The sequence below is a fragment of the Streptomyces sp. NBC_00483 genome, from assembly GCF_036013745.1.
In the GTDB taxonomy this organism is placed as follows: domain Bacteria; phylum Actinomycetota; class Actinomycetes; order Streptomycetales; family Streptomycetaceae; genus Streptomyces.
Map to the genome: position 1 here is coordinate 5353675 of NZ_CP107880.1, position 221495 is coordinate 5575169.

Below are 221495 nucleotides of genomic sequence, written 5' to 3' on the forward strand. Positions count from 1 at the left end.
GTCGTCGAGGTCTGGTACGGCGAGCTCGCCGACAAGAAGCCGCAGATCGACATCGCCACGGACGCGGTGGCCCGCACGGCGGCCTCCGGCCCGTACAGCGGCGGCAAGCGCCTCTACGGCTACGTGAAGAGCGACCTCATGTGGGTCGGCGAGAAGCAGACCCCCGAGGTTCCGCTGCGCCCCTACATGTCGGCCCAGCTCAAGAAGGTCGTCTCCCCCGACGAGGTCGCCGAGATGGCGCGCAACCTCCCGGACATGCCGGACGACGGCATCGCGTTCTTCAAGTAGGCCGAATCGCTCTCTCCAAGTAGTTCTAGACTCGTCGGTGTGGTGAGCACCGAAGGCATCGACTGGAAGAGCGATCTGCGGCAGCGCGGCTACCGGCTGACGCCGCAGCGCCAGCTTGTCCTGGAAGCCGTGGACACCCTGGAGCATGCGACCCCCGACGACATTTTGTGCGAAGTGCGCAAGACGGCGTCGGGGGTCAACATTTCGACGGTCTACCGGACCCTCGAGCTCCTGGAGGAGCTCGGGCTCGTCTCGCACGCCCATCTCGGTCACGGCGCGCCCACGTACCACCTCGCCGACCGGCACCATCACATCCATATGGTCTGCCGGGACTGTACGAACGTGATCGAGGCGGATGTGGACGTGGCGGCGGAGTTCACCGCCAAGCTGCGCGAGGAGTTCGGTTTCGACACCGACCTCAAGCACTTCGCGATCTTCGGGCGCTGCGAGAACTGCGCCAAGAACGCCAAGAACAAGGGGCGGACGCAGGAATAAGCGCGTCCGCCCACTCGTCGTAGTGTGTGTGAACATGCAGCGACATTCAACGAGCAGCCCCCTGCTGGCCCTGCCCGGCGCCGTTCCCGCCGAGGGCGTGGACGAAGGCGTCGCCGCGCACTACGGCGACCTGTTCCGCGAACAGCGGGCCCTCGCCGACGGGGCGGGCGTCGTCGACCTGTCGCACCGCGGCGTGATCACGGTCACCGGCGCCGACCGGCTGAGCTGGCTGCACCTGCTGCTCACCCAGCACGTGGAGCAGCTGGAGCCGGACCGGGCCACCGAGGCGCTGATCCTCTCCGCCAACGGGCACATCGAGCACGCCCTGTACCTCGTCGACGACGGCACGACGACGTGGGCGCACGTGGAACCGGGCACGCAGGAGTCCCTCCTCGCGTACCTGGAGTCCATGAAGTTCTTCTACCGGGTCGAGACCGCCGACCGGACCGACGAGTTCGCCGTCGTGCACCTGCCGGCCGGGTCGATCGCGCCGGTGCCCGACGGGGTGGTCGTGCGCGAGACGCCGCACGGCCGCGACCTGTTCCTGCCGCGCGCCGACCTGGAGTCGTACGCGGGTGAGAACGGCCCGACGGTCGGGCTGCTCGCCTACGAGGCGCTGCGCGTCGAGCAGCACCGCCCGCGCTTCGGCTTCGAGACGGACCACCGCACCATTCCGCACGAGCTGGGCTGGATCGGCTCGGCCGTGCATCTGCAGAAGGGCTGCTACCGGGGGCAGGAGACCGTCGCCCGCGTGCACAACCTCGGCAAGCCGCCGCGGCGGCTCGTCTTCCTGCACCTGGACGGCAGCGAGGTGCACCTGCCGCCGCACGGCGCCGAGGTGCGGCTCGCCGCGGACGGCCCCGAGGGCCGCAAGATCGGTGTCGTGACGACCTCCGTGCGCCACCACGAGCTCGGCCCGATCGCGCTCGCGGTCATCAAGCGGAACGTGCCGGCCGACGCGGAGCTCCTCGCGGAGGCCACGGCGGCGGCGCAGGAGATCGTCGTAGAACCCTGATTCGCTGGGGAATCACATCTCCAGGAGCACCGTGAACGGGCCGTCGTTCGTCAGGGACACTCGCATCTGCGCCCCGAACCGGCCCGTCGCCACGGTCGCGCCGAGCGCCCGCAGCTGCGCCACGACCTCGTCGACCAGCGGCTCGGCGACCGGTCCTGGCGCGGCGGCGTTCCAGGTGGGGCGGCGGCCCTTGCGGGCGTCTCCGTAGAGCGTGAACTGGCTGATCACGAGGAGCGGCGCATTGATGTCGCTGCACGACTTCTCATCGGCCAGCATCCGCACCGACCAGAGTTTGCGGGCCAGTTGGGCCGCCTTCTCCTTGGTGTCCTCGTGCGTGACCCCGACGAGGACGCACAGGCCCTCGCCCTTGATCTCGCCGACCGTCTCGTCGTCCACGACGACGCTCGCGCCGTCCACCCTCTGCACCACTGCTCGCATACGGCCATCATGCCGTGCGCCGTTTTTCCTTCTCCCCAAGGGGTTTGGCATACTCCCCAACCCCCCATCCGGGGCGGATCTGGGGCACTCGGGCCCGAAGTGGGCACTGGGAGTGGCACCATGCTGACACGCGGTGCGTCGGTGGCGTGCGGCGCGGTCCGGTCGAGGGGACGGTAAGCAGACCATGGATACCCATGCCATGAGCCACACAACGAGTACGGGGCTGCCCGGGCAGCCCGTATCGCTGACGCACAGGGAACGGGTGGCCCCGCTGACCCGCCCGCCGGCCCAGCGGACCGACAGCCCGGAACTGCCCGCCGTGCCCGCCCCGGACCTGTCGGCCCTGCGCCTGCCGGAGCTGCGCACGCTGCGCCGCGACTCCCAGCAGAACGAGGCGGACCTGAGCTACGTACGACGCCTGCTCCAGGGCCGTATCGACATCCTGCGGGCCGAGCTGGGCCGGCGGAAGGACCCCGAGTCGCCCGTCGTGGACCGGCTCTCGGAGATCCTGCGGGACCAGCCGACGCGGCAGCGCTCGTCGGCCCGGCACGTCACGCTCGGCACCCCGCACAGCGAGGAGTCCCGGCGCCTCGCCCAGGAGATGCTCGCCGAGGTCGAACTCTCCGACCTGGCGGCGCGGACGGACGACGAACTGCTCGCGGCGATGGGCCGCCTCGTCCGCTACGAGCAGCTGGTCTCGCGCCGCCGCCACCAGCTGCAGCGCACGGCGGACGACTGCAGCGCGGAGATCGCTCGCCGCTACCGGGCGGGCGAGGCCCAGGTCGACGACCTCCTGACCGGCACGACGGGCTTCACCGGCGACTGAGGGGCACATCAAGCCCGCTCTGAGACGAGAGCCTGCGGGGCCGGGGCGGGCGACCGGGGCAAAACCAGCCCCGCCGGCGTTTGAGGCGCGGGGGCCGGGGCGGAGCCCCGCGGCGGGGGAAGAATCGGGGCGACACGCACGTCGGGGCCCGCCTAGCGTGAGCTCATGAGTAACCGTGCCGCCACCCCTGATGACCGCGAAGCAATAGACGTCCGGGCCGTCACCGAGGACGAGCTGCCCGACTGGTGCCGCACCCTCGACACCGGCTTCCTGCGCCCCCCGACCGCCTCACCCCAGAGGGTCGCCAAGGTCCGCTCCCACTTCGACCTCACCCGCACCCGCGCCGCCTTCGCCCCCGCCGGAGGCGACGGCACCCGCCAGGTCGCCACCTTCCGCTCCTTCGCGCAGGAGCTCACCGTGCCGGGTGGCGCCACCGTCCCCACGGACGCGATCACCAACGTCACCGTCAGCCCCACGCACCGCCGCCGCGGCCTGCTCAGCCGCATGATGGCCGCCGACCTCGCCGAGGCGAAGGAACGCGGCGACGTCGCGGCCACGCTGATCGCCGCCGAGTACCCGATCTACGGCCGGTTCGGCTTCGGCCCCGCGACCACCACCACGACCTGGGAGATCGACGTGGTGCGGTCCGGTCTCGACGCCCGCTGGTCGGGGCCCGACGGCGGCGGCCGGGTGGACATGGCCGACGCCGAGGAGATCCGCAAGGTGGGCCCGGAGCTGCACACGAAGCTGCGCGGACGGGTCGCCGGTCTTGTCTCGCGCGGCGAGCAGTGGTGGCAGTACAACACCGGCCTGTGGCCGACCCCGGAGGACCCGTGGACGGAGCCGTTCTACGCGGTGTACCGCAACGCGCGCGGCGAGGTGGAGGGCCTGGTCGCGTACCGCACGGAGGCCCGGTTCAACGACCACATGCAGCCGACGTGCACGGCGAAGGTGCAGGACCTGCTCGCTCTCACCCCGACCGCCGAGCGGGCCCTGTGGCACTTCGTCTGCTCGGTCGACTGGGTCACCGTCGTGGAGAGCGGGCACCGCGCCTCGGACGACCTGTTGCCGGACCTCCTCCCGGACCCGCGCGCGGCCCGCGTGACGCAGCAGGCCGACTTGATGTGGGTGCGGATCCTGGACGTCGTACGGGCCCTGGAAGCGCGCTCGTACGACACCAGCGGGGAGATCGCGTTCGAGGTGCTCGACCCCGCGGGGCTCGCGGGCGGGCGGTTCACGTTGACGGCGGCGCCCGGTGGGGCGGTCTGTTCGCCGGGCGCCGCCTCGACCCAACTCACGGTCGACGTACGCGAGTTGGGTGCTCTGTGGCTGGGCGGCGAGTCCGCGGTGCGGCTCGCCGCCCTGGGGCGGATCGTGGAGCACGAGGAGGGTGCGGCCGCCGGGCTCGGCGCCCTGCTGCGGACCTCGCGGCGGCCGTGGTGCCCCGATGTGTTCTGAGCCGCGGCCCTTGGTGATCTGGGCCGCGACCCCATTCACGTACGACGTACTGACGATGTGCTGACGACGTACTGACCGACCGGGCTCCCGGCTCCCCTCCGGAAGGGAGCCCGGTCAGCCGCTCTGGGCGAGCAGCATCACGAGGACGACGGCCCCGATGCCGCTGATCACGGTGTTCTTGGCCTTGAGGCCGATGGAGAGAACGATGAAGGCGATGATGCCCATCGGCCCGTACTTCCACTGGATGAGCTGCTCGAACCCGATGGCGAGTGCGGCGATGACGATGGCGAAGAGCGGCATTGTCCTACCTCCTTCAGGACCTGAGGTCCTTAGTGGTGACCAACTTCAGGTCCCCCGACCATGTCCGGGAAGTTGGTCACCAACTCAAAGGTAGTTATCTCCGTTGAAGGGCGGCTCATAACCACCTTCACCTCAACTCCCCAAAGATGGCGGGAAGTTGTAGGGTTTGGTTGTGAGTGGGGAGCATGCCGCCGTCAACGGACGGCCCAGGTCACAGCGGGCGCGCTACACGCACCGCGAAGTGGCCGACGCGCTGCGCGACCGGATCACGTCCGGCCGCCTGAGTCCCGGCCAACGGATGCCTACACAGGCACAGTTGGCGGGCGAATTCGGTGTGGAGCGCTCCGCCGTACGTCAGGCGCTGCGCATTCTGCAGTCCGAGAACCTGTTGGTGAACGCCACGAAGGGCAGCCCGGCCACGGTCGCTCGGCATCCGCGGCCCGCGCTGCTCGGCCCCGAGGCGCAGCCGCAGTCGACCATGGTGACGCTCGCTCCGCGCATCGCCGAAGCCTTCCAGCAGGCCGACGTGGAGATCGACGCCCTGTGCATGACGGCGGTCTCGTTGACCCTCGCGATGGGTGAACCGCTGCGCCTCATCCACGAGGGGCGTACGAAACCGGCCAGGGTCCGGGTGCGGGTGCTGCTGCCGAGCCGGGACATCGACCTCGCGTTTCCCGCGCCCGCGCCACCGGTCGTCGAGCCCGTGTCGCGGGCGGCGGAGGCCTCGCGGGCGGAGGCGGCGGTGGGCGGCAGGCTGCGGCGCGACTGGCTGGCGCAGCGCAACGCGCAGGGGCAGGTGCTGCGCCACAATCTGCTGGCTCTGCGGGCCACGCACGGCATGGACGTCACGGTGGAGTTCCGCGCGCTGCCGTTCACGCCCCCGGTCAAGCTCTACCTGCTCAACAGCAACGAGGCGCTGTTCGCGTACTACACGCTGGCCAGACACGGCGAGCAGATCGACCATGAGCGGGTGGATGTGTACGACGCGCAGGGCGTGCGGCAGATGCTCTTCGCGTTCGAGCACGGGGCGGGGCTGCGCGACACGACGTTCGTGGAGCAGTCCCACCTTTGGTTCAACGGCCTGTGGAACACGATCAGCCAGGACCTGTGGCTCAGCTCATGACGGTGGGCCCGGCCAGTGATGGCGGGCCCGGTCGGTGACGGTGGGCCGGTTCAGTGCAGCGCGGGCCCGGCCACTGTGAGTGCGAGCAGCACGCCGCCCACCGAACTACAGGTGGCATTCCTGGCCTTGGCGCCGATGGCGAGCAGGAGCAGGCCGGCGAGGCCGGCCGGACCGTAGTGCCACTGCGCGAGCTGCTCGAAGGCGATCACGACCACCGCGGAGAGGAGGCTGAGAACGGACATGGTGGTTCCTCCTGCTTCGGCGTTGCTTCGCTGATGGGCCTTACTTGGTCTCCTTCGTTGCCACCATCGGCCACCTTCTTCCAAGTTGGCGACCAACTGCACTGGAGTTGTCCCCACTTGGTCGTGGTATATAAACAGGAGGACGACAACTCGCGCCAAATCACGGTGAGTTGTGCCGTTTGGTCGGGGACCCAGGGGAGCAGGGCGTGGCGGACATGGCAGACGCGACACTGAACGGCAGGAGAAGGCTCACGGCCCAGGAGATCGCCGACCAACTCCGCGAGCGCATCAGGGAGGGCGCGCTGCGGCCGGGCGACCAACTGCCCACGCAGGCCACGCTCGCCGATGAGTTCGGCGTCGAGCGCGGCACGGTCCGTCAGGCGCTCCAGCTCCTGGAGACGGACGGCCTGCTGAGCAAGCGCAGCAAGGGCAGCCCGCCGCGGATCGCCCCGGGATCCGCCGCGCGCGACGAGCCGCAGCCCTCCATGGTCGCGCTCGCCCCCCGCCTGGTGGAGGCCTTCCACGCCTCCCACGTCCGTATCGACGCGGTCTGCATGACCTCCGAAACCCTGATGCTGGCCCTCGGCGAGCCGCTGCGCCACATCCACGAGGGCCGCATCCGCCCCGAATCCCTCGACGTACGCATCCTGCTGCCCAGCCGCGACATCGACCTGGCGTTCCCGGTGCCGGTCCCGGACGGCAGCGACGGGATCGACCACGACGAGGGCGTCGCGGTGCACAACCGCTGGCTGGCGCAGCGCAACGCGCAGGGCCAGGTGCTGCGCCACAACCTGCGCTCCCTGCGCTCCTCGCACAACATCGATGTGCGGGTGACCTTCCGCGCGCTCCCCTTCACCCCGCCGGTCAAGCTCTACCTGCTGAACCAGTCCGAGGCCCTGCTCTCGTACTACATGGTCACGCGGCGCGAGGAGGAGATCGACAACGACACCAAGCTGGAGATGTTCTCGGCCACCGGCACGCAGGCCCTGCTCTTCTCCTTCGAGGAGCGGGCGGGCCACCGCGACCGGACGTTCGTGGAGGAGTCGCAGAAGTGGTTCGACGCCCTCTGGGAAACCATCACCTCCGACCTGACACTCTCCTAGTGACTTCAGAGATGACGAAGCAGACTGTTCCGGTGGCAGAAGAGACCGAACCAAGTCGGAAATCGGCCGAACAGGGCGACGCGCGAGAGTCGGGCACCCTCGCGGACCTGATCGCGAGCGCCCGCCATGTCCTCTTCGACTTCGACGGCCCGATCTGCCGACTGTTCGCGGGCCGCCCGGCGGCGGGGATCGCGCGGGAGCAGGTGGAGTGGCTGGATGCGCAGGGGCTCGGGGACATCCTGATGGCCGAAGAGCGCGTTGACGCGGACCCGCACACCGCGCTGCGCCGCCTCGGCCGGGAGCGGCCGGGCACCGACCTGGTCGAGGAGATGGAGAGTGGGCTCACCGAGCAGGAGCTGCGCGCCGTCGCCTCCGCCTGGCCCACGGAGCATGCGGACCCTCTGATCCGCACCTGGACGGCGGTGGGCACCCGCCTCGCCATCACCACCAACAACTCGGCCGAAGCGGCCCGCCGCTACCTCGCGAGCCGCGACCTGTCCGGTTGCTTCGAGCCGCACATCTACGGCCGCACGAAGGACCTTTCCCACCTCAAGCCCGACCCGTACTGCCTTCATCGCGCCATGTCGGCGATGGGGGCGGCGCCCGCGGCCACGCTGATGATCGGTGACGCCGTGTCGGACCTGGTGGCGGCGCGGCGGGCGGGCGTCGCGTTTCTGGGCTACGCGCGTAATGACCGCAAAGAGGCCGTCCTGCGGGAGGCGGGAGCCCGGCAGGTGACCGCAACCCTGGAACCGATCATCGACATTCTGCGGGGCCGCGCCTGACCTGCGATTCCCTCGCCCTTTGGCGCAAGCCGGGGGGAGTTGGCAGCCAACTGCCGTAGAGTTGTACGGACTTGGTCGGGGGGTGAGGGGAGATCGTCGTGGTGAACGCGAATACGGAGAACGCCCCCAGACCCACCGCCGAGGAGATCGCCGACGCCCTGCGCAAGCGGATCATCGGCGGAGAACTCAGGGCCGGCGAGCGCCTCCCGACGCAGGCCGCGCTCGCCCGGGAGTTCGGAGTGGAGCGCGGCACGGTCCGCAACGCGCTGCAACTGCTGCGCTCGGAAGGCCTGTTGGCGAACACGGGCAAGGGTAGCCCGCCCACGGTGTCCCGCCCTGAGCGCCAGTCGCCGCCCGGCGCACAGGCGGCCAGAAGCATCCTGGGCCCACGCCTGGTGGCGGCCTTCGAGGCGCCGCAAGTGTACGTGGACGTGGCGAGCCTGACCGGGGAGACGCTGGTGACAGCCCTTGGGGAACCGTTGCGGAAGGTGTACGAAAAGAAGCTGCGGCCGGAGTCGGTGCGGGTGCGGATGGTGGTGCCGAGGCCGGGCGGAGACGTCGACTACCCGGCTCCCGCCGCTGGTTGGGGCGTTGACGACAAACTCGACACGGCGGTCAAGCAGCGCAGCCGGATCCAGTGGACCTCGCAGCAGATGGTGCTGGACAACACCTTCAAGCGCCTGCGTGACAACGGCGTCGACGTGAGCTTCGAGTTCCGCTTCGTCTCTGGAGTGCCGACCCGGAAGGTGTATCTCCTGAACCGGCAGGAGGTGCTGGTCGGGCACTACGTTCCGGATCGGTTCGAGCGGGAGATCGACGACTACGAGGGCGCGGACACGGTGGAGCTCGTGGACGTGGAGGGCTTCGAGACCGAGATGTTCCCCTTCGAGCGCTCCAACGGCGAGGACCATGCCGCCTTCGTGGACGGGGAGCAGGCGATGTTCGACGGCCTCTGGGAGCACGTCGCGCAGCAGCGGACCTGAATCGTTCGCGTTCGAGCCCCTTACCCCCGTGAGTGTTTCTTTACACCTCGAATTCGGCCACTCCGGTCACTCCGGTCGTCAGGGCTGTGCGTGCGCACTACTGTGTGGGCCTGTTACAGCCCGTGCTCGAGTCAGGAGCGGCCTGTGGGCGCTGCGGATGCCTGGCACCACGTCGTGGAGCGTGCGGAGCACGACGGCGTGGCAGTCGGCGGTCAGCACAACATCAACCATGTGGTGCGACTGACCGCCGAGGAGGCACGCGCTCTCGACCGCCCGCAGGACGCGCGGGTCGTGGTCCGTCGGCGCAGGGCGGACGTGCCCCCCGTGGTGATCAGGACCTGGGACGACGAGCCGGAGATCCTCGCGGCGTTACGCGATCGGGGCCGGCCCGTACCGGAGTGTCTGGCCCGGTTCGACGGCGTGGCCGTCCACAGCTACATGGAGGGCACACCTCTCTCGGGCATGCACGGGGACGACGAGCCGTCGGCCGAGCGGCTGATCGGCGCCTTCGCCGAGGCGCTCACGGACTTGGCACGAGTACCCGAGCGATGCCTGCCGGCCCGCCCCGCATGCTGGCCGAAGGACGGGGACGGCCGGGGTTTCCTGAGGACGCTGCTGAACCGGGCCGAGGCGCAGATCCGGCAGGTCAACTGGCCGGCGTTCGGCGGGCTCTTCACGTCGTTGGGAGTTCCGGGGAACTCCCTGCGCCTGTATGCGAGCCGGGCGCCCAGAATGACGTCCCGCCCCTTTCAGCTCCTCCACGGCGACCTGCACCGGGGGAACGTGCTCGTCCCGCCCGGCGGTGAGTTCCGGTTGACGTTGGTGGACTGGGAGTTGGCGACGTACGGGGACCCGCTGCACGATCTGGCCGTGCATCTGGTGCGCATGGGGTACACCCCCGAGCAGCGGGGCCAGGCGATCGAACTCTGGCACAAAGCGATGTGGGGCGTGCGGCCCGAGGCCGTCGACGGCCTCGACTCCGACCTCGGGCACTACATCGACTTCGAGCGCGCGCAGTCCGTGTTCCCGGACGTGATCCGGGCGGCCGACTCTCTCGACGAGCACTGCGGTCAGAGCGAACTGGCAGCGGCGGCCACCGAGGTCCACCGGGCCCTGGAGGTGGCCTCGGGCCCGCTGCGGCTGCGCAACGTGCTGATGCCGTCCGCGATCGAGCCGCTGCTCTACCGGTGGCGCACGGCCAAGAAAGGGCGCGGTCGCGGCGAGGCCTTCGCGGCCTCGATCCACTGGGAGCGGGACGAACGCCTGCCCCTGCCCGCGGACTTCGGCCCCGACCGGGTCGAGCAGGCTCTGTGGTCCGAGCGGGTGGCCCCCGCGCGATACGTCTTCAAAGGGACGTCCCATCTGGGAACGTTCGTGGACGTGCGGGGCTTCGGGCGCGTCATGGTCCGCCGCAAGGTGAGCACGGCCAACCCCATCGAACCCAGGGTCCTGGACGAGCACGCGGTGCTCCGGGCGATCGAGGAATCGGGCGCCGGGGCCAGCGTGCCGAGGGTGCTCGCGCTGGGCACGAGCGACTGGGGCGACCAGTTCACGATCCAGTCGTACGCGGGTCATCACCGCGACCGCGGCGGCCCGCAGCATCCGGAGCACGGGCTGCTGCCCGGTGAAGTGACCGACCTGGTCGACCAGCTGTGCCAACTCGCCGCCACCCGGATCGATGTGGCCGAACAGGACATGGGTGGGCTCCGCTTCTACCCATGGCTGTGCAGCCAACTGTCCGTCCTGGTACGAGAGCTGTCGCCAGAGGCGAAGGAAGAGGCGGCCCGCCTCGGCCTTCCGGACGAGCACGGGGTGGAGGACCGCTTGCTGCGCCATGTGGTGCACGGGCGTCGTTATGGGCTGCTTCATGGGGATTTGAACCCCTGGAACCTGGTCAGGCGCGAGGGCAGGACGGGCCTCACCCTGATCGACTGGGAGATGGCCATGGTCGGGGACCCGCTGTACGACCTCGTACGGCACATCCACCTGACGCCGACGACCCGGGAGGTCCGGGGTCGGATGTACGCCCGCTGGTCGCAGCGGATGCCGGAGCAGTTCACCCATGGCTGGGCGAGCGACATCCCCGTCTATCAGGGCCTCGAAGTGGTCCGTTCCGCCTATGTGGACCTGGAGCGCGTGGTCACCCGCTCCGGCCTGGACGCCCCGAACGTACGGCGGGCCGTGGGCGCGTACCCGCTGACGCTCCGCAAGGCCCTGAGCTGGCTGGAGTCGCCCCCTCAGGGGCCGCGGTCGGCCCGGGCCCCGGCCCGTACGCTCGGGGCATGAGCAGCCCCGACCCCGCCCCCGGCCTCCGCGAACTCAAGAAGCAGCGCACCCGGCAGACGCTCTCCGAGACAGCCGTCCGGCTGTTCATGGAGAGGGGGTACGACAACGTGTCCGTGGCCGAGGTCGCGGCCGCGGCAGAGGTGTCGAAGCCGACGTTGTTCCGGTACTTCGCGGCCAAGGAGGACCTCGTTCTCCACCAGTTCGCGGATCACGAGGACGAGGCGGCGCGGGTCGTCGCGGGGCGGAGTGAAGGGGAGGCGCCGCTCGGGGCGTTGCGGCGGCATTTCCTGGAGGGGCTGCGGCGGCGGGATCCGGTGACCGGGCTGTGCGATCACCCGGCGGTGCTCGCGTATCAGCGGCTGTTGTACGGGACGCCGCAGTTGGTGGCGCGGTTGTACGGGTATCAGGAGCGGTCGGAGCGGGCACTCGCGGAGGCGCTGGGCGGGCCCCCGGTGCGGGCGCGGATCGCTGCCGGGCAGATCGTGGCCACGCAGCGGATCCTCGCCGAGGAGAACGTGCGGCGGATCGTGGCCGGCGAGTCCGCCGACGAGTTGGAGGCGGCGGCCGTGAGTACTGCCGAGGAGGGGTTCCGGCAGTTGGGGGAGGGAATCGCGTCGCTCTACGGCTGATCGTCCCCCGCTACCCCGTTGTTGTGCGGAGCACTTTTGCAAGCAGGCGCTTGCAATAGTTAGCGAGGATGCGGCACCATCGACGTATGGCATCGCTCAACGTCGGAAGTCTCGGCGAATATCTGCGCGAGCAGCGTCGCAACGCGCAGTTGTCGCTCCGTCAGCTTGCCGACGCCGCCGGAGTGTCCAACCCGTACCTGAGTCAGATCGAGCGCGGGCTGCGCAAGCCGAGCGCGGAAGTTCTGCAGCAGGTAGCCAAGGCGCTGCGGATCTCCGCGGAGACGTTGTACGTGCACGCCGGCATTCTCGACGCCGAGCGCGAGCGGACCGAGGTGGAGACGCGCGCCGTCATCCTCGCCGACCCGCTGCTCAACGAGCGTCAGAAGCAGGTGCTGTTGCAGATCTACGACGCCTTCAGGCACGAGAACGGCGGCAGCGACGGCGAGCCGGACAGCGGTGAGCCGGATAGCGATAAGCGCGACAGCGGTGAGCCCGACAGTGGCGATGCCGAGCCCTCAAGCAGCAGTTGATGTGATCCGGGAGGACCACGCCATGGCCATCAAGGACGACCTGCGCAAGACCCTCACCGACCCGACCCCGCTCTACTTCGCCGCCGGCACCGCCGAGCTGGCGTACCAGCAGGCCAAGAAGGTGCCGGGGATCGTCGAGCAGCTGCGGAGCGAGGCGCCCGCGCGCTTCGAGTCCGTGCGGCAGACCGACCCCAAGGACGTGCAGGACAAGGCGACCACCCGCGCCAAGGAGGCGCAGGCCACCCTCACGGCGAGGGTGAACGAGATCGTCGGCACCCTCGACGCCGACCTGAAGAAGTTCGGCGAGAGCGCCCAGGAGTTCGCGCTGCGCGGCGTCGGCTACGCAGCCGAGGCCGCCGTCAAGGCGCGCGAGACGTACGAGAAGGTCGCCGAGCACGGCGAGGAGGCCGTGAAGGCGTGGCGCGGTGAGGCCGCCGAGGAGATCAGCGAGCTCGCCGAGGCCGTCGAGCCGGACGCCGAGCCGAAGCCGGAGGCCAAGGAGACGTCGGCCGCCGACGCGGACAAGTCCGGCGCCGCCAAGAAGACCGCGGCGAAGAAGACCACGCCGGCGAAGAAGACGGCCCCCGCGGCCAAGAAGACCGGCTCCGGCTCCACGCCGCCCGCCAAGTAGGCCCTACGCCGACGGGCCGGGCACTTGTGAAGTGTCCGGCCCGTTGTCCGGGTACCGTGGCCGTGGTCGGAAGGTCCCTTGATTCGATTCTGGTGGTGGCGTTGTGCTGATGCAGGGGTTCGCCAATGTGATGTGGCTGCTGAGCATGGCGTTGATCATTTTCAGTGGCTTCGCGCTCGTCGACGCCGCCATCCGGCGTGAGGACGCCTACCGCGCGGCCGACAAGAAGACCAAGCCGTTCTGGCTGATCATCCTCGGGATCGCGTTCGTCGTGAACCTGCTGTTCCCGATCCTGTCGTTCCTGCCGATCATCGGGCTCATCGCGACCATCGTGTACATGGTGGACGTGCGGCCCGCCGTCAAGCAGATCAGCGGTGGCGGCGGGGGCCGCAAGGGCCGCGGCTCCAGCAGCGACGGGCCGTACGGTCCGTACAACGGCGGCCGCTGACCGACCCGTTAGGGACGAGGGCGTGGCTGTTGGCCGCGACCCGTTCGGATCCAGTTACCGACCGCGACCTGTTCGGACGGACCCGGCCCCCGACCAGCGGCCCGGCCGGGTTCACCGGTCGAGCAGCAGGACCGCCACGTCGTCCGTCAGATCGCCCCCGTTGAGATCGCGCACCTCGTTCATCGAGGCCTCGAGCAGCTCCTCGCCGGACAGGCCCTCGGCCCGCCGGCGGCGGATCATCTCCACCATCCCCTCCTGGCCGAGCCGCTGCCTGCCCTGGCCGATCCGGCCCTCGATCAGGCCGTCCGTGTAGAGCATCAGGCTCCACGAAGACCCCAACTCGACCTGCATGCGCGGCCACCGGGCCTTCGGCAGCAGCCCGAGGGCCGGGCCGTTGTTCTCGTAGGGGAGCAGGACCGCGGGGCGGCCGGGGCTCGCTATCAGCGGTGACGGGTGGCCCGCAAGGCACAGGCCCGCGCGCCGGCCGTCCGGCGAGATGTCGACCGTGCACAGCGTCGCGAAGATCTCGTCGTCCGAGCGCTCGTGCTCCAGGACCTGCTGGAGCGTGGACAACAGCTCGTCCCCGCACAGGCCCGCGAACGTCAACGCCCGCCAGGCGATGCGCAGTTCGACGCCGAGCGCCGCCTCGTCGGGGCCGTGCCCGCAGACGTCGCCGATCATCGCGTGGACCGTGCCGTCGGCCGTGCGCACCACGTCGTAGAAGTCGCCGCCGAGCAGCGCGCGCGAGCGGCCCGGACGGTAGCGGGAGGCGAAGCGCAGCGTCGAACCGTCGAGCAGCGGGGTCGGCAGCAGGCCGCGCTCCAGGCGGGCGTTCTCCTGCGCGCGGATCCGGGACTCGGTGAGCCCCTGCTGCGCGATGTCGGCGCGCTTGCGCTCGACCGCGTAACGGATGGCCCGGCCGAGCAGCCGGGAGTCCAGCTCGTCGCGGAACAGGTAGTCCTGGGCGCCCACGCGGACCGCCTCCGCACCGCGCTCGGCATCGCCCGAGGTGGTCAGGGCGAGCACGGCCCGGCGCGGGGCCAGGCGCAGCAGATGCCGCAGCGTCCCCAGCTCGTCTTGGTGTTCCGGCTCCGTCCTGTCCGGCTTCGTGCCGGGCAGCGCGAGGTCCAGCAGGATGCAGCTGACGTCGTCGGTGAGCAGCCGCTCGGCCTCGGTGAGGTTGCGCGCGGTGCGCACGCGGATCGGCTTGCCCGCGGCGTCGGGCACCTCGGGGATGCTGAGGGAGCCCGCCGGGTCGTCCTCTATGACCAGGATCGTCAGACCGGTCGCGTCACGGTCGGCGGGTGCCGGCTCGTGCGCGGTGTCGTCGGTCGGCGTCTCCTGGCGGCGCTCGGCGCTCTGTATGTCGTTGGCGTCGGGGCGGTCGGTGGTCTGCCGCTCGCCCTGCAGGTCGTACGTGTCGGTCGTGGTGTGCGCGTCCGGAGCCTGACCACTTTCCACGGCCGGGATGACTCTCTGCCGCGGTACGGGTACGGGCATCGCTTCGGTTTCCTTCCCTCCCCCCGAGGGCACGGTGGGACGAAGGTCCTCGCACCACCGACGGGGACCTTAGCGGTAGCCGACGTCCGAACGGAATGGTGAGCGGCAAGGGGCCCACGTCATATGCCGTCCCCCGCACCGGAATTGAGTGGGTTCCGTCCCTGGTCGGGCGGGTCGAAGATGACGAAGGTCACGCCGCGGCGCCGGAACCGCAGCGCCCCGCGTGCCGTAGATCACGTGGGGCACGTCACCCCATCTGTGCCCATGTCCGACATCCGGTCACCCGGGTCTCAGGCGTCGGGCCTGACCACCCCGAGCATCGCCATGGAACCCGCACCCGCGACCGTCACGTTCCGCCCCGGGCGGGGCGCGTGGATGATCGCTCCCTTGCCTATGTACATCCCGACATGGCTGGCGTCGTCGTGGTAAATGATCAGGTCGCCGGGGCGCATGTCCTTGATGTCGATGTGCTTGAGCTGCTTCCACTGCTCCTGCGACGTGCGCGGTATCGGCCGCTTCGCCGACGCCCACGCCTGCGAGGTCAGGCCCGAGCAGTCGAACGACTTCGGACCCTCGGCGCCCCATACATACGGCTTGCCCAGCTGCTCGGAGGCGTAGCGCACGGCCTTCTTGCCGGCCTCCGACGCCTTGCCGTCGATCTCCTTCAGGACGCCCGAGGAGAGCCATTCCGTCTGCGCCTTCTGCTCGGCCGCCTCCTCCAGCTGCCGCAGCTGCTCGCGCTCCTTCTTGGCGAGCTTGTCCTCGATCTTCTGCGCGGCCTTGATCTGCTTCTCGATCCGCTCCTTCGCGGCGGCCTTCTTCTTGCGCCCCTCGTCCAGCGACTTCCACTTGTCGGCGGCGGCGTCCGCGTACGCCTCCAACTCGTCCTGGGTCCTGACGAGGCGGGACATCAGGTTCCGCGTGGCCTGCTGCCCCTGGTAGGCGCGGCCCGCGTTGTCGAGGAAGCGGCTCGGGTCGCCGGCGAGCATGAACTGGGTCTCCTGGGAGATCCCGCCGTTGCGGTACTGCTCGCGGGCCGCCGCGCCCGCCCGGCCCTTGAGGCCGTCGAGCTCCTGCTGGCCCGCGGCGATCTTCCGGGCCAGCTTCACGATCTGGTCGGACTGGTCGGCGGCCTTCTCCTCCGCGGCGTTGTACTCGTCGGTGGCGACGGCCGCCTGGTGGTACAGCTTGTCGATCTTCTTGCGGACCGACTCAAGGTCCTTGACCCCGGGGGAACTTGACGGCGATGGAGAGGGGGACGGCTCCGCGTACGCCAGCCCCGTCGGCGTCAGTACGGTCACGGCGCACACGAGCGCCAGGGCCGCCACCGTCGTCGTGCTCCGCTTGCTCATCTGCTCCGCCCCCACAGCCTGGACAAATCTGATGGACCGTCAGTAAGTCGAGCGCTCCGGGGATGGTGCCATGCGCGCCCCGAATCCGACAGACCCCGGCGCGGTGTGGCAGCTGCCCCGCACGTTCGACGAACGAGGTCCCGAGATCGTTCCCTCGACTTTCGCCGCGTCTCAGCCGCCCGTCGAAACCCGCCGCGGCGCCAACGCCTCCCAGGCCACGGTCACTTCACCCTGCCGCCAGCGCCCCGGCCTGTCCACCACCGGCCAGTCCGCCGAGAGTTCCCGCACCGCCCGGATCCAGCGCTGCCGCGCGCCGTACGAGGCGTAGGGCGCGGCCGAGGCCCACGCCCGGTCGAAGTCGCGCAGGAAGGCGTGCACCGGCTCGCCGGGGACATTGCGGTGGATCAGCGCCTTGGGGAGACGCTCGGCCAGGTCGGACGGGGTGTCCAGGGAGCCGAGCCGGGTCGCGAGGGTCACGGTGCGCGGGCCTTCGGGGCCGAGCGCCACCCATACGTGCCGGCGCCCGATCTCGTCGCAGGTGCCCTCCACGAGGAGGCCGTCCGGCGCGAGCCGCGCGCACAGCCGCTCCCACACCGCGGCGACCTGCTCCTCGTCGTACTGACGCAGCACGTTCGCGGCGCGGATCAGGAGCGGGGGAGCGGCGAGCGGGACCTCGAAGCCGCCGTGCCGGAAGGTGAGCCCGTCGCGCTCGTACGGCTTCGCGGCGGCGACCCGTGCCGGTTCGATCTCGATGCCCACCACGCGCGCGTGCGGCGCCGCCCCGCGCAGCCGGGTCAGCAGTTCCACCGCGGTCCAGGGCGCCGCGCCGTAGCCGAGGTCGACCGCCACCGGGTCGTCGGCGCGGCGCAGCGCGGCGCCGTGCACGGCAGCGATCCAGCGGTCCATGCGGCGCAGCCGGTTCGGGTTGGTGGTGCCTCGCGTCACGGTTCCCACGGGGCGAGAAGGGGGGCGCGGGCTCATGGTCAAGAGGGTATGCGCTGCGCCGGGCGTGACTTTGGTTGAGACCCGTACGGTAATGATTCGGCAAAGTGGAAATGGAGCAGCCGACTCCGGCGTTGCCCCCTTGGAAGAGGGCCTGTGCCCTCCGGTCGTCGTGCCCGCAGTACGCCCACCAAGGAGGGCCCGCCACGTGAGCCAGTACGTGACCAGGTTCCGCCGCTCCGGGGCTGCTCCGGCCCTGCTGCGGTTCCCCGGTGCGCATCGCCGCCCCCGCCGTATCGCGATGCTCAGCGTGCACACCTCGCCCCTCCACCAGCCCGGCACGGGCGACGCGGGCGGCATGAACGTCTACATAGTCGAGCTCGCCAAGCGCCTCGCGGCGATCAACATAGAGGTCGAGATCTTCACCCGCGCCACCGCCGGTGGCCTGCCGCCGGAGGTCGAGCTGGCGCCGGGCGTCCTCGTACGACATGTGGACGCGGGCCCCTACGAAGGCCTCGCCAAGGAGGACCTGCCCGCCCAGCTCTGTGCCTTCACGCACGGAGTCATGCAGGCGTGGGCGGGCCACCGCCCCGGCTATTACGACCTCGTCCACTCGCACTACTGGCTGTCCGGACAGGTCGGCTGGCTCGCCGCCGAGCGCTGGGGCGCGCCCCTCGTGCACGCCATGCACACCATGGCCAAGGTCAAGAACGCGGCGCTCGCCGAGGGCGACACCCCCGAACCGGCCGCCCGCGTCATCGGCGAGACCCAGATCGTGCGCGCCGCCGACCGCCTCATCGCGAACACGGCGGAGGAGGCCGACGAGCTGGTCCGCCACTACGAGGCCGACCCCGGCAGTGTCGCCGTCGTGCACCCCGGCGTGAACCTGGACCGCTTCCGCCCCGCCGACGGCAGGGCCGCAGCGCGTGCCCGCCTCGGCCTGCCGCAGGACGCGCTCGTCCCGCTCTTCGCGGGCCGCATCCAGCCGCTCAAGGCGCCGGACATCCTCCTGAAGGCCGTCGCGGTCCTGCTCGACGAGCGGCCACAGCTCCGCTCCCGCATCGTCGTCCCGGTGGTCGGCGGACCCAGCGGCAGCGGCCTCGCCAAGCCGGCGGCACTCCAGAAGCTCGCCGCGCGGCTCGGCATCGCGGACGTGGTCCGCTTCCAGCCGCCGGTCGGCCAGGAGGCGCTCGCGGACTGGTTCCGCGCGGCATCCGTCCTGGTCATGCCGTCCTACAACGAGTCCTTCGGACTCGTCGCCATAGAGGCTCAGGCCGCCGGTACGCCGGTGATCGCCGCGTCCGTGGGCGGCCTCCCCGTAGCCGTACGGCACGAAAAGACCGGCTTCCTGGTCGACGGCCACGAACCGGCCCGCTACGCGCGCGTGCTCCGCGAATTCGCCGACCACCCCGACCTGGTCGACACCATGGGCGACGCGGCCGCCCGCCACGCCCTCTCCTTCGGCTGGGACACGGCGGCCTCCGCCACGGCGGACGTCTACACGGCGGCGATGCAGGCCCGGCGCCGTGTCGTACCCTCGCACCATGGCTGACCAGCGACAGGCACACGACGTCATCGAGTCCACGCTGAAGGACGCCGAGCTGGAGTGGGAGAGCCCGGAGTCGGGCTCGTACGTCGTGAAGCTCCCCGGCACCCGCAAGCTCTCGACGACGCTGTCCCTGCGCGTGGGACGGCACAGCCTCTCGCTCAATGCCTTCGTGATCCGGCACCCGGACGAGAACGAGGCCGGGGTGCACCGCTGGCTCCTGGAGCGCAATCTGCGTCTGTACGGCGTGAGTTACGCGGTCGACCAGCTCGGCGACATCTACCTCACCGGGAAGCTTCCGCTGGCCGCCGTCACCCCCGACGAACTGGACCGCCTCCTCGGCTCGGTCCTCGAGGCGGCGGACGGCTCCTTCAACACGCTCCTCGAACTCGGCTTCGCGAGCGCGATCCGCAAGGAGTACGAGTGGCGGGTGGCGCGCGGCGAGTCGACGCGCAACCTGGACGCGTTCACGCATCTGACCCAGCGCCCTGCCAAGTAGCGCTTCTCGCGCGTGGGTTGGGCGCCGGCCGAGCACGGGTCGAGTGTCAGCCGAGCGACACCATCCGGACAACGGTCACGGTCAGCACCGACCCGGAGACGTAGTAGAGGACTATCGCCCCGCCGACCGTCGCCTCGCGGCGGTCGCGCTCTCCGGAGACCGTGGTGGAGCCGTGGCCGTAGGGGTCGTGGGAGAGCGTGCGGGCCATTTCGGCGCGGAAGGCGTCCGGGTTGGCCATCTTGGCGAGGGTGTCGTCGGCGGGCGGTGCGAAGGCGACGCGACAGGCGCCGCGCCTGCGTCTGCGGCTCAAGCCGGGCCCCGCCTCTCCGCCTCGTCGCGGGCGAGCCGGGCCAGGATCGCGTCGGCCTCCGGGTCGGGGACCGCCTCCAGCATCCAGTGCCGCATGACGGCGTGGATCTCGCCGACCCCCGCGGCGTTGATCGCCTTGTCGAACTCGACGCGGCGCTTCGGGTCGAGCGCCGCGCGGATCGACGGGATGTTGTTGGGGACGTCGACCACGACGCCGCCCACCAGCGTTCTGGGCGGTTCGTCAGTTCTGGAGGAGGTCCTTGGGGGTTCGGCCATGTACGGTCACGTACCCGCCGAACTGCCCGGTCAAGCCGGGCTGTTCTCCGCCTCCACGGGAGCCGGGGCGACGGGCCTGGAGGGCTCCGTGTCCGACAGTCCGCGCATCAGCGCCCAGTAGCCGAGCGCCGTCACCGTGCCGAGCGCGGCGCACCCCGCCCACAGCCATCCGGCGCCCGCCGTGTCGATCACCCAGCCGCCCGCGAGCGGGGCGACGAGGGCCGCCGCGGACCACGACATCGTGTAGACGCCCTGGTAGCGGCCGCGCCCTTCGGCGGGGGAGAGCCGGGCCACGAGCCCCGACTGCGTAGGCGCGTTGATCATCTCGCCGAGCGTCCACACCACGACCGTGAGCGCGTACGCGGCGAGCGATCCGGCGAGGGCGGTGAGGGCGAAGCCGTACCCGATGAGCAGCGAGGAGACGGTCAACAACCGCCCGGGATCACGCCGTTCGATGTACCGGGTCAGCGGGATCTGCAACGCGACGATCACGACACCGTTCACGCCGGCGACGAGCCCGACGTCCGAACTGGTCAGCCCGTTCTCGCCCATGACGATCGGCAGCCCGACCGAACTCTGCGTGAAGACCACGGCGACCAGGAACGAAAGCCCCACCATCAGCATGAAGCGGCCGTCGCGCAGCACCGTCCCCATGGTGACCACCGGGCTCGACGGGGCGCCGGGCACCACCGTCTTCGTCGGCCTCGACTCCTTCACCTTCACGAACACGACGCACGCGCAGGCCAGCGTCATCGCGGCCTCGACGAGAAAGCCAAGCGTGTAGCTCTGCGCGACAAGGAAGCCGGCGTACACGGACGAGACCGCGAACCCCAGGTTGATCGCCCAGTAGTTGAGCGAGAACGCCCGCACCCGGTCCTCGGGGCGCACGATGTCGGCCATCATCGCCTGGATCGCGGGCCGCGAGGCGTTCGACGCGAGGCCGAGGGCGAAGCCGGTGACCGCGATCCACGCCGGGTCGCGCACGAAGGCGAGCGCGGCGACCGTCGCCGAGGTGGCGAGCTGCGCGCCGAGCAGGGTGGGCCGCCGCCCGAGCCGGTCGGCGAGCACCCCGCCGAGCACGGACGCGATGACCCCGCCGAGCCCGATCAGCGAGGCGACGAGACCGGCGTACGCGGCGGAGAAACCGCGCGAGGCGGTCAGGTACAGCGCGAGGAAGGTGAGGACGAAGTTTCCGAGCCGGTTGACGAGGGTGCTGGTCCACAGCCACCAGAATTCGCGCGGAAGCCCGGAGACGGACTCCGTGACGGCACGTCTGAGCGAGGCGACTGACATGGGTGCATCCCCCGAGGCCGGTGTAAGTAGTGCGGAAGGTTTACGTAACTTACAAGCCGGGTATCCGGAGGGGCCACTCAATTGACGGGGACCGTCAATCGGCAGGCGCAGGACGGGTCGATTAGGCTCGGCCCCATGGCCGACGCACCGTACAAGCTGATCCTCCTCCGCCACGGCGAGAGCGAGTGGAACGCGAAGAACCTGTTCACCGGATGGGTGGACGTCAACCTCAACGAGAAGGGCGAGAAGGAGGCGGTCCGCGGCGGTGAGCTGCTCAAGGACGCCGGCCTGCTCCCCGACGTGGTCCACACGTCGCTCCAGAAGCGCGCGATCCGCACCGCGCAGCTGTCCCTCGAGGCGGCCGACCGCCACTGGATCCCGGTCCACCGCAGCTGGCGCCTGAACGAGCGCCACTACGGCGCCCTCCAGGGCAAGGACAAGGCGCAGACCCTCGCCGAGTTCGGCGAGGAGCAGTTCATGCTGTGGCGCCGCTCGTACGACACCCCGCCGCCGGCCCTGGACCGTGACGCGGAGTACTCCCAGTTCGAGGACCCGCGCTACGCGACGCTCCCGCCGGAGCTGCGCCCGCAGACGGAGTGCCTCAAGGACGTCGTGACGCGCATGCTGCCGTACTGGTTCGACGGCATCGTCCCGGACCTGCTCACGGGCAAGACGGTCCTGGTCGCGGCCCACGGCAACTCGCTGCGCGCCCTGGTCAAGCACCTGGACGGCATCTCCGACGCCGACATCGCGGGCCTGAACATCCCGACCGGCATCCCGCTCGCATACGAGCTGGACGCGGACTTCAAGCCGGTCAAGACGGGCGGCACGTACCTGGACCCCGACGCGGCCAAGGCGGCCATCGAGGCGGTCAAGAACCAGGGCAAGAAGAAGTAGTTTTCGCGATCACGCCTCCCACCTGCGCGAATGGCGCGGGTGGGAGGCGTTTTCATGCTCTGGGACCTGCTCTGGGACCTGCGGATGCTCTTTACCGGGCCGCGGGCTCCCTGACTTCGGACGTCTCCGTGCGGAGGAAGACCGCAAGGAGCAGCCAGGTCAGCAGTCCGAAGACGAGTGCGCCGCTGGCGCCGAAGTTCGGGAACTGCTCGTCGATGTTCGTTGTGATCACGTACGAGGTCACGAGCCAACCGAGCGCCCAGGCGGGCGGGTTCGCAACGGCCCACCAGATCGCACCGGCGTTCCCGCGTTGCGCAAGCACCAGCGCCTGCAGCACCCCCACGCAGAGGCCGGTCACAGCGCCGATGACGACGACGTCTCCTCGACCGGTCCCGTAATCGACCAGGGCCGCTCCAGCGGCCAGGCCTGTGGCCATGCCCACGCTCGTCGCCGCGATCCAGAGCCACGACACCCACTGCCGCAAGGCGAACCACTCCGCGGCCCCGATGATCGCGCCCGCGATGAGGCCGGCAACAAGCGCACTCCCCACGGAATCGACTCCGTCGACGACAAGGTCCGCGACGAACCCGCCGATCGGGAAGCCGACCAGAACCGCCACCGGCCAGAGCCATGTTCGACGCGCGGTACTTGCCCAGTCGCCCTGCATCTCCATGACCGTGCCTCCCCTGTGCGTTGCCGGGGACCGGACAGGCCCGGGGGCTGCGGCCGGTCTCCCGGATGGCGCGCTCAGTCACAAGTGGCCAAGACCCACACTCCTCCTCCGACGGCATGCCGAACGAGAGAGGCCCGCGCATTTCCTCTACGCCACCGCGTAGCCCCGGGTGCCGGAGCTACGCGGCGATCACGGCGACTCCCGTTCGGCCACCGTCCACGTCCACCACCGTGCCGTGGACGAAGGACGCCTCGTCGCTCGCCAGCCAGAGGGCCGCGTGGGCGATCGCGTCGGGGGTGCCGACGGTGCCCGCCGGGGTGCCCCGCATCATCACCTCGCCGGGGTGGGGTTCCGCGCCCGCCGGGGTCGGCGGGAGGACCACGCCGGGCGAGACGGCGTTGACGCGGACGCCCTGCGGGCCGAACTCGGCGGCCCAGGCGCGGGTCAGGGTCTCCATGGCGCCCTTGGTGGAGCTGTAGAGCGCGCCGAGCGGAACGCCGAGGCGCGTGATCCACGAGCCGAGGTTGACGATCGCGCCGCCGCCGGCCGCCGCCATGGCCGGGGCGACGGCGGCGGTGAGGAAGAACGGCGCCTTCACGTTCACGCCGTAGACCTGGTCGAAGGTCTTCTCGTCGGTGTCGGCCGTGCCGGGCGCCGGGTAGACGCCGGCGTTGTTGACCAGGATGTCGATCCGGCCGCCCAGGGCCTCGCGGGCCCGGTCGGCCAGCTCGCGGGAGGCCTCCGGGCTGCCGTCGAGGTCCGCCGCCACGAAGTCGGCCCGGCCGCCGGACGCTCGGATGCCCGCGACGACGGCGGCCCCGCGTTCCGCGCTGCGCCCGGACACGACGACGTGGGCGCCCTCGGCGGCGAACACCTCGACGATCGCCTGCCCGATGTTGCTGGTCGAGCCCGTGACCAGCGCCGTCCTGCCGTGCAGTCGTCCACTCATGACGTGATCTCCCTTGTGCGTGTCCGCTGTGCGTGTCCGCGCTTGTACGGGTACGCGTGCTCGCGGTGATGGAGCTGTCCACGGTGCTCCGCAGAAAATGGACCGGCAAGTCCAGAAACGGGTACCGTCGGGTGCGCCGAAAAGTCGGGTGCTACGAAAAGGGGGAGGGTCGATGGCCGACGCACTGACCGCGAAAGGGCGTGCCACGCGGGACCGCATCGTCGGCGGCGCGGCCGAGGCGCTGCGTGAGCAGGGCGTCTCGTTCACGACGCTGGACGACATCCGCGCCCGCACCGGCACCAGCAAGAGCCAGCTCTTCCACTACTTTCCCGGCGGCAAGGACGAACTGCTCCTCGCCGTGGCCCGGTTCGAGGCCGACCGGGTGCTCGAGGACCAGCAGCCGCACCTCGGCCGCCTCGACTCGTGGGAGTCCTGGCAGCAGTGGCGCGACCTGGTGGTCGAGCGCTACGAACTCCAGGGCGACCACTGCCCGTTGGGTGCGCTGTTCCTCCAGGTCGGACGGTCGAGCACGGGCGCGAGGGCGATCGTCACCGAGCTGATGCGGCAGTGGCAGGAGCAGCTCGCCCGCGGTGTCCGCGCCCTCCAGACGGGCGGCCTGGTGGCGACCTCCCTCGACGTGGAACGGACGGCCGCGGCGCTGCTCGCGGGGATCCAGGGCGGCGTGACGATCATGATGTCCACCGGCGACTCGACCCACCTCAAGGCGGCGCTCGACACCGGCATCGACCATCTGCGGGACCACGGCTCCGTACGATGAACCGGACGTGCCGCGACCAGCCGGAGGCCCTGTGATCCGCGACCTGTACAACGTGCGCCCCGTCCCCGCCGAGGGCGAGGAGACCGCGCGGGAGTGGGCGCCCACCCCGCTCACCCCGGAGGAGGAGAGCCGCTACCAGGCGCTGCTCTTCAGCGAGTTGGGCAACCAGATCGCCGATCGCGGGACGACTACGTACCCCGCGCACACCCCCGAGGAGCGCAGACGTCTCGTCGCGGTGGGGCGGCGGCTGAGCGCGCACTGGGCGATGCCGGTGCGGGTGACGGCCGACGACGAGTGCCGGATGCGGCTGAGCGTCGGGCCCGTCGGCGCTGTCACCGGGGGCTGACCCACCCCACGATCACCCGCGCGCACTCCGCCGCCCCGGTCCGCGTCGTGTCCACCACCAGGTCGTACGTCACGCCCTCGTGGACCAGGGCCGCCTGGGAGGCCGCCATTCCGGCGATCCGGTCGCCCCGGGCGGCCTCCCGTTCCGCCGCGACCTGCGCGTCACAGCGGACGCCCACCCAGAGGACGTCGAGCCCCGCCAGTGCCTTGCGCCAGCGGTTCTGGGAGTGCGGGCCGCCCAGGAAGACCTCGTCCACGATCACGGGCGCGCCGGCCGCCGCCATCGCCGCGACGCCCGCCATCCACGCGTCCTCGACCCGGTCGAAGGCGGGGCCCACAGTGATCGAGCCGTCGGAAGCGAACTCGATGCCCGCGCCGGACGAGGGAAGTGCCTGGATGAGCGTGTCCACGCTGAGGCTCAGCCACGGCTCGGGCAGCAGCAGCGTCTGCAGTTCACGGGCGATGCTCGACTTGCCTGAGCTGGAGCCGCCGTTGAGGACGATCACTTGGGGCATGGCGGCAGCCTACGCAGCAACTTCTGCGCGCGCGTGCGCCGTTGATGCGCCCGCCCGGATGGGCATGCAATGGGGGAAGGACTCCACCGCGGAGCCCCGTCGAGGAGGGAACACCATGGCTGCCGACTCCCCGAAGCCGACCCCGTCCCCGGAAGTGCCGGTCGAAGTGGGCCGGTCCGTACCGAAGTTGGTGCTGCTCGGAGCCTGCGGATGCGGCTCGGGCTGCGGCTGCGGCTGCCAGTCGGGCGCTCCGTGCAAGTGCGGCGGTTCCTGCTGACCGCAGGAACGACCGGATGACAGGTACGACGGGAGGGCCCCGCGCAGCCAGTCGCGCGGGGCCCTCCTCCTCGTACGGTCAGGCGCTCTCGGCCGGCGCCGCCGTCGACGCCTGCACCTCGTCCGCGTGCTCGCCCGTCACCAGGTAGACGACCCGCTTGGCCACCGACACCGCGTGGTCCGCGAAGCGCTCGTAGTAGCGGCCGAGCAGCGTCACGTCGACCGCCGTCTCGATGCCGTGCTTCCACTTCTCGTCCATCAGGTGCTGGAAGAGCGTGCGGTGCAGCAGGTCCATCTCGTCGTCGTCCTGCTCCAGCTGCATCGCCAGGTCGACGTCCTTGGTGATGATGACCTCCGCCGCCTTCGCCATCAGGCGCTGCGCGAGCTGGCCCATCTCCAGGATCGTGGCGTGCAGGTCGTGCGGGACCGCCCGATCGGGGAAGCGGAGGCGGGCCAGCTTCGCGACGTGCTGCGCCAGGTCGCCGCTGCGCTCCAGGTCGGCGCTCATACGGAGCGAGGTGACGACTATCCGCAGGTCGGTGGCGACCGGCTGCTGGCGCGCCAGGAGGGCTATCGCCCGCGCCTCCAGGTCGTGCTGAAGATCGTCCACCTTCTGGTCGGCGGCGATCACGGACTCGGCGAGCTTCAGGTCGGCGTCGAGCATGGCCGTGGTGGCGCGCCCGATCGCCGACCCGACAAGGCGGGCCATCTCGACCAGGCCCTCGCCGATCGAGTCAAGTTCCTCGTGGTACGCGTCACGCATGCGGCGTTCCCTCTCTGTACCTGGCTACGTAGTGGGACCCGGTTGGCCCCACGCTCCCACGTTCCGTCCTGTACGCGTCCGAATCCGGCACCACAGGTGAATCGACCCCGTACCCAAGGTGAACTCTGGGCGACGAGTGTTCGAGCGACCACTCGGATGGCTGTGGAGGAGCGGTCGGTGCCGCATAACCTGAAGACATGGACGTGAACGCGGCGGTCGCCGCAGCGGCAGCGATCGCCGGAGTGTGCACCGGTGTCATCGCCATGCTGGCGTTTCGCTGGAGCGAACGCGACCAGAAACGCCCCACCCGCACCTCCCTGCACACGGACCCGGTCCTTCCGCCCGGCGTCGACACCGTGCTCTCCGTGCTCCGCTCCTCCGCCGTCGTCCTCGACGAGGCGGACAGCGTGGTCAAGGCCAGCTCGGCGGCGTACGCCCTCGGTCTCGTACGCGGCGGGAAGCTCGCGGTCGAGCCGATGCTGCAGATGGCCCGCGACACCCGGCGCGACGGGGAGATACGCCAGGTCGAGCTGGATCTGCCGCGCCGCGGCACGGGGCGCGGCGACGCGCTCGCCGTGTCCGCCCGCGTCGCCCCGCTCGGCTCCCGCCTGGTGCTGCTCCTGGTCGAGGACCTCACCGAGGCCCGACGCATCGAGGCCGTACGCCGCGACTTCGTCGCGAACGTGAGCCACGAGCTGAAGACGCCGGTCGGCGCGCTCTCGCTGCTCTCCGAGGCCGTCATGGACGCCTCCGACGACCCGGAGGCCGTCGAGCGGTTCGCCGGCCGCATGCAGAACGAGGCGACCCGGCTCACCAGCCTCGTACAGGAGCTCATCGACCTGTCGCGGGTGCAGAACGACGACCCGCTGGAGGACTCCGAGCCGGTGCGCGTCGACGAACTCGTCGCCGAGGCCATCGACCGCTGCCGCCAGCCCGCCGCGTCGAAGCAGATCACGATGGCCTCCGGAGGCACCGCCGACCTGCGGGTCTGGGGCAACCGGGGGCAGCTCGCGGCCGCCCTCGGCAACCTCGTCGAGAACGCCGTCAACTACTCGCCGGCCCGTACGCGCGTGGGCATAGCCGCCCGCCGCGTCTCGGCGGGCGGCGGCGACCGTGTCGAGATAGCCGTCACCGACCAGGGCATCGGCATCTCCGAGAAGGACAAGGAGCGCGTCTTCGAGCGCTTCTACCGCGTCGACCCGGCCCGCTCCCGCGCGACCGGCGGCACGGGCCTCGGCCTCGCCATCGTCAAGCACGTGGCGGCCTCGCACGGCGGGGAGGTGACCGTGTGGAGCTCCGAGGGACAGGGCTCCACCTTCACGCTGCGGCTGCCCGAAGCGGCCGCGACCCGCACCGCACGTTCCCCCAAGACATCCCGCACCAGTGGCCCCGGAGACGTACGCGACGAAGACGACGCACACGGGCCCGACGACACAACCGCATACGAATCCATTCCTGCCACTCCTGCCGCCCCGGAGGTCCTTCCGTGACCCGAGTGCTTGTCGTAGAGGACGAGGAGTCCTTCTCCGACGCCCTGTCCTACATGCTCCGCAAGGAGGGTTTCGAGGTCGCCATCGCGGCCACGGGACCCGACGGCCTCGACGAGTTCGAGCGCAACGGTGCCGACCTCGTCCTGCTCGACCTGATGCTGCCGGGCCTGCCCGGCACCGAGGTCTGCCGCCAGCTGCGCGGCCGTTCCAACGTCCCGGTGATCATGGTGACCGCCAAGGACAGCGAGATCGACAAGGTCGTCGGGCTCGAAATAGGAGCCGATGACTACGTCACCAAGCCGTTCTCCTCGCGCGAGCTGGTCGCCCGCATCAGGGCCGTCCTGCGCCGCCACGGCGAGCCGGAGGAGGTCGCGCCGCAGGCCCTGGAGGCCGGGCCCGTCCGCATGGACGTCGACCGTCACGTCGTGACGGTGGGCGGTGGCAAGGTCGACCTGCCGCTCAAGGAGTTCGACCTCCTGGAGATGCTGCTGCGCAACGCGGGGCGTGTCCTGACCCGCATGCAGCTGATCGACCGGGTCTGGGGCGCCGACTACGTGGGCGACACCAAGACCCTCGACGTCCACGTGAAGCGCCTCCGCGCCAAGATCGAGCCGGACCCCGGGGCGCCGAGGTTCCTCGTCACGGTGCGCGGTCTCGGCTACAAGTTCGAGCCGTAGGCCGTACCCGGCACATGACATACGGCGGAGGGGCGGAACCCGATGTGGGTTCCGCCCCTCCGCCGTATGTACGGCTACGTGCTCAGTGGCCCGCGGTGTTCTGCGACTCGGAGGCCGTGGCGGAGGTGGACGCCCCCGTCGAGGCCGAGCCCTTGTCGTCCGGCGTCGCGGACGTCGAGGTCGACGCCGACGTGGACGGCGTCGCGGAGGCGCCCGGCGCGGCCGGAACCTCGCTCGGGCCCCACTTCTTGAAGTAGCTGTCGGCCGGCACGACGAACGCCTTCAGCTTCACGTCTCCGGCCTTGCTGAAGGAGAACGTGATCCGCTGCGCGTTGCCGTCGAGGACGGCGGTGCGGCTGTTGGGCAGCTCGGCGGAGGCGTTGCCCTTGCCGCCGAGGACGACGGAGCCGCCGGCCGGGACGGAGATCTTCGAGGCGCCCTTGGCGTCCGAGAGCTTCGCGGTCTTGCCGACGCCGTCGACGGTGATCGCGTCGAGCGTCTGGGCGGTGCTCCCGTTGTTGAAGAGCGTGCCCGTGACGACGGCCGGGCCCTTCGACTTGAGGTCCGGCTGGGTGATGACGGTGGCGTTCTGGATCCGGATGTCACCGACCGAGGTCGCGGCGTTGTCCGGCTTGACCTCAAGTGTCTGCGCGTTGTTGCCGGCGCCGCACGCGGCGAGCGAGGCGATCGAGAACGCGATGGCGGCGGCGGCGAGGGAGCCGCGTCGAAGACTGCTGCTCACGGCGGCGGCAACTCCTTGAACGTGGGCGGGCAAGGCGGCGAGGTGTAAAGCCGCCCTAAGGGTGTGTCAGCGGCCTTAGGTTACCGAGCCGTTCCCGAGCCGCCGCACCCGACCCGCCCCTCAGGACCGGACGCTGTCACCGGCTCCTCCGCCCGCACCCCGATCACCCCGCGTTCCCCACGGTCACCATTGGGTCGCGGAGGCCCCTTGTTCATCATTCACATAAGGCCTGTCCAGGTACCGGGACGGATATCCGGTAAGGAATGCGCGGGGGTCCGGAAAAACGATCACGTGGGGCGACGATTCGCGAAGATCAATTCTGGATTCACCTCGAACGTACCTCCGGGTCCCTGAACGGAGTAGCGAAAGTTCATCGCTTCGAAGCACGCAAACCGGGACTTTCGACCCCTGGAGGGCCCGCCGTGGCGGCGGTAGCGTACCCGTTTCGGCTTCCTCGAAGAACGGCTCCGACCTGCGAATACCGCCCTCCGCCACCCCTCCGCAGCACGTTCCCGATGGAGTTGTCAAGCCCCGAGATATGCCCTGACCTGCGAAAACGCCATTCAGAACCCGCAGTTTCCGTGTTAGACTGGATAGCCACGGAAGGGGTACCTGTCACATGACGTTCAAGGTTGGCGACACCGTGGTCTATCCCCATCACGGGGCCGCGCTGATCGAGGCTATCGAAACTCGCCAGATCAAAGGCGTGGACAAGACCTACTTGGTGCTGAAGGTCGCCCAGGGCGACTTGACGGTACGTGTGCCAGCGGACAATGCGGAGTTCGTCGGCGTGCGTGATGTGGTCGGTCAGGACGGGCTCGACCGGGTCTTCGAGGTGCTGCGCGCGTCGTACGCCGAGGAGCCCACGAACTGGTCGCGCCGTTACAAGGCAAACCTGGAGAAGCTCGCCTCCGGCGATGTCATCAAGGTTGCGGAAGTAGTTCGTGACCTGTGGCGTCGGGAGCGTGAGCGCGGACTGTCCGCGGGTGAGAAGCGCATGCTCGCCAAGGCTCGCCAGATTCTGGTGAGCGAGCTCGCACTCGCGGAGAACACGAACGAGGACAAGGCCGAGGCCCTGCTCGACGAGGTTCTCGCGTCCTGATACGCGCTGCTGCGACACCATACGTAACGGTCATGCACGTCACGACTGCTGTCGCGTAAAGAACAATGCCGTGGTGCCCGATGACCCTGATGGTGTCGCCGGGCGCTGCGGCATGTTCATACCCAGTTCGTACCCATCCACGCTTCGCGTGATCCCCTGTGGTGTGCCGGGCCCGGACAGCTGGCTCGACCAGTGTCACGGAAGGGTCCGGTCAAGGCGTCGCGCCCGGCACGCTGTGGCCATACCCACCTCTCCCGAGCGCACAAACCTGAACGGAACCGATGTCTGACGAAACGCGTCCATTGGACAACACAGCAGGCAGCGCAGTACGCACCGCGGCCGTGATTCCGGCCGCTGGACGGGGCGTGCGCCTCGGTCCGGGCGCCCCCAAGGCGCTGCGCGCGCTGAGCGGTACTCCGATGCTGATCCATGCCGTCCGGGCGATGGCGGCGTCCCGCGCCGTCTCCCTCGTCGTGGTGGTCGCGCCGCCCGACGGTGCCGCCGAAGTGAAGACCCTGCTCGCCGATCACGCCCTGCCCGAGCGCACCGACTTCGTCGTCGTGCCCGGTGGGGAGAGCCGGCAGGAGTCGGTGCGGCTCGGGCTCGAGGCCCTGCCGGCCGGCATCCACATCGTGCTCGTGCACGACGCGGCCCGCCCCCTCGTGCCGGTCGACACGGTCGACGCGGTCATCGAGGCCGTACGGGACGGGGCCCCGGCCGTCGTTCCGGCGCTGCCGCTCGCGGACACGGTCAAGGAGGTCGTGCCGAGCACCGACGGTTCGCCGGAGCCGGTCGTCGCGACGCCCTCGCGGGCCAAGCTGCGGGCCGTGCAGACGCCGCAGGGGTTCGACCGGGAGACGCTCGTGCGCGCGCACGAGGCCGTGACCGAGGACGTGACGGACGACGCCGGGATGGTCGAGCACCTCGGTCACCAGGTGGTGCTCGTGCCCGGGCACGAGGAGGCGTTCAAGGTGACGCGGCCGCTCGATCTCGTCCTGGCCGAGGCCGTGCTTGCCCGGAGGAGGGCCAACGATGGGTTCTGACCACATGGTTCTTCCGCAGGTCGGCATCGGGACCGACATCCATGCCTTCGAAGAGGGCCGCGAGCTGTGGTGCGCCGGGCTGAAGTGGGAGGACTCCGGTCCCGGGCTCGCGGGGCACTCCGATGCGGATGTCGTGGCGCATGCGGCCTGCAACGCACTGTTCTCGGCTGCCGGGCTGGGTGACCTCGGTCAGCACTTCGGGACCGGGCGACCGGAGTGGTCGGGGGCGAGTGGGACCACGCTGCTCGCGGAGGCCGCGCGGATCGTGCGCGAGGCCGGGTTCGTGATCGGGAACGTGGCCGTGCAGGTCGTCGGCCCCCGGCCCAAGATCGGCAAGCGGCGCGACGAGGCGCAGAAGGTCCTCTCGGAGGCCGCGGGGGCGCCGGTGACGGTGTCGGGTGCGACCACGGACGGGCTCGGGTTTCCCGGGCGCGACGAGGGGCTGATGGCGGTGGCGACGGCGTTGGTGGCGCGGGTGTAATCCGCCGGTCACCGCCGGGGCGCTGCCCCGGACCCCGCGCCTCAAGCGCCGGCGGGGCTGAAAGATCGGGGCTCTGCCCCGGACCCCGCGAGTCTCGTTCCAGAGCGGGGCTTAATTTGCCCCGGGAGCTTATTGCGCATGCTTCGCAGTTAGCATGGGTGGGCAAAATGGGTTCCGTCAGGGTTGAGGCAGGCGATGGGTGAATACGTGATCCGCGTGGCCGGGGACGGCGACGTGGACGAGGCCCGTGCCGTCATGCTGGACACCGTGTACCGCGACCTGCGCTCCGGGTACGTGCCGCGCTGGCACGCCGACATCATCGACCCGGCCGCCCACTACCTGCGCCCCGAGCGCTGCACCCTGCTCGTCGCCGAGCACCGGGAGAGCGGCGGGATCGTCGCGACCGGCGCCGTCCGTGACCGCGGGCCCGCCGCCCCGCCCAACCCGCAGTGGGTCGCCGACCGCTTCCCCTCCGGGTCCACCGCCCAGCTGTGCCGGATCTACGTACGCCCCGAGCATCGCAGGCACGGACTCGCGCGGACTCTCGTGAGGGAGCTCGTCGACTTCGTGGCCGGGGTCGGTGGGTACGAGGCGCTGTACCTGCACACCGATCCCGCCGTGCCGGGCGCCGAGCCCTTCTGGCGCTCCCTCGCCCAAGAGGTGTGCGACGAGCGGGAGTTGGCGGGGGGTGGCCAGGGCATCGTGCACTTCGAGCTGCCGCTGCCCGCGCCGGTTCCCGCGTACGCGCCCGTCGGCTGATGCGGCGCCGCGGCTTTCTGCTGGCGGCGGCCGGGATCGGGCTGACGTCCGCCTGCGGCTCGTTCACCGGGACCGCGCGTCGCGGTCGGATCGCCGTCGACCTCGCCTTCGCGCCCACCCAGGGCCTCTCCCCGTACAGCGACGACGGGCTGCTGCTCAGCCGGCTCGCCGTCGTCGACGGGCTCACCCGGATGGATACGGAGGGCGTCGTCCATCCCGCGCTCGCCGAGAAGTGGGCCCGCACGTCCGCCACCACCTGGGAGTTCACGCTGCGCGACGCCCGGTTCCAGGACGGCGGGCGGGTCACCGCCGATGCCGTCGAGGGCGCGCTGACGCGGGCCGGGCGGGCGAAGACGCAGCCGCGGGTGCTCAGCGACATGCGGCTCACCGCGCGCGCCGTGGGGGAGCGGACCGTGCGGATCACCACGGGCACCGCCGACCCGCTGCTGCCCGCCCGGCTCGCGAACCCGTCGCTCGCGATCTTCTCCCCGGCCGCGTACAAGAAGGGCGGCGGCGTCGATCCCGTCGGGACCGCCACCGGGCCGTTCGCGCTGACCAAGGTGAACGGGGCCGTGTCCGCGACGCTCGACCGGTTCGACGGGCACTGGCGGGGGCAGGCGGCCGCGCGCGGGCTCGACGTGACCTTCGTCGCCGACAACAACGCCCGCGCCAACGCGCTGCGTTCGGGCCAGATCGAGATCGCCGAGTTCGTGCCCGCCGCCCAGGCGCTCGTCCTCGGCGACCGGGCGCGGGAGGTCGCCACCGTGCGCACCACGACCCTGTACCTGAACACGCGGACCGGGCCGCTCGCGGACGCCGGGCTGCGGGCCGCCGTGCGGGAGTCCATCGATACGAGCGCCCTCGCGCGCAGCGTGTACGAGGGGTACGCCACGCGGGGCACGGGCCTGCTCGGTCCCGGTTTCGCCTGGGCCGACGGCAAGCAGCTCCCCGTCACGGGCCGCGCGAAGGCCGCGAAGCCGCACGGGCGGACGCTCACCCTCGCCACGTACACCAACCGGGCCGAGCTGCCCGAGGTCGCCGCCGCGCTCCAGCAGCAGCTGCGGCGCGCCGGATTCGCGGTGCGGCTCGTCGTGAAGGACTACGCGCGCCTGGAGTCGGGCGCACTGGACGGGGAGTACGACGCGTTCCTGATGTCCCGGTCCACCGCGCTCGACACCGGCGACCCGGTCTCGTACTTCGCCTCCGACTTCACCAGCGGCGGAAGCTTCAACATCTCGCAGTTGAGCGACCGCGGGGTGGACGGCCTCGTGCGCGAGGCCGCCGGGCTCGAAGGGGCGGCGCGGCACCGGGCCATGCTGCGCGCCGAGGCCGCGATCCTCGGCACCGACGCGGCCGTGCCGATCGTCCACGAACAGCATCTGCAGGGCGTCGGGGCCGGGGTGCGCGGGGTCGTCCTCGACCCCTATGAACGACAGTTCGTCGGCTTGGAGACGCGCGCCTGATGTCCCGTATCCGCAAGGGCCTGTCCGTGACGGTGGGCCGCGTGGGCGCCGCCGCCGGGCTGCTCGTGCTCACCGCGCTGCTGCCCTGGCTGACCCGCACCGACCCCGCGCTCACCGTGCTGCATGCGCGCTACGGCGACGCGCCCACGACGCCGAAGCAACTCGCTGAGGTGCGGGACCAACTCGGCCTGGACGAAGGGCCGTTCACGTTCCTCGGGCAGTGGGTGCGGGGGCTCGCGCACGGGGATCTCGGCGCGTCGTGGGTGACCGGCGCCGATGTCGCCTCCGACGTGGGCGGCGCGTTCTGGGTGTCCGTGTCCCTCATGGCGTACGCGATGGTGGTCGCGGTCGTGCTGGCCGTGGCGCTGTGCCTGCCGACGCTCCGGCGCGCGCGGCCCGAACCCGCGCACGGGGTGGGTGCGGGGATCCTCGCCGCGCTCCCCGAGTTCCTCCTCGCCTCCGTCCTCGCGACGCTGTTCGCCGTGCACCTCCACTGGTTCCCGGCGCAGGGCTGGGCCTCGCCCGCCTCGGCCGTGCTGCCCGCGCTCGCCCTCGGCATCCCGGCAGGGGCCGTGCTCGGGCGGCTCGGCCAGGACGCGCTGCCCGCCGCGTTCGCCGAACCGTGGGTGCGTACGGCGCGGGCGAACGGCATGCCGCGCCCGCGGATCGCCCGGCACGCGGTGCGGCGGGCGCTGCCCGCGGTGCTGCCGCAGGCGGGGCTCACGGTGGTCGGGCTGACCGGGGCCGCGGCCGCGGTGGAGGCGGTCTTCGCGATCCCGGGGCTCGGCGGCACGGCCGTCGCGGCCGCGCTCGACCTCGACCTGCCGCTGCTCCAGGGCTGCCTGCTGGTGCTGCTCGCGTTGGGTGTGGTGGCGGCGGTGCTCGTCGGGCTCGTGCGCCGGCGGCTGCTCGGCCCCGCGCTCGAAGCGGGCGCGCTGCCGGGGCTCGCGCGGGTGACCGGGGGCGGGCGCGGGCGGCTGTACGCCGCCGGGGCGCTGGCCGCCGGGCTGCTCGCCGTCATCGTGTGGGGGCTGACCCGCGATCCGCTCCAGGTCGACCTGGCCGCCAGGCTGTCGGGTCCTTCCGGCGCCCACCCCTTCGGTACCGACGCGCTCGGCCGCGACGTCCTCGCCCGGCTCGGCCACGGGGCGCTGCGCACGCTCGCCGTGGCGGCGGCCGTCTGCGCCGTGTGCTTCGTGGTGGGCGTCGGCCTGGGGCTGATGCGGTGGACCGCGGGGCTCACCGAGGTCGCCAACGCGCTGCCCGCGATCCTGGCGGGTCTCCTTGTCACCGGGCTGTTCGGGGCGGGCGTCGCGGGGGCGGCGGTCGCCGTCGCCGCGGTCGGCTGGGCGCCGCTCGCCGCGCACACGGCGGCCGTCGCCGAGGCGGAGCGGGGGGCCGGGTATGTGGAGGCGGCGGTCGCCTCCGGCGCGGGGCGGTGGCAGGTGTTGCGGAGGCACGTGCTGAGCGCGGTGGTGCCGACGGTGGGGCGGCACGCGGTGCTGCGGCTCGCGCCGACGACCCTGGCGCTTGCGTCCCTGGGTTTCCTCGGCCTCGGTACGCAGCCGCCGACGCCGGAGTGGGGGCGGTTGCTGATGGAGAACCTGCCGTATGCGGAGCGGGCGCCGTGGTCCGTGCTTGCACCTGCGGTGGGGCTGGCCGGGGTGGGGGCGATCGTGGTGTTGGCGTCGGCCGCCGGCCTGAGGCGGAAACGATGACCGGCCACGGGGCTCCGCCCCGGACCCCGCGCCTCAAACGCCGGCGGGGCTTGATCTATCAAGCCCCTGCGGCGATTGAGCAGCGGGGTCCGGGGCAGCGCCCCGCGACCGCAACGCCGAAGCGGCGATTGATCCGGGGGCTTCCGCCCTACCTCCGGATGCTCGCCGGGACCCAGCTCGCGTTCAACATCGGCTTCTATGCCGTGCTGCCCTACCTCGCCACCCACCTCGCCGACACCATCGGGCTCGCGGGCTGGGCCGTGGGGCTCGTGCTCGGGCTGCGTACGTTCAGTCAGCAGGGGCTCTTCGTGGTCGGGGGCGCGCTCACCGACCGGTTCGGGCCGCGGCCGGTCGTGCTGGCCGGGTGTCTGCTGCGGATCGCCGGGTTCGTGTGGCTCGCCTTCGCGGGCAGCACGGTCACCGTCGTCGCCGCGGTCGTGCTCGTCGGGTTCGCCGCCGCGCTGTTCTCGCCCGCCGTCGAGTCGGAGGCGGCCCGCGAGGCCGTCCGCCACGAGCGCGCCACCGGCGTCCCGCGCGCCCAGGTGCTCGGCGTCTTCTCTGCGGCCGGGCAGGCCGGCGCGTTCCTCGGGCCGCTGCTCGGCACCGCGCTGCTGTACGCCGGGTTCCGGGCCGCGTGCCTGGCGGGCGCGCTCGTCTTCGTGGGGGTGTTCGCCGGGCACGCGCGCCTGATGCCGCGCCGCGAGCGCGCCCCCGGTACGCGCCGCGTCAAGGGCGGCCGCGCCGTCTTCGCGAACCCCCGCTTCCTCGCGCTCTGCCTCGCGTACAGCGGCTACCTCATCGCCTACAACCAGCTCTATCTCGCGCTGCCGGTCGAGATCACCCGCGCCACCGGCTCGCAGGACGCGGTGGGCCTCCTCTTCGCGCTGTCCTCGCTGCTCGTCGTCGGCGCCCAGCTGCCCGTCACCCGCTGGTCCGCGGCCCGGATCGCGCCGCGGATCGCGCTGACCGGGGGACTGCTCCTGGTGGCGGCGGGGTTCGCGACGGTCGCGGCCACGGCCCCGTACCTCCCGAGCCACACCCCGTACGCGCTGCTGCCCGCCTGCGCGCTGGTCGTGCTGCTCACGCTCGGCCAGATGCTGCTCGTCCCGGCGGCGCGCGGCCTCGTCCCCGACCTGGTGGACGAGCGGCACCTGGGCCTCGCGACGGGGGCGCTGTCCTCCGTCTCGGGGCTCGCTGTACTGGCCGGGAGCGCCGGAACGGGCGCGCTGCTCACCCTGCCCGCGCCCGCCCTGTGGTCGGCGCTCGCGGTGGTGCCGCTGGCGGCGGCGGGGCTCGCCCGCTTCGTGACACCTGTGCGAAAAGAGCGCCGAAATACCGGCCCGCTCGGGTGCGTTCCCGGAGGATCGGGTACGCGCCAACCGTCCCCCGAGAAGGAGTGAGGCCATGTCAGCCCAGCTGTCCGACGAGCTCAAGGCACTGCTCGACAGCAAGGTGTTCATCGCTGTCGCCACGATCCAGCCCGACGGGAGCCCCCAGGTCTCCCCGGTATGGGCGAAGCGCGACGGTGACGACGTCCTGTTCTCCACGACCGTCGACCGCCGCAAGACGAAGAACCTGCAGGCCGACCCGCGCGTGACGGTGATGGTCCAGCCCGCCGACAACCCGTACGCCTACGCCGAGATCCGCGGCACCGTGGAGATCACCACGGAGGGCGGCCAGGAACTCATCGACGAACTGTCGCTGAAGTACACCGGCAAGAAGTACGCGGAATTCAACCCGACGTCCGGCCAGGACGCCGAACGAGTGGTCGTCCGGGTGCGCCCCCGCAAGGTCGTCGGCCGAGTCTGAGCCGATCAAGGCAAATCAAGCCCCGCCGGCGTTTGAGGCGCGGGGTCCGGGGCAGCGCCCCGCGACCGCACCCCCGTGGGGGCATGCCGGGACGCAGGCCCCAGCCGACAACCCGGTATACGGCCGGAGGCCCATGGCACACCTCCGGGCCTACTACCCTGGAGGGGTGACTATTCGCCTGTACGACACCAGCGCCCGGCAGATCCGTGACTTCACCCCGCTCATTCCGGGCTGTGTCTCGATCTACCTCTGTGGCGCCACGGTGCAGGCGGCCCCGCACATCGGGCACATCCGGTCGGGGCTCAATTTCGACATCATGCGCCGCTGGTTCTCGTACCGCGGCTACGACGTCACGTTCGTGCGCAATGTGACGGACATCGACGACAAGATCATCAAGAAGGCCGGGGAGCAGGACCGGCCCTGGTGGTCGATCGGGTACGAGAACGAGCGGGCGTTCAACGACGCGTACACCGCGCTCGGTTGCCTGCCCCCGACCTACGAGCCGCGTGCCACCGGGCACGTGACCGAGATGGTCGAGATGATGCGCGGCCTCATCGAGCGCGGGCACGCGTACGAGGCCGACGGGAACGTGTACTTCGACGTGCGGTCGTTCCCCGGCTACCTGGAGCTGTCCAACCAGGAGCTCGACAACCTGCTCCAGCCGTCCGGCGAGGGCGAGACCGGCAAGCGGGACCCTCGCGACTTCGCCATGTGGAAGGCCGCCAAGCCCGGCGAGCCCAGCTGGGAGACGCCGTGGGGCCGGGGCCGTCCCGGCTGGCACCTGGAGTGCTCGGCCATGGCCCACAAGTACCTGGGGCCGGCCTTCGACATCCACGGTGGCGGGATCGACCTGATCTTCCCGCACCACGAGAACGAGATCGCGCAGGCCAAGGCCTTCGGCGACGACTTCGCGACGTACTGGGTGCACAACTCGTGGGTCACGATGTCCGGCGAGAAGATGTCGAAGTCGCTGGGCAACAGCGTGCTGGTCAGCGAGATGGTCAAGCACTGGCGGCCCATCGTCCTCCGCTACTACCTGGGCACCCCGCACTACCGCTCCACCATCGAGTACAGCGAGGACGCGCTGCGCGAGGCCGAGTCGGCGTTCGCCCGGATCGAGGGCTTCGTGCAGCGGGTGAGCGAGCTGGCCGGTGGCACGGTCGCGCCCTCGGACGAGGTGCCGCCCGCGTTCGCCGAGGCCATGGACGACGACCTCGGCGTCCCGCAGGCGCTCGCCATCGTGCACACCGCGGTGCGGCAGGGGAACTCCGCCCTCGCCGCCGACGACAAGGAAGCCGCCGTCGCCCGCCTCGCCGAGGTGCGCGCCATGCTCGGCGTCCTCGGCCTCGACCCGATCGACGAGCCGTGGGTCGGGACGGACAGCGGTTCCGGCGAAGACCTGCACGGCGTCGTCGACCACCTCGTACGGCTCCTGCTGGAGCAGCGCGAGGCGGCCCGTGCCCGCAAGGACTGGGCCACCGCCGACGCCATCCGCGACCGGCTCAAGCAGTCCGGACTGACCATCGAGGACAGCCCCTCGGGGCCGCGCTGGACGCTCGGCTGACAGAGGCTGAGCAGCCGAATGTGCTGCCCGGCGCTTCGGGCGGCACACTTCATAGACGTACGCACACATCCGTAGACGTAGACGTAAGAGACAGGTAGGTCATGGCCGCCAACAGCAACCGCCGCATGTCCGGCAAGAAGGGCGCGCAGGTAGGCAGCGGTGGCAATCGGCGCCGCGGCCTCGAGGGCAAGGGCCCCACGCCGCCCGCCGAGATGCGCAAGGGGCACGCCAAGCAGCGTGCCGCCAACGCCAAGACCAAGCGCGCCCAGGGCCGTCCGGCCAACCGCACCGGCGGTCCGCGCGGCAAGTCCACCTCCGAGATGGTCGTCGGCCGCAACCCGGTCGTCGAGGCGCTGCGCGGCGGCGTGCCCGCCACGACGCTGTACGTGCAGCAGTTCATCGACAACGACGAGCGGGTGCGCGAGGCCCTGCAGGTCGCCGGTGAGCGCGGCGGGATCCACCTCATGGAGGCCCCGCGCCCCGAGCTCGACCGCATGACCAACGGGCTCAACCACCAGGGCCTCGTCCTCCAGGTCCCGCCGTACGAGTACGCGTTCCCGGAGGACCTCTCCGGCGCCGCGTACGACGCGGGCGTGGACCCGCTGATCGTCGCGCTCGACGGCGTCACCGACCCGCGCAACCTCGGCGCCGTCGTCCGCTCCGTCTCCGCCTTCGGCGGCCACGGCGTCGTCGTGCCCGAGCGGCGCGCGGCCGGGATGACGGCGGGTGCGTGGAAGACGTCCGCCGGTACCGCGGCGCGCACGCCGGTCGCCCGCGCCACCAACCTGACCCGCACCCTGGAGCAGTACAAGAAGGCGGGCATCGCCGTGGTCGGCCTCGCCGCCGACGGTGAGCACACCGTGGGTGACCTGGAGGCCCTCGGCGGCCCCGTCGTCATCGTCGTCGGCAGCGAGGGCAAGGGCCTGTCCCGCCTCGTCGGTGAGACCTGCGACTACCGCGTCCGCATCCCGATGCCGGGCGGCGCCGAGTCGCTGAACGCCGGCGTCGCCGCGGGCGTCGTCCTGTACGAGGCGGCCCGCCGCCGCGCCTGACCCGCACCCGGCTGTCCGGGCCCCGAGATCCTTGACGGGGCCCGGACATTTCGGTGGGGTTGAGGCAGTGTCCTAAACACACATCACTCGGTTAGATGAGTGTGGACACCAGAACGCCCCGCACACCCTCGGGTGACCGCACGTCGGGATTCGACGACGGTCCCGCGCTGAGCATGGTGAAGGTTCCGTGCGATCCGGCGCAGGTCATCGTCAACCACGCGAGTTTCCGCGTGCAGCTCCCCACGGCGCAGCAGTCGCAACTCCCGCGCATCTCACGGCACTTGAGCGCCACGGGCGTGGCCGGAGCCGACGCGGCGACCACCCGCATCCCCGTCATCACCGCCGCAGGTACGCCCGGCGCCCGGCGCCGCCGCCCCGTCGTCAGAGCCGGCGGAGGCCTCGACACCAGCGGACTCCTGCAGGGCGCGCGCCGCTCCGGCGAACCGGACGAAGGCACCGCCACGCAGGTCATCCCGCGCGTCGACGAGCGCGACTTCGCCGACGACCTCGGCCTCTACCGCGACTCGCCCACCGACGAAGCCACCCAGGAGACGCCCACCGTCGGCCCCTGGCAGGGCGGCGCGGACACGCCCACGCGGATCCTGCCGCGCATGCGCCAGTCCGGCAGCGCCTTCGAGGAGACCGGCGAGCTCGAGCAAATCCCGTACGGGGACGACGAGTTCGACGAGCGGACCGGTTCGCCGGACGGCGGCAGGGACGGCGGTTCCGAAAGCGAGAGCACGGCCGCCCGCCGCTACGGACCCGTCCGGCACGCCTACTATCCCGGCCGCCGGATGAACCTCGGCGTCGTGCTGCTCCCGCTGCGCGTCTTCCTCGGCTTCATCTCCATCTACGCCGGCATGGGCAAGCTCTGCGACCCCGTCTACTTCGACGGCGGCGAGCGCGGCTCGATGGTCAAGTGGCTGAACTCGCTGCACCCCTGGGCCCTCGCCGAACCGCTCCGCGACTGGGCGCTCCAGCACCCCGTCGGCGCGGGCCTCGTGATCGCCTTCCTCCAGGTCATCGTCGGCGTGCTCACGGTCCTCGGCCTGTGGCAGCGGCTCGCCGCCGGCGTCGGTGCGCTGCTCTCCGCGGCGCTGCTTGTCACCGTCAGCTGGAAGACCCTCCCCGCCTACGACGCGCCCGACATCATCTACCTCGCCGCCTGGTCCCCGCTGATCATCGCCGGGGCCCCCGTCTACTCCATCGACGGCAAGCTCGCGGGCGGCGCCTGGCGGCGGCTCGGACCGCGCGCCGCGCTGTGGGACCTGCGCGGCTACGTCCTGCGCCGCGGCACCGTCGTCGCGACCCTCGTCATCGGTGCCACGCTGCTCATCGGCTCGGTGCTCGGCGGCGCCGTCCGCGACGCCGACCGGGTCACCGCCCCGGGCCCCGGCGACGCGCCCCGCAACGAGGTGCCCGGCTCCCCGCTCCCCTCCGAGCCCGGCACCAGCGCCTCGCAGCGCCAGCACACCAGGAGCCCTTCGGCCTCGTCCTCCAACGCGCCGACGCAGGGCACCACGTCGAGCCCGTCCGGGTCCCCCAGCTCCGCCGGCGCGACCGCGGGCACGGGCGCCACGAGCGGCACCAGCGGCACCACGACGACGCCGACCCAGGGCACCACCGCGGGCCAGGCCCCGCCCCAGCAGTCGGCGCCGCAGCAGCAGCCGCCGTCGAGCACCGGCGGCGCGCCGACCTCGGGCGGCACGTCATCGGACGGCGGCACGTCGTCCGGCGGCCAGGACGGCAAGAAGTCGGGCCTGGTGGGCGGACTGCTCGGCGAGTAACGCGCCCTTCCTCCCCTTACGACGATGGGGCCCCGCACGTGGATCGTGCGGGGCCCCATCGACGTACGGGGAGGGAAGTCGTAGCGAGAAGAAGGGGAGAGAGCGGAACGCTCAACGCCCCTGTGCGGCAAGCTCCTTCGCGGCCTCCGTGAGGTCCTTCGCCGTGTCGATCGCCCGCCAGTACGCGCCCTGCGGGAGCTGGAAGCCGGCCAGCCGCTTGGCGCGGGCCAGCCGCGGGAACGTGGCGCGCTCGTGGTCCCCGAGGTCCGGCAGCAGCGAGGCGAACTCGGCGGAGAAGACGTACACGCCCGCGTTGATCAGATACGGGGACGGCGGCGCCTCGATGAAGTCGGTGATGTGGCCGAACGCGTCCGTCTCCACGGCGCCCCACGGGATGCGCGGGCGGGCCAGCGCGAGGGTCGCGGTCGCCTCCCGCTCATGGTGGAAGTCGGCCATCTCCTGCAACGAGAACCGCGTCCAGATGTCGCCGTTCGTGGCGTACCAGGGGCGGTCGGCGTGCGGCAGATGCGCGGCCGCGAACTTCAGGCCGCCGCCGCGGCCGAGCGGCTCCTTCTCGACGACCGTGGTGACCCGCAGCGGCAACTCCGCCTGGTCGAGCCACTCCTGGAGCACCTCGGCGAGATGGCCGCAGGAGACGACGGCGTCGGTGACGCCCTCCTCGGCGAGCCAGGTCAGCTGATGGCCGATGATCGGCGTGCCCGTGCCGGGGATCTCCACCATCGGCTTGGGCCGGTCGTCGGTGTACGGGCGCAGCCGCGAGCCCTGGCCGCCCGCCAGGACCACGGCCTGGGTGGGGCGGTGGGGGTGCAGAAGCGGGCCGTGCGCGGACGGTTCAGCGGTCGTCATGACCGGAACTGTACGTGCGCACGACCCGCGGGGACGCCAGCGGCTCGACGGTCGAGCGCGGCTCGGGGACCGGTTCGCGGCTCGGGGCCGGTCCGGCGCTCAGGCCCGGAAGCCGGCCACACCCGAGGCGAACGAGGTATCACAGACAGGGCGGGCGAAGGCCTGCGCGCGCGCAGGACCGTAGGTCTCCACGGCGGCACGGCCGAGGGCCTTGGCGATCGCCATGCAGTGCCGGGCGAGCGACGGGCGGCGGTCGATCTCCTGCTGGAGGTGAGTGAGTGCAACGCCGGGGTTCTCCTCCTGGAGTTCGAGGAGGAGGCGGTCGCGCAGCACGTCCTGGGGGGCGCGCGACTTGGCGCGCTTGGAGACGTCCTGTGAGGAGGCCGTGAGAACCGATTCCGAGGAATTCCCGGACCAGTTGACTCGGGTGACCGCGAGCGTCCCGGAGAGAACCAGCATCACCGGCAGGACGAAGGCGAGCGTACGGGCGGCGCGGCGGGCGGGGCCCTGGCCCCGGGCACGGCGCGACTTCTGGGTGTAGTTGGCAGAGTGCGTCACGCGAATGAGCGTAGCGCTCGGTGATGATTTGGCGACATTTGGTCACTCTGATGAGGGACGAGCAAAGAGGTTTTGTTGCATACGTGTTGACGTTGCTGGGCCAAATGCCCGAGTTGCCGGGGTATTTGTCGACAATGGCGAGTGAATGCGCGAGGGCCCCGCACCGAAGTGCGGGGCCCTCGCGGCCGATTGTGCGGCCGTCCGTCAGTCGGCCGTCCGTCAGTCGGAGAGGCGCTCGCCCGTGGAGGACGAGAACACGTGGGTCTCACCGGCGCGCGGCACGACGTGCAGCTGGGCGCCCTTCTCCGGCACCTGGCGGCCGTTCACGCGGACGACGAGGTCCTTGTGCTCGCCGCCGACCTCGGCAGCGCCGTAGACGTAGCCGTCGGCGCCGAGCTCCTCGACCACGTTCACGGAGACGGCGAGGCCGGCCGGGGCGTCCGAGACGTCCTTGGCGAGGGACTTGGCGGCCTCGCTGTTCGTCTCGATGATGTCGAAGTGCTCGGGGCGGACGCCGACGTGGACCGTGCGGTCGCCCTTGTCGGAGGCGGCCTTCAGGGCCTCGCGGTCGATCGGGACGACCGAGTTGCCGAACTTCACGCCGCCGTCGGTGATCGGGACCTCGACCAGGTTCATGGCCGGGGAGCCGATGAAGCCGGCGACGAAGAGGTTGGCCGGGCGGTCGTACATGTTGCGCGGGGTGTCGACCTGCTGCAGCAGACCGTCCTTGAGGACCGCCACACGGTCGCCCATCGTCATGGCCTCGACCTGGTCGTGGGTGACGTAGACGGTGGTGATGCCGAGACGGCGCTGGAGCGACGCGATCTGCGTACGCGTGGACACACGGAGCTTGGCGTCGAGGTTCGACAGCGGCTCGTCCATGAGGAACACCTGCGGCTCACGCACGATGGCGCGACCCATGGCGACACGCTGACGCTGACCACCGGAGAGGGCCTTCGGCTTGCGGTCCAGGTACTCGGTGAGGTCGAGGATCTTCGCGGCCTCTTCGACCTTCGTGCGGATCTCCGCCTTGTTCACGCCGGCGATCTTGAGCGCGAAGCCCATGTTGTCGGCGACGGACATGTGCGGGTACAGCGCGTAGTTCTGGAACACCATGGCGATGTCCCGGTCCTTCGGCGGCAGGTGCGTGACCTCGCGGTCACCGATGCGGATCGCACCGCCGTTGACGTCCTCGAGACCCGCGAGCATGCGCAGGGAGGTCGACTTTCCGCAGCCGGACGGGCCGACGAGGACGAGGAACTCGCCGTCCTCGATCTCGATGTCCAGGCCGTCGACCGCGGGCTTGGTGGAACCCGGGTAGACGCGGGTCGCCTTGTCGAACGTGACAGAAGCCATGGCTGTGAAGCCCCCTTCACCGGCAGGAACGTGCCGGACGATCCGTTGTAAAGAAGGTGAGCCGCCATGGCGGTGCCACGGCGGTGTAGCACTGGTGTAGTCCACGCGGGTGAACTGCTCGGACTGTAAGCGGCGGGCAGTGGGTTTGTCAGTACCCCGGGACACGTGACCTTCGAGGAAATTTTCGACGGGTGCACGGCCGGTGTTGGTTACACTGCTCGGGCTGCCTCCTTAGCTCAGATGGCCAGAGCAACGCACTTGTAATGCGTAGGTCGTCGGTTCGAATCCGACAGGGGGCTCCATCGAACCCCAGGTACGGACCCTTCCGGCCTGGGGTTTTGTCTTTCAGTGGGTACGGCGCGGGCGGGGGCGCCCGGCTTGGGTGTGGGGCGCCTGTTGTGCCCGGTTTCTTTCGTTCCGGAGCGATGCTGGTTAGATTCGCTCGTTCACAGAACATCCATCGCGCGATCTCACCTTCATCACGCCAGGGGGGCTTGGCTCAATGCAAGGCACGATTGATGGCTTAAGTTATGGAATGGTCACGCCGATCGCGGCGTACTTGACGGCTTGTCTCGGCAGCGCGCTCGGGCTGCGTTGCACGGTGCGTTCGCTCGCGCTCGACCGGTCGCGCAAGCCCGGCTGGCTCGCTCTCGGGGCGGTGTCCATCGGGTGCGGGATCTGGTCCATGCACTTCATCGCCATGCTCGGTTTCCAGGTCAGCGGGGCCGCCATCTCGTACGACACCATGCTGACGTTCCTCAGCCTGCTGGCGGCCGTCCTCGTGGTCGGCGTGGGTGTCTTCACCGTCGGCTATCTCGGGACGCGTCCGGGGCCGCTGCTCACCGCCGGTGTGTTCACCGGGTTCGGGGTCGCCGGCATGCACTACTTGGGCATGGCCGCCATGCGCATGAACGGCTCGCTCTCCTACGACCCCGGCGTGGTGGCGCTCTCCGTGGTGATCGCCGTCGTCGCGGCGACCGCCGCGCTGTGGGCCGCCATCACGATCCAGGGGTTTCTCGCCAGTCTCGGGGCGAGTGTGGTCATGGGTATCGCGGTGACCGGGATGCACTACACCGGGATGGCCGCGGTCGACGTGCACCTCACCCATGGTGTGGATGCCGTCGGTTCCACGGCCATCGGCGTGCTGGCCCTGCTCATCGGGCCGCTCGTCGTGCTCGTCCTCGCCGCGGTCATCGTCATGTTCGACCCGATGCTGATCATGGGTGACGACGAGCCGGAACGCCGTCCTGCCCGGCGGATCGCAGGCGCGCCCTGAGGGAGTAACTCCCGCGTCCAGCCGTCCGGTTGGGCGGCTGGACACGGGAGTCGCCGGCTCGCGTCAGCCTCGTCCCGCCACCTTGTCCGCCCACTTCGCCAGGCGGGAGGAGTCCGCGGTGTGGGTGGTCAGTTCGCGGCGGTCCGCCGCGTAGTACGTGGCGTACATGCCGTGGACGCCGAGCCAGCGGAAGGGTTCCGGTTCCCACTTGCGGACCTTGTGGTTGGCCCAGGGGAGCGTGGTGAGGTCGGTGGGTCCTGACTGGCCGGAGTCCTGTTGGACCAGATCCCGGAGGGTGCGGGCCGCGAGGTTGGTCGTGGCGACGCCGGAACCTACGTAGCCGCCCGCCCAGCCGAGGCCCGTCGAGCGGTCGAGGGTGACGGTGGCGCACCAGTCGCGGGGGACGCCGAGGACGCCGGACCAGGCGTGGTCGACCCGGACGCCGGCGAGCTGGGGGAAGAAGCGGGTCAGGATCTCGTACAGCGCCTCGATGGTCTTGGGCTGCGTGCGGCCGTCGTTGTCCGTGCGGGAGGCGTAGCGGTAGGGGACGCCGCGGCCGCCGAGGGCGATGCGGTCGTCCGCCGTGCGCTGGGCGTACATGTAGGCGTGGGCCATGTCGCCGAGGGTTTCGCGGCCCTCCCAGCCGATGGATTCCCACTGCGACGCCGACAACGGCTCCGTGGCGATCATGGAGGAGTTCATGGGGAGCCAGGTGCGGCGCTGGCCCTTGAGGGAGGCGGTGAAGCCCTCCGTGCAGCGCAGGATGTAGGGCGCGCGGACGGTGCCGTAGGGCGTGATGGCGTGCTTGGGCTTGATCTCCGTGACGGGGGTCGACTCGTGGATCGTGACGCCGAGGGCTTCGACGGCTTTCGCCAGGCCCTTGAGGAGTTTCACCGGGTGCAGGCGGGCGCCGTGCGGGGTCCAGGTCGAGCCGACGGCGCCGGCGACGCGGATGCGGTCGGCGGTCTCGCGGGCGCCGTGCAGGGTGCGGTCCTTCTCACCGTAGGTGAGTTCCGTTTCGTGGAAGGACTTGAGGCGCGTCAACTGGGCGGGGGTGTAGGCGACTTCGAGTACGCCGCCGTGGTGGATGTCCGCGTCGATGGACTCGGCGCGGGCCACGTCGATGACCTCGGTGACGGTCTCGTTCATGGCCTGCTGGAGGCGGACCGCTCCGTCGTGGCCGTGCAGTTTGGCGTAGCGGTCGCGGCCCGCGATGCCGTTGTAGAGCCAGCCGCCGTTGCGGCCGGAGGCTCCGTAGCCGCAGAACTTCTGTTCAAGGACCGTGATCCGCAGGAACGGGGCGGCCTTCTTCAGGTAGTACGCCGTCCACAGGCCCGTGTAGCCGCCGCCGACGATGACGACGTCGGCGCTCGCGTCGCCGGGCAGGGGATCGCGGGTGAGCGGAATGCCGTCGTCCGCGTACCAGAACGATATGCCGCCGTTGATGGTGCCGGTGGTGTCGCGAGGGCCACCGGGGCCGCTGATGCCGTTGCTCATGGCGCGGGACGTTACTGGGCGGCGGCGGAATGCGGGAGGGGTGAGGTGATGGTTTCGTGGCATATGTCGCCTCTGGGGTGATCGCTGGACGAGCGCACGGTGAGTGGGAGCCGGATCGTGGACGTAGGAGCGAGGGTTTCGGCGCGGCCCTGGGTCGCGGCGGTGGCGGTCGTCGTGCTCGGGGTGGCGGTCACGGCCTGTGGTGGTGACGAGGGCGACGGTGGCGGGGCCTCGGCCTCCGTGTCGGCCTCGGCGACCCCCTCCGTGAAGGCTGCCGAGAACGCCGATGACCTGGCGGAGCTGGACGCGCGCATGGACGGCGACGACGTGATCGTCGTGGGCGACGCGAAGGCCCCGCACACGGTCAAGGTGTACGAGGACCCGCGCTGCCCGTACTGCAAGAAGTTCGAGCAGGGCGGCGCCGAGGCGCTGACCGGCCCGGTGGCCGACGGGGACGTGAAGGTCGAGTACGTCATCGCCTCGTTCCTCGACGAGAACCTGAACGGCCACGGCTCGGTGAAGGCCGCCAACGCGCTGCGCGCCTCCGTGGAGGCCGGGAAGTTCCCCGTGTACCACTCGGCCGTCTTCGCGAACCAGCCCGCCGACGAGACCACGGACGCGTACACGGACGACTTCCTGCTGAAGATTGCCGACACGGTCGACGGGCTGCGCTCCTCCGCGTTCGACGGAGCCGTGCGGGACATGAAGTACCGGGACTTCGTGGACGCGGCGATGAAGAAGTTCCGCGCCGACGGGATCGAGGGCACGCCGACGGTCTACGTGGACGGCGACAAGGTGACCCCGGAGAAGGCGATGTACGACGAGGACGCCTTCGAGGAGATCCTCAAGGACGCTGGTGTTCCCGGTAATTGACGGGCCTTGAGGGCGGTGCAGGACTTAGGGTCGCGGGCGTGATCGACGTACCGGTGGGCCTTGTTGAGTCGCAGCACGCGTACGCGGGTGAGGCGGGCCGCGCGTTCGTCGCGGCGCTGCCCGCGCGCGTGGACGAGTTTTTGGAGCGCTGGGAGCTGACGGTCGACGGGCCGCTGATGCACGGGATGGCCGCGCTCGTCGTGCCCGTGGTGGGCGGCGGGCGGCCGGCCGCCCTCAAGTTCCAGGTGCTCGACGAGGAGACCGAGGGCGAGCCCGTCGCGCTGCGGGCGTGGGACGGCGACGGCGCCGTGCGGCTCCTCGCGTACGACGACGGAACGGGCACGATGCTGCTCGAACGGCTCGACTCCGCGCGGATGTTGAGCGACGTGGAGGACTCGCGCAAGGCCGTCACGGTGATCGCCGAGCTGCTCGCGCGGCTGACGGCGGGGCCCGCACCGGAGGGCATACGGCGGCTCTCCGACATCGCCGCGCGGATGCTCGCGGACGCCCCGGACGCGCTGCGCCGGGTGGCCGACCCGGCCGAGCGCGCGCTGCTCGCCGACTGCGCGGCCGCGGTGCGGGAGGTCGTGGACGAGTCCGGGGACCGGCTGCTGCACTGGGACCTGCACTTCGACAACGTGCTGGCCGCCGAGCGCGAACCGTGGCTGGCGATCGACCCGAAGCCGCTGGCCGGCGACCCCGGCTTCGACCTGTGGCCCGCGCTGAACAACCGCTACGAGCCGCAGGAGACGGTGTGGCGGTTCGACGCGATGAGCGGGGTCCTCGGGCTCGACCGGGCGCGGGCGCGGGCGTGGACGCTGGGCCGGGTGTTGCAGAACGCGTTGTGGGACATCGAGGACGGGCGGGAGCTGGGGGCAGTTGACCTGGAGATCGCGCGGCGGCTGCGTACGGGGCTCAGCGGTTAGTCAGGGCGACTGGTCCTGCGCGGCCGGGTGTCAGTGCCGCGCATTAGTCTGCCGCCATGATTCGTACCGCCACCCCCGCCGACGTCCCCGTCATCCACGCCATGATCCGCGAGCTCGCCGACTACGAGAAGGCGCTGCACGAGGCGCGGGCGAGCGAGGAGCAGCTGCGCGAGGCGCTGTTCGGCGAGCGCCCGGCGGCGTACGCGCACATCGCCGAGGACACGGAGACCGGTGAGCCGGTCGGCTTCTCGCTGTGGTTCCTGAACTTCTCGACGTGGCGCGGCGTGCACGGCATCTACCTGGAGGACCTGTACGTACGCCCCTCGGCGCGCGGCGGCGGCCACGGCAAGGCGCTGCTCACGGAGCTGGCGCGGCTCTGCGTGGAGCGGGGGTACGAGCGCCTGGAGTGGTCGGTGCTGAACTGGAACACCCCGTCCATCGAGTTCTACGAGGCGATGGGCGCGCGGCCGCAGGACGAGTGGACGGTGTACCGGCTGACGGACGAGGCGCTGAAGGCGGTGGGTGCCGCGTAGGGTGGCGCGCGGACGCATTCTCTGACTAAGGTCAGAGAATGCGTGAGAGCGAGGACGGCGGCGTCGGCGACGTCGCGCGGGTACGGCGGTTCAACCGCGTCGTCAGCGAGCGCGTCGGCGTGCTCCAGGAGCGGTTCCACGGCACCGAGCGGCCCTACGGGCAGGCGCGGCTGCTCTGGGAGATCGGCGAGGCCGGAGCGCCGCTCGACGTGCGGAGGCTGCGGGAGCGGCTCGGGCTCGACTCCGGGTACGTCAGCCGGCTGCTGCGCGCCCTGGAGGCGGACGGCCTCGTGGCGGTGGAGCCGCTGGAGCGGGACCGGCGGGTGCGTACCGCGCGGCTCACGGAGCGGGGGCGCGACGAGTGGACCGTGCTCGACCGCCGCAGCGACGAGGCCGCGGGATCGCTGCTCGCGCCGCTGAGCCCGGCACAGCGCGGCCGCCTGGTCGCCGCCATGGCCGAGGTGGACCGGCTGCTCACGGCCGGCACGGTCACGCTGGACGACGTCGCGCCGGACCACCCCGACGCCGAGCTGTGCCTGCGCGGCTACTTCGCCGAGCTCCAGGAGCGGTTCGACACGGGCTTCGACCCGGCGCACAGCCTCCTGCCCGACGCCGGTGAACTCCGGCCCCCGCACGGACAGTTCGTCGTGGCGAGGCTGCACGGGGAGCCGGTCGGCTGCGCCGGTCTCAAGCTTCCGCCGGGCGGCGCGGCCGAGGTGAAGCGCATGTGGGTGGCGCCGCGGGTCAGGGGCCTCGGCCTCGCCCGCCGCTTCCTGGCGGAGATGGAGACGCGGGCCGCCCGGCACGGCGCCGGACTGCTGCGCCTGGACACCAACAAGGCGCTCGGCGAGGCCATCGGGCTGTATCGCGCGTACGGCTTCGAGGAGGTCGCGGCCTTCAACGACGAGCCGTACGCGCACCATTGGTTCGAGAAGCGGGTGGGCTGAACGGCGGGGAGGGCGGGGCCTGTTGGCGACTCCTGGGTCAGTGCACCCGGAGTCAGCGCATCAGTCCGTCGAGGATCATCTCCGCCGCGCGGGTGCGGGCCGCCGCGCCGCCGCCCGCGCTCTCCGCGTGCTCGGCCGCGCGTGCCGCGCCGACCAGCAGCGCGATGACGTCGTCCGGTCCGACGTCCGTCCGTACCGCGCCGGCCTCCTGGGCCCGCCGCAGCAGCGCCTCCAGGGTCGCGTGAATCCGAGGTCTGGTGGCATCGGACGTGACGTCAACGCGGATGCCCGCCGCGGCAAGTGCCTCTATGTAGGCGCTCTTTCGACTCGACTCCGCCACGTTCCCCAGGAACATCTCGCGGAACGCGGCGCCCGGATCGTCCGCCGCCAGCAGGCGCTCCATCCGGTCCGCAGCCGCGTCCATGCGGGCCCGGAAGACCGCCTCCAACAGCGCTTCCTTCGTGGGGAAGTGGCGGAAGAGCGTGCCGACGCCGACCCCGGCCGCCTTCGCGACCTCCTCGGTCGCCGCGGACGTGCCGCGCTCCGCGAACACCTTCTCCGCGGCTTCCAGGAGCCGTTCGCGATTCCTCCGGGCGTCCGCGCGCATGGCCAACTTCCTTTCCGCGGGCGTCCGTTGACAACCGGAGTGCCCAGTCCGTAACGTCGGGAACGTAAGGGGAGTGAGGACTCCGATTCTAGGTTCCGCCTTACCGAAGGGGTACACCCATGTCAGGTTCTTCCGCAGCCGCACCCCGTTCCACCGCACCCAGTTCCGACGCACCTCGTTCCGTCGCCGATTCGCTCCGTGCGCTCATCGGCATGGTCGGGAGCGGCGACTTCGCCCCGATCCGCGAGATCTACGCCGACGACGTCGTGGTCAGCCATGCCTTCGGCGTCGGCGAGCACACGCGCTGGGAGGGGCTCGACGAACTCGCCGAGCACTTCGACCGCGCGCCCCTCGACCGCTTCTCGCGCACCGTGCGCGACCTGAAGGTGTGGAGCACCGACGACCCCGAGGTGGCGATCGCCGAATACACCATCGAGGGGCACGTCCACGCCACCGGCCGCACCTTCGCGCACCCCAACGTGATCGTCGCCCGTGGCCGCCGCTCCGACGGCAGGCTCGTCGAGACGCACGACTATCACCACCACGGCATGTTCGCCGCGTTCTTCGGGATCCTGCCTGAGTACGTCAAGGAGTTGGAGGCGGCCGCGGCCTGAGGGGGCGCGCGCCGGTCACGGCTCCAGGACCACCTTGCCCGTCGTGCCGCGTGTCTCCAGGGCGTGGTGTGCGGCCGCTGCTTCCTTGAGGGGGAAGCGGTGGACGGCGGGGGTGAGGATGCCGCGGGCCGCGTGGTCGAGGGCGGCGAGTTCGAGGGTACGCATCGGGTTGTCGCCGCTGGCCTTGCGCATCATCGGCGGGCCGAGGACCTGTTCCTGGGTGAGGCCGCGGCGCGTGAGTTCGGTGTCGTCGAGGAGGTGGGGGCCCTCGTCGGAGCCGATGCCCTGGGCGGACCAGCCGAAGATGAGGTGGTGGCCGCCGGGGCCGAGGAGGCCGAGGGCGCGGGCGGTCGTCGGGCCGCCGACTCCGTCGAAGAGGACGGTGGCGGCGGGGAGGCCGCGCAGGTCGAGGAACTCCCTTGCCTGTTCCGGCCAGTTGGGGTCGTTGTAGTCGAGGGCGAGGTCGGCGCCGTTCGCCTCGACCGCCGCCGTCTTCGCCGGGCCGCCCGCCAGGCCGATCACGGTGCCGCCCGCGTGCTTCACGTACTGCACGAGGAGCGTGCCGATGCCGCCCGCGGCCGCGGGGACGAGGGCGACCGTGTCGGGGGTGACGGTGGTGAAGTTCAGGATGCCGAGCGCCGTGCGGCCCGTGCCGATCATGGCGACGGCGCCTGCCGGGTCCAGGGTCGCCGGGAGTTCGTGGAGGCGGTCCGCGTCCGTGACGGCGAGCTCGGCGTAGCCGCCGGGGACCATGCCGAGGTGGGCGACGGCCTTCTTGCCGAGCCAGGCGGGGTCGGTGTCCGGGCCGAGCGACTCGACGGTGCCGGCGACCTCGCGGCCGGGGATCGTGGGCAGCTCGGGGAGGGCGGGCAGCGGTCCCTGTACGCCGGAGCGGAACGCGGTGTCGATCAGGTGCACGCCCGCGGCCTCGACCGCGATCCGCACCTGACCGGGGCCCGGCTCGGGGTCCTCGACCTTTTCGTACGTGAGGTTCTCTGCGGGGCCGAAGGCGTGCAGGCGGATGGCGTGCATGGCAGCTCCTGGTGGGCGGTGTGCGATGCCGCCCCGACCTGTACGAGCGGCCTGCGCGCCAGTCTTCGACCTCAAGCTCGGTTGAGGTCAAGGCCGCGGGTGAGGGCGGGCCGCCGCAGCGCCAGCGTCGTCGCCTCGATGGCGCTGGTGAAGGAGACCTCGGAGAGCACGCCGGGCGCCGCCACCATGTCGCCCGCCAGGTAGACGCCCTCGCCGCGGTCGATCGCGGGGCGGTCGCGCCACGTCGTGCCGGGGCGGTCGAGGGCTCCTGTGCGCCCCTGGGCGAGGGCGTCGCGGCGCCAGGTCGTGCGCTCGCGCCAGCCGGGGAACGCGAGGTCGAGCAGGCCGTCGGCGCGTACGGAACCGTCCGCCTTGGACTCGTCGGGCGCGATCGGGACCTGGCCCTGGATCAGGCTCTCGCCGTGCGGGGCGAGGGACTTGTCCTGTGCGGTGAACCGTTCGAGCCAGGCCGGGAAGTCGAGGCCCGACACCGCGAAGGCGTCGCCGCGGCGGGTACGGACGGCCAGGTCGATCAGTGTCGTACGGCCGCTGTCCCAGGTCAGGGAGGGGTCCTGGAGGAGCCTGCGGGCGGCGTCGAGCGAGGTCGCGACGACGACGGGGGTGTCGGTGGGCACGGTGTCGATCCGGCTCAGGGTCTCCATGCGTACGCCGAGGTTCCACGCGCGGGACGCCATCCGGTCGATGACCGAGGACCAGCCGCCGACCGGGTACTGGGCCTCGGGCGGCACCTTGGCGGTGCGGCGCAGGCGCTCCTGGACGAAGCGGGCCGAGAGCGATCCGGGGTCGTGGTGGAACAGGGCGACGGCCGTGTAGTTGGCGGCGGCGCGGGCGGCGTCCGGGCCCGCGACGCGGGTGGCCCAGCCGGTGAAGTCCTCGTCCACAGGGGCGCGTTCGGGCCGGTGGCGCAGGAGGCGGAGCAGGGCCGCGGGCGGGGTGCGGCGCAGCGCGCCGTCGCGGTGGAAGCGCAGCCGGGCGCCTTCGAGCGGCGGGATCGGGGCGAGCGGTCCGAGCAGCTCGCGCTGCCGCAGCCAGGTCCAGTGCGGGCCGCCGTTGTAGAGGGCGTGCGGGCCTTCGTGGGTGAGGTAGGTGCCCTCGGCGGTGCGGGCCCGGCCGCCGAGGGTGTGGTGCGCTTCGTGCAGGGTGACGCGCGCGCCCGCCTCCGCCGCGGTGATCGCGGCGGTCAGCCCGGCGAGGCCGCCGCCGATGACGGTGAGGGTGGGGGTGGGGCGAGTGGGGTGCGTGGAGTGCGTGGGGCGCATGTGCGGCTCCTGGCTGTGGGATCGGTTCCGGACGGAGGCGTGATCGGTGCTGTACGGCTGCCGTGCGGCTGGGTGATCGGTTTCGTATGGGTGGCTGCGTGCGTGACCCGTCGTGCGAAGGGCCTTCACGGATACGACGTGCGGGGCGGGCGCGGATGTGACATCGCGCTGTTTGCGCAGGTCACTTGGGGGTGGCCCGGGATTGTCAGTGGGGCCGGGCAGCATGGGGTCATGAGCGACAGGCATGGTGGTGCGGGCCGGGCTGCGGGACAGGCCTCGGCCAAAGGTTCGGCGAAGGTGAAGAAGGCGCGGCGGCCCCAGGTGCGGCTGCCTCCGTTGGCGCCGTGGGCGGGGCGCGGCCTCGAACCCGACGGGGACTACGACGGGGTGGAGTTCCGGGACGTCGACTTCGCCGGGCAGGAGGGGATCGGGGCGCGGTTCATGGACTGCGCGCTGGCGGCGTGCGCGCTCGACGAGGCGGGTCTCGCGCGGGCCAGATTCATCGACTCCGTGCTGACTGACGTACGAGGTGTGGGCACGGACCTGGCGGAGGCGACGCTGCGGGACGTGGAGGTGGTCGACGCCCGGCTCGGCGGGGTGCAGCTGCACGGGGCGGCGCTGGAGCGGGTGGTGATCAGGGGCGGGAAGATCGACTACCTGAACCTGCGGAAGGCGCGCCTCAAGGACGTCGTGTTCGACGGATGCGTGCTCGTGGAGCCGGACTTCGGGGGCGCGCGCCTGGAGCGCGTGGAGTTCGCGGGCTGCGTGCTGAAGGGCGCCGACTTCTCGGCGGCGACCCTGGCGGACGTCGACCTGCGGGACGCGGCGGAGCTGGGGATCGCGCGGGGCGTGGACAGGCTGGGCGGCGCGGTGATCTCACCGGCCCAACTCATGGATCTGGCCGGGGTGTTCGCGGCGGAGCTGGGGGTGCGGGTGGAGTAGGGCCGTCTTCCGGCGTTGCCGTGGCTACGGGAGCCGGGGGTAGCGGGCCTGGAGGTCCCACAGGGCCGGGTTGTCGGCCAGGTCCTCGTGCATGTCCGTGAGGTCGGCGAGCAGGTCGTGCAGGAAGTCCCGGGCCTCGCGGCGCAGTTCGGAGTGGGAGAAGGTCAGCGGGGGCTCCTCGGTCGGCATCCAGTCGGCCTCGACGTCGACCCAGCCGAAGCGGCGCTCGAAGAGCATGCAGTCGCTGGACTCCGTGAAGTCCAGCTCGGCGTGCTGGGGAGTGGCGGAGCGGCTGCCGCGCGGGTCCCGGTCCAGCTGCTCGACGATGTCGCACAGCGCCCACGCGAAGTCGAGCACCGGCACCCATCCCCAGGCTGTGGACAGCTCCCGGTCGGCCTTGGTGTCGGCCAGGTACACGTCACCGCTGAACAGGTCGTGGCGCAGCGCGCGGACGTCCGCGCGCCGGTAGTCCGTCTGCGGCGGGTCCGGGAAGCGGCGGGAGAGGGCGTAACCGATGTCGAGCACGTACGTGATGGTGTCACGGGCGGGGGAGCGGGGCCGCACCGGAGCGGCGGCAGGTCACGGCAGCAGGCGCTGCTCCTTCGCGACCGAGACGGCGCCGGCCCGGGTGTCCACGCCGAGCTTGTCGTAGATGCGGCCCAGGTGGGTCTTGACCGTGGCCTCGCTGATGAACAGGGCCTTGGCGATCTCCCGGTTGCCGAGGCCGTGCGCCAGCTGGGCGAGGATGTCGCGCTCGCGGTCGGTGAGGGTGGGCCGCGGCTTGCGCATATTGGCCATGACGCGGCTGGCCACCGGGGCGGACAGCGCGGTGCGGCCCTCCGCGGCCGCGTGGATCGCGGCGAACAGCTCCTCGGGCCGCTCCGCCTTGAGCAGATAGCCCGTCGCGCCCGCCTCGATGGCGCGGGTGATGTCGGCGTCGGTGTCGTACGTGGTCAGAACGAGGACGTGGGGGCGGTGCCCGGCGGCCGGGGTGTCCGGGTCGGTGGTGAGGCGGCGGGTCGTCTCCACGCCGTCCATGCCCTCGCCCAGTTGCAGGTCCATGAGGACGACGTCGGGCCGGAGCTGCGCGGCGAGCGCGATCGCCTCCTCCCCGGTACCGGCCTCCCCGACGACCTCGATGCCCGCCGCACTGTCGAGCAACGCCAACAACCCGGCACGAACGACGACGTGGTCGTCACAGAGGAGGATGCGGATGGGCTGGGTCATGGGGTGAGCTCCGGTTCGAGTCGGTCGGGCCTCTGCGGCGGGTGGGCAATTAAAGCCCCGCTCTGGGACGAGAGCCGGCGGGGTCCGGGGCAGAGCCCCGTGACGTCGGCCCCGTTGCCCGCGACAGAACTCCTACGGCCCCCGTGGCGACAACGGAATCGCGGCGGAGACCACCGCTCCCTCCCCCGGCGCGGACTCGAGCGACAACGTCCCACCCAGCTGCCGCACCCGCGCCCGGATCGCCGGAAGCCCGTGTCCCCGCACGCCGGAGGCCCCCGCGGGAAGCGCGGCCGGATCGAACCCCCGCCCGTCGTCGGCGACGTCCAGCACGACCTGGTCGTCGAGCAACGTCAGCGTGAGCGCCGCGCTCCGGGCCCCGGAGTGCTCCCGTACGTTGGCCAGCGCGCCCTGCGCGATCCGCAGCAGCGCCGACTGCACCCGGTCGGGCAGCCGGTCCGCGCGCCCGTCGTCGTCGACGCGGACCTGGACGGTGAGCCGGTCGCCGGACTCCCGCGCGGCCACGGCCCGCAACGCCTCCGTCAGACCACGCGCCAGGTCGGCGGGCGCCAGATCGTGCACGAAGCGGCGCGCCTCGGTGAGGTTGTGCTCGGCGATCGACGCGGCCGTGCCGACATGGGCGCGGGCCTTGCCGGGGTCGGCCTCCCACACCCGCTGCGCCGCCTGCAACAGCATCTGCTGGCTGGACAGGCCCTGCGCGAGGGTGTCGTGGATCTCCATGGAGAGCCGCTGCCGCTCGGCGAGCGTGCCCTCGCGGCGTTCGGACGCGGCGAGTTCGCGGCGGGTGCGGATCAGGTCGTCGATGAGGTCCCGCTGGCGCGCGGCCTGCCGTTTCATCTGCAGGAACACGGCGGTGGCGATCACCACGACGGCCGGCGGGCCGAGCACCAGGTCCGGGTCCCAGCGGCCGGCGAGCCGCAGTTGGGCGAGGATGACGAGCACCGCCAGGAGCCCCACCAGGACGAGCGCGGGGCGGGTCGGCAACGTACGCAGGCCCGTGTAGAAGAGCGGTACCGCGCACCACGCGAAGCTCGGCGCGAGCACCACGAGCACCACCCACACCACGACCACCAGCGTCAGCCACACCCGTTGCCCCGCCGTGGCCCGCTCCGCGAGTCCCCGCACGAGCCCGGCCCCGTACAGCAGGGCCACGACCACGGAGAGCGCGATGATCCACGGGGTGCGCGTGCCGTGCGGGTGGCGCAGCAGGAAGCGGGCCAGGGCCACGGCGAGCAGCAGGAAGAACGCGGCGTGCATGACCGTGGTGAGGCGGCGGATGTCCGCGTCGTAGGCCTCGTCGGCGCGTGCGGCCCGGTTCCATGGCACGGTTCCTGCGCCTCCTTCACGGCGTCGACCTGGGCAAACAATCCCATTGTCACCGGGTTGTACGCCCCTGGGGTCAACCGATCGGATGACCCCGATGTCGACCGCCCGGCGCGCCGCCTCCAGCCGGTCCGTCGACGGGTGAGGGGCGGTTCCGGACCCAGGATTGAAGGCAGAGCGGGACGGCAGGAACGGCAAACGGCCTCCCGATCGAACTCTCCTCCCTCTACTCGCACCCTCCCCCTTCACCCAGGAGTCGTTCCCATGCAGCACGCCAAGAAGATCTCGAAGCGCACCCGCGTCGTCACCGGCACCACCCTCGCCGCCGCCATCGCTCTCGGCGGGTTCGGCGCGTACTCGGCGAGCGCCGCGGACGCGGAGCCGGCCGCGCAGGCCGCCGCTGCCAAGCCCGCTGCCGCGAAGGCCGGCAACACCTTCGAGTCCAAGCACCTCACCGTGGGCGCCGCGACCGACGCCGCGGAGGCCGTCCTGAAGGCCGCGAAGAAGGAGAACCAGAAGGTCTCCGTCGCCGTCGTCGACCGCAACGGCAACACGATCGTCGAGCTGCGTGGTGACGGTGCGGGGCCGCAGTCGCCGGAGTCCGCCGTGAAGAAGGCGTACACCGCGGTGTCCTGGAACGCGCCCACGTCCGAGCTGACGAAGCGGCTCGAGCAGACGCCGAACCTGAAGGACATCCCCGGCACGTTGTTCCTCGCGGGTGGGGCGCCGGTTGTCTCCGACGGTGGGCCCATCGCGGGGATCGGTGTCGCGGGTGCGCCCTCGGGGGACCAGGATGAGAAGTTCGCCCAGGCGGGGGTCGCGACGCTCAAGTAGGACACGTGGATGCCGTCTCGGGGCCGTGACACCGGCAACGGTGTTGCGGCCTCGGGGCTCTGCCCCGGACCCCGCGAGTCTCGTCCCAAAGCGGGGCTTGAAATGCTCACCCGGATGTGGAGTCGCACCATGCAGCACACCGAGAACAACCGAACGCTCCTCGTCGCCGCCGCTCAGGGCGACGCCGACGCCGTTCGGGCCGCCCTCGCGGCGGGCGCCGATGTCGAGGCCCGCGACGCGCACCGTCGTACGCCGCTCCTCCTGGCCTCCCTCAACGATCACGTCGCCGCCGCAGAGGCACTCGTCGAGGCCGGGGCCGACGCGAACGCCCAGGACGACCGGGACGACAGCGCGTGGCTCGCCACCGGTGTCACCGGCTCCGTGGAGATGATGCGCGCCCTGCTGCCCGCCCGCCCCGACCTGAAGGTCACCAACCGGTTCGGCGGCATCTCCGTCATCCCGGCCTCCGAACGCGGCCACGTCGACTACGTGCGCGCCGTGCTCCGCGAGACCGACATCGACGTCGACCACGTCAACCGGCTTGGCTGGACCGCCCTGTTGGAGGCCGTGATCCTCGGCGACGGTGGCCGCGCGCACCAGGAGATCGTCGAGCTGCTCATCACGGCGGGCGCGAGCCCCGACCTGCCCGACGGCGACGGCACGACTCCCCTCGAGCACGCCGAGCGCCGCGGCTTCACCGAGATCGCCGGCCTGTTGGGGGCCGTACGGTGAGGCGCGTGGTCCTCGCGGCGATCGCCGTCGCGGTCCTCGCGACCGGGTGCGGCGCGACGCAGGACGACACCAACTCCTCAGCGGATAAGGCGAGTTCCCCCGCCAAGAAGGCTCCCGAGAACCCCGATGGCGCCGAGACCCCCGACGGCACCCTCCTCGTCGCCGACTTCGGCTCCGACACCGTGTCCTTCGTCGACCCGGCCCCCGGCAAGGGCACCTTCGACTCGGTCGAGGTCGGCCACGCCCCGTACGGGCTCGTCGTCGGTGACGACGGTCGGGCCTGGGTCGCCACCGCCGAGGGCGTCGCCGTCGTCGACACGGACAGCCGTGAGCGCGAGGCCCTCATCCCGTACGAGACCGAGGGCCTCGGCCCGGTCACCGACGGCGAGTACCGCGGCGGCGGCATGGGCATCGCCCTCGCGCCCGACGGCGAGCACGCGTACGTGGGGGTCAACATCCCTGACGGGAACGGGGCGTTGGAGACCATCGACACCAGGACCGAGAAGGTCACCGACACCGCCTCCGTCGGCCGGCGGCCCTTCGACGTCGACGTGTCGCGCGACGGGCGCCAGGTGTACGCCACCGATCACGACTCCTTCGACGTCACCGTCCTCGACACCCGCGGCGGCGACACCCGCCGCATCGAGGTCGCCCCGTACGGCACCGAGGGCGGCCTCGGTTCGTGGCTGAAGCCGCACTACGCCGCCGTCCGCCCCTCCGACGGCAAGCTGCTCCTCCCCTTCGAGGGCGAGAAGCTCGTCGTGGTCGACCCGGACACCGGCCGCTCGACCGTCGAGCGGATGACCGCCAACACGCACCAGCACGGCGTCACGATCACTCCCGACGGGACGCTCCTCGCCGTCGGCACGGGGCCCATCGACCCGTCCGAGGACGAGGGGCCCTCGCTCACCATTCGGGCGCCCGGCGGCAAGGAGAAGGTCGTGCCGCTCGACGGGCCGCACGAGGACGTCGCCGTCTCCGACGACGGCAGGACCGCGTACGTCACCGGCGGCTTCACCCGCGACGGCTACTGGAACGGCATCACCGTCGTCGACATCGACAGCGGCGACACCCGCCGACTGGCCGCGGGGGAAAGGCCGTTGGGGATCGCCGTCCTGTAGGCGCCGCGGCGGTGAATCGGCGCGGCGCCCGTACCGGGGCAATGGGGTCATAAGATCACGGCGTGCGCCGCCGACCCAGATCCCGACCCAGATCCCGACTCCGACTCCCCGTCGCCCTCTTCACCGTCCTCGCCACCGTCGCCGCGTGCGACGGCGGCGTCCACGGCACCCCCGGCGCCTCGGGCCTGCGAGACCCCTACTTCCCCAAGCTCGGGAACGGCGGCTACGACGTCGGCCACTACGCCCTCGATCTCGACTACGACCCGGACACCCACCACCTGTCCGGCACCGCCGAGATCACCGCGACCGCGGGTAAGGCGCTCAGCGCGTTCAACCTGGACCTCAGAGGTCTGACGGTGCGGGAGGTCACCGTCGACGGCGAGAAGGCCGTGGCCAGCCGCGCCGGTCGCGAGGTGACCGTGCGGCCGCACGACGAGCTCCCCAAGGGGCACACCTTCCGCACCACCGTCCGCTACGACGGCGAACCCGTCACGATCACCGACCCGGACGGCACGGGCGAGGGCTGGCTGCGCACCGCCGACGGCGCGCTCGGCCTCGGCGAACCGACCGGCTCCATGGCCTGGTTCCCCGGCAACCACCACCCCTCGGACAAGGCGACGTACGACATCCGGATCACGGTCCCCGTCGGCGTACAGGCAGTGTCCAACGGGGAGTTGAGGAGCGCGAAGCGGTCGTCCGACGGTCGGCGCACCGCCTACGACTGGCGGATGCGGCAGCCGATGGCGAGCTATCTGGCGACCGTGGCCATCGGAAGGTTCGAGACGGAGCGGGGCCGCACGCCCGCCGGGATTCCCGTGTACACCGCCGTCGACCCGGACGAGGCGAAGGCGAGCGCGAAGGTTCTCGCCCGGCTGCCGGAGGTCCTCGACTGGGAGGCGGAGCGGTTCGGCGCGTACCCGTTCTCGTCCACCGGCGCGATCGTCGACCGGGCCGGGGACGTGGGCTACGCCCTGGAGACCCAGACCCGGCCCGTCTTTCCCGGTGCCCCCGATGTCGGCCTGCTCGTCCACGAGTTGGCGCACCAGTGGTACGGCGATTCGGTCACCCCGAAGTCGTGGCGCGACATGTGGCTGAACGAGGGCTTCGCGACGTACGCGGAGTGGCTGTGGGACGAGGACCACGGCGGGGACACGGCGCGGCAGACCTTCGAGGCGATCGCGAAGCGGCCCGCGAGCGACGGTGTCTGGGCCTTCCCGCCCGCGGAGCCGCCGAACGCCGCGCACCTCTCCGACTCCCCGGTCTACGAGCGCGGCGCGATGGTGCTGCAGAAGGTCCGCGAGGCGATCGGCGACACCAAATTCTTTGCTCTGTTGAGGAGTTGGCCGACGGACCACAAGTACAAGAACGCCGACACGGACGACTTCACGGCCTACGTGGAGCGCAAGAACCCCGGCAAGGGCGAGGCCCTTGCCGGGGTCTGGGAGTCCTGGCTGTACGGGAACGGCAAGCCGGAGTCGGCTAGTTGACGTTCACGGCCTTCCAGGCGGCGGCGACCGCGGTGGCCTCCGCGCCGCTCGCGCCGTACAGGTCACCGGCCGCCTTGATGGTGGCCGCGCGCGCCGCCGCGTAGTCGGTCGTGGACGTCATGTACGTGGAGAGCGCCTTGTACCAGATCTGCACGGCCTTGTCCCGGCCGATGCCGGTGACGGTGGAGCCGTCGGACGTGGGCGAGTCGTAGTCCACCCCGTTGATCGTCTTCTTTCCGCTGCCCTCGCTGAGCAGGTAGAAGAAGTGGTTGGCGACGCCCGACGAGTAGTGCACGTCGAGGCCGCCCGTGGAGCTCGACCAGGCGTCGGCGGACTTGCCGTCCTTGCTCGGCTTGTCCATGTAGCGCAGCGGGCTGCCGTCACCGTTGATGTCGATCTTCTCGCCGATGAGGTAGTCGCCGACGTCCGTGGAGTTGTTCGCGTAGAACTCCACCGCGGTACCGAAGATGTCGGACGTCGCCTCGTTGAGGCCGCCGGACTCCTTGCTGTAGTTGAGGTTCGCCGTGGCGGCGGTCAGGCCGTGGCTCATCTCGTGCGCGGCGACGTCGAGCGCGGTGAGCGGGTTCTTGTTGTCGATGCCGTCGCCGTACGTCATGCAGAAGCAGCTGTCGTCCCAGAACGCGTTGACGTACGCGTTGCCGTAGTGGACGCGGGAGTACGCGGCCTTGCCGTCGCCCGCGATGCCGCTGCGGTTCAGGGACTCCTTGTAGAAGTCCCAGGTCTCGGCGGCCCCGTAGGCGGCGTCGACGGCGGCGGTCTGCCGGTCCGCGGCGGTGCCGTCGCCCCACTTGTCGTCGGCGTCGTGGAAGAGGGTGCCGGTGCCGGACGTGCCGCCCTTCAGGTCGTACGTCTTGTGGCCGCCGCGCTCGCCGTCGACGAGGTCGTAGCCGCCGGACGCGGCGGTCGAGCCGACGGTGACGGAGCCGCTGTACTCGCTGGCGCCCGTGCCGTTCTCGATGGCCTGGTACTTGTAGAGCACCTTGCCGCTGTCGGCGTCGGTGATGACGTGCAACTCGCTGGGCGTGCCGTCGTGTTGGGTGCCCTTGACGACGGTCTCGTACGCGAGGGTGGGTGCCTTGCCCGCGTCGGCGGCCCAGACGACCTTGTGCGCGGAGCCGGCGGTGGCGCCCTTGACCGATTTCCCGGCGGCGGACTTCGCGGACTTCTTCGCGGCGGCGGTTCCGGTGGCGGCGTCCGTGGACGCCACGGATATGGAGCCCTTGCGCGCCTTGGTGGTGCCCTTGAGGTCGCCACCCTTCGCGGTGTGCACGACGAGGTCGCCGCCGAGGACGGGCAGCCCGTCGAAGGTGCGCTCGTAGCGGGTGTGGGTGGTGCCGTCGGCGTCCTTGACGACGTCGCGGGCCACCAGCTTCTCGCCGTCTGCGAGCTTCAACTGGCGTTCGGTTGTGGGGGTTTCGGCCTGCGCGTCCTTCAGGGCGGTCGCCCGTTGCGAGGCGCTGAGGGGGAGCGCCGTCGCGCCTGCCGCACGATCGGTGGCGGCGTTGGCCGAGGTGCCTGCCTGGACGCCGACGACCACCATGGCGGCGGACGCGACGAGGGCGGCGAAGCGGGGAGCTGTAGAGCGGATTCTCACTCGGACTCCTTCAGTACCCATGTGGGGTGGGGTATGTGGGGGGTTCGGAGGGAGAGTGGCACCTGCGATCAGCTCGATGGCAGATACCTGACAAAACTTTGCCGGTTCGTGTCCGAATGGCGCGGGTGATTGTCCGTTAATCGATGGGTGGTGGCCGATTCGGACCCGCAGGGAACAGCACTGAGCCCCGGCCGATGGCCGGGGCTCAGTGGTGGCTACCGCTCAGCGGTGGCTCAGACGTTCACGCCGAAGTCCTGCGCGATGCCGACGAGGCCCGAGGCGTAGCCCTGGCCCACGGCGCGGAACTTCCACTCGGCGCCATTGCGGTACAGCTCGCCGAAGACCATCGCGGTCTCGGTCGCGGCGTCCTCGGAGAGGTCGTAGCGGGCGATCTCCGTGCCGCCGGCCTGGTTCACAATGCGGATGTACGCGTTGCGGACCTGGCCGAAGTTCTGGGTGCGGGTCTCGGCGTCGTAGATCGAGACCGGGAAAACGATCTTGTCGACGTCGGCGGGCAGCGCCTGGAGGTTGACGTTGATCGCCTCGTCGTCGCCCGCGCCCTCGCCGGAGCGGTTGTCGCCGGTGTGGACGATCGACTGGTCCGGCGTCTGCTTGTTGTTGAAGAAGACGAAGTGACCGTCCGAGTAGACCTTGCCCTCGGGGTTGACCGCGATGGCCGACGCGTCGAGGTCGAAGTCGGTACCCGTGGTGGTGCGGACGTCCCAGCCGAGGCCCACGGTGACAGCGGTCAGGCCCGGAGCCTCCTTGGTGAGCGAGACGTTGCCACCCTTGGACAGGCTTACAGCCATGGTTCGGGAGTCCTTCCCTCGTTAAATACGGACGTACATGGTTGTACGTGTGCAGCCGAAGCTACTCGTACCCCTAGCAACGCCGTGAGGGGTGGGGAAGGTTCCAGGTCTCTTTACTTTCTTTACCCGGGCGTCGCGGGAGGTCCGCGGGGCCGGGAAATACGGGTGACGCGGACCGTACGGACGCGCGACCATGGACGCATGTCCGGTCCCTATCCCATCCGCGGTTCGGTCGTCCTCCCGGAGGCCGAGCTCCTTTGGCGTTTCTCGCGGTCGTCCGGGCCGGGCGGGCAGCACGTGAACACGTCCGACTCGGCGGCGGAGGTGCGCTTCGACCTCGCGGCCACGGAGGCGCTGCCGCGCGTGTGGAAGGAGCGGGCCCTGGAGCGGCTCGCTCCGCGGCTCGTGGGTGGCGTGATCTCCGTACGGGCCTCGGAGCATCGGTCGCAGTGGCGCAACCGGGAGGTGGCCGTGGTGCGGCTCGCGGCGCTCTTGGCGGAGGCCACCGCGCCGCCGCCGAAGCCGAGGCGGCCCACGCGGGTGTCGCGCGGCGTCAACGAACGCCGCCTCCGCCAGAAGAAGGCCCGCTCCGACACGAAACGCGGCCGCTCGGGCCGGGACTGGTAGGCCACTTGAGCCCCGAGGCACTCGCCGGGTAGCCGGGGCTGGGCTTGGGGCTCTGCCCCATACCCCGCTGCTCAATCGCCGCAGGGGCTTTATTTGCCCAGGTTCCGGTAGCGGCCGCGGAAGTACATCAGCGGCCCGCCCTCCGCGCTCGGCAGCGCCGCGCTCAGCACCCGGCCGATGACCAGCGTGTGGTCGCCCGCCACGACCGTGTTCTCCGTGCGGCACTCCAGCGTCGCCAACGCCCCACCCACCAGCGGAGCCCCCGTGTGCTCGCCGCGTACGTAAGGGATGTCCTGGAACAGGAGGCGGTCGCTGAGGCGGCCCTTCATGGCGAAGCGGCCCGCGATGTGGCTCTGGGATTCGGACAGGACCGAGACCGCCCACAGGGGCTGGTCGTCCAGGAGGTCGTCCATCCGGGAGCTGTTGCGCAGCGACACCATCACCAGGGGCGGGTCGAGGGAGACGGACATGAAGGCCGTCGCCGTCATGCCCGAGTCCTCGCCGGGCGGCCCGTCGGGCGTGAGCGGCGGCTCGTAGGCGGTCAGGAGGACGACGCCTGCGGCCAGGCGGGACAGGGCGGCACGGAACTCGTCGTTGCTCACCCCCTCAGCATGCCCGGAGGGGGCCGTGGCGGCCGTGGGGGAGGGGACCGAAGTGGCAGGGGACGTCTTCAACACGCCTTTAACGCTAGCCCCGGCGTCACGCGCCCCGCATCGGGCCGATGGCCGAGGCCGGTCCTAGGACCATGGGCGCGGTTCGTGTTCAGGAAACACACAGAACCCACCCGGTGAGGTGCCCCAACCCTTCATCTCCTGCTGTGACTTGAGTCACAGGAGCCATAATTTGTTGACCCTGTGTACCGGGTGCACAGCTCGCTGTGATTCAGTGGCGGTGACACTGCTGATGAACGTGCTGCTGCACGTGCGAAGCGAACCGATCCGAATTCTGGAGTGCTGTCGAGGTCTCGGGGAGAAACTGAGCATGGAGACCGAGTCGGAGCCGTACGTCCGTCTTGCGACCCTGCGTCAGCTGCACCAGGTGATGGCGGACATGAACACGGCCCGCAGTCTCGCCGACACCCTGCAGACCGTCGCGGACGGGGTCGTGAACGGGCTCGGCTACGAACTGGCGTGTGTGAACCTCGTCCGTCCCGACGGTGATCTGGTCGTCGCCGCCTTCGCGGGAAACTCCGCGGCCGAGGCCCTGATCACCGGACGCGTGGGCTCCCGCGCCGGCTGGGACCGCCGCCTCGCCATGGGTGAGCAGTGGGGCGAGCTGCGCTTCATACCGCACACCGAGGGCTGGGTCCTCGACGAGGACGACGTGCCGCAGTGGTTCACCGCCGGACCGCCGCCCCGCTTCGAGGACGAGTGGCACCCCGCCGACCGGCTCTTCGCCCCCATGTACGCGACGGGCTCCTCCGGCGGCGAACTCGTCGGCGTGATCTCCGTCGACCGCCCGCGGGGCGGCCGCATCCCCGGCGCCTGGGGCCGCGAGGCCCTCCAGATGTACGCCTTCCAGGCCGCCATCGCGATCAGCAACGCACGCCTTCGGTCCAACATGCAGCGCGCCCTGGTCCGCCTGGAGCGCGAGCAGCAGGCGCTGCGGGCCAGTGAGGAAAGCTTCCGCCAGGCCTTCGAGTACGCCCCCTCCGGGATGGCGATCGCCGAGATGGGCGGCGACCAGCACGGCCGGATCCTGCGGACCAACGACGCGCTGTGCCGCCTCCTCGGCCGCCCGGCATCGGCCATGCGCCGCTACTCGTTCTCCGACCTCGTGCACCCCGAGGACATCGGCACCCTGCTGCGCACCTCCGCCGAGGGCGGCCGCGCCGAGCTGCGCCTCGCCCGCCGCGACGGCACATACGTCTGGGTGTCCCTGCGCAACTCGGTGGTCGCCGACGCCGCCGACGGGCCGCGCTTCCTGCTCACCCACGTCGAGGACATCGAGGAGCGCAAGCGCCGCGAGCTGCACCTCGCCCACCGCGCCTCGCACGACTCGCTCACCGGCCTGCCGAACTCGGCGGAGCTGCGCGCCCGCCTCTCCGCCCGCCTCTGCCGTCGCCCGTACGAGCCCGGGCCCAGCGCCATCGACTCCCTCGACGCGGCCTACGGCGACCACCGCGGCGCCGACGCGAGCGGGATCGGCTTCGACTTCGGGGCGCCCGTCCCGCACCAGTCGAACCTGTACGAGGGGTTCGACGGCTTCGACCACCAGGTGCACGTCGCCGCGCCCGAGCCCGACGCGGCCTCCGGCGCCGACAACGGCACGAAGGGCCTCGCCGTCCTCTTCTGCGACCTCGACGGCTTCAAGTCGATCAACGACAGGTTCGGGCACAACGCGGGCGACGCCGTCCTCATCGAGGTCGCCCGCCGGCTGACCAGCGTCGTACGGGACGGGGACACGGTCGCCCGGCTCGGCGGTGACGAGTTCGTGGTGCTCGCCGACGGGCTCGGCCGCGAGGACGCCCAGGACCTCGCCGTCAGGTTGCGGAACGCCATCATTCCGCCGATTCGGGTAGACGGCAGAGCGGTGCGGGTAGGGGCCAGTTTCGGTATCGGCTGGGCCCACTGCGGTATGACGGCAGAGGAAGTGCTGCAATCCGCTGACCAGCGCATGTACGTAGAGAAAAGATCACGTAGTAAGCAGCACAGGCGGGCCGGATAGCCCCTACATTGGGCGCGGTTCCGCATTCCCGGTGAGGCCTGGGCCACGCCGTGGGGTCGCTCGTAGCGGGTACCCTCGCCGAGGTAAGCAACGTGTAGGGAGTGATCTGGGATGGCGCCCGGCAACAACAGCGGGAGCACCACGCCCGAGGACGACGATCCGTTCGGCTATCTGTACGCCGACGGGCAGGCGGCCGGGGCGACCCCGCCCGAGGGCGCGGGCGGTGGCTACGGCTACCCGAACCCGCGGTCCTCCTACCGGGCCAATCAGATCCGTACGGTCGGTGAGCGCCAGTACGGGCAGACCCAGCCGACCCAGTCGTACCAGCAGCCGAACGCGCACTACCAGGCTCCCGAGACGATGCCCGGCGGCGGCGTTCCCAGCCAGCCGGGCCCGCCGACGGCGCCGATGCGCGGTGGCGGCCGGGGTGGCGGCCCCAACACCAAGGCGCTCCTGATCGGCGCGGTCGCCGTGGTCGCGGCCGTCGTCATCGGAATCGGCGTCGCCATGCTCAGCAACGACTCGGGCGACGAGGGCAGCGAGGCCGGCAACAAGGGGTCCGGCGGCTCGGAGTCGGTGCAGCCGAGCGAGAAGCCGTCGAAGTCGGCGTCCCCCGCCAAGGTCGACCTGCCGAAGACCGACGCGAAGACCCTGAAGCTGGCCGGCGGCACCGCCACCGCGTCCGACGTGCAGGGCGCGAAGGCCGACGGCGGGGTGTACGTCGCCGGGTTCAACAAGGTGGGCGCGAGCCTGACCTGGACCGTCAACGACATCCCGAAGGACGGCGCGTACAAGCTGTACGTCGACTACGGGGTGCCCGGCAAGGACTCCGACGCCACGATCGACGTGAACGGCACGAAGCAGTCCCGCCCGCTGAACATGAAGAACTTCGCAGGCGCCAAGGAAGGTGACTGGGAGAAGGGCTGGACGAACACGTGGGCCATCGTCCAGCTCACCAAGGGGACCAACGCGATCACGGTCTCCTGTGACCAGGGCAACAAGTGCGACGCCAACTTCGACCGGATGTGGCTCACCCAGAGCTGAGTCGATCGCCGCAAGGGGCTTGAGCGAGCTTGACGGAGTCAGGCCGCCCCGACGTGTTCGGCGACCGTGACCCGGCCCACCAGGTCCTCGTACGTCGCGGTGTCGAACTCGCCCGCCACGGGGGACACCACCGTCGCCGCGGACAGTGCCACCGCGCGGGCCAGGCGCTGGGGCCACGGCAAGTGGTCGACGTGGCCGGAGAGCAGGCCCGCGACCGCCGAGTCGCCGGCGCCCGTGGGGTTGCCGCGGAGGCGGCCGGGGGCCGGGGCGCGCCACTCGCCGTCCGCCGTGAGGGCGCACAGGCCGTCCGCCCCGAGCGAGGCGACCACCGCGTGCGCCCCGCGCCGCCGCGCGTCCTTCATGGCCTGCAACGGCTCGTGGGAGCCGGTGAGTTCGGCCAGCTCGTCCGCGTTCGGCTTCACCAGGTCGGGGCGGGCCGCGACGCCGCGGCGCAGCGGTTCGCCGCTGGTGTCGAGGAGTACGGGCACCGAGGCGGCCCGCGCGGCCCGTACGAGCGTCGCGTAGGCGCCGACCGGGACGCCAGGCGGCAGGCTGCCGCACAGGGCCACCGCGGAGGCGGAGCGCAGCAGATCCGCGTACGCCTCCTGGAAGGCCGTCCACTCGGCGGGCGTGATGGTCGGACCCGGCTCGTTGAGCTGTGTCGTGTCGCCGGTCGACGCGTCGGCGACGGCGATCGTGCGGCGGGTCGCGCCGGAGACGGGCACCAGCGCGTCCGCGACGCCCGGCGTGCCGAGCAGCTGCTCCTGGAGCGTGCGGCCCGTCGCGCCGCCCACGAATCCCGTCACGGCCACCTCGTGACCGAGCGCGGCGAGCACCCGCGCCACGTTCAGACCCTTGCCGCCGGGCCGCTCGGTGACCTCGGTGACGCGGTGCGTGGCGTGCGGCCGCAGGGACCGCACCCCGTACGTGATGTCGAGCGCGGTGTTCAGCGTGACCGTGAGGATCACAGGACCCCACCCCCCTTACGTACTTTCAGTAACGGGGCCTGATCATGCCAAAGTCAAGGCGGTTGGCCCAGACCTCGGGTCAACCGCCTTGTACGAGCCGTAAGTTACGGACGGATCAGCCACTCGCCCTTGCGCAGCACGCCCTTGACCTCGAACTCCGCGTCCAGGACCACGAGATCGGCGTCCTTGCCGGGCTCCAGCGAGCCCACCTTGTCGTACATGCCGAGGAGTTGGGCCGGGTTCGCGGAGATGGCCCGGACGACGTCCTCGACGGGCAGTTTGTCGATCGTCACGGCACGCTTGAACGCCCGGTCGAGGGTCAGCGTCGAGCCCGCGATGGAGCCGCCCTCCACGAGCCGCGCCACGCTGTCCTTCACCTCGACCTCCAGCGGGCCGAGCATGTAGCGCCCGTCGCCGAACCCGGCGGCGTCCATCGCGTCGGTGATGAACGCGACCTTCTCCGCGCCCTTGTGATGGAACGCCAGCTCCAGGGCGGCCGGGTGCAGATGCGTGCCGTCGTTGATCAGCTCGACGGTGATGCGGTCGTCCTCCAGGAGCGCCGCGATCGGTCCCGGGTCGCGGTGGCCGAGGGGCGGCATCGCGTTGAAGAGGTGCGTGGCGACCGTGGCGCCCGCGTCGATGGCCGCGGCCGTCTGCTCGTACGACGCGTCGGTGTGCCCGATCGCGGCGATCACGCCGTGCTCGGCGAGGAGGCGCACGGAGTCGATGCCGCCGGGCAGTTCGGTGGCGAGAGTGACCATCTTGGCCTGGCCGCGGGCGGCGTCGATCAGCTTGCGGACCTCGGCCGGGTCGGGGTCGCGCAGCAGCGTCTCGTCGTGGGCGCCCTTGCGGCACGGCGAGATGAACGGGCCCTCGAAGTGGATGCCCGCGATCTCGCCGTGCTCGGCCAGCTCGGAGAGCAGCCCCGCGCGCTGCACGAGGAAGTCCATGTCGCCGGTGACGAAGGACGCGACGATCGTGGTCGTGCCGTGCTGCTGGTGCGTGCGCACCCCCGTGAGGATCTCGTCGATCGCACCGGAGGTGAAGGACGCGCCGCCGCCGCCGTGGTTGTGCATGTCGACGAAGCCGGGCACCACCCAGTGGCCTGTCAGGTCGACGGTCTCGGCGCCGTCGGGGGCAGCCCCGGCGATCTTCGTGCCGTCGACGATGACGCGTCCGTCGGTGACGGTCCCGGTGGGCAGAACCACCTTGGCGCCGGCGAGCACCTTTGCTGTGGCCATCAGGCGGTTACCTCCGAGGATCCAGTGGCTGCGGTGTGTTGGGGCTTTTGGCGGTCGAGCAGGTCCCAGGCGAGCAGGCCCGCGCCCAGGCATCCGGCGCTGTCCCCGAGGACGGCCGGGACGATCGTGGGGAGCGCCTGGAAGGTGACACGCTCCCCGACGGCCGCACGCAGGGGTGTGAACAAGGTTTCCCCGGCCTCGGCGAGCCCGCCACCGATGATGAGCGTGCGGGGGTCCAGCAGAGTGAGCGCGAGCACCAGCCCGTCGGCGAGCGCGTCCACCGCGTCCTGCCAGACCTGGACCGCCTTCGGGTCGCCCGCGTCGACGGCCTTCGCGCAGTCCGCCGCGGTCGCCTTCTCGTCGCCGCTCGCCTCCTGCCAGGCCAGGGTGACCGCGGAGGCGGAGGCGTACCGCTCCAGGCAGCCGCGCTGACCGCAGCCACAGGCCACACCGCCGGGGCGGACGACCACATGGCCGATCTCGCCGGCGGAGCCGTGCGCGCCGGGCTCGATGCGCCCGTCGATGCCGATGGCGCCGGCTATCCCGGTCCCCAGCGGCATGAAGAGGAACCGGTCGGCGTCCTTGCCGGCGCCGAGCCGCCCCTCGCCGAGCCCGCCGGTGCGCACGTCGTGGCCGAGCGCCACGGGGATGCCGCCGAGCCGCTCGCTGAGCAGGGCCCGCATGGGGACGTCGCGCCAGCCGAGGTTGGCCGCGAAGAGGGCGATGCCGTCCTTCTCGTCCACGACGCCGGGCACCGCGACCCCGGCGGCGCTCGCGGGCTCGCCGAGGTGCCGCTCGCCGTACGCGCGCAGTTCGGCGGCGAAGTCGAGGATCGACTCCACGACCGCGTCGGCGCCGCGCTCGCGCTGGGTCGCCCGGCGCGCCTGGTGCAGCAGATTGCCGTCGGCCCCGACCAGGGCGGCCTTCATCCCGGTGCCGCCCACGTCCAGGGCGATGACATGTTTCACGGGGGACAGTCTCGCGCGTCCACCCTTGAGAGGTCTAGTCCAGTCCCCCCTCGTTTCCGCTCCGACACCCATGTGGTGTAGACCTTCCGTGGGACCATGGGACAGGCCTGTGGCACGAGGGACAAAGTTGGAGTGCGGCAGTGCGCAAGGGGAGGACGGCTCTGACCGTGGCGGCCGCGCTCGGGGTGGTGGCCGCGTCGTCGCTGCTCACCGCCTGTGGGAGCGGTGACTCCGACGCCGTCACGCTGAAGCTGGTCGCGGCCGACTACGGCGACTCCGAGGCCAACGGCTCCCAGAAGTACTGGGACGACGTCGCCGCCGGCTTCGAGAAGCAGCACCCGGGCATCAAGGTCGACGTCGACGTCTACTCCTGGGACGTCGTCGACAAGAAGGTCAAGGACATGGTCGCCGCGGGCCACGCGCCCGACATGGCGCAGATCGGCGCGTACGCCGACTACGCCGCGGCGGACAAGCTGTACTCCGTCGACAAGCTGCTCTCCGTGCCGGTCCAGGCCGATTTCGTCGGCCAGATGAGCCAGGCGGGCGAGATCAAGGGCGCGCAGTACGGCATGCCGTTCGCCGCCTCCACGCGCCGCCTCTTCTACAACAAGAAGCTCTTCACGCAGGCCGGCATCACGCCGCCGAAGACCTGGGCCGACCTCGTGTCCGACGCCAAGGCGCTCAAGGCGCAGGGCGTGCGCTACCCCTTCGCGCTGCCGCTCGGCACGGAAGAGGCGCAGGCCGAGACGCTGATCTGGATGCTCAGCAACGGCGGCGGCTACACCGACAACGTCGGCAGCTACGCCCTCGACGACAAGAAGAACGTCGAGGCCCTGTCCTGGCTCAAGAACAACCTGGTCACCAAGGGCCTCACCGGCCCGACCGCCCCCGGCGAGCTCAACCGCACGCCCGCCTTCCAGGCCTTCGCCAAGGGCCAGGTCGGCATGTTGTCCGGCCACCCCACGCTGATGAACATGGCCAAGGCGAAGGGCGTCGACTACGGCGACGTGGCGATCCCCGGACCCGACGGCACGCCCAGGTCCACGATGGGCGTCACCGACTGGATGATGGCGTTCAAGCAGGGCGGCCACCCCAAGGAGACCGGGGCGTTCCTCGACTACGCGTACAACAAGAAGAACGTCCTCGACTTCTCCCGCAAGTACACCGTCGCGCCGGTCACGGTCTCCGCGTCGAACGCGATGACGTCCTCGGCCAAGGACAAGGCCCTGCGCCCGTTCATCGACGAGCTGGCGGGCGCCACGTACTACCCGGCCAACAAGACGTCCTGGCCCGAGGTCAGCGCCGAGATCAAGAAGCAGATCGGCTCCACGGTTACGCCGCAGGGCAGCGCGGCGGGCACCCTCGGCGCGATCCAGAACGACGCGGCGGCCGCGGAATCCGCGGAGTAGCGTGACGGGCATGGGTCCCCTCGGCGAGCGCGAACGCGCGGTGCTCACGTTCGAGGGCCGTGGCTGGTCCTCGCCGGGCGCCAAGGAGCGTGCGATCCGCGAGGAACTGGACCTGGCGCCGGTCCGCTACTTCCAACTCCTGAACGCACTCCTGGACGACCCCAGGGCCCTGGAGTTCGCTCCGGTGACGGTGAACAGGTTGCGGCGGGTGCGAGAGGCGCGGCGCGGCGAGCGCTAGCCCCGGGGCTCTGCCCCGGACCCCGCTGCTCAATCGCCGCAGGGGCTTGAGTGATACGGCTATCGTCAACGGCATGGCCAGCCATGAGCACGCCCCCCGGACAACCGCCGGCCGCGACGGCCTGGACGCCATCCTCGCCCACCCGCACCGCGCGGTGATCGCCATCGACTTCGACGGCACCCTCGCCCCCATCGTCCCGGACCCCGACCAGGCCCGTGCCCACCCCGACGTGGTCCCGGCCCTCGCCGCCCTCGCCCCGAAGGTCGCCGCGATCGCGGTCGTCACGGGCCGCCCGGCGAGCGTCGCGGTCCGCCACGGAGGCTTCTCCGGCGTCCCCGGCCTCGAACACCTCGTCGTCCTCGGGCACTACGGCGCCGAACGCTGGGACGCCGTCACCGGCACGGTCAGCGCCCCCGCCCCGCACCCCGGCGTGGCCACCGTCCGGGCCGAACTCCCCGGCGTACTGGCCGAGTCGAACCTCTGGCACGACACGTACATCGAGGAGAAGGGCCGCGCCGTCGCGATCCACACGCGCCGCGCAAAGGACCCGCAGGCCGCCTTCGACACCCTCCGCGAACCCCTGGCGGAACTCGCCGCCCGGCACGGCCTGATCGTGGAGCCGGGCCGCATGGTCCTGGAGCTGCGCCCGCCGGGCGTCGACAAGGGCGTGGCGCTCACCGAGTACGTACGGGAGGTGGGCGCCGAGTCCGTCCTCTACGCGGGCGACGACCTCGGCGACCTCCCGGCCTTCGCGGCAGTGGAGAAACTGCGCTCCGACGGGGTTCCGGGGCTCTTGGTGGCGGCGGACACGGTGGTGACCGAACTCGCCGACAGGGCCGACCTGTTGGTGGAGGGCCCCGGGGAGTTGGCCGCCTTCTTCTCAGGCCTCGCGCAGCGCCTCTAGCTGGTCCAGGAACCACTGTCCCGGCGGCAGCGCCGTCGCCGCCTCCGCGAGTCGCTTCGTGCGTTCCTCGCGCTCGTCCTGCGGCATGGCGAGCGCCTCCGCGAGGGCCCGTGAAGTCCCGGTCACGTCATAGGGGTTGACGGTCAGGGCGTCCTCGGCCAGCTCCTCGTACGCCCCCGCCTCCCGCGAGAGCACCAGCACGCACCCGTCGTCGGAGACGACCGGCACCTCCTTGGCGACCAGGTTCATCCCGTCCCTGATCGGGTTCACGAGGGCCACGTCGGCGAGCCGGTACGCGGCCAGCGAGCGCGCGAAGTCGTCCTTCACGTGGAGCACGACCGGCGTCCAACCCTCCGTACCGAAGCGGGAGTTGATGGCCTCGGCGACCCGCGCGACCTCGGCCGTGTAGTCCCGGTACACGGCCAGGTCCTGCCGCGACGGGTAGGCGAACGCGACGTGCACGACCCGTTCCCGCCATTCGGGCCGGTCCTCAAGCAGCAGCTCGTACGCCTGGAGCCCGCGCACGATGTTCTTCGACAGCTCCGTGCGGTCCACCCGCACGACGACCTTGCGGCCCTCGCCCACCTGCGCGCGCAGCGTCGCGAGCCGCTCCTCCACGTCGTCCCGGTGCGCCCGCTCGCGCAGGAAGTCCGCGTCCGCGCCCAGCCCGTGCACCCCGATCCGGGTCCCGGACGTGCCGCCGACGAGATGCGTACAGCAGTCGGTGAAGGCGTCCGCCCAGCGCCGGGTCAGGAACGCACAGCGGTCGGCACCGAGCATGCCCCTGAGCACCTGCTCGGCGATGTCGTCGGGCAGCATCCGGAAGTAGTCGACGGGTGCCCAGGGCGTGTGCGAGAAGTGCCCGATCCGCAGGTCGCCGCGGAGCTCGCGGAGCATCCCCGGCACCAGCGTCAGGTGATAGTCCTGCACGACCACGGTCGCGCCCGGCGCCGCGTCCTCGGCGAGCGCCTCGGCGAAGGCCCGGTTGTACGCCTCGTAGGACGCCCACTGCCTGCGGAACTCCGGTCCGAAGGCGGGCTCCAGGGGCGTCTGGTACAGCATGTGGTGCACGAACCACAGCACCGAGTTCGCGACCCCGTTGTACGCGTCCGTGTGCACCTCGGCGTCGATGTCGAGCATCCGCACTCCCGGCTCGGCGACCCCGCGCCGCACCGCCTCCCGGTCGCCCTCGCTCAGCGCCGAGCACACCCACAGTTTGTTCTCGACGGCGCTCAGCGCCGACACGAGACCGCCCCCGCCGCGCTTCGCCTCGATTCCTCCCGCGTCGTCGAGGACGTACGAGACCGGGCCGCGGTTGGACGCGACGAGAACCTCAGCAGCACCATGCGTCGTGGAACTCATAGGGGCACGCTAGCCCGGCCCGGAAACGTTCAAACGTAAGGCCGGGCCCCGTCGGGGGCCCGGCCGTATACGACGCCTGCGGTCAGGTCACTCCTTGCGGCTGCGCACTGCGGCGACGATCAGCGCGCCGAGCCCGCACAGCGTGACGGCGAGCCCGCCGTACAGCGGCAGAAGCGAGTCGGTGCCGGTCTCGGCCATCTCGCCACTGCTCGGCGGATTCGGCGGATTCGGCGGGGTGGGCCGGGCCTGCGGGCTCTGGCTGCCCGTCGACGGGGTCGGCGAGGGCTCGGGCGTCTGCTCGCCCGGCGGCTCGGTCGACGGGTCGGTCGGCGTCGGCGAGGGGCTGGTCGGCGTCGGTGACGGCGCCTCCCGCTCGATGACGGGCGCGATGCCGCACTGCGCGTCCGTGGAGCCCTCCTCGCAGTTGGTGCGCGGGGAGTCGGCGGTGACGCTGTTCGTGAGCTTCCCGTCGCCGCTCACCGGGTCGTTGACCTTCACGGAGTACGTGACGGTCGCGGTCTCGCCGGCCGGGATGTCACCGGTGAAGTTGATCTTCGGCTCGGTGTAGTCGACGTTCCCGATGCTCGCCTCGGCGTCGTTGTTGTACGTCGCGTCGTCGAGGTTCTCGGTGAGGTCGTCGGTGAACTTGGCGTTGGGGTACGGCAGTCGGCTGACGTTCTTCGCCTTCACCGTGTACGTGACCGTGTCGCCGGGCTCCACCTTCGCCGGGCTCGCCGTCTTGGTGATCTCCAGGTCGGGCACCGGGACGGACAGGGCGAGCGCCGAGGGGACGTAGGTGTCGCCCTTGGTGGAGAAGTCGAGCGTGGTGGAGGTCGAGCCGACCGGGATCGGCTCGTCCCCGACGGCCCGCGTGGAGCCGCTGCCCGAGACGTCGAACTCCTTCGCGTCGATGCTCAGGTTGTTGACCATCTTCGGGTCGAGGGCGCCGTCGTCCTCGGAGATGAAGAAGTTGTTGGTGTTGCCGGTGTGCGCCTCGGGGATGTTCCGGCCGCCGACGGCGAACCTGTCGCCCGGCGTGTTCCAGTCGCCCTCGTACGCGGTGACGCTCGCGTGCGGGGTGCCCGAGGTCCGGTAGAAGCCGTCCACGGTGACCCGGGTGGCGGGGGAGGTGGAGCGCTGCAGGACGTGGCCGCCGTAGATGTAGACGTTGCGGCGGTCCGGCGCGTAGGCGTCGTTGGGGCCGTCGTACTTGTAGACGACGGTCATCGACCAGCCGGCCACGCAGCCCTTGCCGGTGGGCGCCCAGATGTCGCCGACGGAGACCGGGATCGGCGCGCCGGTGCCGGTGACGCCGCTGAAGAGGCTCGTGACGTCGGCCTCGCCCGTGTAGTAGTGCGGGCCGCTGGTGGAGGCGGGGTCCTGGACCAGGTCGTCGGGGGAGACCTTGGTCGGGGCCGTGCCGTTCACACCGACCGAGGGGACCGCGTCCAGCGGGTCGCCGGGCGAGGGGACCACATTGGCGCCGGAGATGTCGCAGCGCTTCAGCTGGGCGCCGCTCGGGCCCTTGTACGTGCCGTCGTTGCCGCCGAAGAAGAGGCGGGCGTAGGCGACCTGGGCGCCGGGCGGGACGGTGACCCTGCCGGTGCTGGAGCCGTAGCCGTCGGTCGTCCCTGCGGTGTTGATCCGCTGCATGACGAACGTGTTGTTGTTGTCCTTGCCCTCGCCGTTCGCGGCGACGGCGCAGCGTCCGGCCATGGTGGCGTCGTCCGTCGGGCAGCCCATGACCGTGTTGCCGATGGTCTTGAAGTCGCCGTAGATCGATTCGTCGTAGCGCTTGGCGAAGGGGGAGACCACGTCCGCGGAGGCGGGGATCGGCGCCAGGCCCGCCATGCCCGTCAGGCAGGCGGCGAGGGTGGCGGTGACGGCGCACGCCGCCCTGCCCTTGAACCTGCCCTTGAATTGTCTGAGCCACATAAAGGGCAAGTTAGACAAAACATATGATTATGCGGCGCTTATGCGACGCGACGCTCCGCATACTCACCGATTTCGATCATCGGCGGCCGCTCCTCCGTGTCGACCTCGTGGGTACGCGGCTCGAAGCCGTCCTCCCCGCGCTCGAACTGCGTGAGCACCGGCCTGACGAGGTGCCCGCGCGCGAGGCGGAGCTGGGCCGTGCGGTAGATCGCCGCCGCCATCCGGCCGAGCGCCTGCCCGTCCTGGTGCCGGTGCTTGCGCACACCGACGTCGACCTGGGCGAGCGCGTCCAGGCCCACGGTGTGCAGCGCGTCCACCAGCAGGCCGAGCTCCACGCCGTATCCGACGGGGAACGGGAGCCGTTCGAGCAGCGAGCGCCGGGCCGCGTACTCGCCGCCCAAGGGCTGGACGAATCCGGCCAGTTGGGGCCAGTGCAGATTGAGGATCGGCCGCGCCATCAGCTCGGTCACCCGGCCGCCCTGCCCCGCGGCCCCGGCCAGCGGACGGTCGTACATCGCCTTCACGAAGTCCACGCCCGGCTCGGTGAGCAGCGGCCCGACGATGCCGGAGACGAAGTCCGCGGAGAACTCCTTCAGATCGGCGTCGACGAAGCACACGATGTCACCGGAAGTGACGAACAGGGAGCGCCACAGCACCTCACCCTTGCCGGACCTGACCGGGATCCGCGGCAGGATCGTGTCCCGGTGCTCGACGCGCGCCCCGGCCGCAGCCGCGACCTCGGAGGTGCGGTCCGTGGAGCCGGAGTCGATCACGACGAGCTCGTCGACGAGCGGCACCGCGTCCGTCATCAGCGTCCGCCGGATCTCGGAGACGATCTCGCCGACCGTCTCCTCCTCGTTCAGCGCGGGCAGTACGACACTCACCGTCCGGCCCGAGGCCTGCTTGGCGGCGACCAACCGGTGCAGCGGATGGTCGACCACGGACCAGGAGCGCCTGTTCAGCCAGCGCTCGACCTCTTCCAGCACGGTCTGCGTTCCTTCCCTCAGGACCAACATGTGATCCATCTCGCGCATCGGACGACTATCTCAAGGGTCCGGGCCTTCGGTTACAGTCTTGAACAAGGCCGGTGACCATCGCATGTCGGGGGTCGCCCGCCGCACACACAACTGAATCCACACAATCGAATACCGCTCATCCAGAGGGGCAGAGGGATACGGCCCGTTGAAGCCCCGGCAACCCTCCAGCCGGTCTCGTCCGCACACCGCAGTGCGCCCGCGAGGCTCCCGGCTAGTGAAGGTGCCAAATCCGTCTCGTGGCGAGATGCGTCGCGAGGAAGATGAGGAGAAAGGGCCTCGCCTCTCATGGCTGTACAGACTGTCGCCACCGAAACCGCCGCCACGACGGACTCCGTCGATCTGGGCCCGGCCTCCGGACTTTCCTGCCGCGAGTGCGGCGCCGTCGTTCCGCTCGGCCCCGTCTTCGCCTGCGCCGAGTGTTTCGGTCCCCTCGAAGTCGCATACGACCTTCCCGTCGGTGACCCCGAGGCGCTCCGCAAGCAGATCGAGTCCGGCCCCGCCAACATCTGGCGCTACGCCCCGCTGCTGCCCGTCCCGGCCGACGTCGCCGAGAGGCCGAACCTGAACCCCGGCTGGACCAAGCTCGTCAAGGCCGACAACCTCGGCCGTGAACTGGGCGTCGCCGAGGGCAAGTTGTTCGTCAAGGACGACTCCGGCAACCCGACGCACTCCTTCAAGGACCGCGTCGTCGCGCAGGCCATCGAGGCCGCCCGCGCCTTCGGCTTCACCACCCTCTCCTGCTCCTCCACCGGCAACCTGGCCGGCGCCGTCGGCGCCGCCGCCGCCCGTGCCGGCTTCCGGTCCTGCGTGTTCATCCCGCACGACCTGGAGCAGGGCAAGGTCGTCATGGCCGGTGTCTACGGCGGTGACCTCGTCGCCATCGAGGGCAACTACGACGACGTGAACCGCTTCTGCTCCGAGCTCATCGGCGACCCGCTGGGCGAGGGCTGGGGCTTTGTGAACGTGAACCTCCGCCCGTACTACGGCGAGGGCTCCAAGACGCTCGCGTACGAGATCTGCGAGCAGCTCGGCTGGCAGCTCCCGGACCAGCTGGTCATCCCGATCGCGTCCGGCTCGCAGTTCACGAAGATCGACAAGGGCCTGAAGGAGCTGATCAAGCTCGGGCTCGTCGAGGACAAGCCCTACAAGCTCTTCGGCGCCCAGGCCGAGGGCTGCTCCCCGGTCTCCGTCGCCTACAAGGGCGGCCACGACGTGGTCCGCCCGCAGAAGCCGACCACCATCGCCAAGTCCCTCGCCATCGGCAACCCGGCCGACGGCCCGTACGTCCTCGACATCGCGCGCCGCACCGGCGGCGCCGTGGAGGACGTCAACGACGAGCAGGTCGTCGACGCGATCAAGCTGCTCGCGCAGACGGAGGGCATCTTCGCCGAGACGGCGGGCGGTGTCACGCTGGGTGTCACCAAGAAGCTCATCGAGGCGGGCCTCATCGACCCGTCGCTGACCACGGTGGTCCTCAACACCGGTGACGGTCTCAAGACGCTGGACGCGGTCGCCGAGTCCTCGCAGGCCACCGCGACGATCCGGCCCAACCTGGACGCGTTCCGCGAGGCCGGCCTCGCCACCGACCTCTGAGCCCGACCGAACTTGTAGCAACAGGAGTTACCAGCATGAGCGTCAACGTTCGCATCCCCACCATCCTGCGCACCTACACCGGCGGCAAGGCCGAGGTCGCCGCCGAGGGCGCCACCCTCGCCGACGTCATCTCCGACCTCGAGAAGAACCACACCGGCATCGCCGCCCGCGTCCTCGACGACCAGGGCAAGCTGCGCCGCTTCGTGAACGTCTACGTGAACGACGACGACGTCCGCTTCGAGCAGGGCCTTCAGACGGCGACGCCGGACGGCGCCGGCGTCTCGATCATTCCGGCCGTCGCCGGAGGCTGACCATCAAGCACAGTGCCGGAGGCTGATCTTTCGCCGTTTTACGCAGAGTTACTTGAATTGCCCCCTCCGCAAGAGAAGCGGAGGGGGCAATTCTGCATGGTTGAGCGCGGTACAGTTGGGGAAGCTGCTGCGTTTCGCTGAGCGGTGCATGACGGGCGCATATGAGTTCTCGCCCGAAGCCCGACAAGAAGTAGCCAAAGTGTCCGGCCCTTTCGGGCCCTTTATGGCATTTACACGGCCCGACTTGCCCAAGGATACGGCGAGTTGGCCCGGTTTCCCCGATCTGGCGTGCCCAGAATTCTCGTCCGACTGACCTGTTGCAGACGGCAGTTGGGCAGATACATTCAGCCGCGGTCGACGCGTTCCGGCGCACACCCCCATATCCCATGGGGCGTGAGGTCTGACCCGGGTCCGCGAAGTGCGGTCCTGCGCAAGGGCCAGTAATAGGGGAGTTAGGCATGGCTCAGGGCACCGTCAAGTGGTTCAACGCGGAGAAGGGGTACGGCTTCATCGCGGTCGACGGTGGTGCGGATGTTTTCGTCCACTACAGCGCGATTCAGATGGACGGCTACCGCACCCTCGAAGAGGGTCAGCGGGTCGAGTTCGAGATCTCGCAGGGCCAGAAGGGGCCGCAGGCCGACATGGTCCGCGTGGCCGCCGGCTGAACGCGCGCGTCAGACTGCAAGCTTGTACGTCGCACGTTGCGGAGGGCTCGTCTCCCGGGTAACCGGGGGGCGGGCCCTTCGTGCTGAACGGGTCCCGCCTGCGCTTTCGTGGTACGGCCTTGCGCCCGCCCGTCGCCCGACCGCCACCCCTCAACGATCCCGCTGCGCGGGAGCACCTTGCACTCGTAGGGGTCGAGTGCTAATCATTGGGCTTAGCACTCTCCGAGTGAGAGTGACAAAACTTGGATCGGGTCGGTGAGGTCCGGGGGCCGGGTGGTGCAAGGAGCCACAAGGCCCGCAGGCCGTCCGTCGCGGGCACCAGCACGGTCCTTTTGCGTTAGCCACCCCGTCCGGGAGGACCACTTCACATGGCCAAGATCATCGCGTTCGACGAGGAGGCACGGCGCGGCCTCGAGCGCGGCATGAACCAGCTCGCCGACGCCGTCAAGGTGACCCTGGGCCCCAAGGGTCGCAACGTCGTCCTCGAGAAGAAGTGGGGCGCCCCCACGATCACCAACGATGGTGTGTCCATCGCCAAGGAGATCGAGCTCGAGGACCCGTACGAGAAGATCGGCGCCGAGCTGGTCAAGGAGGTCGCGAAGAAGACGGACGACGTCGCCGGTGACGGCACGACGACCGCGACCGTCCTGGCCCAGGCGCTCGTTCGCGAAGGCCTTCGCAACGTAGCCGCCGGCGCCAACCCGATGGCCCTCAAGCGCGGCATCGAGCGCGCCACCGAGGCCGTCTCCGCCGCCCTGCTCGAGCAGGCCAAGGAGGTGGAGACCAAGGAGCAGATCGCCTCCACCGCCTCCATCTCGGCCGCCGACACCCAGATCGGCGAGCTCATCGCCGAGGCCATGGACAAGGTCGGCAAGGAAGGCGTCATCACCGTCGAGGAGTCCCAGACCTTCGGTCTGGAGCTCGAGCTCACCGAGGGTATGCGCTTCGACAAGGGCTACATCTCGGCGTACTTCGCCACCGACATGGAGCGTATGGAGGCCTCGCTCGAGGACCCGTACATCCTGATCGTCAACTCGAAGATCGGCAACGTGAAGGACCTCCTTCCGCTGCTCGAGAAGGTCATGCAGTCCGGCAAGCCGCTGCTGATCATCGCCGAGGACGTCGAGGGCGAGGCCCTGTCGACCCTGGTCGTCAACAAGATCCGTGGCACCTTCAAGTCCGTCGCCGTCAAGGCCCCGGGCTTCGGTGACCGTCGCAAGGCCATGCTCGGCGACATCGCCATCCTCACGGGCGGCACCGTCATCTCCGAGGAGGTCGGCCTCAAGCTGGAGAACGCCGGTCTCGACCTGCTCGGCCGTGCCCGCAAGGTCGTCATCACCAAGGACGAGACGACGATCGTCGACGGCTCCGGTGAGAGCGACCAGGTCCAGGGTCGCGTCAACCAGATCCGTGCCGAGATCGAGAACAGCGACTCGGACTACGACCGCGAGAAGCTCCAGGAGCGCCTCGCCAAGCTCGCCGGCGGCGTGGCCGTCATCAAGGCGGGCGCGGCCACCGAGGTCGAGCTCAAGGAGCGCAAGCACCGCATCGAGGACGCCGTTCGCAACGCGAAGGCGGCCGTCGAAGAGGGCATCGTCGCCGGTGGTGGCGTGGCCCTCCTCCAGGCCTCCGCGGTGTTCGAGAAGCTGGAGCTCGAGGGTGACGAGGCGACCGGCGCCAACGCCGTGAAGCTCGCGCTCGAGGCCCCGCTCAAGCAGATCGCCGTCAACGGTGGTCTCGAGGGTGGCGTCGTCGTGGAGAAGGTGCGCAACCTGACCGTCGGTCACGGTCTGAACGCCGCCACGGGTGACTACGTCGACATGATCGCCGAGGGCATCATCGACCCGGCGAAGGTCACGCGCTCTGCCCTGCAGAACGCCGCGTCCATCGCCGCGCTGTTCCTCACCACCGAGGCCGTCATCGCCGACAAGCCGGAGAAGGCCGGCGCTGCGCCGGCCGGCGGCGGCATGCCGGGCGGTGACATGGACTTCTGAGCCGCTCGCGGTTCAGCCCGTCCGTAACCCCGAGGGCGGCACCGACTCTTCACGAGTCGGTGCCGCCCTCGGGGCGTTTTAGGCCTGGTGGCGACAGGTCTAAGCGGTCTTGACGGAGCCGCCGTCGATGAGGTGGTCGGTGCCCGTCGTCGCGGCGGCGAGCGGGGACGCCAGATACGTGACCAGAGTCGCGACCTCTTCCGGTTCGACGAGCCGACCGATGAGCATGCCCATGGCCGCGGGCAACCCGGCCAGGAGGTCGGCGTGGGGGACGCCCATGGCGGCCGCGAGTCCGGCGCCGTAACCCGTGGGGCTCTCCCACATGGCGGTGCGGACCGGGCCCGGAGAGACGGTGTTCACCCGGACCCCTTGTGAGCCGAACTCCTCCGCCAGTGCCTTGCCGAACGCGGTGAGCGCGGCCTTGGCGGTGGTGTACGGGACGGGGCCGCCGTGCGGGACGCGCGCGCCGATCGAGGAGACGTTGACGATCGCGCCGCGGGCGGCCAGCAGTGCGGGCAGTGCGGCGCGGGTGACGCGGACGGTGGCAAAGAAGTTCAGGTCGGTCACCTGTGCCCACTGGGCGTCGGTCAGATCGAGGAAGCCGCCGCTCAGGTCTCCGTCGCCGCCGCCGATGTTGTTGACCAGGATGTCGATTCCGCCCAGCTCGGCCACGGCCTCGGTCACCAGTCGCTCGGCGCCGGCCGGATCGGACAGGTCCACCGTCACCGGTATCGCCCCGGCCGCCTTCCACTCCGGGGCCGCGGTGCGCGCGGCGGCGACCACGCGTACGCCTTCGGCGGCCAGGGCCTGGACGACAGCGAGCCCGATCCCTCGGCCCGCTCCTGTGACGAGGGCGGTCTTGCCGTTCAGGTGCAGGTTCATGACGCTTCCCCTTGCTCGGCATGTGCAACTCGGCTGATGCGTCGAACATAGAACATGCATCACCAATGTCGCAAGTAGTCGCCAAGCTGCCACATTGGCGTACTCTCGTGGGGTCTCCCCTCCGGAAGGAATCGCTCGCCATGCCGCAGCCCGCCTCCGCGAAACCTCTTCGTGCCGACACCGAGCGGACCGTGCGCGCGATCCTCGAAGCGGCCGAGCGGGTACTGGCCGTGAATCCGGCGGCGACGATGGAGCAGATCGCCGAGGCCGCCGGAGTCGCGCGGACCACCGTCCATCGGCGGTTCGCCTCCCGGGAGGCGCTGATCAGGGCGCTGGCGGCCTGGGCGACACAGCGATTCCACGAGGCCGTCGAAGCGGCGCGCCCTGAGACGGCGCCGCCCTCCGTCGCGCTCTATCAGGTCACCGCGAACGTGCTGCGGGTGAAGGTCAGTTGGGGCTTCGCGATGGGCGCCCTGCCCACCGACGATCCCGAGGTCGCGCGCGTCCACGCCGACGTGATGACCCGCTGCGCGCGGCTGTTCGCCCGCGCCAGGGACGCCGGACTGTTGCGGCCCGACGCCGACCTGGACTGGGCGCGAACCGTGTATTACGCCCTCATCCACGAGGCCGCGGTTCAGTCCCCGGAGACCGACGCGGCCGTGGACGCCCTTGCCACGCGGGTCGTGGATACGTTGCTGCACGGCGTGGGCACGCCGGCGTCCGGCTGACGCGGGTGGGCGTCAGGCGTAGTCCTTGAGCCTCTCGGTTTCGAGGGTGATGGTGACCGGGGCGGGGAGGCGGACCGTCGCTCCGTAGTGGTACGGGCGGCGGTTCTGGTAGACGCCGTTCTCGGGGGAGCTGTGGACGACGACCGTGTCGTTGTCGCGGTCGACGAGGAGGTAGACGGGGATGTCCGCGTAGGCGTAGGCGCGGGGCTTCTCCTGGCGGTCGCGGCGGTCGGCGTCGCGGTCCTTGGAGGTGACTTCGACAGCCATGAGGACGCCGTCGGGGGAGGCCCACTCGTCCTGTCCGGCGAAGTAGTCGATGGCGGTCAGGGTGCCGTCCGGCTTGATGCAGCCCTTTCTGTACGTGTCGATCCGCAGGCCCTGCTCGGGATGCAGCGCCAGTTCGGGGCGCTGCATCATGCACTGGCGGATCAGCCACATGATGATCGAACCGTGGTCGCCGTCCGACATGGGCTTGACCGCTGGCTTTCCGTTGAGGAGTTCCAAGGTCACCGTCTCGGGGGCGACGCGGGCCAGTTCCTCGAAGTCCTCGACGTCGATGGGGCCGTGTTTCACGAGCAGCCGTCCGTTCAGGAATTCGAGCTTGTTGCGCAGAGTCTCCGGAGCCTTTCGGTTCAGCTCCTCGAAGTCCTCGATGCTCATCTGAGGGCGGTCGGCGGTGCCAGGGGTCATGGATGTGCCTCCTCGCCTCCATCGTGCCCCGGATGTACGGGTCCGGATCGTCGGCGCGGTCACACGCGTGCCCTTTCGGAGCGGGGGAGCATTGTCGCGCGGGCCTGGGCGGCGCGGGCGCGGACGGCTTCCGGGGTGAGTGGGCCCGCGGGCGGGTAGGCGGGGCGGGCGCCGCTGCAAGGGGTGCAGAAGCCGCCCGGCAGGGCCTCGGGGCGGCCGGGTGTGCCGCATTTCGCGCACTCGATGAGGCGTAGGACCGGGCGGTTCGCAGGTGGTGGGGGTGGCGGGGGAAGTTTGTCGGTCAGGCGGCGGCGCAGCAGTGCGGCCGGGCTGTGCACGGGTGTGGGGAGCCCGGCCGTCAGCGCGTGCAGCAGGGTGTCCTCGGTGGCGCCCCGCTCGAACCAGCGCTCCACATCTGGCGCGAGCCGGTCGCACTCGGCGGCTGACAGGGCCAGCGACGGCGCCGTGCGGCCGAGGGCGGTGAGGAGGAGCAGCGCGCGGCTGCGGGTGGGGCGTGGAGGTGGTTCTTCGGGCGGCGCGTCCCGGCCCGTCTCCGGTACATCGCCCCTGACGTACGCCGTCCACCACGTGTCGCCCCGCGCCGTGCGGGAGAACCAGGTGCGCGTCACCCAGCGTGCGCTCCCGGAGCCCTGCACGTGTTCGCGGCCGCGTCTCAAGTGACCGGCCCGGTGCAGGTTGTTGAGGGCGGTACGCATCGCCGCCTGCCCGTACGGGAGGTGGTTGGCGAGCGTCTTCACCGAGATGTCCGAGCCGTCGGGCAGCCGGTCGATGTATCCGGCGATGTACGCCTCGCGGGCGGGAAGGTCCGCGAAGTCGGCGCTGGTTCGGGGGAGTTGATCCGGTGCGGAGCGCTTGCCGTAGCCCGGGTTCGCCTCGGGGTGGAGCGGGGTGGGCGATGCTGCGTGCGTCGGGGCGGGGGCAGCACTAGAGTTGGCGTCAGCCACGAGATCTCCCTGGTTGGGATCTTGATGGACAGGCCCTCGCAGGTGTTGGCGCACCGGCGGGGGCCGTTCGTATATCGGGCACGCTAGAGCGCGATTACCCTCCGTGGCAAACCGGTGTCAGAAAGTGTCCGGTATTGCCGAGCGCACTTGTCGGCTTCGCCAACTCGCAGGGAGGGAGGGTGGGTTGAGACTCACCTCCCAATCCTTGAAAGCAGGGCTCGGGTCTCGGGGCTTGAGCCTCGGGGCGTTGGTTACGGGGTGCGGTGCAGGTCGGCGATGAACGCGGACCAGGTCTCTGCCCGGAGCGCGAGCTTCGGGCCGGTGGGGTTCTTGGAGTCCCGGACGGGGACGATGCCCGTCATTGGCGTGCGGGCGTCGGCGACTTCGAGGCAGTTGTTGCCCTCGCCGCCGCTGTAGCTGGACTTGCGCCAGCTCCGGGCGGCGTCGTCGTCCGGGTCGTACTCAGGGGTGTGGTTCCTCATGGGCGTAATCCTGCGCCACGGAGTCGAGCAGAGCCAGGGACTGTTTCGGGGTGAGCGCGTTGGCCCTGAGCAGGTCGTAGGACAGTTGGTGGCGGGTGACGGTGGCCGGATCGTCCAACAGGCGTCCTGTTGCGGGGGCTTCGATCAGGGTGAGTGGCGGTGCGTCCTCGAAGTACATGAGCTTGAGTGATCCGTGCAGCGACGCGTGGCCGCCCGCCGCGAACGGGAGGACCTGGACAACTGCCCGGCGTCTGCGGACCAGGTCGGCGATGTGGCGCAGGTTCGCGGCGATCACCGCGGGGCCACCGACCGGTCGGCGCAGCGCAGCCTCGTCCAGGACCGCCCACAACAACGGGGTTGTTGGATTGTCGAAGAGGCGGGCGCGCTCGACGCGGGCCGACAAAAGCTTGTCGATCACTTCGTCCGGTGCCGTGGGCTGGTAGTCGAGGAATACCGCGCGGGCGTAGTCCGGTGTCTGGAGGAGTCCGGGGATGAGCATCGCCCCGTACTCCATGATCGTGGTGGCCAGCGCCTCCGCCTCGGCCGCTTCGGCAAAGTGCTCCGGGTGCTTCGACCTGTTCGCCTTCTCGCAGTTGCGGGTGAAGAAGCCGCCCGTGTTCAGCTGCTCGTCGAGGCATTTCGCCATGTCCGGCAGGATGCGCCGCGTCCCCGCTTCCATCTGGCCGACGTACGAGCCGCTGACGAACAGCAGCTCACCCAGGGACTGCTGAGTGAGGTTCGCTCTCTCGCGGGCGTGGCGCAGTTCTTCGCCGATCATGACGCGGCGGGATGACGGGTCGAGGTCCTTCGGTCCGGTCACGTGCATCAACTCCCGGTCCAGCAGCGACGTCTGTTGGGCCGCTGCCCCTGGCCAGCGTAGAGCCGGACCGGTCACTCTGAGTGGCGAAAGCGGAACTCGGAGTGGAGGAGTGCGTGATGGTCGTGCGGGACGCGGAGCGGTTGCGGGTGGTCGAGGACGTGGTCGCTCAACTGCGGGCGGAGACCGGAGTGTTGGGCATCGTGCTGCCGTCACTGAGGGTCGACCCGGTGTCGGCCGCCGGTGAGGTCGGGTATCCGCTCGTCGACCTCGGGTGCGTGAACTTCGATACGGCGATGCGGATCGTCGCCGTACTGCATGAGGGGAGGCGCGGGGCGTGAGTGTTCGGGCAGCCGAATCCGCGCCCGTGGCGGGGGAGCTTCGGGCGCGGATTCGGTCGACCGGAGGGGACGGGTCAGGCCGAGGACTGCTCGGAGAAGCTCTGCCAGGTGTTGCGGCCCGCGCGCGTGGCGCTTGTGGCTGCTGCCTGTGCCTGGTGGAGGGTGCGGGCGGCCAGTTCGGACGGGGGGACGTCCCAGCTGCCGGTCCAGCTGCGGCCCGCGCGGGCCAGTTCGTAGACGAGGACGCCGACGCCCGCCATCGCGGTCAGCGTACCGATGCCGGTGAGTACGGCACCGGCTCCGAGGCGGCGCCGGTCCGGGCGGAACTCGGTCCAGGAGATCTTCGAAAGGGTGCTGTCAGCCATGCGCTCAGGATGCGGGAGGGCCGGGCGGGGCGCATGCGGAGCGGGGCCGGGTGAGCGGCCGGCCACAGTGACGCGCTCCTCTCAGCCCAAGAAGGGGCCGGCCAGCTCAAGCACCTGGGCGTACGGCATGGGTACGGTCACCTCGACAGGGCTGCCGTGGTGGGACAGGTTCAAGGTGACGGTGGTCCGGGGGCCGCCCAGGTTCAGGTCCGTCCGGGTGCGTACGAGGTGTCCCTTGTCGTCGATCCAGGCTTCGGCGAAGACCACGACTTCCGCACCGAGGGTGTCACGCGTGCGGTCCATCTCGTCGCGGAGGTCGGGGGACATGCGGCGGGTCAGGGCGGCATGGTCGAGCATGCCCCGGTAGCGCGTGGTCCGGACGCCCTCGATGGTCTCCTTGCCCTCCTCGGTGACCATGCGCATCGCGGCGATCTGCTGGAGCAGATACTCGGGGTCGTTGACCGGGGCGCGGAGTACGGCGTGGGAGACGGCATTGTGGCGCGGCATCGTGGCCCAGACGCCTTCGTCGACGTCGGGGAGGTCGCTCACGTAGACCTGGCCGTTGGCGAAGACCTCTTGAAGGGTGTTCTTTCCGGGTTTCTTCGGCATGCGCACCCGCAGTGTGCCCCGGTCGTCGGCCAGGTCGAAGCGGCCCGTGACGTCGAGTACGTACGTCTGGCCCTCGCCGTCGGATGTCTCGATCTTCTGCCGGGTGTCGACCGACGTCGCGCGGGTGGCTTTGACGGCGGCGCGGACGGTTGCAGCGTGATCGGCGGGGGCCTCGGCCGAGCTGTTCTTCCCCGCGTCGGACCGCGGTCCCGCCGAGCAAGCGGTGCACAGGGCGGCGGCGGTCGCGAGGGCGGCGATCAGGGGCAGGGCGGTGGCGCGCATGAAGGACGTGCTCCGGTCGTCGAGCGGCCGAAGAATGTGTGCAGCCTGTGAAAGCGAGTCGGTGCTCGAACTATATGGCGGGGCGTGGGCCTCGGTCACCGGGCCGGTGACCCGAGAAAGACGCCGCTCGTTGGGAGGGCATGACGAACAGCCTGCGTATGCGTGTAACGACGACGGTCCTGGCCGTGGCGGCCCTGGCAGGGGCGGGGGCCCCTGTGGCGGCCGCTGCCGATCGTGATCCGGTTCCGGGCTCCGGCACCGTGATCATGTCGAATGAGGAGTGGGAGGCGTGGCAGCGGATGAGCGATCTGCTGGGAGTGCCTCAGGAGTCGGGTGTGTACTACCTCGGTTCCTACGAGCCGCTCCGCTAGTTCGTACGTACGTGAAAGGGCGGCGCCCCATGTCGTGGGGTGCCGCCCTTCGTGGTGACCGGGGTCAGACCTTTGCCGGTTCCTTCGGCTCCGGGGCCGGAGCCGCCGGGTTGGCCTCGGCGTGGGCCTCCGGGGATTCGCCCGCGTCCACGTCCTGGTTGAACTCGACGAGCATGTCCTGCGTGAAGCCGAAGTAGTACGTCGCCAGGAAGCCGACGATGTAGCCGACCAGCAGGCCGCCCAGGTAGACCGCGCAGGTCACGCCCAGGCCCTTGTTGCCGTCGAGGAGCGGGAACAGGGCCCAGCCGGACGGGCCGATGGCCGTCGAACCGACCTGGGTGCCGAGCATCGAGAAGAGGCCGATGAACGCGCCGCCCGCCGCGCCGCCGACGCACGCCGTGATGAAGGGGCGGCCGAGGGGGAGCGAGACACCGTAGATGAGGGGTTCGCCCACACCCAGGAAGCCCGCGGGGAGTGCCGACTTGATGGTCTTGCGGATCGACTTGTTGTGCTTGAGCTTCTTGAAGACGGCGATCGCCGCGCCGACCTGGCCCGCGCCCGCCATCGCCAGGATGGGGAGCAGGACCGTGTAGCCCTGCTGCTCGATCAGGGTGGTGTGGATCGGGATCAGGGCCTGGTGGAGGCCCAGCATCACGAGGGGGAGGAAGAGGCCGCCGAGGACGGCGCCGGCGAAGATGCCGGTGTTCTCCAGGAGCCAGTTGGCGCCCGTGCCGATCGCGGTGGAGACCTCACCCGCCACGAACATCAGGCCGAAGATCGTGACCAGGCCGGAGATGAGGATGGTGAGGGTGGGGGTGACCAGGACGTCGAGCGACTCCGGGACCCACTTGCGGCACCACTTCTCGATGTAGACCGCGAGCACCGCCGCGCCGAGCGCGCCGAGGACGCCACCCTGGCCGGGGGAGAGCTTGTGCCCGAACGCGGAGATCTCGGCGACGCCCGGGTAGACGATGATCGCTGCGACCGCGCCGCCGATGATCGGCGTACCGCCGAACTCCTTCGCCGTGTTGTAGCCGACGAAGACGGCGATCAGGGCCATGAAGCCGGAGGCGATCGCGGCGAGCGCCGGGGTGACCGACGGCAGCCAGCCCAGGTTGATCATCAGGCCGTTGAGGCCGGCGATGATGCCGCAGCCGATCAGGGCCGGGATCAGCGGCACGAAGATGTTGGCGATCTTGCGCAGGAACAGCTTGAACGGGGTGGCGTTCTTCGCCTTCTGCTGCGCCTTGAGCGCCGCGCCCTGGGCGGCGAGGTCGTCGGCGCCGCGGCCGCCGGCATCGGCGGGGGCGGGTGCGGGTGCCGGGGCGGCGGCCTTGCCCTCCTCCACCAGGGACTCGAACTCGGGGGTGACCCGGGCGACCTTCCCCGGCCCGAGGACGATCTGGTACGTGTCGTCCTCCACGACGCCCATGACGTCGGGAAGCGCCTTGAGCGCCTCGTCCTGGACGAGCGAACGGTCCGCGAGACCCAGCCGGAGGCGGGTCATGCAGTGGACCACGGAGGTGACGTTCGCTGCGCCGCCGACGAGCGGGAGGATCGCGGCGGCGACGGCGCGGTTCTTGTTCTCGGCGTTATCGGCCATGGTGCGTCTTGCCTTGCTGTGCAGGTGGTGCTCGGGGACGGGTGGGCGCGGGGGAGTTACTTGGTGGCGGCGGCCGCGAGCGCGGCGCGCAGGTGGCCGTCGGACTCCGTGAGGAGCCGGTCGGCGGTGGGGCCGTCGACGTCGCCGAGGACGACGAGGATGGCGCTCTTGACCTCGCCGTCGGTCGCGGCGAGCGCGGCCTCGATGGCGGCGTCGTCGGCGCCGGTGGCGAGGGAGACGATGCGGCGGGAGCGGGCCCGCAGCTTCTCGTTCGACGCGCGTACGTCGACCATGAGGTTTCCGTACGTCTTGCCGAGCCGGATCATGGAGATCGTCGACAGCATGTTGAGCACGAGCTTCTGGGCCGTGCCCGCCTTCAGGCGGGTGGAGCCGGTGAGCAGCTCGGGGCCGACGACGACCTCGATGCCGTGGTCCGCGGCGGCGGCGAGGGCGCTGTCCGCGTTGCAGGACAGGCCGACGGTGAGCGCGCCGTAGCGGGCGCGGGCGTGCTCGACGGCGCCGATCGCGTACGGGGTGCGGCCCGAGGCCGAGATGCCGACGACGATGTCGTTCTCGGTGAGGTCGATGCCGTCCAGGTCGGCGGCCGCGAGCTCCTTGGAGTCCTCGGCGCCCTCGACGGCCTTGACCATGGCGGACGGGCCGCCCGCGATCAGGCCGACGACCTGGCCGTCCCACGTGTTGAAGGTGGGCGGGCACTCGGAGGCGTCGAGGACGCCCATCCGGCCGGCGGTGCCGGCGCCCGCGTAGACGAGGCGGCCGCCGCGGGCCATGCGGTCGGCGATGCCGTCGATCGCGGCGGAGATCTGGGGGAGCTGGGCCGCTACCGCGGTGGGGACGGTGGCGTCCTCGCCGTTCATCAGCTTCGCGATCTCCAGCGTGGAGAGCTGGTCGATCTCGGCGAGCTCCGGGCGGAATGCCTCCGTCGTGAGCGTGGCCAGTTGGGCGCGGAGGTCGGCGTAGGTGGCGTCGGGGGTGGCGGTCATCGTGACAGTGCGGCTCTCTGTGCGAGGGGCGGGGCGGGTTCTGGTTGCGCGGCGGCGGGGTTGCGGTCGCGGGGCTCTGCCCCGGACCCCGCGCCTCAATCGCCGGCGGGGCTTGATAGATCGAGTCCGGCGGGACTTGATATTTCAAGCCCCTGCGGCGATTGAGCAGCGGGGTCCGGGGCGGAGCCCCGTGGCGGGGGACCGGGTGGCGGTCACTGGCGGCCGCCCCGCGGAGTGGTCTGGTGGCGGTGGGCCAGGGCCTCGTACGAGGCCGAGAGGGCCGGCGCCGCCGTCTCGTACGTGCGTTGGGCTATGCCCACGAACAGGCAGTCCACGACCAGGAGCTGGCTCGTGCGGGAGGACATCGCCGCGGGGCGCAGCTCGCTCTCCCGGGCGATGGACGTCGTCAGTATGTGGTCGGCGTACTGCGAGACCGGGCTGCCGGGGCGGCCGGTGATCGCGATCGTGGTGGCGCCGTGCTCGAAGGCGACCCGCAGCGGCTCGATCACGTCGCCGGTGGTGCCGGAGTGCGTGATCGCCACCGCCACGTCCCCGGAGCGGAGCGTCACCGCGTTGTGGACGGCCAGGTGCGGGTCGGAGTGCGCGTACGCGTGCCGCCCGATGCGCAGCAGCTTCTGCGCGAGGTCCTGGGCCACGAGGCCGGAGGCCGCCATGCCGTAGATCTCGACGCGGCCCGCGCCCGCCATGGCGGTCACGGCGGCGCCGAGCTGCGTGGTGTCGAGTGCGGCCGCGGTGTCGGCGAGGGTCTGCTGCTCGTCGTAGGCGAGCTTGGCGACGACGTCGGTCAGCGGGTCGTCCACGGCGATGTCCGCGGTGACGGCGGGCGCCCGGCCCGACTGCTGCTGGGCGGCGAGGCCGGCGAGCGCCAGGCGCAGGTCCCGGTAGCCGGGGTAGCCGAGGATGCGGGCGGTGCGGACGACCGTGGCCTCGCTGGTGCCGGTGAGCTCGGCGAGTCCGGTGACGGTCAGGGCGGCGCAGCCGGCCGGGTCCCCGGCGACCGCCTCGGCGACGCGCTGCATGGAGCGGGTCATGGACGGGGCGAGGGTGCGGACCTTGGCGGCGAGGGCCGCGGGGGCCGGCGGCGCGTCCCTGGCGAAACTTTCCTTCACGTCATTGCTCACATGATGAAAGATATTTTCGGAGGCGGGTCGGGTCAAGGGTCCTTCGGCCCGGGGCGGGGGACGTGAGGCCGGGGTTGCGGGCGCGGGGCTCCATATGGGCAATCGCCGGACGGGCTCCACATGCACAATTGAGGGCATGGACACCATCAGCCCACTGGAGCAGGCCCTGCACGCGGCCCGCGCGCTCGTGCTCGCGGATCTGAAGGCGGGGGACGTCGCGGATTCGGACATCGTCTCGCTGGTGGAGGAGTCGATCGTCTCGCGGCGCTGGTGGGTGGAGCAGTGGCCGGAGGGCGTCGAGTTCGTGATCGGGCTCGTCGCTCAGGACGTCAAGGACGGGATCCTGGAGCGGCACGGGCGCTGGCCGCTGTGCCCGGTGTGCGGACCCGGATCGAGCGCCGAGGCCCCGCACGCGCTGGACGTCGAGCCGGAGCTGGGCGCGGACCCGCACTGGGTGTGCTCCGAGGCGGGCGTCACCGTGGCGCCGGTCGGTGCCCTCGGGTCGGTGACGGGGTGACGGTCTCTTGACGGTCTACATAGATCCGCCGACCTGGCCGGGGCACGACCGTATGTGGTCGCACCTGGTCAGCGACGTCTCGTACGACGAACTCCACGCGTTCGCCGAGAAGTTGGGCGTTCCGCCGCGCGCCTTCGAGCGCGATCATTACGACCTCCCGTCGCACCGGTACGTGGACGCGGTGCGCGCGGGAGCGGTCGAGATCGGCTCGAAGGAGCTGGTGCGCAGGCTTACGGACGCGGGCCTGCGGAGGCCGAAGGGACGGCCGGCGTGATATCAAGCCCCGCCGGCGTTTGAGGCGCGGGGTCCGGGGCGGAGCCCCGCGGCGTCGGGCACGGTCCCGGAACCTGTGACGACCTTCGACGCCGTGCGCCGTTGCAGCCGCAGGGATGCCACCGTCGCGGCGAGGGCCACCACCGTCATCGCCGCGCCGGCCCAGGCGGTCGCCGGGTAGCCGAGGTCCGCGTCGATGACCGTGCCGCCGAGCCAGGGGCCGCCCGTGTTGCCCAGGTTGAAGGCGGCGGTCGTGGTGGCGCCCGCCAGGGTGGGGGCGGCGCCCGCGACGTTGAACATCCAGGCGTTGAGGGCCGGCGCCGTGTAGAAGGCGGAGAAGCCGAGCAGGAACGACAGGGTCACCGCCGCGACCGCGAAGTGGCCGAGCAGGGCGAGCGCCGCGAGGAAGACCGTGGACGCCGTGATGCCGGTCAGCAGCACCCCGAAGAGGTGCGCGTCGGCGATCCGCCCGCCCAGCGTCGTACCGGCGAGCGCGCCGAACCCGAACAGGGCGAGCACGGCCGGGACCCAGCCCTCGGGCAGGCCCGCGACGTCCGTCAGGAGCGGCGAGAGATAGCTGAACGCGCAGAAGACGCCGCCCGCGGCGAGCGCGGTGACGGCGATGGACAGCCACACCTGGCGGTCGGCGTAGATGCTCAACTCCCGCTTCAGGCGCGGCCGTTCGGCAGGAAGCGGGATCTTCGGCACGAGGGTCACGATGCCGACGAGGGCGATCGCGGAGGCGGCGCCCACCGCCCAGAACGCCGCGCGCCAGCCGAGCCCCTCACCGAGGAACGCGCCCGCCGGGACACCGAGCACGTTCGCGATCGACAGGCCGCCGATCATCACGGCCATGGCGCGGGCCCGCTGGTTCACCGGCACCATCGCGATGGCGACCGCCGCGCCGACCGCCCAGAAGCCGGCGCAGGCGAGGGCCGAGACGACGCGGGACGCGAACAGGATCTCGTAGGTCGGGGCGAGCGCGCCCGCGATCTGGCCCAGGCCGAACACCGTGATGAGCGAGATCAGGGTGGTCCGGCGCGGCAGGCGCAGCGTCGCCACGGCGAGCAGCGGGGCGCCGACCACCATGCCGATCGCGAAGGCCGAGATCAGCAGCCCGGCCTGCGGGATCGTGACGTCCATGTCGTCGGCGACCGCGGGGAGGATGCCGGAGAGCATGAACTCGCTGGTCCCGAGGGCGAAGACGCTGAGGCCGAGGATGTAGACGGCCAGGGGCATGCGGGTGGGATTGCGGGTGCGGGCGTTCGAGCGGAGGTCCGGGGAGTCTGGACTGGGCTGTGGGGACATGTAAGGAGCCAACCGGGGGGTGACGAGTGGCATTCCCGGACCGACGGGTCGTGGCACATCGTTCGTACGCCGTTCATACGCACTGCCACACGCACTGCTCCGCGACGGGTCAGGGAGTCAGCAGATCCAGTTCCGCCGTCAGGTTCTCGCGGGCCGCGGACTCCCAGAGGGACCTGCCGTGCGGGGTCCTGAACAGCCGCGGCAGGTCGAGGAGTTGGCGCAGCACCCCGGCCCGACCCTCGCGGAACGCCTCGTCCGGCACGAAGGCGTACTCCGCGCGAACGGCCTTGGTGTACGCGGCGTAGGCGGGTGCGGGCGCGGCCAGGATCGCCAGGTCGGCATCGCACAGCGTCTCGCCGTCGGTGTCGTCGTCGGCCGGGTCGTGGGTGACGGTGAGGCGGACGAGGCGGGCCACCGCGGCGACGTCCTCGGGCACCAACCCGGCCTCCGCCAGGGCGCGCTCGGCCAGGGCCGCGGACCGCTCCTCGTTCTCCGAGCGCTCGGGCCGGTACACCGCGTCGTGGAACCAGGCCGCGAGCCGTACGAGCTCGGGCCGCTCCGCGTGCTCCTCCAGCACGTCGATGTGGTCGAGCACCGCCGCGAGATGCTCGACCGTGTGGTACTTCCGCTGCGGCTCGGACCACCGGGCCAGAAGATTGTCGGCATACGGATACGGGTCGGCGCCTGCGTCTGATGTAGCCGCGCGCAGGGTGCGGGCCCAACGCTCGCGCAGGTCCGGGTCGGCCGTGGGGGCGTCGTGCTGCGTCATGGGTCCGACCCTAGCTCCGTCCGCATAAGCCCCTGCGGCGATTGAGCAGCGGGGCCCGGGGCGGAGCCCCGAGGCGTCAACGCCGGTTCGGCAAAATCAGCCCCGCCGGCGATTGAGGCGCGGGGTCCGGGGCGGAGCCCCGTGGCGTAGGCCCGGTCGACCGGGCCAAAAACCCGTTGGCCCCCGCCGGTAGGCGTCCCGTACACTCGCCGCTCTTCCCCGCCTCCCCGCGCCGAGCCCTCCCGCCGGCCCGGCAGAAGCGCCGCCGACCGGACGGAAACCGGCCGGGAACGTTGTACACGCGTACCTGGATCCGGAGGCAGAACCCCGTGAGCACGTCACCGTCGTCGTCCGCGCCCTCGTCCTCATCCTCACCGCTCGAGCGCGAACGCACGCACCTGGTCTCGTCCCGTTCCGCCCTGCGCGCCATGCGCGAGGACGCGGAGGCGCTCGACATCCGCGACGTCACCGCGAACTGGGTGAACGCCGAGGTGCTGCAGCACCAGATCGACGAGCGGATCAAGGCGCTCGCCGACCTCAGCCACACCCCGCTGTTCTTCGGGCGCCTCGACTATCTGCACGCGCCGGGGGCGGACGTCGCCGAGGGGGCCGAGGGCGAGAAGTTCTACATCGGGCGGCGCCACGTGCACGACGCCGAGGGCGACCCGATGGTGATCGACTGGCGTGCGCCCGTGTCCCAGCCCTTCTACCGGGCCTCCAAGAAGAACCCGATGGACGTCGCGCTGCGCCGCCGCTTCGGTTACACGGCCGGCGACCTCACCGCGTACGAGGACGAGCACCTCACCGACCCGACGGAGGCGGAGCAGACCAGCAAGCTGCTCCAGCAGGAGATCGAGCGGCCGCGTGTCGGCCCGATGCGCGACATCGTTGCCACCATTCAGCCGGAGCAGGACGAGATCGTCAGGAGCGGGCTCGCCGGATCCGTGTGCGTGCAGGGAGGGCCCGGGACCGGGAAGACGGCCGTCGGCCTGCACCGTGTCGCGTATCTGCTGTACGCGCATAGGGAGCGCCTTGCCCGCACGGGGACGCTGGTCATCGGGCCGAACGCGTCCTTCCTCCACTACATCGAGCAGGTGCTGCCCGCGCTGGGCGAGCTGGAGGTCAAGCAGGCGACGGTGGACGACCTCGTCGCGCATGTGGAGGTGCGGGCCGTCGACGATCCCGCCGCCGCCATGGTGAAGGGCGACGCGCGCATGGCCGAGGTGCTGCGGCGCGCCCTGCGTTCACACATCACGCTGCCCACCGAGGGTGCCGTGGTGGTGCGGGGCTCGCGCCGCTGGCGGGTCGCGTCGTACGAACTGGAGGAGATCGTCAGGGAGTTGATGGCGCGCGACATGCGGTACGGGGCCGCGCGCGAGGCGCTGCCGCAGCGGATCGCGCACGCCGTGCTCGTCCAGATGGAGCGCGCGGGCGAGGCGCCCGACGACCGGGTGCAGAACGCGGTGGCGCGCAATGCCGCCGTGAAGGCCGTGGTCAAGGAGGCCTGGCCGGCCGTCGATCCGGCGAAGCTGGTGCTGCGGCTGCTGTCGGACGCCGACTTCCTGGCCGAGCACGCGGAGGGGCTGCTCGACGCCGACGAGCAGAAGACGATCCTCTGGGAGAAGCCGGCGCGCAGCGTGAAGAGCGCCAAGTGGGCTGCCGCGGATGCCGTGTTGATGGACGAGGCGATCGATCTGATCGAGCGGACGCACTCGCTGGGGCATGTGGTGCTCGACGAGGCGCAGGACCTGTCGCCCATGCAGTACCGGGCGGTCGGGCGACGCGCGACGACCGGTTCGGTGACGGTCCTCGGGGATCTCGCGCAGGGTACGACGCCGTGGGCGACGCGGAGTTGGGACGAGGCGCTGTCCCACCTCGGCAAGGCGGACGCGGTGGTGGAGGAGCTGACGGCGGGCTTCCGTGTGCCGACGGACGTCATCACGTACGCGTCGCTGCTGCTGCCGGACATCGCGCCGGGGCTCACGCCGGTGGCGTCGGTCCGGGAGAACGCGGGGGCGTTCGAGGTGCGGACGGTGGATGGGGCCGGGGACGTGGTGGCGGCGTGCGTCGAGGCGCTGCGGAACGAGGGCTCGGTCGGGCTCATCGCGGCGGACGCGCGGTGCGGGGCGCTGGGCGCGGCGCTGGCGGAGGCCGGATTGGCGTATCTCGCCCCGGGCGAGGAGACGACGGCGTCGGCGCGGTTGACGCTGGTGCCGGCGTCCCTCGCCAAGGGGTTGGAGTACGACTACGTGGTCCTGGACGAGCCGGCGGCCGTGGTCGCCGCGGAACCGGACGAGCGGACGGGGCTGCGGCGGTTGTACGTGTCGCTTACGCGGGCGGTGTCGGGCCTGGTGGTGACCCACGCGGCGCCGCTGCCGCGGCAGTTGGCGTAGCCGGGGTGGGGGCCGCTGGTCCCGATGGCGCGGGGTCGGGGTTTCGGGGCTGTGCCGGGGTCGGCGCCTGCCGTAGGTGCGGCCTGCACCGGGGTTTTGGGGCTGTGCCGGGGTCGGCGCCGGTCGTTCTCGTTGCGCGGCGCCGGGTTTCTGAGCCGGGCCGGGGGCCGCCCGTCGTTCTCGGTGCGCGGCACCGGGGCTCTGAGCTGTGCCAAGGTCGGCGCCTGTCGTTCTCGGTGCGCGGCACCGAGGTGCCGCTTTGCCCACCCGGGGGTGGCTGAACGTTGTGCCCGCAGACCCGTGCCGGGCCGGTCGTCCTGCTCAGCTCCCACCCGCCCGCCCCCTCCGGGGGCTCCGGCTAGACCGGGGCGCCGGCGATAGGCCGGGTGTTGGGCCCGCTGTGGTGAGTGCGCGGCACCTGGGCCGGGGGCTTTGCCGGGGTGCGCCTCTGGTGCTGGTGCACGGTGTCGTGCCGTGGCCGGCTGCGCCGGTGCCCGGTCATCTCCCACCCGCCCGCCCCCTCCGGGGGCTCCGGTCCGACCGGGGGCCCGGGGCTGGGCCGGGGTGGGGCGCGTTGTGATCGGTGCGCGGCACCTGGCCCCGGGCCGGGGTCGTGCCGGGGCTGGCGTCTGTCGTGAGGGGTGCGCGGCACCGGGGTGCCGCCTTGCCCACCCTGCCGCCCTAGGCGGCAGATTGCCCAAGTCGGGTGCGGCCGACCGTGGGCCTGCGCGGTCCGGTGCCCCAGGCGGGGGCGGCACCCCTTCGGGCCGACGCCCCCGGAGGGGGCGGGTGGGTGGGAGATGGGCGGCGGCAGGGCCATTGCCTGCGGGAAGGTGGGCAGATCAAGCCCTTGCGGCGATTCAGCAGCGGGGCCCGGGGCGGAGCCCCGATCCGGTCCCCGCTGGCGACCGAAGCCATTCAAGCCCCGCCGGCGTTTGAGGTGCGGGCTCGGGGGCGGAGCCCCGTTCTTTCAGCCTCGTCGGCGTTTGAGGTGCGGGCTCGGGGGCGGAGCCCCGTTCTTTCAGCCTCGTCGGCGTTTGAGGTGCGGGCTCGGGGGCGGAGCCCCGTTCTTTCAGCCTCGTCGGCGTTTGAGGTGCGGGCTCGGGGGCGGAGCCCCGTTCTTTTCAGCCCCGCCGGCGATTGAGGCGCGGGGTCCGGGGCGGAGCCCCGTGGCGTAAGGACGGGACGCCGGGTCCGACGGACTAACCGTCCAACGCCTCCCGCCACACCCTCACCGCATCCGCCCCAACAGGACCCGCCCAACCCGCGGGGCGACTCGCTCCGCCGATGTGGAAGGCCGAGACCCCCGCCGCCCGCAACCCCGGCACATGGTCCAGGCGGAGCCCCCCGCCCACCAGGATCTGCTGCTCGTACCCCGGCTCGCCGGCAGCGGAGCGCCCCGCCTCCGCGAGGAGTACGTCGAGCCCCGCGTCGACCCCGTCCGCCGAACCGGCGGTGAGGTACGTGTCGAGCCCCGGCAGGTCGGCGAGCTGCTTGCGGAGCGCGTCGCGGTCCGCGGCCCGGTCGATCGCCCGGTGGAACGTCCACCGGCAGCCGTCGAGCTCCGCCACGATCCGTTCGACGGCCGCGAGGTCGGGGCCGCCCTGCTCGTCCAGGAACCCGAGCACGAACTCGTCCGCCCCCGCAGCCCGCAGCTCCCGCGCGGCCCGGACGAGCGCCGATACGTCCCCCGCGTCGAAGCCGTCCGCGAGCCGCAGCATCACGCGCAGCCGGATGTCGACCGCGCGGCGGATCGCCGTGAACGTGTCCACCGACGGCGTCAGCCCGTCCGCCGCCATGTCGGTGACCAGCTCCAGGCGGTCCGCACCCCCGGCCTGAGCGGCGATCGCGTCCTCGGCGTCGAGGGCGATCACCTCCAGGACTGCACGCTTGCTCATGAGGCTCCTGTCGCGTCGACCTGCCCGGGGCCCCGGCGATGGGCCCAGACAGGTCTAGTCCAATGTCCCGCTCACTTTACGCCGCGTGCACCGTGAACGCAGCCGTCCTGACCTCCCCGTCGTGCTTGAAGTCAAGGAAGAGCCGGTAGGTCCCCGCGCTCGGTGCGGTCGCGGTGAAGGAAACCTCCGGCCCCGGCCTGCCGTCGTGCGGGTGAACGTGAAGGTACGCGAGGTCACCGGAGCGCAGCGCGACCAGGTGACCGTACGCGCCGAGGTAGGGCTCCAGATCGGTGACGGGCCGCCCGTCCTTGTAGACGCCGAGCGTCAGTTCGCGCGGGGCCCCCGGCCGCAGCGCCCCCTCGATCCGCACCTCGTACCCGTCGCCGACGGTCGCCCGCGCGGCGTGTTCCGGCAGCGGCTCGGGCGCGTACGTCCCCGCGACGCCGAGCCCCGCGCCGAGCGTGAGCCCCTCCTTCTCGCCCTGTGGCGTGAAGTCCGCGAAGACCCGGTAGTCGCCCGCCTTCGGCAGCGAGACGGGCGTGGACCACGTCCCGTCGGCGGCGCGCACGGGATGCAGATGCCGGTACGCGGTCAGGTCCCGCGAGGCCACGATCAGGTGCAGCTCCTTGTCGTTCTCCTCCTTGTACGAGGTCACGGGTTTGCCGGTGGCGTCCTTGCGAATGGTGAAGCGGAGCTCGCCGCTCCTGCCGGGCAGCCGGTCCTTCTCCAGGTCGAGCGAGTAGCCCCGGTCGGACACCTGGAGTCCGCCGGGCACGGCGTTCGTCGTCGGGGCCTCGGCCGGCTCCGCGTGTCCGCCGTGCTCCGCGGCCGGCTGCTTCTCGGCGGTGACGGGCGAGACGCCGCTGCCCACTCCGTACGCGGTCCCGAACGTGGCGGCTACGGCGGCGGCGAAGGCGGTGATCTTCAGTCCGGTACGCATGACGACTCCTCGGTAGGATGCCTATGAAGATACCCCTAGGGGGTATGAAGTCAAGCCGGACCCGGCCTTGCGATCGATACCCCCTAGGGGTATAAATGGATCTCATTAGGGGGTACCTGCCCCGGGTACCTGTTCATCGAGGAGGCAGCATGTCGGCGCACACCGTCGCCCCGCCCGCGCAGGTGGAACTCGCCATCGGCGGCATGACCTGCGCGTCGTGCGCCGCCCGCATCGAGAAGAAGCTGAACCGGATGGACGGCGTCGAGGCGACCGTCAACTACGCGACCGAGAAGGCCAAGGTCAGCTTCGACGGCGGCATCGAGGTCGCGGACCTGATCGCCACCGTCGAGGCCACCGGCTACACGGCACAGGAGCCCGCACCGCCCGCCCAGGCGGCGGAAGCCCCCGAGGAGGGCGACGAACTCCGGCCGCTGCGCCAGCGGCTGATCACCGCCGTCGTGCTCGCCGCCCCGGTCGTCGCCATGGCGATGATCCCCGCCCTCCAGTTCGAGTACTGGCAGTGGCTGTCCCTGACGCTCGCCGCGCCCGTCGTCACGTACGCGGCCTGGCCCTTCCACAAGGCGGCGTTCACGAACGCGCGGCACGGGGCCGCGACGATGGACACGCTGGTCTCGGTCGGGGTCTCCGCCGCGTTCCTGTGGTCGCTGTGGGCGCTGTTCTTCGGCACGGCCGGCGAGCCCGGCATGACGCACCCCTTCGAGCTGACCATCGGGCGCAGTGACGGCGCCGGGAACATCTACCTGGAGGCCGCCGCCGGAGTCACCGCCTTCATCCTCGCGGGCCGCTACTTCGAGGCGCGCTCGAAGCGGAAGGCGGGCGCCGCGCTCAGGGCGCTGCTGCACCTGGGTGCCAAGAACGTGACCGTCGTACGCGGCGGTGGGCGCGAGGAGACCGTCCCCGTAAGCGAGTTGAAGGTCGGCGACCGCTTCCTGGTCCGCCCCGGCGAGAAGATCGCCACGGACGGCGCCGTCGTCGAGGGCACCTCCGCCGTGGACGCCTCCATGCTCACCGGCGAGTCCGTGCCCGTGGAGGTCGCGACCGGGGACGCGGTCACGGGCGCGACGCTGAACGTCGGCGGACGCCTCGTCGTCGAGGCCACCCGCGTCGGCGCCGACACGCAACTCGCCCGCATGGCGAAGCTCGTCGAGGACGCGCAGAACGGCAAGGCCGCAGCCCAGCGCCTCGCCGACAAGATCTCCGCGGTGTTCGTCCCGGTCGTCATCGCGCTCGCCATCGCCACGCTCGGCTTCTGGCTGGGCAACGGGGCGGGGTGGACGGCCGCGTTCACCGCAGCCGTCGCCGTCCTGATCATCGCCTGCCCGTGCGCCCTCGGGCTCGCGACGCCCACCGCCCTCATGGTCGGCACCGGTCGCGGCGCCCAGCTCGGCGTCCTCATCAAGGGCCCGGAGGTCCTGGAGACCACTCGTAAGGTCGACACGATCGTCCTCGACAAGACCGGAACCGTCACCACCGGACGTATGACGCTGCTCGGCGCGCACACCGCCGATGGCGTCGAGCGGGCCGAAGTGCTGCGCCTCGCCGGGGCGTTGGAGCACGCGTCCGAGCACCCGATCGCGCAGGCCGTGGCGGCGGGGGCGGCGGCCGAGGTCGGGGCGCTGCCGGCGCCCGAGGACTTCGTGAACGTCGCGGGGCTCGGGGTCCAGGGGGTCGTGGACGGGCACGCGGTGCTGGTCGGGCGCGAGAAGTTGCTGGGGGAGTGGGAGATCCGGCTGCCGGAGGGGCTCGCGCGGGCGAAGGCCGAGGCCGAGGAGGCCGGGCGTACGGCGATCGCCGTGGCCTGGGACGGCGAGGCGCGTGCGGTGCTCGAGGTGGCCGACGCGGTGAAGGAGACCAGCGCGGAGGCCGTCCGGCGGCTGCGGGGGCTCGGGCTGCGGCCGGTGCTGCTGACCGGGGACAACGAGGCGGTCGCCCGTTCCGTGGCGGCGGAGGTCGGGATCACGGATCCGGCGGACGTCATCGCGGAGGTGCTGCCGCAGGACAAGGTCGACGTCGTCAAGCGCCTTCAGGACGAGGGGCGTTCGGTGGCCATGGTCGGCGACGGAGTCAACGACGCGGCGGCGCTCGCGCAGGCGGATCTCGGTCTTGCGATGGGGACGGGGACCGATGCGGCGATCGAGGCGGGTGACCTGACGCTCGTACGAGGTGACCTGCGGTCGGCCGTGGACGCGATTCGGCTTTCGCGGCGGACGCTGAACACGATCAAGAGCAACCTGTTCTGGGCGTTCGCGTACAACGTGGCGGCGGTTCCGCTGGCCGCGGCGGGGTTGTTGAACCCGATGATCGCGGGGGCGGCGATGGCGTTCTCGTCGGTGTTCGTGGTGGGCAACAGCCTGCGGCTGCGGAGGTTCCGGGGGAGTTTCTGAGCTGCGCGGGGGCGGGGCCGGGGTCCGCGGGGCTCTGCCCCGGGCCCCGCGGGCTCTCGTCGCCAGAGCGGGGCTTGAAAGATCGGGGCTCTGCCGGGGCCCGCGAGTCTCGTCACCAGAGCGGGGCTCGATGTGGCTCACTCGCCGCCGGGCCGGAATGGCGCACCTGCCGCAGGGGCTGAAATAGGGTCAGTTGTCGTGAATGCCCGTACCCGCGCCGTCAGTCCGTTCTTCCTCCTCGCGGCCTCCGTGGCCACGCTTCTCGCTCTCTGCGTTCTCCAGTCCGCCCCGATGGCGGACGTTCTCGTCTATCGGGCCGAGGGGGCCGCCGTGCTCGCCGGTGGCGGCGATCTGTACGGGTTCACGGTCACCGAGTGGCAACTGCCCGCCACCTACCCGCCGTTCGCGGCGCTGCTCTTCGTGCCGGCGGCGTGGATTCCGCTGGGCGTCCTCAAGGCGGTCTTCCTCCTCGGCAACATCGCGCTGGTCGTGGTGCTGGTCCGGCTGTCCTGCCGGTTCGCGGGGCTGCGGGTGACGTGGGCGGGGGTGTGCGCGGTCGCCGCGCTCGCGCTGTGGCTCGAACCGGTCTTCCAGACGGTGCTGTTCGGGCAGATCAACCTCGCCCTCGCGTGCCTGATCCTTTGGGACCTGACCAGGCCGCCCGGCGCGCCCTGCAAGGGCCTCGCACTCGGCATCGCGACCGGCATCAAGCTCACGCCCGCCGTCTTCATCGTGTACCTGTTCCTTGCGGGGAGGCGGCGGGAGGCGGCGCACGCGGTGGCCGGGTTCGTCGGCACCGTCGCGGTGGGTGCGCTCGTCCTGCCGGGCGCCAGTGGGGAGTTCTGGACGCGGCGGCTCTACGAGACGGGGCGGGTCGGCAAGGCGTGGATCGTCGACAACCAGTCCTTGCAGGGGCTGGTCGCGCGGGTGTTGCACGAGGCCGAACCGGGGTTGCTGTGGGCGGTGCCGGCCGCGGCCGTCGGTGTGGCCGGGCTGTACGCGGCCCGGGCCGCCCGGACTCCGGCGCGGGGTGTCGTCCTCGCCGCCCTCACGGCACTGCTCGTCTCGCCCATCAGCTGGTCGCACCACTGGGTGTGGTGTGTGCCGCTGATCGCGGTGGTGTGGGCCGAGGGGTGGCGCCGTACGGCGTGGGCGCTCGCGGCCCTCTTCACGGCCCGCACCATGTGGCTACTGCCGCACCACGGCAACCTGGACCTCCACCTCGCCTGGTGGCAGCAGCCATTGGCGTCGCCGTATCCACTGGCCGGAGTGGCCCTGCTCGGCTACGCCGTGGCGGACGCCCACCGCACTTCGCAACCGGCACCGGGCGCCGCCTTGCCCACCCTGCCGCCCAAGGCGGCAGATTGCCCAAGCCGGTGACGGCCGACCGCCACGGTCGGGCAACCGGGCATTTCAAGCCCCGCCGGCGATTGAGGCGCGGGGTCCGGGGCGGAGCCCCGTGGCGTGGGGCGCCGGTTCCCGGTAGGACGACGGGTCAGCTCTCCGCCAGGAGTTCGTCCGCGTCGACGATCCGGTAGGCGTACCCCTGCTCAGCCAAGAAGCGCTGCCGGTGCGCCGCGAAGTCCTGGTCGATGGTGTCGCGGGCGACGACCGAGTAGAAGCGCGCCTCGTGCCCGTCCGCCTTCGGCCGCAGCACACGGCCGAGCCGCTGCGCCTCCTCCTGGCGCGAGCCGAACGTGCCGGACACCTGGATCGCGACCGTCGCCTCGGGGAGGTCGATCGAGAAGTTCGCGACCTTCGACACGACCAGCACGCTGATCTCGCCCTGGCGGAACGACTCGAACAGCTTCTCGCGCACCGCGTTCGTCGTCTCGCCCTTGATGACCGGCGCGTCCAGGTGCTCGCCCAGCTCGTCGAGCTGGTCGATGTACTGGCCGATGACGAGCGTCTGCTCACCCGCGTGCTTGCGGACCAGCGCCTCCGTCACCTTCTGCTTCGTGGCCGTCGTCGCACAGAACCGGTACTTCTCCTCGGCCTCGGCGGTGGCGTACGCGAGTCGCTCGGAGTCCGTCAGGTTCACGCGGACCTCGACGCAGTCGGCGGGCGCGATGTAGCCCTGCGCCTCGATCTCCTTCCACGGAGCGTCGAACCGCTTGGGGCCGATGAGCGAGAAGACGTCGGACTCGCGCCCGTCCTCACGTACGAGGGTGGCGGTGAGCCCGAGGCGGCGGCGCGCCTGGAGGTCGGCCGTGAACTTGAAGACCGGTGCGGGCAGCAGGTGCACCTCGTCGTAGACGACGAGGCCCCAGTCGCGGGAGTCGAAGAGCTCAAGGTGCGGGTACACACCCTTCCGCTTCGTCGTCAGGACCTGGTACGTGGCGATGGTGACCGGGCGGATCTCCTTCCTCGTACCGCTGTACTCGCCGATCTCCTCCTCGGTCAGCGACGTCCGCCGCACCAGCTCGTGCTTCCACTGGCGGGCCGAGACGGTGTTCGTGACGAGGATCAGCGTGGTCGCCTTCGCCTCGGCCATGGCCCCGGCACCGACGAGCGTCTTGCCCGCGCCACAGGGGAGGACGACGACACCGGACCCGCCGTGCCAGAAGTTCTCCACGGCCTGCTTCTGGTACGGGCGCAGGGACCACTCCGCCTCGTCGAGCGCGATCTCGTGCGCCTCGCCGTCCACGTACCCGGCGAGGTCCTCGGCCGGCCAGCCCAGCTTCAGCAGCGTCTGCTTGATCTGGCCGCGCTCGGAGGGGTGCACGGCGACGGTGTCGGCGTCGATCCTGTTGCCGACCAGCGGCTGAATCCGCTTCGAGCGGAGGATCTCCTCCAGGACGGGACGGTCGGTGCTCGTGAGCACGAGCCCGTGCGCCGGGTGCTTGCTGAGCGTGAGCCGCCCGTAGCGGTCCATCGTCTCGGCGATGTCGACGAGCAGCGCGTGCGGCACGGGGTACCGGCTGAACTCCACCAGCGCGTCCACGACCTGCTCCGCGTCGTGCCCGGCGGCCCGCGCGTTCCACAGCCCGAGCGGCGTCACCCGGTAGGTGTGGATGTGCTCGGGAGCCCGCTCCAGCTCGGCGAACGAGGCGATGGATCGGCGGCAGGCGTCGGCCCTCTCGTGGTCGACCTCGAGGAGCAGTGTCTTGTCGCTCTGGACGATGAGTGGACCGTTCACGTACGTACATCCCTTCCGCACGGGCCAAACGTCCAGTGTGCCGCATCCCGGCAAGCGCGGGGCATCACTGCTCGGAGAGCTCCGCCACCCCCGTCACCCGGTGCAGCGGATAGGTGCGGACCTCGTCGGCCGTGTGGTCGTAGGCGGTGACGAAGCCGCCCTCGACGCGGACGGGGGCGATGACGCGCTGGCTCGCGGCGCCCTCCGCGTTGACGTAGCCGATCCAGAGGGCCTCACCGGTGAGGACCGCCGCCTGCATCGTGGCGAGGGTCTCGGCGGATCCGGTGCGCGGCAGCTCGCCGTTGCCGGGGTGGGCCGGGGCCTGCTTGCGCGGGGCGGTGGAGGCGGCGTCGCCCGCGCGGATCGCCCGCAGCGCCGCGTCGATGAGGGTGTCGTCGGGCAGCGGCGGGCCGTCGGGGATCGGGTCGGGCGCGGTGCGGGGCGGGGTGCGGTGGGCGTGCGCGCGGGCGATCAGGACGTCGCCCTCGGGGGTCTCGGCGGCCGGGGCGAAGCCCATGGAGCGCAGGCCTTCGAGGAGCGTGCCCGGGTCGGCCTGCGCCGCGAGGACGGTCGGCGCGAGGCGGCGCAGGCGCAGCGGCGCGGACCGCCTGTCCGCCATGATCTCGCCGAGCACGGCGTCGTCGTCGCAGCGCACGTACGCGGAGGCCGCGCCGATCCGCAGATGGCCGTGGCGGCGGGCGACGTCGTCGATGAGGTAGGCGAGGGGCTGCGGGACGGGCGTACGGGAGTGCTGGGCGAGGAAGGTCTGCAGGTCGGACGCCGTACGGCCGGAGTCGAGCGCGCGGCGCACCGAGCCCGGCGTGAAGCGGTAGACGGTGGCGCCGCCCTTCGACTCGATGTCCGCGAGTACGGAGAGGGCGTCCGCGAGCGGGCGCTCCAGGGGTCCTGGCGCGACCGCCGTGAGGTCGGCCTGGAGGAGGACGTGGTCGAGCGGCTCGGGCAGCAGCGGCGCGAGGATCTTCGCGGCGCGGGCGGCGGTGAGGGCCGCTTCGGCGGGGGTGAGGGGGTGCGGGGTGGCGTGGTCGTCGTCCGGGGACCGGAGCAGCGTCCTGCCGTGCGCCGAGAGCGCGCCGCGGCCGGTGATGCCGAGCAGCTCGGCCTCGGCCAGCGTCCACTGGGCGAGGCGGGTGCGCAGGTCGAGGGCGGCGGGGGACGGACGCTCCCAGGTGAGGCGTTCGATCACGGAGTCGGGGTCGGGGGAGGCCCCTTCCGGCAGCTCGCTGAGCAGCAGGGCGAGGACCCGGCCCCGTACCTCGGGAGCCGCCGAACGGTCCAGGTGCGGGCCGAGGGCGGACAGCGTTCTGTCCTTGCCGTCCCGGCTGCCCACCAGGCCCGCCGTGCGGGTCGCGGGCAGCCACGCCGCCGCGAGCCGCTCCCAGCGCTCGGCGGGCGGCAGCAGCACCCACTCGTCGTACGCGGGCGTCGCGGCGTAGCGCTCGTCGGCCTCGCTGTCGGAGGCCAACAGGCCTGCCGCGTAGGCGAGTTCGACCCAGAAGGCGGCGGTCGGCTCGGTGCTGTCGAGGGCGACGGCGGTGCGCTTGAGGTCGCGGACGCTGAGGCCGCCCGCGCGGAGCACGGCGGGGCCGCCCTCGTCCCAGTCCTTCAGCAGCTCCTCGACGGTCGACACCGCCGTGTACGCCTCGGCCGCCGCCGCGGCGTCCACAACCTGTGGACGGTGCGTCGCCTTCTCCCGTACGGGAGGCGCGAGCGGTTCGAGGCCACGGTGGGCGCGGCCGCCGCGCAGATGCAGCGCCACCTCGCGGGGCAGCACCACGGTGCCGGGGTTCGTCGGCACGAGCAGACCGCGGTCGAGCAACCACCGCAGGTGCGCCGCCGGTTGGGCCGTGACCTGGCCGTACGGCGGACCCCACACCAGCCGGTTCAGTACGTCGATGGACTCGGCCGGCGCGTCGTCGAGCAGCGCCGACATACGGGTCGGGTCGGTGAACAGGGCGGTGAGCGCGGCCACGGCCGACACCGGGTCGTGCGTCGACGGCAGGCCCGCCGCCCCGACGATCTCCTGCACACGCCCCGGCGACATCCCGGACGTGACCTCCGCGACGGTCGGGCCGAGGCCGGTCGGGGACGGGTGCTGCGGGGTGGGCGCGAGCAGTTCGCGGGCGGTGCGGACGAGGCGCAGCTGGTCGTCGTCGCCGCCCCAGACGAGGGCCTGACCGCGGAGGGTGGCGACAGCGCGGGGGAGCGCGGCGGCGGAGTCCTCGCCGGGGAGGAGGGTCTCCAGCGTTCCGTACGTCGTCGGGTCCGGGGCCACCGCGAGGGCCTGCGCCACCTGCTGCGTGTACCGGTCCAGGCGCTCGAGCGCGCGGATCACCGAGGCGCGGGTGCCGGCGCGGGTGGCGAGCTGCGTCATGTCGTTCGGCACGGGACCGAGCAGATCGGGGCGGGCGCGCAGGAGTGCTGCGAGGGACCCGTCGTCGCGCGCGCGGAGCGCTTCCGCGAGGGAGCGGGGTGCTGCCGCGGTCGTCTGCTCGTCGCTCATCCCACCCACGGTAGCGGCCCGAACCCGCAGCACCGCCGTTCCACCCTCGGGGCTCCGCCCCGAACCCCGCGCCTCAATCGCCGGCGGGGCTTGATAGATCAAGCCCCGCGGCACTTGATGGATCGATCCCGGCGGGCCCAGATATTTCGAGCCCGGCGGGGGGTGATGGATCGATCCCGGCGGGCCCAGATATCTCGAGCCCGACGGGACTTGATGGCTCGAGCCCGGCGGGACAGGACATTTTGAGCCCGGCGGGGGTCGCTATTTATAGCCCCGCCGGCGATTGAGGCGCGGGGTCCGGGGCAGAGCCCCGTGACCGGGGGACGGACGACCGAACCCGTTCGCGATACCGTCGACACGTCAACAGCGCCACCCCGGAGGGGACTTCGTGGGGATCGAGAGTGATCAGATCGTCTTCGACTACCTGAGCAAGGTCGGAGACCTGGCCCAGTCACGGCAACTGCCGTCGTCGACCCGCATGCGCCTCGTCGCAGACCTGCGCACCGAGATCGACCGACGCCGCGCAGCGGGCGGCGCCGAAACCCCGGCCGCCGTACGCAGACTGATCGGCCGGATCGGCACGCCGGACCAGATCGTCGCCGGCGCGAAGGACGGCGACGGCACCTACGACTTCGGCCCCGCGGGCGACGAACCCGAGCAGAGCAGAGGCACGCTCGGCCGGATCGTGCCGAAGGCCCGCGTACGCCGCAAGGCCGCGCCGGACGAGCCACCCGTGGACGCGGACGATGGCCCGACCCCCGTACACCTCGCCGGCACCGACGAACTGGGCACGCTCGAGGCCGCCGACTGGTGGCGCGCCGGGGGCGGCATACCGGGCACCGAGGTCGACGACGTGCCGGGGTTCGTCGGCGGCATAGAGATCCCGGACATACTCAAGCCGCCCGGCGCGGGCCGCGGCCCCGACCTCCGCAAACGCCCACTCCCTGAACCGGCCAGGGCCAGGGCCGAGGACGAGTACGCGTACGAAGAGGACGAGGACGACGAAGAGGACGACGGCGTCGAGGGCGCGGAGCCAGGAACCGCCAGGCCCCGCCTCCGGTTCCGGCCCCGCCGCACGGCCGCCCGCGTCCCCCGCGCCTCCTTCGGCCGCTCCTTCAACCAGCCCTTCCTGCTGCTCGCCGCCCTCGCCCTGGTCGTCGGCGCCGTACTCGGCAACATCCTCGTGCTGCTGCTCGGCTGGGCCGTCATCTACCTGTCCCGGCAGCTGACCATCGGGCAGAAGAAGTTGGCGGTGTTCGGCCTGCCGGGGCTCGCCGCGCTCACCGGCATCGTCTGGTTGTGGGGGCGTGGCGACGGGCGGTGGGGCGACCCGATCCCCGGCGGCAGGCTGAGCGGCGCGCTCGACGAGACGTGGCCGTGGGTGCTGCGGTGCGCGGCGTTCGCCTCGGCGCTCTACCTGGTGTGGCGGGCACGCTCACCCCGGCTCTAGCCCCCCCCCGAATAAGGCTCCCTCGCCCTACCGCGCCAGGTCCGACTGGAGCTCCGAGAGGATCTGGTCGGCCGCCGTGTAGCCGACGCCGTCCGCCCACAGTCCGTCGCCGACGTTGTAGACCCGGCTGTCCCGCACCGCCCTGATGCCGCGCCACTGGCCGCTCGTGGTCGCCTCCGCGACCTTGGCAAGGCCCGGATTGCCGTACGTGGACGTGAAGATGGCGTCCGCGTCCGCCTTGCCGATCTGCTCGGGCCCCACGTCGTACGAGAGGCCGCCCCGAGCCTGGTCCGTGATCGCGGGGCGGCCGAGGCCCACGTCGGACAGGATCGTGCCGGTGGGGGTCCGCCTGCCGTAGATGCGGATGTCGGAGCCCGCGACGAACCGGACGACGTTGACCTCGGTCCGCGCCGCCGCGCCCGCCCCGCCCACGGCCTTGGTGACGGCGGCGACGTGGGTCTTGTACTTGGCCGCCACCTGCCGGGCCCGCGCCTTCTCGCCGAGCGCGTCGGCGTGCACGAGGAAGTTCCGCTTCCACGCGTAGTCGGCGGCCCCGGTGAGGACGGTGGGGGCGATGGCGCCGAGCTGCTCGTAGCGCCGGCCGTCGTGGGCCTTGTCGCCGATGATCAGGTCGGGCTTCAGCGCGGCGATCTTCTTCAGGTCGGGACTGTTCCGCTCGCCGACCTCGGCGATGCTCTTGGTCTTCGACGCGGGCAGGTACGCGGGGAGGGCCTGCTCACCGCCGGCCCGGGTGGCTCCCACGGGCCGCACGCCGAGCGTGATCGCCGAGTCGAGCCCGGCGGTGTTGAGGACGACCACGCGCTCGGGGAGGTTCTTCACCTTGACGTCGCCCATCGCGGTGCCGACCGTGTGGCTGCCGGAGGCCTTGGCGGCGGGCTTGGCGGCGCCCCCGCCGTCGTCCGAGCTGCATGCGGACAGGGTGAGCGAGAGGACGAGGGCGGCGCCGAGGGCGAGGCGGGTGTGGTTCATGGGGGCCCATGGTGCCCCTGGGATCGCCTGCGGGGAAGCCGTCGGCGTGCAGGCAGAATGATCCTCATGGCTCCTCACACAGACCCCACGCCCACCGGCCCCACCGTCGGCTTCGATCTCGACATGACGCTGATCGACTCCCGGCCCGGCATCCGTGCCACCTGGGTCGCGCTGTCCGAGGAGACCGGGGTGCAGGTCGACGCGGACCTGGTCGTGTCGCGCCTGGGCCCGCCGCTGACCGACGAGTTGGCGAACTGGTGCCCGCCGGAGCAGATCCCGGCGATGGTCGACCGCTTCCGTGAGATGTATCCCACATACGCGATCGAGCCGACGCCGGCGATGGCGGGCGTGCGCGAGACCATAGCCGCCGTGCACGCGGCGGGCGGCCGGGCGATCGTCGTCACCGCGAAGTACGAGCCGAACGCCAAGCTGCACCTGGCGCACCTCGGCATCGACGCGGACGCCGTCATCGGCAACCTGTGGGCCGAGGGCAAGGGCCACGCGCTGCGCGAGCACGGCGCGAGCGTCTACGTCGGCGACCATGTCGGCGACGTACGCGGGGCACGCACCGCGAACGCCCTGTCCGTGGGCGTGACGACAGGCCCGTGCGACGCCGCCGAACTGCGGTCGGCGGGCGCCGACGTGGTGCTGAAGGACCTGACCGAGTTCCCGGCCTGGCTGGAGGGTTACGTCGCCGAGCGCGCCTGACGGCGTTGCGCCGCGACGCCGCGGAGCACTCCGGCCGCGGCGATGACGAACCCGACGCCCATCAGCATGCACACGGCATAGGAAATCGTCGGGAACGGGTCGGTGTGGAGGAACAGCGGCGCCATCGTGACGAGGGTGGCGATCGCCCCCACGATGAAGACGATGCCGCCTGCTTTCACGAGGCCGTCGCCGGGGCCGGTCTCGGCCACCGCGGAATTGGCTTGGGTTTTGTCGCGCACCCAGCAAGGGTAGTTCCCAGCGCAGAGAGACAAACAGGGGCCAGGCACAGACCAGCACGGACCAGCGAGCGAACCCTCGGGCGACATCTTGTCACCGGCCCCGGGAGCAATAGTCTTGGTGACGGCGGGTCGGACCACGGCCCGCTGTCCTGCTATCCAGCCGCTTTATCCCAGCGTTTTCTTCTAGTACGAGGACGAGGACTTCACGTGCCTACCGGCAAGGTCAAGTGGTTCAACAGCGAGAAGGGCTTCGGCTTCCTCTCCCGCGACGACGGCGGCGACGTCTTCGTGCATTCCTCCGTACTTCCCGCAGGCGTGGACGCCCTCAAGCCCGGCCAGCGGGTCGAGTTCGGGGTGGTCGCAGGACAGCGCGGCGACCAGGCGCTCTCGGTCACCATCCTGGACCCGACACCCTCGATCGCGGCGGCACAGCGCCGCAAGCCGGACGAACTGGCCTCGATCGTCCAGGACTTGACGACGCTGCTGGAGAACATCACCCCGATGCTGGAGCGCGGCCGCTACCCGGACAAGGCCGCGGGCGCGAAGATCGCCGGTCTGCTGCGGGCGGTGGCGGACCAGCTGGACGTCTGAGCCGCGCACCCCACGATTCCTACGGGAAGGACAGCGCGTCCGGCGCGAGCGCCGGGACCAGGCCCTCCGCGGCGGCCCGGGTCAGCAGACCGCGGATCGCCGCGTAGCCGTCCTCGCCGAGGTCGGCCGTGAACTCGTTGACGTACAGGCCGATGTGCTGGTCGGCGACGGACGGGTCCATCTCCTGCGCGTGCGCCATGACGTACGGGCGGCTGGCCTCGGGGTCGTCCCAGGCCATCCGTACCGACGTGCGCACGGCGTCCGCGTAGGAGCGCAGCTTCTCGGCGCCCAGCGAGCGCCGCGCGATGATCGCGCCGAGCGGGATCGGCAGGCCCGTCGTGGCCTCCCAGTGCTCGCCCATGTCGGCGAGCTTGTGCAGGCCGTAGTTCTGGTACGTGAAGCGGGCCTCGTGGATGACGAGTCCGGCGTCGATCTTGCCGTCGCGCACGGCGGGCATGATCTCGTGGAACGGCATGACGACGATCTCGCCGACGCCGCCACCGGGCACCACGTCCGCGGCCCAGAGCCGGAACAGCAGGTAGGCGGTGGAGGCCTCGCTCGGCACCGCGACGCGCTTGTCGGACAGGTCCACGCCCGGCTCACGGGTGAGGACGAGCGGTCCGCAACCGCGCCCGAGCGCGCCGCCGCACGGCAGCAGCGCATAGTCGTCGAGGACGTACGGCAGGACCGCGTACGACACCTTGAGGAGCTCGTAGGCGTCCTCGCGGCGTTCGGCGACGCCGTTGGTGATGTCGATGTCGGCGAAGGTCACGTCGAGCGCGGGCGCGCCGGGGACGCGGCCGTGGGCCCAGGCGTCGAAGACGAAGGTGTCGTTCGGGCAGGGCGAGAAGGCGATGCGGGTGGGCTCGGCCCCCGCTGCGGTGTCGGTCATGTGTTCTTCCAACTCTCCAGTACGGGCGCGGTCTTCCCGAAGGCGGAGGCCAGCGCGGCGAGCGCGTCACCGATACGCCAGGCGTCGCGGTCGCGGGGGCCGACGGCGTTGGAGACGGCGCGTATCTCCGCCACCGGCACGCCGTGCGCGGCGGCGGCCTCTGCGACCCCGAAGCCCTCCATCGCCTCGGCCACGGCGCCGGGGTGGCGCTGCGCGAGCAGCGCGGCGCGATCGGCGGTGCCGGTCACCGTGGAGACGGTGAGCACGGTGCCGACCGTGGCGGAGGCGGCCGACGCGAGGTCCCTTACGAGGGACTCCGGGGGCGTGTGGGTGACGGTGCCGAAACCGAGTTCGGTGACGGGGACGAAGCCCTCGGCGGTCTCGGCGCCCAGATCGGCGACGGTGATCGCGTCCGCGACCAGGACCGCGCCGGGGGCGGCCGTGAAGCCGCCGCCGATGCCGGCCGAGACGACCAGCGTGTACGGGCTGCCCGCGAGTTCGGCCTTCGTGAGCGCGGTCGCGGTGCCGGCGGCCGCGGCGGCGGGTCCGACCCCGACGGCTACGACGTCAAGCGTGGGGTGATCGTGCAGCGCGCCCGCCACCGCGTCCCGTTCGGCCGGGACGGCGGTGGCGATCAGTACGTGTGCGGGGGCTGCGGTATTCGTCAGCTGTCCTTCTCGAGCTTGAACGACCACAGGCCGTACGCCTTGGAGTTGCCGCCCGACAGGATCGTGACGGTGGTCGCGGAACCGGAGGCGCCGTACTGCTGGTTGAAGAAGACGCTGCCCGGAACCGTGCGGTAGGTCTTCTTGCTGGAGTCCGTGAGCGGCTGGCCGTTCATCAGGAGCGTCCAGCCCTTGTCGGCGATCTCCGGGTCGACACCGAAGCGGACCGTGGCGTCCGGGTCCACCTTGATGGACTTGGCGTCCTTGTCCTTCAGGCAGCCCTGCAGTTCGGTCGGCTTCAGCGGGTCGCCGTCGTTGTAGCAGCTGGCCTCGGAGTTCACCGAGTTGCGGTCCACCGTGACGGTGGCGAGCGGCGTCGGCTTGTCGCAGGCGGAGAGGACGAGGAGCCCGGCGCCGACGGCACCGACGGCGGCAACGGCGCGGCGGTGGCGCGCAACAAAACGCTGGGAGGTCATAGGCGGAAGGCTATCTGGCGGCGCCGCTCCCGCTCCGAGTGGGGGAGCGGGTGTCGCGTTTGCGCCTTGAAGGCAGTGCCTACGCCACGCGTGCCCGGCTCGTGGGCCCGGCGTGGCGTGCCGACGACAGCAGCCCGCGCACCGTGGCCAGCCAGCCCGCCGCCACGATGGCCGCCGCGACACTCAGCCCGAGCACCCCGTTCAGCGGCAGCGCGATCCCGATCGCGCCGCCCACCACCCACGCCATCTGCAACAAGGTCTCCGCGCGGGCGAACGCCGAGGTGCGCACCGCCTCCGGGACGTCCCGCTGGATCGTCGCGTCGAGGGACAGCTTGGCCAGCGCCTGCGCGAACCCGGCGACCGCTCCCAGACACGCCGTCATGAGCGGGCTGAAGAAGACGGCGGACAGGACGGCCACGCCGAGCACCACCGCGAGCACCGTCACGATGATGACCTCAGGGGCCCGCGCCTTCAGCCACGCCCCGACCGCCGTGCCCAGCGCGTTCCCCGCCCCCGCCGACACGCCCACGATCCCGAGCGAGACGGCCGCGCTCTGCCCGGACAGCGGATGCTCGCGCAGCAGGAACGCCAGATAGAAGATCAGGAAGCCGGACAGACAGCGCAGCGTGGCGTTCGCGGCGAGGGAGTGCGTGACGGCCGGGCCGACCGTCCGCAGGCCCGGCTTGCGGGCCCTGGTCCGCGCCGGCCCGTGCAGATGCTCCTCGTCCGCCGCGAGCAGCGCCTTGCTCTCGCCCCGCGCCGAGTCCACCTTGTGCGGCATCGAGTACGACAGGAAGATCCCGCACACGTACAGCACGAAGGCCCCGTACAGCGGCCAGCGCGGCCCGAGCGCCTGCAGCCCCGCCCCGACAGGCGCCGCCGCGCCCGTGGCGAGCAGCCCGCCGAGCGTGACCCGCGAATTCGCCTTCACCAGGGAGAAGCGGGGTGGCAGGAGGCGTGGGACGACCGCCGAGCGCACCACCCCGTACGCCTTCGACGCGACGAGGACGCCGAGCGCCGCCGGGTACAGCTGGAGCCCGCCGCCCGTCACGGCGCCCGCGAGGACGAGGGCGAGCAGCGCCCGCGCCAGCATCGACGCGGCCATCGCGGCGCGCCGCCCGTGCGGCAGCCGGTCGAGCAGCGGCCCGATGACGGGCGCGAGGAGTGTGAAGGGCGCCATCGTGATCGCGAGATACAGGGCGACCCGGCCGCGCGCCTCGTCCGTCGGCACGGAGAAGAACACCGTCGAGGCGAGGGCGACCGTGATCATGACGTCGCCCGCGCCGTTCAGCGCGTGCAGCTCGATGAGCTTTCCGAGCCCCGACTCGCCCGCACCGTGCGCGTGCGTCGCCTTGCGGATACCGCGTGCGGTGCCGGTGAAAGGGAGGTGCAGGGCACGGCCGATTTTGCGAAGGGGGTTCGGCGCGTCCGACGCGCGCGACGACGAACCCGACGACGACTTGAACGACGACCTACCGGCAGCCACCCAGCAATGGTGCCCCTTATGAGGGCGTACTAGTGCCGTTATGGACACGCTGGTCGGCTTTCCGGCCAGGTGCGCCTCGTACGTCGGTGTGGGCCCAGGGCGCCAGAGGAGGTAGCGTGCGTAGCGCGCCCGCGGCGGTTGTTCTCGGCCGCGCGCCTCTCGGCCATCCCGCAGAATGGATGGCGTAGGCGCGCCCGGTTCGTCGGGTGCGGACGTCGACGCGGCCCTCCGGTCCGCTCCGTCCGCGCTCCCGCACACAGGACGGCGCACTCGTGAGACGGCGTAGGAGAGAAGCGATACCTGTGAGCGCAGCGACAACGCGAAGCCGCACCCCTGACCGTCTGTGCGCGGAGGCGGTGGACATCGCCCGGGCAGCGGCCGAGGAGGCCGCGGCACCCGGTGTGGTCGGCGAGCACGTCGAGACGGTGGTCGAGGGCGACCGCGTCGTCACGCACCTCTTCGAGTGCAAAGACTTCGGCTACCGGGGCTGGCGCTGGGCGGCCACCGTGGCCCGCGCCTCCCGTGCCAAGTACGTCACGCTCGACGAGGTCGTGCTGCTGCCAGGGCCCGACGCCCTCCTGGCCCCCGAGTGGGTGCCGTGGAGCGAGCGGCTGCGCCCCGGCGACCTCGGCCCCGGCGATCTGCTGCCGACCGAGTCCGACGATCTGCGCCTGGAGCCCGGTTACACCGGGGAGGACACGCCGCCGCCGAACTCTCCGGTCTCGGACGACATGGCGGAGCTCGTCGAGGCGGAGGACGTCGAGATCACAGCGGGCCCGGTGGGCACGCTGCCGGTCGCGCCCACCCGTGGCTCGATCGCCGCGGTCGCCGAGGAGCTGGGCCTGCGCCGCGAGAGGGTGCTCTCCCGGTACGGGCTGCATGTCGCGGCCGACCGCTGGGAGGACTCCTTCGGGGCGAAGACCCCCATGGCACAGGCGGCCCCCGCCACCTGCGTCTCCTGCGGCTTCCTTGCGAAGATCGGCGGCTCGCTCGGCCAGGCCTTCGGCGTCTGCGCCAACGAGTTCTCCCCGGCGGACGGCCGGGTCGTCTCCCTGTCGTACGGCTGCGGTGGCCACTCCGAGGCGGCCGTCATGCCGAAGGCCCCGCGGCCGGCACCTCCGGTGATCGACGAGACGGTGGTCGACACGTTCCCGCTCCGCGTGGAGCCGGACGCGGGCTCGGTCGGAGCGATCGCCTCCGGCAACGGGGACGAGGACCTGGGGCACTCGTAGGCTGCATTTCGGCTTCCGGGGGCGGGTGACCAAATCCAGCCCCGCAGGGGGCACCTCCCAGCGTTAGCTGGGGGAGTTTGAGGCGCGGGGTCCGGGGCGGAGCCCCGTGACGTCAACCCCGGCACGGCTGCATGCTCACGGCAGCACGGGGAACCCTGCGCGATACGGTTCGGCCGATCACGACCACGCCGCCCAGAGGAGTCACCCGTGAGCGTCAGCAGAATCGCGCGCCCCGCACCGGAGGGCGTCGACCCCTTCGACACCGCGCGCCTGCGCCACACCGTGCTCCAGGCGTGGTCCGGCAGCGCCGCCCGCTTCCGCGAGGACGCCAACGCCGAGGAGGACCTCGCACTCGGCGGCTACCGCGACCGCCTCGTCGTCGAACTCGCGCAGAACGCCGCGGACGCCGCCGCACGGGCCGGCGTCGAGGGCCGCCTCGCGCTCACCTTGAAGGACGGCGTGCTCGCCGCCGCCAACACCGGCGCGCCCCTGGACGAGGCGGGCGTCGAATCGCTGTCCACGCTGCGGGCCTCCGCGAAGCGGGAGGACACGAGCGGCGCGGTGGGCCGGTTCGGCGTCGGCTTCGCGGCCGTGCTCGCCGTCTCCGACGAGCCCGCGGTGGTCGGCCGGAGCGGGGGTGTGCGCTGGTCCCTGACGGACGCGCGGCTCGCCGCGTCGGACACGGCGCTGCGCAGCCCGGACCTCGGCGACGAGCTCCGGCGCCGGGACGGGCATGTGCCGCTCCTGAGGCTGCCGTTCGCGGCGGAGGGCTCCGCGCCTGATTCGTACGACACGGTGGTCATCCTTCCGTTGCGGGACGGCGCGGCGGAGGCGCTGGCCGCGCGGTTGCTCGAGGGTGTGGACGACACGCTCCTCCTTGCTCTGCCGGGGTTGACGGAGGTCGTGATCACGACGGAGTCGGGTGTGCGGACCTTGCGTCGCTCGGATGAGGCGCCCTATGTCGTGATCACGGACACGGGGGTGACGCCTCGGGGCTCCGCCCCGGACCCCGCGCCTCAATCGCCGGCGGGGCTTGAATTGGCCCACCCGCCGGCGGGGCTTGAAAACCGGTACCGCACCGTCACCCGCACCGGCCCTCTCGACGCCGCCCTTCTCGCCGATCGGCCCGTCGAGGAGCGGTTGCGGCCGCACTGGGCCGTGACCTGGGCCGTGCCGGTCGACGCCGACGGGGCGCCGCAGAGGCCGCGCAGCGAACCCGTGCTGTACGCGCCCACCCCCAGCGACGAGGCCCTCGGCGTGCCCGCCCTGCTCATCGCCTCGTTCCCGCTGGACACGGCACGCCGGCACGTCGCCCCCGGCCCGCTCACCGACTACCTCACCGAGCGCGCCGCCGACGCGTACGCGGAACTGCTCGGCGACTGGAGCCCCGTGGGCACCGGCATCCTCGACCTCGTGCCCGGACCCCTCGGCCGGAGCGAGCTGGACGGGGCCCTGCGCGCCGCCGTGCTGGAGCGGCTGCCGCGCACCGCCTTCCTGCCCCCGGCGATCGAACCGGGAGACCCCGAGGACGACCGGCCGACCTCCCTCAAGCCCCGCGACGCCGAGGTCGTCGAGGGCGCGGGCGCCGACACCGTACAGGTCCTCGCCGACGTGCTGCCCAGCCTGCTGCCCGCGGGCCTCGAACGACGCGTGGAACTGCGGACATTGGGCGTCGCCCGCGTCCCGCTGACCGAGGCGGTCGACCGCCTGGCGGGGCTCGAGAAGGAGCCCGGCTGGTGGCGTCGGCTGTACGAGTCCCTCGCCGGCGTCGACCCGGACCGACTCAGCGGACTGCCCGTTCCGCTCGCCGGCGGCCGCACCACCATCGGCCCGCGCCAGGTGCTGCTCCCCACCGCAGAGGCCTCCACGGTCCCCGGTGATGCGCTCGCCCGGCTCGGCCTCAAGGTCGCGCACGCCGACGCCGCCCACCCGCTCCTGGAGAAGCTGGGCGCCCTGCCCGCCACCCCGCGAGCCGTCCTGCGGACCCCGCAGGTGCGCGCCGCGGTCGCCGCGTCCCTCGACGACGAGGCGTCCGCCTGGGACGACGAAACCACCCTGGACGCCGACGAGTTGGCGGACGTCGTCCTCACCCTCGTACGCGACGCCCACCTCGACGTGGGCGACGAACCGTGGCTCGGCGCGCTCGCCCTCACCGACGACGAGGGCGAACTCGCCCCGGCCGCCGAACTCCTGCTCCCCGGCAGCCCGATCGCCGAGGTGCTGCGCGAGGACGAACTGCCCTTCGTGGACGGGGAGCTGGCCGAGCGCTGGGGGCAGGGGCCGCTCGCGGCCTGCGGCGTCCTCGCGACCTTCGCGCTCGTCCGCGCCACCGACGTCGTCCTCGACCCCGACGAACTCGACCCGCGCGAGAGCGACTTCCCCGAGCCGGACGACGCCGGGCTCCTCGACGCCGTCGACGTGTGGTGCGAGGACGTCCTCGACCGGCTGCCCGACACCCCGGTCCCGCCGGTCGCCAACGAGGTGACCGCCGTACGCGATCTGGACCTGGTCGACGAGGGCCGCTGGCCGCAGGCGCTCGCGCTGCTCTCGCAGCCGCCGCTGCGGGACGCCCTCACCCAGCCGGTCCGCGTGCTGCTGCCCGACGGCACCCATGAGCTGGTCCGCCCGTACACGGCCTGGTGGCTGCGCGGGAACCCGGTCCTCGACGGGCGCCAGCCGGCCGGCCTGCGCGCCGAGGGCGGGGACCCGCTGCTCGTCGGCCTGTACGAGCCCGCCGACGCGGCCGGATTCGACGACGAGCAGGTCCTGCGCGCCCTCGGCGTCCGCACCTCCGTCGCCGCGCTGCTCGACGAGCCCGGTGGCGCCGCGGAACTCCTCGACCGCCTCGCCGACCCCGACCGCCCGGTCGACTCGGCACAACTCCACGCCCTCTACGGCAAGTTGGCCGACCTCGACCCCGAACAGGTCACCCTGCCCGACGAGTTGCGCGCAGTACGGGACGGGGAGGTCGTGATCGTCGACGCCCGTGACGCCCTCGTCGCCGACGCCCCCGACCTCATCCCGCTCACCGAGGGCCGCGCGCTCCTCCCGGTCACCCCGTCGAAGGCCGCGCACCTCGCGGAGCTGTTCCAAGTGCGGCGCCTGAGTGAGGCCGTGGGCACCGGGGTGGTCGAGGGCGGCGATGTGCACGACGTCCCCGAACCCGTGCGCGTCCTGCTCGGACCCGCGACCCCGGTGTCGTACGTCGAGCACGAGGAGCTGTACGTCTCCGACGTCGAAGTCGACTGGTGCCGGGCGTCCGACGGTGTGGTGCACGCGGCGACACTCGAGGGCGTCGCGGCGGGCCTCGCCTGGGCGTCGGGCCAGTGGCCCCGGCGCTTCGAGGTAGCAGCCCTCCTGGAGGACCCGTCCCGCACGGAGGAACTGGCCCGCGACCGCTGGTTCGACTAGCCGCGCGGCCTATCAAGCCCTGCCGGCGACGGATCTATTAAGCCCCGCCGGCGATTGAGGCGCGGGGTCCGGGGCAGAGCCCCGCGGCCGCAACACACTTATGCCGGAAACCTGCGCCCCACCCACCGCCACAAGAACTCCAACACGCACGCCGCAACAACCGCCACCCCGACGGCAGTCCACGGCATCACCGATCCCACCAACCTCAACGCAAAGAACTCCTGCAGCCACGGCACCACCAGCACCAGCAGGAAGCCGAACGCCATCGCCGCGACAAGGCCCACCCGCCACCACGTGTACGGCCGGGCGACGATCGCGAGCACCCACATCGAGATCAGGAAGAGTGTCAGCGTCGCCGAGCTGGTCTCCGCGGCGAGCGCGCCCGAACCCGCGTAGTAGTGCCGGGCGATCAGGTACATCGCGAACGTGGCGATCCCGGCGACGCCCCCGCCGGGAATCGCGTACCGCATCACTCGCCGTACGAAGTGCGGCCTGGCCCGCTCCTTGTTCGGCGCGAGGGCCAGGAAGAACGCGGGGACGCCGATCGTCAGGGTGGACAGGAGCGTCAAGTGCCTTGGCAGGAACGGGTATTCCACCTGGAAGCAGACCACGAGCAGCGCGAGGATCACCGAGTAGACGGTCTTCACGAGGAAGAGCGTGGCCACACGCGTGATGTTCCCGATGACCCGGCGGCCCTCCGCGACCACCGAGGGCAGCGTCGCGAACGAGTTGTTCAGGAGAACGATCTGGGCGACCGCGCGGGTGGCCTCGGAGCCCGAGCCCATGGACACGCCGATGTCGGCGTCCTTCAGCGCCAGCACGTCGTTGACGCCGTCGCCGGTCATCGCGACCGTGTGCTCGTGCGCCTGGAGCGCGCCCACCATGTCCCGCTTCTGCTGCGGCGTCACCCGGCCGAACACCGTGCCGTCGTCGAGCGCGTCGGCCAGCTCCTCCGGGTCCTCGGGCAGCGTCCGCGCGTCGACGGCCCGCCCCTCAAGACCCAGCTTCGCGGCGACGGCCCCCACCGACACCGCGTTGTCACCGGAGATGACCTTGGCCCGCACGTCCTGCTCGGCGAAGTAGCGCAACGTGTCCCCGGCGTCGGGGCGCAGCCGCTGTTCGAGGACGACGAGGGCGGTCGGTTCGGCGCCCTCCACGACGCCCTCACCCTCGAGCCCCTCGGGCGCGCGGGCGAGCAGCAGCACCCGCAGCCCCTGGAGGTTGAGCTCCTCGGTCGCCGCGAGCGCCGGGTCGCCCGCAGGCAGCAGCACGTCCGGCGCCCCGAGCAGCCACGCGCTGCCCGTCCCGTCGCCCTCGCTGAAGGCGGCGCCGCTGTACTTGCGCGCGGAGGAGAACGGTAGCGCCTCGGTGCAGCGCCAGTCCTCGCTGTCCGGGTAGGCGTCGATGATCGCCTGGAGGGAGGCATTGGGCCGCGGATCGGACTCGCCGAGGGCGCCGAGCACCTTCCGTACGTATGCCTCGTTCGCCTCGTGCGTCTCGTCCCCGGCCCTGTCGCCGAGCAGGCGCAGCTCGGTGACGTCCATGCCGCCCTCGGTGAGCGTGCCCGTCTTGTCGAGGCAGACCGTGTCGACGCGGGCCAGGCCCTCGATCGCGGGCAGCTCCTGCACCAGGCACTGCTGGCGGCCGAGCCGGATGACGCCGATCGCGAAGGCGACGGAGGTGAGCAGGACGAGGCCCTCGGGGACCATCGGCACGATGCCGCCGACGGTGCGCGCGATCGAGTCCTTGATGTCGTTGTCCTTGACCACGAGCTGGCTGATGATCAGGCCGAGCGCGGTCGGGATCATCATCCACTGGACGTACTTGAGGATCGTGGAGATGCCGGAGCGCAGCTCGGACTGGACGAGCGTGAACCGGCTCGCCTCCTCGGCCAGCTGCGCCGCGTACGCCTCGCGCCCGACCTTCGTCGCGGTGAACGCGCCGCCGCCCGCGACCACGAAGGAGCCCGACATGACCTCGTCGCCGGGCTGTTTGAGGACCGGGTCGGCCTCGCCGGTCAGGAGCGACTCGTCGATCTCCAGGCCGTCGGCCTCGGCGCAGCTCCCGTCCACGACGATCTTGTCGCCGGGCCCGATCTCGATGAGGTCCCCGAGCACGATCTCGGAGGTGGGGACGCCGACGGCGACCCCGTCGCGCCGCACCGTGGGCCGCGCCTCGCCGATCACGGCGAGCGAGTCCAGGGTCTGCTTGGCCCGCCACTCCTGGATGATCCCGATGCCGGTGTTGGCCAGGATCACGAAGCCGAAGAGGCTGTCCTGGATCGGTGCGACGCAGAGCATGATCACCCAGAGCACGCCGATGATCGCGTTGAACCGGGTGAAGACGTTGGCGCGCACGATCTCCGTCACGGACCGCGAGCTGCGCACGGGTACGTCGTTCACCTCACCGCGTGCGACGCGCTCGGCGACCTCGGCATGGGTGAGGCCGGAGGGCCGTGACGGCGTCGGCGCCGGGTGGCCCGGATCGAGTTCGGCCCCCGCGTCGATATCCGTCATGAAAACGACGGTACGGGCGATTTAGGGGGTCTACCCCTCGGGTGTGGAAGCCTCACGGTCCGTGACCGCCGCGGCGGCGGCCCGCTTGAGCGCGGCGTCGCGCCCCCGGACGTACCAGATCCCGATCAGGCCGAGACCGGCGCCGGCCAGGCAGCACCACACCCACCACGTGATCCCACGGTCCTCGAACCACCCGTAGAACGGCAACTGCGCGAGGAAGAGGACGAACCAGAGGATCGTGCCACCCGTGATGGTGGCGACCACGGGCCCCTCAAGGGGTTCGGGTGCCTCGTGCTTCGGGATCCACTTCGCCATGTGCACAGCTTACGAGGACCCGACGACAACCCGGCACAAGCCCCGCACCGCAAGGGTCTACGCGCGGAGATAGCAAATTCGGCCTCATATGTTCATACTGAAACAGCCTGAGACTGGCCACTTATGTTCGTATGAAACACCAGCGGAAACGTCGGGGTAACCCGCAGGTGACCACACGACCACCAGACTCGATCACGCACCCCGCCCGCATTTCACTGCTGAATACCGCTGAGGTCATCCATGTCCACTTCGGCCACCACCCCGGTCGATGTCAACGACTCGCCGCCGCCGGCCCCGAAGAACGGCTTCGACCGCTACTTCAAGATCACTGAGCGCGGCTCGACCATCCCGCGTGAGATCCGTGGCGGCCTCGCCACGTTCTTCGCGATGGCCTACATCATCGTGCTGAACCCGATCATCCTCGGCGGCGCGAAGGACATGTACGGGCATCAGCTGGACAACGGCCAGCTGGTGACGGCGACCGCGCTGACCGCCGCGTTCACCACGCTGCTCATGGGCGTCATCGGCAACGTGCCGATCGCGCTCGCGGCGGGCCTCGGCGTGAACACGGTCGTCGCCCTGCAGCTCGCGCCCCGCATGTCCTGGCCGGACGCGATGGGCATGGTCGTCCTCGCGGGCTTCGTCGTGATGCTGCTCGTCGCCACCGGTCTGCGTGAGCGGGTCATGAACGCGGTGCCGTACGGCCTGCGCAAGGGCATCGCGATCGGCATCGGCCTGTTCATCCTGCTGATCGGCCTCGTCGACTCCGGCTTCGTGACGCGCATGCCGGACGCCGCGCAGACCACGGTGCCGCTGCAGCTCGGCACCGGCGGTCACCTGATGGGCTGGCCGGTCCTGGTCTTCGTGCTCGGTGTGCTGCTGACCCTGGCCCTGCTCGTGCGCAAGGTGCCGGGCGCGATCCTGCTCGCGATCGTCGTCATGACGGTCGTCGCGCTGATCATCAACGCCATCGCGGACATCGACCCGGCCTCGTGGGGCCTGACCGTGCCGTCCTGGCCCGGCAACCCGGTCGCGAGCCCGGACTTCTCGCTCATCGGACAGGTCAGCCTGTTCGGCGGATTCCACAAGGTCGGCATCCTCACCGGCATTCTGTTCGTCTTCACCGTGCTGCTGTCGTGCTTCTTCGACGCGATGGGCACGATCATGGGCATCAGCGACGAGGCGCACCTGACCGATGACAAGGGTCAGATGCCCGGCATGAACAAGGTCCTGTTCATCGACGGTGTCGCCGTCGCCGCCGGTGGCGCCTCGTCGTCCTCGGCCACCACCTGCTTCGTGGAGTCCACGGCCGGTGTCGGCGAGGGCGCCCGTACGGGCCTCGCCAACGTGGTCACCGGCCTGCTGTTCACGGTCGCGCTGTTCCTCACGCCGGTCGTCACGATGGTCCCGTCCCAGGCGGCGACGCCCGCGCTCGTCGCGGTCGGCTTCCTGATCCTGTCCGGGGGCATCCGCGAGATCGACTGGGACGACTGGACGATCGCCATTCCCGCGTTCATCACGATGCTGATGATGCCGTTCACGTACTCGATCACGAACGGCATCGGCATGGGCTTCATCAGCTTCACGGTGCTGCGCGTGGTCGCGGGCCGCGCCAAGGAGGTGCCGGCCGCGATGTACGCCGTCTCCGCCGTGTTCGTCTTCTACTACCTGATGCCGGCACTCGGCCTTACGTAGTGCGGCCCTACGTAGTCACGTCTCCGTAGAACCGCTCCGTCTCCTCGACGGCAGTCTTGAAGCGTTCGTCGAAGTCGTCCCGAATGAGCGTCCGGACCACATAGTCCTGGACGCTCATTCCTCTTTTCGCGGCATGCACTTTGAGCCGGTCGAGCAGCTCACCGTCGATCCGCAGACTGAGCACTGTCGATCCCATACGGACAGGGTTGCGGGCACCCCTGACCTGTTGCGTCACTTTCCGCATCCGGCTCACTCATATGGGTGATGAAACTTTTCTGCAGCCCCCTGCGCGGGCGCACGCGTGGTCGGGATCACTGACCCGACGCGCCCCCCTGGTAGTCGTTAGACACAGTAATGAGTTACGCTAACGAACATGCCAGACCTCTCCCATGGCGACGATGTAGCCGCCGTGAACTCCCTGCGTTCCGCAGTGATGCGCCTGTCGCGTCGACTCAAGCACCAGCGGGTCGACGAATCGCTGAGTCCTACCGAGATGTCGGTGCTCGGCACGCTCGCCGGATGCGGCTCCGCGACGCCGGGTGAGCTGGCCCGCAAGGAGCATGTGCAGCCGCCGTCGATGACCAGAATCGTCGCGCTCCTCGAGGCCAAGGAACTGGTCCGGCTGGAGCCTCACCCCGAGGACCGCCGGCAGAAGGTCGTCACCTCGACCGAGCGGGCCGAGACCATGCTCGCGGAGAGCCGCCGCAAGCGGAACGCCTGGCTGGCGAACCTCGCCGAGGGGCTCGACGAGGACGACTGGGCCAAGCTGCGCGAGGCCGCACCCGTCCTGGAGAAGCTCGCGCACCTCTGAGCACGCCTCTGAGCACGACGAGCACGACAGGCACGACCTAGTACGACGGACACGACCGAACACGACGACCAAGCACGACAGCACGACCGAGCCGACGACCACGCAGGACGACCGCCGAGGAGGCGAACCCACTTTGAGTACGGGATCCGGAGCAGACTCCGCCCCCGCACCAGCCGCCCACGACCCGAACGCCCGCCCACGTAAGCCCTCGATGTTCGCCAGCCTGAAGGTACGCAACTACCGGCTGTTCGCGAGCGGGGCAGTCGTCTCCAACACCGGCACCTGGATGGCCCGCATCACCCAGGACTGGCTGGTGCTCTCCCTCACGGGATCCTCCGCCGCTGTCGGCGTGACGACGGCCATGCAGTTCCTCCCGATGCTGCTCTTCGGCCTGTACGGCGGTGTGATCGCCGACCGGTTCGCCAAGCGCAACCTGCTGTTCTGCACGCAGGGCGCGATGAGCCTGTCCGGCCTCTTCCTCGCGGCGCTCACCCTCACGGGCAACGTCCAGGTGTGGCACGTCTACCTCGCGGCCTTCTTCACGGGTCTCGTCACGGTCGTCGACAACCCGACCCGGCAGTCGTTCGTGTCCGAGATGGTCGGCCCCGACCAGGTCCGCAACGCGGTCTCCCTGAACTCGGCCAACTTCCAGTCCGCCCGCCTCATCGGCCCGGCCGTCGCCTCCGCGCTGACCGCCGCCGTCGGCCCCGGCTGGGCGTTCCTCGCCAACGGCCTGTCCTTCCTCGCCCCGCTCACCGGCCTCATGCTCATGCGCACGCACGAGCTGCACGAGACCAAGCGGGCGCCGCGCGGCAAGGGCCAGCTGAAGGAGGGGCTGCGCTATGTGTCCCAGCACCCCGAACTGATCTGGCCGATCGTCCTCGTCGGATTCGTCGGCACCTTCGGCTTCAACTTCCCGATCTGGCTGAGCGCGTACGCGGACGACGTGTTCCACGGCGGGGTCGGCCAGTACGGCCTGTTCAACACGCTCATGGCGATCGGCTCGCTGGCCGGCGCGCTGCTCGCGGCCCGGCGCCGCTCGACCCGTCTGCGGGTCCTGGTCGGCGCGGCGATCGGCTTCGGTGTCCTGGAGGTCGCGGCGGCGTGGGCGCCGGGCGTCTGGGCGTTCGCCCCGCTGATCGTGCTGCTCGGCATCCTCGGACTGACGGTGAACGTGACCGCCAACTCCTATGTCCAGATGGGCACGGACCCGGAGATGCGGGGCCGCGTCATGTCCCTGTTCATGATGGTCTTCACCGGCGGTACGCCGCTGGGCGGCCCGCTCTTCGGCTGGCTCGCCGACCAGTACGGGGTACGGGTCAGCTTCGCGCTCGCCGGGGCGATCTGCGCGGCGGCGGCGGTCGGCGTCGGCCTGATGCTGGCCCGCGCGGCGAACCTCCGGCTCAAGGTGGACCTGCGCCGCGGCGAACGCCACGTGCAGTTCGTGCCGCGTGAGCTGGCGGCGGCGGCGTAAGTATTTAGGCCCCTGCGGCGATTGAGCAGCGGGGTCCGGGGCAGCGACCCGGGACCGCAACGGCGCAGGGGCTTAAGAGCAGGGGCCGTGCCGGAGCCGACGGCCGCGCTACGAGAAGGTCGCCGGACGGCAGTTCACGGACACGCGTTAGTCTCGTTGACGTGGACCCGAAGACCCGTAACCGGATCATGGCCGGTGTGCTCGTGCTGATGTTCGTCGTCGTGGCTGTCGCGGCGGCCGTCGGCCAGTAGTCGACCGGCGGCCGCCGCGTACCGGCGGGGCCGATTACCAGGCGAAGGCCTCGGGCGACGGACCCGGACCCGGGAAGATCTCGTCCAGGCCGGACACGACCTCCTCGCTCAGCTCCAGCTCGACCGCGCGCAGCGCCGAGTCCAGCTGCTCCTGCGTGCGCGGGCCGACGATCGGGCCCGTGATGCCGGGCCGGGTGAGCAGCCAGGCCAGCGCTGCCTCGCCGGGCTCGATCCCGTGCTTGTCCAACAGATCCTCGTACCGCTGGACCTGGTCGCGCACCTTCGTGTTCTCCAGCGCGGAGGCGGAGCGGCCCTGGGACCTGCGCTTGCCCTCGCTCTCCTTCTTGAGCACGCCGCCGAGCAGCCCGCCGTGCAGCGGGGACCACGGGATGACGCCCAGGCCGTAGTCCTGCGCGGCCGGGATGACCTCCATCTCGGCGCGGCGCTCGGCGAGGTTGTAGAGGCACTGCTCGCTGACGAGGCCGACGCGGCCGTGGCGGGCAGCCAGTTCATTGGCCTGGGCGATCTTGTATCCGGGGAAGTTGGAGGACCCGGCGTACAGGATCTTGCCCTGCTGGATCAGCACGTCGATCGCCTGCCAGATCTCCTCGAAGGGAGTGCGGCGGTCGATGTGGTGGAACTGGTAGATGTCGATGTAGTCGGTCTGCAGCCGCTTCAGGGAGGCGTCCACGGCCCGCCGGATGTTCACCGCGCTGAGGTGGTCGTGATTGGGCCAGACCGGACCGTCGCCGCCCATGTTCCCGAACACCTTGGTGGCGAGCACGGTCTTGTCGCGCCGCCCGCCGCCCTTGGCGAACCAGGTGCCGATGATCTCCTCGGTACGGCCCTTGTTCTCGCCCCACCCGTATACGTTCGCGGTATCAAAGAAATTCAGACCTGCGTCGAGCGCCGCATCCATGATGCCGTGGCTGGCGGCTTCGTCCGTTTGCGGCCCGAAGTTCATCGTCCCGAGAACGAGCCGACTGACCTTGAGCCCAGTACGTCCCAACTGCGTGTATTCCATGGGCGCCAAGCGAACCCCTTCGAGTCCGCTCCACGCAAGAGGACGAGAGAGTCTCGCCTCTCCTCAGGACTGGCTGTGGGCCGCCGCCGTGTTGAGCAGGCGCTGCTTGAAGTCCATGGGAATCAGAACCTGAACCCGTCCGACGGGATGCTGCCAGAACCTGTCGGAGTCATGGGCGGACCTGCGCTGAGCGGCGGGTGTCCCCGGAATCGGTTCGGCGTGGATGACGGCCCGGACCCCTGCGGCGCGCAGCTCTTTGCCCTTCTCGTACCAGCTTGAGAGCGTGCGCCACCGCGCCCGGTAGGTCTCCCCCGTAGGGATCCCTTCCCAGGTGTCAGGCCGCGTCGGCTGGGCGATGAGCAGCTCGCGTCGTGCATCGAGCCGCTTGTACGCCTCCCGGTACTCCTGCTTGCCCAGGTCGCTGGCGTAAAGGCCGGCCTCCCGGTCTTCCCGCAAGTCCGACAGTGCGCGATTCACTTCCTCGATGTCGCGCGTGTAGTCCACTCCTGGGCGGAAGACTTTCCGGACCATCTCGACCTCGCCGGCCACGAGTAGGAACGCCTGCTCAACGGCGTCCTCCAGCGTGTGCGCCGCGATGCCCTTGCTTCCGGCCGGACACAGCTTGTGCGTGGTCCGAGAGGCGCAGCGATAGTAGGGACAATTGCGGCCGGGACTGCGATATGCGGGCTCCCCGCACGTGCAGAACGCGACCTGGAGCAAGGGCGAACCGCCCTTGCTGTTGCCGCTGCGTTTACTGGTGTTCTCGTCCAGCCGCTCATTGGCCAGCGCCCATGCCTTCTCCGCTATGAGCGGCTCCGCGCGCTGGAGAGGACGGCCGTCGTTGCCCCGGACGACGCGGCGTAGCGTCGTCTTCTTCCCGTCGACCACCACCTCCTCAGTGAATTCCATCTGTCCCAGGACGCAGCGGGAGCGAACGACTTTGGCGGTGTTCGCAGCAGTCCAGCGGCTCCCTTTCGGTGGCTTGCCGTTGCGGATCAGCTGGGCGTCCAGCGAGGTCGGGGTCTTGGGCGGGTCTTCGTTGAGCCACTGCGCGATGCTGTTCGCCGACTCGCCCGCGATGAGGCGACGGACGATCTCGCGGAGCGTCCCGGCCGTGTCGGTCCCGTAGTCGTCCGGGACGAGCTTCCAGCCATCGCCGGTTTCCTGTTTCTCCTCGCGATAGCCGTACGGAGTGCGACCTCCGCGCCAGCGTCCCTCTTTCACCAGGTGGTTGTAGGACGATTTGGCCCTCGCCCTGATGGCTTCGAGCTCCCCTTCGGCGAACGATGTGATCAGGCTGAGGAGCAGCTTCCCGATCTGCGTGTTGAGGTTGATCCCCTCCTCCACAGTGGTGACTTCCTTGCCGTTCCTGTCGCACCACTCCAGGAGGGTGTGCACGTGCAGAACGCGCCGCGAGAGACGGTCGATCTTGAGCGCGCAGATGATGTCGTACTCATCGGCGCGTGACTCCTCCAGCGCGATCCGGTGCTCGATCGCGCTGACCTCCTTCCCGATGGTCGAAGGCAGCCACTTGCCGAACTCCGGGCGCTTCCACGGCTCCAGTGCGCCGGACACGTCGATGTCCTCGACCCAGCCCACGACGAGGTGCCCCTCCTGATCGGCCCAGCGCTGGACGGACCGGCGCTGCCGCTCCGGCGATGTGGTCTCGTCCGACACCCTCGACAGACGAACGACACCCAGAACTCTCGCCATGCTCGTTCTCCCCCGTTTACCGCCTTTGACGTGCCGCCCGGTCTCCACGGCGGCCGTCCCGGTGCTTCTCCCGGCCTCCTGTGGGCGCGGGACGTCTCACGGTTCAACGAAGCGCGGAGGCCCCCGGTCACACACCCGCACGAAACCCCGCGGAAGGTCGAACGGCCGTCCGGTATCTCTCCGAAGCCACCCCGGATTCCCGTCGGAAATGCGCGCGAGGGCGCGTACGTCGACCCGGCAACTGCCCGTCAGAGGTCCGCTTCGTCGGCGACCTGTCGCACAGCCCGGCGCAGTTCCTCGGAGGAAGTGCCTTTGGGCAGTTCCTCGGAGGAAGTGCCTTTGGGCAGTTCCTCGGAGGAAGTGCCTTTGGGGTCAGCCGGTGAGCTGCTTGAGCGGCGGTACAGCTTCGTAAGGGCCGCCGATCCCCCACGCCTGATGCAGCGCGTCCGCGAAGGCCGCCGCCAGTTTGTGTTCGCCGGAGGCGTTCGGGTGGGTGCCGTCGTACGTGTCGTGGTGGATGTCGTACGACTCGGGGACGGAGGCCAGGAGCAGGGGGGAGCGGGGCTCGTCGAGGTCCGCGACCGCCTTCGCCAGGAGGGTGTTGAAGTGGGCGACCTCCGCGGCGAAGGGCGCGTCCGTCTCGGCCCGGACGTTGGGGATCACGGGGAGCAGGACCATGCGGACGGCCGGGTTCGCGCGGCGGGCCTCGGCGATGAAGAGGCGCAGGTTCTCCGCCGTCTGTTCGGCGTCGGTGTAGAAGCCGAGGTCTATCAGGCCGAGGGAGACGAGGAGGACGTCCGCGCGGGCGTCGGTCACCGCCTCCGCGATCGCGGGCGCCATGTGCTGCCAGCCCTCGCCCCAGCCGGCGAGGTGATGCTGCGGGAAGTCGGGATCCGCGTACGCGTGGCTGTCGCCGTACAGGGCGGTGCGGGGGCCGACCAGCGCGTGCGGGACCGAACGGGCGCGCAGATGCTGCCAGAAGCGCAGGCGCCAGGTGTGCTCCCCGGCGCTCCCAATGGTCATCGAGTCGCCGACCGGCATGAACCTGAGCATCCGCTCATCATCGTCGATCACGCCGGGTGCGTGCGTGTGAGCCCCAACACGCCTGGCAAGCTGGGGGCATGCGTGCGTATCTGGGGGCGGCCGGGGTCGCCGCAGTCCTCCTTCTCGGCGCGGCTTCCGGTCCCGCGGTCGCCGACTCCCGTTCCGTCGGCTCCGACGGGTTCACGATCCAGGACCCGCGGATCACCGAGTCCAGCGGCCTTGCCGCCTCGCGCGCCCACCCGGGCATCTACTGGACGCACAACGACAGCGACGACGGCGCGTTCCTGTTCGCGATCGACGGCCGGACCGGGAAGACCGTCGCCACGATCACGATGAGCGGTGTCGGTGCCCCGCGGGACGTCGAGGCGATCTCGATCGGCTCCGACGGGAACATCTACGTGGGCGACATCGGCGACAACCTCGGCGGCAAGTGGGACCACGTGTGGATCTACAAGCTGCCCGAGCCGAAGAAGCTCACCGACCAGACGGTGCGGGCCACCCAGTACGACGTGAAGTACGCGGACGGCCCGCGCAACGCCGAGGCGATGATGGTCCATCCGAAGACCGGGCGGGTCTACATCGTGGAGAAGGGCGACGACGGCGGCGGCCTGTACGAGGGTCCGGCCACGCTGAACCCCTCCGCCACCAACACCTTCAGCCGCGTCGCCGACATCGACCTGTGGGCGACGGACGCCGCGTTCTCGCCCGACGGCAAACAGCTCGCCGTACGCGGCTACTTCGGCGGCGTCGCGTACAAGTGGAACGACGGGAAGCCCGAGCGCCAGGGCCAGTTGAGCGTGCCGATGCAGCCGCAGGGCGAGTCGGTGACCTACACGCCGGACGGGAAGACCCTGCTGTACGGGAGCGAGGGGCAGGGCAGCGAGGTGGAGCCCGTGGAGGTCGAGGGCGCGGGTGACTCGGGCGACGGCTCGAACTCGTCCTCCGATCAGGGTGGTTCGGGCAGCGGTGACGGCGGCAGCGCCTTCACCGGCAAGGCCGGTGCGGTCGGTGCCGTCGTCGTCCTCATCCTGCTGTTCGGGCTCGGAAGGCTGTTCCGCCGCCCCAGGAACCGCTGAACCACTCGAAGAACCGCTGAGTCACTGGAAGAGCCGCTGAACTACTCGCCCAGTAGGCGCACTTCGTAGTGCAGCGTCCGGTCCCGCCGCACCTTGTGGGAGAGCGGCACCGTGACGCCTTGCAGGATCGGGTGCTTGTGGCGGATGAGCGAGGCCGCGTGCCGGTCCTCCTCGCTGCCGCGGTCGAGGAGGCGGACCCGCCCCTTGACGGGCGGCCCCGTGGGCGCGCCGCGCATCGTGGACGGCGCGAGCTCCACCTCCGGGTTGTTGCGCATCCGCTTGACCTTCCAGGCCTTGCCGAAGGTCCGGAAGTACGCGTGGTCGCCCTCGACCGCGAGGTTCACGGGAGTGCCGACACCGGTGCCGTCCCTCTTGTGGCTGGTGAGCAGGACGGCGTACTGCTTGACGAACGGGGCGAGCGCGGGGCTCGGATCGGGCTTGTCAGTCGTCATACGTCCATGAATGCACCGCTTCGGTGTTCTGTCACGACTTGCCGCGTGCCGCGACGAGGACGTCGAGCCCGTCCAGGATCCGCTGGAGCCCGAACTCGAAGTGGTCGAAGCCGGGGGCGAACGTGTCCTCGGACAGGGACGCCATCACCGGGTAGCGGCCACTGGTCATCGCGGCCTCCAGGGCGGGGCTCTGCGCCTCCCAGAACGCGGCGTCCGTCATGCCCGACGTCGTCTCCGCCTCCTGCTCGTAGACGCGGGTGCGCGCGACCCCTGACACGTATCCGTCGACCATGACCAGGACGGAGAGCAGCTCCGGATCGGTGAGGCCCATCGGCTTGATGCGGGCCATCATCTTCTCCATGCCGGACAGCGCGCCGGGGCCGAGCACGGGCCGGGCCTGGTTGACCTGGAGCAGCCAGGGGTGGCGCTGGTAGAGGGCGAGGGTCTCGCGGGCCATCGTGGCGACGGCGGCCCGCCAGCTCCCGTCGCCGAGCGCGGCCGGGTCCTCGTGCGGGGTCTGCACCCGGTCCAGCATCAGGTCGAGCAGCTCGGCCTTGCCCGGCACGTACCGGTACAGCGACATGGTGCCGGTGCCCAGGTCGGTGGCGAGCCGGCGCATCGAGACGGCGCCGATCCCCTCGGCGTCCGCGACCTCGACCGCGGCCTCGACGATCCGGTCGAGCGAGAGCGCGGGCTTCGGCCCCCGGCTCGGCCTGGCCCCCGTGCCCCACAGCAGCTCCATGCTGCGCCGGATGTCGCCGCTGCCGGAGGTCTCGGCGCTGCTGTTCGTGCCCTGGGTGCCGCTCGGGGTGCCGCTCGTCATGGGGCTCAGCGTAAACCTCTGGCGAAAAACTGAGTACGGTGTACTCTCATTTGGGTACGGCGTACTCATTTTGCGGAGGGGTGGGTGTTCCGATGGCGACGTGCGGAGGAGAAGCCGTGACCGACGGGGATCACGATCACGCGGTGCGGGCCGAGGGGCTCGTGAAGCGGTACGGGGACAAGCGCGCGCTCGACGGGTTCGACCTGACCGTGCGGCGCGGCACGGTGCACGGCCTGCTCGGGCCGAACGGGGCGGGGAAGACGACAGCGGTGCGCGTGCTCGCCACGCTGCTGAAGTTCGACGAGGGGCGGGCCGAGGTCGGCGGCGTGGACGTGGCCTCCCGGTCGCGTCAGGTGCGCCGCCGCATCGGGCTCACCGGTCAGTACGCGGCGGTGGACGAGGTGCTCACGGGGCGGCAGAACCTGGAGATGTTCGGCCGGCTCTTCCACCTCGGCGGGCGCCGGGCGAGGGTGCGGGCGGCCGAACTGCTCGACCAGTTCGGGCTCGCGGACGCGGGCGACAAGGGCGTCGACGAGTACAGCGGCGGCATGCGGCGCCGGCTCGACCTCGCGGCGTCCATGATCCTCACCCCGGACGTGCTGTTCCTGGACGAGCCGACGACCGGGCTCGACCCGCGCGGCCGGGGCGAGGTCTGGGAGAGCGTCAGGGAGTTGGTGGCGGCGGGCACGACGGTCCTGCTCACCACCCAGTATCTGGAGGAGGCCGACAGGCTGGCCTCGCGGATCACCGTCATCGACCAGGGGCGGGCCATAGCCGACGACACCCCCGAGGGGCTCAAGCGGTCCGTCGGCGGGGACCGGGTCGAGGTCGTGCTGGCGGAGTCGGTCGATCTGCCGCGCGCCGCGAAGATCCTCGCCCGGAGCGGTGTGGACCCGGTCGTCGACGAGGAGGCCCTGCGGGTGCACGCGCCGGTCGCCGACCGGGTCGCCGCGCTCACGGACGCCGCGCGGGCGCTCCAGGACGAGGGCGTCGCCGTCGAGGACATCGGACTGCGCAGGCCGAGCCTCGACGATGTGTTCCTGCAACTGACGGGGAGGGCCGCGTGATGAGCGGCGGTACGAGTGGCATGAGTGGCACGAGTGCCTACTGGGCGGTGGCCGACTGCTGGAACGTGGTCCGCCGGGGGCTCACCCACTACCAGCGCCAACCGGTCAACATCGCCTGGCAGTTGGGCTTCCCGATCCTGTCGGTGCTGCTGTACGGGTACGTCTTCGGCAGCGCGATGGTGGTGCCGGGCGGCGGGGACTACCGGGACTTCCTGATGCCGGGGATGTTCGCGATGACGATGGCCTTCGGCTTCATCAACACGGCGACGCTCGTGGTGCACGACGCGACGAAGGGGGTCATCGACCGGTTCCGCTCGATGCCGATGGCGCCGTCGGCGGTGGTGTCGGGGCGCGGGGTGACCGATCTGCTGGTCGCCTGCGCGGAGTTGGCGATCCTGATGCTGACGGCGCTCGCGATCGGCTGGCGCCCGGACGGCGGGGTCATGGGCGGGCTCGCGGCGTTCGCGCTGCTGCTGTGGCTGCGGTTCGCGCTGATCTGGCTGGGGGTGTGGCTGGGCCTGATGGTTCCGAACCCGGAGGCGGCGGGCGGTCTTTTCGCGGTCGCCTTCCCGCTGACGATGATCTCCAGCATATTTGTCGCGCCGCAGCTGATGCCGGATTGGCTGGGGGCGGTGGCGGCGTGGAACCCGATCTCGTCGACGGTCGCGGCGTCCCGTGAGCTTTTCGGCACGCCGGTCGGGGCGGGGGATTCCTGGGTGGAGCAGAACGCGGTGCTGATGGCCCTGGTGTGGCCGGTGGTGCTCACGGCGGTGTTCCTGCCGCTTGCCGTCCGGCGGTTCCAGCGGTTGAGCCGTTGACCGGCACCGGGGTTGTTGACCGGCACCGGGGTTGTAGACCGGCACCGGGGTTGTTGACCGGCACCGGGGTTGCGGCCACGGGGCTCTGCCCCGGACCCCGCTCCTCAATCGCCGGAGGGGCTGAGGAGCGGGGGTTTGGGTCAGAGCTGGCCGATGACGTAGTCGATGCAGGCCGTCAGGGCCTGGACGTCCGCCGGGTCGATCGCCGGGAACATCGCGACGCGCAGCTGGTTACGGCCCAGCTTCCGGTACGGCTCCGTGTCGACGACCCCGTTGGCCCGCAGCACCTTGGCCACCGCGGCAGCGTCGATGCCCTCGTCGAAGTCGATCGTGCCGATGACCTGCGACCGCTTTGCGGAGTCCGTGACGAACGGCGTCGCGTACTTCGACTCCTCGGCCCACGAGTACAGCCGCGAGGACGAGTCCTTCGTCCGGGCCGTGGACCAGTCGAGACCACCCTGGCCGTTGATCCAGTCCAGCTGCTCGGCGAGCAGGAAGAGCGTGGAGAGCGCCGGGGTGTTGTACGTCTGGTTCTTGCGGGAGTTGTCGATCGCCGTCGGCAGGGAGAAGAACTCCGGGACGTGGCGGCCGGACGCGTGGATGCGCTGGGCGCGCTCGATCGCGGCGGGGGAGAAGATGCCGATCCACAGGCCGCCGTCGGAGGCGAAGGACTTCTGCGGGGCGAAGTAGTAGACGTCCGTCTCGGAGACGTCGACCGGGAGGCCGCCGGCGCCGGAGGTGGCGTCCACGAGGACGAGCGAACCGGAGTCCGCGTCGGCCACGCGCTTGATCGGCGCCGCGACGCCGGTCGAGGTCTCGTTGTGGGTCAGGCCGTAGACGTCGACACCGGCCTCGGCGACCGGCTCCGGGTGCGTACCCGGGTCGGAGGAGATCACGGTCGGCTCGGCCAGCCAGGGGGCGAGCTTCGAGGCCTTCGCGAACTTGGAGGAGAACTCGCCGAAGTTCAGGTGCTGCGACTTGTTCTCGATCAGGCCGTGCGTCGCCACGTCCCAGAACGCGGTGGAGCCGCCGTTGCCGAGGACGACCTCGTAGCCCTCGGGCAGCGAGAAGAGGTCCTTGACGCCGTCGCGCACGCGACCGACGAGGTTCTTCACGGGGGCCTGACGGTGGGAAGTACCCATCAGAGACGTACCGGTGGCGGCCAAGGCGTCCAACGCCTCCGTACGCACCTTGGAGGGGCCAGCGCCGAAACGTCCGTCGGCGGGCTTGATGTCAGCGGGAATCTGGATCTCAGCCACGAAATGGAGGGTAGCCCGAAGGGGAAACGCGGCCGAAACGTGTCCGTCGGATGAGACGAGAACGGACAAGGGGTGGACCTGTGCGATGCGACGGGCGGCTCCTCAAGGCCCCGCGACCTCGTGGGCCAGCGTGATCAGGTCCGGGACGGACGGATGGCCGGGGCCCTGGCGGCGGACCAGGAGGACGGGGAGATCGGGGGCGTCGGTGAGGGGGACGTAGGTGACGCCGGGGTACGGGTGCATGCCCACGGTCGCCGTCGACGTGACGCCCACCGCCCGGTCCGCGGCGATCGCGGCGAGCCAGTCGTCGGTGTTGGCGACGGTGAGTGTCGAGGTGGGGCGTTCGGCGGGCGGCCACAGTTCGAGGGAGGTCGTGCCGGAGACCGTGTTCAGGGCGATGACCTGGTCGCTGAGGTCGGCGAGCGCGAGGCGCCGGTGGCGGGCGAGCGGACTGTCGGACGGCACCGCCGCCACCCGCGCCTCCAGGTGCAGCAGTTCGGTGACGAGGCCGGGGGTGTCGACGGGGCCGCGCAGGAGCGCGAGGTCGACGGCGCCGCGCGTGAGCCCTGCCGTGCGGTCGTCGACGCGCAGGAGTTCGAGCGGGACCTCCGGGTGGGCGCGGCGCCAGCGGCGCAGCAGCGGCGTCGTGAACTCGCCCGCCGCCGACCAGGCATGGCCCAGGCGCAGCGGGCGGTGCGGGGCCCGGGCGGCGGCGAGCGCGTCCTCGAACGCGGCGACGGCGACGGCCGCCTTCTCGTGGAACGAGCGCCCCTCGGGGGTGAGGTCGAGGTGATGGGTGGAGCGGTCCACGAGCCGTACGCCGAGCGTGTCCTCCAGGGCGGCGAGGGTGCGCGAGACGACCGGCTGGCTCAGGCCGAGGCGCGCGGCGGCACGGGTGACGCTGCGCGCCTCGGCGACGGCGAGGAAGCAGCGCAGGTGGCGCAGCTCCGGTTCCCTGCTCATGCGCGATCCCTGCTCATGCGCGATCCCTGATCATGTGCGTCCCCTGGTCATGTGCGCGGAGCATAACGGGAGCGCAGAAAGTATTTCACGGGGCATGCCGGACGGATCTAGCGTGAAGGTTCAAGGCGGTCGGCAAGTTCAGTAGACTGTCCGGCACTGTCCAACGTATTGCACTCAAACGTATTGCACTCAAGAGGGGGTGGACCGTGAGCGGCCCGCAGACCGAACCCGTGGCCGTGGCGCATGATGCCGCCCCGGCCGTGACCGCGAGCGCCGGCGCGGAGCCGTCCCGCCGCGGCTCGCTGGGCCCGGTCGGCCTGGTCCTCGCGGGGTGCATCTCGGTGCAGTTCGGCGCGGCGCTCGCGGTGAGCCTGATGCCGCGCGCCGGAGCGATCGGCGTCGTCACCCTCCGCCTCGTCGTGGCGGCCGTGGTCATGCTCGTCGTCTGCCGCCCCAAGCTGCGCGGCCACTCGCGGTCCGACTGGGGCACGGTCGTCGCCTTCGGCATCGCCATGGGCGGCATGAACCTGCTCTTCTACCAGGCGGCGGCCCGTATCCCGCTCGGCATCGCGGTCACCTTCGAGGTGCTCGGCCCGCTCGCCCTCTCGGTCTTCGCCTCCCGCCGTCTCGTCAACGTCCTGTGGGCGGGGCTCGCGCTGTGCGGCGTGTTCCTGCTCGGCGGGGCGGGGGACGGGATCGGCAGCCTGGACCTGGCCGGTGTGGGCTTCGCGGTCGCGGCCGGCGCCTGCTGGGCGACGTACATCATCTTCAGCGCCCGTACGGGCCGCCGCTTCCCGCAGGCCGACGGGCTCGCGCTCGCCATGGTGGTCGCGGCGGTGCTCTGCCTGCCGCTCGGCATCGCGACGGCGGGCCCGAAGCTGATCGACCCGGTGACCCTCGGCCTCGGCGCGGCCGTCGCGGTCATGTCCTCGGTCCTCCCGTACACCCTCGAACTCGTCGCGCTGCGCCGCCTGCCCGCGTCCACGTTCGCGGTGATGATGAGCCTCGAACCGGCGGTCGCCGCGCTCTCCGGCTTCCTCGTCCTGAGCCAGGACCTGGCCTGGGCGGAAGTCCTGGCCATCACCCTCGTCATCGCGGCGAGCATGGGCGCGGTGCGGACGCAGGTGGGCCGGAGGAAGGATCCCGCGGTCGTCCTGCACGAGTGACGGTCACTGCTTGCCGGTGCCGACCGGGTCGACGGAGACCTTGGTTTCCGTGTCGGCGGAGACCGGGAGGTTGAGGTCGACCTTCAGGGACGTGGAGTGGGTCTCGTTGGGCGGGGTGACGTCGATGCTGGAGACGTTCACGCCGGAACCGCCGGAGTTGTTCGGCGGGTAGTGGAGGGTGAAGCGGGTCGTTTCGCCGTTGCCGAGGACGACGGACGGGGACGACAGGTTGCTGCGGGAGGCGCTCAGCGGGCCGGAGGCCTCCTCGGAGCGGAGGTCGACGCCCGGGAAGCCCTTGAGGGAGCAGGCGTCGCTGGTGTTCCGCATGCTGACTATGAGCGTGCCCTCGCCCATGCCGTGCGCGGAGTCGAACGCGAGGTTCGCGGTCTTGCACGGGCCGGTGTTGATCTGACCGTGGCCGGTGCCCTCGGCGGCCTTCGTGGAGTCGCCGGTGTCCGAGGCGTTCTTGCCGGAGGCCTGGCTGTTGCCGCCGGAGGACGAGGAGGACGAGGAGGAGGCGGCGGACGAGTCGTCGTTCGTGCCCGCGGCGGAGTCCTCGTTGCCCTGGCAGGCGGTGAGCGAGAGGCCCGCGGCGAGGGCGACGGCGGCGAGGGTGAGCTTGCGAGCACGCATGGTTTTCGTCCTTAACTTGGCGGCCGGTAATTCGTAGGTCGGTAATTCGTAGGTCGGTAATTCGTAGGTCGGTAACTCGTGGGTCGGTAACTCGTGGGTCGGTTCGGGTTACTGATCAGCAGGACCCGCCGGGGCCACGAATCGTTCCGCCTTACCGCCGCCTTATACATGGCTGTTACATATGACTGGGAGACCGTCATCGCTGGGACAGTTCCGTGACCTGGGGGATCTTGAACTCTCCGGTTGGCGGGGCTATTTCGCCCGTCACGCGCGACGCATTTTCCATGCAAGCATGCTTGCTTGTTTCTTGGCCCGCTGCCATGCTCCAGGCACGCCGCACACCGCCGTGCCCGGAGGGGAGCGCACCGTGTCCGAACCGTCCGCCGTGTTCGAGGACTTGCGGGACGAGAGCGAGGAACTCGACCGGATCGTGCGGGAGTTGAGCCCACAGCAGTGGGCCGCACCGACCCCCGCGCCCCGCTGGACCGTCGCCCACCAGATCGCCCATCTCGCCTGGACCGACCGCGCCGCCCTGCTCGCCATGAGCGACGCCGACGCCTTCGCGGGCGAGGTGGAGAAGGCGATCGCCGCGCCGGAGTCCTTCGTCGACGAAGGGGCCGAGGAAGGCGCCCGCCGGGACCCGGCCGTGCTGCTCGCCGGCTGGCGGGAGGGGCGCGAGCGGCTGCAGAAGGTGCTGCGCGCCGCCGCGGCCGACAAGACCCGGTTCCCCTGGTACGGCCCGCCGATGTCCGCCGCCTCCATGGCGACCGGCCGGCTGATGGAGACGTGGGCGCACGGTCAGGACGTCGCCGACGCCCTCGGGATCGTACGGACGCCCAGCGACCGGCTCCGGCACGTCGCCCGGATCGGCGTACGCGCGCGGAAGTTCGCCTTCGACGTGCACGGGGTCGCCGCGCCCGACGACGAGTTCCGCGTCGAACTCGTGGCGCCGAGCGGCGAATTGTGGACGTACGGGCCCGAGGAGGCAGGGCAGCGCGTCACCGGGACCGCCGTCGACTTCTGCCTCCTCGTCACCCAGCGCGCGCACCGGGCCGACGTCGACGTACGCGCCGAGGGCCCCGACGCCGACCGCTGGCTCGACATCGCGCAGGCCTTCGCCGGGCCACCGGGGGAGGGGCGCGCGCCGAAGGGGGCCCGATGAGCAGGCCCCCGCTGCGGATCGGCAACGCCTCCGGTTTCTACGGCGACCGGTTCGACGCCATGAAGGAAATGCTGACTGGTGGCGAACTCGACGTCCTCACCGGCGACTACCTCGCCGAGCTGACCATGCTGATCCTCGGCCGCGACCGGCTGAAGAACGCGGACCGAGGCTACGCCCGCACGTTCCTGCGGCAGTTGGAGGAGTGCCTGGGCCTCGCCGTCGAGCGCGGTACCAAAATCGTCGCCAATGCGGGCGGGCTCAATCCGGCCGGACTCGCGGACGCCGTACGGGAGTTGGCGGATCGACTCGGCATAGCCGTACGGGTCGCGCACGTCGAGGGTGACGACCTGCTCGGCACCGGCCGGTTCCCCGGCGCCCTCACCGCCAACGCCTACCTCGGCGGCGCCGGCATCACCGCCTGCCTCGACGCGGGCGCGGATGTCGTGGTCACGGGGCGAGTCACCGACGCCGCGCTCGTGACCGGGCCCGCGGCCTGGCACTTCGGGTGGGCGGGGAGCGATTACGACCGGCTCGCAGGGGCCGTCGTCGCCGGGCACGTCCTCGAATGCGGGACGCAGGCGACCGGCGGCAACTACTCCCGATTCGCCGACCGCGCCCACCAGTTGGCCCGCCCCGGCTTCCCCCTCGCCGAGATCCACGAGGACGGTTCCGCCGTCATCACCAAGCACCCCGGCACCGGCGGCTTCGTCGAACTCGGCACCGTCACTGAGCAGCTCCTGTACGAGACCGGGGGCGCCCGGTACGCCGGGCCCGACGCCACCGCCCGCCTCGACACCGTCCGCCTGGAACAGGAGGGCGCCGACCGCGTGCGCATCCACGGCGTACGCGGTGAGGCCCCGCCGCCCACCCTCAAGGTCGGGCTCAACCGGCTCGGCGGGTTCCGGGGCGAGGTCGTCTTCGTGCTCACCGGCCTGGACATCGAGGTCAAGGCGGAGCTGGTGCGGCGGCAGATGGACGAAGCGCTGCGCACCGCCAAGTCGGCGCCCGCACACGTCCGTTGGGAGCTGTCCCGAACCGACCGGGCCGACGCCGACACCGAGGAGACCGCGAGCGCGCTGCTCCGCCTGGTCGTACGCGACCAGAACCAGGACGCCGTCGGCCGGGCCCTGAGCGGCGCCGCGGTGGAGCTGGCCCTCGCCTCCTACCCCGGCTTCCACGTCACCGCCCCGCCCGGCAAGGGCTCCCCGTACGGGGTGTTCGAGGCGGAGTACGTGGAGCGGGGCGAGGTCCCGCATGTCGCGGTGCTGCCGGACGGGGAGCGGCGGCCGATCCCCGTACACGTAGGAGAGACGCGCCCGCTCGTCCCCGTCGAGGACCCCGCTCTCCCGGAGCCTCTGCCCGCCGGGCCCACGCGCCGCGTTCCCCTCGGCCTGATCGCGGGGGCTCGCAGCGGGGACAAGGGCGGCGATGCGAATGTGGGGGTGTGGGTGGAGAGCGATGCGGCGTGGCGCTGGTTGGTCCACACCCTGACGGTGGACCGCTTCCGCGAACTCCTGCCGGAGACGGCGTTGCGCTCCCGGGGCTCTGATAGGCCGACCGTAACCCGCCACCCCCTCCCCAGCCTCCGCGCACTCAACTTCACGGTTGAGGGCCTCCTGGGCGAAGGCGTCGCCGCGCAACACCGATTCGACCCACAAGCCAAGGGCCTCGCCGAATGGCTCCGCTCACGCCACCTCGACATACCGGAGGCCCTCCTGTGACCGTCCTGGCCAGCGCCCTGGACACCCGGTCCGACGACTACGCCGGACGGCGCACCGCCCTCCTCGACAAGCTCACCGCCCTCGACACCGAGCATGCGAAGGCCGTCGCGGGCGGCGGCGAGAAGTACGTCGAACGGCACCGCAAGCGCGGCAAGTTGCTCGCCCGCGAACGCATCGAGCTGCTGCTCGACCCCGACACCCCCTTCCTCGAACTGTCCCCGCTCGCCGCCTGGGGCAGCGACTACGCCGTCGGCGGCTCCCTCGTCACCGGCGTCGGCGTCGTCGAGGGCGTCGAGTGCCTGATCACGGCCAACGACCCGACCGTGCGCGGCGGCGCCAGCAACCCCTGGTCCCTGAAGAAGGCGCTGCGGGCGAACGAGATCGCCCACGCCAACCGGCTCCCTGCCATCTCGCTCGTCGAGTCCGGCGGCGCCGATCTCCCCTCCCAGAAGGAGATCTTCATCCCCGGGGGCGGGATCTTCCGCGACATCACGCGGCTCTCGGCCGCCGGGATCCCCACCGTCGCCGTCGTCTTCGGCAACTCCACCGCCGGAGGCGCGTACATCCCCGGTATGTCCGATCACGTGATCATGGTGAAGGAGAAGGCGAAGGTCTTCCTCGGCGGGCCGCCGCTGGTCAAGATGGCGACCGGCGAGGAGAGCGACGACGAGTCGCTCGGCGGCGCCGAGATGCACGCCCGCACCTCCGGACTCGCCGACTACTTCGCCCACGACGAGCAGGACGCCATCCGGCAGGCCCGCCGCGTCGTCGCCCGCCTCAACCACCGCAAGGCGTACGCCGATCCACAGCCTGTGGAGCCGCCCAAGTACGACCCCGAGGAACTCCTCGGCATCGTCCCCGACGATCTGAAGGAGCCCTTCGACCCGCGCGAGGTGATCGCCCGGCTCGTCGACGCCTCCGACTTCGACGAGTTCAAGCCCCTCTACGGCACGAGCCTCGTCACCGGCTGGGCCGCTCTCCACGGCCATCCCGTCGGCATCCTCGCCAACGCGCAGGGCGTCCTCTTCAGCGAGGAGTCGCAGAAGGCCGCGCAGTTCATCCAGCTCGCCAACCAGCGCGACATCCCGCTGCTCTTCCTCCACAACACCACCGGCTACATGGTCGGCAAGGAGTACGAGCAGGGCGGCATCATCAAACACGGCGCGATGATGATCAACGCCGTCTCCAACTCCCGTGTCCCGCACCTCTCCGTGCTGATGGGCGCCTCGTACGGCGCCGGGCACTACGGCATGTGCGGGCGCGCCTACGATCCCCGTTTCCTCTTCGCCTGGCCCAGCGCCAAGTCCGCCGTCATGGGGCCGCAGCAGCTGGCGGGAGTGCTGTCGATCGTGGCGCGGCAGTCCGCCGCCGCGAAGGGGCAGCCGTACGACGAGGAGGCCGACGCCGGGCTCCGCGCCATGGTCGAGCAGCAGATCGAGGCCGAGTCGCTGCCGATGTTCCTGTCCGGGCGGCTCTACGACGACGGGGTCATCGACCCCCGTGACACCCGAACTGTTCTCGGCATCTGCCTGTCCGCGATCCACACCGCACCGTACGAGGGCGCCCGCGGCGGCTTCGGCGTCTTCCGGATGTAAGGGGCCCGCACCGATGATCACCAGTGTGCTCGTCGCCAACCGCGGCGAGATCACCTGCCGCGTCTTCCGTACCTGCCGTGAGCTGGGCATACGTACCGTCGCCCTGCACTCGGACCCGGACGCCGACGCCTTGCACGTGCGCGAGGCCGATCTCGCCGTACGGCTCCCGGGGGCCACCCCCGCCGACACCTATCTGCGCGCCGACCTCGTCGTGAAGGCCGCCCTCGACGCGGGCGCCGACGCCGTGCACCCCGGGTACGGCTTCCTCTCCGAGAACGCCGACTTCGCCCGCGCCGTCGCCGACGCGGGGCTCACCTGGATCGGGCCGCCGCCCATGGCGATCGAGGCGATGGCGTCCAAGACGCGCGCCAAGGAGCTGATGGGCGTCGCGCCGCTCGGCTCCGACATCACGGCCGACGACCTGCCCGTCCTGGTCAAGGCGTCCGCCGGTGGCGGCGGGCGCGGGATGCGGGTCGTACGCGAACTCGCCGCACTGGATGGGGAGTTGGAGGCCGCGCGGTCCGAGGCGCTGTCCGCCTTCGGTGACGGCGAGGTCTTCGTCGAGCCGTACGTGGAGGGCGGGCGGCATGTGGAGGCGCAGGTGCTCGCCGACGCCCACGGGACCGTGTGGATCCTCGGGACGCGGGACTGTTCGCTTCAGCGGCGGCACCAGAAGGTGATCGAGGAGGCGCCCGCGCCGGATCTGATACGTGGCGTATCGGATGTCATATATGAGATGGCGGAGCGGGCCTGCCGGGCCACCGGATACGTCGGCGCCGGCACCGTCGAGTTCCTCGTCGCCGACGGGCGGGCCCACTTCCTGGAGATGAACACCCGCCTCCAGGTGGAACACCCGGTCACCGAGGCCGTGTTCGGGATCGACCTCGTCGCGCTCCAGCTCCGCGTCGCCGAGGGCGAGGCCCTCGACCCCGAACCCCCGGCCCCGCGCGGCCACGCCGTCGAGGCCCGCCTCTACGCCGAGGACCCCGCGGCCTCCTTCGCCCCGCAGACCGGAACACTGCACCGGCTGCACGTGCCGGACAGTGTCCGCCTCGACACCGGGTACACCGACGGCGACACCATCGGCGTGCACTACGACGCCATGCTCGCCAAGGTCGTCGCTCATGCCCCCACCCGCACCGCCGCCGTCCGCGCTCTCGCGGGGGCCCTGGAACGGGCCGAGGTGCACGGGCCCGTCACCAACCGCGAGCTGCTCGTACGCTCCCTGCGGCACCCGGAGTTCGCCGGGGCCCGCATGGACACGGGGTTCTACGAGCGGCACCTCGACGAACTGACCGCCCCGCACGAGGACCCGTACGCGCCGCTCGCTGCCGCCCTCGCCCAGGCCGTGGGGCGGTCCAGGTTCGGCGGCTTCCGCAACGTCCCCTCGCAGCCCCAGGTCAAGCGCTACCGCGCCGAGCCCGCCGGCACCGAGCACGAGGTCCGCTACCGGCACACCCGCGAAGGCCTCGCGGCCGACGGCGTACACGTCGTCGACGTCGCCCCGCACCTCGTCGTACTCGAAGTCAGCGGCGTACGACGGAAGTTCACGGTCGCTGCGTACGGGGGTGCTGCGTCCGGGAGCGCCGCGTACGAGGGCCACCGCGTGTACGTGAACGGCCTCGCCCTCACCGCCCTGCCCCGCTTCACCGACCCCAGCGAGCAGCGCACCCCCGGCTCCCTGCTCGCGCCCATGCCCGGCACCGTCGTCCGCGTCGCCGAAGGTCTGACCGAAGGCGCCGCCGTCACCGCCGGGCAGCCCCTGATCTGGCTGGAGGCGATGAAGATGGAGCACCGCATCCTCTCTCCCGCCTCCGGAACGCTCACCGCCCTGCACGCCGCCGTCGGCCGCCAGGTCGAGGTGGGCGCGCTGCTCGCCGTAGTCCAGGCCGTAGTCCAGGAGGAACAGTCGTGAACGCTCCCGCCGCTCCCGTCCTCGAAACCGAGGAGCACCAGGCCCTGCGCGCCGCCGTCGCCGCGCTCGGCAAGCGGTTCGGCCGCGACTACATGACCCGCGTGACCGCCGCCGGAGGCCACCCCGATGAGCTGTGGTCGGAGGCCGCCAAGCTCGGCTACCTCGGCGTCAACCTGCCCGAGGAGTACGGGGGAGGGGGCGGCGGGATAGCCGAACTCTCCATCGTCCTTGAGGAGTTGGGGGCCGCCGGGTCGCCGCTGCTGATGATGGTCGTATCGCCCGCGATCTGCGGCACGGTCATCTCCCGCTTCGGCACCGAGGAGCAGAAGCGGGCCTGGCTCCCCGGCCTCGCCGACGGCAGCCGCACCATGGCCTTCGGCATCACCGAACCCGACGCCGGATCCAACTCGCACCGCATCACCACCACCGCCCGCAAGGACGACGACGGCTCGTGGGTCCTGAACGGGCGCAAGGTGTTCATCTCCGGCGTCGACATCGCGGACGCGACACTCATCGTGGGGCGCACCTCGGACGCGCGCACGGGGAAACTCAAGCCCTGCCTCTTCATCGTGCCCCGCGACACCCCCGGGTTCGGGCGGCGGCAGATCGACATGGAACTCCAGGCTCCGGAGAAGCAGTTCGAACTGACTCTTGACGAGGTGCGGCTGCCCGCGGACGCTCTCGTGGGTGACGAGGACGCAGGACTGCTCCAGCTCTTCGCCGGGCTCAACCCGGAGCGCGTCATGACCGCCGCCTTCGCCATCGGCATGGGCCGGTACGCGCTGAAGCGGGCCGTCGAGTACGCGAAGGAGCGCACCGTGTGGCAGGCCCCCATCGGCTCCCACCAGGCGATCGCCCACCCGCTCGCGCAGAGCCACATCGAGCTGGAGCTGGCCCGCCTGATGATGCAGAAGGCGGCCCGGCTCTACGACGCGGGCGACGACATCGGTGCGGGCGAGGCCGCCAACATGGCCAAGTACGCCGCCGCCGAGGCCTGTGTGCGCGCCGTCGACCAGGCCGTGCACACGCTCGGCGGCAACGGCCTGACCCGCGAGTTCGGCCTCGCCTCGCTCATCGTCGGCTCACGGGTGGCGCGGATCGCCCCGGTCAGCCGCGAAATGATCCTCAACTACGTGTCCCACCAGAGCCTGGGTCTCCCCAAGTCGTACTGAAGCCGCACGAACCCAACTACCGCTGCTTAGCGAGGAGTTCGACATGGTGTACGTGAGTGAGTACGCGGACGTCGCGGTCGTCGACGAGCCCATCCACGACGCCGTGCTCGGGGGTGCGGCCGCCCGCGGCGACGCCCCCGCCCTCGTCGACGGGGTGGCCGGCACCACCCTCTCGTACGCCGGGCTCGACGGGTTCCACCGCAAGGTGGCGGCCGGGCTCGCCGACGCGGGCGTGCGCAAGGGCGACGTGGTGGCGCTGCACAGCCCCAACACGATCGCCTACCCGGTGGCGTTCTACGGCGCCACGCGCGCGGGCGCCTCCGTGACCACCGTGCACCCGCTGTCCACGCCGGAGGAGTTCGCGAAGCAACTGCGCGACTCGTCCGCGAACTGGATCGTCACCATCACCCCGCTCGTCGAGTCGGCCCGCGCGGCGGCCGAACTCGCGGGCGGCGTACGGGAGATATTCGTCTGCGACCCGACGGGAACCTCGGGCCACCGCTCGCTGATCGACATGCTCGGCACCGCGGCGCCGGAACCTGTCGTGGAGATCGATCCCGCCGAGGACGTGGCCGCGCTTCCGTACTCGTCCGGCACCACCGGCACGCCCAAGGGCGTCATGCTCACCCACCGCAACATCGCCACGAACCTCGCCCAGCTCCAGCCCGTCCTCCCGACGGGCCCCGGCGACCGCATCCTCGCCGTCCTGCCCTTCTTCCACATCTACGGCCTCACGGCGCTCATGAACGGCCCGCTGCGGCAGGGCTCCACCGTCGTCGTGCTGCCCCGCTTCGACCTCGAAACGTTCCTCGGGGCGATCGAGAAGCACCGCATCACCCACCTGTACGTCGCCCCGCCGATCGTCCTCGCCCTCGCGAAACACCCGGCCGTGGAGGGCTACGACCTGTCGTCCCTACGTCATGTCATCAGCGCCGCCGCGCCCCTCGACGGCGAACTCGCCCGCGCCTGCGCGCGCCGCCTCGGCCTGCCGCCCGTCGGCCAGGCCTACGGCATGACGGAGCTCTCGCCCGGCACCCACGTCGTCCCGTACGACGCGAAGAACCCGCCACCTGGCGCCGTGGGCAGGCTCATCGCCTCGACCGAGATGCGGATCGTGTCCCTCGACGACCCGGCGAAGGACGTGGCGCCCGGCGAGCCCGGCGAGGTCCTGATCCGGGGGCCGCAGGTCATGAAGGGCTACCTCGGCCGCCCCGACGCCACTGCCGACATGATCGACACCGAGGGCTGGCTGCGCACCGGGGACGTCGGGCGCGTCGACGCGGACGGCTGGCTGTTCGTCGTCGACCGAGTGAAGGAACTCATCAAGTACAAGGGTTTCCAGGTCGCCCCCGCCGACCTGGAGGCGGTGCTGCTCGCCCACGAGGGCATCGCCGACGCGGCGGTCATCGGCGTCCTCGACGACGACGGCAACGAGGTGCCGAAGGCGTTCGTCGTGCGCGCGGACCCGGCGCTCGGCGCGGACGCGGTGATGGCATACGTCGCCGAACGCGTCGCCCCGTACAAGAAGATCCGCCGCGTGGCGTTCATCGACGGGGTGCCGCGCGCGGCCTCCGGGAAGATCTTGCGCCGCGAACTCAGGGAGATCTGATATCTGATGGCTGTTGAGAGTGCGCTCGGCGACCTGGTGACGCACGCCCACGAACGTGGCGTCACCACCCTCACCCTCGACTCGCCCGCCAACCGCAACGCCCTGTCGTCGGCCCTCGTCGGCGAGCTGGGGGACCGGCTGCGCGACGCGGACAAGGACCGCGACGTACGCGCCGTCGTCCTCACCCACACCGGCGGCACCTTCTGCGCGGGCGCCGACCTGCGGGATCCTCCGGATCCGGACGCGCTGGTGGGACTGCTGCGGCAGATCGTGGAGTTGGGTAAGCCGGTCGTCGCGCGGGTCGACGGGCACGTGCGGGCGGGCGGCCTGGGGCTGGTGGGGGCGTGCGACATCGCGGCGGCTTCAGCGGCATCGTCGTTCGCCTTCACCGAGGTACGCATCGGGGTCGCGCCCGCCGTGATCTCGATGCCGCTGCTGCCGCGCGTCGATCCGCGGGCGGTGGCCCGGTATTACCTGACGGGTGAGCGCTTCGACGCGGCGGAGGCGGCGCGGATCGGGCTCGTGACGGTGGCGGGGGAGGGGGTGGACGAGGTGTTGGCGCCGGTCGTGGAAGGGCTACGCAAATCCTCCCCCGAGGGCCTGGCCGAGACGAAGAAGCTGCTCACGGTTAAGGTCCTGGAGGCCTTCGACCGGGACGCGGAGTCTCTGACGGCGCTGTCCGCGCGGCTGTTCGGCTCCGCGCAGGCCCGCGAGGGCATGACTGCCTTTCTCGAACGACGGGATGCCGCATGGGTGTTGTGACGCTGCCGAAGCAGGACCGTTCGCGGGTGACGCGGCAACGGCTCCTGGAGTCCGCGGTCGCCTGCCTCGCCGCGCACGGCTGGGGCGGCTCCACGGTCTCCGTCGTCGCCGAGCACGCCGGCGTCTCGCGCGGCGCCGCCCAGCACCACTTCCCTACCCGGGAGGACCTGTTCACCGCGGCCGTCGAGTACGTCGCCGAGGAGCGGTCCACCGCTCTGCGGGGGCTGCGTCCGCAGGGGCGGGCGGAGGCGGTGGCGGCGCTCGTCGACCTCTACACGGGGCCGTTGTTCCGGGCGGCGCTGCACTTGTGGGTGGCCGCGTCGAACGAGCCGCAACTGGGTGGGCGGGTGACCGAGTTGGAGGCACGGGTCGGGCGCGAGACCCACCGGATCGCGGTGGAGCTGCTGGGCGCGGACGAGTCCCTGCCGGGGGTGCGGGAGGTCGTCCAGGGCCTCCTCGACATGGCCCGCGGCCTCGGCCTCGCGAACCTCCTCACGGACGACAGGGGGCGGCGGGAGCGGGTGGTGTCCGAGTGGGCCGGAATCGTGGAACGCTCACTGGGCTGACCCGCTCGACCGCCCCTACGCCACGGGTCTCCGCCCCGGCCCCCGCGCCTCAATCGCCGGCGGGGCTTGATGTGTCGGCACCGTCCCCACGCCACGGGGCGCCGCCCCGGACCCCGCGAGTCTCGTCCCAGAGCGGGGCTTGATTGACCGGCACCGTCCGCAGGCTGCGGGGCCCGCTGCTCAATCGCCGCAGGGGCTTGATGACCGGCACCGTTCTCACGCCACGGGGCTCCGCCCCGGACCCCGCTGCTCAATCGCCGCAGGGGCTCAAAAGGGCCAATCTCCCCCGCCCATCTCCCACCCACCCGCCCCCTCCGGGGGCTCCGGCCCAGAGCGTGCCCACGCCGCGGGGCTCCGCCCCGGACCCCGCGCCTCAAACGCCGGCGGGGCTTGATTTGCCACGGCTCCCCGGCTGTTGAGGTCGACCGCCCCCGCCTGGGGCGACCCGCCGCCGACCACGGCTCCCCACCCGTTGCGGTCGGCCGCACCCGACTTGGGCAATCTGCCGCCTGGGGCGGCAGGGTGGGCAAGGCGGCCCCCGGTGCAGCGCACCCTTCACGGCAGGCGTCGGCCACGGCACCGCCAAGAATCACGGTGCCGTGCAACAGGAACCAAGGGCGCCGACCCCGGCACCCGGTCTAACGGGCGATGTCGCCGTAACCGCCGATCTCCTGCGGAGGACGTGACTCCGGGCCCACGTAGCGGGCCGAGGGGCGGACGAGGCGGCCCGTGCGCTTCTGCTCCAGGATGTGGGCCGACCACCCCGCCGTACGGGCGCACGTGAACATCGACGTGAACATGTGCGCCGGCACCTCCGCGAAGTCCAGCACGATCGCCGCCCAGAACTCCACGTTCGTGGCAAGCACCCGGTCGGGCCGCCGCGCGTGCAACTCCGCCAACGCCGCCTTCTCCAGCGCCTCGGCCACCTCGAACCTCGGTGCCCCCAACTCCCGCGCCGTACGCCGAAGTACACGCGCGCGAGGGTCCTCCGCCCGGTACACCCGGTGCCCGAACCCCATGAGCCGCTCACCGTTGTCGAGCGCCCTGCGGACGTACGCCTCGGCGTCCCCGGTCCGCTCGATCTCCTCGATCATGCCGAGCACCCTGGACGGCGCACCGCCGTGCAGCGGCCCGGACATGGCGCCGACGGCCCCGGACAGCGCACCCGCCACATCGGCCCCGGTCGAGGCGATGACGCGGGCCGTGAACGTAGAGGCGTTCATGCCGTGTTCGGCGGCCGACGTCCAGTACGCGTCGACGGCCGCGACATGCTTCGGGTCCGGCTCCCCGCGCCAGCGCTTCATGAACCGCTCGACGACGGTGTCCGCCTTGTCGATCTCCCGCTGCGGCACCATCGGCAGACCCTGCCCGCGCGCGGACTGCGCGACGTACGACAGGGCCATGACGGCGGCCCGCGCGAGGTCGTCGCGGGCCCGCTGCTCGTCGATGTCGAGCAGCGGCTTCAGGCCCCACACAGGGGCGAGCATGGCGAGCGCCGACTGCACGTCGACGCGGATGTCACCGGAGTGGACGGGGATCGGGAACGGCTCGGCCGGCGGCAGGCCCGGGTCGAAGGCGCCGTCGACCAGCAGCCCCCAGACATTCCCGAACGACACGTGGCCGACCAGATCCTCGATGTCGACGCCGCGATAGCGCAGGGCGCCGCCTTCCTTGTCCGGTTCGGCGATCTCGGTCTCGAACGCGACGACACCTTCGAGGCCTGGAACAAAGCCGGGGGTGAGGTCGGACATCGGGCGGCTCCTCTGGATGCGTGGGCGGCTCGGGTGCTGGAACACCCGTGGTCCGGACGGGGGTACACCCGTGATGCCCCGTACGGCAGGCGGCTGAACCGTTTCGGCCCCTGGAACATAACCCTCCGTGCCACAGTTGGCGAGGGCTCGCGGCACTCAGTGCCATGTTTCACTCTGGGTGCGTCTGTGCCCTTCCGTCCGGCAGGATGACGCCGTGAGTGCCCACGACGATCCCGAACTCGACCTCGCCGACATGCGCGAGCAGTACCGCGCCAAGAACGGCGGCCTGCTGGAGGGGGACCTCGCCCTGCACCCGATGGAGCAGTTCACGCGCTGGTTCAAACAGGCGGCGGCCCCGGGCTCCCCGCTGCCCGAGCCCAACGCCATGGTCGTCTCCACCGCCGACGCCGAGGGCCGGCCCAGCTCCCGCACGGTGCTGCTCAAGTCGTACGACGGGGCGGGCTTCGTCTTCTACACCAACTACGGCTCCCGCAAGGCACGGGACCTCTCCGTCAACCCGCACGTCGCGCTGCTCTTCCCCTGGCACCCGATGGGGCGCCAGGTCCTGGTGACCGGGACGGCGGAGCGTACGTCGCGGGCCGAGACGGAGGCGTACTTCCGCACGCGCCCGCACGGCTCCCAGCTGGGCGCGTGGGCCAGCGCGCAGTCGTCCGTGGTCGCCTCGCGGGAGGAACTCGACGCGCGCTACGCGGAGCTGGCGGCGCGCCACCCGGAGGGCACCGCGGTCCCGGTACCACCCCACTGGGGCGGCTACCGGATCACGCCGGTGACCATCGAATTCTGGCAGGGCCGCGAAAACCGCCTCCACGACCGCCTCCGCTACGTCCGCGAGACCACGTGGCGAGTGGAACGCCTCAGCCCGTGACGGGTGGGCAATTCAAGCCCCTCCGGCGATTGAGGAGCGGGGCCCGGGGCAGAGCCCCGCGACCTCAACCCCGGCTCCCGGCCACGTCACAACTCCGCCAAGACCCCGTCAAGGAACGGCTCCACCGCGGAGCGCCACGCCTCCGGCTGGTCGTAGTGCACGAGATGCCCGGCGTCGGCCACCTCCGCGTACACACCCCGAGGCAACACCCGAACCATCTCCTGCGCCTCCGCCCGCCCCAGCTCCCCGTCCAGCCCGCGCAGCACAAGCGCCGGGCACTGCACCGCCGCCAGCTCCTCCCAGTGCGCGTCGAACACCCACGTCGACCGCGCCTCCAGCATCTGGCGCCGCGAGAACACCGGCCGCCAGCCGTCCGGCGTCTCCGTCATCACCTCGGCGTAGAACTCTCCGCGCGCCGGGTTGGGCCGCTCGACCCAGGGGTCGTCCTCCCCGAACCACTTCCGTACGTCCGCGAGCGTCGCGAACGGCAGCGGCCACGCCTTGAACCAGTCCTCCCACTCCCGCTGGGAGGCCGTCCCGAGCGCGGAGGCCCGCATGTCGCAGATGACCAGGCCGCGGACGAGGTCCGGCCGGCGGGCGGCGAGCTGCCACGCCGTGAGCGCTCCCATGGAGTGCCCGATGAGGACGGCCGGCTCCAGGCCCAGCTGGACCAGTGCCTCCTCCGCGTCCAGGACGTACGCCTCCCGGTCGAACGGGCCTTCCGGCGGCTTGTCGCTCTGCCCGTGCCCGCGCTGGTCAAGGGCGACCGCGCGATGTCGCTCGGCCAGCCAGCGCGTCGTCCCCGCCCAGTGGGACGCCCGCCCCATGAGCCCGTGCAGCAGCAGAACTCCGGGATTGTGCCCGACCTCGCCCGTCTTGGGCGGGTCGGCGAACTCCCAGGCAGCCAGGTGGATCCCGCCTGCCCCGGTCACGTCGATGCGCCGTGCCATAGGCCCTGGCACCCCCTCGTGGTCGCGCCTGCAGTCGCGTACCCGCTCACGCTATCGAACCTGTTTTCGAAAGCGCGGTGCTCTCCGACAACACCCCTCATTTGAGTGACAGAACTCAAGGAATGACCGGCGCTGTCGAGGGGATCTCTTCAGCGGGAGGCGGACCGCTCGGGGAAAACGGTCCGAGGGGATCGACCCTGGGAGCTCGGGGCTCCGGGTCGGAACAGGGGAGGACAGGCCCCGGCGCCGCAAGGCGCCGGGGCCCTCTGTATGCGGTGCGGCGTTCGACGCCGCCTCCGGTGCACCCCGTGCCCCCCAGGCCCGTCGCGCCCCGATCGGCCGGTCCATGCGGCCCCCTCTGGTCATATGCCTCACGCGACAGCCTCGCACGCCGAGCGTCCGATCGCTGCGGTTCCGCACAGTGAATCTTGTTTTCTGCGCGGAAGTGCAGCATGTGCGGATACAAGTCAACTTACCCGCACGACACGGAAGTTGACGCCCGGCCCACAGGCGGTCGCTCGGCTCAGCGCTTCGCCACGAAGACGGTCAGCGCTTCGCCACGAAGACGGTCAGCGCTTCGCCACGAAGACGGTCAGCGCTTCGCCACGAAGACGGTCAGCGCTTCGCCACGAAGACGTGCGAGGCGATCTCCGCCTCCAGCTCCGCCGCCTCGCCGCTGCTGCCGACGAGCACCCCGCCCGGCGACTGCGTCACGCTGACCACCGAACCGGGCTGCACGCCCGCCCGGCGCAGCGTGTACATCAGCTGCGCGTCCGTCTGGATCGGCTCGCCGATGCGGCGCACCACGACCGTCTTGCCCTCGGCGCCCGGGTCGAGGTCGGACAGCGAGACCATCCCCTCGTCCAGGAACGGGTTCGCCCCGTCCTTCTCGCCCAGCTCCTCCAGGCCCGGGATCGGGTTCCCGTACGGCGACTCCGTCGGGTGCCGGAGCAGCTCGAGGACGCGGCGCTCCACCGCCTCGCTCATCACGTGCTCCCAGCGACAGGCCTCCGCGTGCACCTGCTCCCACTCCAGGCCGATCACGTCCACGAGCAGACACTCGGCGAGCCGGTGCTTGCGCATCACGCGCGTCGCGAGCCGCCGGCCCTCGTCGGTCAGCTCCAGGTGCCGGTCGGCCGCCACGGCGACCAGCCCGTCCCGCTCCATGCGGGCCACGGTCTGGCTCACCGTCGGCCCGCTCTGGTCGAGCCGCTCGGCGATCCGGGCGCGCATGGGGACCACACCTTCCTCCTCCAGCTCGAGGATGGTGCGGAGGTACATCTCCGTGGTGTCGATCAGTCCGGACATACGTGCCCCTCGTGTAGCTCTCTAGCTCCGCGGCAGCTCCGCTGGCTGTCCGCGCAGCGCGTGCGCTGGCCCTGGAACCCAGAACTCAATTCTGACGCATACCGCTGACAACCGTGACGCGCCGGGGAAACACCGGGCCCGCGGGGGCCGGGGACCGTATTGACAGGGCACTGGTCCAGACCGCACCGTGATCCGCGAACGCGCCGAGCACCACCGGGACGCGACCCGACTCACCAGGACTCAAGGGGCACGCCGATGAGCGAGAGCAAGCTGGCCGCGCAGTACCTCGACGCCTCCATCGGACTCCTCACGCGGATCCGTGACGAGGAGGCCGACAACATCGCCGCCGCCGGCACCCTCCTCGCCGACACCGTCGCCGACGGCGGCCGCCTCTTCGCCTTCGGCGCGGGCCACTCCGGGCTCGCCGCTCAGGACGTCGTCTACCGGGCCGGCGGCCTCGCCCTGATGAACCTGCTGTCGGTGCCCGGCACCGTCGGCATCGACGTCATGCCCGCGACGCTCGGCTCCGCCCTCGAACGGGTCGACGGGCTCGCGGCGGCCGTCCTGGAGGCCAGCCCCGCACAGGCGGGCGACGCGCTGGTGATCATCTCCCTGTCCGGGCGCAACGCGCTCCCCGTGGAGATGGCCCTCAGCGCCCGCGCGGCCGGCATCAAGGTCATCGGCGTCACCTCCCTGTCGTACGCGACCGGGCCCGACGCCCCCACCTCCCGCCACGTCTCCGGCAGCTATCTGCGCGACCACTGCGACGTCGTCCTCGACTCCAAGATCGCGATCGGTGACGCGGAGCTCACCCACGAAGGCGTCGACACCCCCTTCGCGCCCGCCTCCACGGTCACCGCCAGCGCCCTCATGCAGGCGACCCTCGCGACCTGCGCCGCGAACCTGGCCGACCGGGGCATCCAGCCCCCACTGCTGCGCTCGGGGAACGTCGACGGCGGCCTGGAATGGAACGCGAAGGTCTTCGAGGAGTACGGGGACCGGATCTACTACCGGCGCTGAACGGGACCGCCCGAGGGCTCCCGGCGCTGAACGGGACCGCCCGAGGGCTCCCGGCGCTGAACCGGGCCGCCCAAGCGCTCCCGGCGCTGAACCGGGCCGCCCAAGCGCTCCCGACCCCGTACCGGTCTATCGGTCTACCGGTCCGCCGCCAGCGCCCACGCCAGATCCACCGCACCCGCGATCCGCACCGCCACACTCTCCGCGTACACGGCGTCCCCGCGCTCGAACCCGACCCTGCTGGCGCCCCGCAGAAACGTCACCACACCCACCGTCCGGCCCCGGCTGCGCAGCACCGCGCACAACGCGAACACCGTGCCCTCCGGCCACTGCCGGTCCTGGGCCCAGTCCCCGCGCACCGCGCCGCCCTCCGCGGCGGCCCGCACCGAACCCGCCCGCTCCACGCACTGCAACGCCGGATGCCCCGCCGCGTACCGCACCGGCAGGGCGCCCCGCGACACCAACAGGCTCGGCCCCGGCGCCCCCGAAGGCGTGGCCGCGGCCCGCACCAGACGCAACGGCTCCTCGCTCGCCACCAGGTCGATCACCGCGTGATCCGCGAACCCGGCGAGCGCGAAATCCAGATGCACGGTCGCCGCCTCGGCCGGGTTCTCGCACTCGGCGGCGGCCCGCGCCGCGCGGTGCAACTGCTGCGACCGGAACCGGAGCTGCGCGGCCTCCTGCTCGTTCTGCTTCGCCTCGGTCACATCCTGGAACAGCCACCCCACGCCCAACGGCACCGGCTCCTCCGCGAGCGGCGACGCCAGCCGTACGAAACCGCTGCGCCAGCACCGGCGCTCCGTGCGCCCACCGGCCTCACCGGGCCGCCGCAGCGTCACCCACATCTCCGTCGGAGACGGCGGCGGGCCCTCGGCGAGCACATGGGCGAGCACGCTCTCCAGCTCCTCCACGCCCTGCCCGATCAGATCCCCGAGCGGCCGACCCAACGCGGCGGTGCGCCCGGTGCCCATGGCCCGCGCCGCATGCCCGTTCACCACGGCGGGCCGCAGATCCGCGTCGACGAGCACGACACCCCACGCGGCGTCCTCGAACAGCGCCTCGCTCAGCGCGATGGACCGCTCCAGATCGATCTGCGTGTGCACCTCACTGAAGGCGCAGTACACACCGGCGGGCTTCCCGTCGGGACCCCGCACGGCGGCCGACTGCGTCCGTACGAGCACCCGCCCGCCGTCCTTGGTGAGCAGCGCGAACTCGTTCACCTGCCGCCCGGGAGCGTGCATCGAGGCGAGCAGCCGCCCCTGCACCTCCTCCGCGTCCGCCGGCCGCACGGCCCACCCCGCGAACCCGTGCCGCCCCACGGCCTCCTCGGCCGACCAGCCGAGCACGCGCTCGGCCTCCCGGTTCCAATGGGTCACGACCCCATCGGCGTCGAAGGCGCACAACGCGGCGTCCATGCCGTCCAACAACGCGGCCAGCAGATCGGCCCCGTCCGGCTCCGGCTCCTCGGGCCCGAGCGCATCAGTGGTCCCACTACGCCGGGAAGCACTCACCTGGAACCCCCTGCAGGCTGTGTCGGCGCGACGAATTCCTCGTACCGCTCCAGATCATTCAACTCGAACGTGACGCATCCCACACGGACTTCAGGCAAGTTCGGAGAAACCCAAGAGCACATACAACCAGCATGCAACGCATGACGACATTGCCCGACGGCCGCCCCGTCCCGCCCACGACCTCCGACGAACGCACCACCCTCGTGGCCTGGTTGGACTTCCACCGCGAAACACTGGCCGTCAAATGCGCGAACCTGACGGACGAACAGTCACGCGCGCGTGCCGTCCCCTCCTCATCCCTCACCCTCCTCGGCCTGGTCCAACACCTGGCCGAGGTCGAACGCAACTGGTTCCAACGAGTCTTCGCCGCCGCCCCCGACACCCCTCCGGTCCACGACACAGGCGGCCCGGACGCCTTCACCCTCACCGAGGACCGCACCCTGTCCGACGCCCTGGCCGCCTGGCGCACCGAGGTCACCCGCGCCCGCGAACTCACCGCGACCGCCTCCCTCGACGCAACCGGCACCCTCTCCCCCCAGGAAGCCGCCTTCACCGGCGACCCCAAGGTCTCCCTCCGCTGGATCCTCACCCACATGATCGAGGAATACGCCCGCCACAACGGCCACGCGGACCTCCTGCGGGAGGCGATAGACGGGACGGCGGGGGCGTGACGCCCGCTTCAGAGGAACGCCGTGACGGCCGACGCGAACGCCTCCGGCGCTGCCCGGTGGACCAGGTGCCCGACCGGAATCGTCACCACGCGCCCGTCCGGTAGGCGTTGGGCCAGCTCGGCGATGCCGTCCTGAGGGACGTGGCTGCCCGGTCCGCCGGCGATCACGAGCGTCGGGGCGGTGATTCGCCCGAGCCGGTCGAGCCACTTGGGGTCCGGCGTATCGATCTGCGCCCTGATGGCCGGCACGAGGGCCCAGTCGAAGGCGAGTTGACCCTCGGGCCTCGTCGGGGTGGTCGGCTCTCTCGGGCGGGGCACCGGAACGTCCTCCAGGACCAGTCTGCGCACTCGGTCCGGATGTTCTTCAGCGAGGAGGTAGGCGACGGCCCCGCCCATGGAGTGACCGATGAGATCCACGCATGCGAGCCCCAAGGCATCCAGGAACCCGAGCACATCGGCCCGCATGAGTTCGAGCGAGTACTCGCCCGGGCGGTCGCTGAGGCCGTGGCCTCGCAGATCGAGTGCGTACACGTGTCGGGCACGGTCGAGAGCGGGCCGGACCGGCTCCCAGTCGGCGGCTGTCTCGCCCATCGCGTGCAGCAGCACGAGGGGTGGGGCGTCCGGTGGGCCCGAGAGCTGGTAGGCCAGCCGGACACCTCCCACGTCGGTGGAGAGGTGATCAATCATGTCCGGAGGGTAGGCCCCTCAAGGTCGCGTAAAAGCGGTTGAAGGGTGCGCGGGACCTTCCTAAAGTGGGTGACACATCGAAGGGAGGTGGTTCGGCAGATGTATGAATCCCGGACGCGTGAGGTGACTGCGGGCTAGCGGCCCGACGTCGCATTTCGATTTCGGCGCCGGACCAGCGCGCGATATGTGCGCGCAGCCGGCCCAATCCCAAGCAGTCACCCGACCCGCGAGCCGCCGGTACGTCCGGTCGGCTTCCGACCGTCCTCAGGGGCGGGAGGAACCAGGCTCGCGGGTCGTCTGTGTTTTGCCCCTTCCGTAAGGCCTCAGCTTTCAGCCTTTGCTTACCGCCAGCAGGATTTCCGGGAGGCGGTTCGATGTGCGCGGGGCCGCCAGGCGGAGGCCGAGGAACGTCGACGCCGCTCCGTACGCCGCTCCGATCGGGAGCAGGATCCAGGTCCAGGACGCCGAGCCCGTCGCGTGCAGGGTGATCGTGAGGGCCAGGACCGGGGTGCAGATGAGGGCCGCCGCGACCATGCCGCCGAAGATGGAGATCCACGCCAGACCCGCCTGGCCGGGCGCGACGTTCTTGTAGCCCTCTTGCGGGATCGAGTACGGGAAGCGCGCCGAGGTCCACGCGCCGGTGGCGAGCATCGCGCCGAGCAGGGCGTAGGAGAGGCCGAGGACTTCGGGGAGGTCGGGCCAGGCGTTCAGCATCGCCGTGGTGATGACCGTGACGAGCGTGGCGTACGGGAGCGTGATCAGGAGCAGGGCGTACGCACGCGCGCGTAGTTCGGTGTAGGCGTCCTTCGGTGACGCGATCGTCATCGCCACCATCCAGAACGCCGATGTGTCCTGGCCGAACTGGTTGTACATCTGGATGCCGAGCATCCCGGAGGCGAAGCACGCGAAGTAGACGGTGCCGGTGCCCTGGAGGGCGTTGAAGACGGGGACGATCAGGCCGATCGCCAGGGATGTCACCCAGGCCGCTTTGGTTTTCGGGTCGCGCCATACGTAGCGGAGGCTGCGTTCCATGACCGTGCCGGTGCGGCCCTCCGGGAGGAGGTGGCGCCTACGTGTGCCGGTGCGGCGGCGGCCGGGGCTCGCCGCTTCGATCGTGGAGCCGTCCGGCGCGGTCATCAGGCGGGTCAGGGCGCGGCGCCAGAGGGTCAGGAGCGTCAGCAACGCCGCGGCGCAGAGGGCGAGTTGGGCCAGTGCCGTTCCGTAGGACGCCTTGCTCGCCGCGTCGACCGCCGCGATCGCCGATGCCGGGGGGATCCAGCCCAGGACCTTCGCCACCGGGTCGAGCGCGTCGACCCCGCCCGCCGCGCCGAGCCGCTGTATCCCGAAGTTCACGAGCTGCGCGCCGACCGCGATGACGAGCCCGCTCAGGACGGCGAGGTCGCGGCCCTTGCGGCTGGTGAGCAGCCGGATGTTGGCCGCGGCCACGGTCCGTGCGAGGGCGACGCAGGTGAGGACGGTGAGGGGGACTGCCAGTACCGCGACCACCGCGCCCGCCGCTCCGTGGGCCACCGCGTACGCGGCGCCGAACGCGAGGGAGAGGGTGAAGAGGGGGCCGATGCCGACCAGTGATGCCACGAGGAGGCCGCGGACCAGGGGGTCGGGGCGCAGCGGGAGCATCGCGAGGCGGGTGGGGTCGAGGGTCTCGTCGCCGCTGGGGAAGAAGAGCGGGAGGACGGCCCAGCCGAGGGCGAGGAGGGTGGTGAGGGGGATGCCGACGGTTGCGGCGTGCGCGTTGCCGTGGAGGAGGATCAGGCCGAGGAGTTGGAGTGCGCCGACGAGCGCTGCCGCGAGGAGGGACGCGATGTAGGCGGCTCGGCGGCCGGCGGATTGGCGGAGGCCGTTGCGGAGGAGGGCGAGTTTGAGTCGGACCAGTACGGATGTCATGGGCGGGTCCGTTTGTTGCGCCGCGGCGGGGTTGACGTCGCGGGGCTCTGCCCCGGACCCCGCTGCTCAATCGCCGCAGAGGCTTCAGTTTGTGGTGCTGACCTGCTGCCAAGCCAGTCCAGCGTTCCACCGGCGCCTCGCCCATGCGCCCCCACCAGTTCCAGGAACGCCTCCTGCAAGGAGTTCGCCTCGCCGCGGACCTCCGCCAGCGGGCCCTGCGCTCGGATGCGGCCCGCCGCCATCACCGCGACCCAGTCGCAGAGTGACTCGACCAGTTCCATGACGTGGGAGGAGAAGACGACCGTCGCGCCGGAGCGTGTGTAGCGTTCCAGGACGCCGCGGATCGTCTGGGCCGAGACGGGGTCGACGCCCTCGAACGGCTCGTCCAGGAAGAGGACTTCGGGGTTGTGGAGCAGGGCCGCGGCGAGGCCGATCTTCTTGCGCATGCCGGTCGAGTAGTCGACGACGAGTTTGTTGCGGGCCCCGGCCAGGTCCAGTACGTCGAGGAGCTGGTCGGCGCGTTTGTCGACCTCCGCGCCGGGCAGTCCGCGCAACCGGCCGGTGTACGCGAGGAGTTCGTGGCCGGAGAGGCGTTCGAAGAGGCGCAGGCCCTCCGGGAGGACGCCGATGCGTGCCTTGACCTCGGCGGGGTCGGCCCAGACGTCGTGGCCTGCGACGTACACGGTGCCCCGGTCGGGGCGGAGCAGGCCGGTGACCATGGAGAGGGTGGTGGTCTTGCCCGCCCCGTTCGGCCCGACGAGGCCGATGAACCGGCCCGCGGGCAGGGCGAGTTCGATGCCGGCCACGGCGGCCTGCTGCCCGAACGACTTCCATAGGTCGTGTACGCGTACGGCTGCGGTTTCCTCGGCCGAGGTCAACTGTGCCCGCCCTTCCTCGTCTTCGTCCGTCCGGGCACGATACGTCGACCGAGGGCGGGCCACAGGGAGGCGCTACCCGCGTTTGCCTTCGCGCCCGCACGCGTACGCCAGCGGGGAGATGAGTTCCTCCGCGTCCGGGAGCCAGCGGTTCGCGGCGGTCGGGCGGCAGGCCCACTGGGCGGCGCCCCGGCTGCCGAAGCGGGTCGGGGGAGCGGCGACGTACTGGCCCTCGCCGAGCGTGAGCAGGTCGAGGGAGGCCGGGGGCCAGCCCAGCTTCCGTACGAGGTCGGGGATCTTGGCGGTGGCGCCGGGGAGCACGAAGAACTGCATACGGCGGTCCGGGGTGCAGGTCACGGGGCCGAGGGTGAGTTCCATGCGCTCCATGCGGGCGAGGGCGAGGAACCCGGCGGTCTCCGGCACGTCGATCGCGTCGAAGGTGCGGCCCGTGGGGAGGAGGATCGACGCGTTCGGCTGCTTCGACCACAGCCGGCGGGCCACGGTCGCGCTGCCGGTCGCCTGCGTCGCCCAGTCGGGGCGTGCGGGGTGCGCGCCGGGGGCGGGGCACTGGGGGGAGCCGCACGAGCAGCGCTGGACGCCGTCGCCGATCTCCAGCCAGGTGCCCGGGAACACGTCCCAGTGCCGCTCTTCCGCGTAGCGGACGGCGGTGTCCAGGAGCGAGTCGCCGCGCTGCTGCGGGATCTGCCCGGCGGCGGTGGCGGGTGGGTTGACGTCCGAGGTGCCTGCGATGGTCTCTTCCACGTCGTTCTCAACTCTCGCCGCCACGGAGGGTTACGGGCGCACGTACGGGCGGAGCGGGAGCATCGTTCCCGCATGTGGGGCGCATGGGTGCATGGGTGGGGGCGCGCGGGCGAGGAGGCCCCGGGTGGTGGGTAGTGCGGGGAGGTAACAAGCGCGGCAACGCGACGGACCGGCGTCACACGGGCGTGTGTTTGACACCCGTTTGTGGTGCATCTTCCGTTTCCACTCAGGGCAGTGATGATCCAACGACCGGCTGTTGACCGGCAGTCGGACACCCGGACGGGCACAGCAGGGGGTACGCCATGGCCGCACGGCCTCTCGTAGCGCGACAGCCCAATGAACGGCTGCAGGCGCTCATCCAGGAAGCGGGCTGTTCGAACGCGGGGTTCGCACGCCGGGTCAATATGTGCGGTGCGGAGCACGGGCTCGATCTGCGCTACGACAAGACGTCCGTGGCGCGTTGGCTGCGCGGGCAGCAGCCGCGCGGCCGGGCGCCGGGGATCATCGCGGAGGCGCTCGGCCGCAAGCTCGGACGCACGGTGACCATCGACGAGATCGGGATGGCCAACGGGAAGAACCTCGCCTCCGGTGTCGGGCTCCAGTTCTCGCCCACCGTGCTCGGCGCCATTGAGCAGGTGTGCGAGCTGTGGCGAAGTGACGTGGGGCGCAGGGACTTTCTCTCCGGTTCGTCCGTGGCGTCCTCGGCGCTCGTCGAGCCGAGCAGGGACTGGCTGATCTCCGTGCCGGACTCGCAGGTGGCGCGGGCGGCCGGGCCGCGGGTCGGTCCTTCGGACGTGGCGGCGGTGCGGGCGATGACGCAGGCGCTGACCAACCTTGACCATCAGTACGGGAGCGGGCACGTGCGCCCGGTGCTCGTGCACTACCTGAACAGTGTGGTGAGCGGGCTGCTCGCGGGCTCGTACCGCGAGGCGGTGGGGCGTGAACTGTTCTCCGCCGTCGCGCGGTTGACGGAGCTCGCCGGGTACATGGCGATCGACACCGGTCAGCCGGGGCTCGCGCAGCGGTACTACATCCAGGCTCTGCGGCTTGCGCAGGCGGCCGGTGACCGTGGCTACGGCGGGTACGTGCTGGCCGCGTCCATGAGTCACCTGGCGGCGCAGCTCGGCAATCCGCGTGAGATCTCCCAGCTCGCCCGCGCGGCTCAGGAGGGGGCGCGCGGGCGTGTGACGCCGCGCGCTGAGGCGATGTTCCACGCCGCCGAAGCGCGCGGCCACGCACTCCTCGGGGACGTGAGGTCGGCGCAGTCCTCCTCCTCGCGCGCGGTCGCCGCCCTGGAACAGGCCGAAGGGCGGACCGACTCCGGGGACGACCCGGTGTGGATCGCGCACTTCGACCAGGCCTATCTGGCGGACGAACTGGCGCACTGTCACCGTGACTTGGGTCAGTCGAGGGACGCGGCGCGGTGTGCGCAGGAGTCGTTGGACGGGCATCCGGAGTCGCGGGCCCGGCGTCGCGCGATCGGCCTCGTGCTGCTGGCGACGGCGCAGGTGCAGCAGCGGGAGGTGGAACAGGCCTGTCACACGGGACTTCGGGCCGTCGAGCTGCTCGGCACGGTGCGTTCGAACCGGGGCGCGGAGTATCTGGACGACTTCAGGGAGCGTCTCGATCCGTTCCGGGAGGAGCCCGTGGTGCGGGAGTTCGGGGCGCGAATGGAGCTTCAGGCGGCGTGAGCGGCGCACTTGTGTGGACATGAGCGGCGTACTGGTGTGACGTGAGCTGTGTCATAACGGGCAAGCCGGCAGGCGGTTTTGTTAGTCGCGTCACTGGGGAGGCTTCCGGGGTTTGAGGTGCGTAGCACGGGCGTACGAAGACCCGGTAGCGTGAGCCGACGATTCCGACCCCCTACGTAGGAGTCTTACGGTGACGGAGCAGAGCGGGCAGAGTGGGCAGGGCGAACGCCCGCACCTTCCGCAGGCGCGGCAGACGCACGAAGGTGTCGTGCTGCCTGCCGACGGCGGTGAGCCCCTGTTGCCGGGCACGTACGGCGACCAGGCGGGTCCGGCGGGCGCGAGCCCGTGGGGGCAGCCCTGGGGGCCCGAGTCCCAGCAGGCGCACAACGCCGGGCCGATGCCGACCTACGACGGGTCCATGCCTACGTACGAGTGGGGCCAGCCGCAGGGCGCCGCGGCGATGCCGCCCGCGCAGCAGCAGGACCCCCATGCGCTGCCGCACCAGTCCTACGGTGCCGCCCTGCCGCAGCAGCAGCCCGCGCAGGCGCTGCCGCAGCAGTACGCGGAGGCGGGGCCGCTGCCGCCCGCGGCTCCCGCGGGACCCGCCCCCGGTGCCTACGACGGGGACGCCACGCAGTACATACCCCCGGCGCAGCAGCAGGCGGCCCAGTACGCGGCCGGTCCCGGGCTGCCGCCGGAGGCTCCCGCCCCGGACGCCACGCAGTTCCTGGGGCGCGCGCAGCCGATGCCCGATGCGGCGCCGCCCGGCTACGGGGGCTCCCCGGACAGCCAGGCCACGCAGTACATACCGCCGGTGCCCGGGCAGCCGATGCCGGGCCAGGGGATGCCCCCTCAGGGGATGCCCGCTCAGGGGATGCCCGCTCAAGGGATGCCCGCTCAGGACCAGGGCTACGGGGTACGTCCCGGAGCGCCCGGTGAGCGGCAGCCGCCGGCCGAGTTCGACGCCCTGTTCCGTACGGAGCCGGAGAGCGCGGCCGGAGCGACGCAGCAGATGCCGCGCTTCGACCCGAACGCGGCGCCGCCCGGACCCGGTGGACCGGGGATGACGGGCATGACGCCGCCCCCGCAGCAGTACGGGTACGAGCCCGAGCCCCCGCGCGGCGGCAAGACCCGCACGGGTTCCAAGGTGCCGCTGATCGCCGCGGTCGGCGTGGCCATCCTCGTCGTGGGTGTCGGCGCGGGCGCCATGCTCAGCGGCGGGGACGACGACGACAAGAAGACGGACGCGACGAAGAACGTGTCGAACTCGGCGCCCGCGTCCGAGTCGGCCTCGCCGTCCGTCGACCCGGCCAAGGCGCAGGCAGTCGAGCTCGACAAGCTGCTCGGCGATTCCAACAACAGCCGCTCTGCCGTGGTGCGTTCGGTCGCGAACATCGGCGGCTGCAAGGCGCTGCCCCAGGCGTCGAAGGACCTGCGCAGCGCGGCGAACCAGCGCAACGACCTGGTGACGCGCCTCGGCGCGCTTCAGGTGGACCAGCTGCCCGAGCACGCCCGTCTCACCGCCGCGCTCACCAGCGCCTGGAAGGCCTCCGCGTCCGCGGACGCCCACTACGCGAAGTGGGGCGACCAGGTCGCTGGGAAGAAGCGCGCGCTGTGCAAGAAGGGGCATGCCAAGCCGACGTCGGAGCGCAGGGCCGGTGACGGGGCGAGCGGCACGGCGTCCACGCAGAAGCAGCAGGCCTCCAAGCTGTGGAACGAGATCGCGAGCAAGTACGGGCTGACCCAGCGCTCGGCCGTCCAGCTCTGACGGGTTCGGCGGCAGCCGCGATCTCGGAGGCAGTCGCGGCCTCGGAGGTAGTCGCGGATTCGGAAGCGGTCGCGATCAGGAAAGCCCGGCGAGCGTGCCCGTCACGTCCACCGAGGACTTCCTGGTCGCCTTGAGCCGCCCGGAGACGACCTTCTGGAAGGTCACCCGCGCGTTGACCAGGCGCGGGAAGTCGCCGACCGGGGACATGTGGTCGTAGCCCCAGCGCAGCGGCGGCGTGAGCCCGCCGGTCGTGACCTTGACGTCGTCGTCGAGGGCGGTGCGCACGGTGCGCGCGGTGACCGCGCCGTCGCCGGCCGACTCGATGATCTGCCGCAGCACCTCGTACGCGATCCAGGTGGTCTGCACGCCCGCGTCCGCCGGGTCGATCCGGTTGTCGCCGAAGGCCTGCTCGTTGATCGCCCGCTTCATGGGGTCCCAGCGCGCGTCGTCCGACGCCGGGTACCAGCTGGTCACGTACGCCCCTTCGTAGGGGCTCTCCGGGCCGCCGGTGCGGTCGACGACGGTCTGGTCGACGCTGCCGAGGACAGTGGCGGTGCGCACCGAGGGGTAGTCCTCGCGCAGCCGCCGGAACGAGTCGAAGAACGTGTTCGTACGCTCCCCGAGCACCGCCGCGACGCAGCCCTCGCCCTGCGGCGCCCGGCTCGCGGTGTCGAGGGCGCGGCGGGCCTGGTCGGCGTAGTCGGTGGCGTCGTCGGCGGCGAGCATGTCGACGGCGGCGGGGCGGTGGCGCAGCGCGAGGCCGGAGTTGAGCAGCGGCGCGAGCTGGTCTCCGGCGATGGAGTCGGGGCGGATCAGGACGGTGCGGGCGCAAGGCCCGGACAGCTGGCGCCCGTTGCCGGCGAGGAGGGCGGCCTGGCCGCCGTTGACAGGGTAGGACAGCGGGCTGGTGAACTCCGCCTCGGTGGCGCCGTAGCCGCCTATGTAGGGGATGCCCGCGGACTCCAGCGGCGGCAGGAAGGCGTTCGAGTGCTGGCTGTACGAGCCGACGACCGCCACGGCGTCGTGCTCGACGGCGGAGCGGGCGCACCTGGCGGCGTCCACGCTGTCGTTGTGGTCGTTGCAGGTGAGGACCTTCAGCGTCCGGCCGCCGATGCCGCCGTGGGCGTTGATCCAGCGTGCGTAGGCCCGCGCCATGGCGGGCACCCCGGGCATGTTCGTCGCCCTGGTCTTCTCGGGGGCCCAGGTCATGACGGTCACCGGCCGGTCTCCCGCGCCCTTGGCGTCGCCGGGGACGAGCCCGCACCCGGCGACCAGGGCGGCGCTCAGGAGCACGGCCGCGGTGCGTATGTGGCTTCGGGGGGCGATGCGGTTACGGGTGCTGCTGGGGCGCCTGCCGGTCATGTGCCCGCACGATTCCGCCGCACCGCCAACGGTCGAGTGACCCGCGGTCGACGCGTGGTGACAATGAGGTGAATTACGGGGGTCGTGCGGGGCTCAAGAGGCCGGGACGTACGATCGATGACCGTGCAAACCTCGGACAACTCTTCCCGTCGCGGCCGTCGCTCAACGAAGATGGGCGGCATGCCACTCAACGACATGCCGTGGTGGCGCTGGCGCAGCAACGTGCGTTCCGCGCTGCACATGCTCTCCGACCCGTCGTTCCAGCGGGACGTCTGGCAGGCAGGCGTGGACGGATACGGGGACGTGACCGACGCCGTGTACCGCCTCGTCGAGGACACCTGGCTGGACAACTGGTCCGCCGAGAAATACGTCGGGACGATCTTCCGGGACTCGCAGGAGGCGGCGCTCGTCGACTCCGCCGTGCTCCGGGTCCTGCGGATCATGCACCAGGTGGGCCCCGACGCCCCGGTCGCCGCGTATCTGAACCACGAGGGCTGGCCGGAGGCGGTCCGCGCGGCCCGCGACGCCCATGTGAGGCTCGCCACGAGCGACGGCGAGGACCCGGACATGGCCCCGCAGACCCTCGAGGTGCTGCGGATCGTGACGAGGGCGGCGTAACCGCCGGACAGCTCGGTGGGAGGGGCCGAGGGTATGGGACCCTTGGCCCATGAACGCGCAGTCCGCCCCCGAGCAGTACGTCCTCACCCTCTCCTGCCCCGACAAGCAGGGCATCGTGCACGCCGTGTCGAGCTACCTCTTCATGACCGGCTGCAACATCGAGGACAGCCAGCAGTTCGGTGACCACGACACGGGACTGTTCTTCATGCGCGTCCACTTCAGCGCGGACACCCACGTGACCGTGGAGAAGCTGCGCGCCAGCTTCGCCGCGATCGGCGACTCGTTCCAGATGGACTGGCAGATCCACCGGGCCTCGGACCGGATGAAGGTCGTCCTGATGGTCAGCAAGTTCGGCCACTGCCTCAACGACCTGCTCTTCCGGGCCCGGATCGGCGCGCTGCCGGTCGACATCGCCGCGGTCGTCTCCAACCACACGGAGTTCGCCGAGCTGGTCGCCTCGTACGACATCCCCTTCCACCACATCCCGGTGACGAAGGAGACGAAGGCGCAGGCCGAGCAGCAGGTGCTCGATCTGGTGCGGGACGAGGGCGTCGAGCTGGTCGTGCTCGCGCGGTACATGCAGGTGCTGTCGGACGACCTGTGCAAGCAGCTCAGCGGGCGGATCATCAACATCCACCACTCGTTCCTGCCGAGCTTCAAGGGCGCGAAGCCGTACCACCAGGCGCATGCGCGTGGTGTGAAGCTGATCGGTGCGACCGCGCACTACGTGACGGCCGACCTCGACGAGGGGCCGATCATCGAGCAGGAGGTCGAGCGGGTCGGGCATGACGTCACGCCGGATCAGCTGGTCGCCATCGGGCGGGACGTCGAGTGCCAGGCGCTGGCGCGGGCCGTGAAGTGGCATGCGGAGCGCAGGATTCTTTTGAACGGTCGGCGTACGGTCGTCTTCGCCTGATCAGCCCCGCCGGCAACTTAAGCCCCGCCGGCGATTGAGGCGCGGGGTCCGGGGCAGAGCCCCGCGGCGTCAACCCCGACGGGGCGAAGGACACGGGGCTCTGCCCCGGACCCCGCGGGCTCTCGTCCCAGAGCGGGGCTTGATTTTGCCGAACCGGGCTTGATGGCACCGAACCGGGCTTGGATGGCCGAACGGAGCTTGGCTCGGCGTCACAACCGGCTCAGGCCAGCCGTCGCAGACAAGACGTCGCGGATGGCCTCGCGGTCGCCGATCTGGCCCGCTGCCGCTTCCTCCGGGAGGACGTGGCCCGCGGCGAGGCGGCAGAATTCGACGCCGTCCAGGGCGACATGGGCCACTTCCCGCTCGTCGGAGCCGACCGCCGCGGGGGAGTCGAGGGCGATCAGCCACTCGCCGCCACCCGCCCCCTCGACCTCCAGGCGCAGGCTGCGGCCGGGGCGCCCCGCACCGACGAGTTCCCGGGCGGGGGCCGCGAGGCCGTGTCGACGGCGCGCGGCCAGGGAGCCGGGGAGCAGCCGGGCGGCGAGGTCGATCATTCGGTTGAGGTGGCGCGGGGACGGGGCCTCGTAGGGGTAGTCGACCGCGTCCGCGATGTCACCGGCGTGGATCCAGCACTCGAAGGCCCGGTCGATCATGGCGTCGCGCAGCGCGAGCTCGAAATTGCCGTACGACACGGGGAGTTGACCCGAGCCTCCGGCGCCGGCCTCGTCCGAGCCCGCGAAGGACACCGTGCGGATGACGGCGTGCGACTGCTCGCGCCAGGGCGCCCGTACCGCGCGCGTGGGCGGGAAGTAGGACGACTTCCAGTACGCCTTGGTCCTCGCGGTGGGGCCGAGCTCCGGCGGCACGGGGGAGGGGTCCTCCAGGCCGAGGGCGCGGGCGACCAGGCCGTCGACGCTGGTGAGATGGGCGATCACACCCGCGACCGTGGTCTTCTTGCCGACCTGCTCCGCCCCCTCGTACCAGCGGAGCCGCACCGGCGCGTGCCATTCGCCGTCGCCGATGTCCTGGAGCAGCGCGTCGAGCCGGGCGGTCTCCGCGTCGTACGGGGTGGCCCAGCCGGGGACGGGGATGCGGGCGGGGCGCCGGGTGAGGCAGCCCTCCAGGACGCGGGAGCGCAGCATCGGGTCGAGGTCGAGGCTCTCCTCGGCGTGCAGCAGGCCGACGGCGTCGCGCAGCCGCAGCGCCTCCTCGGCGCAGGCGCCGCAGTCGCCGAGGTGGATCTCGACGGCGGCCGCTTCCTCGGGGGAGCAGGCGGCCAGCGCCCAGGCGCCGAGCAGCGACTTGAGGACGCGGTGCTCCAGGACGGCCGGTTCGGCCGCCGTGACCTCGGGCAGCGGGCGGCCGGCGTCCTCGACGGAGGAGCGGGGCGTCGGTATCCAGGGTCGGTCCGCGGGGCCGGGGCCCGCGGCGCCGGGCGACGGCTGGTCCCTGCCGAACGCCTCGTTCCCGCCTTGCTGTTCACCTTCTCCGGCGCCCTCGGGCTCCTCCTCGAAGGGGTTGAACCGGCCCGGCCCGTTCGCCGCGCTCACGCCGGCCTCCCGTAGCTGCGGCCGGGAGGTGTGCCCGCGTTGTGGGCCGTCGACAGGAGCTGCAGGCCGAGGCGGAGCCTGCGGCGGGCCTCGTCCTCGGTGACGCCGAGGTCGGCGGCGGTCTGGCGGTAGTCACGGCGCTGGAAGTACGCGAGGTTGAGCGCTTCGCGCAGCGGGGCGGGCATGGACGTCACGATGTAGTCGGCGCGGGCCGCTGCGGAGGCGTGACGCACCTTGCGCTCCAGGTCCTCGGTGGTGCCGAGCCCGGTGCGCACGAGGGCGGCGGACTCGGTCTGGCGCAGGCGCTGCACCGCGTGCCGGTGGGTGAGAGTGGCGATGAAAGAGCGCAGCGGGCCCTGCTTGGGGTCGTAGGACTCCGGATTCTCCCAGATCTGTGTGAACACGTCACGGGTGATCTGGTCGGCCGCCGTCTCGTCGTCGAGCACGCGGTGCGCCAGGCCGTGCACCAGTGAGGCGAACCGGTCGTAGAGCTCGCCGAGCGCGGCCGCCTCCCCGTGGGCCAGGCGCTGCTGCATCCTGCGGTCCCAGCGGGACGGGGTGTCCTTGGGCATGGGGCCCCCTCACCGACTGCCCGAACCATCTACTCTGCCTTGCTACTCGAATGTAACTGTCGGCGCCGACAGTGCACTCTCCTTTGCCGCATTGTGCGCGCCTGGGGAGCAGTAGGTGGTAAAGGCATTCGCCCCCGGAAACACGATGAGCGATTTGCTTCACATGTGACCGGCCAGGGCTTAACCAGGCCATATGTGATAGGTCTGCGGGAGTGTTTCATCCCGGTGCGGCAGGGCAGCCGCGCAGAAGAAACGTAGGGACAGATTCCGGATCGTCGATATTCCCGAACGAGAGGCATGGCGCGTGACGCTCAAGGTGACCGAGTCAGGGCAGGGCGACTGGGCCGTCGTGTGCGTGTCCGGCGAAATGGACCTGGTGACGTCCCCGGCGCTGCGCCAGCAGGTGCACGAAGCGGTGGCGGAAGGCCGCCGCAGCGTCGTGCTCGACCTCTCCGACGTGCTGTTCTGTGATTCGAGCGGCGTCGGTGTGCTGATCGCGGCACGCCGCCTGATGCGCTCCTGCCAGGGCCGCCTGCGCCTGATCCTGCCGGCCCAGGGCGCGGTCGACGGCTCCCACGTGAACCGCGTGCTCGGCGCCCTCGGCGTCCGCCGCCTCTTCGACGTCTACCCGGACGTCGCCTCTGCGGTGGACGAGGACGCGGCACCGATGTCGGCGTAACGGCTTGTACCGGGTAACGGCTTGTACCGGATTTTCACCGGCCTTGACACAAACACCGCAGTTCGGGGCGTGCGCGCCCGGCGCCGTCGTACGCTCCGATGCGTAGCACCCAACGACGCGAGAGGCGGCCCATGAGCATGGACGAGCGGAGGATCGCGGCCCGGTTCGCCGGCTTCGACCAGGACGGCAACGGATACATCGACCGCGAGGACTTCTACGTCGCCGCGAAGGCGCTGCTCGCCGAGTTCGGTGTGGCGGCCCGCTCCGAGCGGGGGCAGGCGCTGTTCGCCGGGGCCGAGGCGTTCTGGCAGGGCATGGCCGGGATCGCGGACGTCGACGGGGACCAGCGGGTGACCCGCGAGGAGTTCGTGACCGGGGCCGTGAAGCGGTTGCGGGACAATCCGGACCGGTTTGCCGAGATCGCCAGGCCGTTCTTGCGCTGGGCCCTCGCGGTGGCCGGTGCGGAGGCCTCCGGGGGCGGGGTCGATGTGGATACCGCGGTGCGGGTGCTCGGCGTGCTCGGGGTGGAGGCGGATGTGGCGCGGGCGGCGGCGGCCGCGTTGGACGCGGATGCCTCCGGCCGGATCTCGGAGGATGCGGCGGTCCGGGCGTTCGCTCGGTACTTCACCGTTCCGGAATAGCGGCACCGGCGTTGCGGTCTCGGGGCTCTGCCCCGGACCCCGCGCCTCAATCGCCGGCGGGGCTTGATTGGCCCCGGACCCCGCGGGCTCTCGTCCCAGAACGGGGCTTGAATGGGCTCAATCGCCGCTGGGAGTGGTTCCGAAGCGCTCGCGCAGTTTGTACTTCAGGACCTTGCGGAGCGTTTCGTTGCGTGGGAGTGCCTCCAGGACCTCCAGCTGTTCCGGCAGTTTGAACGTGGACAGGCCCTGTTCGCGGAGGTACGTGGTGAGTTCGGGCAGGGTCAACTCGGTCTGCCCCGCGCGTAGTTCGAGAACAGCGCATACGCGCTCCCCGCGTTCCGTGTCGGGCAGGCCGATCACCGCCGCGTCCTGGACCGCGGGGTGTTCGTGCAGCAGGTCCTCGATCTCCTTCGCGGAGATGTTCTCGCCCTTGCGGATGATGACGTCCTTGGCGCGGCCGGTGAGGACCAGGTGGCCCGCGGGCAGCAGGTGTCCCAGGTCGCCGGTGATCAGGAAGCCGTCCTCGTCGAAGGCGTCCGTGGTCTGGTGCGGGTCCAGGTAGCCCTGGCAGACGGCCTCGCCGTGCAGGCGTACGTCGCCGTCGACGCCGGGCGGCACCTGCTTGCCGTCGGCGTCGACGACGCGGATCTCCATGCCCTCCGGCGGCCGGCCCTCCGTCGTCGCCAGCATCTCGGCGGTGTCGTCGGGCGCGCCCATCGTGATCATCGGCACCTCGGTCATGCCGTATCCGTGGGTGAGTTGGACGTCCATCTCGCGGACGACCGAGTGGTAGACCTCCGGCGGTTTCGGCGCCCCGCCGCCCGCCAGCAGGCGCAGCGTGGGGATCAGCTTCTCGTCCGGCTGCTTGCGCTGTTCGGTCAGGAACATCGAGTAGAAGGCCGTCGAGCCGCCCGCCACCGTGACGCCGTGCCGCCGGTACTCCGCCAGCGAGTCCGGCATCGCGAAGTGCTCGAACATCACCGCAGGGAAGCCGTACAGGAGCAGCATCACGGTGTAGTCGGGGCCCGCTATGTGCGCGAACGGGAACGCCATCGAGCCGACGTCGGACGACGACAGGTGCAGGGCGTGGGCGAGGCAGGAGCCGCCCGCGATGAGGGAACGGTCCGTGTGCAGCACGCCCTTGGGGTCGGACGTCGTGCCCGACGTCCAGTAGATCCAGCGGACGTCCGTGCCGGAGGCGGGCGGCGGGGGCAGTACGGACGGGTCGCCCTCCGGCAGGTTCTCGTACGCCTCGAAGATGCCGCGCGCGCCGAGCCGCCGCGCCATGTCGGTGTGGTCGAAGCCGCGCCACACGCCGGGTGTCGCGAAGAAGTCGGCCTTCGACTCCCGTAGCGCGAAGCCGACTTCGCGGTCCCGGTAGAAGGGGATGACCGGCGACTGCACCGCCCCGATGCGGGCGAGTGCGAAGGAGAGCAGCGCCGTCTCGATGCGGGTGGGGAGCTGCCAGGCGACCACCGTGCCGGGGCGGATGCCCAGGTCGTAGAGGCCCGCCGCCACGCGCTCACAGCGGTCGCGCAATTCGCCGAAGGTCAGGGTGCGTTCGCCCTGGAGCAGCACCGGGCGGTCGGGGGTGAGTTCGGCGCGGCGCTCGACCAGCTCCCAGAGCGTGCGGGAGGCGCCCAGGGCGTGTGCGGTGTCGGTCATCTCCAGAACCCCTTCACGGCCGGTGCCGTCACCTGACGGGTTGTCAGATCTGGCTGAGAGCGTAAGTCCGCGCTCCTTGTCGGTCCAGAGGTGCGGGGCTAGCCTGCTTTCTGACGGGTCATCAGATACGGCGAGGGGCTGAACACTCATGACGGAACTGCCGCGCATCGTCAGCGTCGACGACCATGTGATCGAACCGCCTCATCTCTTCGAGACCTGGCTGCCGGCCAAGTACCGGGACAAGGGGCCGAAGCCGCTGACCGAGGGAATCGGCGAACTCGCCTACGTGGCGGGCAAGTACCGGATCACGATGGATCCGGCGGGACCGCCCACGGACTGGTGGATCTACGAGGACCTCAAGTTCCCGTACAAGCGCAACATCGCGGCCGTCGGCTTCGACCGCGACGACATGACCCTGGAGGGGATCACGCGGGCCGAGATGCGCCGCGGGTGCTGGGACCCCAAGGCCCGCCTCGCCGACATGGACCTCAACCACGTCGAGGCCAGTCTCTGCTTCCCGACCTTCCCCCGCTTCTGCGGGCAGACGTTCGCGGAGGCGCACGACAAGGAGGTCGCGCTCGCCTGCGTGCGCGCCTACAACGACTGGATGGTCGAGGAGTGGTGCGGGGACAGCGGCGGCCGGCTGATCCCGCTGTGCATCATCCCGCTGTGGGACATCGAGCTCGCCGTCGCGGAGATCCGGCGCAATGCCGCGCGCGGCGTCAAGGCCGTGACGTTCTCCGAGATCCCGACCCACCTGGGCCTGCCGTCCATCCACTCCGGCTACTGGGACCCGTTCTTCGCGGTGTGCGAGGAGACCGGCACCGTCGTGAACATGCACATCGGGTCCTCGTCCCAGATGCCGGCCGCGTCCCCGGACGCGCCGCCCGCCGTCCAGGCCTCGCTCAGCTTCAACAACGCGATGGCCTCGATGATGGACTTCCTGTTCAGCGGCGTCCTCGTGAAGTTCCCGCGGCTCAAGCTCGCGTACAGCGAGGGGCAGATGGGCTGGATCCCGTACGCCCTGGAGCGCGCCGACGACGTGTGGGAGGAGCACCGCGCGTGGGGCGGCGTCCGGGACCTGATCCCCGAGCCCCCGTCCACGTACTACTACCGGCAGATCTTCTGCTGCTTCTTCCGTGACAAGCACGGGGTGGCGTCCATCGACACCGTCGGCCGGGACAACGCGACGTTCGAGACGGACTATCCGCACGTCGACTCGACCTTCCCGAACACCAAGGAGGTCGCGCTCGACCACGTGAAGGGCCTCGACGACGAGACGATCTACAAGCTGATGCGCGGCAACGCCATCCGCATGCTCGATCTGGACCTCGACAAGGACCGCAAGTAGGGCGTCCGCCATGGACCTCACGTACACGGACGAAGAAGAGGGGTTCCGGGCGCGGCTTCGGGAGTGGCTGGGCGGCGTGCTGCCCACGCTGCCCCCGAAGCCGTCGCCCGACGACTGGCCGGGCAGACGCGCGTACGACATGGGCTGGCAGCGGCGCCTGTACGACGCCGGGTACGGGGAGGTGCACTGGGACGCCTCGCCCACGAAGAGGCTCATCTTCCTGGAGGAGACGGAAAAGGCGGGCGCACCCTACGTAGGCGCGAATTTCGTCGGGCTGCTGCACGCGGGGCCGACCATCGCCGCCGAGGGCAGCCCCGGTCAGCGGGACCGGTGGCTCGCGCCGATCCTGCGCGGGGACGAGGTGTGGTGCCAGGGGTTCAGCGAACCGGACGCCGGATCCGACCTCGCGGCGCTGCGTACGAAGGCCCGGCGCGAGGGCGACGAGTACGTGATCAGCGGCTCGAAGATCTGGACCTCGCACGCGGAGGTCGCCGACTGGTGCGAACTCCTGGTCCGCACCGACCCGTCGGCGCCCAAGCATCGCGGCATCTCCTGGCTCGCCATGCCGATGGACGCGCCCGGCATCACGGTGCGGCCGCTGCGCACGCTCGCCGGGTCGACCGAGTTCGCCGAGATGTTCCTCGACGACGTGCGGGTGCCGGTCGGCAACCGGGTCGGCGAGGAGAACGACGGCTGGCGCGTGACCATGGTGACCCTGTCCTTCGAGCGCGGCACCGCGTTCGTCGGCGAGGTCGTCGCCTGCCGCCGGGTGCTCGGCGAGCTCGCCGCCCATGCGAAGAAGACCGGCCGCTGGGACGACGCCGTGCTCCGCCGCGAACTCGGGCTGCTGTCGGCCGAGTTCGGCGCCCTGTGGCGGCTCACGCAGTGGAACGTGAGCGAGGCACAGGCGACCGGCGGCGTGCCGGGCGTGGGCGGCTCGGTCTTCAAGCTGCGCTACTCGCACGCCCGGCAGCGGCTGTACGAGGCCGCTGCCCGGGTCCTCGGTGGTGCGGGCGCCCTCGACACCGACCAGGAGTGGACGCTCGACCGGCTCTCCTCGCTGTCGTACACGATCGCCGCCGGCACCTCGCAGATCCAGCGGAACATCGTCGCCGAGCGGATCCTCGGGCTGCCCAGGTCTTCAAAGGGGGGACGGTAGGCGTGCATTTCCAACTGACCGAGGAACAGCGGGCGTTGCGCGAGGGCACACGGGAACTCCTCGCCGGGCGGTTCGGGCGCGACGCGCTGCGGGCCGCGGTGGACGCCGACACCCCGGCCGTCGACCGGGGGCTGTGGCGCGAGCTCGGCGAGGCCGGGCTGTTTTCGCTGTGCCTGCCGGAGTCGGAGGGCGGGGTGGGGCTCGGCCTGCCCGACGCCGTCGTGGTGTTCGAGGAAGTGGGGCGAGCCCTTGTGCCGGGCCCGCTGGTGGCCACCTTCCTCGCGGCGGGCGAGGTGCCGGGCGCCGCGGCCGGCGAGGCGGTGGTGACCACGCCGTACGGGTCCCTGCTGCCGTGGCGGGACGACGCGAACGTGGTGCGCGGCGACGCCTCCAGGGCCCGCCCGATCGCCTCGGCGGACCCGCTCACCCCCCTGCACGCGCTCCCCGGGCCCGCCCCCGTCCCCCTCGAAGCGACCCTCCTGTACGCCGCCGAACAGCTCGGATCGGCCGGCCGGACGCTCGACATGGCGGTCCAACACGCCCGGGAGCGTGAGCAGTTCGGATCACCGATCGGCTCGTTCCAGGCGGTGAAACACCTGTGCGCCGAGATGCTCGTACGGGTCGAGGTGGCCCGCGCCGCCGTGTACGCGGCGGCCGTCACCGCCGATCCGGTCGAGGTCGCGGCGGCCGAACTGCTCGCCGACGAGGCCGCCGTGCAGGGCGCCAGGGACTGCCTCCAGGTGCACGGCGGCATGGGCTTCACCTGGGAGGCCGACGTGCACCTGCATCTGAAGCGGGCGTGGGTGCGGGCCGAGTTGGGCGGCAGCGCGAGGGACGCGGAGGAGACGCTCGCGGCCGCGCTCTGACCTACGTAAGGAGGCGGCCGCGCGTCCGGAAAGCGAACGCGCGGCTGCCTGAGCGGAGGGCCTGAGCAAGGGTGCACGCACAGTGACCGTGCGTGGTTATCGGGTTGTGTCCTGCGGGAGGCTCGTCACGGCACGGAGTCGGCGTTCCGCTCCGGTACCTTGTGGCAGATGCGAGTGGTGCTGAACCCGAGCGACGGCGCCGGTGTTGTCTCCGAGGCAACTCCGGGCCCCACGATGTGCGCCGCTCGCAGCGCGTGGCGGGGTTTTGCGCCCGCCTGTTCGACCCCCGGCAAGACGCGTCGCACAGTATGCCGCACGCGTACTCCTTCGCGCTGGAATATGCCCGAAGCGCTTGTTGGGGTGACTGAACGTCAACCATGCTGTGCTCCAAGGGGTTCACGTTCCGTGATCCCTCTCACTGGACAGCACGGTAAGTGGCGCGAGGCAGTACTCCAGCGGTCCCGCCGGATTCGGATGGTGTGAGCGGTGCAGGTGCTTCAGGTTCAACTGGAGGTCGGGGCCGACCCCGCAGAGGTGGGGCGGGCCCGCAGGTGGGCGCGTTCGCGTCTCGCCGGTTCGGGCATAGAGGCCGATGAGTCCTTGGCGGAGACGCTGATTCTGATCGTCTCCGAGCTGGTCACCAACGCCGTGGTGCACACGGGGCATCCAGCCGTGCTGCGCATGGCGTTGCCCAGTGGTGTCCCGGAGGCGTGCCTCGGCACCGTTCGCGTGGAGGTCGCCGACACCTGCGAGCAGCCGCCGACGCCTCGGCACGCGGACGGCGAGGAGACGAACGGGCGGGGGCTCGAACTCGTCGACGGGCTCGCGGACCGCTGGGGCTGGCGCCCCGAGGGGACGGGCAAGGCCATCTGGTGTGAGATCGACCAGTGCGCGGTCGCGACGGCCGGTGCTTTCCAGGGTGTGGCGTTCGAAGCGGTGTGAGCGCGCACGAAGCGGCGCGGGCCCCGTGGGGGAGCCCGCGCCGCTTTCCGTGTCCGGTGGGACCGTCAGAACACCGCCACGGGAGCCACCGGCGTCCCCGTCCCGCCCTTGAAGGGTTCCGGCATCGCCGACAGCAGGAACGAATAACGCCGAACTTCTCCACAGGCTGTGGACAAAGATTCGAGATTCCAGTTCTGGCCCTGCAGCATCCCCATCTCGACCAGGTCGAGCGCATGCACGGGCAGCCACAGGTTCTCGATCTCCGGCGGGAAGATCTCGAAGGTCAGGGTGTCGTTGGCGACGGCCGCCACGTTCCGCGCGTGGAACCACTCGGGCGTACGCACCGAAAGGCCCGGCGACGGATAGCCGTAGCCGTGCTTGTCGCCCGCGAGATACACCTGGATCTGCCCGGTCCGTACGAGCACGATGTCGCCGGCCCGGACCGTCACCCGCCCGAACTCGGCCGCCTCGTCCAGGTCCTCGGGCGTGACCGCGTGGTCCCCGGGCAGCCGGTCGAGGCCCTTCGCCGCCGCCACGTCGAGCAGGACGCCGCGCGAGACGATGTACGGCGCCTTGTCGATACCGCTGAACTCGGCGCCGTGGTGTGCCGTGATGGTGTCGGCGGGGCGGCCGTTGTAGAGCTTGCCCGAGTGCGAGACGTGCGTGAGGGCGTCCCAGTGGGTCGCCGCCTGAAGGCCCATCGTCACCGCGTCGTCGCTGGTGGCGACGGTCTCCGGGCCGAAGATCTCCTGGTTGATCTGCACCATCGTGTGGAACGGGTTGATGCGGCCGGGGATCAGGCCCGACTGCACGCCGTCCTCCTTGAGAGGCAGCGCGAGGGGGACGCGGCGGCCCGTGCGGACCTCGGTGGCGGCCTCGCGCACGACCTCGTCGGTGACGAGATTCAGGGTGCCGATCTCGTCGGCCTCCCCCCAACGCCCCCAGTTGTTCACGCGTTTGGCGATGTCGTGGAACTCGGCGGGCAGGGGCATCGGGTCCTCCCGGGTCTTGTGTTCCGGTATCTGACGGGTCGTAGAATCCGACCGGAGTTGAAATCTAACGGGTCGTCAGAAACCGCGGGAAGGGGCCGGGCATGGGGAACTTCTTGGCAGGCAAGGTCGTCGCCGTCACGGGAGCGGGGCGAGGCATCGGCAGGGCGGTGGCGCTCGCGTGCGCCGCCGAGGGCGCCAAGGTCGTCGTCAACGACTACGGGGTGTCCATAGAAGGCGGCGAGCCCACGTCGGACGTGGCGCTGGGCGTCGTCAAGGAGATCGAGGCGGCGGGCGGCAGCGCCGTGGCCGTGGCCGACGACGTGTCGACGATGGCCGGTGGTCAGCGCATCGTGGACACGGCCGTGAACGAGTACGGGCGGATCGACGGAGTGGTGTGCGTCGCCGGGATCCTGCGCGAGCGGATGCTGTTCAACATGGCCGAGGAGGAGTGGGACCCGGTCGTCCAGACCCACCTCAAGGGCACCTTCACCGTCTTCCGTGCCGCGTCCGCCGTCATGCGCAAGCAGAAGACCGGCACGCTCATCGGCTTCACCAGCGGCAACCATCAGGGCTCCGTGGCGCAGGCCAACTACGCCTCGGCCAAGGGCGGCATCATCTCCCTCGTACGGAGCGCGGCGCTCGGGCTCAACAAGTACGGCGTGACCGCGAATGCCGTCGCGCCCGTGGCCCGTACGCGGATGTCGGCGAACGTGCCGATGACGCTGAAGGAGATCGGGGAGCCGGAGGACGTCGCGGCGTTCGTCGTCTATCTGCTCAGCGAGCGGGCCCGCGAGGAGAAGATCACCGGGCAGGTGTACACGGTGGCCGGGCCGAAGATCGCCGTGTGGGCGCAGCCGCGCGAGCTGCGCGCCGGGTACGCGGAGGGCGGGTCCTGGACGCCGGAGAAGATCGCGGACTTTCTGCCGGGGACGGTCGGCACCGACCCCATGCCGCTCCTTGAACAGCTGCAGGAGATGGCCCGGGCGGCGGCCGCCAAGGAACGACCCAACCAGTAACGGGGGTGGCGGGGCGTGGAGTTCGGGTTCGACAAGACGGACGAGGCCTTCAGGGGCGAGGTCCGGGAGTGGCTCGAGAAACATCTGGACGAGCGGTTCACGGCCGCCGTGGGGCGCGGCGGCCCGGGCAGTGAGCACGAGGGCGGCGCCGAACGGCGCGCCTGGGAACAGGAGTTGGGCACGGGCGGCTGGATCGGCATCGGCTGGGGCCGGGAGGGCTTCGGCAACCGTGTCGCCACGCTGACCCAGCAGGTCGTCTGGGCGGAGGAGTACGCGCGCGTACGGGCGCCGGGCCGCTACGGCCACATCGGCGAGAACCTCCTGGCCCCCACCCTGCTCGCGTACGGCACCGAGGAGCAGCAGCGCCGCTTCCTGCCCGGCATCGCCCGCGGCGAGGACCTCTGGTGCCAGGGCTACAGCGAGCCGGGGGCGGGCTCCGACCTGGCGTCGCTGCGTACGTCGGCGAGCCGGGGGAGCGACGGCCGCTGGCGGGTGACCGGCCAGAAGGTGTGGACGTCGCTCGCGCACGAGGCCGACTGGTGCTTCGTCCTCGCCCGCACCGACCCGGACGCGCGCCGCCACAAGGGCATCTCCTTCCTCCTGGTCCCCATGGACCAGCCGGACCACATCGACGTACGGCCGATCCGGCAGCTCACCGGGACGAGCGAGTTCAACGAGGTGTTCTTCGACGGCGCCGTCGCCGAGGAGGTCGTCGGCGGCGAGGGCGACGGGTGGAAGGTCGCCATGGGGCTGCTCGCCTTCGAGCGCGGCGTGTCGACGCTGGCCCAGCAGGTCGGATTCGCCGAGGAGCTGCGGGCGGTCGTGGCGGCCGCCGTCGAGTCCGGGGCGGACCGCGACCCGCTCGTACGCGCCCAGCTCGTACGCCTGTGGGCCGAGCTGCGGACCATGCGGTGGAACGCGCTGCGCACCCTCGGCGGCGCGCCCGACGCCGGTGCGCCGAGCGTCGCCAAGCTGCTGTGGGGCGGCTGGCACCAGCGGCTCGGGGAGCTGGCCCTGCGGGTGCGGGGCGCGGCGGCGTCCGTCGGCCCCACGGACTGGACACCCGACGCACCCTACGAACTCGACGAACAGCAACGGCTGTTCCTCTTCACCCGCGCCGACACGATCTACGGCGGCTCGGACGAGATCCAGCGCACCATCATCGCCGAGCGCGTGCTCGGCCTGCCCAGGGAGGCCACGTGAGGGGTGTTGTGTTCGACGGCCAACAGGCCGTCGTCGTAGACGACTTGGAGATACGGGATCCGGGACCGGGGGAGGTGCTCGTCGGCGTCGCCGCCGCGGGTCTGTGCCACAGCGACCTGTCGGTGATCGACGGGACGATCCCGTTCCCGCGCCCGGTGGTCCTCGGGCACGAGGGCGCGGGCGTGGTGGAGGCGGTGGGCGCGGGTGTGACCCATGTGGTGCCCGGTGACCATGTGTCGCTGTCCACGCTCGCCAACTGCGGGGCCTGCGCGGAGTGCGACCGGGGCCGGCCGACGATGTGCCGCAAGGCGATCGGCATGCCGCAGAAGCCGTTCGAGCGGGGCGGCAAGAAGCTCTTCCAGTTCGCCTCGAACTCGGCGTTCGCCGAGCGGACCGTGGTGAAGGCCGTCCAGGCGGTGAAGATCCCGAAGGAGATCCCGCTGACGTCGGCGGCTCTGATCGGCTGCGGTGTGCTGACGGGTGTCGGAGCCGTGCTGAACCGGGCGAAGGTCGACCGCGGCGACTCGGTGGTCGTGATCGGCACGGGCGGCGTGGGCCTCAACGTCCTCCAGGGGGCCCGTGTCGCGGGTGCGCTGAGGATCGTCGCGGTCGACACGAATCCCGACAAGGAGGAGGTGGCGCGGCAGTTCGGCGCGACCGACTTCGTCGCCGACGTGGGGGCGGTGCGGGAGTTGCTGCCGGACGGCGCCGACCATGTCTTCGAGTGCGTGGGCCGGGTCGAGCTGATCCGCGCCGCGATCGACCTCCTCGACCGGCACGGCCAGGCCGTGATCCTCGGCATGCCGGCGGCGAAGGCGGAGGCGAGTTTCGTGCCCGCCGAACTGTTCCTCGACAAGTCGATCCTCGGCTGCCGCTACGGCTCCTCGCGCCCGCAGCGCGACATCAAGCTGTACGCGGACCTGTACGCGGAGGGCCGGCTGCTGCTCGACGAGCTGGTGACACGGACGTACCCGGTGGAGGACTTCGGGAAGGCGGTCGAGGACGCGGAGGCGGGCAGGGTGGCGCGCGGGGTCCTGACCTTCTGACACGGCGGCGGGGTGTGGTGGTCCGGGGGCGCCGCACCCCTTGGCGGGCCCGGGCCGCCGCACCCCTTCCAATCTGACACCCCGTCAGCTTCAATGGATTTCATGATGGGACACGCAGGATGATGGGACATGCAGGGATGGCGGCCACCGTCGTCCGCTACCTCAGGTCGGTCGGCGCTCCCACTGCGGAGTCACCGGTGGAGACGCTGCCGCGCCCGGATCTCCGGGCCGTCGGTGACGACGAGCGCGCACCCGTCGATCCGGCCGAATTCCGGCGTGTCATGGGCGAGTTCGCCAGCGGCGTGACCGTGGTGACGGCGGTCGAGCCGGACGCGGGCCCCGCCGGCTTCGCCTGCCAGTCCTTCGCGTCCCTGTCCCTCGACCCGCCGCTGGTCGCGTTCATGGTGGCGCGCACCTCGACGACCTGGCCGCGGATCGCCCGGGCGGGGTCGTTCTGCGTGAACGTACTGGGCGCGGACCAGGGCGAGTTGTGCCGGGGCTTCGCGGTCAGCGGGGCGGACAAGTTCGCCGGTGTCGCGTACGACGAGGCGCCGGTGTCCGGCGCGCCGCGGCTCGACGGCGCGGCCGCGTGGATCGACTGCGCGATCCACGCGGTGCACACGGGTGGGGACCACTTGATCGTGGTGGGGCGGGTGGCGGCGCTGGGCTCAGAGGGCGGCGGCGCGGAACCCCTGGTCTTCCACCGGGGGTCCTTCGCGGCGCTACGCGACTGACGCGGCTGACGGGTCGGGGGTGGCCGGAGCGGTGTCCGCGCGGCCCCGCCGGATGATCAGCGACATCAGCGCCGCCGCCGCGCACAGCGCGCCCGAGGCGTACCAGACCACGTCGTACGAGCCGAAGACATCCCGCGCCACTCCACCCAGGAAGGCCACGACCGCGGCCCCCACCTGGTGCGAGGCGAGCACCCAGCCGAACACGATCGCGCTGTCCTCGCCGTAGTGCTCGCGGCACAACGCGATCGTCGGCGGCACCGTGGCGACCCAGTCCAGACCGTAGAAGACGATGAAGAACAGCATCGGCGGCCTGACCTCGGGCGCGAGCAGCATCGGCAGGAACAGCAGCGAGATCCCGCGCAGCGCGTAGTACACGGCGAGCAGCCGGCGCGCCTCGATCCGGTCGGTGAACCAGCCCGAGGCGACCGTCCCGACGACGTCGAAGACACCGATGACCGCGAGCAGCGAGGCGGCCGTGGTGATGGGCATGTGGTGGTCGTGGGCCGCGGGCACGAAGTGCGTCTTGACCAGGCCGTTCGTCGAGGCGCCGCAGATCGCGAAGGTCCCGGCGAGCAGCCAGAAGGGCCCGGTGCGGGCGGCCTTCACGAGGACGGACACGGCCCGCTTCCCCGCTCCCCGGACGGGCGCGGGCTTCGGCACGAACTCCTTTGCTCCGTACGGCTCCACACCGGCGTCGGCGGGGTGGTCGCGCAGCAGCAGCCACACCAGTGGGACCACGGCGAGCGCCGACAGCGCCACGGTCACGGCGGCGGGCCGCCAGCCGTGCCGGTCGACGATCCAGGACAGCAGCGGCAGGAAGACCAGCTGCCCGGAGGCCCCGGCCGCGGTCAGCACGCCGGTGACAAGCCCGCGCCGCGCGACGAACCAGCGGTTGGTGACGGTCGCGGCGAAGGCGAGCGCCATCGACCCGCTCCCGAGCCCCACCAACACACCCCAGTACATGACCAGTTGCCACGCAGCGGTCATCCATACGGTGAGCAGCGACCCGACGGAGATGACGGTCAGCGCGACCGCCACCACCTTCCGTATCCCGTACCGGTCCATGAGCGCGGCGGCGAACGGGGCCGTGACCCCGTACAGCGCGAGATTCACGGACACGGCGAATCCGATGGTGCCGCGCGACCAGCCGAACCCCGTGTCGGGATCGTGCAGCGGCTCGATGAGCAGCCCGGGCAGGGAGGCGAAGGCGGCGGCGCCGACGATGGTCACGAAGGTCACGGCGGCTACGGCCCAGGCACGGTGGGGCCGGCGACGTCTCTGCCGGGCGCCGTCCTGAGCCTTCGGTGGTGTCTGCGTCTCGGTCACCCGAAAAGCTTCGGCGATCCCCGCACCCGGAACGAGTGGCCCGAATGCCATCATTCGCTAGGATCGGGCCATGGGACCCACGCGAGGCACCGGACGTACCCGACGGACCCGACGGCACACCCCGCACCGCATCGCGGTGCTCGCGCTCGACGGCCTCATCCCCTTCGAGTTCGGCATCCCCCAGCGCATCTTCGGCCGCGCCCGTGACGCCACGGGAGCGCGCCTGTACGAGGTGGTGACCTGCGCGGTCCGCGAGCCGGGGAGGGTGCAGACCGACGCCGACTATGCGATCCACGTGGAGCACGGCCCGGATGCCCTTGCCACCGCGGACACGGTCATCGTCCCGGCCTCGTACGAGATGGGTCCCGTCTACGAAGAGGGCCGTCTCACACCGGAGTTGGAGGCGGCGCTGGCGTGGATCCGCCCCGGGACCCGCATGGTCTCGATCTGCACCGGCAGCTACGTTCTCGCCGCGGCGGGCCTGCTCGACGGCCGGCCCGCCACCACGCACTGGGCGGACGCCGACCACTTCCAGCGCCTCTTCCCGCACATCAAGGTCGACCCCAACGTGCTGTTCATCGACGACGGCGACGTGCTCTCGTCGGCGGGCGTCGCCGCGGGCATCGACCTGTGCCTGCACCTCGTACGGCGCGACCACGGTGCCGCAGTCGCCAACGACGTGGCCCGCCGCACCGTCGTACCGCCGCACCGGGACGGCGGCCAGGCCCAGTACATCGAACGCCCGCTCCCTGAGCCCCAGTTGGCGTCCACCGCGCGCGCCCGCGCGTGGGCCCTCGACCACCTCCACGAGCCGCTCCAGCTCCGCGACCTGGCCGACCGCGAATCCCTTTCCGTACGCACCTTCACCCGCCGCTTCCGGGAGGAGGTGGGCGTCAGCCCCGGCCAGTGGCTCACCGGCCAGCGCGTGGAACGCGCCCGCCACCTCCTGGAGACCTCCGGCCTCTCCATCGACGAGGTGGCCCGCCGCTCGGGCTTCGGCACGGCCCAGTCCATGCGCCAGCACCTGCATTCCACACTGGGGGTCACGCCCACGGCGTATCGGAGGACGTTCCGGGCGGGGAGTGTGGGGAGCGAGAGTGTGGCGTGAGGGGCGCGTGAGGCCCGCAGAACGTGGACTGTGACGTGAATCTTCGGATCTGTCGAAGATCCACGTCACAGTACGGAGTACGGGTCCGGAGCCCGGAGCACGGGCGGCTCAGCGGCCCCTGAACTCGGGCCGCCGGCGCTCCACGAAGCTCGCGACGCCCTCGTTCGCGTCGTGCGTGCCCATGTTGAGTTCCTGGGCCGTGGCCTCCGCCGCGAGGGCCGTGGAGCGGTCCGAGTCGAGGGAGGCGTTGACCAGTGCCTTGGTCATGGCGAGCGCACGCGTGGGGCCCGCCGCGAGGCGTTCCGCCCACTCCCTCGCCACCTTCGGCAACTCGCCGTCCGGTACGACCCGGTTGACCAGGCCGAGCCGCTCCGCGTCGGCGGCGGGCAGCGCGTCGCCGAAGAACATCAGCTCCTTGGCGCGCTGCGGGCCGATCAGGCGGGGGAGGAGGTAGGCGCCGCCCCCGTCCGGGACGAGGCCGCGGCGGACGAACACCTCGATGAACCGCGCCGACTCGGCCGCCAGGACCAGGTCGCAGGCCAGTGCGAGGTGCGCCCCGATGCCCGCCGCCGTGCCGTTCACCGCCGCGATCACCGGCTTCTCGCAGTCCTGGACGGCGGTGATCAGGCGCTGCGCGCCGAGGCGGATCATGCGGGCCACGTCGCCCGTCACCCGCTCCCCGGCGTCCGCGCCCCCGCCCCGCAGGTCGGCCCCGGCGCAGAAGCCCTTGCCCGTCGCGGTGATCACGACGGCCCGTACGTCCGGGTCCGCGGAGGCCTCGGCGAGCAGCGAGATGACGCGTTCCCGCTGGTCCCAGGTGACGGCGTTCATGGCCTCGGGCCGGTTGAGGGTGATCCACGAGACGCCGTTGTCAGTGGCGTGCAGTACCAATGAGTCCAGGGACTTTTCGGGTTGCGTGGCTTGTGTTGGTTGCGTTGGTTGTTCAGGTTCTGCGGGGGAGGGCTGGGTCATGGGGGAGCTCCGTCTTGTCGGCGGTGGAGGGGCGGCGGCCGGTTCAGCGGCACACGGCGAGGGCGTCGAGGGCGACCGCGCCCTGGCCGCGTGGCAGCACCATCAGCGGGTTGATGTCCAGCTCGGCGAGGTCGTCGCCGAGTTCGAGCGCCATCCGCTGCACGCGCAGGATCACCTCGACCAGCGCGTCGATGTCGACGGGCGGCGCCCCCCTGACCCCGTCGAGCAGGGCCCGCCCGCGGAGTTGGTCGAGCACGGCCCGCGCCTGGCTCTCGCCGAAGGGCGGCACGGCGACGGCGGTGTCCCGCAGCACTTCTACGAGTACGCCGCCGAGGCCGACGGTGACGGTGGGGCCGAACAGGTCGTCGCGGGTGACGCCGACGACCATCTCCACGCCCCGCTCGACCATCTGGCAGACGAGAACGCCGTCGAGCTCGATGCCCTCGTAGCGGGCGATGTCGGTGAGTTCGCGGTACGCGTCCCGTACCTGGCTCGCGGACGTCAATCCGACCTTGACCAGGCCGAGTTCGGACTTGTGGGCGAGCTGGGGCGCCGATGCCTTCATGACGACCGGGTAGCCGACGAGGGAGGCGGCCCGCACCGCCGCCGCGGCGCTCGTCACCAGCTGCTCGCGCGGCACCCGGATCCCGTACGCCCGCAGCAGCTGCTTGGCCGCGTGCTCGCTCAGCTGGTGGCCCGGGCGCATCAGGGCCTGCGCCTTGCGGAAGGAGGGCGAGGGCGTGCGCGGCGCCTCGTCGAAGGGAGAGACGTACGAGGCCGTGAAGCGGTGGTGGTCGAGGTAGGCGCGGACCGCGCTGATGCAGTTGGCGAAGGTGCGGAAGGTGGCGACGCGGGAGGAGCCGAGGAGGGTCGTGCGGTAGGCGTCCTCCGTGCCGACGGGCGAGCCCCACACCACGCATACCAGCTTGTCCGTCTGCTCGGCCGCGTCCACCAGGTCCTGCGCCAGTTTGTCGCTCATGGGAGGGAAGGGGCCGGTGATGGGGCAGATGAGGACGCCCACGGACGGGTCGGCCAGGATCGCGTCGATGATCTTGCGGCCGCGCCAGTCGCCGACCGGGTGGCCGCCGTTGTCGACCGGGTTCGCCACGCTCAGGTAGTCGGGTATCCACTGGTGCAGTTCGTTCTGCTTCTCCTGGGGGAGAGTCGGGAGGTGGAGGCCGGCTTCCGTGGCCAGGTCGGAGAAGTGGGCGCCTGTGCCGCCGGAGATCGAGTAGACGACGACGCCGTCGGCCTGCGGCGGCTTCGCGCGGGCCAACAGGGCGGAGGTGTCCTGGAGTTCGTCGAGCCCGTCGACGCGGATGACGCCGAACTGCCGCATGGCGGCGTCCACGACGGTGTCGGCGCCGGTGAGCTTCCCGGTGTGCGATGCGGCGGTGCGGGCGCCGGTCTCCGTCCGGCCGACCTTCACGGCGACGACCGGCACCCCTTCGCGTGCGGCCCGGTCGGCGGCGAGGAGGAAGGAGCGGCCGTCCTTGAGGCCCTCCACGTAGCAGGCGATGGCGCCGACCTCGGGGCGTTGAGAGAAGTACGAGATGAAGTCGGCGGTCTCCAGGTCGGCCTCGTTGCCGGTCGGCGCCCAGTGGGAGAGCCGGATGCCGAGCTCTTGGAGGGAGAAGACGGGGCGGCCCTGGTGGCCGGACTGGGTGATCAGTGCGATGGCCGGCCCGTCGAGGTCCTCGCGGAAGCGCTCGAAGGCGTTGAGGTTGGTGTTCGGGCCGAGCAGCCGCAGCCCGGACCGCTCCACGGCGGCGGAGAGCCGGGCCTGCGCGGCGGCGCCCTCGCCACCGGTCTCGGCGAACCCGGACGCGAAGGCGACGGCGAACTTCACCTTCGTGTCGGCGAGTTGCTCGATGACGGGCAGCGGATCGGCGACGAGCAGCACGGCGAGGTCGACCTGCTCGGGCAGCTCGGCGACGGAGGAGGAGCAGGGGAGGCCGAAGACCGTCTCGCGGGTGGGGTGCACCGGATACAGGCGCGCGCCGACCCGCTCCGCCCAGCCCATCAACTGCCGGGTGATGCCGGTGTTGGGTCGCCCCTCGGCATCGGACGCGCCGACGACGGCGACGGACTCGGGCCGGAAGAACCGGTCCAGGTCCGGTACGTCGGAGTGCAGCGGGAGGCCGCTGACGTCCAGCTCTTCGGTACCGGCCCGCCCGTGCACGGCGGGTCCGGGCTGCTCACCGCAGGCGATCACGCGGGCCCGGCGGGAGTCGGTGGTCAGGGTGCCATACGTCGATCCAAGCATCGGTCCGCCCGCTCCTGTGTGTCAGCGACATCTCTTGCCTGTGCGGCTTGTGCAGCCTGTGCAGTCGCAGCTTGTGCAGCCTGTGCAGTGCCTCGAAGTCCTCCGAGGGTCAACTGGAAATCAATAACTGACGCTCTGTCAGATTACTTAACTGACGCTGTGTCAGGAACAGGGCTGCACGCAAAAAGCTGGGGCGGATGTTCTGAGGGGCGTACTCGTGCCGGTGTCCCGGCGGGTCCTGGTGCTCAGGAAGGGGGACTCAGGACGGGAGTTGGGCGGCCACTGCCTTGCCGATGCGGCCGGCGTCCAGGGCCAGTTCGCGGAGCATGCCGGATATCGGGTTCGTGTAGCCGGTGAAGTGGAGGCCGGGAGGTGAGGGGGTGCGCCGGGAGGGGGTGCGGGGTCTTCCGGTGGCGGGGTCCAGGACGTCCAGGTGGCCCACCAGGTCCTGGAGGCCCTGCTGGTAGCCGGTGGCCGCGATCACCGTGTCCGGGGTGACGTGGGTGCCGTCGGAGAGGACCACCGCGTCCGCGTCGAAGGAGGTGACGGCGGCGACGGGTTCGACCTTCCCGGACCGCACGGCGTCGATGAAGCCGACGTCCTGCACCGGGATGGCGCCCTGGCGTGCCCGCGAGTAGAGGCCGGTGTCGGGGCGTTGCAGGCCCCGCGCCGACAGGTCGGGGACGCTCAGCTTGCCGAGTGGTACGGCGAGCCGGTCGACCAGGCCGACCGGCAGGCGCCGGCAGAGGATGCCGGTGCGCTGGGCGGCCCAGCCGAGCGTGGAGCGGCGCACGATGTGCGGCGCGGTGCGCACGGCGATGCGGACGCGCGCGGCGCCGCCCTCGATCAGGTCGACGGCGATCTCGGCGCCGGTGTTGCCCGCGCCGACGACGAGGACGTCCTGGCCGGTGAAGGGGTCCGGGTTGCGGTACTCGCCCGCGTGCAGCAGCTTCCCGGTGTACGTGGAGGCGCCGGGCCAGTCGGGCAGGTGCGGGGTGTGGTTGTAGCCGGTGGCGACGACCACGGCGGCCGAGGTCAGCTCGCGGCCACCGGTGGCCCGCAGCAGCCAGCCCGAATCGTCGGCGGCCCGCTCGATGCGGGTGACCTCGACGCCGGTGACGACTTCCAGGTCGTGGTGCTCGGCGTACTTCTCCAGATAGCGCACGACGTCGTCGCGGGCGACCCAGCGGCCGAAGCGGCGCGGCATCGGGAGGCCCGGGAGGCCGGAGAGGCGGCGCGTGGTGTGCAGGTGGAGGCGGTCGTAATGGCCGCGCCAGGAGGTGCCGACGCGGTCGGACTTCTCGAGGACGACGGCCCGGACGCCGTGCGCCTCGAGGCCGACGGCCGCGGCGAGTCCGCCGGGGCCGCCCCCGATGACGTACACGGGCGGGCGTTCATGGCTGCGTGCCGGTGCGTGTGGGGAGTCGGCCATGTACGGAGCGTATTGCGGCGCCGGTTTGAGCGGGACCGGTCAAGACGGAAACCGGTTGCGAATTGATCACGGGCCGCGATCGGGGTCGCCCGGCCGTTGCTGCGTGCGGGGCCCTTGCGGAGGCGGTGCCGGATGGGTTGAACTGGCCTACCCGAGGAACTGACGTACCGTCAGAAAATGGAGGAGGGGCCGGACTTCATGGACGCGATAGGGCTCAGCGGCGCCGAGTGGCTCGCCGTGCTGCGCATCGGGCTCGGCCTGTGGTGGCTGGAGAGCTGGCGGCACAAGGACAAGAAGGGCTGGTTCGAGCGCGGGACGGGGATCGCCTGGGCCGCGGATGTGGCCGGCAAGCACAAGTGGAACGCGGTGCGCAGCGGCTTCGAGGTCGTAGTGAAACCGCGGCCGAAGACGATGGCGTACGTCGTGGTGTATGCCGAACTCGCCCTGGGGGTCGGCCTGATCCTCGGGTTCCTGACGCCGATCGCGCTGGTCGGCGGGCTGCTGTTGAATCTGTTGTATTTCACGCTCATGATCCATGACTGGGCCGAGCAGGGGCAGAACGCGATGATGGGCCTGATCTCGCTCGTCGCGCTGTTCGCCATGTCCTGGCAGTCCTGGTCCCTCGACCACGCGATCGGACTGTTCTCGTGAGTGCTGACACCGCCGGTGCCGCTGGGGCCGACGTACGTTTCGATGTTCCCGAGCCCGATGCCTTCACGCAGCCCTACTGGGACGCGGCCGCCGGGGGGCGGCTGCTGCTCAGGCACTGCGGGAGCTGCGGGCGTGACCATCACTATCCGCGCGAGTTCTGTCCGTTCTGCTGGAGCGAGGACGGGCGGTGGGCGGACGCGAGCGGCCGGGCCACGCTCTACACGTGGTCCGTCGTGCACCGCAACGATCTGCCGCCCTTCGGGGGCCGCACCCCGTACACCGCCGCCGTCGTCGACCTCGCCGAGGGGCCGCGGATGATGACGGAGATCGTGGACTGCGCGGAGGCCGACCTGCGGATGGGGATGGACCTGACGGTCGACTTCCGGGAGGGCGGGGAGGGCTTCGCGGTACCGGTGTTCAGGCCTGCGGTGTAGCCGGGCGGGGCTGTGGTGGCGCGTGCCGTGACCGCGTGGTCGTGCGGTGGCCTGCGTCGTAATCCGGTGGCTGTGCGGATGCGGGCGTGGCCATCATGGCCGGATGACGACCTCACGGGCACGCACCGGCGAGTGGCTGCTGACGTCGGCCCTCGATGAATTCGACGAACAGGCAGGGGAGTTGCTGGCCTCCGACCCGGCCCTGCACACGGTGGCGCTCAGCGTCACCGCGCGCATGCGGGCGTCCGGCTGGGCGCGTGACGGCGCGCGCTTCGGGGTGTGGACGGGTCCCGGCGGCAAGGCGGACGGCTACTTCTTCTGGACGCCGCCGTACTTCCTGTACGTGGCGCTGCCCGGCGAGGACGCGGGCCGCGAGGATGCGGGCCGCAAGGAAGCGGCGGGCGCCCTGGTCGACGCCGTCGCCGAACTCCCGCTCGACGGTGCGAACGGCGCGCTGGAGTCGACCGCCGCCCTCGCCGGGGCCTGGCGCGAACGGCATCCCGGCGCGCGGGCCGAGCGCGTGATGCGGCAGCGGCTGTTCCGGCTCGGCGAGCTCACGCCACCGAAGAGCCTGCCCGAGGGCGGGGCGCGGATCGCGGGCGGGACCGACCGGGACCTCCTCGTGGACTGGCACATGGCCTTCGAGACGGAGGCGCACCCGCGCGACGCCGCGTCGCGGGAGCAGGCCGAGGCCTGGGCCGACGAGCGCATCGCCTACGGCGGCGTCACCCTCTGGGAGGACGGCGGCGATCCTGTCTCGATGGCGGGCCTCACCCTCGGATCGCTGGGCACCGTCCGGGTCGCCCCCGTCTACACGCCGCCCGCGCTGCGCGGCCGGGGGTACGCGGCCGCCGTCACAGCCGAGGTCAGCCGGGCCGCGCGGGCCGAGGGCGCCGAAGAGGTACTGCTCTTCACGGACATCTCCAACCCGACGAGCAACGCCCTCTACCAACGCCTCGGCTACCGGCCGGTCCGGGAGTTCGCGGTGTGGGAGTTCAGGCGCTGAGGGGCGCGGCCGGGGAGGCGCGGGGTACGGCCGACGCGCTGACGGGCACGGCCGGGCGAGCCGACGTGCCCGGCCGACGAGCTAAGGGGCACGGCCGGCGGGCCGAGGTGCACGGCCGAGAGGAGCCGCGGGGTACGGCCGACGCCCTGACGGACCCGGTCGGCCCGACCCCTCACGGCCACAGCAGCTCCTTGGTCCAGCCCTCCGCCGTGCGCAGGTACCTGAGGCGTACGTGGCGGCGGCGGGCGTCGCCCTGGAAGAACTCGACTTCGTCCGGGGCCAGCTCGTAGACCGTCCAGGAGGGGGCGGCGGCGTCCGGTTCGCGCTGCGCGCGTTCCCACGCTGCGTCCGAGGCGCGCTCCAACTCCTCGTAGGAGCCGAGCGGTTCGCTCTGGTGGCCGACGAGGGCCGAGGCGAGCGCGCCGGTCGAGCGGGCGTGCAGATCGGCGTGGGCGGTCTCGGGTGGCGCCGTGCGGACGGGGCCGCGGACCCGGATCTGGCGGCCCTGCGCCGGCCAGTAGAAGCCGAGCGCCGCGTACGGGTGCGCGGCGAGCTGGCGGCCCTTCGCGCTGCCCGCGTGCGAGGCGAAGTGCCAGCCGTGCGCCTCGTCCGCGCCGTGCAGCATCACCGTACGGACATCGGCGCGGCCCTCGGTGTCCGTTGTCGCGAGCGAGGGGGTGTGCGGCTCGGGCTGGCCCGCCGCCACGGCCGCGGCGAACCACTCCGTGAACAGGGCGAGGGGTGCGGCGGGCGCGTCCCGCGGGTCGAAGGCGGGCAGCTCGGTGTCCCATACGCGCAGGGAGCGCAGCAGGGCGTCGAGATCGGGTGCGGGTTCCGGTTCCATGGTCCCCGATCGTTCCATGGACCGGTTCTCGCGTGCCGGTGGCTCGGGTCGGCGCCCTTCCCGCGGGTCATCCCCTCTCAATCCCGCCCCAACACCACCGTCCCCGCCGAGCAGAACCAGCCGCCCGTCCCCGACGCCACGGCCAGCTGCGGCAGCGAACCGTCCGTCCGCCGCACCTGATGGCCGCCCGCCTCGCCGCGCAGTTGGCGTGCCGCCTCCACCAGGAGGAAGAGGCCGCGCATGCCGGGGTGCTGGGCGGAGAGGCCGCCGCCGTCCGTGTTCGTCGGGAGTTCGCCGTCGTGCAGGAGGCGGCCCTTCTCGACGAACGCGCCTCCCTCTCCCTTGGCGCAGAAGCCGAGGTCCTCCAGGGTCACGAGCGTCATGTACGTGAAGGCGTCGTAGATCTCCGCGATGTCGATCTCGGCCGGGGTCACCCCGGCCCGCTCGAAGGCCAGGCGGCCGCTGACCGCCGCCGGCGAGACCGTGAAGTCGTCCCACTCGGACATGGTGGTGTGCGAGACGTGCTCGCCCGAACCCAGCACCCACACCGGCGGTTTCGCGCAGTCGCGCACCAGGTCCTCGGCCACCAGCAGCACCGCCGCGCCGCCGTCCGAGCGGATGCAGCAGTGCAGTTTGGTGAACGGGTCGGCGATCATCGGCCCGTCGAGCACCTCGTCGACCGTGATCGGGTCGCGGAACATGGCGCCCGGATTGCGGGACGCGTTCGCGCGGGCCTGGACCGCGACCTGGGCGAGCTGATCGAGGGTCGTGCCGTACTCGTGCATGTGGCGGCGGGCCGCCATCGCGTACTTGGCGATGAGTGAGTGGCCGTACGGGACCTCGAATTGCAATGGGCCGCGCGCACCGAACGACAGGTTCGAGGTGCGGCGCTTCGCCTTGATGTCGGCGCGGGCCGTGGAGCCGTAGACGAGGAGGACGGCGCGTGCGTGGCCCGCCCGGATCGCGTCGGCCGCGTGCGCCGCCATGACCTCCCAGGTGGAGCCGCCGACCGAAGTGGAGTCGACCCAGCGGGGTTTGAGCCCCAGGTACTCGGCGACCTCGACCGGTGCGAGGGTGCCGAGGCCCGCGCTCGCGAAGCCGTCGACGACGTCGGGGGTGAGCCCCGCGTCGGCGAGCGCCCGGCGGGCGGCCTGGGCGTGCAGGGCGTAGGGAGTGGCTTCGTCGACGCGGCCGCAGTCGGAGAGGGCTATGCCCGTGATGGCGACCTTGCTTCCGGTCTCAGTCATGAATCTGACGGTACATCAGATACGGGGTGCGGAGCAGTTGGGTGTGGAGGAGTGCGCGTAGCTCTGGGCATCCGGCGGTCGGCGTCCTAACATGACGCCCCGTCAGAAAGGGGCCCACATGGACGCCAGGTTCACCGAGGAACAGCAAGAGATCCGCCGTACCCTGCGCGAACTCGCCACCAAGCGCTGCACCCCGGACGACGTCAAGGCCGCCACCCGCACCCCCGCCGGCCATGACCTCGCTCTGTGGGGCACCCTCAGCGCGGAGCTCGGGCTACCGGGGCTCGCGCTGCCGGAGGAGTGCGGGGGTGTGGGCGGATCCATCGTGGAACTCGCGCTCGCGGCGGAGGAGTTGGGGCGCGTTCTCGCTCCCACGCCGCTGCTCGCAGGCAGCGGGCTCGCCGCCCCGCTCGTCTCCGCCCTCGGTACGGAGGCCCAGCGCTCCGCGCTGCTGCCGAAGATCGCCGAAGGCACCCTGACCGCCACGCTCGCCGTGCCCGGCACGGGCCTCGCCACCGCCCTCGGGCTCGTCGCCGACAACGCTGGGGACTGGGCGGGCGGCGGCCGGGCCGGCGGCGTGCAGGCCGCCCGGCAGGAGAACGGATGGCGCCTCTACGGGCAGGCCGAGCAGGTGCTCGACGGCCACAGCGCCGGGCTGCTGCTCGTCGCCGCGCACACCGGAGGCTTCGCCCGCTCCCGCACGCTCCTGTTCCTCGTACGCGAGGACGCCCCCGGGCTCGTACGCGTACGCCAGACGGCCATGGACGAGACGCGGCCGCAGGCGCGCATCGAACTTCGCAACGTCGAGGCCGAGTTGCTCGGCGAGGAGGACGGTGATGTGACCGGGGCGCTCGCCGCCGTCGGGGACACCGCCGCCACCCTGCTCGCCGCCGAGGCCGTGGGCGCCGCGGACCGGGCGCTGGAGCGGACCGTCGAGTACGTCAAGGAGCGGGAACAGTTCGGCAGGCCCGTCGGCTCCTTCCAGGCCGTGAAGCACCGGCTCGCCGATGTGTACGTACAGGTCCAGGCCGCGCGCTCGGCCGCGTACTACGCGGCATGGGCTGCGAGTACCGCCGACGAGGCACGGGTCGGCGGCCTCGCGCTCGCCCAGGCGCTCGAGGCGCTGCGGACCGGGGCGGGGGAGGCGGTGCAGCTGCACGGCGGCATCGGGTTCACCTGGGAGCACGACGCGCATCTGTACCTGAAGCGGGCCGCCGGCGACGAGCTGCTGTTCGGGCCCGTGCACCTGCTGCGCGACCGTGCCGCGCAGGCCGCCGAGCTGTTCGCACCGGGTCCCGGTCTGGAGGTGGCGGTCTGATGGCGCCGCCGGGCATCAAGCTGGTGCAGAAGGTGTCGTCGACGCGGACGTTCGGCCGCCTCGCGCCGCACGTCATCCCCGCTCTCGACCGCACCGTGCACCGGCTCACACGCGGAAAGGTGCTGCTCAGCGCGCAGATGCTGCCGGGCGTGATCCTCAGCGTGCGGGGCGCGAAGAGCGGGATCGAGCGGCGTACTCCACTCGCGTGCATGCCCGAGGAGGAGCGGGGGACCTGGCTGCTGATCGGGTCGAACTTCGGGCGGCCCGGTCATCCCGCCTGGACCGCGAACCTGCTCGCGCATCCGGACGCCGAGATCAACTGGCGCGGGGCGGACGTCCCGGTGACGGCCCGGCTCCTGGACGGCCGCGAGCGGGAGGAGGCATGGGCGGCGGCGCTGAAGTTCTGGCCGCCCTACGCCGCGTACCAGCGGCGGGTGGAGCGGGAGATCCGGCTGTTCCGCCTGGAACGCCGCTGAGCGGCCGGCCGCGAACTGCAACAGCGGCGGCTCACGTTGCACCACGCGAACCGCCGCTGCACGACAGGACCAGGAAGAGTTACTTGGCGGGCTTCTTTCCGGTCACGCCCAGGTGCACCAACATCGCAAGGTTCGGCTTGAGTTCGGCCTGCTTCACACCCCAGGACTGGAAGCCCTTCTGGTGCGAGGCGACCGCGGCGAGCATGGCGACCAGTGAACCGGCGACCGCGGCCGGGCTCACGTCCTTGTCGACCTTGCCCTTGTCCTGAAGATCCTTGACGGCGTCCGCGAGGGAGTTGTTCACCGAGTTCAGGATCTTCATGCGGAGCTTGTAGAAGCGCTTGTCACCCTCGGCCGCGCCGAGGTCGACGACCCGCAGGATCGCGTCGTTCTTGCGCCAGAACTCCAGGAACCCGTCAACGAGTTCCTGCGCCGTGGCCCAGCCGGCCTTGCCGACCCAGGAGCGGTCCGCGACCAGTTCGGTCAACCCCGCACCCACGGTGGCCATTTGCTCGGCGATCTCCAGGACGGCGCCCTCGACGTCCGGGAAATACTGGTAGAAGGTCGCGGGCGAAGTGCCCGCCTTTCGCGCGACATCAATGACTTTGACGTCCCGGTAGGGCGAGGAGCTGAGCATCTCGCCGAGGCAGTCGAGCAGCTTCTGACGTGTTGCCTGACCGCGTCGGCCGGCCACGCGGCCGTCGACGGTCCGTACTTGTCCTGTCATGCCGTCAGCTTACCGAGGGGTGATCGGAGCGCGATCTGGCCGACTGCAAATGGGGTTGGCCGTCATGACCTCCGGTCAAATGACGCGCCGTGAGCGACTGGAATTGGCCAAACGTTCGAATTTCAATCACGGCGGCCCGTTCGGCCTGGTTAGCGTGACGCCCATGCGTCCCGCCCGCCGCGATCGGCCCGCCCTCCCCGAATTTCCCGAAGGGGCACCGTGCTGGGCCGACGCCCGGCTCGCGGATGTCGAGGCGGGCAAGCGGTTCTACGGCGATCTCTTCGGCTGGACCTTCGACGAGGGCGCGGGCGCCGAGCGCGACTACTACACGGCGGCCTACAGCGAGGACCGTGCCGTCGCCGCCCTCGCCCCGGCGAATCTGGGCGTCCAATGGCGCATGCACCTGGCCGTGCGCGACGCGTACGCCGCCGCCGAACGGGTCTTCGCGGCGGGCGGGCACATCGAGGCGGGGCCGCTGTCCGGCGGGACGGAGGCGACCGTGGCGCTCGCGCGGGGCCCGGAGGGGGCGGCGTTCGTGCTGCGGCAGGCGGGGAGCCACCGGGGTTTCGAGCGGATGGGCGGGGCCGGGGCGTTCTGCGGCGTCGAGCTGCTCACGCCGGATGCCGCGCTGAGCGATTCCTTCTTCGGAGCCGTATTCGGAGAGGAGGCCTTCGGGGCGGCGGTGCGCCGTAAGGTCGTCCCCGAGGGGCTCGGCCGGTTCCTGCTGCACTTCGGCTGCGCCGACGCCGGTGCCACGGCGGCGGCCGCGGTCCGCCTCGGCGGGCGGGTGCGGGTGGGCCCGCACCCCACGGCGTACGGACGTGCCGCCGTGATCGAGGATGATCAAGGGGCGGTGTTCGCGGTGTGCGAGCAGGAGTAGGGCCTGTCGTTCGACGACGGGTCCTGGGCCCCGAATGCTCCGAGACACCCCGTTTTGACCCGAGGTTCGCAACTGAGGGCCGAGACAGGAAGAATCGGGGTGCGTGCCGCCGTGGCGCTTCGGTGGTGAGACGCTGACGGGGGCCGTGAGTGCGGTGGCCCGCACGGGGAGGTGGCAGGCAAGTGATGGATCAGCTGACGCAGCACGATCCGAGGCGGATCGGTCCGTTCGAGGTTCTGGGACGGCTCGGCGCGGGCGGCATGGGCCTGGTCTATCTGGCGCGCTCGGCTTCGGGCCGACGCGTGGCGATCAAGACGGTGCGTACGGAGCTCGCCGAGGACCAGCTGTTCCGGGTCCGTTTCACGCGCGAGGTCGAGGCGGCACGGGCGGTGTCCGGTTTCTACACGGCCGCCGTCGTCGACGCCGACCCGCGCGCGGCCGTGCCCTGGCTCGCCACCGCGTACGTACCTGCGCCCTCCCTCGAAGAAATAGTGAACGAGACCGGGCCGCTGCCCGCCCAGGCCGTGCGCTGGCTCGCCGCGGGCATCGCCGAGGCCCTGCAGTCGATCCACGGCGCGGGCCTGGTGCACCGCGACCTCAAGCCGTCGAACGTGCTGGTCGTCGAGGACGGCCCGCGCGTCATCGACTTCGGCATCGCGTCCGGCGTCTCGAACACGCGCCTGACGATGACGAACGTGGCGGTGGGCACGCCCGCGTACATGTCGCCCGAGCAGGCGAAGGACTCGCGCAGCGTGACGGGCGCCTCGGACGTCTTCTCGCTCGGCTCGACCCTCGTCTTCGCGGCGACCGGGCACGCCCCGTTCCACGGCGCGAACCCCGTCGAGACCGTGTTCATGCTGCTGCGCGAGGGCCCGGACCTGGAGGGGCTACCGGAGGAGCTGCGGCCGCTCCTTGAAGCGTGCATGCAGATGGAGTCGGTCAAGCGGCCCTCCCCGGCCGACCTGCAGTCCCAGCTCGCCCCCCACCTGTTCGGTGCGGGCAGCGACGACAGCGGCACCGCGTCCGCCTGGCTGCCCGAGCGCTCCGTCGCGCTGATCGAGACGCGCCGCGGCGGCCGCCCCGCCCCCAAGGCCCCCGCGACCCGGCCGCCGGGCCCCGGCGCGCACGCCGCTCCGAACGGGCACGGTGCGCCGATCCCCGCCATGCCCTCGCAGCCGCCCGCGCCGCCCATGGTCCCCGCGTCCCCGCCCGTGGGCACGGACGGCTGGCGGCACTCGCCCGTGCCCGCGGGCCAGAGCCTCGTGGCCGACGGGCCCGTGCACCTGGCCGGGGCGCAGGTGCCGATCGGGCCCGGACCGCGGGTCGCCGACGCGCGGGCCGCCGCCGTGAAGGCGCCGCCCGCCGAATCGGGCCTCGCCGGATCCTGGTCCCGCTCCAAGCCCGCGGTGAACGGCTCGCACGAACCGGTCGTGCCCGCGCCCTCCGTCGCCGAGGGTGCGCCCTGGCGGCCCTGGCGCTTCCGCATGTCGAACGATGTGTGGGGCACGCCCGCGGTGGCCGGCGACCTCGTCTACGTCACGTCGTTCGAGGTGCACGTCCTGGACGTGGCCACCGGGCGGCGCCGCTTCAAGACCCGTGACGTCGCCTGGTCCATGGCCGTCGCGGACGGCTGTATCCACGCCTCCGACGGCCCCACGCTGTGGGCGCTCGACGCCCGCGACGGCAGCGACCTGTGGCGGATCCAGACCGACGCCTGGGTGTACGCGCTCCAGGCCGCCGGCGGCACCGTCGTCACCGCCACCCGCGGCGGCGGAGTCCAGGCCCGCGAGGCCGTCAGCGGCGACCTCCAGTGGGAGATCACCGGCTGCCAGACGGACTTCGAGGCCACGGAGGCCGGACCCGTCATGTACGACGGCACGGTCTACGTGTGGCAGGACGCGCGGCTTCGCGCCCTCGACGCCCGTACGGGTGACGAGCGCTGGTCGTACCCGATCGGCGACGCGGGCTCCTGCGGCGGTGTCCCGATGCGTCTCACGCCCGCGCCCGACGGCCATGTGTACGTCGCCGCGGGCACCCGCGTCCTCGCCATCGATGCCGCATCGGGCCACGTCCGCTGGCACTTCGAGGCGCCCGCCGTGTTCCTCAGCCCGCCCGCGTTCGCCCCCGGCGCCGCGGTCACCGGCGGCGGCGTCTACCTCGTCGACCACCTCGGCACCGTGTACGCGCTCGACGCCACCGACGGCCGCGACCGCTGGCGCATCGCGACCGAGGCCCGGCCCTCGTCGGTCGACCCGGTCCTGGTCGCGCAGGGACATGTGCACGTCGGCAGCGGCCAGGGGCTGTACACCCTGGACGCCGTGACCGGCACCCCGAAGTGGCGCTTCCAGGCAGGCGGCGAGATCGCCGGGGCGCCCGTGGTGGCGGACGGGCGCATTCACTTCGGCTCCACGGACCACCTGCTCTACACGCTGAAGGCCGACGACGGCCGCCTGCGCTGGAAGCTCGCCACGGGCGGCGAGATCACGGGAACACCGGTCGTCAGGAACGGCGTCGTCTACGCATGCAGCAAGGACCGCTGCGTGTACGCGCTGGACGCGGAGAAGGGGACCGGGACCAGTCGGTGAAGGTCCCGGGGGTCTTCTCAGGGCCCTCTGCCTATCGGGGCCCGGCCCCGATAGGGTGCCCCGCGTGATGAAACGGGGACTGAAACTGACAGCGGTGGCGACGATGGTGGTGGTGGCCCTCACGGGGTTCACCACCGGCCGGAGCCACGGACACTCCAAGAGCCGGAGCAGCAGCAGCGGGGGCGGCTGCAGCAGCTCGTCCCAGAGCCACGACTCGACCTCCTCGCACGTCTCCAAGGGCGGCAGCGGCAGCAGCTACACCCGGCACACCCGGCACCGCTCCACGACGCCGTCGTCCTCCGCCACGAGGAACCTTCAGGACGCCACCGTGAAGCTGCTCAAGTGCGCCGACGCGCAGCAGGCGTACGCCCTGGTCACGGTCACCAACCCGAACAGCACGCGCGTGCGGTTCGACGTGCACGGCGCCTTCCTCGGCGCGGGCGGCAACACGGTGGCCGACCGCCACCACGAGGTCGAGGTGGCCTCGCGGGGCAAGGCGACCGTTCAGGTGCCGGTCGGCAGCAAGACCCTCGCCGCCGACGTCGACCGCTGCCGCATCGACCCGTACGCCCGCGCGCTGGGCTGACCGGACTCAACGCACCCTGAACTCCCGGCTCTGCGTACGGGAGTTGAAGAGCTCGGCCTGCCGCTCCGGCGGCAGGTTGCCCAGCTTGATCAGGTCGGGGGCAAGGGCGAAGGCGCGCTCCCGGTTGGCCGCGGTGGCCGCCCAGATCGCCTTCACGGTGCCCTGGACGGCCTCCGTCGGATGCGAGGCGATGGTGGCGGCGCACCGCGTCGCCGCCGCCAACGCCCCACCGGCCTCGGTGACTTCGGACACCAGGCCCACCTCGTGCGCCCGCCGCGCCGACATGCGTTCCGCCGAGCCCATCAGTGCGAGCCTGGCCACCTCGCCCGGCGGCATCCGCTGCGCCAAGTAGATCGACTCGAAGGCGTTGACCATGCCGTACGTGGTGTGCGGGTCGAAGAACGTCGCCGTCTCGTCCGCGACCACGAACTCCGACTCGCCGATCAGGTAGAACGCCCCGCCGCAGGCCATCCCGTTGACCGCGGCGATCACCGGCTTCCACAGGTCGTTGGCCTTCGGCCCGACCGTGGGGAGCGGATCGTCCGCCGAGTACGGGGAGTCCGGCTGCGGCACGTCCCACCCGCGGTCGATGCCCGTGCAGAACGCCCGGTCACCGGCCCCGGTCAGGACGATCGCCCGCACGGTGTCGTCGAAGCGGAACTCCCGCCAGGTCTCCGCCAGTTGGGCGACGGTGGCCTGGTCCAGGGCGTTGTGGCGGCGCGGGCGGTCGAGGGTGACGGTGGCGACGCCCGTGCCCTTGTCGATCTCCGTGCGTACGGTCATGAGCGCTCCAGCACCCAGCGCGGCACCGTCACCCCGTCGACCTCCGTGAACGCCACCTGCACCCGCGCGCCGATCTTGAGGCGGTCCGGGTCGACGGAGTTGAGCGGGGCGTCCGGGGCGGAGACCAGATTGCCGACGAGGCGGATCCGGGGCGCCTCGACCAGTTCGACGACGATCGCGTTGTACGGGGCCTGGGCGGCGTAGGCCGGAAGCAGTGGCGGGTGGGGGATGACGTAGGACCAGATGCGTCCGCGGCCGCTCATCCTGCGCCATTCGCTGTCGAAGGACTGGCAGTGCGGGCAGCAGGGCCGGGGCGGAAACCGGAGTTCCCCGCAGTCTGCTTCGGCGCAGGCCTGTATGCGGAGTTCGCCCCGGGCGGCGTAGTCCCAGAAGGGGGCGCCGTCGTCGTCGAGGGTGGGGGTGAGGAGTTGGGACGTTGTCGTCGCGTCTGCCATGAGCTGTCCTCCGGGTAGGCAATTCCAGCCCCTGCGGCGTTTGAGCAGCGGGGTCCGGGGCGGAGCCCCGAGACCGCAACGCCGTCACGGCGCAAGGTGACAATTAGGCGCGCAGCAGTAGCGCGGACGTAGGCACACCCTCACCCGCCGTCACCAGACAGGTTTCCGCGTTGGGGACCTGCGCCGTACTGACCCCCCGCAACTGCTTCACGCCCTCGTTGATGAGGTTGAAGCCGTGGACGTACGCCTCCGAGAGGCCGCCGCCGCCCGTGTTGATGGGGAGCCGCCCGCCGATCTCAAGCGCCCCGCCCTCCGTGAACGCCGCGCCCTCGCCGCGCCCGCAGAACCCGTACCCCTCAAGCGAGAGCGGGATGAGCGGGGTGAACGCGTCGTAGATCTGGGCGACGTCGACGTCCTCGGGGGTGACGTCCGCGTTCTTCCACAGGTGGCGGGCCGCCGTCCACGCGGGCCCGGTCAGCGGGTCGTCGTTCCAGTAGTTGACCATGCCGTGGTGCTGCGCGGGCAGGCCCTGCGCCGCCGAGTGCACGTAGACCGGCTTCTGCCGGCAGTCGCGGGCGCGCTCTGCCGACACGATCACGCACGCCAACGCGCCGTCCGTCTCCAGGCAGTTGTCGAAGAGGCAGAGGGGTTCGCTGATCCACCGCGAGGTCATATACATGTCGCGGGTCATGGGGCGCTCGTACATCATCGCGGCCGGGTTCTGGTTGGCCCGGTTCCGGCAGGCGAGCGCGACGTTGAAGAGGTGGTCCCGCGTCGCGCCGAACTCGTGCATGTAGCGGCGGGCCAGCATGCCGATCTCGTCGGCCGGGCGGAGCAGCCCGTACGGCCGCGTCCACTGGGCGGGCGTGGGGAGTTGGACGGCCGTGTTCTTCCAGGGGCGCGGCCCCGAACCCCGCTTCCGGGAGCGCCACGCGATGCCGACGCTCGCCTGGCCCGTGGCGATCGCCGCGACCAGGTGGGCGACGGTCGCGCACGAACCGCCGCCCCCGAAGCCGACCTTGGAGAAGAAGGTGACGTCCCCGGCCCCGATGGCCTTGGCCACCTCGACCTCGTCCGTCTCCTCCATCGTGTAAGAGGCGAAGGCGTCGACCTCGGACGGGGATATCCCCGCGTCGTCGAGCGCGTCGATGATCGCCCGGCACGCCAACGTCTTCTCGGATTCCGGGAGTTGCTTCGCGAAGGCCGTCTGTCCGATACCGACGATGGCCGTCGCGTCCTTGAGTCCCGCCATGGGCACCCCCACTTGTTCCGTCTGCCGCCTGGTCCGCTGTGCTGACAGCGCGTCAGGCTACAGCTAATCTGACGGATAGTCAGCTACGGCGTTGTGGGAGGTCGTTCGATGCGTACGGATGGCGAGTGGGGAACGGTCCCGGAGCTGGTACGGGACGCAGCCGAACGGTACGGCGAGCGCGAGGCCGTGGTCGAGGGGCGTACCCGGATCTCGTACGCGGAACTCGGCGAGCGCGTCGAGCGGGCCGCGGCGGCATGCATGGCGGCCGGTGTGGAGGCGGGGGACCGGGTCGCGGTCTGGGCGCCGAACACCCTGGACTGGATCGTCTCCGCGCTCGGCGCGGTGAGCGCGGGAGCCGTCCTCGTACCGCTCAACACCCGCTTCAAGGGCGGCGAGGCCGCCGACATCCTGGGCCGCTCCCGGGCCCGGCTGCTGTTCGTCACGGGCACCTTCCTCGGCACGTCCTACGTGGCGTCGCTGCGGCGCGCGCAGGAGGCGGGGGCCGAACTGCCCGCCCTGGAACAGGTGGTGGTGTTCGGCGACGGCGCGCCGCAGGCCCCCGGCTACCGGACCTGGAAGGAGTTCCTGGCCGGCGGCGACAAGGTCACGGCCGCCGAGGTCCGCGAACGCTCCGCCGCCGTGGACGCTGCCGCGCCCTCGGACATCATCTTCACGTCCGGCACGACGGGACGCCCCAAGGGCGCCGTCATCACCCACGCCCAGACGCTGCGCGGCTACGAGATCTGGGCGGACCTCGCGGGCCTGCGCGAGGGCGACCGCTATCTGATCGTGAACCCGTTCTTCCACACGTTCGGCTACAAGGCCGGGGTCCTCGCCTGCCTGATGCGCGGCGCGACGATGGTGCCGCAGCCGGTCTTCAACGTGGACACGGCCCTCGCCAACATCGCGTCCGAGCGCATCTCGGTCCTGCCGGGCCCGCCCACGCTCCACCAGTCCCTCCTCGACCACCCGGCGCGCGACACCCACGACCTGTCGGCGCTGCGGCTCGTCGTGACAGGAGCCGCGGTGGTCCCCCTGCGGCTCGTGGAACGGCTGCGCGGCGAGCTGAACGTGGCCACGGTGCTCACCGCGTACGGGCTCTCCGAGTCCAGCGGCATCGCCACGATGTGCCGCCGCGGCGACCCGGCCGAGGTGATCGCCGAGACGTCGGGGCGGGCGATACCGGGCACGGAGGTCCGGGTCGATTCGCCCGCTCCCGGCGAGCCGGGCGAGGTGCTGGTGCGCGGCTTCAACGTCATGCGCGAGTACTTCGAGGACCCCGCGGCCACGGCCCAGGCGATCAGCCCGGACGGCTGGCTGCGGACCGGCGACGTCGGGGTCATGGACGCGGCCGGCAACCTCCGGATCACCGACCGCATCAAGGACATGTTCATCGTGGGCGGCTTCAACGCCTACCCGGCCGAGATAGAGCAGCTCATCGGCCTCCACCCCGCCGTCGCCGACGTCGCGGTGGTGGGGGTCCCCGACAGCCGGCTCGGCGAGGTCGGCAAGGCGTACGTGGTGCGCAGGGCGGGCGGGGTGCTGACCGAGGACGACCTCATCGCCTGGTCGCGCCGCGAGATGGCGAACTACAAGGTGCCGCGCGAGGTCGCCTTCGTGCCGGAGCTGCCGCGCAACGCGAGCGGCAAGGTCGTGAAGGCGCAGCTGCGGCGGTGAATGTCCTCAACGCCTGCCCGGGCCCGCTGACGCCGCCGCGATCTCCCGGCGGCTGGAGAGCCCCAGCTTGGCGAGGATGTGCTCGACGTGCGCGTCCGCCGTCCGCTTGGAGATGACGAGGCGGTCGGCGATCTCCCGGTTGGTCAGGCCCTGGGCGACGAGGGCCGCCACCTCGCGCTCGCGGCGAGTGAGGACGTCCGACGAGGTGGCGGCCGGGGGCGCGGCGGGCTCCGGCGGGGTGTCCGCGTCGGAGCGGACGGCCTGGAGGATCTGCGTCCCGGTGAGGCGGGCGCCGCGCTCGTACCAGCGGGTGAACTCGTCCTTTCCCAAGCCGAGTTCGAGCGTCCTGCGGGCCCGGCCCGTCGGCTCCTTCAGCAGGGCGGGCAGCATCGCGAACGGCTCGCCGCCCACCCGCGCGTGATCCGCGTACCCCATCAGCCAGGTACCCCGTACGAGCCGGCCGTCGTCCGCGGCCAGCCAGGAGAGGCCGAGACAGCACACCGCCGCGACCAGGATGTTCTCGATCTCGCCCGCCAGGTCGAGCGCGCCGCGCAGCGGATCGGCGGCCTTCGTGCGTGCCCCCGAGACGCAGCGGATGACGCCCTGCGTGCACAGCAGCGCGCCGCGCAGCTGGTTCTCCCCGGCCCGGCCGATGAGGTCGAGGCCCTCCTCGCACCACTCCAGGGCGCGCGCCGTCTCGCCGACGACGGCCAGCGCGAGGCCGCCTTCGTAGCAGGCCGCGCCGTAGCCGAGGAGGTCGTCCGCGTCCCGCAGCCGCTGCCGCGCCGCGGCCATGGCGGCGGGGCCGCCCGGGTCCCCGCCGACGGTGGCGACGCCGCCGAGTGACAGCCGCGCGAAGTCGGCGATACGGGTGACGCCGAGGCTGTCGGCCATCTCCAGCGCCTGCCGGTAGCGCTCGCGGCCCCCGACGCTGTCGCCGGACCTGGCCACGGCGAGCCCGCTGATGAACAGCCCCCAGGTCCGCTCCGCACACGCGTCGGGCACCAGGGCGAGCCCCTTCTCCAGCCAGTGCAGCCCCTCGCTCAGCATCCCGGTGGACCGCCAGTACATCGACAGGTTCGCCGCCATGAACAGGCCCTCGGCCGCGTGACCGCCGTCCCCGTACGCGTACTCGAACGCGGCCCGCAGATCGGCGTGCTGGGCGCGCAGCGCGCGGTGCAGCTCCAGCTGCGTCGGTGTCGTGTAGGTCTCCATGTAGCGCCGCACGAGGTCCTTGTGGTGGGCGAAGTGCCGCTCGCGCACCGCGTCCGTGCCGCCCGTCTTCGCGAGCCACTCGGCGCCGAACTCCCGCACGGTGTCCAGGAGTCGGTAGCGGTCGCCGGTCTCGTCGACGCGGCGTACGACGGACTTGTCGACCAGGCCGATGAGCTGTCCGAGGATCTCGTCGGCCCGCAACTCCTCGTCCGAGCAGATGACTTCGACCGCCTGAGGGTCGAAGGACCCCGCGAAGACGGAGAGCCGCGCCCACAGCAGCCGCTCCTGCGGGGTGCACAGCTCGTGCGACCAGCCGATGGCCGTACGCAGCGTCTGGTGCCGGGTCAGCGAGGTGCGCCGGCCGCCGGTGAGCACCTCGAAGCGGCGGTCGAGGCGCGACGTCAGCTGCGCGAGCGGCACGGCGCGCAGCCGCACCGCCGCGAGTTCGAGCGCGAGGGGAATCCCGTCGAGCCGCCGGACCAGGGCGGTGACCTGCTCCCGGTTCTCGTCGGTGACACAGAATCCGGCCGAGGCCTCCCGCGCCCGCTGCACGAACAGCTCGACCGCGTCCGGTTCGGCGAACGGCGGGATGCGGCAGCACAACTCGCCCGGTACGTCGAGCGGTTGACGGCTGGTGGCGAGCGCCCGGACGTCCGGCGCCTCCCGCAGCAGGATGTCGGCGAGCATCGCGCAGCCGTCCACGAGGTGCTCGCAGGTGTCGAGGACGATCAGCAGCCGGCGGCCCTGGAGGTGGGCGACCACCGCGTCCAGCGGGTCGCGGCCCGACTGCTCGGGCAGCTGAAGCACCGCGGCGAGGGTCGCGGGGAGTAGCTCGGGGTCGCGCAGCGCCGACAGCTCGGCCAGCCAGATCCCGTCCGGGTAGGACGCGCGCAGTCCCTCGACCGCGCGCAGCGCCGTACGGCTCTTGCCGACACCGCCCGGCCCGGTCAGCGTGACGAGCCGGGAGCGCTCCAACGCCCCTCTGACCTCTGCCAGTTCCTTGTGGCGCCCCACGAAACCGGTGAGCTCCACCGGGAGTTGGCCGCTCCTGCGCTGACCGAAGCCGAATCCCATGCCGCCCTCGCCGCCTTCCGGGACACCGACCCGCCACGGACCGTGATCCCACATCGTACGCAGCGTGAATGGTGTGCGGGGCGGGCTCAGCCGGGTACGTCCACGATCGCGTCGGCCACGCGCGCCTGACGTCCCTGCCCCGGCGTCAGCGTGCGACGAACTGCGTCAGAATCGCCTGCACTTCGTAGATGTCGACGCCCTTGGTGAAGGTCTTCTCGATCGGCACCGAGTTCCCCGATATCCAGATCTTGAGTTCGGCGTCCAGGTCGAAGTGACCGGCCGTCTCCACGGCGAAGTGGGAGATGCTGCGGTAGGGCACCGAGTGGTACTCGACCTTCTTGCCCGTCATCCCCTGCTTGTCGATGAGGATCATGCGCCGGTCGGTGAGCAGGATCGCGTCGCGTATCAACTGGTAGGCGCCGAATATCTGTTCACCCTGGCCGAGCAGCCGCCCGTAGTCCTGCGCGGCCTTGGCCGGGTCGATCGTATGAGCGTTGCCGAACAGTGCCATGGAGATCCCCGTTTCGTCGTCGTACTGCGTGGTCCTCCAGAGAACGGGTGCGTACACGCGAGGGTTCCCGTGCGGGGCGGGCTCAGCCGGGTACGTCCACGATCGCGTCGGCCCGTTTCCGGCCGGACGCCACCCGGCGCGCGTTCGCCTCGTCGGAGCGGAGCACCCACGAGCGGGCGCGGTCCGGGGACTTGCCGAACTCGACGTGGCGGGCGATCAGCCGCTCCACGCGCACCGCGTCGTCGACGTCGACCCACCACACCTCGTCCAGGAGCGGGCGGACGGCCGTCGACCACGGCGGCTCGTCGAGCAGCAGGTAGTTCCCCTCGGTGATGACCAGCGGGACGTCCGGCGGGACGGGCAGCGCGCCCGCCACCGGCTCCTCCAACTCCCGTTCAAAGCACGGCGCGTACACCGTCTCGTCGGGGTTCGGGGACCGCAGCCGGGCGAGAAGTGCCGCGTACCCGTACGCGTCGAAAGTGTCGGGCGCGCCCTTGCGGTCCGCGCGGCCGAGGCGCGCCAGCTCCCTGTCGGCGAGGTGGAAGCCGTCCATGGGAACCAGCACCGCCGCCCCGTCGAGCGCGTCCACCAGAGCCTCGGCGAGCGTGGACTTGCCCGCGCCGGGCGGGCCCGCGATACCGAGGAGGCGGCGCGGACCCGAGGCCGCCAGGGCGCGTGCGCGGGCGACCGGTTCATCGACGTACGACATGCCCCAGACCCTGCCAGACCAGAGCCTGCCGGACCGGGGCCTGCCGGACCGGGTGTCACCAGCTGATGGCGTCGTCCATCGACTGCTGCCAGTACGCGACCTTCAGCGAGTCGTCGATGCGGAGGCCTTCGGCGGGCAGCGACGGGTGGGCCGGGTTGAGGTTCTCGCTGCCGGTGCGGCCGGAGAAGTGGACGGTCAGGGACTTCTCCGTGTGGCCGTGCGCGCCGCTGCCGTCGGCGGCGGACAGGAGCACGGAGGCGTAGCCGGACTCCCCGGGCTTGAGCGTGACGACGGCCTGCGGCTTGGTGTCCTCGTCGACCGGGGGCACGGACTGGGCCTCGCCGAACTGAACGGCCGGGTAGCCGTACAGGTAGCAGGTGTTGCCGCCGGTGTTGGTGACCGTGAGCAGCATGTGGTTGAGGGGGCGGGTCAGCGGGGCCGCGACGGTCTTGGTGTTGGAGCCCTGGCAGGTGACGGCCTTGCCGGAGGACGCGGGGGTCTTCGTGGCGGGGGCGTTCGCGGCGGGCTTCGAGTCGGCGGGCGTGGACGTCTCGTCCGCGCCCGGCTTCTGCGAGCCGGGGGTGCCCGCCGCGGGGGACTGCGTCGCGGCCGCCTCCGAGGACGAGCCCGAGGAGGACCCCGTGGACGAGCTCGTGGACGAACCCTTCGACGCGCCTTCGTCGTTGACTCCCGTTCCGTCGTTGCACGCGGTCAGGGAGAGCGCGGCGAGGGCGACGGTCGCGGCGGCGGTGAGGAGACGGGTGCGGGAGGTGCGCTGAGCAGTCATCGGTCGAGCCCCTTCGGTGGTGCGGTGGGTGTGGTGCTTGGATGACCGGAGCTTGTGGGGTGATCCGTCCCAGCCGCCACAAATGCCGGGGAGTTCGGGACGCTGGAACGCCGAAACGGGCGCTGACCTGGGGAGATGACCTCCCCCTGGAACGGCGGACCGGGACGCGGGGGATGGAGGAACGGGTGTCCGAGGACTCGGGTGACGGCTTCGCCGCGCTGCTGCGGGAGCTGAAGGACCGCTCGGGGCTGAGCTACGGGACGCTGGCCAAGCGGATGCACATGAGCACGTCGACGCTGCACCGCTACTGCAACGGCACGGCCGTGCCGAACGACTACGCCCCGGTGGAGCGCCTGGCCCGCCTCTGCAAGGCCACACCGGACGAACTGCTGGACCTGCACCGTCACTGGATCCTGGCGGACGCGACCCGCGGCAAGAAGCCGACGCCTCCAGCAGCCGCACCGGCCTCAGGATCGGCTCCGGCAAATCAAGCCCCGCCGGCAATTCAAGCCCCGCTCTTGGACGAGAGCCCGCGAGGTCCGGGGCAGAGCCCCGCGACCTCAACCACGCCTCCCGCGCCCGCGCCCGCTCCCCACGACCCCGCCCCCCTCGTCACCGGCGCCCCGCTGAGCGGTGCCGCATCGCCACACCCCCGCCGCCGCACCGCACTGATTGCCTCCGCCGCGGCAGCCGTCGTCCTGGGAGCCGTGACCCTCGCCGTGAACCTGCCGTCCGGCAGCGCGGACGGCGCGGGCGGCGACGGCGAACAGCAGGCCGCCGGCCCCGCCGCCACCGCCTCCACGACCGGCACCGGCCACCCCGCTGCCCGGAAGCCGTCCGCCTCCGCCACTCCTTCCCCGAGCAGCAGCACCGCCGTCAGCGACAAGCCGTCCACCCCAGCGAAGACCGATGGAGCGGACGCGGCAGCCCCCGGCGGCCAGGACAACGGCGCCGCACCGCTCAACGTCGCCACCCGCCCCTACGTCTACGACAGCCCGTGCAGCCAGCACTTCCTCGTGGACAGCGGACCCGAACAGGTCGGCCCGCCCGCGGGCGAGCAGGACGCGCCGCGCTGGGCCGCCGCGTACGGGGCGGTCTCCTCGGGCGGACAGCGCGTCGCCCTCACCGTCCAGGGGACCGGCAAGGAGACCGTCGTCCTGGAGGACCTGCACGTACGCGTCGCGGGCAAGGACGCCCCGCTCGCGTGGAACGACTACTCGATGGGCGTCGGCTGCGGCGGCAACGTGGAGACCAAGTCGTTCGACGTCGACCTCGACAACGGCAGTCCCTCGGTCACCGTCAAGAACGGCCAGCGTGACTTCCCGTACAAGGTCAGCGAGTCCGACCCGGAGGTCTTCTACGTCACCGCGCACGCCAAGGCGCACGACGTCCGCTGGGACCTCACCCTCGACTGGTCGAGCGGCACCCGCCACGGCACCGTCCGCGTCGACAACGACGGCACCCCGTTCCGTACGAGTGGGAACTCCGGACGCCCCGGCTACGACTACCCGCTGGGCGGCAGCGAGTGGATCGAGCGCGAGGGCTAGCAGGAGCCCGCCCCGTACGGTCCGGGGCTCGCGGTCTCGGAAGGGCCCTGGCGGTCAGTGCCCGTGCGCCTCCTCCGGCGCGCGACGCGGCAGCAGTCGCAGCACCGGCAGGCACGCCGCCGTCACCACGAGGACCACGGCCAGGGAGACGGTCATCGCGTGGGCGGGGGCGCCCGCGTGGAAGTAGACCGTGGTGACGATCGCCGAGCCGAGGCCGTTGGCGAGCTGCTGGATCGCGGTGAGGGAGCCGGACGCGCTGCCCGCCTCGTCGGCGGAGACGTCGCCGAGGGCGAGGTCGAAGACCGTGCCGAAGCAGCAGCCCATGCCGAGTCCGGTGAGGAAGACCGCCGGGGCCATCGCCCACAGCGAGAGGCCGGTGCCCTGGGCGAGGACCAGGATCAGCAGCCAGGCGCCGCCCGCGAGGGTGAGGAGCAGGCCGAGCGTCACCACGTTCCGCCCGAGCTTCTTCGTCAGTCCGCCCATCGTGGCGAACGCCGCGACGATGATGCCGAGGGTGAGCGGGAGCAGCCCGAGCGCGGCGTCGCCGGGGGCCGCGCCGAGGCCCTGCTGCATGAACAGGGAGATCACGTAGATCAGACCCGAGGTCACCGCGAAGAACATCAGGCCGAGGATCAGGGCCGACGTGAAGCCCTTGTTCTTGAGCAGGGACGGCTTGATCAGCGGCTCGGGCGCGGTGCGCTGGCGGCGGAAGAACAGGGCGAGGATGAGCAGACCGGCCGCGAGCGAGCCGAGGGCGAGGGGGCCCCAGCCGCTGCTGGAACCCTCGATCAGGCCCAGCATCAGACCGAACATCGTCGCCGCGAGCAGCACCGAGCCGCGGGTGTCGACGGTGACCGTACGGTCGCCCTCGTCGCGCGGCAGCAGCCTGGCGGCGGCGAGCACGCCGACCGTGCCGAGGACCAGGTTGATCAGGAAGATGGGCCGCCAGGTCAGGCCCGCGATGTCGGCGTCGATCAGGAAGCCGGCCAGGATCGGGCCGCCGACCGACGACAGGCCGAGCAGCGGGCCGAACAGTCCGAACGCCTTGCTCATCTGCTCCCGCGAGAAGTTCCGCGTCATGATCGCCATGCCCTGCGGGATCAGCAGCGCGCCGAATGCACCCTGGAGGACGCGGGCCACGATCAGCAGCGCCGGGTCGGGGGAGAGCCCCGCGAGCGCGGAGGCGAGCGTGAAGCCCGTCATGCCGATCAGGAACAGGCGGCGCTGACCGTACTTGTCGCCGAGCCGCCCGCCGATGACGAGCAGCACGCCCATCGCGAGGGCGTACGCCGAGCCGAGCCATTTGACGAGGGCTTCGCCGCCGCCGATGTCGGCGACGATCGTCGGCGCCGCGATGTTGGTGACCGTCGAGTCGATCATGTCGAGCGCGTCGGCGAGCAGGACGAGCGCGAGGACCGTCCAGAAGGCGGCCTTGGAGAGCGCGGCGACGGGGCCGGAGGGCCCGGTCCCGGTCTCCGCTTCGGTGGTGTGGGTCGTGGACGTCATGACGGGCTCCTTCCGGTGAGTGCGCGCTGGGCGCGTGACGGCCTCGTTTCCATTTCAGAAAACCATAGCGACTATGAAAACGCAATCGCTACGACTTTGAAGTGAGTAGGGAGTGGCGGGTATCGTGGTGGCATGACGCAGACGCAGCAGACCCCCGGACGTCGCGAGCGCAAGAAGGCAGCCACCCGCAAGGCGCTCTCCGACGCGGCGCTGCGCCTCTTCCTCGAGCGCGGCTACGACAACGTCAAGGTCGCCGAGATCGCGGCCGCCGCCGACACCGCCCTCACCACGCTGTTCGCGCACTTCCCCGGCGGGAAGGAGGCGCTGATCCTCGGCGACAGCGAGGAACGCAAGACGTCACTGACGGCAGCCGTCCGCGAGCGCGCCGACGGCGTCTCCGTCCTGGACGCGCTGCACGAGTTCATGGCCGGCCGCGGCATGTTCTCCGACGACCTCGACAACGAGTTCCGGCGCAGGCTCGACCTCGTCGTCACCACCCCCGCCCTGCGCCGGCACGCCCGCACCCTGTGGGTGGAGTGCGAGGACGCCCTCGCCGACGTCATCGCGGAGGAGACGGAAGGGCTGGACGCGGGCGACGTGTCGTTGCGCATCCTCGCCCGCTACATCCTGGAACTCCCCGACCTCGTCGCCACGGACCCCGCCCCGCGCGAATCCCTCGCCGCCGCGTTCGACCGATTCCGGCGCGGCTGGCCCGAGTTGGCGTGACCACGGGCCCACGACGCACCGCGGCCCGCCCTCCCGGAAGGGAGGACGGGCCGCGGTGTACGTGCAGGTGCGGTCAGAGCTTCTCGGGCGTGCGGATGCCGAGGAGCGCCATGCCCCGGTGCAGCGTCCGGGCCGTCAGGTCGCACAGGAACAGGCGGTTCTCCACCTGCTCCGTCGAATCCGCCTTCAGGACCGGGCACTTGTCGTAGAACGTCGTGTACAGCGACGCCAGCTGGTACAGGTACGCGGCCAGCTTGTGCGGCGCGTACTCGGCGGCCGCCTCGAAGACCGTGTCGCCGAACGCGTCCAGGTGCAGACCCAACGCCCGCTCCGCCGGGGCGAGTTCGAGCTCCGCGTGCGCGGCCGGCTTCGAGTCTCCCGCCTTGCGCAGGATCGACTGGATACGGGCGTACGCGTACTGGAGGTAGACGGACGTGTCGCCGTTCAGCGACACCATCTGGTCCAGGTCGAACTTGTAGTCGCGGCTCGGCGACGTCGACAGGTCCGCGTACTTCACCGCGCCGATGCCGACCTGCGCGGCCCGCTCCTGGATCTCGTCCTCGCTGAGGTCCCGCGCCTTCTCCCGGACGACCTCGGCGGCACGCTGCACCGCCTCGTCGAGCAGGTCCTCCAGGCGCACCGTCTCACCCGCACGCGTCTTGAACGGCTTGCCGTCCGCGCCGAGCACCGTGCCGTACGCCATGTTGTGCGCACTCACCTCGTCGGAGAGCCAGCCCGCGCGCCGCGCCGTCTCGAAGACCATCTTGAAGTGCAGCGACTGGCGCACGTCCACGACGTACAGGAGCGACGTCGCGTCCAGGTCCTGGACGCGGTTGCGGATCGCCGTCAGGTCGGAGGCCGCGTAGCCGAAGCCGCCGTCCGCCTTCTGCACGATCAGCGGGACCGGCTGGTCGTCCTTGCCCTTGATGTCGTCGAAGAAGACGACGAGCGCGCCCTCCGAGCGGACCGCGACACCCGACTCCTCCAGGAGGCGGGCCGTCTCCGGCATGCCGTCGTTGTACGCCGACTCACCGACGATCTCGTCGTCGCGGATCTCCATGTCGAGCTTCTCGAAGACCGAGTAGAAGTAGACCTTCGACTCGTCGACGAACCGCTGCCACAGGTCGAGCGTCTCCTTGTCGCCGGACTGGAGCGCCACGACCCGCTTACGGGCCCGCTCCTTGAAGTCCTCGTCCGCGTCGAAGACGGCGCGCGAAGCCTTGTAGATCCGGTTCAGCGTCGACATGGCCTGCTCGCCGTCGGCGTCCGCACCGGCCTTCGGCAGCTCCTCCGGGTGCTCGATCACGTACTGGATGAGCATGCCGAACTGCGTGCCCCAGTCACCGATGTGGTGCCGGCCGATCGTCCGCTCGCCCGTGAAGTCGAGCATGCCGCGCAGCGCGTCACCGATCACGGCGGACCGCAGGTGGCCGACGTGCATCTCCTTCGCCACGTTCGGCTGCGCGTAGTCGATCACCGTGACGCCCGGCTCCGCCTTCGTCGGCACGCCGAGCCGGTCCGTGTCGGCGGCGCGCGCCGCGAGCGTCTCGGTGATCGCCTTGTCGGTGACCGTCACGTTCAGGAAGCCGGGGCCCGAGACCTCGACCTCGGCGATCAGCTCGCCGTTCGTGATCTTCTCGACGACCTGCGTGGCCAGCTCCCGCGGGTTCGCCTTCGCCTTCTTGGCGAGGGCCAGGATCCCGTTGGCCTGGTAGTCGGCCCGGTCGCTACGTCGCAGCAGCGGGTCCGCGCCGCCGGCCTCCGGCAGGGCGGAGGTCAGGGCGTCGGCAAGGCGTGCGTTGACGGAGGCGGTGATGGACGGGACCGGGGCCATGGGTAAGGGCTGCCGTTCTGGTCGGGGCTGGGTTGAAAGAGTCACAGCCAGTATTCCACGGGGCCGCAAAGCGGTTTTTCGGCATGCTCCCCGCGGCCCGCTGAACAACGCGTTTTTCCCAGGGCCCGGGTAGCTGGGACAATGGCAGCGCGCGCGGTACGCGCGCACACCCCCGATCACGGAGAGAAGGACGAGCCGACCGTGGCCCAGAGCACCGGAGCGGAGACCCAGGAGAACGCAGACTGGGTCTCCCGTTACGCGGACGATGTCATCGCCGAGTCCGAGCGGCGTGCCCCGGGCAAACCGATCGTCGTCGCCTCCGGCCTCTCCCCGTCAGGCCCGATCCACCTCGGCAACCTCCGCGAGGTCATGACCCCGCACCTGGTCGCCGACGAGGTCCGCCGCCGCGGGTACGAGGTCAGGCACCTGATCTCCTGGGACGACTTCGACCGCTACCGCAAGGTCCCGGCCGGCGTCCCCGGCGTCGACGAGTCCTGGGCCGAGCACATCGGCAAGCCGCTCACGTCCGTGCCCGCCCCCGCCGGATCCGCGTACCCGAACTGGGCGGAGCACTTCAAGGCCGCCATGACCTCGGCCCTCGCCGACCTCGGCGTCGAGTTCGACGGCATCAGCCAGACCGAGCAGTACCAGGCCGGCACGTACCGCGAGCAGATCCTGCACGCCATGAAGCACCGCGGCGACATCGACGCGATCCTTGATCAGTACCGCACGAAGAAGGATCCGAAGAAGCCGCAGAAGAACCAGAAGCCGGTCGACGAGGCCGAGCTGGAGGCCGCCGAGGGCTCCGGCGCGGCCGACGAGGACGACGGCAGCGGCGGCACGGGCGGCTACTACCCGTACAAGCCGTTCTGCGGCCAGTGCGGCAAGGACCTCACCACCGTCACCTCGTACGACGACGAGACGACGGAGCTGTCCTACACCTGCACCCTCGACGGCTTCACCGAGACCGTCCGGCTGTCGGAGTTCAACCGCGGCAAGCTGGTCTGGAAGGTCGACTGGCCGATGCGCTGGGCCTACGAGGGCGTCATCTTCGAGCCGTCCGGCGTGGACCACTCGTCGCCGGGCTCGTCGTTCCAGGTCGGCGGCCAGATCGTCGGCATCTTCGGCGGCAAGCAGCCCATCGGCCCGATGTACGCCTTCGTCGGCATCTCCGGCATGGCCAAGATGTCGTCGAGCAAGGGCGGGGTCCCCACCCCCAGCGACGCGCTCGAGATCATGGAGCCGCAGCTGCTGCGCTGGCTCTACGCCCGCCGCAGGCCCAACCAGTCGTTCAAGATCGCCTTCGACCAGGAGATCCAGCGGCTCTACGACGAGTGGGACAAGCTGAACGCGAAGGTCGCCGACGGCACCGCGCTGCCCGCCGACGCCGCCGCGCACAGCCGCGCCATCGGCGTCGCGGGCCGCGAACTGCCCCGCACCCCGCGCCCGCTGCCGTACCGCACGCTCGCCTCCGTCGCCGACGTCACCGCAGGGGACGCGGAGCAGACCCAGCGCATCCTCTCCGAGCTCGACCCGTCGAACCCGGTCACGGACCTGGACACCGTCCGCCCCCGGCTCGACAAGGCCGAGGCCTGGATCACCAAGTACGTACCCGCCGAGTCCCGCACCATCGTGCGCACCGAGCCCGACACCGAGGCGCTCGCCGCGCTCGACGAGCAGGGCCGCGAATCCATCCGCCTCCTCCTGGAGGGCCTGGACTCGCACTGGTCGCTCGACGGCCTGACCCACCACGTGTACGGCGTTCCGAAGGTCCAGGCCGGCTTCCCCGCCGACGCCACCGCCAAGGAACTCCCCGCCGAGATCAAGGTCGCCCAGCGCTCGTTCTTCGCGCTGCTCTACCACCTGCTCGTCGGCCGCGACACCGGGCCGCGACTGCCCACGCTGCTCCTCGCCGTCGGCGCGGACCGCGTGCGCAAGCTGCTCGGGGCCTGAGCACATGTGAGGGGCGGCACCGGATCCGATCCGGTGCCGCCCCTCACGCATGACCGCGCCCGCGCCTACGCGTAGTCGCTCATCATGTCCTGCTCGAAGCGGACCGCGAACTGGTTCATGTACCGCTGCACGTCCTCCGCCGTCAGCCGCTCCCCGTACTGCGCCTCCACGTTCGCCGCGAACGCCTTCGGCGTCGGCAGCCCCTCGCCCTCTATCGAGCCGCGGAACACCTGGTACAGCTCGTCGTCCGTCGGCTGCTCGACGAGATCCGGCGCGCCGTCACCCAACGGCCGCGTCCCGCCGGCCCCGTTGGGCACCGGGAACTCGGGCTCCTGGAACTCCGGCTCCCGGTACTGCGGTTCCACGTACTCAGGCTCCCGGTACTGCGGCTCCTGGTACTCCGGCTCCGGCTCCGGAGCGCGGGGAGCCGGCACCTGGGCCTGCGGCGGCCGCTCCTCGTACCGCTCCTCGTACCGACCCTGGTGCTCCGGCTCGGGAACGAACACCGGCGGCTCGAAGTTCGGGTCGTAGCCGCCCCGGTACTCCTTCCGCGGCTCCCCGTTGAACGCCGGCGGGACGTAACCCACGTTCCCCGAGGGCTGCTCGGGCCGCGGCTGCGCCGCCGTGAGCTGAGCCGGCGCCTCGCGCGGAGCGGGCGCGGCAGCCGGAACGGCCGGCAGCAGCGGCGCCTCGATACCCGCCGCCGCGAGACCCTCCGGCGCCGTCTGCGCCAGCGGCACCCCGTACCGCGCAAGCCGCAGCGGCATCAGCGACTCCACCGGAGCCTTCCGCCGCCACGCCCGCCCGAACCGCGAACGCAGCCGCGCCTGATAGACGAGCCGCTCCTGCTCCAACTTGATGACCTCGTCGTACGAACGCAGCTCCCACAGCTTCATCCGCCGCCACAACAAGAACGTAGGCAGCGGAGACAGCAGCCAGCGCGTGATGCGCACGCCCTCCATGTGCTTGTCCGCGGTGATGTCCGCGATCCGCCCGATCGCGTGCCGCGCCGCCTCCACGGCCACCACGAAGAGGATCGGGATCACCGCGTGCATGCCGGTGCCCAGCGGATCGGGCCAGGCCGCCGCGCCGTTGAAGGCGATCGTGGCCGCCGTCAGCAGCCACGCCGTCTGACGCAGCAACGGGAACGGAATCCGGATCCACGTCAGCAGCAGATCCAGTGCAAGGAGCACACAGATACCGGCGTCGATACCGATCGGGAAGACGTACGAGAAGCTCCCGAAGCCCTTTTGCAGGGCCAACTCCCGCACAGCGGCGTACGAACCGGCGAAACCGATGGCGGCGATGACCACCGCCCCGGCGATGACCACCCCCACGAGTATCCGGTGCGTCCGTGTCAGCTTCAGTGGCGCGGCCACTCCACTTCCCCTCCAAGTTCCGGCTGTTGCGGCCAACAGACTGGCACATGCGTGCGCAAGGGCGCGGGCCGGTACGCGCGGAAGCCCGGCCCCCCAAGGGGGAACCGGGCTTCCGTCAGAAGATCGACCAGGAGGTCAGCGGGCCGCGATCACGCGCCCTTCTCGGACTCCTAGGACTTCTCGGACTTCTCCGAGTCCTTGGACTTCTCCGAGTCCTTGGAGTCCTTGGAGCCCTTGGACTCCTTGGCGGGGGTCGACGGCTTCGCCGAACCGCCGGCGTCGCCACCCTTGGCGGACTCGATGACCTTGGCCACCGCTTCCTTCGCCGCCTTCTGCGCGTCCTTCGACAGCGAGCCCGCGGCGGGGGCGTCCTCGCCCGCAAGACCCGAACCGTTGTAGTCGACCGTCACCACGACGTTGTCCACGCGCGACACGATCGTCTGCTGCTTGGACGTGACGGTGTCCTTCTTGTCCTTGTACTTCCGGTCGTAGCTGATCTGCGTCGCCACGTCGCCCGTCTTGGACACCGGCATCGTCTTGACGTCCTTGGCGCCCTTGGTCGCCTTGGCGTCCGCGATCTGCTTCGCGTAGTAGCTCGTGGCCAGCTTGTCGCCGCTGCCCCGGTTCACATCCGAGTCGAAACGGACCAACGACACATTGAGCCAGCGGAACTGCGAGCCCTTCACGCCGTTGTTCTCCAGGCTGGACCAGGAGCAGTTCGCGCGCGTCGACTCGTCGTCGGACGCGCCGGCCTTGCTCTCGGCCTTCGGAACCAGGTCGCCCAGCGTGTCCTTCGAGAACGCCGAGCACGCCTGCGGCAGCTCCTTGTACGTCGCGGGCGTGACCTTCTTCGCCTTGGCGCCCGAGGTCGAGGCCGAGGCCTTCGCCTGCGAGTCGTCCTTCGCGCTGTCGGAACCGGAACCGGACGAGCAGCCGGCTACGACGAGAACCGCAGGCACGGCGGCCGCGCAGACAAGGGTGCGGGTGAGTCGCTTGGTCGGACGGTGCATGGTTCCTTCACTAGGACGCTGACAGGGCCACGGCCCCGACACGTGATGACCATTCGACCTTCACGAGTGGGGTCCGATGGGTCACCGTACGCCGTGGCCGACACGCACGTCTCGCCTTCACCATGCCACCGGGCTGTGCCCGAATGCCCCTAATCGCCGAACTTGCCGACCAGGTTCCCGGCCAGATTCCGGGCTGTGTCCTGCATTTCCTTGCTGTCCGGCACCTTCGCTGCGGTCGCCGACTGCACCTCGTACCGGACGGTCACCAACACATTCGACGTGCGGAACGCCACAGTCACCGTGCGGTGCCGACCGGTCGTCGG

The 221495-nt window shown here is 71.3% G+C and carries 210 protein-coding genes, 1 tRNA gene and 1 riboswitch (2 of these 212 only partly in view); of the genes, 113 read left to right on the forward strand and 98 right to left on the reverse strand.

What is annotated here, in order from left to right; translation table 11 throughout:
* The 3 genes in view from OHA73_RS23935 to ygfZ are tightly spaced (at most 39 nt apart) and all read left to right on the forward strand, a layout consistent with a single transcriptional unit that may run on beyond the window.
* Positions 1-288: the 3' end of an FABP family protein gene (locus OHA73_RS23935; protein WP_327656083.1), read on the forward strand. Its footprint begins 306 nt before the window's first position; the window shows 288 of its 594 coding nt (coding positions 307-594); the start codon falls outside the window, past its left edge; it ends in the stop codon at positions 286-288.
* Positions 289-327: 39 nt separating this feature from the next.
* Complete coding sequence (locus OHA73_RS23940; protein WP_266712506.1) at positions 328-783, forward strand: Fur family transcriptional regulator; 456 nt, start codon at positions 328-330, stop codon at positions 781-783.
* A gap of 34 nt (positions 784-817) precedes the next feature.
* Positions 818-1798: a CAF17-like 4Fe-4S cluster assembly/insertion protein YgfZ gene (ygfZ, locus tag OHA73_RS23945; protein WP_266712507.1), complete on the forward strand. Its 981-nt coding sequence runs from the start codon at positions 818-820 to the stop codon at positions 1796-1798.
* A 12-nt stretch (positions 1799-1810) separates the two neighbouring features.
* On the opposite strand, the gene dtd is transcribed toward ygfZ, so the two are convergent.
* The gene (gene dtd, locus OHA73_RS23950; RefSeq protein WP_327656084.1) at positions 1811-2236 is read right to left on the reverse strand and encodes a D-aminoacyl-tRNA deacylase; all 426 of its coding nucleotides are present in this window, start codon (positions 2234-2236) and stop codon (positions 1811-1813) included.
* A gap of 199 nt (positions 2237-2435) precedes the next feature.
* Here dtd and OHA73_RS23955 point away from each other — a divergent pair, with 199 nt between their 5' ends.
* Both OHA73_RS23955 and OHA73_RS23960 read left to right on the forward strand, forming a co-directional pair.
* Positions 2436-3062, forward strand: a complete 627-nt coding sequence (locus tag OHA73_RS23955) for an RsiG family protein (RefSeq protein WP_443063118.1) — start codon at positions 2436-2438, stop codon at positions 3060-3062.
* Positions 3063-3227: 165 nt separating this feature from the next.
* Positions 3228-4520 (forward strand): GNAT family N-acetyltransferase, encoded by a 1293-nt coding sequence (locus OHA73_RS23960; RefSeq protein ID WP_327656085.1) that lies wholly within the window; start codon positions 3228-3230, stop codon positions 4518-4520.
* A gap of 114 nt (positions 4521-4634) precedes the next feature.
* Here the strand turns inward: OHA73_RS23960 and OHA73_RS23965 are convergent, their stop codons facing one another.
* Entirely contained in the window at positions 4635-4820 is a 186-nt protein-coding gene (locus tag OHA73_RS23965) for a hypothetical protein (RefSeq protein ID WP_327656086.1), read from the reverse strand.
* A 166-nt stretch (positions 4821-4986) separates the two neighbouring features.
* On the opposite strand from OHA73_RS23965, the gene OHA73_RS23970 reads away from it, so the two are divergent.
* Positions 4987-5943, forward strand: a complete 957-nt coding sequence (locus OHA73_RS23970) for a winged helix-turn-helix domain-containing protein (protein WP_267069725.1) — start codon at positions 4987-4989, stop codon at positions 5941-5943.
* 50 nt (positions 5944-5993) lie between these two features.
* On the opposite strand, the gene OHA73_RS23975 is transcribed toward OHA73_RS23970, so the two are convergent.
* Complete coding sequence (locus tag OHA73_RS23975) at positions 5994-6185, reverse strand: hypothetical protein (RefSeq protein WP_266712512.1); 192 nt, start codon at positions 6183-6185, stop codon at positions 5994-5996.
* 215 nt (positions 6186-6400) lie between these two features.
* On the opposite strand from OHA73_RS23975, the gene OHA73_RS23980 reads away from it, so the two are divergent.
* The 8 genes from OHA73_RS23980 to OHA73_RS24015 all read left to right on the forward strand — a co-directional run bounded on the left by OHA73_RS23980 (position 6401) and on the right by OHA73_RS24015 (position 13580).
* Entirely contained in the window at positions 6401-7288 is an 888-nt protein-coding gene (locus tag OHA73_RS23980) for a winged helix-turn-helix domain-containing protein (RefSeq protein WP_327658514.1), read from the forward strand.
* Positions 7237-8073, forward strand: coding sequence for an HAD family hydrolase (locus tag OHA73_RS23985; RefSeq protein WP_267069724.1), 837 nt, complete (start codon positions 7237-7239; stop codon positions 8071-8073). Before OHA73_RS23980 ends, OHA73_RS23985 begins: the two co-directional genes overlap by 52 nt.
* 98 nt (positions 8074-8171) lie before the next feature.
* Positions 8172-9056: a winged helix-turn-helix domain-containing protein gene (locus tag OHA73_RS23990; protein WP_266712514.1), complete on the forward strand. Its 885-nt coding sequence runs from the start codon at positions 8172-8174 to the stop codon at positions 9054-9056.
* A 144-nt stretch (positions 9057-9200) separates the two neighbouring features.
* A complete protein-coding gene (locus OHA73_RS23995) occupies positions 9201-11342 on the forward strand; it encodes an aminoglycoside phosphotransferase family protein (RefSeq protein ID WP_267069722.1) in 2142 nt (713 codons plus the stop codon).
* Positions 11339-11971, forward strand: coding sequence for a TetR/AcrR family transcriptional regulator (locus OHA73_RS24000; protein ID WP_266712516.1), 633 nt, complete (start codon positions 11339-11341; stop codon positions 11969-11971). The genes OHA73_RS23995 and OHA73_RS24000 overlap by 4 nt, the downstream gene beginning before the upstream one ends.
* A gap of 86 nt (positions 11972-12057) precedes the next feature.
* A complete protein-coding gene (locus OHA73_RS24005) occupies positions 12058-12501 on the forward strand; it encodes a helix-turn-helix domain-containing protein (protein ID WP_267069721.1) in 444 nt (147 codons plus the stop codon).
* A 22-nt stretch (positions 12502-12523) separates the two neighbouring features.
* Positions 12524-13132 carry a hypothetical protein gene (locus OHA73_RS24010; RefSeq protein ID WP_267069720.1) on the forward strand — a complete coding sequence of 203 codons (609 nt, stop codon included), beginning with the start codon at positions 12524-12526 and terminating at the stop codon, positions 13130-13132.
* Positions 13133-13241: 109 nt separating this feature from the next.
* Complete coding sequence (locus tag OHA73_RS24015) at positions 13242-13580, forward strand: DUF2516 family protein (protein WP_266712522.1); 339 nt, start codon at positions 13242-13244, stop codon at positions 13578-13580.
* A 111-nt stretch (positions 13581-13691) separates the two neighbouring features.
* Here the strand turns inward: OHA73_RS24015 and OHA73_RS24020 are convergent, their stop codons facing one another.
* The 3 genes from OHA73_RS24020 to OHA73_RS24030 all read right to left on the reverse strand — a co-directional run bounded on the left by OHA73_RS24020 (position 13692) and on the right by OHA73_RS24030 (position 17413).
* A complete protein-coding gene (locus tag OHA73_RS24020) occupies positions 13692-15080 on the reverse strand; it encodes a PP2C family protein-serine/threonine phosphatase (protein ID WP_267069719.1) in 1389 nt (462 codons plus the stop codon).
* Positions 15081-15370: 290 nt separating this feature from the next.
* Positions 15371-16432 carry a C40 family peptidase gene (locus OHA73_RS24025; protein ID WP_266712524.1) on the reverse strand — a complete coding sequence of 354 codons (1062 nt, stop codon included), beginning with the start codon at positions 16430-16432 and terminating at the stop codon, positions 15371-15373.
* Positions 16433-16603: 171 nt separating this feature from the next.
* The gene (locus OHA73_RS24030) at positions 16604-17413 is read right to left on the reverse strand and encodes a class I SAM-dependent methyltransferase (RefSeq protein WP_267069718.1); all 810 of its coding nucleotides are present in this window, start codon (positions 17411-17413) and stop codon (positions 16604-16606) included.
* Positions 17414-17582: 169 nt separating this feature from the next.
* Between OHA73_RS24030 and mshA the strand changes: the two genes are divergently transcribed.
* Positions 17583-18926: a D-inositol-3-phosphate glycosyltransferase gene (gene mshA / locus OHA73_RS24035; protein ID WP_266712526.1), complete on the forward strand. Its 1344-nt coding sequence runs from the start codon at positions 17583-17585 to the stop codon at positions 18924-18926.
* Positions 18919-19419, forward strand: a complete 501-nt coding sequence (locus tag OHA73_RS24040) for a YbjN domain-containing protein (RefSeq protein WP_266712527.1) — start codon at positions 18919-18921, stop codon at positions 19417-19419. The genes mshA and OHA73_RS24040 overlap by 8 nt, the downstream gene beginning before the upstream one ends.
* 46 nt (positions 19420-19465) lie before the next feature.
* On the opposite strand, the gene OHA73_RS24045 is transcribed toward OHA73_RS24040, so the two are convergent.
* From OHA73_RS24045 to OHA73_RS24055, 3 genes are all read right to left on the reverse strand, one after another.
* Positions 19466-19657, reverse strand: a complete 192-nt coding sequence (locus OHA73_RS24045; RefSeq protein ID WP_266718751.1) for a hypothetical protein — start codon at positions 19655-19657, stop codon at positions 19466-19468.
* 68 nt (positions 19658-19725) lie between these two features.
* Entirely contained in the window at positions 19726-20004 is a 279-nt protein-coding gene (locus OHA73_RS24050) for a hypothetical protein (RefSeq protein ID WP_266712529.1), read from the reverse strand.
* Between the two features lie 30 nt (positions 20005-20034).
* Positions 20035-21297, reverse strand: coding sequence for an MDR family MFS transporter (locus OHA73_RS24055; RefSeq protein ID WP_327656087.1), 1263 nt, complete (start codon positions 21295-21297; stop codon positions 20035-20037).
* A gap of 135 nt (positions 21298-21432) precedes the next feature.
* Between OHA73_RS24055 and OHA73_RS24060 the strand changes: the two genes are divergently transcribed.
* Positions 21433-22194, forward strand: a complete 762-nt coding sequence (locus OHA73_RS24060) for a phosphoglyceromutase (protein ID WP_266712531.1) — start codon at positions 21433-21435, stop codon at positions 22192-22194.
* Between the two features lie 91 nt (positions 22195-22285).
* Here OHA73_RS24060 and OHA73_RS24065 read toward each other — a convergent pair whose 3' ends face one another.
* Positions 22286-22867, reverse strand: coding sequence for a hypothetical protein (locus OHA73_RS24065; RefSeq protein ID WP_327656088.1), 582 nt, complete (start codon positions 22865-22867; stop codon positions 22286-22288).
* 178 nt (positions 22868-23045) lie between these two features.
* A complete protein-coding gene (locus OHA73_RS24070) occupies positions 23046-23816 on the reverse strand; it encodes an SDR family NAD(P)-dependent oxidoreductase (protein WP_327656089.1) in 771 nt (256 codons plus the stop codon).
* 172 nt (positions 23817-23988) lie between these two features.
* Here OHA73_RS24070 and OHA73_RS24075 point away from each other — a divergent pair, with 172 nt between their 5' ends.
* The gene (locus OHA73_RS24075) at positions 23989-24594 is read left to right on the forward strand and encodes a TetR/AcrR family transcriptional regulator (protein ID WP_327656090.1); all 606 of its coding nucleotides are present in this window, start codon (positions 23989-23991) and stop codon (positions 24592-24594) included.
* Positions 24595-24625: 31 nt separating this feature from the next.
* A complete protein-coding gene (locus OHA73_RS24080; protein ID WP_327656091.1) occupies positions 24626-24940 on the forward strand; it encodes a hypothetical protein in 315 nt (104 codons plus the stop codon).
* On the opposite strand, the gene cpt is transcribed toward OHA73_RS24080, so the two are convergent.
* Positions 24927-25454: a chloramphenicol phosphotransferase CPT gene (gene cpt, locus OHA73_RS24085; RefSeq protein WP_327656092.1), complete on the reverse strand. Its 528-nt coding sequence runs from the start codon at positions 25452-25454 to the stop codon at positions 24927-24929. The two genes, OHA73_RS24080 and cpt, sit on opposite strands and share 14 nt — an antisense overlap.
* Before the next feature lie 115 nt (positions 25455-25569).
* On the opposite strand from cpt, the gene OHA73_RS24090 reads away from it, so the two are divergent.
* Positions 25570-25731 (forward strand): hypothetical protein, encoded by a 162-nt coding sequence (locus tag OHA73_RS24090; protein WP_266712537.1) that lies wholly within the window; start codon positions 25570-25572, stop codon positions 25729-25731.
* Between the two features lie 78 nt (positions 25732-25809).
* On the opposite strand, the gene phoU is transcribed toward OHA73_RS24090, so the two are convergent.
* Entirely contained in the window at positions 25810-26493 is a 684-nt protein-coding gene (gene phoU, locus OHA73_RS24095; protein WP_266712538.1) for a phosphate signaling complex protein PhoU, read from the reverse strand.
* 197 nt (positions 26494-26690) lie between these two features.
* On the opposite strand from phoU, the gene OHA73_RS24100 reads away from it, so the two are divergent.
* A complete protein-coding gene (locus OHA73_RS24100; protein ID WP_327656093.1) occupies positions 26691-27983 on the forward strand; it encodes a sensor histidine kinase in 1293 nt (430 codons plus the stop codon).
* Positions 27980-28660, forward strand: coding sequence for a response regulator transcription factor (locus tag OHA73_RS24105; protein WP_266712540.1), 681 nt, complete (start codon positions 27980-27982; stop codon positions 28658-28660). The genes OHA73_RS24100 and OHA73_RS24105 overlap by 4 nt, the downstream gene beginning before the upstream one ends.
* A gap of 82 nt (positions 28661-28742) precedes the next feature.
* On the opposite strand, the gene OHA73_RS24110 is transcribed toward OHA73_RS24105, so the two are convergent.
* Positions 28743-29402, reverse strand: coding sequence for a DUF461 domain-containing protein (locus tag OHA73_RS24110; RefSeq protein WP_327656094.1), 660 nt, complete (start codon positions 29400-29402; stop codon positions 28743-28745).
* Positions 29403-30021: 619 nt separating this feature from the next.
* Here OHA73_RS24110 and OHA73_RS24115 point away from each other — a divergent pair.
* The 11 genes from OHA73_RS24115 to OHA73_RS24165 all read left to right on the forward strand — a co-directional run bounded on the left by OHA73_RS24115 (position 30022) and on the right by OHA73_RS24165 (position 42180).
* The gene (locus OHA73_RS24115) at positions 30022-30504 is read left to right on the forward strand and encodes a CarD family transcriptional regulator (RefSeq protein WP_266712542.1); all 483 of its coding nucleotides are present in this window, start codon (positions 30022-30024) and stop codon (positions 30502-30504) included.
* A gap of 281 nt (positions 30505-30785) precedes the next feature.
* Positions 30786-31547 (forward strand): 2-C-methyl-D-erythritol 4-phosphate cytidylyltransferase, encoded by a 762-nt coding sequence (ispD, locus tag OHA73_RS24120; protein WP_327656095.1) that lies wholly within the window; start codon positions 30786-30788, stop codon positions 31545-31547.
* Positions 31537-32028, forward strand: a complete 492-nt coding sequence (ispF, locus tag OHA73_RS24125; protein WP_327656096.1) for a 2-C-methyl-D-erythritol 2,4-cyclodiphosphate synthase — start codon at positions 31537-31539, stop codon at positions 32026-32028. Before ispD ends, ispF begins: the two co-directional genes overlap by 11 nt.
* Positions 32029-32223: 195 nt before the next feature.
* Positions 32224-32787 carry a GNAT family N-acetyltransferase gene (locus tag OHA73_RS24130; RefSeq protein ID WP_327656097.1) on the forward strand — a complete coding sequence of 188 codons (564 nt, stop codon included), beginning with the start codon at positions 32224-32226 and terminating at the stop codon, positions 32785-32787.
* A complete protein-coding gene (locus OHA73_RS24135) occupies positions 32787-34250 on the forward strand; it encodes an ABC transporter substrate-binding protein (RefSeq protein WP_327656098.1) in 1464 nt (487 codons plus the stop codon). Before OHA73_RS24130 ends, OHA73_RS24135 begins: the two co-directional genes overlap by 1 nt.
* Positions 34250-35968 (forward strand): ABC transporter permease subunit, encoded by a 1719-nt coding sequence (locus OHA73_RS24140; RefSeq protein ID WP_327656099.1) that lies wholly within the window; start codon positions 34250-34252, stop codon positions 35966-35968. The genes OHA73_RS24135 and OHA73_RS24140 overlap by 1 nt, the downstream gene beginning before the upstream one ends.
* Positions 35969-36126: 158 nt before the next feature.
* Positions 36127-37368 carry an MDR family MFS transporter gene (locus tag OHA73_RS24145; protein WP_327656100.1) on the forward strand — a complete coding sequence of 414 codons (1242 nt, stop codon included), beginning with the start codon at positions 36127-36129 and terminating at the stop codon, positions 37366-37368.
* Positions 37369-37372: 4 nt separating this feature from the next.
* Complete coding sequence (locus OHA73_RS24150) at positions 37373-37777, forward strand: PPOX class F420-dependent oxidoreductase (RefSeq protein WP_266712549.1); 405 nt, start codon at positions 37373-37375, stop codon at positions 37775-37777.
* 166 nt (positions 37778-37943) lie between these two features.
* Positions 37944-39341, forward strand: coding sequence for a cysteine--tRNA ligase (gene cysS / locus OHA73_RS24155; protein ID WP_266712550.1), 1398 nt, complete (start codon positions 37944-37946; stop codon positions 39339-39341).
* 101 nt (positions 39342-39442) lie between these two features.
* Positions 39443-40393 carry a 23S rRNA (guanosine(2251)-2'-O)-methyltransferase RlmB gene (gene rlmB / locus OHA73_RS24160; RefSeq protein ID WP_266712551.1) on the forward strand — a complete coding sequence of 317 codons (951 nt, stop codon included), beginning with the start codon at positions 39443-39445 and terminating at the stop codon, positions 40391-40393.
* A gap of 101 nt (positions 40394-40494) precedes the next feature.
* Positions 40495-42180, forward strand: a complete 1686-nt coding sequence (locus OHA73_RS24165) for a DoxX family protein (RefSeq protein ID WP_327658515.1) — start codon at positions 40495-40497, stop codon at positions 42178-42180.
* A 111-nt stretch (positions 42181-42291) separates the two neighbouring features.
* Here the strand turns inward: OHA73_RS24165 and OHA73_RS24170 are convergent, their stop codons facing one another.
* The 3 genes from OHA73_RS24170 to OHA73_RS24180 all read right to left on the reverse strand — a co-directional run bounded on the left by OHA73_RS24170 (position 42292) and on the right by OHA73_RS24180 (position 44961).
* A complete protein-coding gene (locus tag OHA73_RS24170; protein WP_266712552.1) occupies positions 42292-43047 on the reverse strand; it encodes a nucleotidyltransferase family protein in 756 nt (251 codons plus the stop codon).
* 99 nt (positions 43048-43146) lie between these two features.
* Entirely contained in the window at positions 43147-43605 is a 459-nt protein-coding gene (locus OHA73_RS24175; protein ID WP_266712553.1) for a hypothetical protein, read from the reverse strand.
* Positions 43606-43824: 219 nt separating this feature from the next.
* Positions 43825-44961: an ABC transporter ATP-binding protein gene (locus tag OHA73_RS24180; protein ID WP_266712554.1), complete on the reverse strand. Its 1137-nt coding sequence runs from the start codon at positions 44959-44961 to the stop codon at positions 43825-43827.
* Between the two features lie 225 nt (positions 44962-45186).
* Between OHA73_RS24180 and OHA73_RS24185 the strand changes: the two genes are divergently transcribed.
* Positions 45187-45263, forward strand: a tRNA-Thr gene (locus tag OHA73_RS24185).
* Between the two features lie 200 nt (positions 45264-45463).
* Entirely contained in the window at positions 45464-46237 is a 774-nt protein-coding gene (locus OHA73_RS24190; protein ID WP_327656101.1) for an MHYT domain-containing protein, read from the forward strand.
* A gap of 63 nt (positions 46238-46300) precedes the next feature.
* Here OHA73_RS24190 and OHA73_RS24195 read toward each other — a convergent pair whose 3' ends face one another.
* A complete protein-coding gene (locus OHA73_RS24195; protein ID WP_267069678.1) occupies positions 46301-47734 on the reverse strand; it encodes an NAD(P)/FAD-dependent oxidoreductase in 1434 nt (477 codons plus the stop codon).
* A 117-nt stretch (positions 47735-47851) separates the two neighbouring features.
* Between OHA73_RS24195 and OHA73_RS24200 the strand changes: the two genes are divergently transcribed.
* Genes OHA73_RS24200 through OHA73_RS24215 form a run of 4 tightly spaced genes read left to right on the forward strand, consistent with a single transcriptional unit; the run spans position 47852 to position 51013 of the window.
* Positions 47852-48607, forward strand: coding sequence for a DsbA family protein (locus OHA73_RS24200; protein WP_327656102.1), 756 nt, complete (start codon positions 47852-47854; stop codon positions 48605-48607).
* 38 nt (positions 48608-48645) lie between these two features.
* A complete protein-coding gene (locus OHA73_RS24205; protein ID WP_327656103.1) occupies positions 48646-49533 on the forward strand; it encodes an aminoglycoside phosphotransferase family protein in 888 nt (295 codons plus the stop codon).
* Between the two features lie 56 nt (positions 49534-49589).
* The gene (locus OHA73_RS24210) at positions 49590-50066 is read left to right on the forward strand and encodes a GNAT family N-acetyltransferase (RefSeq protein ID WP_266712559.1); all 477 of its coding nucleotides are present in this window, start codon (positions 49590-49592) and stop codon (positions 50064-50066) included.
* 38 nt (positions 50067-50104) lie between these two features.
* Positions 50105-51013, forward strand: coding sequence for a bifunctional helix-turn-helix transcriptional regulator/GNAT family N-acetyltransferase (locus tag OHA73_RS24215; protein ID WP_327656104.1), 909 nt, complete (start codon positions 50105-50107; stop codon positions 51011-51013).
* A 52-nt stretch (positions 51014-51065) separates the two neighbouring features.
* Here the strand turns inward: OHA73_RS24215 and OHA73_RS24220 are convergent, their stop codons facing one another.
* Positions 51066-51620: a TetR/AcrR family transcriptional regulator gene (locus OHA73_RS24220; protein WP_327656105.1), complete on the reverse strand. Its 555-nt coding sequence runs from the start codon at positions 51618-51620 to the stop codon at positions 51066-51068.
* Between the two features lie 119 nt (positions 51621-51739).
* Between OHA73_RS24220 and OHA73_RS24225 the strand changes: the two genes are divergently transcribed.
* Positions 51740-52234, forward strand: coding sequence for a nuclear transport factor 2 family protein (locus OHA73_RS24225; RefSeq protein WP_327656106.1), 495 nt, complete (start codon positions 51740-51742; stop codon positions 52232-52234).
* 15 nt (positions 52235-52249) lie between these two features.
* Here OHA73_RS24225 and OHA73_RS24230 read toward each other — a convergent pair whose 3' ends face one another.
* On the reverse strand, positions 52250-53266 hold the full coding sequence (locus OHA73_RS24230) for a zinc-binding dehydrogenase (protein WP_327656107.1): 1017 nt from the start codon (positions 53264-53266) through the stop codon (positions 52250-52252).
* Positions 53267-53337: 71 nt separating this feature from the next.
* Entirely contained in the window at positions 53338-54546 is a 1209-nt protein-coding gene (locus OHA73_RS24235) for an NAD(P)-binding protein (protein ID WP_327656108.1), read from the reverse strand.
* A gap of 231 nt (positions 54547-54777) precedes the next feature.
* Here OHA73_RS24235 and OHA73_RS24240 point away from each other — a divergent pair, with 231 nt between their 5' ends.
* Positions 54778-55488: a pentapeptide repeat-containing protein gene (locus OHA73_RS24240; protein ID WP_327656109.1), complete on the forward strand. Its 711-nt coding sequence runs from the start codon at positions 54778-54780 to the stop codon at positions 55486-55488.
* Positions 55489-55512: 24 nt separating this feature from the next.
* On the opposite strand, the gene OHA73_RS24245 is transcribed toward OHA73_RS24240, so the two are convergent.
* The 3 genes from OHA73_RS24245 to OHA73_RS24255 form a co-directional block, all read right to left on the reverse strand.
* On the reverse strand, positions 55513-56013 hold the full coding sequence (locus tag OHA73_RS24245) for a hypothetical protein (protein ID WP_327656110.1): 501 nt from the start codon (positions 56011-56013) through the stop codon (positions 55513-55515).
* A gap of 54 nt (positions 56014-56067) precedes the next feature.
* The gene (locus OHA73_RS24250) at positions 56068-56715 is read right to left on the reverse strand and encodes a response regulator transcription factor (RefSeq protein WP_327656111.1); all 648 of its coding nucleotides are present in this window, start codon (positions 56713-56715) and stop codon (positions 56068-56070) included.
* Positions 56716-56847: 132 nt separating this feature from the next.
* Positions 56848-57990 (reverse strand): sensor histidine kinase, encoded by a 1143-nt coding sequence (locus OHA73_RS24255; RefSeq protein WP_266718753.1) that lies wholly within the window; start codon positions 57988-57990, stop codon positions 56848-56850.
* A 330-nt stretch (positions 57991-58320) separates the two neighbouring features.
* Here OHA73_RS24255 and OHA73_RS24260 point away from each other — a divergent pair, with 330 nt between their 5' ends.
* The 4 genes from OHA73_RS24260 to OHA73_RS24275 all read left to right on the forward strand — a co-directional run bounded on the left by OHA73_RS24260 (position 58321) and on the right by OHA73_RS24275 (position 62230).
* Positions 58321-58890 (forward strand): GlcG/HbpS family heme-binding protein, encoded by a 570-nt coding sequence (locus tag OHA73_RS24260; protein WP_327656112.1) that lies wholly within the window; start codon positions 58321-58323, stop codon positions 58888-58890.
* A gap of 129 nt (positions 58891-59019) precedes the next feature.
* A complete protein-coding gene (locus tag OHA73_RS24265) occupies positions 59020-59622 on the forward strand; it encodes an ankyrin repeat domain-containing protein (RefSeq protein WP_327656113.1) in 603 nt (200 codons plus the stop codon).
* Positions 59623-59627: 5 nt separating this feature from the next.
* The gene (locus tag OHA73_RS24270; RefSeq protein WP_443063119.1) at positions 59628-60743 is read left to right on the forward strand and encodes a YncE family protein; all 1116 of its coding nucleotides are present in this window, start codon (positions 59628-59630) and stop codon (positions 60741-60743) included.
* 62 nt (positions 60744-60805) lie between these two features.
* On the forward strand, positions 60806-62230 hold the full coding sequence (locus OHA73_RS24275) for a M1 family metallopeptidase (RefSeq protein ID WP_327656115.1): 1425 nt from the start codon (positions 60806-60808) through the stop codon (positions 62228-62230).
* On the opposite strand, the gene OHA73_RS24280 is transcribed toward OHA73_RS24275, so the two are convergent.
* On the reverse strand, positions 62223-63866 hold the full coding sequence (locus OHA73_RS24280) for a M4 family metallopeptidase (protein WP_443063120.1): 1644 nt from the start codon (positions 63864-63866) through the stop codon (positions 62223-62225). The genes OHA73_RS24275 and OHA73_RS24280 overlap by 8 nt on opposite strands.
* A gap of 212 nt (positions 63867-64078) precedes the next feature.
* The gene (locus OHA73_RS24285; RefSeq protein ID WP_266712572.1) at positions 64079-64654 is read right to left on the reverse strand and encodes a TerD family protein; all 576 of its coding nucleotides are present in this window, start codon (positions 64652-64654) and stop codon (positions 64079-64081) included.
* 201 nt (positions 64655-64855) lie between these two features.
* Between OHA73_RS24285 and arfB the strand changes: the two genes are divergently transcribed.
* Complete coding sequence (gene arfB, locus OHA73_RS24290; RefSeq protein ID WP_266712573.1) at positions 64856-65281, forward strand: alternative ribosome rescue aminoacyl-tRNA hydrolase ArfB; 426 nt, start codon at positions 64856-64858, stop codon at positions 65279-65281.
* A gap of 89 nt (positions 65282-65370) precedes the next feature.
* On the opposite strand, the gene OHA73_RS24295 is transcribed toward arfB, so the two are convergent.
* Complete coding sequence (locus tag OHA73_RS24295; protein WP_267069665.1) at positions 65371-65958, reverse strand: flavin reductase family protein; 588 nt, start codon at positions 65956-65958, stop codon at positions 65371-65373.
* A gap of 304 nt (positions 65959-66262) precedes the next feature.
* On the opposite strand from OHA73_RS24295, the gene cdgB reads away from it, so the two are divergent.
* Together cdgB and OHA73_RS24305 are read left to right on the forward strand one after the other, a co-directional pair.
* Positions 66263-67948, forward strand: coding sequence for a diguanylate cyclase CdgB (gene cdgB, locus OHA73_RS24300; protein WP_327656116.1), 1686 nt, complete (start codon positions 66263-66265; stop codon positions 67946-67948).
* 111 nt (positions 67949-68059) lie between these two features.
* On the forward strand, positions 68060-68992 hold the full coding sequence (locus OHA73_RS24305) for a carbohydrate-binding protein (RefSeq protein ID WP_267069664.1): 933 nt from the start codon (positions 68060-68062) through the stop codon (positions 68990-68992).
* Positions 68993-69030: 38 nt separating this feature from the next.
* Here the strand turns inward: OHA73_RS24305 and OHA73_RS24310 are convergent, their stop codons facing one another.
* The 3 genes from OHA73_RS24310 to OHA73_RS24320 form a co-directional block, all read right to left on the reverse strand.
* Complete coding sequence (locus OHA73_RS24310; RefSeq protein ID WP_327656117.1) at positions 69031-69960, reverse strand: 1-phosphofructokinase family hexose kinase; 930 nt, start codon at positions 69958-69960, stop codon at positions 69031-69033.
* 104 nt (positions 69961-70064) lie between these two features.
* Entirely contained in the window at positions 70065-71201 is a 1137-nt protein-coding gene (gene nagA, locus OHA73_RS24315) for an N-acetylglucosamine-6-phosphate deacetylase (protein ID WP_266712578.1), read from the reverse strand.
* Complete coding sequence (locus OHA73_RS24320; RefSeq protein ID WP_327656118.1) at positions 71201-72169, reverse strand: ROK family protein; 969 nt, start codon at positions 72167-72169, stop codon at positions 71201-71203. Before OHA73_RS24320 ends, nagA begins: the two co-directional genes overlap by 1 nt.
* A 140-nt stretch (positions 72170-72309) precedes the next feature.
* Here OHA73_RS24320 and OHA73_RS24325 point away from each other — a divergent pair, with 140 nt between their 5' ends.
* The 3 genes from OHA73_RS24325 (at position 72310) to otsB (ending at position 74720) form a co-directional block, all read left to right on the forward strand.
* On the forward strand, positions 72310-73578 hold the full coding sequence (locus OHA73_RS24325; protein ID WP_327656119.1) for an ABC transporter substrate-binding protein: 1269 nt from the start codon (positions 72310-72312) through the stop codon (positions 73576-73578).
* A gap of 10 nt (positions 73579-73588) precedes the next feature.
* Positions 73589-73816, forward strand: a complete 228-nt coding sequence (locus OHA73_RS24330) for a DUF3263 domain-containing protein (RefSeq protein WP_267069659.1) — start codon at positions 73589-73591, stop codon at positions 73814-73816.
* Between the two features lie 73 nt (positions 73817-73889).
* Positions 73890-74720, forward strand: a complete 831-nt coding sequence (otsB, locus tag OHA73_RS24335) for a trehalose-phosphatase (RefSeq protein ID WP_266712582.1) — start codon at positions 73890-73892, stop codon at positions 74718-74720.
* Here the strand turns inward: otsB and OHA73_RS24340 are convergent.
* The 3 genes from OHA73_RS24340 to OHA73_RS24350 all read right to left on the reverse strand — a co-directional run bounded on the left by OHA73_RS24340 (position 74697) and on the right by OHA73_RS24350 (position 79003).
* Positions 74697-76082: an alpha,alpha-trehalose-phosphate synthase (UDP-forming) gene (locus OHA73_RS24340; RefSeq protein WP_327656120.1), complete on the reverse strand. Its 1386-nt coding sequence runs from the start codon at positions 76080-76082 to the stop codon at positions 74697-74699. The genes otsB and OHA73_RS24340 overlap by 24 nt on opposite strands.
* Positions 76083-76169: 87 nt before the next feature.
* Positions 76170-78017: a DUF7927 domain-containing protein gene (locus tag OHA73_RS24345; RefSeq protein ID WP_327656121.1), complete on the reverse strand. Its 1848-nt coding sequence runs from the start codon at positions 78015-78017 to the stop codon at positions 76170-76172.
* Between the two features lie 38 nt (positions 78018-78055).
* Positions 78056-79003 (reverse strand): glucosyl-3-phosphoglycerate synthase, encoded by a 948-nt coding sequence (locus tag OHA73_RS24350; RefSeq protein WP_327658517.1) that lies wholly within the window; start codon positions 79001-79003, stop codon positions 78056-78058.
* 163 nt (positions 79004-79166) lie between these two features.
* A riboswitch (SAM riboswitch) is annotated at positions 79167-79321 on the forward strand.
* A gap of 18 nt (positions 79322-79339) precedes the next feature.
* On the opposite strand from OHA73_RS24350, the gene thrC reads away from it, so the two are divergent.
* The 4 genes from thrC to groL all read left to right on the forward strand — a co-directional run bounded on the left by thrC (position 79340) and on the right by groL (position 83617).
* Entirely contained in the window at positions 79340-80647 is a 1308-nt protein-coding gene (gene thrC, locus OHA73_RS24355; protein ID WP_327656122.1) for a threonine synthase, read from the forward strand.
* A gap of 35 nt (positions 80648-80682) precedes the next feature.
* Positions 80683-80958 carry a ubiquitin-like small modifier protein 1 gene (locus OHA73_RS24360; RefSeq protein ID WP_266712586.1) on the forward strand — a complete coding sequence of 92 codons (276 nt, stop codon included), beginning with the start codon at positions 80683-80685 and terminating at the stop codon, positions 80956-80958.
* Between the two features lie 458 nt (positions 80959-81416).
* Complete coding sequence (locus tag OHA73_RS24365) at positions 81417-81623, forward strand: cold-shock protein (protein WP_030576453.1); 207 nt, start codon at positions 81417-81419, stop codon at positions 81621-81623.
* Between the two features lie 368 nt (positions 81624-81991).
* Positions 81992-83617 carry a chaperonin GroEL gene (groL, locus tag OHA73_RS24370; protein WP_266712587.1) on the forward strand — a complete coding sequence of 542 codons (1626 nt, stop codon included), beginning with the start codon at positions 81992-81994 and terminating at the stop codon, positions 83615-83617.
* A gap of 99 nt (positions 83618-83716) precedes the next feature.
* Here the strand turns inward: groL and OHA73_RS24375 are convergent, their stop codons facing one another.
* Positions 83717-84499, reverse strand: a complete 783-nt coding sequence (locus OHA73_RS24375; protein ID WP_266712588.1) for an SDR family NAD(P)-dependent oxidoreductase — start codon at positions 84497-84499, stop codon at positions 83717-83719.
* A gap of 140 nt (positions 84500-84639) precedes the next feature.
* Here OHA73_RS24375 and OHA73_RS24380 point away from each other — a divergent pair, with 140 nt between their 5' ends.
* Complete coding sequence (locus OHA73_RS24380; protein WP_267069655.1) at positions 84640-85227, forward strand: TetR/AcrR family transcriptional regulator; 588 nt, start codon at positions 84640-84642, stop codon at positions 85225-85227.
* 12 nt (positions 85228-85239) lie between these two features.
* Here OHA73_RS24380 and OHA73_RS24385 read toward each other — a convergent pair whose 3' ends face one another.
* From OHA73_RS24385 to OHA73_RS24400, 4 genes are all read right to left on the reverse strand, one after another.
* Entirely contained in the window at positions 85240-85917 is a 678-nt protein-coding gene (locus OHA73_RS24385; RefSeq protein WP_327656123.1) for a Uma2 family endonuclease, read from the reverse strand.
* A 59-nt stretch (positions 85918-85976) separates the two neighbouring features.
* Positions 85977-86882: a hypothetical protein gene (locus OHA73_RS24390; RefSeq protein WP_327656124.1), complete on the reverse strand. Its 906-nt coding sequence runs from the start codon at positions 86880-86882 to the stop codon at positions 85977-85979.
* 251 nt (positions 86883-87133) lie between these two features.
* Entirely contained in the window at positions 87134-87364 is a 231-nt protein-coding gene (locus tag OHA73_RS24395) for a DUF397 domain-containing protein (RefSeq protein WP_266712592.1), read from the reverse strand.
* Positions 87345-88184, reverse strand: a complete 840-nt coding sequence (locus OHA73_RS24400) for a helix-turn-helix domain-containing protein (RefSeq protein ID WP_327656125.1) — start codon at positions 88182-88184, stop codon at positions 87345-87347. The genes OHA73_RS24395 and OHA73_RS24400 overlap by 20 nt, the downstream gene beginning before the upstream one ends.
* Before the next feature lie 116 nt (positions 88185-88300).
* On the opposite strand from OHA73_RS24400, the gene OHA73_RS24405 reads away from it, so the two are divergent.
* Positions 88301-88522, forward strand: coding sequence for a hypothetical protein (locus OHA73_RS24405; protein WP_327656126.1), 222 nt, complete (start codon positions 88301-88303; stop codon positions 88520-88522).
* 74 nt (positions 88523-88596) lie between these two features.
* Here the strand turns inward: OHA73_RS24405 and OHA73_RS24410 are convergent, their stop codons facing one another.
* Together OHA73_RS24410 and OHA73_RS24415 are read right to left on the reverse strand one after the other, a co-directional pair.
* The gene (locus OHA73_RS24410) at positions 88597-88887 is read right to left on the reverse strand and encodes a hypothetical protein (RefSeq protein WP_267069651.1); all 291 of its coding nucleotides are present in this window, start codon (positions 88885-88887) and stop codon (positions 88597-88599) included.
* Between the two features lie 81 nt (positions 88888-88968).
* A complete protein-coding gene (locus OHA73_RS24415) occupies positions 88969-89778 on the reverse strand; it encodes an LppX_LprAFG lipoprotein (RefSeq protein WP_267069650.1) in 810 nt (269 codons plus the stop codon).
* A 158-nt stretch (positions 89779-89936) separates the two neighbouring features.
* On the opposite strand from OHA73_RS24415, the gene OHA73_RS24420 reads away from it, so the two are divergent.
* The gene (locus OHA73_RS24420) at positions 89937-90149 is read left to right on the forward strand and encodes a hypothetical protein (protein WP_327656127.1); all 213 of its coding nucleotides are present in this window, start codon (positions 89937-89939) and stop codon (positions 90147-90149) included.
* Positions 90150-90213: 64 nt separating this feature from the next.
* Here the strand turns inward: OHA73_RS24420 and OHA73_RS24425 are convergent, their stop codons facing one another.
* The 3 genes from OHA73_RS24425 to OHA73_RS24435 form a co-directional block, all read right to left on the reverse strand.
* Complete coding sequence (locus OHA73_RS24425; protein WP_327656128.1) at positions 90214-91752, reverse strand: PTS transporter subunit EIIC; 1539 nt, start codon at positions 91750-91752, stop codon at positions 90214-90216.
* Between the two features lie 56 nt (positions 91753-91808).
* Complete coding sequence (gene murQ, locus OHA73_RS24430; RefSeq protein ID WP_266712602.1) at positions 91809-92756, reverse strand: N-acetylmuramic acid 6-phosphate etherase; 948 nt, start codon at positions 92754-92756, stop codon at positions 91809-91811.
* Between the two features lie 212 nt (positions 92757-92968).
* Entirely contained in the window at positions 92969-93898 is a 930-nt protein-coding gene (locus OHA73_RS24435; protein ID WP_266712604.1) for a MurR/RpiR family transcriptional regulator, read from the reverse strand.
* A 136-nt stretch (positions 93899-94034) separates the two neighbouring features.
* Between OHA73_RS24435 and OHA73_RS24440 the strand changes: the two genes are divergently transcribed.
* The gene (locus OHA73_RS24440) at positions 94035-94415 is read left to right on the forward strand and encodes a hypothetical protein (RefSeq protein ID WP_266712606.1); all 381 of its coding nucleotides are present in this window, start codon (positions 94035-94037) and stop codon (positions 94413-94415) included.
* Between the two features lie 7 nt (positions 94416-94422).
* Positions 94423-94689 (forward strand): DUF4031 domain-containing protein, encoded by a 267-nt coding sequence (locus OHA73_RS24445; protein WP_266712608.1) that lies wholly within the window; start codon positions 94423-94425, stop codon positions 94687-94689.
* 2 nt (positions 94690-94691) lie between these two features.
* Here the strand turns inward: OHA73_RS24445 and OHA73_RS24450 are convergent, their stop codons facing one another.
* Entirely contained in the window at positions 94692-95927 is a 1236-nt protein-coding gene (locus OHA73_RS24450; RefSeq protein WP_327658518.1) for a Cmx/CmrA family chloramphenicol efflux MFS transporter, read from the reverse strand.
* A 178-nt stretch (positions 95928-96105) separates the two neighbouring features.
* Positions 96106-96765, reverse strand: coding sequence for an HD domain-containing protein (locus OHA73_RS24455; protein WP_327656129.1), 660 nt, complete (start codon positions 96763-96765; stop codon positions 96106-96108).
* 428 nt (positions 96766-97193) lie between these two features.
* Between OHA73_RS24455 and OHA73_RS24460 the strand changes: the two genes are divergently transcribed.
* Entirely contained in the window at positions 97194-99158 is a 1965-nt protein-coding gene (locus OHA73_RS24460) for a HelD family protein (RefSeq protein ID WP_327658519.1), read from the forward strand.
* Positions 99159-100360: 1202 nt separating this feature from the next.
* Here the strand turns inward: OHA73_RS24460 and OHA73_RS24465 are convergent.
* Together OHA73_RS24465 and OHA73_RS24470 are read right to left on the reverse strand one after the other, a co-directional pair.
* On the reverse strand, positions 100361-101056 hold the full coding sequence (locus tag OHA73_RS24465) for a copper homeostasis protein CutC (protein ID WP_267069645.1): 696 nt from the start codon (positions 101054-101056) through the stop codon (positions 100361-100363).
* A 76-nt stretch (positions 101057-101132) separates the two neighbouring features.
* A complete protein-coding gene (locus OHA73_RS24470; protein ID WP_327656130.1) occupies positions 101133-101996 on the reverse strand; it encodes a hypothetical protein in 864 nt (287 codons plus the stop codon).
* Positions 101997-102145: 149 nt separating this feature from the next.
* Here OHA73_RS24470 and OHA73_RS24475 point away from each other — a divergent pair, with 149 nt between their 5' ends.
* Both OHA73_RS24475 and OHA73_RS24480 read left to right on the forward strand, forming a co-directional pair.
* Entirely contained in the window at positions 102146-104401 is a 2256-nt protein-coding gene (locus tag OHA73_RS24475) for a heavy metal translocating P-type ATPase (protein ID WP_327656131.1), read from the forward strand.
* 198 nt (positions 104402-104599) lie between these two features.
* On the forward strand, positions 104600-105781 hold the full coding sequence (locus tag OHA73_RS24480; protein WP_443063121.1) for a glycosyltransferase 87 family protein: 1182 nt from the start codon (positions 104600-104602) through the stop codon (positions 105779-105781).
* 115 nt (positions 105782-105896) lie between these two features.
* Here OHA73_RS24480 and OHA73_RS24485 read toward each other — a convergent pair whose 3' ends face one another.
* Both OHA73_RS24485 and OHA73_RS24490 read right to left on the reverse strand, forming a co-directional pair.
* Positions 105897-107540 carry a DNA repair helicase XPB gene (locus tag OHA73_RS24485; protein WP_327656132.1) on the reverse strand — a complete coding sequence of 548 codons (1644 nt, stop codon included), beginning with the start codon at positions 107538-107540 and terminating at the stop codon, positions 105897-105899.
* Positions 107541-107604: 64 nt separating this feature from the next.
* Positions 107605-110061: a helicase C-terminal domain-containing protein gene (locus OHA73_RS24490; protein WP_327656133.1), complete on the reverse strand. Its 2457-nt coding sequence runs from the start codon at positions 110059-110061 to the stop codon at positions 107605-107607.
* Positions 110062-110449: 388 nt separating this feature from the next.
* On the opposite strand from OHA73_RS24490, the gene OHA73_RS24495 reads away from it, so the two are divergent.
* Positions 110450-111511 (forward strand): hypothetical protein, encoded by a 1062-nt coding sequence (locus tag OHA73_RS24495; protein WP_267069641.1) that lies wholly within the window; start codon positions 110450-110452, stop codon positions 111509-111511.
* Positions 111512-111538: 27 nt separating this feature from the next.
* Here the strand turns inward: OHA73_RS24495 and OHA73_RS24500 are convergent, their stop codons facing one another.
* Positions 111539-112501 (reverse strand): iron-siderophore ABC transporter substrate-binding protein, encoded by a 963-nt coding sequence (locus tag OHA73_RS24500; protein WP_327656134.1) that lies wholly within the window; start codon positions 112499-112501, stop codon positions 111539-111541.
* A gap of 57 nt (positions 112502-112558) precedes the next feature.
* Here OHA73_RS24500 and OHA73_RS24505 point away from each other — a divergent pair, with 57 nt between their 5' ends.
* On the forward strand, positions 112559-113209 hold the full coding sequence (locus OHA73_RS24505; RefSeq protein WP_327656135.1) for an HAD family hydrolase: 651 nt from the start codon (positions 112559-112561) through the stop codon (positions 113207-113209).
* Here OHA73_RS24505 and OHA73_RS24510 read toward each other — a convergent pair.
* Entirely contained in the window at positions 113188-113448 is a 261-nt protein-coding gene (locus OHA73_RS24510) for a hypothetical protein (RefSeq protein WP_266712630.1), read from the reverse strand. The genes OHA73_RS24505 and OHA73_RS24510 overlap by 22 nt on opposite strands.
* Positions 113449-113655: 207 nt before the next feature.
* Here OHA73_RS24510 and OHA73_RS24515 point away from each other — a divergent pair, with 207 nt between their 5' ends.
* Positions 113656-114039 (forward strand): cold-shock protein, encoded by a 384-nt coding sequence (locus OHA73_RS24515; protein ID WP_323179557.1) that lies wholly within the window; start codon positions 113656-113658, stop codon positions 114037-114039.
* A 19-nt stretch (positions 114040-114058) separates the two neighbouring features.
* Here the strand turns inward: OHA73_RS24515 and OHA73_RS24520 are convergent, their stop codons facing one another.
* The 4 genes from OHA73_RS24520 to OHA73_RS24535 all read right to left on the reverse strand — a co-directional run bounded on the left by OHA73_RS24520 (position 114059) and on the right by OHA73_RS24535 (position 117558).
* Positions 114059-114931, reverse strand: a complete 873-nt coding sequence (locus tag OHA73_RS24520) for a 1,4-dihydroxy-6-naphthoate synthase (RefSeq protein ID WP_327656136.1) — start codon at positions 114929-114931, stop codon at positions 114059-114061.
* Positions 114928-115626 (reverse strand): futalosine hydrolase, encoded by a 699-nt coding sequence (locus tag OHA73_RS24525; protein WP_266712634.1) that lies wholly within the window; start codon positions 115624-115626, stop codon positions 114928-114930. Before OHA73_RS24525 ends, OHA73_RS24520 begins: the two co-directional genes overlap by 4 nt.
* Positions 115596-116072 carry a DUF2771 domain-containing protein gene (locus OHA73_RS24530; RefSeq protein WP_266712636.1) on the reverse strand — a complete coding sequence of 159 codons (477 nt, stop codon included), beginning with the start codon at positions 116070-116072 and terminating at the stop codon, positions 115596-115598. Before OHA73_RS24530 ends, OHA73_RS24525 begins: the two co-directional genes overlap by 31 nt.
* A 79-nt stretch (positions 116073-116151) precedes the next feature.
* The gene (locus OHA73_RS24535) at positions 116152-117558 is read right to left on the reverse strand and encodes an MFS transporter (protein WP_443063122.1); all 1407 of its coding nucleotides are present in this window, start codon (positions 117556-117558) and stop codon (positions 116152-116154) included.
* 302 nt (positions 117559-117860) lie between these two features.
* Between OHA73_RS24535 and OHA73_RS24540 the strand changes: the two genes are divergently transcribed.
* Positions 117861-118790 (forward strand): DUF3027 domain-containing protein, encoded by a 930-nt coding sequence (locus OHA73_RS24540; RefSeq protein WP_327656137.1) that lies wholly within the window; start codon positions 117861-117863, stop codon positions 118788-118790.
* 207 nt (positions 118791-118997) lie between these two features.
* Complete coding sequence (locus tag OHA73_RS24545) at positions 118998-122201, forward strand: sacsin N-terminal ATP-binding-like domain-containing protein (RefSeq protein ID WP_327656138.1); 3204 nt, start codon at positions 118998-119000, stop codon at positions 122199-122201.
* A gap of 98 nt (positions 122202-122299) precedes the next feature.
* Here OHA73_RS24545 and OHA73_RS24550 read toward each other — a convergent pair whose 3' ends face one another.
* Entirely contained in the window at positions 122300-124717 is a 2418-nt protein-coding gene (locus OHA73_RS24550; RefSeq protein WP_267069636.1) for an HAD-IC family P-type ATPase, read from the reverse strand.
* Positions 124718-124747: 30 nt separating this feature from the next.
* Positions 124748-125032 (reverse strand): DUF2530 domain-containing protein, encoded by a 285-nt coding sequence (locus OHA73_RS24555; protein ID WP_266712643.1) that lies wholly within the window; start codon positions 125030-125032, stop codon positions 124748-124750.
* A gap of 240 nt (positions 125033-125272) precedes the next feature.
* On the opposite strand from OHA73_RS24555, the gene OHA73_RS24560 reads away from it, so the two are divergent.
* Entirely contained in the window at positions 125273-126727 is a 1455-nt protein-coding gene (locus OHA73_RS24560) for an NCS2 family permease (RefSeq protein WP_267069635.1), read from the forward strand.
* A 7-nt stretch (positions 126728-126734) separates the two neighbouring features.
* Here the strand turns inward: OHA73_RS24560 and OHA73_RS24565 are convergent, their stop codons facing one another.
* The gene (locus tag OHA73_RS24565) at positions 126735-126923 is read right to left on the reverse strand and encodes a ribbon-helix-helix protein, CopG family (RefSeq protein ID WP_266712647.1); all 189 of its coding nucleotides are present in this window, start codon (positions 126921-126923) and stop codon (positions 126735-126737) included.
* 177 nt (positions 126924-127100) lie between these two features.
* Between OHA73_RS24565 and OHA73_RS24570 the strand changes: the two genes are divergently transcribed.
* Positions 127101-127538, forward strand: a complete 438-nt coding sequence (locus OHA73_RS24570) for a MarR family winged helix-turn-helix transcriptional regulator (protein WP_266712648.1) — start codon at positions 127101-127103, stop codon at positions 127536-127538.
* A 133-nt stretch (positions 127539-127671) separates the two neighbouring features.
* Positions 127672-129012, forward strand: coding sequence for an MFS transporter (locus tag OHA73_RS24575; protein ID WP_267069634.1), 1341 nt, complete (start codon positions 127672-127674; stop codon positions 129010-129012).
* A gap of 285 nt (positions 129013-129297) precedes the next feature.
* Here OHA73_RS24575 and OHA73_RS24580 read toward each other — a convergent pair whose 3' ends face one another.
* The 3 genes from OHA73_RS24580 to OHA73_RS24590 form a co-directional block, all read right to left on the reverse strand.
* A complete protein-coding gene (locus tag OHA73_RS24580) occupies positions 129298-130287 on the reverse strand; it encodes an aldo/keto reductase (RefSeq protein WP_266718763.1) in 990 nt (329 codons plus the stop codon).
* Positions 130288-130350: 63 nt separating this feature from the next.
* Entirely contained in the window at positions 130351-132000 is a 1650-nt protein-coding gene (locus OHA73_RS24585; RefSeq protein WP_327656139.1) for a recombinase family protein, read from the reverse strand.
* Between the two features lie 372 nt (positions 132001-132372).
* Positions 132373-133053, reverse strand: a complete 681-nt coding sequence (locus OHA73_RS24590) for an SGNH/GDSL hydrolase family protein (RefSeq protein WP_267072826.1) — start codon at positions 133051-133053, stop codon at positions 132373-132375.
* A 68-nt stretch (positions 133054-133121) separates the two neighbouring features.
* Here OHA73_RS24590 and OHA73_RS24595 point away from each other — a divergent pair, with 68 nt between their 5' ends.
* Complete coding sequence (locus tag OHA73_RS24595) at positions 133122-134120, forward strand: WD40 repeat domain-containing protein (RefSeq protein ID WP_266712654.1); 999 nt, start codon at positions 133122-133124, stop codon at positions 134118-134120.
* Between the two features lie 41 nt (positions 134121-134161).
* On the opposite strand, the gene OHA73_RS24600 is transcribed toward OHA73_RS24595, so the two are convergent.
* The gene (locus OHA73_RS24600; protein ID WP_266712656.1) at positions 134162-134572 is read right to left on the reverse strand and encodes a PPOX class F420-dependent oxidoreductase; all 411 of its coding nucleotides are present in this window, start codon (positions 134570-134572) and stop codon (positions 134162-134164) included.
* Between the two features lie 31 nt (positions 134573-134603).
* Positions 134604-135395, reverse strand: a complete 792-nt coding sequence (locus OHA73_RS24605; protein ID WP_266712658.1) for a TetR/AcrR family transcriptional regulator — start codon at positions 135393-135395, stop codon at positions 134604-134606.
* 92 nt (positions 135396-135487) lie between these two features.
* On the opposite strand from OHA73_RS24605, the gene OHA73_RS24610 reads away from it, so the two are divergent.
* Together OHA73_RS24610 and OHA73_RS24615 are read left to right on the forward strand one after the other, a co-directional pair.
* Positions 135488-136462 (forward strand): ATP-binding cassette domain-containing protein, encoded by a 975-nt coding sequence (locus OHA73_RS24610; protein ID WP_443063123.1) that lies wholly within the window; start codon positions 135488-135490, stop codon positions 136460-136462.
* A 20-nt stretch (positions 136463-136482) separates the two neighbouring features.
* A complete protein-coding gene (locus tag OHA73_RS24615) occupies positions 136483-137280 on the forward strand; it encodes an ABC transporter permease (RefSeq protein ID WP_266712662.1) in 798 nt (265 codons plus the stop codon).
* A 140-nt stretch (positions 137281-137420) separates the two neighbouring features.
* Here OHA73_RS24615 and serC read toward each other — a convergent pair whose 3' ends face one another.
* Together serC and OHA73_RS24625 are read right to left on the reverse strand one after the other, a co-directional pair.
* Positions 137421-138539, reverse strand: coding sequence for a phosphoserine transaminase (gene serC, locus OHA73_RS24620; protein WP_327656141.1), 1119 nt, complete (start codon positions 138537-138539; stop codon positions 137421-137423).
* Between the two features lie 102 nt (positions 138540-138641).
* The gene (locus OHA73_RS24625) at positions 138642-139502 is read right to left on the reverse strand and encodes a LysR family transcriptional regulator (protein WP_327656142.1); all 861 of its coding nucleotides are present in this window, start codon (positions 139500-139502) and stop codon (positions 138642-138644) included.
* Positions 139503-139708: 206 nt separating this feature from the next.
* On the opposite strand from OHA73_RS24625, the gene OHA73_RS24630 reads away from it, so the two are divergent.
* A complete protein-coding gene (locus tag OHA73_RS24630; RefSeq protein ID WP_443063124.1) occupies positions 139709-140668 on the forward strand; it encodes an EamA family transporter in 960 nt (319 codons plus the stop codon).
* A gap of 3 nt (positions 140669-140671) precedes the next feature.
* Here the strand turns inward: OHA73_RS24630 and OHA73_RS24635 are convergent, their stop codons facing one another.
* Positions 140672-141301 (reverse strand): DUF4232 domain-containing protein, encoded by a 630-nt coding sequence (locus tag OHA73_RS24635; RefSeq protein WP_327656143.1) that lies wholly within the window; start codon positions 141299-141301, stop codon positions 140672-140674.
* Positions 141302-141668: 367 nt separating this feature from the next.
* Between OHA73_RS24635 and OHA73_RS24640 the strand changes: the two genes are divergently transcribed.
* The 8 genes from OHA73_RS24640 to OHA73_RS24675 are packed head-to-tail and all read left to right on the forward strand — an operon-like array spanning position 141669 to position 151803.
* A complete protein-coding gene (locus tag OHA73_RS24640; RefSeq protein WP_327656144.1) occupies positions 141669-142463 on the forward strand; it encodes a TIGR03084 family metal-binding protein in 795 nt (264 codons plus the stop codon).
* The gene (locus OHA73_RS24645) at positions 142460-144184 is read left to right on the forward strand and encodes an acyclic terpene utilization AtuA family protein (protein ID WP_327656145.1); all 1725 of its coding nucleotides are present in this window, start codon (positions 142460-142462) and stop codon (positions 144182-144184) included. The genes OHA73_RS24640 and OHA73_RS24645 overlap by 4 nt, the downstream gene beginning before the upstream one ends.
* The gene (locus tag OHA73_RS24650; protein ID WP_266712674.1) at positions 144181-145779 is read left to right on the forward strand and encodes an acyl-CoA carboxylase subunit beta; all 1599 of its coding nucleotides are present in this window, start codon (positions 144181-144183) and stop codon (positions 145777-145779) included. The genes OHA73_RS24645 and OHA73_RS24650 overlap by 4 nt, the downstream gene beginning before the upstream one ends.
* 13 nt (positions 145780-145792) lie before the next feature.
* Positions 145793-147694 carry an acetyl/propionyl/methylcrotonyl-CoA carboxylase subunit alpha gene (locus OHA73_RS24655; protein ID WP_327656146.1) on the forward strand — a complete coding sequence of 634 codons (1902 nt, stop codon included), beginning with the start codon at positions 145793-145795 and terminating at the stop codon, positions 147692-147694.
* Complete coding sequence (locus OHA73_RS24660; protein WP_327656147.1) at positions 147691-148866, forward strand: acyl-CoA dehydrogenase family protein; 1176 nt, start codon at positions 147691-147693, stop codon at positions 148864-148866. Before OHA73_RS24655 ends, OHA73_RS24660 begins: the two co-directional genes overlap by 4 nt.
* A 46-nt stretch (positions 148867-148912) precedes the next feature.
* Positions 148913-150475: a 4-coumarate--CoA ligase family protein gene (locus OHA73_RS24665; RefSeq protein WP_266718768.1), complete on the forward strand. Its 1563-nt coding sequence runs from the start codon at positions 148913-148915 to the stop codon at positions 150473-150475.
* Between the two features lie 6 nt (positions 150476-150481).
* Positions 150482-151237, forward strand: a complete 756-nt coding sequence (locus OHA73_RS24670; RefSeq protein WP_266712680.1) for an enoyl-CoA hydratase family protein — start codon at positions 150482-150484, stop codon at positions 151235-151237.
* Positions 151225-151803, forward strand: coding sequence for a TetR/AcrR family transcriptional regulator (locus OHA73_RS24675; protein WP_266712682.1), 579 nt, complete (start codon positions 151225-151227; stop codon positions 151801-151803). The genes OHA73_RS24670 and OHA73_RS24675 overlap by 13 nt, the downstream gene beginning before the upstream one ends.
* Before the next feature lie 638 nt (positions 151804-152441).
* On the opposite strand, the gene OHA73_RS24680 is transcribed toward OHA73_RS24675, so the two are convergent.
* Positions 152442-153554 carry a citrate synthase 2 gene (locus OHA73_RS24680; RefSeq protein WP_266712684.1) on the reverse strand — a complete coding sequence of 371 codons (1113 nt, stop codon included), beginning with the start codon at positions 153552-153554 and terminating at the stop codon, positions 152442-152444.
* Between the two features lie 253 nt (positions 153555-153807).
* On the opposite strand from OHA73_RS24680, the gene pdxH reads away from it, so the two are divergent.
* The gene (pdxH, locus tag OHA73_RS24685) at positions 153808-154440 is read left to right on the forward strand and encodes a pyridoxamine 5'-phosphate oxidase (protein ID WP_267072824.1); all 633 of its coding nucleotides are present in this window, start codon (positions 153808-153810) and stop codon (positions 154438-154440) included.
* An 86-nt stretch (positions 154441-154526) separates the two neighbouring features.
* Here the strand turns inward: pdxH and OHA73_RS24690 are convergent, their stop codons facing one another.
* Positions 154527-155390, reverse strand: a complete 864-nt coding sequence (locus tag OHA73_RS24690) for an alpha/beta fold hydrolase (protein WP_266712686.1) — start codon at positions 155388-155390, stop codon at positions 154527-154529.
* A 615-nt stretch (positions 155391-156005) separates the two neighbouring features.
* Entirely contained in the window at positions 156006-156698 is a 693-nt protein-coding gene (locus OHA73_RS24695; protein ID WP_266712688.1) for a metal-dependent transcriptional regulator, read from the reverse strand.
* Between the two features lie 255 nt (positions 156699-156953).
* Here OHA73_RS24695 and OHA73_RS24700 point away from each other — a divergent pair, with 255 nt between their 5' ends.
* Complete coding sequence (locus OHA73_RS24700) at positions 156954-157718, forward strand: SIS domain-containing protein (RefSeq protein WP_266712690.1); 765 nt, start codon at positions 156954-156956, stop codon at positions 157716-157718.
* Between the two features lie 134 nt (positions 157719-157852).
* On the opposite strand, the gene OHA73_RS24705 is transcribed toward OHA73_RS24700, so the two are convergent.
* Entirely contained in the window at positions 157853-159226 is a 1374-nt protein-coding gene (locus tag OHA73_RS24705) for a PAS domain-containing protein (RefSeq protein ID WP_266712692.1), read from the reverse strand.
* Positions 159227-159366: 140 nt separating this feature from the next.
* On the opposite strand from OHA73_RS24705, the gene OHA73_RS24710 reads away from it, so the two are divergent.
* Complete coding sequence (locus tag OHA73_RS24710; RefSeq protein ID WP_266712694.1) at positions 159367-159897, forward strand: DinB family protein; 531 nt, start codon at positions 159367-159369, stop codon at positions 159895-159897.
* Positions 159898-159905: 8 nt separating this feature from the next.
* On the opposite strand, the gene OHA73_RS24715 is transcribed toward OHA73_RS24710, so the two are convergent.
* The 4 genes from OHA73_RS24715 to OHA73_RS24730 form a co-directional block, all read right to left on the reverse strand.
* The gene (locus tag OHA73_RS24715) at positions 159906-160583 is read right to left on the reverse strand and encodes an alpha/beta fold hydrolase (RefSeq protein ID WP_327656148.1); all 678 of its coding nucleotides are present in this window, start codon (positions 160581-160583) and stop codon (positions 159906-159908) included.
* Positions 160584-160913: 330 nt separating this feature from the next.
* A complete protein-coding gene (locus OHA73_RS24720; protein ID WP_327656149.1) occupies positions 160914-162488 on the reverse strand; it encodes a transporter in 1575 nt (524 codons plus the stop codon).
* Positions 162485-163366 carry an ABC transporter ATP-binding protein gene (locus OHA73_RS24725; RefSeq protein WP_327656150.1) on the reverse strand — a complete coding sequence of 294 codons (882 nt, stop codon included), beginning with the start codon at positions 163364-163366 and terminating at the stop codon, positions 162485-162487. Before OHA73_RS24725 ends, OHA73_RS24720 begins: the two co-directional genes overlap by 4 nt.
* Positions 163367-163438: 72 nt before the next feature.
* The gene (locus tag OHA73_RS24730; RefSeq protein WP_266712706.1) at positions 163439-164125 is read right to left on the reverse strand and encodes a bifunctional DNA primase/polymerase; all 687 of its coding nucleotides are present in this window, start codon (positions 164123-164125) and stop codon (positions 163439-163441) included.
* A gap of 302 nt (positions 164126-164427) precedes the next feature.
* Here OHA73_RS24730 and OHA73_RS24735 point away from each other — a divergent pair, with 302 nt between their 5' ends.
* Together OHA73_RS24735 and OHA73_RS24740 are read left to right on the forward strand one after the other, a co-directional pair.
* Entirely contained in the window at positions 164428-165816 is a 1389-nt protein-coding gene (locus tag OHA73_RS24735) for a transcriptional regulator (RefSeq protein WP_266712708.1), read from the forward strand.
* 190 nt (positions 165817-166006) lie between these two features.
* Positions 166007-167584, forward strand: coding sequence for a hypothetical protein (locus OHA73_RS24740; RefSeq protein ID WP_443063125.1), 1578 nt, complete (start codon positions 166007-166009; stop codon positions 167582-167584).
* A gap of 75 nt (positions 167585-167659) precedes the next feature.
* On the opposite strand, the gene OHA73_RS24745 is transcribed toward OHA73_RS24740, so the two are convergent.
* Positions 167660-168946: an ABC transporter substrate-binding protein gene (locus OHA73_RS24745; RefSeq protein WP_266712710.1), complete on the reverse strand. Its 1287-nt coding sequence runs from the start codon at positions 168944-168946 to the stop codon at positions 167660-167662.
* Positions 168947-169063: 117 nt separating this feature from the next.
* Here OHA73_RS24745 and OHA73_RS24750 point away from each other — a divergent pair, with 117 nt between their 5' ends.
* Both OHA73_RS24750 and purU read left to right on the forward strand, forming a co-directional pair.
* Positions 169064-169564 (forward strand): SCO4402 family protein, encoded by a 501-nt coding sequence (locus tag OHA73_RS24750; RefSeq protein ID WP_327656151.1) that lies wholly within the window; start codon positions 169064-169066, stop codon positions 169562-169564.
* A 49-nt stretch (positions 169565-169613) separates the two neighbouring features.
* The gene (gene purU / locus OHA73_RS24755; RefSeq protein WP_267069614.1) at positions 169614-170480 is read left to right on the forward strand and encodes a formyltetrahydrofolate deformylase; all 867 of its coding nucleotides are present in this window, start codon (positions 169614-169616) and stop codon (positions 170478-170480) included.
* A 209-nt stretch (positions 170481-170689) separates the two neighbouring features.
* Here the strand turns inward: purU and OHA73_RS24760 are convergent, their stop codons facing one another.
* Positions 170690-172030: a zf-HC2 domain-containing protein gene (locus tag OHA73_RS24760; protein WP_443063126.1), complete on the reverse strand. Its 1341-nt coding sequence runs from the start codon at positions 172028-172030 to the stop codon at positions 170690-170692.
* Positions 172027-172602, reverse strand: coding sequence for a sigma-70 family RNA polymerase sigma factor (locus OHA73_RS24765; RefSeq protein ID WP_266712716.1), 576 nt, complete (start codon positions 172600-172602; stop codon positions 172027-172029). The genes OHA73_RS24760 and OHA73_RS24765 overlap by 4 nt, the downstream gene beginning before the upstream one ends.
* 304 nt (positions 172603-172906) lie before the next feature.
* Here OHA73_RS24765 and OHA73_RS24770 point away from each other — a divergent pair, with 304 nt between their 5' ends.
* Together OHA73_RS24770 and OHA73_RS24775 are read left to right on the forward strand one after the other, a co-directional pair.
* On the forward strand, positions 172907-173281 hold the full coding sequence (locus OHA73_RS24770; protein WP_266712718.1) for an STAS domain-containing protein: 375 nt from the start codon (positions 172907-172909) through the stop codon (positions 173279-173281).
* A 137-nt stretch (positions 173282-173418) separates the two neighbouring features.
* Complete coding sequence (locus OHA73_RS24775; protein ID WP_323179674.1) at positions 173419-173922, forward strand: EF-hand domain-containing protein; 504 nt, start codon at positions 173419-173421, stop codon at positions 173920-173922.
* A gap of 117 nt (positions 173923-174039) precedes the next feature.
* Here the strand turns inward: OHA73_RS24775 and OHA73_RS24780 are convergent, their stop codons facing one another.
* On the reverse strand, positions 174040-175587 hold the full coding sequence (locus tag OHA73_RS24780; protein ID WP_327656152.1) for a class I adenylate-forming enzyme family protein: 1548 nt from the start codon (positions 175585-175587) through the stop codon (positions 174040-174042).
* Between the two features lie 148 nt (positions 175588-175735).
* Between OHA73_RS24780 and OHA73_RS24785 the strand changes: the two genes are divergently transcribed.
* From OHA73_RS24785 to OHA73_RS24800, 4 genes are all read left to right on the forward strand, one after another.
* Positions 175736-176938 carry an amidohydrolase family protein gene (locus OHA73_RS24785; protein WP_266712724.1) on the forward strand — a complete coding sequence of 401 codons (1203 nt, stop codon included), beginning with the start codon at positions 175736-175738 and terminating at the stop codon, positions 176936-176938.
* A 10-nt stretch (positions 176939-176948) separates the two neighbouring features.
* The gene (locus tag OHA73_RS24790; protein ID WP_327656153.1) at positions 176949-178097 is read left to right on the forward strand and encodes an acyl-CoA dehydrogenase family protein; all 1149 of its coding nucleotides are present in this window, start codon (positions 176949-176951) and stop codon (positions 178095-178097) included.
* A gap of 2 nt (positions 178098-178099) precedes the next feature.
* Positions 178100-178963 (forward strand): acyl-CoA dehydrogenase family protein, encoded by an 864-nt coding sequence (locus OHA73_RS24795; protein WP_266712728.1) that lies wholly within the window; start codon positions 178100-178102, stop codon positions 178961-178963.
* Between the two features lie 486 nt (positions 178964-179449).
* On the forward strand, positions 179450-179905 hold the full coding sequence (locus OHA73_RS24800; protein ID WP_266712730.1) for an ATP-binding protein: 456 nt from the start codon (positions 179450-179452) through the stop codon (positions 179903-179905).
* 65 nt (positions 179906-179970) lie between these two features.
* Here OHA73_RS24800 and OHA73_RS24805 read toward each other — a convergent pair whose 3' ends face one another.
* Entirely contained in the window at positions 179971-180897 is a 927-nt protein-coding gene (locus OHA73_RS24805) for a cyclase family protein (protein WP_327656154.1), read from the reverse strand.
* 101 nt (positions 180898-180998) lie between these two features.
* On the opposite strand from OHA73_RS24805, the gene OHA73_RS24810 reads away from it, so the two are divergent.
* The 4 genes from OHA73_RS24810 to OHA73_RS24825 all read left to right on the forward strand — a co-directional run bounded on the left by OHA73_RS24810 (position 180999) and on the right by OHA73_RS24825 (position 184896).
* The gene (locus tag OHA73_RS24810) at positions 180999-181913 is read left to right on the forward strand and encodes an SDR family oxidoreductase (protein ID WP_266712734.1); all 915 of its coding nucleotides are present in this window, start codon (positions 180999-181001) and stop codon (positions 181911-181913) included.
* A 15-nt stretch (positions 181914-181928) separates the two neighbouring features.
* On the forward strand, positions 181929-183116 hold the full coding sequence (locus OHA73_RS24815; RefSeq protein ID WP_327656155.1) for an acyl-CoA dehydrogenase family protein: 1188 nt from the start codon (positions 181929-181931) through the stop codon (positions 183114-183116).
* Positions 183113-184162, forward strand: coding sequence for a Zn-dependent alcohol dehydrogenase (locus OHA73_RS24820; RefSeq protein ID WP_327656156.1), 1050 nt, complete (start codon positions 183113-183115; stop codon positions 184160-184162). The genes OHA73_RS24815 and OHA73_RS24820 overlap by 4 nt, the downstream gene beginning before the upstream one ends.
* A gap of 119 nt (positions 184163-184281) precedes the next feature.
* A complete protein-coding gene (locus tag OHA73_RS24825) occupies positions 184282-184896 on the forward strand; it encodes a flavin reductase family protein (RefSeq protein ID WP_327656157.1) in 615 nt (204 codons plus the stop codon).
* Here OHA73_RS24825 and OHA73_RS24830 read toward each other — a convergent pair.
* Positions 184885-186273: an MFS transporter gene (locus tag OHA73_RS24830; protein ID WP_327656158.1), complete on the reverse strand. Its 1389-nt coding sequence runs from the start codon at positions 186271-186273 to the stop codon at positions 184885-184887. The genes OHA73_RS24825 and OHA73_RS24830 overlap by 12 nt on opposite strands.
* A gap of 19 nt (positions 186274-186292) precedes the next feature.
* Here OHA73_RS24830 and OHA73_RS24835 point away from each other — a divergent pair, with 19 nt between their 5' ends.
* Positions 186293-187330 (forward strand): GlxA family transcriptional regulator, encoded by a 1038-nt coding sequence (locus OHA73_RS24835; protein WP_327656159.1) that lies wholly within the window; start codon positions 186293-186295, stop codon positions 187328-187330.
* Between the two features lie 108 nt (positions 187331-187438).
* On the opposite strand, the gene OHA73_RS24840 is transcribed toward OHA73_RS24835, so the two are convergent.
* From OHA73_RS24840 to OHA73_RS24850, 3 genes are all read right to left on the reverse strand, one after another.
* On the reverse strand, positions 187439-188302 hold the full coding sequence (locus tag OHA73_RS24840; protein ID WP_327656160.1) for an enoyl-CoA hydratase/isomerase family protein: 864 nt from the start codon (positions 188300-188302) through the stop codon (positions 187439-187441).
* A gap of 43 nt (positions 188303-188345) precedes the next feature.
* Entirely contained in the window at positions 188346-190568 is a 2223-nt protein-coding gene (locus tag OHA73_RS24845; RefSeq protein ID WP_327656161.1) for an acetate--CoA ligase family protein, read from the reverse strand.
* Between the two features lie 259 nt (positions 190569-190827).
* Entirely contained in the window at positions 190828-192000 is a 1173-nt protein-coding gene (locus tag OHA73_RS24850) for a flavin-containing monooxygenase (protein ID WP_327656162.1), read from the reverse strand.
* Positions 192001-192198: 198 nt separating this feature from the next.
* Here OHA73_RS24850 and OHA73_RS24855 point away from each other — a divergent pair, with 198 nt between their 5' ends.
* The 3 genes from OHA73_RS24855 (at position 192199) to OHA73_RS24865 (ending at position 194091) form a co-directional block, all read left to right on the forward strand.
* Entirely contained in the window at positions 192199-192651 is a 453-nt protein-coding gene (locus OHA73_RS24855; protein ID WP_327658522.1) for a DoxX family membrane protein, read from the forward strand.
* Positions 192648-193085, forward strand: coding sequence for a Zn-ribbon domain-containing OB-fold protein (locus tag OHA73_RS24860; RefSeq protein WP_266712752.1), 438 nt, complete (start codon positions 192648-192650; stop codon positions 193083-193085). Before OHA73_RS24855 ends, OHA73_RS24860 begins: the two co-directional genes overlap by 4 nt.
* A 103-nt stretch (positions 193086-193188) precedes the next feature.
* Positions 193189-194091, forward strand: a complete 903-nt coding sequence (locus tag OHA73_RS24865; protein ID WP_327656163.1) for a GNAT family N-acetyltransferase — start codon at positions 193189-193191, stop codon at positions 194089-194091.
* Positions 194092-194263: 172 nt separating this feature from the next.
* Here the strand turns inward: OHA73_RS24865 and OHA73_RS24870 are convergent, their stop codons facing one another.
* Together OHA73_RS24870 and OHA73_RS24875 are read right to left on the reverse strand one after the other, a co-directional pair.
* Positions 194264-194935 carry a pyridoxine/pyridoxamine 5'-phosphate oxidase gene (locus OHA73_RS24870; protein ID WP_327656164.1) on the reverse strand — a complete coding sequence of 224 codons (672 nt, stop codon included), beginning with the start codon at positions 194933-194935 and terminating at the stop codon, positions 194264-194266.
* Between the two features lie 77 nt (positions 194936-195012).
* Entirely contained in the window at positions 195013-196182 is a 1170-nt protein-coding gene (locus tag OHA73_RS24875) for a thiolase C-terminal domain-containing protein (RefSeq protein WP_327656165.1), read from the reverse strand.
* 118 nt (positions 196183-196300) lie between these two features.
* Here OHA73_RS24875 and OHA73_RS24880 point away from each other — a divergent pair, with 118 nt between their 5' ends.
* The gene (locus OHA73_RS24880; RefSeq protein WP_327656166.1) at positions 196301-197500 is read left to right on the forward strand and encodes an acyl-CoA dehydrogenase family protein; all 1200 of its coding nucleotides are present in this window, start codon (positions 196301-196303) and stop codon (positions 197498-197500) included.
* Positions 197500-197976 carry a nitroreductase family deazaflavin-dependent oxidoreductase gene (locus OHA73_RS24885; RefSeq protein ID WP_266712762.1) on the forward strand — a complete coding sequence of 159 codons (477 nt, stop codon included), beginning with the start codon at positions 197500-197502 and terminating at the stop codon, positions 197974-197976. The genes OHA73_RS24880 and OHA73_RS24885 overlap by 1 nt, the downstream gene beginning before the upstream one ends.
* A 79-nt stretch (positions 197977-198055) precedes the next feature.
* On the opposite strand, the gene OHA73_RS24890 is transcribed toward OHA73_RS24885, so the two are convergent.
* Positions 198056-198703, reverse strand: coding sequence for a TetR family transcriptional regulator (locus tag OHA73_RS24890; protein WP_266712764.1), 648 nt, complete (start codon positions 198701-198703; stop codon positions 198056-198058).
* A gap of 163 nt (positions 198704-198866) precedes the next feature.
* On the opposite strand from OHA73_RS24890, the gene OHA73_RS24895 reads away from it, so the two are divergent.
* The 3 genes from OHA73_RS24895 (at position 198867) to OHA73_RS24905 (ending at position 202754) form a co-directional block, all read left to right on the forward strand.
* Positions 198867-199583, forward strand: coding sequence for a VOC family protein (locus OHA73_RS24895; protein WP_266712766.1), 717 nt, complete (start codon positions 198867-198869; stop codon positions 199581-199583).
* Between the two features lie 182 nt (positions 199584-199765).
* A complete protein-coding gene (locus tag OHA73_RS24900; protein ID WP_327656167.1) occupies positions 199766-202168 on the forward strand; it encodes an outer membrane protein assembly factor BamB family protein in 2403 nt (800 codons plus the stop codon).
* Positions 202169-202271: 103 nt separating this feature from the next.
* On the forward strand, positions 202272-202754 hold the full coding sequence (locus OHA73_RS24905) for a hypothetical protein (RefSeq protein ID WP_443063225.1): 483 nt from the start codon (positions 202272-202274) through the stop codon (positions 202752-202754).
* A gap of 6 nt (positions 202755-202760) precedes the next feature.
* On the opposite strand, the gene OHA73_RS24910 is transcribed toward OHA73_RS24905, so the two are convergent.
* The 3 genes from OHA73_RS24910 to OHA73_RS24920 form a co-directional block, all read right to left on the reverse strand.
* Positions 202761-203537, reverse strand: coding sequence for an enoyl-CoA hydratase/isomerase family protein (locus OHA73_RS24910; RefSeq protein WP_327656168.1), 777 nt, complete (start codon positions 203535-203537; stop codon positions 202761-202763).
* Positions 203534-203992, reverse strand: a complete 459-nt coding sequence (locus OHA73_RS24915; protein ID WP_327656169.1) for a Zn-ribbon domain-containing OB-fold protein — start codon at positions 203990-203992, stop codon at positions 203534-203536. The genes OHA73_RS24910 and OHA73_RS24915 overlap by 4 nt, the downstream gene beginning before the upstream one ends.
* A 103-nt stretch (positions 203993-204095) precedes the next feature.
* Entirely contained in the window at positions 204096-205244 is a 1149-nt protein-coding gene (locus OHA73_RS24920; protein ID WP_267069597.1) for a lipid-transfer protein, read from the reverse strand.
* 108 nt (positions 205245-205352) lie between these two features.
* On the opposite strand from OHA73_RS24920, the gene OHA73_RS24925 reads away from it, so the two are divergent.
* Positions 205353-206921 carry a FadD3 family acyl-CoA ligase gene (locus OHA73_RS24925; protein WP_327656170.1) on the forward strand — a complete coding sequence of 523 codons (1569 nt, stop codon included), beginning with the start codon at positions 205353-205355 and terminating at the stop codon, positions 206919-206921.
* Between the two features lie 6 nt (positions 206922-206927).
* Here the strand turns inward: OHA73_RS24925 and OHA73_RS24930 are convergent, their stop codons facing one another.
* The 4 genes from OHA73_RS24930 to OHA73_RS24945 all read right to left on the reverse strand — a co-directional run bounded on the left by OHA73_RS24930 (position 206928) and on the right by OHA73_RS24945 (position 211217).
* Positions 206928-209210 (reverse strand): ATP-binding protein, encoded by a 2283-nt coding sequence (locus tag OHA73_RS24930; protein ID WP_327658523.1) that lies wholly within the window; start codon positions 209208-209210, stop codon positions 206928-206930.
* 145 nt (positions 209211-209355) lie between these two features.
* Complete coding sequence (locus OHA73_RS24935) at positions 209356-209721, reverse strand: PH domain-containing protein (RefSeq protein ID WP_266718773.1); 366 nt, start codon at positions 209719-209721, stop codon at positions 209356-209358.
* Between the two features lie 82 nt (positions 209722-209803).
* Positions 209804-210430, reverse strand: a complete 627-nt coding sequence (locus OHA73_RS24940; protein WP_327656171.1) for a nucleoside/nucleotide kinase family protein — start codon at positions 210428-210430, stop codon at positions 209804-209806.
* A gap of 55 nt (positions 210431-210485) precedes the next feature.
* The gene (locus tag OHA73_RS24945; RefSeq protein ID WP_327656172.1) at positions 210486-211217 is read right to left on the reverse strand and encodes a DUF4232 domain-containing protein; all 732 of its coding nucleotides are present in this window, start codon (positions 211215-211217) and stop codon (positions 210486-210488) included.
* 173 nt (positions 211218-211390) lie between these two features.
* On the opposite strand from OHA73_RS24945, the gene OHA73_RS24950 reads away from it, so the two are divergent.
* Positions 211391-212764, forward strand: coding sequence for a helix-turn-helix domain-containing protein (locus OHA73_RS24950; RefSeq protein WP_327656173.1), 1374 nt, complete (start codon positions 211391-211393; stop codon positions 212762-212764).
* 54 nt (positions 212765-212818) lie between these two features.
* Here OHA73_RS24950 and OHA73_RS24955 read toward each other — a convergent pair whose 3' ends face one another.
* Positions 212819-214270 carry an MFS transporter gene (locus OHA73_RS24955; RefSeq protein WP_327656174.1) on the reverse strand — a complete coding sequence of 484 codons (1452 nt, stop codon included), beginning with the start codon at positions 214268-214270 and terminating at the stop codon, positions 212819-212821.
* 132 nt (positions 214271-214402) lie between these two features.
* Here OHA73_RS24955 and OHA73_RS24960 point away from each other — a divergent pair, with 132 nt between their 5' ends.
* The gene (locus tag OHA73_RS24960) at positions 214403-214996 is read left to right on the forward strand and encodes a TetR/AcrR family transcriptional regulator (RefSeq protein ID WP_267069591.1); all 594 of its coding nucleotides are present in this window, start codon (positions 214403-214405) and stop codon (positions 214994-214996) included.
* Between the two features lie 73 nt (positions 214997-215069).
* Here OHA73_RS24960 and argS read toward each other — a convergent pair whose 3' ends face one another.
* A complete protein-coding gene (gene argS / locus OHA73_RS24965; protein ID WP_327656175.1) occupies positions 215070-216830 on the reverse strand; it encodes an arginine--tRNA ligase in 1761 nt (586 codons plus the stop codon).
* Between the two features lie 141 nt (positions 216831-216971).
* On the opposite strand from argS, the gene lysS reads away from it, so the two are divergent.
* On the forward strand, positions 216972-218783 hold the full coding sequence (gene lysS / locus OHA73_RS24970; RefSeq protein WP_267069589.1) for a lysine--tRNA ligase: 1812 nt from the start codon (positions 216972-216974) through the stop codon (positions 218781-218783).
* A 65-nt stretch (positions 218784-218848) separates the two neighbouring features.
* Here lysS and OHA73_RS24975 read toward each other — a convergent pair whose 3' ends face one another.
* The 3 genes from OHA73_RS24975 to OHA73_RS24985 all read right to left on the reverse strand — a co-directional run.
* Positions 218849-220162, reverse strand: coding sequence for a DUF2637 domain-containing protein (locus tag OHA73_RS24975; RefSeq protein ID WP_267069588.1), 1314 nt, complete (start codon positions 220160-220162; stop codon positions 218849-218851).
* A gap of 170 nt (positions 220163-220332) precedes the next feature.
* A complete protein-coding gene (locus OHA73_RS24980; RefSeq protein ID WP_267069587.1) occupies positions 220333-221172 on the reverse strand; it encodes a DUF3558 family protein in 840 nt (279 codons plus the stop codon).
* Between the two features lie 149 nt (positions 221173-221321).
* Positions 221322-221495 carry the end of a DUF3558 domain-containing protein gene (locus OHA73_RS24985; RefSeq protein WP_266712798.1) on the reverse strand. It continues 681 nt past the right edge of the window, so the window shows 174 of its 855 coding nt (coding positions 682-855); its start codon lies beyond the right edge, outside the window — the gene reads right to left on this strand; it ends in the stop codon at positions 221322-221324.

What these genes read in the sequence shown, in the direction of transcription:
- ygfZ (WP_266712507.1), top strand. Translation starts at nt 818, where the DNA reads ATGCAGCGACATTCAACGAGCAGCCCCCTGCTGGCCCTGCCCGGCGCC.
- dtd (WP_327656084.1), bottom strand. Translation starts at nt 2,236, where the DNA reads ATGCGAGCAGTGGTGCAGAGGGTGGACGGCGCGAGCGTCGTCGTGGAC.
- OHA73_RS23955 (WP_443063118.1), top strand. Translation starts at nt 2,436, where the DNA reads ATGAGCCACACAACGAGTACGGGGCTGCCCGGGCAGCCCGTATCGCTG.
- OHA73_RS23960 (WP_327656085.1), top strand. Translation starts at nt 3,228, where the DNA reads ATGAGTAACCGTGCCGCCACCCCTGATGACCGCGAAGCAATAGACGTC.
- OHA73_RS23965 (WP_327656086.1), bottom strand. Translation starts at nt 4,820, where the DNA reads ATGCCGCTCTTCGCCATCGTCATCGCCGCACTCGCCATCGGGTTCGAG.
- OHA73_RS23975 (WP_266712512.1), bottom strand. Translation starts at nt 6,185, where the DNA reads ATGTCCGTTCTCAGCCTCCTCTCCGCGGTGGTCGTGATCGCCTTCGAG.
- OHA73_RS23980 (WP_327658514.1), top strand. Translation starts at nt 6,401, where the DNA reads ATGGCAGACGCGACACTGAACGGCAGGAGAAGGCTCACGGCCCAGGAG.
- OHA73_RS24000 (WP_266712516.1), top strand. Translation starts at nt 11,339, where the DNA reads ATGAGCAGCCCCGACCCCGCCCCCGGCCTCCGCGAACTCAAGAAGCAG.
- OHA73_RS24005 (WP_267069721.1), top strand. Translation starts at nt 12,058, where the DNA reads ATGGCATCGCTCAACGTCGGAAGTCTCGGCGAATATCTGCGCGAGCAG.
- OHA73_RS24010 (WP_267069720.1), top strand. Translation starts at nt 12,524, where the DNA reads ATGGCCATCAAGGACGACCTGCGCAAGACCCTCACCGACCCGACCCCG.
- OHA73_RS24015 (WP_266712522.1), top strand. Translation starts at nt 13,242, where the DNA reads ATGCAGGGGTTCGCCAATGTGATGTGGCTGCTGAGCATGGCGTTGATC.
- OHA73_RS24020 (WP_267069719.1), bottom strand. Translation starts at nt 15,080, where the DNA reads ATGCCCGTACCCGTACCGCGGCAGAGAGTCATCCCGGCCGTGGAAAGT.
- OHA73_RS24025 (WP_266712524.1), bottom strand. Translation starts at nt 16,432, where the DNA reads ATGAGCAAGCGGAGCACGACGACGGTGGCGGCCCTGGCGCTCGTGTGC.
- OHA73_RS24030 (WP_267069718.1), bottom strand. Translation starts at nt 17,413, where the DNA reads ATGAGCCCGCGCCCCCCTTCTCGCCCCGTGGGAACCGTGACGCGAGGC.
- OHA73_RS24040 (WP_266712527.1), top strand. Translation starts at nt 18,919, where the DNA reads ATGGCTGACCAGCGACAGGCACACGACGTCATCGAGTCCACGCTGAAG.
- OHA73_RS24045 (WP_266718751.1), bottom strand. Translation starts at nt 19,657, where the DNA reads ATGGCCAACCCGGACGCCTTCCGCGCCGAAATGGCCCGCACGCTCTCC.
- OHA73_RS24050 (WP_266712529.1), bottom strand. Translation starts at nt 20,004, where the DNA reads ATGGCCGAACCCCCAAGGACCTCCTCCAGAACTGACGAACCGCCCAGA.
- OHA73_RS24055 (WP_327656087.1), bottom strand. Translation starts at nt 21,297, where the DNA reads ATGTCAGTCGCCTCGCTCAGACGTGCCGTCACGGAGTCCGTCTCCGGG.
- OHA73_RS24060 (WP_266712531.1), top strand. Translation starts at nt 21,433, where the DNA reads ATGGCCGACGCACCGTACAAGCTGATCCTCCTCCGCCACGGCGAGAGC.
- OHA73_RS24065 (WP_327656088.1), bottom strand. Translation starts at nt 22,867, where the DNA reads ATGGAGATGCAGGGCGACTGGGCAAGTACCGCGCGTCGAACATGGCTC.
- OHA73_RS24070 (WP_327656089.1), bottom strand. Translation starts at nt 23,816, where the DNA reads ATGAGTGGACGACTGCACGGCAGGACGGCGCTGGTCACGGGCTCGACC.
- OHA73_RS24075 (WP_327656090.1), top strand. Translation starts at nt 23,989, where the DNA reads ATGGCCGACGCACTGACCGCGAAAGGGCGTGCCACGCGGGACCGCATC.
- cpt (WP_327656092.1), bottom strand. Translation starts at nt 25,454, where the DNA reads ATGCCCCAAGTGATCGTCCTCAACGGCGGCTCCAGCTCAGGCAAGTCG.
- OHA73_RS24090 (WP_266712537.1), top strand. Translation starts at nt 25,570, where the DNA reads ATGGCTGCCGACTCCCCGAAGCCGACCCCGTCCCCGGAAGTGCCGGTC.
- phoU (WP_266712538.1), bottom strand. Translation starts at nt 26,493, where the DNA reads ATGCGTGACGCGTACCACGAGGAACTTGACTCGATCGGCGAGGGCCTG.
- OHA73_RS24100 (WP_327656093.1), top strand. Translation starts at nt 26,691, where the DNA reads ATGGACGTGAACGCGGCGGTCGCCGCAGCGGCAGCGATCGCCGGAGTG.
- OHA73_RS24115 (WP_266712542.1), top strand. Translation starts at nt 30,022, where the DNA reads ATGACGTTCAAGGTTGGCGACACCGTGGTCTATCCCCATCACGGGGCC.
- ispD (WP_327656095.1), top strand. Translation starts at nt 30,786, where the DNA reads ATGTCTGACGAAACGCGTCCATTGGACAACACAGCAGGCAGCGCAGTA.
- ispF (WP_327656096.1), top strand. Translation starts at nt 31,537, where the DNA reads ATGGGTTCTGACCACATGGTTCTTCCGCAGGTCGGCATCGGGACCGAC.
- OHA73_RS24130 (WP_327656097.1), top strand. Translation starts at nt 32,224, where the DNA reads ATGGGTGAATACGTGATCCGCGTGGCCGGGGACGGCGACGTGGACGAG.
- OHA73_RS24135 (WP_327656098.1), top strand. Translation starts at nt 32,787, where the DNA reads ATGCGGCGCCGCGGCTTTCTGCTGGCGGCGGCCGGGATCGGGCTGACG.
- OHA73_RS24140 (WP_327656099.1), top strand. Translation starts at nt 34,250, where the DNA reads ATGTCCCGTATCCGCAAGGGCCTGTCCGTGACGGTGGGCCGCGTGGGC.
- OHA73_RS24145 (WP_327656100.1), top strand. Translation starts at nt 36,127, where the DNA reads ATGCTCGCCGGGACCCAGCTCGCGTTCAACATCGGCTTCTATGCCGTG.
- OHA73_RS24150 (WP_266712549.1), top strand. Translation starts at nt 37,373, where the DNA reads ATGTCAGCCCAGCTGTCCGACGAGCTCAAGGCACTGCTCGACAGCAAG.
- rlmB (WP_266712551.1), top strand. Translation starts at nt 39,443, where the DNA reads ATGGCCGCCAACAGCAACCGCCGCATGTCCGGCAAGAAGGGCGCGCAG.
- OHA73_RS24170 (WP_266712552.1), bottom strand. Translation starts at nt 43,047, where the DNA reads ATGACGACCGCTGAACCGTCCGCGCACGGCCCGCTTCTGCACCCCCAC.
- OHA73_RS24180 (WP_266712554.1), bottom strand. Translation starts at nt 44,961, where the DNA reads ATGGCTTCTGTCACGTTCGACAAGGCGACCCGCGTCTACCCGGGTTCC.
- OHA73_RS24190 (WP_327656101.1), top strand. Translation starts at nt 45,464, where the DNA reads ATGCAAGGCACGATTGATGGCTTAAGTTATGGAATGGTCACGCCGATC.
- OHA73_RS24195 (WP_267069678.1), bottom strand. Translation starts at nt 47,734, where the DNA reads ATGAGCAACGGCATCAGCGGCCCCGGTGGCCCTCGCGACACCACCGGC.
- OHA73_RS24210 (WP_266712559.1), top strand. Translation starts at nt 49,590, where the DNA reads ATGATTCGTACCGCCACCCCCGCCGACGTCCCCGTCATCCACGCCATG.
- OHA73_RS24215 (WP_327656104.1), top strand. Translation starts at nt 50,105, where the DNA reads ATGCGTGAGAGCGAGGACGGCGGCGTCGGCGACGTCGCGCGGGTACGG.
- OHA73_RS24220 (WP_327656105.1), bottom strand. Translation starts at nt 51,620, where the DNA reads ATGCGCGCGGACGCCCGGAGGAATCGCGAACGGCTCCTGGAAGCCGCG.
- OHA73_RS24225 (WP_327656106.1), top strand. Translation starts at nt 51,740, where the DNA reads ATGTCAGGTTCTTCCGCAGCCGCACCCCGTTCCACCGCACCCAGTTCC.
- OHA73_RS24230 (WP_327656107.1), bottom strand. Translation starts at nt 53,266, where the DNA reads ATGCACGCCATCCGCCTGCACGCCTTCGGCCCCGCAGAGAACCTCACG.
- OHA73_RS24235 (WP_327656108.1), bottom strand. Translation starts at nt 54,546, where the DNA reads ATGCGCCCCACGCACTCCACGCACCCCACTCGCCCCACCCCCACCCTC.
- OHA73_RS24240 (WP_327656109.1), top strand. Translation starts at nt 54,778, where the DNA reads ATGAGCGACAGGCATGGTGGTGCGGGCCGGGCTGCGGGACAGGCCTCG.
- OHA73_RS24250 (WP_327656111.1), bottom strand. Translation starts at nt 56,715, where the DNA reads ATGACCCAGCCCATCCGCATCCTCCTCTGTGACGACCACGTCGTCGTT.
- OHA73_RS24255 (WP_266718753.1), bottom strand. Translation starts at nt 57,990, where the DNA reads ATGCACGCCGCGTTCTTCCTGCTGCTCGCCGTGGCCCTGGCCCGCTTC.
- OHA73_RS24260 (WP_327656112.1), top strand. Translation starts at nt 58,321, where the DNA reads ATGCAGCACGCCAAGAAGATCTCGAAGCGCACCCGCGTCGTCACCGGC.
- OHA73_RS24265 (WP_327656113.1), top strand. Translation starts at nt 59,020, where the DNA reads ATGCAGCACACCGAGAACAACCGAACGCTCCTCGTCGCCGCCGCTCAG.
- OHA73_RS24280 (WP_443063120.1), bottom strand. Translation starts at nt 63,866, where the DNA reads ATGGGTACTGAAGGAGTCCGAGTGAGAATCCGCTCTACAGCTCCCCGC.
- OHA73_RS24285 (WP_266712572.1), bottom strand. Translation starts at nt 64,654, where the DNA reads ATGGCTGTAAGCCTGTCCAAGGGTGGCAACGTCTCGCTCACCAAGGAG.
- arfB (WP_266712573.1), top strand. Translation starts at nt 64,856, where the DNA reads ATGTCCGGTCCCTATCCCATCCGCGGTTCGGTCGTCCTCCCGGAGGCC.
- cdgB (WP_327656116.1), top strand. Translation starts at nt 66,263, where the DNA reads ATGGAGACCGAGTCGGAGCCGTACGTCCGTCTTGCGACCCTGCGTCAG.
- OHA73_RS24305 (WP_267069664.1), top strand. Translation starts at nt 68,060, where the DNA reads ATGGCGCCCGGCAACAACAGCGGGAGCACCACGCCCGAGGACGACGAT.
- nagA (WP_266712578.1), bottom strand. Translation starts at nt 71,201, where the DNA reads ATGGCCACAGCAAAGGTGCTCGCCGGCGCCAAGGTGGTTCTGCCCACC.
- OHA73_RS24330 (WP_267069659.1), top strand. Translation starts at nt 73,589, where the DNA reads ATGGGTCCCCTCGGCGAGCGCGAACGCGCGGTGCTCACGTTCGAGGGC.
- otsB (WP_266712582.1), top strand. Translation starts at nt 73,890, where the DNA reads ATGGCCAGCCATGAGCACGCCCCCCGGACAACCGCCGGCCGCGACGGC.
- OHA73_RS24340 (WP_327656120.1), bottom strand. Translation starts at nt 76,082, where the DNA reads ATGAGTTCCACGACGCATGGTGCTGCTGAGGTTCTCGTCGCGTCCAAC.
- OHA73_RS24345 (WP_327656121.1), bottom strand. Translation starts at nt 78,017, where the DNA reads ATGTGGCTCAGACAATTCAAGGGCAGGTTCAAGGGCAGGGCGGCGTGC.
- thrC (WP_327656122.1), top strand. Translation starts at nt 79,340, where the DNA reads ATGGCTGTACAGACTGTCGCCACCGAAACCGCCGCCACGACGGACTCC.
- OHA73_RS24360 (WP_266712586.1), top strand. Translation starts at nt 80,683, where the DNA reads ATGAGCGTCAACGTTCGCATCCCCACCATCCTGCGCACCTACACCGGC.
- OHA73_RS24365 (WP_030576453.1), top strand. Translation starts at nt 81,417, where the DNA reads ATGGCTCAGGGCACCGTCAAGTGGTTCAACGCGGAGAAGGGGTACGGC.
- groL (WP_266712587.1), top strand. Translation starts at nt 81,992, where the DNA reads ATGGCCAAGATCATCGCGTTCGACGAGGAGGCACGGCGCGGCCTCGAG.
- OHA73_RS24375 (WP_266712588.1), bottom strand. Translation starts at nt 84,499, where the DNA reads ATGAACCTGCACCTGAACGGCAAGACCGCCCTCGTCACAGGAGCGGGC.
- OHA73_RS24380 (WP_267069655.1), top strand. Translation starts at nt 84,640, where the DNA reads ATGCCGCAGCCCGCCTCCGCGAAACCTCTTCGTGCCGACACCGAGCGG.
- OHA73_RS24385 (WP_327656123.1), bottom strand. Translation starts at nt 85,917, where the DNA reads ATGACCCCTGGCACCGCCGACCGCCCTCAGATGAGCATCGAGGACTTC.
- OHA73_RS24395 (WP_266712592.1), bottom strand. Translation starts at nt 87,364, where the DNA reads ATGAGGAACCACACCCCTGAGTACGACCCGGACGACGACGCCGCCCGG.
- OHA73_RS24405 (WP_327656126.1), top strand. Translation starts at nt 88,301, where the DNA reads ATGGTCGTGCGGGACGCGGAGCGGTTGCGGGTGGTCGAGGACGTGGTC.
- OHA73_RS24410 (WP_267069651.1), bottom strand. Translation starts at nt 88,887, where the DNA reads ATGGCTGACAGCACCCTTTCGAAGATCTCCTGGACCGAGTTCCGCCCG.
- OHA73_RS24415 (WP_267069650.1), bottom strand. Translation starts at nt 89,778, where the DNA reads ATGCGCGCCACCGCCCTGCCCCTGATCGCCGCCCTCGCGACCGCCGCC.
- OHA73_RS24420 (WP_327656127.1), top strand. Translation starts at nt 89,937, where the DNA reads ATGCGTGTAACGACGACGGTCCTGGCCGTGGCGGCCCTGGCAGGGGCG.
- OHA73_RS24425 (WP_327656128.1), bottom strand. Translation starts at nt 91,752, where the DNA reads ATGGCCGATAACGCCGAGAACAAGAACCGCGCCGTCGCCGCCGCGATC.
- murQ (WP_266712602.1), bottom strand. Translation starts at nt 92,756, where the DNA reads ATGACCGCCACCCCCGACGCCACCTACGCCGACCTCCGCGCCCAACTG.
- OHA73_RS24440 (WP_266712606.1), top strand. Translation starts at nt 94,035, where the DNA reads ATGGACACCATCAGCCCACTGGAGCAGGCCCTGCACGCGGCCCGCGCG.
- OHA73_RS24450 (WP_327658518.1), bottom strand. Translation starts at nt 95,927, where the DNA reads ATGCCCCTGGCCGTCTACATCCTCGGCCTCAGCGTCTTCGCCCTCGGG.
- OHA73_RS24455 (WP_327656129.1), bottom strand. Translation starts at nt 96,765, where the DNA reads ATGACGCAGCACGACGCCCCCACGGCCGACCCGGACCTGCGCGAGCGT.
- OHA73_RS24460 (WP_327658519.1), top strand. Translation starts at nt 97,194, where the DNA reads ATGCGCGAGGACGCGGAGGCGCTCGACATCCGCGACGTCACCGCGAAC.
- OHA73_RS24465 (WP_267069645.1), bottom strand. Translation starts at nt 101,056, where the DNA reads ATGAGCAAGCGTGCAGTCCTGGAGGTGATCGCCCTCGACGCCGAGGAC.
- OHA73_RS24470 (WP_327656130.1), bottom strand. Translation starts at nt 101,996, where the DNA reads ATGCGTACCGGACTGAAGATCACCGCCTTCGCCGCCGCCGTAGCCGCC.
- OHA73_RS24475 (WP_327656131.1), top strand. Translation starts at nt 102,146, where the DNA reads ATGTCGGCGCACACCGTCGCCCCGCCCGCGCAGGTGGAACTCGCCATC.
- OHA73_RS24490 (WP_327656133.1), bottom strand. Translation starts at nt 110,061, where the DNA reads ATGAGCGACGAGCAGACGACCGCGGCAGCACCCCGCTCCCTCGCGGAA.
- OHA73_RS24500 (WP_327656134.1), bottom strand. Translation starts at nt 112,501, where the DNA reads ATGAACCACACCCGCCTCGCCCTCGGCGCCGCCCTCGTCCTCTCGCTC.
- OHA73_RS24505 (WP_327656135.1), top strand. Translation starts at nt 112,559, where the DNA reads ATGATCCTCATGGCTCCTCACACAGACCCCACGCCCACCGGCCCCACC.
- OHA73_RS24520 (WP_327656136.1), bottom strand. Translation starts at nt 114,931, where the DNA reads ATGACCGACACCGCAGCGGGGGCCGAGCCCACCCGCATCGCCTTCTCG.
- OHA73_RS24530 (WP_266712636.1), bottom strand. Translation starts at nt 116,072, where the DNA reads ATGACCTCCCAGCGTTTTGTTGCGCGCCACCGCCGCGCCGTTGCCGCC.
- OHA73_RS24550 (WP_267069636.1), bottom strand. Translation starts at nt 124,717, where the DNA reads ATGACGGATATCGACGCGGGGGCCGAACTCGATCCGGGCCACCCGGCG.
- OHA73_RS24555 (WP_266712643.1), bottom strand. Translation starts at nt 125,032, where the DNA reads ATGGCGAAGTGGATCCCGAAGCACGAGGCACCCGAACCCCTTGAGGGG.
- OHA73_RS24560 (WP_267069635.1), top strand. Translation starts at nt 125,273, where the DNA reads ATGTCCACTTCGGCCACCACCCCGGTCGATGTCAACGACTCGCCGCCG.
- OHA73_RS24565 (WP_266712647.1), bottom strand. Translation starts at nt 126,923, where the DNA reads ATGGGATCGACAGTGCTCAGTCTGCGGATCGACGGTGAGCTGCTCGAC.
- OHA73_RS24570 (WP_266712648.1), top strand. Translation starts at nt 127,101, where the DNA reads ATGCCAGACCTCTCCCATGGCGACGATGTAGCCGCCGTGAACTCCCTG.
- OHA73_RS24580 (WP_266718763.1), bottom strand. Translation starts at nt 130,287, where the DNA reads ATGGAATACACGCAGTTGGGACGTACTGGGCTCAAGGTCAGTCGGCTC.
- OHA73_RS24585 (WP_327656139.1), bottom strand. Translation starts at nt 132,000, where the DNA reads ATGGCGAGAGTTCTGGGTGTCGTTCGTCTGTCGAGGGTGTCGGACGAG.
- OHA73_RS24590 (WP_267072826.1), bottom strand. Translation starts at nt 133,053, where the DNA reads ATGCTCAGGTTCATGCCGGTCGGCGACTCGATGACCATTGGGAGCGCC.
- OHA73_RS24595 (WP_266712654.1), top strand. Translation starts at nt 133,122, where the DNA reads ATGCGTGCGTATCTGGGGGCGGCCGGGGTCGCCGCAGTCCTCCTTCTC.
- OHA73_RS24600 (WP_266712656.1), bottom strand. Translation starts at nt 134,572, where the DNA reads ATGACGACTGACAAGCCCGATCCGAGCCCCGCGCTCGCCCCGTTCGTC.
- OHA73_RS24605 (WP_266712658.1), bottom strand. Translation starts at nt 135,395, where the DNA reads ATGACGAGCGGCACCCCGAGCGGCACCCAGGGCACGAACAGCAGCGCC.
- OHA73_RS24610 (WP_443063123.1), top strand. Translation starts at nt 135,488, where the DNA reads ATGGCGACGTGCGGAGGAGAAGCCGTGACCGACGGGGATCACGATCAC.
- OHA73_RS24615 (WP_266712662.1), top strand. Translation starts at nt 136,483, where the DNA reads ATGAGTGGCACGAGTGCCTACTGGGCGGTGGCCGACTGCTGGAACGTG.
- OHA73_RS24625 (WP_327656142.1), bottom strand. Translation starts at nt 139,502, where the DNA reads ATGAGCAGGGAACCGGAGCTGCGCCACCTGCGCTGCTTCCTCGCCGTC.
- OHA73_RS24635 (WP_327656143.1), bottom strand. Translation starts at nt 141,301, where the DNA reads ATGCGTGCTCGCAAGCTCACCCTCGCCGCCGTCGCCCTCGCCGCGGGC.
- OHA73_RS24645 (WP_327656145.1), top strand. Translation starts at nt 142,460, where the DNA reads ATGAGCAGGCCCCCGCTGCGGATCGGCAACGCCTCCGGTTTCTACGGC.
- OHA73_RS24655 (WP_327656146.1), top strand. Translation starts at nt 145,793, where the DNA reads ATGATCACCAGTGTGCTCGTCGCCAACCGCGGCGAGATCACCTGCCGC.
- OHA73_RS24670 (WP_266712680.1), top strand. Translation starts at nt 150,482, where the DNA reads ATGGCTGTTGAGAGTGCGCTCGGCGACCTGGTGACGCACGCCCACGAA.
- OHA73_RS24675 (WP_266712682.1), top strand. Translation starts at nt 151,225, where the DNA reads ATGGGTGTTGTGACGCTGCCGAAGCAGGACCGTTCGCGGGTGACGCGG.
- OHA73_RS24680 (WP_266712684.1), bottom strand. Translation starts at nt 153,554, where the DNA reads ATGTCCGACCTCACCCCCGGCTTTGTTCCAGGCCTCGAAGGTGTCGTC.
- pdxH (WP_267072824.1), top strand. Translation starts at nt 153,808, where the DNA reads ATGCGCGAGCAGTACCGCGCCAAGAACGGCGGCCTGCTGGAGGGGGAC.
- OHA73_RS24690 (WP_266712686.1), bottom strand. Translation starts at nt 155,390, where the DNA reads ATGGCACGGCGCATCGACGTGACCGGGGCAGGCGGGATCCACCTGGCT.
- OHA73_RS24695 (WP_266712688.1), bottom strand. Translation starts at nt 156,698, where the DNA reads ATGTCCGGACTGATCGACACCACGGAGATGTACCTCCGCACCATCCTC.
- OHA73_RS24700 (WP_266712690.1), top strand. Translation starts at nt 156,954, where the DNA reads ATGAGCGAGAGCAAGCTGGCCGCGCAGTACCTCGACGCCTCCATCGGA.
- OHA73_RS24710 (WP_266712694.1), top strand. Translation starts at nt 159,367, where the DNA reads ATGACGACATTGCCCGACGGCCGCCCCGTCCCGCCCACGACCTCCGAC.
- OHA73_RS24715 (WP_327656148.1), bottom strand. Translation starts at nt 160,583, where the DNA reads ATGATTGATCACCTCTCCACCGACGTGGGAGGTGTCCGGCTGGCCTAC.
- OHA73_RS24720 (WP_327656149.1), bottom strand. Translation starts at nt 162,488, where the DNA reads ATGACATCCGTACTGGTCCGACTCAAACTCGCCCTCCTCCGCAACGGC.
- OHA73_RS24735 (WP_266712708.1), top strand. Translation starts at nt 164,428, where the DNA reads ATGGCCGCACGGCCTCTCGTAGCGCGACAGCCCAATGAACGGCTGCAG.
- OHA73_RS24745 (WP_266712710.1), bottom strand. Translation starts at nt 168,946, where the DNA reads ATGACCGGCAGGCGCCCCAGCAGCACCCGTAACCGCATCGCCCCCCGA.
- OHA73_RS24750 (WP_327656151.1), top strand. Translation starts at nt 169,064, where the DNA reads ATGACCGTGCAAACCTCGGACAACTCTTCCCGTCGCGGCCGTCGCTCA.
- purU (WP_267069614.1), top strand. Translation starts at nt 169,614, where the DNA reads ATGAACGCGCAGTCCGCCCCCGAGCAGTACGTCCTCACCCTCTCCTGC.
- OHA73_RS24765 (WP_266712716.1), bottom strand. Translation starts at nt 172,602, where the DNA reads ATGCCCAAGGACACCCCGTCCCGCTGGGACCGCAGGATGCAGCAGCGC.
- OHA73_RS24775 (WP_323179674.1), top strand. Translation starts at nt 173,419, where the DNA reads ATGGACGAGCGGAGGATCGCGGCCCGGTTCGCCGGCTTCGACCAGGAC.
- OHA73_RS24780 (WP_327656152.1), bottom strand. Translation starts at nt 175,587, where the DNA reads ATGACCGACACCGCACACGCCCTGGGCGCCTCCCGCACGCTCTGGGAG.
- OHA73_RS24785 (WP_266712724.1), top strand. Translation starts at nt 175,736, where the DNA reads ATGACGGAACTGCCGCGCATCGTCAGCGTCGACGACCATGTGATCGAA.
- OHA73_RS24790 (WP_327656153.1), top strand. Translation starts at nt 176,949, where the DNA reads ATGGACCTCACGTACACGGACGAAGAAGAGGGGTTCCGGGCGCGGCTT.
- OHA73_RS24805 (WP_327656154.1), bottom strand. Translation starts at nt 180,897, where the DNA reads ATGCCCCTGCCCGCCGAGTTCCACGACATCGCCAAACGCGTGAACAAC.
- OHA73_RS24810 (WP_266712734.1), top strand. Translation starts at nt 180,999, where the DNA reads ATGGGGAACTTCTTGGCAGGCAAGGTCGTCGCCGTCACGGGAGCGGGG.
- OHA73_RS24825 (WP_327656157.1), top strand. Translation starts at nt 184,282, where the DNA reads ATGATGGGACATGCAGGGATGGCGGCCACCGTCGTCCGCTACCTCAGG.
- OHA73_RS24830 (WP_327656158.1), bottom strand. Translation starts at nt 186,273, where the DNA reads ATGGCATTCGGGCCACTCGTTCCGGGTGCGGGGATCGCCGAAGCTTTT.
- OHA73_RS24835 (WP_327656159.1), top strand. Translation starts at nt 186,293, where the DNA reads ATGGGACCCACGCGAGGCACCGGACGTACCCGACGGACCCGACGGCAC.
- OHA73_RS24840 (WP_327656160.1), bottom strand. Translation starts at nt 188,302, where the DNA reads ATGACCCAGCCCTCCCCCGCAGAACCTGAACAACCAACGCAACCAACA.
- OHA73_RS24845 (WP_327656161.1), bottom strand. Translation starts at nt 190,568, where the DNA reads ATGCTTGGATCGACGTATGGCACCCTGACCACCGACTCCCGCCGGGCC.
- OHA73_RS24850 (WP_327656162.1), bottom strand. Translation starts at nt 192,000, where the DNA reads ATGGCCGACTCCCCACACGCACCGGCACGCAGCCATGAACGCCCGCCC.
- OHA73_RS24855 (WP_327658522.1), top strand. Translation starts at nt 192,199, where the DNA reads ATGGACGCGATAGGGCTCAGCGGCGCCGAGTGGCTCGCCGTGCTGCGC.
- OHA73_RS24865 (WP_327656163.1), top strand. Translation starts at nt 193,189, where the DNA reads ATGACGACCTCACGGGCACGCACCGGCGAGTGGCTGCTGACGTCGGCC.
- OHA73_RS24870 (WP_327656164.1), bottom strand. Translation starts at nt 194,935, where the DNA reads ATGGAACCGGAACCCGCACCCGATCTCGACGCCCTGCTGCGCTCCCTG.
- OHA73_RS24875 (WP_327656165.1), bottom strand. Translation starts at nt 196,182, where the DNA reads ATGACTGAGACCGGAAGCAAGGTCGCCATCACGGGCATAGCCCTCTCC.
- OHA73_RS24880 (WP_327656166.1), top strand. Translation starts at nt 196,301, where the DNA reads ATGGACGCCAGGTTCACCGAGGAACAGCAAGAGATCCGCCGTACCCTG.
- OHA73_RS24885 (WP_266712762.1), top strand. Translation starts at nt 197,500, where the DNA reads ATGGCGCCGCCGGGCATCAAGCTGGTGCAGAAGGTGTCGTCGACGCGG.
- OHA73_RS24890 (WP_266712764.1), bottom strand. Translation starts at nt 198,703, where the DNA reads ATGACAGGACAAGTACGGACCGTCGACGGCCGCGTGGCCGGCCGACGC.
- OHA73_RS24895 (WP_266712766.1), top strand. Translation starts at nt 198,867, where the DNA reads ATGCGTCCCGCCCGCCGCGATCGGCCCGCCCTCCCCGAATTTCCCGAA.
- OHA73_RS24905 (WP_443063225.1), top strand. Translation starts at nt 202,272, where the DNA reads ATGGTGGTGGTGGCCCTCACGGGGTTCACCACCGGCCGGAGCCACGGA.
- OHA73_RS24910 (WP_327656168.1), bottom strand. Translation starts at nt 203,537, where the DNA reads ATGACCGTACGCACGGAGATCGACAAGGGCACGGGCGTCGCCACCGTC.
- OHA73_RS24915 (WP_327656169.1), bottom strand. Translation starts at nt 203,992, where the DNA reads ATGGCAGACGCGACGACAACGTCCCAACTCCTCACCCCCACCCTCGAC.
- OHA73_RS24920 (WP_267069597.1), bottom strand. Translation starts at nt 205,244, where the DNA reads ATGGCGGGACTCAAGGACGCGACGGCCATCGTCGGTATCGGACAGACG.
- OHA73_RS24925 (WP_327656170.1), top strand. Translation starts at nt 205,353, where the DNA reads ATGCGTACGGATGGCGAGTGGGGAACGGTCCCGGAGCTGGTACGGGAC.
- OHA73_RS24930 (WP_327658523.1), bottom strand. Translation starts at nt 209,210, where the DNA reads ATGGGATTCGGCTTCGGTCAGCGCAGGAGCGGCCAACTCCCGGTGGAG.
- OHA73_RS24935 (WP_266718773.1), bottom strand. Translation starts at nt 209,721, where the DNA reads ATGGCACTGTTCGGCAACGCTCATACGATCGACCCGGCCAAGGCCGCG.
- OHA73_RS24940 (WP_327656171.1), bottom strand. Translation starts at nt 210,430, where the DNA reads ATGTCGTACGTCGATGAACCGGTCGCCCGCGCACGCGCCCTGGCGGCC.
- OHA73_RS24945 (WP_327656172.1), bottom strand. Translation starts at nt 211,217, where the DNA reads ATGACTGCTCAGCGCACCTCCCGCACCCGTCTCCTCACCGCCGCCGCG.
- OHA73_RS24950 (WP_327656173.1), top strand. Translation starts at nt 211,391, where the DNA reads ATGGAGGAACGGGTGTCCGAGGACTCGGGTGACGGCTTCGCCGCGCTG.
- OHA73_RS24955 (WP_327656174.1), bottom strand. Translation starts at nt 214,270, where the DNA reads ATGACGTCCACGACCCACACCACCGAAGCGGAGACCGGGACCGGGCCC.
- OHA73_RS24960 (WP_267069591.1), top strand. Translation starts at nt 214,403, where the DNA reads ATGACGCAGACGCAGCAGACCCCCGGACGTCGCGAGCGCAAGAAGGCA.
- argS (WP_327656175.1), bottom strand. Translation starts at nt 216,830, where the DNA reads ATGGCCCCGGTCCCGTCCATCACCGCCTCCGTCAACGCACGCCTTGCC.
- lysS (WP_267069589.1), top strand. Translation starts at nt 216,972, where the DNA reads ATGGCAGCGCGCGCGGTACGCGCGCACACCCCCGATCACGGAGAGAAG.
- OHA73_RS24980 (WP_267069587.1), bottom strand. Translation starts at nt 221,172, where the DNA reads ATGCACCGTCCGACCAAGCGACTCACCCGCACCCTTGTCTGCGCGGCC.